Source organism: Moellerella wisconsensis ATCC 35017, from assembly GCF_001294465.1.
Taxonomy (GTDB): Bacteria; Pseudomonadota; Gammaproteobacteria; order Enterobacterales; family Enterobacteriaceae; genus Moellerella; species Moellerella wisconsensis.
Map to the genome: position 1 here is coordinate 115,343 of NZ_LGAA01000003.1, position 163,219 is coordinate 278,561.

Below are 163,219 nucleotides of genomic sequence, written 5' to 3' on the forward strand. Positions count from 1 at the left end.
ATGACATGTGTGGTGCGGCGACAGTTTATGGGGTAATGCGTTTTGTTACCGAACTAAAACTGCCAATTAATGTGGTCGGGGTGCTGGCGGGCTGTGAAAACATGCCGGGAGGACGCGCTTATCGTCCGGGTGACGTGTTAACCACCATGTCGGGGCAGACGGTAGAAGTATTGAATACTGATGCTGAAGGTCGTTTGGTGCTGTGTGATGCATTAACTTATGTTGAGCGCTTTGAGCCGGAGCTGGTGATTGATGTCGCTACTTTGACCGGTGCTTGCGTGATTGCGTTGGGCAGCCACTTTACCGGTTTAATGTCGAACCATAACCCGTTAGCGCATGAGCTGTTGAACGCGTCCGAGCAAGCGGGTGACCGAGCATGGCGTCTGCCGTTAGCCGATGAGTTTTATGATCAAATCAGTTCTAACTTTGCTGATTTAGCGAATACTGGCGGTCGTCCGGGTGGCGCGATCACCGCAGGCTGTTTCTTGGCACGTTTTGCGACCCGTTATAACTGGGCTCATTTAGATATCGCCGGTACGGCATGGCGTTCAGGTAAAGCTAAGGGCGCCACTGGCCGTCCAGTCGCTATGTTATCGCAGTTCTTATTAAACCGTGCCGGGCTAGGCACCGACGAGTAAGTGGCTTTCAACGCATAAACGGACGAGTCGATAGTCTTGCAGATAGTCGAGTGGCTTGTTATGCCGGCTGAGCATTGCGGGTTTAGCCTTGCGAATTTAGCACGTATAGCCGGGTAAGCTGAGTCAATATGACGCAGATTACTCGGCTAATCCCTAAAGAGGTCATCGAAAAGATGTCATCTTAGGCTGATTCCGCTAAAATACGGTTATCATCGCTTTCAGGGTATTGCTGACCGCAATGCCCTTTTTCCGTGACTGAGATACTATTTTCTGTAACTGAGATATTATGAAAAATGCCATCTTCTATTTATTAGAACAGCCCTCTTTGCAAGAGGGACTGGAAGCCCATGAATGGCTAGCCTGTCAGCTGGCTGCGGCTAAATGGCGTGCAGGAAAGCGAGTATTAATCGCCTGTGAGACAGCAGAGCAAGCGGAAAAACTGGATGAGGCGCTTTGGCAAAGAGAGCCGCATCAGTTTGTCCCTCATAATCTGGCGGGTGAAGGCCCGCGTTACGGCGCACCGGTGGAGCTGTGCTGGCCACAAAAGCGCGGTAATGCCTCCCGTGATGTACTGATCAACTTGCAGACTCCCTTTGCAGACTTTGCAACGGCTTTTCATGAAGTGATAGACTTTGTTCCTATCGATGAAACTTTAAAACAGTTGGCGCGTGAGCGGTATAAAATTTACCGCAGCGTCGGCTTTAATTTGACCATGGCGGCGCCGCCAACTTACTGAATAAAGATATAAAATGGAAAAAAAACCTGATAATCAGATCGTCGAGCCTTCGCTCGATAAAACTTATAATCCAGCGGAAATAGAACAGTCGCTGTATAGCCACTGGGAAAAAAGCGGTTATTTTAAGCCCAACGGTGATACTAGCCGTGACAGCTTTTGTATCGTGATCCCGCCACCGAATGTGACCGGTAGCCTGCACATGGGCCATGCGTTCCAGCAGACTATCATGGACACCATGATCCGTTATCAGCGTATGCAGGGTAAAAATACCTTATGGCAAAGCGGTACGGATCACGCGGGTATCGCCACTCAAATGGTGGTTGAGCGTAAAATCGCTGCGGAAGAAAACAAAACACGCCATGATTATGGCCGTGATGCATTTATCGATAAAATCTGGCAGTGGAAAGCTGAATCTGGTGGGACAATTTCGCAACAAATGCGTCGTCTCGGGGATTCTGTCGATTGGGATCGCGAACGCTTTACCATGGATGAAGGTTTATCCAAAGCGGTTAAAGAAGCCTTTGTGCGTCTGTATAAAGAAGATTTAATTTATCGTGGTAAACGTCTGGTTAACTGGGATCCTAAATTGCACACCGCGATTTCTGATCTTGAAGTTGAAAACCGCGATGTTAAAGGTTCTATCTGGCACTTACGTTATCCATTAGCCGATGGCGCAAAAACCGCCGAAGGGCTGGATTATTTAGTGGTGGCAACTACCCGTCCAGAAACCATGTTAGGAGATACCGGTGTTGCAGTTAACCCGGAAGATCCGCGCTATAAAGATTTAATTGGTAAAGAAATTATTCTGCCAATTATCCAGCGCCGCATTCCTATCATTGCCGATGAGCATGCCGACATGGAAAAAGGCACCGGTTGTGTGAAAATCACCCCGGCCCATGACTTTAATGACTATGAAGTCGGTAAACGCCATCGCTTGCCTATGATCAATATTTTGGATTTTGACGGTAATATCCGTACAGAAGCCGAAATTTTTGATACTAACGGTGAAGCGACGACTGTTTATAGCACTGAAATCCCTCAAGCTTATCAAGGCATGGAACGTTTTGCCGCCCGTAAAGCGGTTGTCGCAGAGTTTGATGCGTTAGGTCTGTTAGAAGAGATCAAACCGCATGATCTGACTATTCCTTATGGCGACCGTGGCGGCGTAGTGATCGAGCCGATGCTGACTGACCAATGGTATGTTCGCACTGCGCCGCTGGCGAAAGATGCGATTAAAGCCGTGGAAGATGGGCGTATTCAGTTTGCCCCTAAACAGTATGAAAACATGTATTTCTCATGGATGCGTGATATTCAAGACTGGTGTATTTCTCGTCAATTATGGTGGGGCCATCGTATTCCTGCCTGGTATGACGATAATGGCAATGTGTATGTTGGCCGAGATGAAGCTGAAGTTCGTCGTGAAAATAATCTCAGTGACGAGATAAGCTTACGCCAAGACGATGATGTGCTGGATACCTGGTTCTCTTCCGGCCTGTGGACCTTCTCAACTTTAGGTTGGCCAGACAATACTGAAGCACTAAAAACCTTCCATCCAACGGATGTGTTGGTCAGTGGCTTCGATATTATTTTCTTCTGGATAGCCCGCATGATCATGCTGACCATGCACTTCATCAAAGATGAAGATGGACAGCCGCAAGTTCCCTTTAAAACAGTGTATATGACCGGGTTGATCCGTGATGATGAAGGCCAGAAAATGTCTAAATCTAAGGGTAACGTGATTGACCCGTTAGATATGATTGATGGTATTTCGTTAGAAAAACTGTTGGAAAAACGCACCGGCAATATGATGCAGCCGCAATTGGCAGAGAAAATTGCTAAACGTACGGCCAAAGAGTATCCAGAAGGGATCGAAGCCCATGGTACCGATGCATTGCGCTTTACTTTAGCCGCGTTAGCCTCAACGGGTCGTGATATCAACTGGGATATGAAACGTCTTTCAGGTTACCGTAACTTCTGTAATAAGTTATGGAATGCTAGCCGTTTCGTGTTGATGAATACTGAAAATCAGGATTGCGGTCAACAAGGCGGCGAGATGAGTTTCTCATTAGCTGATCGCTGGATCATGGCTGAATTCAACCAAACGGTGAAAGATTATCGTGAGGCGTTAGATACCTATCGCTTTGATATCGCTGCCGGTATTTTGTATGAATTCACTTGGAACCAATTCTGTGACTGGTATTTAGAGCTGTCTAAACCGGCAGTACACAAAGGCAATGAAGCTCAAGTCCGTGCGGCTCGCTTTACATTGATCGAAGTATTGGAAGGCTTGCTGCGTTTAGCGCACCCAATCATTCCATTTATTACCGAAACTATTTGGCAGCGGGTCAAAGTTGTGAAAGGTATTGCAGCCGATACCATCATGTTGCAGCCTTTCCCTGAGTTCGATAGCCAAAAAGCGGATCAACTGGCGCTGAACGATCTGGAATGGATTAAAGAAGCGATTATTGCAGTACGTAATATTCGTGCTGAAATGAATATTTCCCCGGGTAAACCTTTAGAAGTGATGCTGCGTGGCGCCTCTGCGGATGCACAACGTCGGGTTGAAGAGAACCAGAACTTTATTAAAGCCATGGCGCGTTTATCGTCAGTCTCTATTCTGGCTGCCGGTGAAACCGCGCCTATTTCGGTGACTAAATTGATCAATGGGGCAGAAATTTTGATCCCAATGGCCGGTTTAGTTGATAAAGAAGCCGAGCTGGCGCGTTTGGATAAAGAGCTGGAAAAAGTAGAAAAAGAGATCGTTTCTATCGAAGCTAAGCTGGCGAATGAGGGCTTTGTTAGCCGTGCGCCTGCTGCAGTTGTCGAGAAAGAACGTGCTCGTTTAGATGATAACTATCAAGCAAAAGAGAAATTAGTGGCGCAGAAGCAAACTATCGCTTCGCTCTAATTTTTAAAATATTTAGCCTTAGTAAGCTAAGCTTAGTAGATAAGCAGACAAGTAGATAAGGAACGTTTAAGCGCACTCTATCTATCCAATCAGCCCGTTTAGCCGTCGATGATTGACGCTAGACGGGCTTTTTTCGCTTTGAATCTAATTAAATTATCATCGCAGCTACAAAACTGGTAAAAAATCGGCTAATTTAATCCTAAGTTAGGCTGCCAAGCTAATCCGATAAGCCAAGCAGACAAACTATTTCACCAGAATAGGTTCGATAGCCTATTTAGTATCAATAAAATATAATAATAGATAGAGCATAAAATCATGCCAACTCATAACATCACATTAAGTCATAACAGCACATCAACTAACAACAACTCCCCCTGCCCCGATTATCATCTCCGCCTAATCCAACCGGCAGATAACCCCGCGATTGCTCGAGTGATCCGCGCAGTTTCAGCTGAACATGGGCTGACTGCCGACAAAGGTTTTGCTGTCGCCGACCCGATCCTCGACAGCTTATATAGCGTGTATAGCCAACCGCGCAGCGCCTATTGGGTGGTCGAAGTCGCGGGCGAGATTGTCGGTGGCGGCGGGATTTCTCCATTAGCGGGGGGCGATAAATATACCTGTGAATTACAAAAAATATATTTATCGTCGGTATTAAGAGGCCAAGGCGTCGCCAAAAAAATTGTGCTGATGTCGCTTGAGTTCGCTCGCCAACAAGGATATAAGCGTTGCTATTTAGAGACCACAGCGCAACTACAAGCAGCGATTAAGCTGTATGAAAAACTCGGTTTTGAAACCATTGATGCGCCATTAGGCAATACCGGGCACGGGGATTGTGAAATCAGAATGCTAAAAACTTGGTAGCAGGAGCTTGGCTAAATAATTTGGCGTGAAAACCAGAATAGCCGAGGCAATGGCTATTCTGGTCATTAACCGGCGACTCAATTAATGAATGCTGGTCTGCGGTGCTTCATCAGGCTGTTGATCATCTTCTTCGTCATCATATTCGGCGTCAGGATCTTCAAAATAGGTTCCCCAACCGTCGTAGTTAACTGACATTTTTTCAGCTAATGCCATTAATTGGCTGACTTGTGCGTCAATCAGTTCGGCATTTAATGCGCATTCGCTGATCACGTCGCAACACATTAATTTGCTGCCGTCTTCAACTTCAAGCTCTTCCGCATCAGACACTTCGTAGCCCAGTTTAAAGGCTTCGACCGCTGCTTTTTCTAATAATTCAAAATTGTCCGCAGAGAAATGATGCTCTATAGCGTACAGTGCATCAGGATCGCTACCATCTTCGAGTAATTCTTCGATAATTAGACGTGTTTCTTCGTATTGAGCATCGAACTCAGCTTTATCAACCATGTTACATCCCTCAGATTTATCAATCGCGTTGCCGCATTCTCCCACAGCCATGCAGGTAGAACCATAGCTATGATTAACAATTTATTTGACTAATAGGTTGATTTTGAATTTTTATGCAGATAAATTAAATATTAAATCAAATTTTAAATAAAATAAAACCTGGGGTATCTTATGAATCCTTTCTATCAAAGGCACTTTTTACGCTTGTTAGATTTCACACCGAGTGAGCTGCAATTGCTGCTTAAACTCGCCGCTTGGCTAAAAGCAGAAAAAAAAGCCGGCACAGAAAAACCTTTGCTAACCGGCAAAAATATTGCCTTAATTTTTGAGAAAGATTCAACCCGTACTCGCTGTGCGTTTGAAGTCGGGGCATTTGATCAAGGTGCACGAGTGACCTATCTCGGTTCGGCAGGCAGTCAAATTGGGCATAAAGAATCGATTAAAGATTCCGCCCGCGTGCTGGGCAGAATGTATGACGGTATTCAGTATCGAGGTTATGCACAATCCACCGTTGAAACGCTAGCAAAAACATCGGGCGTACCGGTATGGAATGGATTAACCGATGAGTTCCATCCCACACAGTTATTGGCTGATCTACTCACTATTCAAGAGCATCAACCGCACAAAGCGTTATCCGAGATTAAATTTGCTTATCTGGGGGATGCACGCAATAACATGGGGAATACGATGCTGGAAGCTGCCGCACTGACCGGCATGGAAGTGCGTCTAGTGGCACCAAAGTGCTGTTGGCCAGAGGAACAACTGGTCGCCGAATGTCGTGAGGCAGCTAAACATACCGGCGGTAATATTATTCTCACTGAGGATGTAGCCGAGGGGGTGAAAGGCGTCGATTTTCTGTATACCGATGTTTGGGTCTCGATGGGAGAGCCTAAAGAAGTGTGGGAGCAACGTGTTCCGCTGCTAAAACCGTATCAGGTGAATATGGAAGTGATTAAATTAACCGAGAATCCGGCAGTTAAGTTTTTGCATTGTTTGCCCGCATTCCATAATCAAGAAACCTTGGTAGGTGCCCAGCTGGCTGAGCAATTTGATTTATATGGCGGCGTAGAAGTTACCGAAGAAGTATTTGAATCGGCCTATAGCATTGTATTTGATGAAGCTGAAAACCGTTTACATACCATCAAAGCGGTGATGGTCGCCAGCCTAGCGGCTGAACTGCCGATTTAATCAATCTACTGTTTATCCTGTGCAGCTTGTCGTTTGTAGCTTGGTCAGTGAGTTTACCGATAAATTTGCTCGCAAAGCTGCGTATTTGGCGATGAGCTCATTTGTCATTTGTCGATAGATATCAGCTAAGCTAAATATTAGGGGCCAGCGACTAAATACTAAGTGCTAAAAGTCAGCAATTATTTTCGCTGTTCGGCATAAGCAAACGCTTGCTCTGATATTAGACAGGCGTATAATGCCCCACAATTTGGCGGGAGAAAACATGATATTTGCACTGAGTAAACAATTTGCAAACTTGATTTCTGCGCTACCGTTTGGTAGCTCAGAGCCTCTGTTTTTTCTCGTATTTCTATTTAAAAGCCCCTCAATGAGGGGCTTTTTTTTGGCTCTTCACCGCCTACCCCATTCTTATCTATCGGAGAACAACGATGCCAAATCCTTTATATCAGCGTGATATCATCTCAATTAACGATCTCGACCGTAAAGATCTCGAACGGGTTTTAGAGGTTGCGGCCTCTTTAAAGCAGCATCCGCAGCCTGAGTTACTCAAATATAAAGTGATCGCCAGTTGTTTTTTTGAGGCCTCAACGCGAACCCGACTGTCTTTTGAGACCTCCATTCACCGTTTAGGTGCCTCGGTAGTTGGTTTTTCTGATAGCAACAATACCTCGCTAGGCAAAAAAGGTGAGACGCTGGCAGATACCATTTCGGTGATCAGTCAGTATGTGGATGCGATAGTTATGCGTCACCCTCAAGAAGGCGCCGCACGCTTAGCCAGTCAGTTCTCTGGCAATATTCCGATTATTAATGCCGGTGATGGCTCAAATCAGCACCCTTCTCAGACACTGCTGGATTTATTTACGATTAAAGAAACCCAAGGCCGACTAGACAACTTGCAAATCGCGATGGTCGGTGATTTAAAATATGGCCGTACGGTACACTCTTTAACCCAAGCATTGTCTAAATTTAGCGGTAATCATTTCTATTTTATCGCTCCTGAAGCTTTGGCGATGCCGGATCATATTCTGCGTATTCTGGACGAAACGGGCGCGACCTATAGCCTGCATAATAATATTGATCAGGTATTACCGGAGCTGGATATTCTGTATATGACTCGAGTTCAAAAAGAGCGCCTTGACCCGTCAGAATATGCCAATGTGAAAGCTCAATTTGTATTACGGGCGGCTGATCTCGACGTTGCTAAACCCAACCTAAAAGTTTTGCATCCCCTACCTCGCATCGATGAAATTGCAGTTGATGTAGATAGCACCCCATATGCCTACTATTTTCAACAAGCGGGTAATGGCATCTACGCCAGACAAGCCTTATTGGCATTAGTGTTAACTGAAGAAGTCACATTTTAAGGAGAACATCATGACACACGATCATAAATTACAAGTAGAAGCCATTAGTTGTGGAACCGTGATCGACCATATTCCAGCCATGGTGGGGTTTAAATTGCTCTCTTTATTTAAGCTGACTGAAACTGACCAACGCATCACTATTGGGCTTAATCTGCCATCGAATAATTTGGGCAAAAAAGATCTGATTAAAATTGAGAATACATTTTTAACCCCAGAACAAGCGAATCAATTGGCGATGTATGCGCCCAGTGCAACCGTGAATCGTATCGAGAATTACCAAGTGGTTGAAAAACTGGAGCTCAATTTACCAGAACAAATTGATGGCGTATTGGTGTGTCCAAACAGTAACTGTATTAGCCATAATGAGCCGGTATCAAGCCGCTTTAAGGTGAAAAAAATGGCTGATGAGGTGGTATTAACCTGCCAATTCTGTGAAAAAGAGTTTGATCGCCATGCGGTAATTAATCATCGTCCTTAAGCCATGCTCGGGGTGTTTTCAGTATATACTGTAGCGCAGTCTACTCAGAAATTGCGCTAAGATGGGTAGATAATTATTATTGGGTTTGTCCCTTCTATCGACGCAAAGGAGCCGTTATGTCATACGAAATTAGCACTGAAAATGCCCCAGCCGCGATTGGACCTTATGTTCAGGGTGTTGATCTTGGTAGCATGGTTATCACTTCAGGCCAGATCCCTGTTGATCCTAAAACCGGTGATGTACCTGAAGACATCGCTGCACAAACTCGTCAATCATTAGCGAATGTTAAAGCTATCTTGATTAAAGCGGGTTTGGATGTAGGGAATATTGTCAAAACTACAGTTTTTGTTAAAGATTTAAACGATTTTGCGGTGGTAAATGCCACTTATGAAGCGTTTTTCAAACAGCATGATGCCGCGTATCCGGCACGTTCTTGTGTGGAAGTGGCGCGTTTGCCGAAAGACGTAAAAATAGAAATCGAAGCCATCGCAATACGTTAATCATTTAGCGGCACGCAAGATTAATCGAATATAAAATAATCAAATATACAAATAAAGGCAGCGGCTAAAAAATAGCTACTGCCTTTTTTATTCTATCTGTCGTTTTTTAATCCGCGGGCCATTAATATTTCTCTTTCCCATATCTACATAGCTGATTAACGCTGGCCGTTTAATCATATCGCTCTTTTTTACAGTTAACTTATCGAGTTCACTGCTTACTAATATAGCCCGCGCATAGCACATATTAATCCGCCTCAAAATTGACTCTATTTGAGCCGGGATTCTATACGCATAATGCTAAAAAATTATTATTTTCTGTCGTTGTTTGATTCTTAGAACAATTATTTTTTTCTTTGTTTTAGATCAACTTTGCTGTAGCTAAATAAGAGAAAAATACCACATATTGTGTTTAAATACGCAAACAAAGCACAACATATAGTATTTATGCACAATTTTATCCACAGCATTGTTATCCGCCCCTTTATCTTTGTGGGGCATTATTATGCTGTGGATAACTATTCAAGGAGTCTTTACAGTGAAAACGGTTGTGATCAAAAGAGATGGTTGTCAGGTTTATTTCGATACACCTCGTATTCAAGAGGCCATCAAACGCGCGGCGATGGCTGCCAATATTGAGGATGACAGTTATTGCCTACAAGTGGCTAATTTGGTCGAGCAGCAACTGTGCAACCGTGATCAAGTTGATATCCGTGATATTCAAGATGCGGTCGAGAACCAATTAATGGCCGGCCCGTATAAAGATCTCGCCAGAACTTATATTGAGTATCGCCATGACCGCGATATTGAACGCGAAAAACGCAGTCAGTTAACCCATGAAATCCGTGGGTTAATTGAACAAAGTAATCTCTCTTTGCTCAATGAGAATGCCAATAAAGACAGCAAAGTGATCCCGACACAACGAGATTTATTAGCCGGAATTGTGGCTAAACACTATGCTAAACAGCATATTTTACCGCGTGATATTGTTCAAGCACATGAACGTGGTGAAATCCACTATCATGATCTCGATTATTCGCCATTTTTCCCCATGTTTAACTGTATGTTAATTGATTTAAAAGACATGTTGACCAATGGGTTCAAAATGGGAAATGCAGAAATAGAACAACCAAAATCTATTTCAACCGCAACGGCGGTAACTGCACAAATCATTGCTCAGGTGGCCAGCCATATTTACGGCGGTACGACCATTAATCGAATTGATGAAATCTTAGCTCCTTTTGTAACTGCTAGCTATAACAAGCACTTAGCCATTGCTCAGCAGTGGAATATTGCAGACTGTGCGGCATATGCACAATCGCGAACCGAAAAAGAGTGTTACGATGCTTTTCAGTCGTTAGAGTACGAAGTAAACACTTTGCATACCGCTAATGGACAAACTCCATTTGTCACCTTTGGCTTTGGTCTGGGTACCTCCAAAGAAGCCCGTATGATCCAGCAAGCTATTCTCAAAAATCGAATTGCCGGATTAGGCAAAAATAAAAAAACTGCGGTATTCCCGAAGTTAGTCTTTGCGATTAAACAAGGATTGAATCATCAGTATGGCGATCCGAATTATGATATCAAACAGTTAGCTTTAGAATGTGCCAGCAAGCGTATGTATCCGGACATTCTCAATTATGATCGCGTAGTCGATGTCACCGGATCGTTTAAAACTCCGATGGGCTGCCGCAGCTTCTTAGGCGTGTATGAAGAAAATGGTCAGCAAATTCATGATGGGCGTAATAATCTCGGGGTGATCAGCCTCAATCTGCCGCGCATTGCGATTGAAGCGCAAGGCAATGAAGAGGCCTTTTGGGCACTGTTAGATTCACGTTTAGCGCTGGCAAAAAAAGCCTTAATGACCCGTATTGCACGCTTAGAGCAAGTTAAAGCCCGCGTGGCACCGATTTTATATATGGAAGGCGCTTGTGGTGTACGCTTAAAAGCCGACGATAATATTGCCGAAATTTTTAAACATGGACGAGCGTCGATATCGTTGGGTTACATTGGATTACATGAAACGATTAATGCGCTATATGGCACCGAAACCCATGTTTATGATAGTGAAAAATTAAGAGCAAAAGCGCTCAAAATTGTGCAGCGTTTACGCCGTGCAACCGATGACTGGAAAGATGAAACCGGCTATGCCTTCAGCTTGTATAGCACGCCAAGTGAAAATTTATGCGACCGTTTTTGCCGCTTAGATACCGCTGAGTTTGGGATTATTCCAGGGGTTACAGACAAAGGTTACTATACCAATAGCTTCCATCTCGACGTTGAAAAACAGGTGAATCCGTATGACAAGCTTGATTTTGAATCCCCGTATCCGGCGGTCGCCAATGGGGGCTTTATCTGTTACGGCGAATACCCAAATTTACAACACAATTTAAAAGCTCTCGAAGACGTTTGGGATTATAGCTATCAGCATGTGCCTTATTATGGAACCAATACCCCAATTGATGAGTGTTATGAATGCGGCTATACCGGCGAATTCAATTGTACCAGTAAAGGATTTGCTTGCCCGCGTTGCGGTAATCACGACACCAATAAAGTTTCCGTTATTCGCCGAGTGTGTGGCTATTTAGGCAGTCCAGACGCCCGTCCTTTTAATGCGGGAAAACAAGAAGAAGTAAAACGCCGGATCAAGCATCTCAATAATGGACAGATAGGAAACAAATAGGCTAAATTTATGAATTATCATCAATATTATGCTATTGATGTGGTTAATGGCCCCGGCACACGCTGTACATTATTTGTCGCGGGCTGTATTCATCAATGCAGAGGTTGCTATAACCAAAGTACTTGGCGTCTCGATTCTGGGGTGCCGTTTACTCAAGAAATGGAAGATCGTATTATTGCCGATTTGCAAGATACCCGCATTAATAGACAAGGATTATCGCTCTCGGGTGGTGATCCACTGCATCCGGCCAATGTGCCAGCTATTCTGAAATTAGTACAGCGGGTACGCACCGAATGTCCACAAAAAGACATTTGGTTATGGACAGGATATAAACGCGAGGAATTAACCCCAGAACAGCAAAAGGTAGTACGCCTATTGGATGTGCTGGTGGACGGTAAATTTGAGCAATCGCTGTATGACCCCGGCTTAATTTGGCGCGGCAGCAGTAATCAAGTGATCCACAAACTACGTTAGTCCTCACGCTGCCAATACAATTTACTGCCGAATCCAAGGGTATTATTGACCATTTTTATCTCTTGGAGATAGATTTTCCAAATCGGCGTTTTAGCCGCTAACGCGACAGGAAAACGCCGACAATATTTATGCCGCGCTTCATCTGCATCACAAGCATACAGTGGTATTACCTGCCCGCGAAATTGAATACCTTGAATTTTACTGATCACTTTGGTTTGTGCCGATACCGTGCCGGCAATGGCCGGATTTTTTTGCATCAGTTGGCCGTGCCGAGAATCACCTTCGGTCATAAAAATCAATGACATTTCTTGTTTATCAAATACATAGAAGCAAGTGGCTGGCCAATAATCATCGGTATGAAAGGTAAAAATCGAAAAGACATGTTGGCGGGATAAATAACGCTGAATAGCGTTTAAAGCGGTTGGTGTTTTCATCATAGTGGCAAATAAACTTAAACGGTTCAGAACACGCCAGCAGAGCCTATACATTTATGCATACTTTACTGCATGGCGTGCTTCAGCGGTTCTGAACTCAGTAGAATGGGTTTACCACACTATAGGTTATTTATAAATTTGAGCAATACCGTTCATTTGGTTTTCACCGCTTGCTGCTACAACGCGGAAAGAAGTTGCGCCAGCTTCATCAGCTTTTTTGGCTAATTGTGCGGTCAGATCATCTAGAGTTGAAGCACCAGAGACAGACACTACACCGACAGGGGCTTGATTAGAATTTTGAACTTCTGTTGCTGCCATTGTACCAAATGAAAGGGTGGTTAATGCTAAAGTTGCAGCGATTAATGTTGTATTTTTCATTTTATGATCCTTGATTTTTTTTAGTGAAACATTCAGGGGTTGTAACCTTTCCCTGTGATATGGATCATATTATTCCTCTAATCTGATAATGAAAATTGGCTATTTTTGCTTTTCTATGTCAAAAAATTTGAACGTGAGTGGCAGTTCATAGCGAGAAAAATCGTCTAATAGGAATAAATTTCGTTATAATCTAATTAGTTAACCATATAAAATAACCCATAATATCTGCAATTTTAATCATAAGCATCAGGGCCTAATAAGCACAAAATGCAAAAATATCAGCGAGTTACACACTAAATGGGTAAAAAATCATGGTATGTATATTTAATTCGAGCCAATAATGATGCCTTATATTGTGGAATTAGCACCGATGTGGCTAAACGTATTGAGGTACATCAACGCGGTCAAGGGGCTAAATATTTAGTTGGTAAATTACCGCTACGCTTGGTGTATCAGGCTGAGGCTGGGGATCGTTCCAGTGCCTCAAAAATAGAGTATTGCATTAAGCAATTGAAAAAAAGCCAAAAAGAGAGGCTGGTCATTGACCAACCTCAGAATATTATCGCCTATCTTGAGCACATTTGTGCTCGTCACTGAATCACGGCAACTACACCTACCGCAGGGCTATAACTTAGTCACACGGCGTTATTGCAGGCTATCAAACAGCGTTGAATAACTAACCTGCCCTGTATGGGCGTCTAACGCATCATTTTCTAAACCGTACACCATAAAGTGCGCTTGATGCTCTGGCCATTGACAATGGAGCTGATGTTGCTCAGCCAGCTGGAAGCCGAAACGCTGATAATAGGCAGGGTCGCCGAGCACCACAACCGCACCATAGCCAAATTCATTCAGGCTATCTAATCCTTCATAAACTAACTTTTCACCTAGCCCTTGGCCACGATGTTCAACATCGACCGCTAACGGTGCTAACCCGACCCACTGCACATCTTCGCCGTTAACATCTACCGGAGTAAAGCCGACATAACCAATGACTTCACCTTCGTCACTAGTCGCGACTACGCCTAAAGTAAGTAGCCCATCTTCTCTTAATTGGCGCACTAAATCGGCTTGGTAAGGCGTAGGAAAACAGCGACGCAATAAACGGTCAATGCCCATAGCATCGACGGGAATTTCAACGCGGATTAGCATGATATCAGCCCAGTACTATTTTGCGTTGCTGCTGAACCCTCCTGCGGTTTATTTTGTTGAATAAATTCAGCTAATTGCATTAAACCAAAGCGTAGAGGTGCTGGCATTTTTTCTAACTCAAAAGCATCCATTAGGTTTTTAACATACAGACCTAATTCGGTATCCCCTTCAATTACTAAGCGGCGTTGAAAAAACAGACTGTCGGGATCTTCTTTACGCGCGGCAATTAAAATCAATTCATTGGCATTACCGCTAATACTGACATCGGCGGTGCCTTGTGGGCGGACCATTAACTGGCCATTTTGCAAACTAATAAACCAAACCAGTTGTAAATCAGTAATTTCAACTTTTAGCCATTTATTTTCCAAAAAATCCAGCTCACCGTCGATCAGTGATTCATGGAACTGCCATTTTAATAATTGTTCCAACACTTGACGCTGAAGGGCGAAAGGGGTCATTTTCAACGGCAGTCGCATCAAAGATGGGCCTTTACTCACAAGTTGTGAACGAAACTTTTCTAGCATAGCTCAGACTCCTCTAACTTCGATATACCTAAGATACCCCTGACATAATTCAAATTTTTGGGGCGTAACCGCCATTTATTGATTCAAGTTACACGGCATATATGGCGGGCCATTTGATGAGATAATAAGGGTATTGTGTCAAAATAAGCGACAATCGCTATGATCCTATATCAATAATCATCCATTCTGCCAGAGTTTATTTTCTCAATCGGACGTCATTCCCGCAATCTCAATCATAAAATGCCATTTAACTGCCTTAAATCAAAATGTTGTTTACTGGTCTTGATTACAATCCTGATAGCTGAAAATTTATACTGAGATCAAAACTGAGATTAAAAATATGGAATTACTCTGCCCGGCAGGCAATTTGCCCGCATTAAAGTCAGCAGTAGAAAACGGTGCGGATGCCGTTTATATCGGTTTAAAAAATGACACCAATGCACGGCATTTTGCCGGATTGAATTTTACCGAAAAAAAACTGCATGAAGCCGAACGTTATATTCACCGAAATAAACGCAAACTGCATATCGCTATTAATACATTTGCTCATCCAGATGGCTATGAGCGGTGGCAAAATTCGATTGATTTAGCCGCAGATTTAGGCGCTGATGCGCTGATCCTCGCCGATATCGCCATGCTTGAATATGCGGCGCATAAATACCCGCACATTGAACGCCATGTTTCTGTACAAGCCTCCGCGACCAATACCGAGGCTATTCGCTTTTATCAACGTAATTTTCAAGTTCATCGGGTGGTATTACCCCGAGTTTTATCGATGCATCAAGTCAAACAATTAGCCAAAAGTAGTCCGGTACCGCTAGAGGTTTTTGCCTTTGGTAGCTTGTGCATTATGGCGGAAGGCCGTTGTTATCTTTCCTCTTATTTAACTGGCGAATCGCCGAATACCGTGGGTGCCTGTTCTCCGGCCCGTTTTGTGCGCTGGCAAAAAACAGCAACTGGCATGGATTCACGCCTAAACGAGGTATTAATTGACCGCTATGATCACAATGAGCATGTGGGATATCCGACGCTGTGTAAGGGCCGCTATCTGGTTGATGATCATAAATATCACGTCCTCGAAGAACCCACCAGCTTGAATACCATTGAATTAATTCCTGATTTGATGGCGGCAAATATTGCATCGGTCAAAATAGAGGGGCGTCAACGTAGCCCGGCATATGTCAGTGAAGTCACGCGTATTTGGCGTCAAGCAATTGATCGCTATCAAGCCAATCCTGCGGGATTTGAGGCCGATCCGCAGTGGTCTAAAAGTTTGGGCGATTTGTCTGAAGGCCAGCAAACCACGCTGGGCGCGTATCATCGTAAATGGCAGTAAAGGCGTCAAAGGGAAAGTATATGAGATATTCATTAGGCTCAGTATTATATTACTGGCCACGCACGGTATTAGAGGATTTTTATCACCAAGCAGCGCAAAGTGAGGCCGATATTATTTATCTCGGTGAATCCGTTTGCAGTAAACGCCGCGAATTAAAACCGGCAGATTGGATTGAACTTGGGCGTCAATTAGCCTCCCAAGGTAAACAAGTGGTATTAACCTCTCTGGCATTATTGCAAGCGCCGTCAGAACTGAAAGAAATTTGCAAATTAGTCGATAATGGTGAGTTTCTCCTCGAAGCACATGATTTTGGGGTGATCAATATGCTCGCCGAGCGCGGATTGCCTTTCGTTGCTGGTCATGGGCTCAATTGCTACAATGCTTATGCGCTTAAATCGTTGTTAAAACAAGGGATGACACGTTGGTGTATGCCGGTCGAGCTGTCGCGAGATTGGCTGATTAATTTACTCAATCAATGTGAAAGCTTGGGGATCCGCGATCAATTTGAGATTGAAGTGATGAGCTATGGCCATTTACCGCTGGCTTATTCTGCTCGTTGTTTTACCGCCCGCTCTGAAAACCGCTCTAAAGACGAATGTGAAACTTGCTGCATCAATTATCCGCAAGGACGCAAAGTATTTTCTCAAGAGCAGCAGCAAGTGTTTATTCTTAATGGGATCCAAACACAAAGTGGCTATTGCTACAATTTGGGTAATGAGCTGAATTCGATGCAAGGATTGGTCGATATTGTGCGTATTTCACCTGAAAATATCGATTCCCTAAATATCTTGGCGCAATTTAAAGCGAATCAACTGGGCACGGCCCCGCTAAATCTGGCGGCAGAGCCCAGTTGTAATGGCTATTGGCGTAACATTGCTGGGTTATCAATGGCCCAATAAACATTAATCATGATGCTGGGACTTTTTGTGGATGAGATGGCGTAATTTATGACTGTAATGGCGTAATTCACCGTTTCGCAGCATGCCAACAAAAACTCCCAGTAGGGTATAAATCACTCCGAGAGTCAGCATCATCACGATATCCATCAAAACGCCAGTAAAAGGTAATCCCAGCTGGTTAATACCGGCAATAGCGTTAGTCGCCCAAGTAGAAGGCAGCGCAGAGGCTATCATTCGAACCCAATCCGGCATCGCTTGTAATGGCCAAATAGTGCCGGACATATAAAACACTGGCGTGGTAATAAATGCCAAGGTTAAATAAATCATTTCCACGCTACGCAGACATTCGGTCACCAGTTTGCCTAATCCGAGTACGGCCAATAAAAAAGGGAACGTTAGCATCCACAGTTCGTACAGTGGGGCTTCTTGGCGATAGCCTAGTACCCAAGGCCATAACGCAAAAAATACCGTGGATAAAAATAACCAGATAGGTAATAACGCCGATAACGCGCCGAGATAAACCGCTAATGGCGGCTTACCTTTAGGGGTACCTCGAATAGCAATACTTACCCTTACGCAGGCAATTAACAGTGAATGCTGTAATAACATCACTAAAAGCCCAGGGAAAACAATCGCCGCAAAACTCACGCCGGGATTATATAATGCAATAGTTTCACTTTTCACGGGAGTGATCACTAACGCAGCTTGCTCCGCACTATAACCGGCGTCGCGTAATAACGCGGTATTATAATCATTGAGTAGCTGGGTATAAGCAATGGATAATTCTTGTTGAATCTGTCCACTGGCTAATCGGTTAGTTCCATCACCGTAAACCGGCACCGTAATATTTTTACCTTCGAGCAGATATTTTTCAAAATTGGTTGGAATAATAATAATCGCAAACAGCTGCCGGCTGATCATATCCTGCCGTGCTTGGGCTAAATTATCGTAACTGTGTAATTGCACTTTCGGTGTGGCATCTAAATCGCGAATTAATACCCGACTTGCAGAGCTATGGTCTTGGTCAATCACCGCGACAGGAAGCTCCCATAACACCGGCTTGGCATAGACTAAACTCATGATGCATAAAGAAACCAGCAGCAACAGCCACATTGGTTTATCCAGCATGCCTAGTAGCACCTTTTTGAAGGTGGCAAAATAAACCGGCATTATTCACTCCCTCCTTGGGCTGCAAGTCGTTTAAACAGTCGGTGACGTACTAAAAATGCACAGACTAACGGATAAATCAATAAATACAGACAAACTTCAATAATCCGCCATCCGGTGACTTCACGCAGAAAAATATCAAACATCGCATTCAAAGCATGAGTTAATGGCTCTATATTTGAAATCACGCGCGCCGGCCAAATCATAGAAAGTTCGGGAACCGCCATACCGGAAAAAGCCAAGGCGATACTGACCAATATCCCAATTAAGCTGTACGCCATAATCGCACTGGAGGTAAAAGTGAACAGCAATAAGCCAATACTCTGTGCCGCTATCACATAGAAGAAACCGACCATAATCATATATAGCGGATTACCGGTAACCTTAGCATCAAATAGTGTCACTAATGCCGCTATTTCTATCACCAATAAAGTGATGAAAAATAAGGTATAAGGTGCCATTTTACCCAGCAAAGCCGGGACAAAAGGAGTGATCGATTGCAGAATCGATCCCCGCGACATGGTGTAAATGGTACAGGTCACCACAAATAGCTGAAGCATATGAATAGTGGCCGCAAATTGCTGATAATAAATATAACTGCCACTTGGATTAAATAAGCTATCGTAAGATAAGGTAACATTCGCCAAAGGCGGAAGTTTATGCCCCATCGAAGACGCCATCAGCACCCGATATTTAGCATTCAGTTCGGCCACCAGCCCACTGAAATCCTGTATCGCATAACTGCCCGAGGCATAAAATAAGGCGTTGTAATACATTCTAATTTCGGGTTGGCGACCACTGAGCGCCTCTTTTTCAAAATCAGGCGGGATATACAGCACCGCATAATCTTTGGCGCTGGCCATTCTTTTTATCGAGGTATCAACGTTATTATCAACCGCTTTAACATCGGCATGAGGTCCGGCGTTTAAATCGCGGATTAATTGCCGAGACAACGGGCTGTGATCGTTATCCACTACCGAGACGGGCAAATCCATTAAGGTGCCTTCAGAAAAATTGGCGCTCACCAAGGTGAATAACATTAGTGGAAATAACCAACTTAACCAATGGAATACCGGGCTACGGATCGCGGATTTTGTTTCTCGGCTAAAGGCATTTTCAAAGCCTCTCCAAGCAAATTTAGCTTTCATACTGCGCCTTATTATTTATCCCAGCGCCACAATGTACTCATGCCCGGACGAAGACCTTCCACAGGCTCCAAGGGGTATAAGCGAACTTCAAAGGTTTTTAAATCGAAGTCCCCGGTTGCACGCGTGGCTCTCTTGGTCGCGTAATCGCCTTTAGGGGCGATAAAACGCACTTCCGCATCGATTTCTTTATCACCTAATGCCGGAACTCGTAATTTAATAATGTCACCTTTTTTGACATTAACTAAAATATCTTCGCGTAGATTATAAATAAAATAGGCTTGAGGCAAACGGATCAACGACACTAATGGGCTACCGGCATTAAATAATTCGCCTACTTCTGCAGGGATTGGTCCGACTTCACCTTCAACCGGGGCTTTTACTTGTAAATCATCAACCTGTACTTGAATCTCAGCCAGTTTCTGCTCTGCTTGTGTTAATTCGGCTTGATATTGATGACGTAGCTCAACACGATCGCCATTTTTGCCTTCATCTAACTGGGCTTTAGCACTCAGTACCTGTTGATAAGCCACATCTTTTGCTTTACGGGCATTATCTAACTCATTCGCAGACACATATCCCTTCGCCGATAAATTACTTAACCGTGTATATTCATGGCTAGCGTTCTGATATTGCGATTGAGCCTGAGCAACCTGCGCCGCTAAATTACGCAGCGTTTCTTCACGCGTACCGTGCAGCGATAAGGCTAATTGAGCTTTAGCTTGGTCGCGCGCCGCAACAACAGCGGCATATTGTGCATTGAGTTCGGGGCTTTCCAGCGTTAATAATAACTGTCCTTGTTTAACATCATCACCACGCTCAATATGACGTTCAATGACCCGGCCGGTGGCTTTAGAAGTCACCACCACTTCCGGAGCATCAACTTCACCTTGTAATAACAAATATTGATTATGGGAATGAAAAAGAGCGGCTGTTGCAATTAAAATCAACATCAGCAGGATCAGTACAATCGTTCTTTTTTTCATTATGTTTATGAACCTTAAAAATAATGTATCCAAAATCATTCGAGTTGCAGGAACGCAATCGAAGAGATCAATAAGATTACATACGTCAGTATGTTTAGAAGAGTAAAGCTAACTAATATGCCCGCAATATAAGTATGACGGATATAATGGCAGAAACTATTATCGATACAGTATGACAATAATTTACAACAAAGCGTTAATAAATTCGTGCGCTAGCTCACTGACAGAAAGGGAATAGCACCCGAATAATACCGGAATAGTGCAACTGAAAATCACTTATGTCAAATTTTCGTGATATGAATATTAACAATAATATTCGCCACACAATAATCCAATTAAGTTAAAATAGACGCTTTGCCTCCCTACTGGAAAACCTATGTACGAGTTTGATCTAGTCCTCCTACTCTTGCAGCAGATGTGCGTGTATTTAGTGATAGCTTGGGCATTAAGCAAAACACCGCTGATCATTCCTTTGCTAAAAGTCACCATTCGTCTGCCCCATAAAGTCATGTGTTACTTTATTTTCTCCATTTTCTGCATCATGGGCACTTATTTTGGCTTACATATCAATGACTCGATAGCCAATACTCGCGCAATCGGTTCAGTATTAGGCGGCTTACTCGGTGGCCCCGGTGTTGGTTTTTTGGTTGGCTTTACCGGCGGATTGCACCGCTATTCCCTCGGCGGTATGACCGCATTCAGCTGTATGGTATCGACTATCGCAGAAGGACTGATAGGGGGGCTGATCCATAGCTACTATATGAAGCGCGGTAAAATTAATAAGTTATTTAATCCGTGGACCGCTGCTGGAGTAACACTATTTGCCGAAATCATCCAAATGCTAATTATCTTATTATTGGCTAAACCCTTTAATGAGGCTTTAGCGTTAGTAAAAAATATTGCCGCCCCGATGGTGATTGCCAACAGTATTGGCGCCGCAATGTTTATCCGTATTTTATTAGATAGGCGCGCCATTGTAGATAGGTATACCTCCGCATTTTCAGCCCAAGCAATGAAAATAGCCGTATGTACAGAAGGTATTTTACGCAAAGGCTTCAATGCGGATAACAGCATGAAAGTGGCTAAAATCATTTACCAGCAGCTAGAAATTGGTGCCGTTGCGATTACCGATCGCGAAAAATTATTAGCCTTTATAGGGATAGGCGCAGATCACCATATTCCCGGCACCCCGATTGCGTCGATACAATCGCGTCGAGCGATCGACTTCAATGAAGTCGTCTATGCCGACGGCAATGAGACCCCGTATAAATGTTCACTCGATCCTACCTGTAAATTGGGTTCTGCATTGGTTATACCTTTACGCGGTGAAAATCAACGCGTTATAGGAACGATAAAACTTTATGAAGGCAAAAATCGTTTATTCAGCTCAATTAATCGTACCCTAGGGGAAGGTATCGCCAGTTTATTCTCTGCACAGATCCTCGCCGGACAATATGAACGCAATAAACAATCACTGCTGCAATCTGAAGTTAAGTTGTTGCATGCCCAAGTTAATCCACATTTTCTATTTAATGTGCTCAATACACTCCAAGCAGTAATCCGGCGTGATAGCCAGCAAGCGGGACAATTAGTGCAATATATCTCAACATTTTTTCGTAAAAATCTTAAACGTCCGGAGAATAATGCCACGCTGGGTGAAGAGATAGAGCACGTTAATGCATATTTACAGATTGAAAAAGCACGTTTCCGTGATAATTTACAGGTTCATTTTGAGATCCCAGATCAGCTTAATCTGGTCGAGCTACCGGCTTTTTCTCTCCAACCGATGGTAGAAAATGCCATAAAACATGGAACATCACAGTTATTAGGCATTGGGCGTATTACAATACGTGCTTATCAATATAATCAATGTGTTTGTATCGAAATTGAAGACAATGCCGGACTCTATCAACCCTCGCCGCTCAGTGATGGCTTAGGAATGAGTTTGGTGGATAAACGACTGCGCTTAAAATACGGCGAAAAATATGGGGTTAGCGTGGAATATGAGCCCGAAGAATTTACCCGTATCAAACTAAATTTGCCGTATTATTCACACAACCTAATAAAATAATTAAAAAATAATGAATGTACTAATTGTTGATGATGAACCCTTAGCCCGAGAAAACCTGCGTTGCTTACTCGAAGATATAGCAGATATTGAAATTATCGGCGAATGCGCCAATGCCATCGAAGCTATTAGCGCTATCCATAAATTAAAGCCGGATGCGGTGTTTTTGGATATTCAAATGCCTCGCGTTACTGGCTTAGAGATGGTGCGCATGCTTGATCCCGAAGACCGACCTTATATCATTTTCCTCACCGCTTTTGATGAATATGCGATTGAGGCCTTTGAGGAGCATGCGTTTGATTATTTGCTGAAGCCGGTAGAAAAACAGCGCATGGAAAAAACGCTGCATCGATTACGACAAGGTAAGCAAAAGCAGAATATCGAAGCGTTAGTCGGTAGCGAGCCACTCAAGTTTATTCCTTGTACTGGTCACAGTCGTATTTGGCTAATGAAGCTGGATGAAGTTTTATACGTCACCTCACGCATGAGCGGTGTATTTGTGATTAGTAAGCAAGGCCAAGAAGGCTTTACGGAATTGACGTTACGTACCCTTGAAATGCGAACGCCACTAGTTCGCTGCCATCGTCAATATTTGGTCAATATGACTCAGTTAAATGAAATTTTATTCGGTGATAATGGGCAAGCTGAGTTAGTGCTGAGTAATGGAGAACGCATCCCAGTCAGCCGCCGTTATCTTAAACCACTCAAAGAAGCATTAGGGTTAATCTAAGCAATCATATATTATGAAATAATTATAATTAACCTAAACCTAAAGGAGTCAGGTGAATGGCTGATTTTTATCTTCAAATTAGAACTGATTCAATGACATTAAAAAATCTGGAAACTCACGATGAGCATTCAGCACAAGGTCATTTCTCTTCAGTCCGCTTGATCATCGGCGATTATTATTCGGCTGAATTTATTCTGCGACAACTGGTTGAGCAAATGGGTCTGCGTGTTTCATTGCCGTTTAGCACTCATCATCGTGTTGTGGTACAAGCGCTAGATAAAATCGAAGGTGGGCTAAGTGAAGTTGAAATTCGTTTACTCAAAGAAGTGGTTTCTGGTGGATTTGCCCAAAAAGTGAAAAAAATTGTTGTCTGCTGCGATAATTTACCCTTACCTCAAAGTGAGGCCAAAGCATTACTCGAAAACACCCAATAATTTTTATGAGTCGTCAGAGGGTTATCCTCTGGCGACCTAATCTTCTTTCTCTACCCTAATCATATACTCAATATTCTAAGACGCCTCATCGTACTATAGTCCTTACTTTCTATTCCCATATCTCTATTTTTTACGCTCTAGTTGATTGTTTAGTTTAGCTTTTCACGCTGATATTCCCATCGGGGAAGTCTGCAAAAGTTAACATCACAATATAAAATCTATAAAAAAACCAAAAAAAACCGGACAAATGTCCGGTTTTTAGTGTCTCATCAACTGAGCACAAGCCAATTAAACGCGATAATTATGCGTTATTGCTTGGAGTGCGGCGACGTGGCGCGGCTGATGCGGCACCATCTTCGCTACGACCACGGAAACCACCGCGATCATTTTTACGCTCACCACCACGACGTGGAGCACCTGCACCGGCACCACCCGCTGAACTACCTTCTCCACGACGAGGAGCACCACCACCACGACGCTCACGGCGTTCAAATGGTTGAGCTTCACCCATCAGTTGGATCTGCATAGGTTTATTCAGAATGCGTGTACGGCTTAAATGGCTCACTAAATCATTTGGCATGCCTTTTGGCAGTTCAATAGTCGAGTGAGTTCCGAACAGTTTGATGTTACCAATGTAACGGCTGCTGATATCGGCTTCGTTCGCAATCGCACCAACAATATGACGAACTTCAACACCATCATCGCGGCCAACTTCAATACGGTACAGTTCCATATCGCCGACATCACGACGTTCGCGACGCGCTGGTTTATCACCATTTCGGTCACCGCGATCACCACGGTCACCACGATCGAAACGGTCATTACCACGGCGACGGTCGTCAGAACGGTCATTTGATTCACGACGTGGACGACGTGGAGCTTCTGGTGGCAGGATCAGAGGACGTTCGCCCTGTGCCATTTTCAGCAATGCTGCTGCCAGAGTTTCGATATCTGAATCTTCACCAGGAACTAATTTAGCCAGTAATGCACGATATTGTTCTAAATCAGCACTTTCTAGCTGTTTTTGAACAGTTTCGGCAAATTTAGCTAAACGACGTTCAGTCAGCAGATCTGCATTTGGCAGTTCAACTTCAGGAATAGTCAGTTTCATGGTGCGTTCAATGTTGCGCAGTAAACGACGCTCACGGTTCTCAACGAACAGTAATGCGCGACCAGCACGACCAGCACGGCCTGTACGACCGATACGGTGAACGTAAGATTCAGCATCCATAGGGATGTCATAGTTAACAACTAAGCTGATACGCTCAACATCCAGACCACGAGCCGCAACATCAGTTGCGATCAAAATGTCTAAACGACCATCTTTTAAACGTTCTAATGTTTGTTCGCGCAGTGCTTGGTTCATATCACCATTCAATGCCGCGCTGTTATAACCGCTACGTTCTAAGGCTTCTGCAACTTCTAATGTGGCATTTTTAGTACGCACAAAGATAATTGCTGCATCAAAATCTTCCGCTTCAAGGAAACGAACCAGCGCTTCATTTTTACGCACACCATAAGCAGTCCAGTAGCTCTGAGTAATATCAGGGCGAGTGGTTACGCTAGACTGGATACGGATTTCTTTTGGATCTTTCATGAAACGACGGGTGATACGACGGATCGGATCTGGCATCGTTGCAGAGAAAAGCGCCGTCTGGTGATTTGCTGGGATTTGGCTCATGATGTTTTCAACATCTTCAATAAAGCCCATACGCAGCATTTCATCAGCTTCGTCCAGAACCAGACCTTTTAATTGAGAAAGATCTAAAGTTCCACGTTTCAAATGGTCAAGCAGACGTCCTGGAGTCCCCACGACAACTTGTGGTCCTTGACGCAGTGCACGCAATTGAACGTCATAACGTTGGCCACCATACAGGGCAACAACATTGACACTTTTCATATGTTTAGCAAAGTCACCCATCGCTTCTGAAACCTGAACGGCCAGTTCGCGAGTTGGGGCTAAGACTAAAATTTGCGGCGCTTTTAAGTTAGGATCGATATTGTTCAGCAACGGTACACCGAATGCTGCTGTTTTACCGCTTCCTGTTTGTGCCATACCCAGCACATCTGACCCTTGTAACAGATGAGGGATACATTGTTGTTGAATTGGTGAAGGTTTTTCGTAACCTAAATCACTCAGTGCAGTCAAAATAGATGCTGATAAACCAAGATCAGCAAAAGAGATATCAGTCTCTGTAGTCATGTAAAGGTGCCTCATACTTAATGGCGGCCAGTTTACATAACACAGCGAAAATCGTTTCCGTCATTTTCATTTAAAATGTGAACTGGCTCAAATTATATTATTAAACGAACAGATAAGCCCTCATCGTGTCTAGATGATGACTTAAAATTTTGTGTGAAAATGTTCGTCAGCTATTGCTGGCCCGATTCTGAAAGGTCGTCTTGTTCTTGGCCTAATAGCGCCAATTCCAACAATGCATAGCGGTGTTCAACAAAACTGTGAGCGTTGTTGGCTACCGTCAGTTTGAATAATGCAACCGCATTATTCTTATCCCCCAGACTTAGGTAATTTTTACCTAAATAGAAGTTAGTTTCACTGAGATGTTCAGCGAGCGAAGTGTTATCCATTGAATTTTGTTTTAAACGCTCCATCAATGTATTTTCATTGATGTTCCCTAAATAAAATTCAACAATGTTCCAGCCCCATTGCCCTTTTTCCGATTTGTCATAACGTGCCGACAAGTTAGCTTTCGCTACTTGGGGATCAATTTCTTTTTCCACCAAATAAAGCCATAAGCTACGGAAAGGGTCGTTTGGATCGTCTTGATAATACGCCAGCAGATCATCCTGCGCTAATTTATACCGGCCACCGTAATAAAGTGCGATGCCTCGGTTCATACGCGCGAAATTGTAAGTTGGATCAAGTTCTAATACAGAATCAAACGCTTCATAGGCGGCATCATAGTTGCCTGCCTGCGTAAAGTATATCCCAAGAAAATTAAAAATCTCTGGAATATCAGGACGTATGGCTAACGCAGTCGAAAAATCGTTGCGAGCCAATGCCCTTAAACCGAGACTATCATACAACACACCGCGCTCATATAAAAGCTGTGCGTACTCATCATCGGTCAATGAACGACTCGCAAGGATTTGTTCCATACGAGCCAATATAACTTCCTGTTGCAATGTAGGTTGTAAAGGAATAGCCAGAACTTGATTAGTTCGCCACTCTTTATTACTGCAGCCAATCAATAAGAAAAGAAATGCCGCAGAGATAAGGCGTACAAACGCATTCGCATCCCTTCTCTTAAGACAGATACTGTTCAGCATATTCCGTCCTTACATTGCTACTGGATCTTTTCAGCAAAATTGCTGAACGGTGCCCTTTTTACAGGACACCTGTTTCAAGGTCAACTTATTCCGCTGAGTCTTGTTGTGCAGCAGGAGCTTCTTCCGTTGTAACGGCTTCTTTCATGCTGAGACGGATACGACCTTGGCGGTCGATTTCCATGACTTTAACTGGAACTTCTTGACCCATTTGCAGATAGTCAGTCACTTTCTCTACACGCTTGTCAGCGATTTGAGAAATATGCACCAGACCTTCTTTACCGCCACCAATTGCAACGAAAGCACCGAAATCAACGATACGCGTTACTTTACCTTGGTAGACGCGATTAACTTCAACTTCTGCGGTAATTTCTTCGATACGACGGATAGCTTCTTTGGCTTTTTCACCATCAGTTGCCGCGATTTTTACAGTACCATCGTCTTCGATTTCGATAGTCGTTCCTGTTTCTTCAGTCAGCGCACGAATAACAGAACCGCCTTTACCAATCACATCTTTGATTTTATCAGAGCTGATTTTGATGGTATGAATGCGTGGTGCAAACTGAGAAATATCATCGCGTGGGCTATTGATAGCCTGTTCCATGACCGTTAGGATATGTAAACGCGCGCCTTTAGCTTGGTTCAGTGCCGCTTGCATGATTTCGCGGGTAATACCCTCGATTTTAATATCCATCTGCAATGCGCTGATACCTTCACGGCTACCGGCTACTTTGAAGTCCATGTCGCCTAAGTGATCTTCATCACCCAGAATATCAGACAGAACTACATAGTTTTCATCTTCTTTAACTAAGCCCATTGCAATACCTGCAACCGCAGCTTTAATTGGCACACCCGCATCCATCAGTGCTAAAGAAGCACCACAGACAGAGGCCATTGAGGATGAACCGTTTGATTCAGTGATTTCAGAAACCACACGGATCGTGTATGGGAATTCAGCCTGAGTTGGCATCACTGCCAATACACCGCGTTTAGCCAAACGACCATGACCAATTTCACGACGTTTAGGTGAACCGACCATTCCAGTTTCGCCCACAGAGTATGGAGGGAAGTTGTAATGGAATAAGAAGCTGTCAGTACGTTCGCCCATCAGCTCATCGATGTTCTGGGCATCGCGTGCCGTTCCCAGAGTTGCGGTAACCAGCGCCTGAGTTTCACCACGAGTAAACAATGCTGAACCGTGAGTACGTGGTAGAACGCCAGTACGTACATCTAACGCACGGATCATGTCTTTTTCACGGCCATCGATACGTGGCTCACCACGTAATACACGGCTACGAACTACTTGTTTTTCTAAACCAGACAGCAGGTCTGAGATTTCAGATGCGTCTAAAGTTTCGTCTTCTGCTAATAATGCGGCAGTAACTTCTTCTTTGATCAGATTAACTTGTGTATAACGCTCTTGTTTTTCAGTGATACGGTAAGCATCGCCTAGACGGCTTTCAGCCAGTGCTGCAACACGATCGCTCAGCGCTTGGTTAACTGGCTCTGGCTGCCAATCCCATTTCTCTTTACCAACTTCTGCAACCAGTGCATTGATATTTTCAATTACCACTTGTTGTTGATCGTGACCAAACACAACTGCACCGAGCATTTCTTCTTCGCTCATCAGTTCTGCTTCTGATTCAACCATCAATACTGCGCCTTCAGTACCGGCAACAACTAAATCTAAACGGCTTTCTTTTAATTCGTCAGCGGTTGGGTTCAGTACATATTGGCCATCAATGAAACCAACACGTGCAGCACCAATTGGGCCATTGAATGGAACACCTGACAGTGACAGCACCGCAGATGCACCAATCATTGCTACGATGTCTGGATTAACTTGTGGGTTAACAGAAACAACGGTAGCGATAATTTGAACTTCGTTTAAGAAGCTATCTGGGAACAATGGGCGTAATGGACGGTCGATTAAACGAGCGATCAGTGTTTCGCCTTCGCCAGGACGGCCTTCACGACGGAAGAAACTTCCTGGAATACGGCCTGCTGCGTAAGTACGTTCTTGATAGTTAACAGTTAAAGGGAAAAAGCTTTGCCCTTCTTTAACTTTTTTCTGCGCAACAACAGTAACGAGAACCGCAGTATCGTCCATGTTGACCATAACTGCTGCTGTCGCTTGGCGCGCCATCATACCGGTTTCGATAGTGACTGTGTGTTGACCGTATTGGAATTTACGAATAGTAGGATTTAGCAAAATAGTACCCTTTCTTAGACCACATGATTTCATTCATCTGTGGCATTAGTTTTCTCTTCTTACTACATCCTCGCGACTAATGAGAGGACTGAAACGGGTTATTGATACTCTAGCTGATTAGCTGTTAGTCAATATTCAATACTCTCATTAGCCGCGCGAATCGGTTGTAGCCGAAGAGGCTCATACAATAATAATGTTATTTAACTTCTGTGCGGCTAAATAAAGTTCACTGCTGATTATTTATCAGTCTGATATTAACTTTAGCCAAACAACTTTAGTCAAAACAGTAACGATGAGTTACATCGACCGGATTGAATTTAGCACAAGAAGCTTATTGCTTCACGCCTTATATGCCCACAATACTGTAATCTATATGGGATATATAGCCAGCCAATATTAACGCTTTACCCCGAGAAATTCAGGAATAAATTAACCGCCAATCAAAATAGATGCGAGCGGCGCATTCAGCTGATCTAGTTTAACATTTTAGTTAAGTGAATTTCGAGTCTAACTTCACTTGAAATAAAATATTCCGCTATTTAAATAGTATAAATAGTACTTTTCAATATCATTTAAGGAGTAGAAAAGACTATTTCCAAAGCGATTTTTACAACATTGGCTGATATAAAGATCAACTCTATCCAGAAGAAAAGGGGCCAATAGGCCCCTTTCCACTGAAACTTGCTTGATTAGCGACGCAGACCAAGACGCTCTAACAGAGCGGTATAACGTGCAACATCTTTGCTTTTCAGGTAGTTCAGCTGGTTACGACGCTGAGCAACCATACGCAACAGACCACGACGGCTATGGTGATCTTTTTTGTGCTCTGAAAAGTGACCTTGCAGGTGATTAATTTGCGCAGTTAACAGTGCAACTTGAACTTCACTTGAACCAGTGTCGTTTTCGCCACGGCCAAATTCTGCAACAATTTTTGCTTTCGCTTCAGTACTTAGAGACATAATAACTCCAGATGATTGATATATTAGGTAACGAGAGCCAATCTCTAATTTAGCTTCTCAAAATAAAGCTTAATATTTATAAACCGCAGCTATCATAACGCTAACTGTTTCTAACCGCACCGGTTCTCATCGAACATATACAGAGAGTCAACATAAAAGCCCAATAACAACCAAAGCCATATAAATAGTTAAGCGGCGTCATTCTACGCTGCTTATCAACACAACGCAATATGACAACCCAACGACGTTATTCGTTGATTGGATTTTCAACGACTAATCGACGTGGAGCAACTAAACCTTCTTCGTTGATCACAGCAATACCAATAAATTTGGCATCATCTCCTCGGGTGACACGTACCATTTCACCTTCTGGCAAGTTGTTTATCGCCGTTCTTACTGGCTGACCTTGCTGGAAATAACCGGCTGTGGTTTCACAAAGATTAACCGCTGGAAAATGCACGACCGCGGTATCCATAGGTAATAATAGAGGGTCTAGCACCTCTTCTAGTGGATGCCCTTGTTGTTCGGCAAGTTCCTTTAATGCGGTTAATTGTTCTAATGTCACCATTCTTTCATACGGATAGTTAGCGACTTGTATGCGGCGCAAATAAATAACATGTGCGCCACATCCGAGAAGTTCACCAAGATCATCAGTAATCGTTCGAATATAGGTGCCTTTAGAACAATGAATTTCTAATTCCAGTTCATCACCTTCCCAGCGAATAAACTGCAATTCATAAACAGTAATCGGACGCGCATCGCGCTCTACCGTTATGCCTTTGCGGGCGTATTCATATAACGGTTTACCTTGATGTTTCAAGGCTGAGTACATTGATGGAACTTGCAGTGTTTCACCGCGAAAACTGTCCAGTGCAGCATCAAGCTGTTCTTGAGTCACATTCACTGGGCGCTCACTGATAATTTGCCCCTGAGAATCAGAGGTATCAGTACGCTGCCCTAGACGCGCAATAACGCGATAGCGTTTGTCGGAATCGAGTAAGAACTGAGAGAACTTTGTCGCTTCACCTAAACACACTGGCAACATGCCTGTTGCCAGTGGATCTAGCGCACCAGTGTGACCGGCTTTGTTCGCATTAAACAGGCGGCGAACCTTCTGCAGTGCATCATTAGAGGAAATATCTTGCGGTTTATCCAGTAATAATACGCCATGTATATCACGGCCACGACGACGGCGAGCCATTATTTTTCCTCTTGTCCATCTGTATCTACGCGACGTTTTTCATCATCACGTACCACATTAGACACCAGGTTTGACATCCGCATCCCTTCGACTAATGAGCTATCATAAGAGAATGTTAATTCTGGTAATACGCGTAAACGCATTGATTTTCCTAGCAATGAACGAATAAATCCCGCAGCTTCGTTCAATGCTTTAATGCCATTTTTAACCATTTCAGAATCATGCTCTGCATCCAAAAAGTTTAAAAAAGTCACATAAACTTTTCCGTAGGCTAGATCTCGTGATAATTCGACACCTGAAACTGTCGCCATTCCGATACGAGGGTCTTTAATTTCACGCTGTAGGATAATGGCGATTTCTTTCTGCATTTCCTGAGCGACGCGCTGAGCGCGGGTAAATTCTTTTGCCATCGTTATATCTCCTGACATTTAGGGGGGCATATAGCCCCCCTAACAATATAGTAAGATGAACTTGCGGTAAAATTAACCGTCGATAGAACGTTTGATTTCAATGATCTCAAAGACTTCGATCATATCACCAGGGCGGACATCGTTGTAGTTTTTAACACCGATACCACATTCCATACCGTTACGAACATCACTCACATCATCTTTAAAGCGACGTAATGATTCTAATTCACCTTCGTAAATAACCACGTTATCACGCAGAACGCGAATTGGGTTATTACGTTTAATCGTACCTTCAACCACCATACAACCAGCAACGGCACCAAATTTCGGTGATTTAAACACATCACGAACTTCAGCCAGACCAATGATTTGTTGTTTGTATTCAGGTTCAAGCATACCACTCATCGCCTGTTTGATTTCATCAATCAGACTATAGATAACCGAGTAGTAACGCAAATCAACACTTTCGCTTTCAATGACACGACGTGCAGATGCATCAGCACGAACGTTAAAGCCCAGGATGATGGCATTTGATGCTGCAGCCAGTGAAGCGTCAGTCTCTGTGATACCACCCACACCTGAACCGATGATTTTAATTTTAACTTCATCAGTAGACAGTTTTTGCAGTGAGTCAGTAATGGCTTCACAGGTTCCTTGAACATCGGTTTTCAGTACGATATTCAATTCAGAAACTTTACCTTCTTCCATGTTCGCAAACATGTTTTCCAGTTTAGATTTCTGCTGGCGAGCCAGTTTCACATCACGGAATTTGCCTTGACGATACAGAGCAACTTCACGTGCTTTTTTCTCATCGCGAACGACTGTTGCTTCATCACCGGCAGAAGGAACGCTGGACAGACCCAGAATTTCGACTGGCATTGATGGACCGGCAGTTTGAACTTCTTTACCTAATTCGTTGCGCATTGCACGAATACGGCCATATTCAAAACCACACAGTACGATATCGCCTTTGTTCAATGTACCTTCTTGAACCAGGATAGTCGCAACTGGACCACGGCCTTTATCAAGATAAGATTCAATGACAACACCGCTTGCCATACCTGTACGAACAGCGCTCAGTTCAAGAACTTCAGCTTCTAACAGGATAGCTTCCAGCAGTTCATCAATACCGGTACCTTTCTTCGCTGAAACATTAACGAATTGGTTTGTTCCACCTAATTCTTCAGAGAAGATACCGTATTGCATTAATTCATTTTTGACGCGTGTAGGGTCAGCTTCTGGTTTATCCATTTTGTTGATAGCAACAACAACTGGAACGCCTGCGGCTTTCGCATGCTGAACGGCTTCAACCGTCTGAGGCATAACGCCATCATCTGCAGCAACAACCAGAACCACGATATCCGTTGCTTGTGCACCACGAGCACGCATTGAAGTAAACGCGGCGTGTCCCGGAGTATCAAGGAAGGTAATCATACCTTTATCAGTTGTTACATGATAAGCACCGATGTGCTGGGTAATCCCGCCCGCTTCGCCAGAGGCGACTTTTGTTGAGCGAATATAATCCAGTAATGAGGTTTTACCATGGTCAACGTGACCCATAATGGTAACCACTGGTGGACGTGGCTCTGCGATTGATTCGCCGCCTGTATCACGGTCGCTCAGGATAGCTTCTTCTAATTCGTTTTCACGACGCAGAATAACTTTATGTCCCATTTCTTCCGCAACCAGTTGAGCAGTTTCCTGATCAATAACCTGGTTAATCGTTGCCATAGCGCCCATTTTCATCATAGTTTTGATGACCTGAGAGCCTTTAACTGCCATTTTATTAGCCAGTTCAGCAACAGTAATGGTTTCACCAATGATAACGTCACGGTTTACTGCAGCAACGGGCTTGTTAAAGCTCTGTTGCAGTGAGCTACCTTTACGGTTCTTTTTAGATTTACCATTACGACCGACAGCACGCTCTTCTTCGCGATCTGCTTTCTCAGAAAGTTTATTGCCTTTCTTTTGACGCGGAGCTTTAGTCGTACGGTTACGTGTGCGACGACCTTCTTCTTTTGCATCACTCTCATCTTCTGCTTCTTGAGCATGGCGATAAGTGGTTGTATGGTAATCGGTTACTTCTTCAGTTGGTGCATCTTCAGTAACTGGATTTTCTGCGGCCATACGGCGAGCCTCTTCAGCAACACGAAGCGCATCGGCTTCGACTTTACGACGAACTTCTTCTTCGGCTTTGCGTTTTAATTCCGCAGCTTCCGCTTCAAGACGTTGTTTTTCACTGATTACTTCACCGGTTTTGCCTGATTTCTGTTGATTTTCGCTTTGTTTCACTTTCTCTATTTCCGCTGCTTCGCGCTTAGCTTTTTCAGCTGCTTCACGTCTTGCTTTATCTTCGGCGTTACGCTTTGCTTCTGCGTCACGTTGTGCTTTCTCTTGAGCATCACGTTTCGCTTTTTCTTCCGCTTCGCGTTGTGCCTTTTCTTCAGCTTCGCGCCGTGCTTGCTCTTCCGCTTCACGCTTCGCCTGCTCTTCCGTTTCTGCCTGTTCTACAGCATCGCGGTTTACATATGTACGTTTTTTGCGGACTTCGATATTTACCGATTTGCTTTTGCCACCGGTGACGGGGACACTCAACGTACTACGAGTCTTCCGTTGTAGTGTCAATTTACTTGGCTGACCTGCTGTACCGCCTTGTTCACGATTCAGATGTGCCAGCAAAGTTTCTTTTTCATTCTGACTAACAGAGTCACTCTCACCTTTTTTGATCCCTGCGTCAGCAAATTGCTGTACCAGGCGTTCAACTGAGGTTTGAATTTCTGCTGCCAATGATTTTACAGTTTCTGTCATTCCATTCCTTCCTGCTACAGTGATTATGCATCGTTACCAAACCAGCAGATATTACGTGCAGCCATGATGAGTGTTCCCGCTCTCTCATCATCCAGACCTTCGATATCAGTAAGGTCGTCGATGCCCTGTTCAGCAAGATCTTCCAGAGTACAGATACCATGAGCCGCTAATTCATAGGCCAATGCGCGTTCCATACCTTCTAGAGTTAATAAATCTTCTGCAGGCTGATTATCGCCTAAGCTCTCTTTCTGAGCTAATTCCAGCGTAGTTAGGGCTGCTTTTGCTCTTTCACGCAGAACTTCGATAGTCTCTTCATCAAGACCTTCAATTTCCAGAAGTTCGCTGATAGGCACGTAAGCTAGTTCTTCTAACGTAGAGAAGCCTTCTTCTACCAGTGTAGTGGCAAACTCTTCATCAATATCAAGATGCTTAGTAAATGTATCAATAGAAGCATGTGCTTCCGCTTGATGTTTTGCATTCAGCTCATCGTCAGTCATGACATTTAATTCCCACTTGTCATTACCACGATGTATTTTCAGTAATTGCGCCGCTAAGCGTACGTTTTGTCCATTACGGCCAATCGCTTGTGCCAAATTACTGCTTTCAACAGCAACATCCATTGTGCAATTATCTTCATCAACCACAATAGAAGCAACATCTGCTGGAGCCATTGCATTAATCACGAATTGCGCTGGGTTATCATCCCATAATACGATATCAATTCGTTCACCGCCCAGTTCACTGGAAACGGCTTGTACTCGCGCGCCACGCATTCCAACACACGCACCCACTGGGTCAATACGTTTGTCATTGGTTTTTACAGCAATTTTAGCACGAGAACCAGGATCACGAGCTGCGGCTTTGATTTCAATAATCTCTTCGCCGATTTCCGGTACTTCAATGCGGAACAGTTCAATCAACATCTCAGGACGTGAGCGAGTCACAAATAATTGTGCTCCACGCGCTTCTGGACGAACATCATACAGTACACCGCGAATTCGGTCACCTGGGCGGAAATTCTCACGTGGCAACATATCTTCACGCAGGATAACAGCTTCAGCGTTGTTACCTAAATCTAAGGTAATGTTATCACGATTTACTTTTTTAACCTGAGCGGTGATGATTTCACCTTGTTGCTCACGGAATTGTTCAACAACCATCGCACGCTCTGCTTCGCGAACTTTTTGTACGATAACTTGTTTAGCCGTTTGCGTAGTAATACGGTCAAATACAACCGATTCAATCTCATCTTCAATATAGTCGCCTAACTGTATTGAAGGATCATCGAAATTTGCGGCTTCAAACGTAATTTCGCGAGTCGGCATGGTGACTTCATCAACCACTAACCAACGACGGAAAGTCTCAAAATCGCCGGATTTACGGTCAATACTGACACGAACTTCAATTTCTTGCTCATACTTTTTCTTGGTGGCAGTTGCTAGAGCAGTTTCAAGTGCCTCGAAGATTTTTTCACGAGGAAGGGATTTTTCATTAGAAACCGCTTCCACAACAGCCAGAATTTCTTTGTTCATCCTAGTTGCCTCATTGAACTTAATTAAAAGTGGGGTACCAGGTTAGCTTTCTGGATGTTGCTCAACGCGAACACTTCATCCTTACCATCCACAGTAACCGTTATCATTTCACCATCAACGGCTTTAATTATACCTTGCCATTTACGGCGGTTCTGCATTGCAATGCGTAAAACCACTGTCGCCTCTTCACCGATATAACGAACAAATTGTTCAGCGGTAAAGATAGGACGGTCTAGACCTGGTGACGAAATTTCCAGGTTATAAAGTACAGCGATAGGATCTTCTACATCCAATACCGCACTGACCTGGTGGCTAACATCAGCACAATCATCAACAGTGATGCCATCTTCACTATCAATGTAAACACGTAGTGTTGAAACACGTGCACGGATAAACTCAAGGCCAACAAATTCAAAGCCTAAAGCCTCTACAGGTGCTGAAATCATCTCTGTTAATTTTTGATCTAATGTGGACAAGCCCACCCCCAGACATAAAAAAAGGGCTATAAAAGCCCAGTTAATTCGGTTGTCAAATAACAAAAAACCCCGAAATTCGGGGCTTAAGTAACTGGACCCTGTAGTGTCAACGGGTTCAACCAGTTTCTTAGTAATCTTTTAAAATTAGAGTTAATCGTGTAAATACCGATAAATGCATTTGAAAAGATAGTTGACTAAGAAGTGGTTGCGGGAGCCGGATTTGAACCGACGACCTTCGGGTTATGAGCCCGACGAGCTACCAGACTGCTCCATCCCGCGTTCGAAAACGTGACATATACTACGCTGATAACCTGCAAATCGCAAGCTATACAAATAATGGTGCCGAGAAGGGGACTTGAACCCCTACGCCCGTTTTGTAGGCACTACCACCTCAAGGTAGCGTGTATACCAATTTCACCACCTCGGCACAGAAATGAGATTATTCGCTTTTTTAACAATCTCATTTTTAAACTTTACTTTACTACTTTCGATAATTTGGTATCGACACAAAATTATCTATTTGGAATCTAGGACACTTAACGTGGAATATCACTCGTTGGTGTCGCTGGTGCTACCGGAACGTCTGTTGGTCGCTCGACTTTTGCCGGTTCGCTAATGTTTTCCCATTCGCTACCAGTTCCATACTTATTGGCTGTCATATTGCCTAAAGTTAAACTGAGAATGAAAAACAGCGCTGCAAAGATCCCAGTCATACGAGTCATGAAGTTACCAGAGCCCGATGAACCAAACAGTGTTGCAGAAGCACCCGCACCGAAAGAAGCACCCATGTCAGCGCCTTTACCCTGCTGGAGCATTATCAGAGCAACAAGCCCAATTGCAACTAGCAAGAAAACAATTAAAAGAGCTACGTACATTTGAGTTACCTATTTTCAATAGCGGTTCATAACTTAATCGTTATGACAAAATAACTGCACACCTACTCACTTCCTCTTAACAGGAATGAGCGGGTGTGGATATTAACGAAAGCCGGGCTGACAAGCAAGAGTATTTTCATTTAAATCGACTATTTGCGGAAAAAAACACCAGTAATTACACCGCTATTTATGTTCAACTTATGGTCATTATTTTTCTATATAGTTTTATCTATAACTTTCTATACAGTCTATCTCTTGCTACCTAACATCAATAATATCATTAAGCGCATTAGTAAAGCAAAACACGCCTAATGATCCTTGTCATTTTATCGATGATTTTATGACTATTTTATTAATAAATAGCCATTAACCAGCCATTTTAACCGCATCAGCAATACGGTGCGCCATAGCCGTCACTTCGGCCTCATTTTCGCCTTCGACCATCACTCGAATTAATGGCTCAGTGCCTGATTTTCTGAGTAATACTCGTCCTTTACCCGCCAACTCTTTGACCACTTGTTCATTCACATTTTGTACTAATTCTGACTGTAATGGGTCATGAGATCCGGAAAAACGTACATTGACCAGTATCTGAGGTAGTAACTTCATACCACTGCATAAATCATGCAAACTCATGTGGTTACGTACCATAGCGCTTAAAATTTGTAAGCCCGCAACAATCCCGTCACCAGTGGTCGTTTTATCCAGTAAAATAACATGGCCTGAATTTTCCGCGCCCATACGCCAGCCTTTTTCTTGAAGTTTTTCAAGTACATATCGGTCACCAACTTTCGCGCGTTCGAAAGGAATACCCAGTTGCTTTAACGCAATCTCCAATCCCATATTACTCATTAAGGTGCCAATAACACCACCGCGTAGTTGCCCTTGGCGTAGAGCTTCGCGAGCAATAATATACAAAATTTGATCGCCGTCGACTTTATTACCTAAATGGTCAACCATTATAATTCGGTCGCCATCACCATCAAAGGCTAAACCAACATGCGCTTTCTCTTCGAGAACATGTTTTTGTAATAAGCGCACATCGGTTGCACCACACTCTTCATTGATATTAATACCGTTTGGTTCGCAACCAATAGCAATAACTTCTGCGCCGAGCTCGCGCAATACATTCGGTGCAATGTGATAAGTTGCACCATTAGCACAATCAATGACAATTTTTAATCCACCCAAGCTTTGGTCACTTGGAAAGGTACCTTTACAGAATTCAATATAACGGCCAGCAGCATCAACGATACGATTCGCACGTCCTAACTCTGCAGATTCAACGCAAGTAATCGGTTTTTCCATCTCAGCTTCAATAGCTTCTTCTACATCGTCCGGTAATTTAGTCCCGTCAATGGAGAAAAATTTAATCCCGTTATCGTAATATGGATTATGTGAGGCAGAAATTACAATTCCTGCTTCAGCACGAAATGTACGGGTTAAATAGGCAACCGCAGGGGTTGGCATTGGTCCGGTAAACGAAGCAGATAATCCTGCTGCCGCTAAACCAGCTTCTAATGACGATTCCAGCATATAGCCTGAAATTCGAGTATCTTTACCAATAATGATTTTACGTGAACCATGACGCGCTAAAACCTTTCCAGCCGCCCAACCTAATTTTAAAACGAAATCTGGAGTGATCGGGCTATCACCTACTTTGCCTCGAATACCATCTGTCCCAAAATATTTACGGTTACTCATAAGATTATTTTTCCTTGTTTGACAGGGTAGCCTGCACGATTTGCATCGCTTGTACGGTTGCTTTGACATCATGGACACGCAGAATTTGAGCACCTTGCATCGCAGCAATAACTGCACATGCCAGGCTACCTTCGAGCCGTTCCTGTGGAGGAACATTTAATAATTGCCCGATCATAGACTTACGCGACATTCCTGCCAACACGGGAAGTCCGAAATCGTGGAATTCCATCAAATTCGCTAATAACTGATAATTATGGGTTAAATTTTTGCCGAAACCAAATCCTGGATCAAGGATGATGTTATTTTTTTTAATTCCTGCCTTCATGCAGCGCTCTATCTCATCAGCAAGATACTGTTTTACTTCCTGAACTACGTCGTCATAATGAGGCGCATCTTGCATGGTACGAGGTTGCCCTTTCATATGCATCAAGCATACAGGCAATTGTAATTTTGCGGCAGTAGCTAATGCACCCTCTTCATGTAACGAACGAATATCATTAATAATATGCATACCCGCTTTTGCGGCCTCAAGCATCACTTCAGGCTTTGAAGTATCGACTGAAATCCAGACATCAAACCGACTAGCTATCCCCTCAACCACCGGGATTACACGGTCTAATTCTTGTTGTACAGAAACTTCTGCTGCCCCTGGACGCGTTGATTCGCCACCAATATCTATAATCGATGCACCTTCAGTCATCATTCTTTCAGCATGAACTAACGCATCCTGATAACGATTATGACTCCCCCCATCAGAAAATGAATCAGGGGTAATATTGAGGATCCCCATCACTTGGGGAGTCGTTAAATCAAGTATCGAATTTCTTGCGCTAATTATCATGATGTATTTTATCCTGACGTAAAAAACCCCAGTGGCCTGGGGTTTTAAGTAGAGAGTTAATCAATACGGGGAAGAATAACGTGGCATTTCTGCCCACCAAATTTATTCGTCTTTATTATCCGTATTATCTTTATTCTCGTTAGTACTGTCCTGAGCCTGATCTTGCTGTTGACCATCAGTCTTAGGCTTTTCATCTTTGGTGCCTGTACCGAAAGAACCAGTCACATTTGCGACTAATTTATCTGCATCCCAACCCGCAGGTTCACGAACTGGGCGACGATTCATCAAGTCATCAATCTGAGGAATATCGATAGTTTCGTATTTAATCAGAGCGTCTTTCATGGCATGGAGAATATCCAAGTTTTCTGTCAGTACGTTGTAAGCTCTTTTGTAATTACGATCTAATATCGATTTAATTTCTTCATCAACAATGCGATTGGTCTCATCAGAGATATGCTGTGAGTTTCCAGCAGAACGGCCTAAAAATACTTGCCCTTCTTCTTCAGAATAGAGCATCGGCCCTAATTTATCTGAGAATCCCCACTGAGTAACCATTTTGCGTGCAATATTGGTTGCTTGCTGAATATCACCTGAAGCGCCTGTAGAGACACGTTCACGGCCATAAATCAGCTCCTCTGCAATACGTCCACCGTAACAACTTGAAATGTTACCTTCAAGTTTCTGACGGCTAGCACTCACTTGGTCACCTTCCGGCAGATAGAATGTTACACCCAATGCTTGGCCACGAGGAATAATCGTTACTTTATGCACTGGGTCATGCTCTGGCATTAAATGACCAATAATCGCATGTCCAGCCTCATGGTAAGCAGTGGCTTCTTTCTGTTCTTCCGTCATAATCATTGAACGGCGTTCAGCACCCATCCAAATCTTATCTCGCGCTTTCTCAAACTCAACCATTGATACTACGCGTTTATCCGCGCGGGCAGCAAATAGTGCCGCTTCGTTGACAAGGTTTGCCAATTCAGCCCCTGAGAAACCAGGAGTAGCACGTGCAAGAATAGAAGTATTAACATCTGGATCTAACGGCACACGACGCATGTGAACTTTCAGTATTTGTTCACGACCACGGACGTCTGGTAAGCCAACCATGACTTGACGGTCAAAACGGCCTGGACGCAATAACGCAGGGTCAAGAACATCAGCGCGGTTAGTTGCCGCAATAACGATAATACCTTCGTTACCTTCGAATCCATCCATTTCAACAAGCATTTGGTTCAGAGTCTGTTCGCGTTCATCATGACCGCCCCCTAAACCCGCACCACGCTGACGACCTACCGCATCAATCTCATCGATAAAGATGATACAAGGCGCAGATTTTTTAGCTTGTTCAAACATATCACGGACACGAGATGCACCGACACCGACAAACATTTCAACAAAGTCAGAACCTGAGATAGTAAAAAATGGCACTTTGGCTTCACCAGCAATCGCTTTTGCCAGCAAAGTTTTACCGGTACCAGGAGGCCCTACCATCAGGATGCCTTTTGGAATTTTACCGCCAAGTTTTTGGAAACGGCCTGGGTCACGTAGAAACTCAACCACTTCCCCGACTTCTTCCTTGGCTTCATCACAGCCTGCAACGTCTGCAAAGGTGGTTTTAATCTGATCTTCAGTCAGCATTCGAGCCTTGCTTTTACCAAAGGACATCGCACCTTTACCACCACCGCCTTGCATTTGACGCATGAAGAAAATCCATACACCAATCAATAGCAACATTGGGAACCAAGAAATGAAGATTGAAGTCAATAGACTTGGCTCTTCTGGTGGTTCGCCAACAACGGTGACATGTTTATTCAACAACGTGTCTAATAGCTTCTCATCCTGCATAGGGATGTAGGTTGTATAGCGGCTATTGTCAGCCTTTCTGACATTAATTTCACGACCGGTGATACGAACTTCACGCACCTGATCCTGGGCTATCTCGTTGATAAAAGTAGAATAATCTACCCTGCGACTATTCGAATCGCTTGGGCCAAAACTCTGGAACAAGGACATCAAAACTACTGCGATGACTAACCAGAGAATCAGGTTTTTCGCCATGTCACTCAAGGGATTAACCTCATATTACAACAGTGTTAACAAATAACGTTCAGGGGACTATAGTTTCCGCCCTGTCGCTACAATGTATACTTCACGTGAACGGGCGCGCGAAGATTCGGGTTTACGAACTTTAACTTTCGTAAACAGGGAGCGGATTTCCCTTAGGTATTCATCAAAGCCTTCTCCCTGAAATACTTTGACAATAAAACTTCCCTTAGGGGCCAGTACATCACGGCACATATCTAATGCAAGTTCAACTAGATACATGGATCGAGGAATATCGACCTCGGGTGTGCCACTCATATTTGGGGCCATATCCGACATGACGACTTGGACTTTTTTGTCACCAACCCTTTCTAATAACGCCTTAAGTACTGCTTCATCGCGAAAATCTCCTTGCAGGAAATCAACACCGACGATTGGGTCCATCGGTAATAGGTCACAAGCAATTACTCGGCCACTTTGGCCTATCTGACTAACTACATACTGTGACCAACCACCAGGTGCGGCGCCTAAATCAACAACGGTCAAACCTGGTTTAAATATTTTATCGCTTTGCTGAATTTCATCCAGTTTAAACCATGCACGAGAGCGAAGCCCTTTTTTTTGTGCCTGCTGAACATATTTATCACTAAAATGCTCTTGCAACCACCTAGATGAACTTGCCGAACGTTTTTTATTGGCCATTGTTCTTTCCAACTATACTAGTAGAGTTACATCTGTTTTACTGCTCGGATCACATCAAATATACATAATTGATGGTGATAGATATCAGATGGCGTTAGAATAAGCCAATTTCAATCCTAACAAAGCAAATAATCGATGACTCTTAACAAAAAACAAATTCAACACCTGAAAAGTCTTGCTCACCATTTGAACCCTGTCGTCATGATTGGTAACAATGGTCTGACGGAAGGCGTTCTAGCTGAGGCTGAGCTTGCATTAACACATCATGAGCTTATCAAAGTAAAAATCGCAGGCGAAGATCGTGATACTAAAAATTTGATCGCTAATGCGATTGTTCGTGAAACTGGTGCAATTAATGTACAAATTATAGGAAAAATACTGGTTCTTTACCGCCCTTCGGCAGCCAAGAAAATTATTTTACCTAAATAATTATTTCGCATTTATACAAAAATGCCATAACACCATACATTAAGTGAAGTAAAAAAGGCCGGCAAAGGCCTTTTTTACTTTAAAACTTCTAAAGAATATAACTAATTCATATAAATAGGAATCAGATATACTCAACTTTAAGAATTTCGTACTCCACATCACCGCCAGGCGTTTTGATCACAACCACATCATCAACTTCTTTACCGATAAGGCCACGCGCTATCGGTGAATTTACAGAAAGTAAATTCTCTTTAATGTCCGCTTCATCATCACCTACGATACGATAAGTCTGTTCTTCGTCTAACTCAACATTAAAAACAGTTACCGTAGCACCAAAGATAACTCGCCCAGTATTGGTCATTTTAGTGACATCAATAACCTGAGAATGCGAAAGTTTGGCTTCAATTTCTTGAATTCGACCTTCACAAAAACCTTGCTGTTCACGCGCTGCATGATACTCAGCATTTTCTTTAAGATCACCATGTTCACGCGCATCGGCAATGGCAGTAATTATTTCCGGGCGGCGGACAGATTTTAAATATTCCAGCTCTTCACGTAATCTATTCGCACCACGTACCGTCATTGGAATCTGTTTCATTGATAAATACCTCTGATTCTTTCCTAAGCAAAAATAAGTATCTTCCTGATTTTTGTTACAACAGCATACTAGGCACCTGTGTAAACAAAGGCGCCAGACAATAAACAGGGATGTAATCTTGCAGCTTCAGCACGTGATTACGATCTTATCTTATCATATTGACCCAGCATTTTAACGTAGACTTAATATGGGGTCATCGTTTACTTTTTCACGCATTACACTTTAGTATGTAGTTTATGTCCACCCTGAAGCGTAAAACTTATGTCTTTATTTACTAGAAGCAAAAAATTCATACTTTCAGCAGGTCTGATATTGACCACTTATCAGTCCATGGCAATTCCCATTGATAAATATAAAGAATATTTACCTGATGGTACGAATTTGGCATTAGTCGCTCAAAAAGTGGGGAGCGATACGCCAATCTTTGATTATAATTCGCAGCAAATGGCGCTTCCTGCCAGTACGCAGAAAGTCGTTACCGCACTTGCCGCTTTACTGCAACTTGGCCCCGATTTTCGCTTCGTCACCAGCTTTGAAACTAATGCATCATTAAAGAATGATACGCTCAATGGCGATTTGGTAATTCGTTTTACCGGTGATCCCACGTTAACACGCCAGCAAATCCGTAATATGGTTAACGCCTTAAAACAACTAGGCATTAGAAAAATTAACGGCGATTTAATTGTCGATATATCTGCATTTGCCAGCCACGATAAAGCCCCTGGCTGGGTATGGAACGATATGACGCAGTGTTTTAGTGCCCCGCCAAGTGCCGCAATTGTTGATAGAAACTGTTTTTCTGTTTCACTTTATAGCGCGGACAAACCCGGAGAAATGGCCTATATAAAAACAGCCTCATTTTATCCGGTAAATATGTTTAGTGAAGTAAAAACATTAGCAAAAGGTGCACCTGAAGCGCGTTATTGTGAACTGGATGTGGTTCCCGGGGAATTAAATCGCTATACATTAACTGGATGTCTTACACAGCGTAGTGAACCGCTCCCTCTCGCGTTTGCAGTGCAGAATGGGGCCAGTTATTCTGGCGCTATCGTCAAAAATGAATTAATTAATGCAGAAATTGAGCTGGTTGGGCATATCAAAAAACGGACTCTTCCCGCAGCACCAGAACAAGTTTTAGTCAAAACAGAATCAAAACCACTGCATGATTTACTAAAAGTGATGCTAAAAAAATCAGATAACATGATAGCCGATACCGTATTTCGTACCATAGGGCGCGATTATTTTGGTGTTCCAGGGACTTGGCGCTCAGGATCCGATGCGATTAGACAGATCCTCAAACAAAAAGCAGGGATCGATTTAGGCAATACTGTCATGGTCGATGGCTCAGGTTTGTCTCGGCATAATTTGATCACACCAGCTACGATGATGAAAGTATTACAATTTATCGCTAAAAATGATGACCAACTAGATTATATCTCGATGCTACCGCTGGCGGGGCATGACGGTACATTACGTTACCGTGGCGGTTTTGATCAAGCTGGCGTTAATGGCAAAGTTTCTGCAAAAACAGGGGCGCTACAAGGGGTATATAATCTAGCAGGCTTTATGACAACGGCTAACGGGCAGAAAATAGCTTTTGTTCAATATATTTCTGCTTATGCAGTCCCCCAAAGTGAACAACGCAGCCGGAGAGTTCCTCTGGTGCGTTTTGAAAGCCGACTGTACAAAGATCTCTACCAAAGTAATTAATCGTGCTTAATGGCCTACAAGCCATTTTATCGATAACAAAAAGGCGCCATCAGGCGCCTTTTTATCACTGTTACCTTGGATCTGCTTTATTAACTGAAAAACAGCGAACCAAAACGTTAAATGCATTATTTTTTATAAATAAATTCAATGCCTTCTTCGTCTTCTTCGTCCCAATCATCCCAGTCGTCATCAATATCGTCTTCGGTACTAGCCAGTTGCTCTTTATGGTAATCATCCCACATAAATTCAACTTTTTCTGGCTGACTTTCGTCATCTGTCGTAACCATATCACGCGGCTGAGTATTCATGAATTCCATGATATCCCAACAAAGTTCCTTAACTCCGTGATGGTTTACCGCAGAAATCATATAATATTTACCGTCCCAACCTAAAGCCTTAGCGATAGATTCAGCACGTTCCTTCGCTTCTTCTTCGCTGATTAAATCAACTTTATTGAAGACTAACCAACGCGGTTTTTCAGCTAATTTTTCACTGTATTTTTCCAATTCACCGACGATGATCTTAGCATTTTCTACCGGATCTGATTCATCTATCGGGCAGATATCGATCAGGTGCAATAAAATGCGGCAGCGCTCTAAGTGCTTAAGGAAACGGATCCCCAAGCCAGCACCTTCGGCAGCACCTTCAATCAACCCTGGAATATCAGCGACGACGAAACTTTGATGATTGTCCATACGAACAACACCGAGACTTGGTACCAACGTAGTAAATGGATAATCAGCTACTTTTGGTTTCGCGGCTGATACCGAGCGGATAAACGTTGATTTACCTGCATTTGGCATGCCTAACATACCGACATCGGCCAGAAGCATTAATTCCATCATCAGTTCACGAACTTCACCGGGAGTTCCCATGGTTTTTTGACGCGGGGCACGGTTGACTGAAGATTTAAAACGCACATTTCCTAACCCGTGGAATCCGCCCTTAGCAACCATCAAACGCTGCTCATGACGGGTCATATCTCCAAGTATCTCGCCAGTGCCTAAATCGCGGATACGCGTACCTACAGGCACTTTAATCGTAATATCTTGTCCACGTTTACCGGTACAGTCACGACTTTGTCCATTCTGCCCACGCTCAGCGCGGAAAGATTTTTCAAAGCGATAATCAATCAGGGTATTGAGGTTTTCATCAGCGAGCAGGTAAACATCACCACCATCACCGCCGTCCCCACCATCAGGCCCCCCTCTTGGAATATATTTTTCGCGACGGAAACTGACACAACCATTGCCACCATCCCCCGCAACAACTAGTATTTTGGCTTCATCTACAAATTTCATAAAGTATTTCTCCATATGATAGCCATTATAATGCTGGATGGTCGCGTGACCCAGAGATGGCGTATTTTTAAATATAAAAAGCCCCGCAAAAACTTTTGCAGGGCTTTAACTTGTGTAAAGGTCTGAAAACTTATTCAGCTTCGATGCTGATAAATTTACGATTTTTAGGACCTTTAACTTCAAATTTTACTTTTCCGTCTGCTAATGCAAACAGAGTGTGGTCACGACCGCAACCTACGTTGCTGCCTGCGTGGAACTTAGTACCACGTTGACGTACGATGATGCTACCTGCTAATACAGCTTCACCACCAAAACGTTTCACACCCAGACGTTTCGCTTCGGAATCGCGACCGTTACGAGTTGAACCGCCAGCCTTTTTGTGTGCCATTAATCTGCTCTCCTAATCTTAAGCGATGACAGTGATTTTAACATCAGTGAACCACTGACGGTGGCCCTGCTGCTTACGGCTATGTTTACGACGACGGAATTTGACGATTTTAATTTTATCGCCACGACCGTGTGCAACCACTTCCGCTTTCACTTTAACGCCTTCAACAACAGGAGCGCCAATTTTGATATCGTCGCCATTAGCAACCATCAGGACCTGGTCAAATTCAACAGTTTCACCTGTTGCGATGTCCAGCTTTTCCAGGCGAACAGTTTGACCTTCGCTAACTCGGTGTTGTTTACCACCACTTTGGAAAACCGCGTACATATTAACTCCGCTTTCCGCGTACTTCTACTAGATACATTACATTCTAGAGCACGCTATAAATATTCACAATAGGGCGCGAATTCTACGCAAAAAAGCATCAGAAGACAAGTATATAATGCGTTCGGATTACAAAAAATACGACTTTTTTGTAAGATCTTTACTTTTCATGCCGTTTGATAAATTAATAAGCTTTAAATGTCATTTCATTAAGCATAATTTGAAGTACAATCAGCCAATCTTCTATTTATTGATGCTATGCTAAAAAAGATAGCGGTTCTAAAAATAGAGCCAAAACTAATAACACGAATCTATAACGATGAATTTAGAATCTATTATCGAACTGACAGCTGATGATATGTCAGCAGTGAATGAAGTCATTCTTGGCCAGCTAACTTCGGATGTAGCATTGATCAACCAGCTTGGTTATTACATCGTTAGTGGTGGTGGTAAAAGGATCCGTCCAATGATCGCAGTGCTCGCAGGCCGAGCATTAGGTCATAATGGAAAAAAACACGTGCAAGTTGCCGCATTGATCGAATTTATTCATACAGCGACATTATTGCATGACGATGTGGTTGATGAATCTGATATGCGCCGCGGAAAACAAACAGCTAATGCCGTATTTGGCAATGCTGCGAGCGTACTGGTTGGCGATTTTATCTATACTCGATCCTTTCAGATGATGACGGATCTTGACTCTATGCGTGTCTTGAAACTGATGTCTGAAGCAACCAATGTGATAGCTGAAGGTGAAGTTCTGCAATTAATGAATTGCAACGATCCTAATATTACTGAAGATAACTATATGCAAGTTATCTATAGTAAAACCGCACGTTTATTCGAAGCCGCAGCTCACTCTTCTGCGATCTTAGCCGAAGCTACCCCAGAACAGGAAAAAGCTTTACAAGATTATGGTCGTTATCTAGGAACAGCCTTCCAGCTAATCGATGATCTTCTAGATTATGATGCGGATAATAATCAGCTGGGTAAAAATACCGGTGATGATTTAGATGAGGGTAAACCAACTTTACCTTTATTACACGCGATGCAGAACGGCACAGCAGAAGAATCCGCTTTAATTCGTAAAGCGATTGAAGACGGTAATGGCAGACATTTGCTAGAAACCGTTTTAGCAACAATGAAACGTTGTGGTTCTCTCGAATATACGTTAAAGCGCGCAGAACAAGAAGCCGAAAAAGCGATTAATGTCCTGAGTATACTTGAAGACTCGCCTTATAAAGAGGCTTTAATCGGTCTCGCTCATGTTGCGGTTCAACGTCACTCTTGAGTATTAATATATTGCGCGAAGGCAATCGGTCTTATTTTGTCTTCGTGCAATTATCTTCATTCCCTTCGGTAGGCTCTTCGAAGTGATCTCGGGGCGCCACATTAGTCTCAATTTGAATTAATAGTGCTGATAATCCTTCCCGTAAAATATATGTTACAATTTTACTGCTTTCATCCTCGGTTAATTGATAATAGACCGCTTTCCAGATCTGAAAAGGATCAGGCCGTTGTGGTACATAATCGATAGATTGATCCGATAAGATCAACTGAGATTGGATCTCTTCCGGTAGACTATCGAGTAAATATTCCACGGCTTTTCCTTGTACCCCTCTTTTTTTCCTGCACTCCCATCCTTCACGTCGCGCCATTAAATTTACACCTTGCGGTGACGAAGGTAATCCTGATATTTCAATTAATTCTTTTGCGGTATACCATATTTTTTTCATGATAATCTCTTTTATATTTTTATAACTATCAATTATTGATATATTAGCTAATAATATATTAAATTTGAAAATACAATATTATTTTAGTTATTATTAATAATTTTTTTATTATCTCTATTATTAATAATATCATACTCATTAATTAGCTTAACTAATTCTGATAATCCATATCTTAAAATAAAATTCATTATTTTATTTTTTTCATTCGGTGCTAATTGATAATATGCTTCTCGCCAAATTAAATACTTATCTTCTAATTTGGTTTGATAATTAACCTCCGGTTCATGTAACGATAATTGCTCGAATAAACTTTCTGGCAAGCTATTTATATGATATTCAACAGCTTTACCTTGAACACCACGTTTGCGTCTTGAAATCCATCCTTCACGTTTTGCCTTTATATTAACGCCTTGAGGAGTTTTTGGCATTTCGTAAAAATTTATCAGCTCTTTTGCTGTATACCATTCTTTTTTCACGATATTTATCCTTTTACACCGCTGGTTATATTGACGTTATCTTGTTTAAATTCACTAAATTTATATCTAATAGTTTCTTAAAAAGATTTTATTGTAATTTTAATAAATTTACTCTTCATATATTTACAATTAACATCTTACATATTGAATTCAAATGATTTTATGTAAAAACAGTCTTTTTTTATTCTTAAATATATTAATAATATTCCGTTATAAATGACTCGCTAAATATAAAAAACAAATAATTAAACCTGCTTTATCAATCTATTATTTTCTAATAACTAAAAATGGTTAATTATCACTTTCAAAGACTTATATAGAGTCACAATATATATTTAATATTTCTTGGCTGTTTCTTTCTTTTCCAACAGGCTTCAAAAAATAGGATTTTAAGTAAAGATTCGAAATTTTTTAACAAAAAACCTGTTATGTTACTTCTAATAACAGGTTCATTTGCATGGAATAACTCACAATGACCCGTTATTTATACCATTAACTTCTCGTTATTCTGAATATAAAAAGGACGAAAAAGAATGGATTTAAAAAAAACTGATTGGCATCCAGCGGATATTATTGCCTCACTAAGAAAAAGAGGAACTACACTTGCAGCAATTTCGCGACAAGCTGGATTAAGTTCATCAACTCTCGCCAATGCGCTATCGCGTCCATGGCCAAAAGGAGAATGGATTATTGCTAATTTTTTAAATATTCATCCTTCTGAAATTTGGCCAAGCCGTTACTTTGATCCAGTTAATGGAGAATTATTAGAACGAAAAATTAGAGACAAGTTACCTACAGCAAATTGAAAGTTACACCATAAAAAAACCGCTGATCACTCAATATGATCAGCGGCTAGCTAGCGAACGAAAGATAAACGTAAATTTATCAGTGGTTATTATCCATTAATAAATTTTTCACCCAGCTCAATATCTGCTTTCAATACATCAAGCATGCTGTTGAGAGCATTTTGTTCAAAGGCGCTTAATTCACCGATAGGTAAGCGTTCTTCAACACCATTTTTACCTAAACGCACAGGTTGAGCAAAGAAACGGGCATGTTGGCCGTCACCTTCAGTGTAAGTACATTCAATCACATTGCTTTCACCTTGCAAGCCACGGATCAGAGATAAACCAAAACGCGCTGCGGCTTGTCCCATAGAAAGCGTCGCTGAACCGCCACCGGCTTTAGCTTCTACAACTTCAGTTCCTGCATTTTGAATGCGTTTAGTTAATGCAATGATTTCATCATCAGTAAAGCTTACTCCCGGAACCTGAGACAACAGAGGCAGAATAGTCACCCCAGAATGGCCACCAATCACTGGTACTTCTGTGGTTTGTGGATTTTTACCTTTCAGTTCAGCAATAAATGTATTTGAACGAATAATATCGAGTGTCGTTACACCAAACAGACGATTTTTATCGTATACACCCGCTTTTTTCAATACTTCAGCAGCGATAGCAACCGTGGTATTTACTGGGTTAGTAATAATACCAATTAATGCTTTTGGGCAAGTAGTGGCTATTTGTTGTACCAAGTTGCGCACAATACCAGCATTAACATTAAATAAATCCGCACGATCCATACCCGGTTTACGTGCAACGCCCGCAGAAATGAGCACAACATCGGCACCGTGTAATGCAGGAGTTGCATCTTCACCGGAGAAACCGATCACTTTAACGTCAGTTGGGATATGGCTCAAATCGGCAGCAACGCCTGGAGTTACTGGAGCAATGTCATAGAGAGAGAGTTCTGAACCCGCTGGAAGCTGGTTTTTTAACAGAAGGGCGAGTGCTTGACCGATACCACCTGCTGCACCTAGAACGGCAACTTTCATTCTGAAACTCCTTTATTTTCGCTTAAAAGTATTTGAATTCATCTGGTTATATACTTACTGCATTACGTATAAAAAACAATTTGTTAACAGATCTAAAGCCTTACCAACCCAAACAATCTGTGAATTGAATTGTACTATTTTATACAAAATCCTTATCTGTTAATGAGATAACGGACACTTTTTTAACAAATAGTTTTTGTTATAGATATTTATCAACCCTATATAAATCATTACAACTTTCAGGATAAAAACCAGCATTTAATTAACATTTTAATTACAGCTGCTAAAATCAGTTATTCAGATAACTTATTCAGTGTATTCACTAAAAATAACATACTGAATAAAAACAATAAGTTTTTAACTCTTATCTGTGCAATTTTGTTGCATAAAAATTCACATTTACCGATAATACCACTCGATTCATTGTCCCAGGAAAGGTGAATTATGCGCACTCCTTCTAAACAAGAAGATTTAGTTAAGGCTTTCAAAGCGCTGTTAAAGGAAGAAAAATTCAGTTCACAAGGTGAAATTGTAACTGCACTCCAAGAACAGGGTTTCGAAAATATTAATCAATCAAAAATCTCCAGAATGCTGACTAAATTCGGTGCGGTACGCACACGAAATGCAAAAATGGAGATGGTTTATTGTCTGCCCGCCGAAATGGGTGTGCCTACAGCGACCAGTCCTCTGAAAAACCTTGTGTTGGATATTGATTTTAATCATTCCGTCGTGGTTATCAGAACCAGTCCAGGTGCGGCACAATTAATCGCCCGCCTTCTCGATTCCTTAGGAAAAGCTGAAGGAATTTTAGGCAGTATAGCTGGCGATGACACCATTTTTTCTACCCCAGCAAACGGCTTTACAACCGAGCAACTCTACGAAGCTATACTTAATTTGTTTGAACAAGAGCTATAGCCACTCGCTGAGTCTGACTCAGTAAGACTAGCGTCCATAAAAGTATCGCGCCATTGGCGCGATACTGCTAGGTTGGTTATCGGTTTTATAGCGCGATAAGATTAATAATTTTTATCTGCTTTTTGCTGGGCGATTCTCTGTTCTTTCTGCTGTAAGCTGACCAACAGTTTGTCATGAATACCGCTAAAACCACCATTGCTCATTACCAAAATATGATCTCCCGGCTGCGCCGTTTCAACAATCATATTCACCAATGCATCAATATCTGAGCTCCAACGGGCTGACTGAACGCATTTCTCTGCAATTTCAGTGACTAGCCATGGAATATTGGTCGGTTGGAACAAAAAGACTTCATCCGCACGCCCTAATGCTGGCGCAATTTCATTCTTACTGACGCCCATTTTCATGGTGTTAGAACGAGGCTCTAGTACTGCAATAATACGAGAAGTACCGCCAACTTTGCTCCTTAATGCTTCTAATGTCGCCAAAATAGCGGTTGGATGATGGGCAAAGTCATCATAAACGCTGACATTATATTCCACCCCACGCAATTCTAAACGACGGCGGGCATTAATAAAGGTATTTAGCGCCTGACAAGCTTCCTTCGGCGGTACGCCCACATGATGAGCGGCAGCAATAGCCATTAGCCCGTTATGCATATTATGCGTGCCGACTAATCCCCACTCAACTTCGCCTGCTTTTTCATTTTGATAGATAATTTCATATTTACTGCCAGAATGATTTAGTTTTTTGGCCTGCCATTCGCCATGCTCACCAACTAAAATTTGTTCACTCCAGCACCCCATGCCAATCGTCTGTTTTAAATTATTGTCGTTATCAGGCATGATAATTCGACCATTACCCGGCACAATACGCACTAAATGATGGAATTGTTTTTGAATGGCTTCTAAATTCTCAAAAATATCAGCATGATCAAACTCTAAATTATTGAGTATCAATGTCCGTGGGCTGTAATGTACAAACTTAGAACGCTTATCAAAAAATGCACAATCGTATTCATCGGCTTCAATAACAAAAAATGGGCTGTCGCCAATTTGTGCAGAAACGTCGAAATTGCCCGGAACGCCTCCAATTAGAAAACCCGGTTTATATCCACAATCTTCTAAGATCCAAGCCAACATACCTGCTGTCGTTGTTTTACCGTGAGTCCCTGCAACCGCCAGCACCCAACGCTCTGGTAATACATGGTCATGCAGCCATTGAGGGCCTGAAGTATAAGGCAGGCCTTTTTCAAGCACCGCTTCCACACAGGGATTACCGCGGGTCATTGCATTACCAATAACAACCATGTCTGGGGCGGGATCTAATTGGCTGGGAGAGTATCCCTGGATCAGCTCAATTCCTTGTTTTTCCAATAAGGTGCTCATTGGAGGATAAACATTTGCATCGGAGCCTGTGACTTTATGTCCCAGAGAGCGAGCCAGTATTGCAAGACTTCCCATAAAAGTACCGCAAATACCTAATATATGAATGTGCATTAATTTTCCATCCGATAGCATGAAGTTGGTCACTATTCTACCCATCCTCGTCGTGTTTATAAATGGATTACCTATTAATCTTTTTATTATTTGGATAAACTTCTCCCCCAAGGGTAGAATCGAGCCCTACAAACCTCTGTCTCATTATATTCAGGACCTTCGTCATGAAAACATTAGGCGAATTCATCGTCGAGAAACAACAAGATTTTTCTCATGCAACAGGTGAGTTAACCGCTCTACTGTCTGCTATCAAGCTGGGCGCAAAAATTATTCATCGGGATATAAATAAAGCAGGCTTAGTGGACATTTTAGGTACCAGTGGTGTATCCAATGTTCAGGGTGAAGTGCAAATGAAACTTGACCTTTATGCGAATGAGAAACTGAAAGCAGCATTAAAAGCTCGTGGGGAAGTCGCAGGTATTGCTTCCGAAGAAGAAGACGAGATTGTAATTTTCGAAGGTGATCGCGCAGAAAATGCCAAATATGTCGTATTAATGGATCCATTAGATGGTTCTTCGAATATCGATGTAAACGTTTCCGTCGGAACGATATTCTCAATTTATCATCGTATTACCCCTATTGGACAATCCGTTACTGAAGCTGACTTTTTGCAACCAGGTCATCGCCAAGTAGCCGCTGGCTATGTAGTTTATGGTTCATCAACCATGCTGGTTTATACTACTGGTTGTGGTGTTCATGCCTTCACTTATGACCCTTCTTTGGGTGTATTTTGTCTATCACATGAAAAAGTGATGTTTCCTACAAACGGCAAAATGTATTCAATCAATGAAGGAAACTACATTAAATTCCCTCTCGGCGTGAAGAAATACCTGAAATATTGCCAAGAACAAGATGAAGCAACGGGTCGCCCTTACACGACTCGCTATATCGGCTCATTAGTGGCTGATTTTCATCGTAATCTGCTCAAAGGCGGAATTTACATGTACCCAAGCACGGCAAGCCATCCAAATGGTAAACTGCGCTTACTGTATGAATGTAATCCAATTTCTTTCCTTGCCGAGCAAGCCGGGGGGAAAGCCAGTGATGGTAGCCGTCGTATTTTGGATATCCAACCAACAGAATTACACCAACGCGTACCATTCTTTGTCGGTACTGAATCTATGGTAGAAAAAGCAGAAAGTTTCATTCGTGAATACCCAGATGAAGCCTAATTAGCTTTACTGTACTTCTATTTTAGGTGGGGATTTCCCCGCCTTTTTGTTGCTAGTAGATCAAATAATGTGCAGCACTCCTACTCTCCCCTATTAAATATCCTCGCCACAGACTCTATCCTGCTTTGTATGGAGTGAATTATCTGCAACATATCAGTTTTTTTTCATCTATCCCGCCGCAACTAGTGAGTTTTGTCGCCCTTTACGGCTATAATAGCCGTTACGTCATTTTAGCTATTACTATAAAGGATACTTTTCATGGGCTTGAACAATGTACCGGCAGGGAAAGAACTGCCTGATGATATTTATGTCGTCATCGAAATCCCAGCAAATGCGGATCCGATTAAATATGAAGTTGATAAAGAGACTGGCGCATTATTTGTAGACCGTTTCATGTCTACTGCAATGTTCTATCCATGTAACTATGGTTACATCAATCACACACTATCTTTAGACGGTGATCCGGTTGACGTATTAGTTCCAACACCTTATCCACTGCAACCTGGCTCAGTTATTCGTTGCCGCCCCGTTGGCGTCTTGAAAATGACTGATGAGTCTGGCGAAGATGCTAAATTAGTGGCAGTACCACACACTAAATTAAGCAAAGAATACGATCATATTAAAGATGTGAACGATCTACCTGAACTGCTGCGTGCTCAAATTACTCATTTCTTTGAACATTATAAAGATCTGGAAAAAGGTAAATGGGTTAAAGTTGACGGTTGGGATGACATCAATGCCGCTAAAGCAGAAATTATTTCTTCTTTTGAACGTGCTGCAGCCGCAAAAAAATAATTTAGTTATTGGTCATACAAGCTAAATATTTTCGAGCTCTATCGATTGATAGGGCTTTTTTTATTCCTCAATTTACCCCTTACTCTGTGTTTAGCGCATAAAAAAACTGAGCCTAATCGACTCAGTTTTTTGTTTTCAGGAATTAATCTTTAAAAAGATTATTTTTCATGACGTTTTAGCCAATCACCACTTTCAATGCGTTGCAAATCATCAACGGGGAGCTTATACAGATAAATCCATGCGCTACCATACGGTGTCTGGATCAATTCTCGTTCATAATCCTGTGAGTTTTTTTTCAATTCATCTAACTCGGTTAGGATTGAAGGAGTTATGCGATACACTTCGCATTCCACGGAGCCTTCACCACAAACAACCGCAGGATAATAGCCTAAATCATAGATATCATAGCCTTGTAACCTATGCTTTCCTAAAAGTTGTGCATAGGTCATCCAATGATGATTACCCTGATCTTGCCTTAAACTGCCATACACAATAATTCGCATAACTAAAACTCAAATTGATAAAGAAGGTCTAATGCCTGATTAACACCAGACACGGCTTCTAAATATAATTTTGGCATTAACCTATAACGTATCGTCAATGTGGCCAATGAGTCAAATATACCGACACCATATTTGACTTGTAGGTCATCAGTAATTTTCCCACTAACCACAACTTGGGAACTATCACCGACGCCTTGGGTATCTAATGCCAAATCTGAAACACCAAATGTCTCACCAATCTTGCCTACAAGTTGACCACTTTGTGCTACCCCTAAGCCAATCAGCATCGATGTCATTTGCGACCCATTGGAATCCCCACTATCAAGGCCTTCACCGCGCAATAAGTAAGAAAGAGCTTCTTGCTGAGTTTTCGCTGGTTCAGAGAAAATTTCCACTTTCGGTTTATCCGCTAATCCAGTGACTTTCACGCCTGCAATCACTCCATCGGCGGTATTGTCTGGATTACGAATAGCTTCCAAATTCAAGAAAGGTTGATCCGCAGGGCCTGAGAACATAATTTGCCCTTTGCGAACTAACAAGTCTTGTCCATAAGCATGGAAACGTCCCGAAGGAATATCTACTTGACCATTCAGCTTAAGACCTTGTTTATCCTGTAATACCCGTAACATACCGGTTAATTTAGCCTGCAATCCAAACGCATCTAACTGCACATCGTTGCCGATATTAATGGTTAAATTAGTCTGGATAGGAATAGCAGTTGGCGACTGTTCAATCGGCTGGAGATTTTTATCGAGCATAACCTCGTCAGAAGAAACGCCTACCGCTGATTCTGGTAATTCTTGCACCGTAATCCGTGCCCATGGAATATTGACATTACCGGTTAAATTCAGCAATTCAGGTGAAGCTTCAAACACTAAATCTGGTGCCACATCTATCCGCACCATTGGCGGCAATGAGACCCTCAGATTGTCACCTTTAGCCATCACTTTAGCGTTCCATGCATCAATATTGCGCCAATCAGCCTCTCCATTAATATTCAGATAACCTTCAGGCGTGGTAATTTGTCCATCCATGGTGGAACTCGTACCGTTAAAGTTAATGCCTAATCGACCTTGAGTGATATCAAAAGGGATCCACGAACCTGATGCCAACAACTCTGAGAGTGTTAAATTACCGTTCAACAACGGCTTATTAGCATTCCCGCCTAAACGTAAATTGGCATTCAGTAATCCTTCCGCTTTTTCACCTTTGGATAATAATGGCTGAATCAGTGCTAATGAGATTGAGTCAATAGTGATCGAACCCGATAAGCGGCGGGCTTTTTCCAGATCCGCAATTTGTACATTTCCGTTAAATTGCCCATTATTAAGGATCTTAATCAACCAGCTAATATCTGCTTTACCATTCACTAGTGCCGCAGAAAGCGTTAATGTCTGAAACTCAACAGGTAAAGAGATACCTTCTACCATTTGAGTTACTTTAACCCCGTCACCTTTCAGATTAACTTTAGCTTGTGGTAAGCCGCCATCGGCTTTCCAACTCACTTTAGCATTGCCACTGAATATTCCCTGTAACTGGGTATCTCCGGTCATAAACGGCTTTAACATCGCTAAATTAAAACTTTCAAGCGCTATATCGGCGGTACCACTTTTTCCCGCTTTTATTGGTTTAGGTACACACAATCGTGCATTTGGATTAATCCAGCAATGCGTTCCAACCGTTACTTCTTGTAATGTATTCGCGTACTCTAGTGCCATGGCTTTATTTAAATGCCATTCTCCGACCGGCGTCTCAAACGCGGTATTATTCAGCGTTCCTTTCCAGATTTCCGTCTGGCGATCGAAGCCTCCATTTAAGGCTAAATGACCGGAGACTGGCTCACCCTGTACATCCAGTTTTAGCTGATGTTTCTTTTCGTTGCCTTTAGCCTCTAAGGTCAAATTTTTAATCACCAGATCGGCTTGTTTTAATTGACGCACTACGACCGAAAGATCGCCTTTAATCTGTTCACCAGAAGTCACGTTACCTTTAATTACTGCACTATCCACAGACAGCATATCCTGCCATTTCACGCCATGTGCATTAATATCGGCTAACACTTGAGGCGACTGCAAATCGCCACGCAATTTGATATCACCTTTAATAACACCGGCTAATCCTGGCAGCATACCGCCTAAACCGGGCGCATTAATTTTAGCGTCTAAATTCCATTTATCGGATAAATTGCCTTTTACATCAACATTATTTTTACCTAATACCAGATTAAATCCGGGAATATCCCACTGACCTGCAGCATTGCCGGAAGCCTTACCTCGCGCTTTCAGTAAATTATTTTTGACGTTACCATCGAGGCTAATTTCAGGAATTTGTAGCTGCCAACTCCCGCCATATAAACTGCCTCGAGTCACCACTTTGCCGTCCACTTTCGCCGGCCACTCTGGCCACTGTTTAGACGTATTGATCCCCGATAACGTAAGCACCGCATTCCAACTGATGGCTTTACTCCAATCAGCAACCCCAGTAATCTCCGCTTTGCCCTGTAATGCAGACAAACGCAAACGGGTTAAATTAAGTTGTTCTTCATTACCCTTGGCATCAAGCAACAATACTGACGATGGTAAATCTTGTCCGGTAATCGCTGATTTAAGCGATAAATCATAGGCTGATGGACGTCCATTAAGTCGTAAACGGGTGCCCTCTAATTGATATTGAGGCTCGCCAACCAATGGCCAGGTGATTTTTTGGCTATCTAACGTTAATAAGAAAGGTAAATCAGCCTGTGACAAATCCGTCTGTGCATCTAAGGTGGCATTTACTGGCCCACTGAGATTCAATGCTAATTTTAATTGATCTTGCAGTGCGCCCTTCAGCGTTAAATCTATCTTTTGCCCCTCAAAATCTTTGAGCTGAGATTCTCCTTGCACCGAAAGTGATACCGGCCATTTATCCTCTAGTGTCGCACTCCCTGAAAGTGCTAGATTGCCTTCAGGTGCATCTGCTGTTATCGAGGTAATTTGTACATTTTGCCCCTGATTAGACAGACTAATATGCAGACTATTTAATGTGGCTGGTGTCGCACCTGAGATACGGAAATTAGAGCCATCAATAGCTTCAACTGTTAAATCTACCGGCAAAATTATTTGAGGTAACTCCGCGAGTAAAGGTTGAGCAAACAGTTGTTTTAAAGTTTCACCTAATGGCTGTTGTGGCGGTTCATCCTGTTCAGGAGCCAGCGTATTTTTAGTTGCTACCGTTTTAGCTAGCGTTGATTCAGCTATAGTGGTGCCATCTATAGTAGTGCCATCCATAGTGGTGTCATTTATCATAGCCTCGTCTGATGCGGTTTCAGCCGCAGGTAGATCTATGGTTAAATTAACAATCTGAGTTGGCGTAACGGTTAATGCTTTGGCTTGCCAATGAAGCCCCGTCGAGAATTTAGCTAAATCGACCACCGTACCATCAACAGTGACATGGGTCTGTTGCAATGATAATTGAGCTAAATTAATCGTCAGGGGAGCATTAAGCTCAGTTAATGGCTCTGAAGGCGGTTGTTCTTCTGATGGCGGAAGCTTCGAGGTATCCACCACCACATTGACCCCTTGGGTTGAGAGATCATCAATGCAAAGCTCACGCTGAGTTAAACAGCCTAAACGTAACGCTAAATGCAATTTTTCAGCATTTACATCAACGCCCGGCATTTGGTACTGTACATTACTTAGCGTTAAATCATCCCATCCGCCATTGACTTGACCAATTTCTAACCCCGGAACCCAGCGATTAGCGCTGTTTATTACAAAATGCAAACCGGATTGTGTTCCTAAAATCCAACTGATCGCCGCTATCAACAGAACTAAAATAATCAAGAGGATCGCTGCAATGCGTTTTACCCATTTCATTGTTCTGTTCATAGTTCTGTTCCTAATCCGATATAGAATTGAATTTTTTTATTATCAGGATCACCAATTGGAGTCGCTATATCAAATTTAATCGGTCCTACCGGTGATGCCCAACGGATCCCTGTACCAGCCCCAGTTTTAAAGTCGCTACGCTTAATATCATTCACCGCTTCACCACTATCAATAAACCAAGCACTCCACCAATTACCGGTAAAGTTATACTGATATTCTACCGAGCCAACTAATAGCTTTGATGCCCCTGTCAGTTTACCCTGGCTATCTTCTGGTGATATTTTTTGATAGCCGTATCCTCGAATACTGCCATCCCCCCCCGCAAAGAAACGTAAATCGGGCGGAACTTTCTCAAAACTATTAGTATCAATCCAACCGGCATTACCACGCACGACAAATCGATGACCTTCCCATGGGGTACGGATCCAAACCTGTTTAGCCTGCAATACGGTAAAATCAATATCCGAGCCCCAAAGAGTATTGGATACATCAACAGAATAGCGCTGGCTATCCCCCCAACTAGGCATCATACCTCCACGTTGGCGGATCCGGCTCGCATTAGCCCCCGGATATAATAACATCGTGGTATTACTGATATCCGCCTGTGTAAAGTGACTGAGTGACCACCGCAAATTGACGCCATACTGCCAGCCACTGGAATAATCCCAGTTACGCGATACATTTAATGTCGCAGTGTCTGATTCAGTATCATTAAGATCCGTACGTTTGTATCCGCCTTGAACAGCATAATATTGTTCTAACGGATTTTTCTTCAATGGGATTTTATAGCTAGCGTCAATAATTTGTTCGGGTTGAGATAAACTAATATTCGAGGTAAAACTTTGTCCTCGGGAGTTTATCCACGGTTTATTCCACGTGGTTTTTAATCTTGGGCCCACGTCCGTAGCATAACCGCCACCCAACTCAATAAAGTTTCGTGCTCGCGGTGACATAACCGCATCCATCGGCAATAAATCAGTATGTTCTTCACGGGCTTTAGCTATATCGGGTGTAACAAGCGCCGAATTAAACCAACCAGTTGCAGCTAAACGACGATTAAACTCAGCTAACTGCTCAGAAGTGTAATATTCTCCCGGCTTAAACGGCGATAAGTTATTTAGATAATCTTCTCTAATTTGAGAACCGGTATAATGTATCGCGCCAAAACGATAGCGTTCACCGCTATCGAAATCAAAATCCCAATAAGAGGCATGCTGTTCTAGCGAGACACCCAATTGGCTTTTAAGCATTTCAGCATCAAAATAGCCTTTACGAACCGCTAAACTACTAAAACCATTTTTAAAACTTTCATAATCAGCATGATTTAAGATAGTTCCTTTTTTCGGTGTATCGGCTTTGATCATTTTGGCATAGGCCGGATCGTCTTTTGCCGCGCCTTCCAAGACAACATTTACGCCTTCCACTAAAATAGGTTGCCCCGGTGAAACAATCGCTGTTAAAACTGAGCGTTCAGGCGGTTTTTTTTCTTGATAGGTAAATTCAATAGTTGGCTGGTAATAACCTAATGGGCGAAGCCCTTGGCGAATGGCTTTATCTACACGAGCACGGAAACGACCATCAGGGGATACCTCATCCTGCGTTATATTTGATAGTTGTACTCGTGCGTTTTTTTCAAGTTGCCCACTTAAACCTTCTATTTTTAATCGTAAGTTTGCACTGTATGCCATCGGAGCTGCGATACACATACAAAGCAAACCAGTGAGGGGGTATCTTGACACGCCGACTCCTAAAATTGATGTTTAATTGACGAGATGATCCAAATCGATTTATTTTGAATAAGATAATCTATATTCACAAGTTTTATTAAAATTTATAACTAATTATATCGATTATAGTTCAAGTTGCAGATACGTTAACGTTTATTCCATTTAGCAATCTGTAGCTCGCACTTTCATTCACCTGCTACCTTACTACTAAGCGTAATGACCACGACATTATGACACTCAACAGTTACGATAAAACAGTAAGACAAATTTAATAATTATAGGAGATTGTATGCCGAATAATAAACGATTCCCACTTGATCCGGCTGAAGCGTTACCCGGAAGAAAAACGCCTTTAATTTATGCACCTTATCATGCAGTTAACCAACATTCGATTCAGATTATCCCCAAATCTGATCACATTGCCTACTTTGCGATGGGATGTTTTTGGGGAGCGGAACGTCTATTTTGGCAGCAAACAGGGGTATATTCTACATCGGTAGGATACAGTGGCGGCATAACAGAAAATCCAACCTATGAAGAAGTGTGTTCGGGTATGACTGGCCATACTGAAACCGTCCGCGTAGTTTTTGATCCCAACCAAATTAGCTATGAGAATTTATTAAAGTTATTTTGGGAGAATCACGACCCAGCCCAAGGTATGCGCCAAGGCGGAGATATTGGCAGCCAGTATCGCTCAGCTATTTATACCGTTTCCGAGCAACAATATCAGCATGCTATCGCTGCTAAAGAGGAGTATCAACAGGCAATGAACGCAGAGGGTGATCAGCGAGTTATCACCACTGAAATCGCGCCAATACATACGTTTTATTTCGCTGAAGATTATCACCAGCAATATCTGTATAAAAACCCGCAAGGCTATTGTGGACTCGGGGGGATCGGTATTTGCCTACCACCTCAGCACAGAAACTAGTCAGATTGTTCTATCTGATGCTATAATACGCGAGCTAATCTTATTGTGGCGGTTATTGACCGCCACTTTTTGTAATTGTCGTTCAAATTGTGTTATTAAAATTGTTCCCTTCAGTCGCAGCTCGCGCTATAAACAAGTGTTCATGAAGGTGCAACACGGATACTCTATGCTTAACAGTTTATTAATTGTTCTTTTATTATGTGCAATCAGCGCATTTTTTTCGCTGTCTGAAATTTCATTAGCGGCTTCACGCCGTATAAAACTCAAACTCATGGCCGATGAAGGCAACATTAATGCCGCCCGTGTACTGAAAATGCAGGAAATGCCAGGCATGTTCTTTACTGTGGTACAGATTGGTCTGAATGCTGTCGCTATCTTAGCAGGGGTCATTGGTGAATCGGCCTTTTCTCCGGCATTAAATAGCTTCTTTATTGAGTTCATGACCCCAAAATGGGCTGAACAACTGGCGACCATTATTTCATTCACTATTGTCACCAGTATGTTTATTTTATTGGCCGACCTGACGCCAAAACGCATCGGTATGATTAAACCGGAAGTGATTGCTATCCGTATCGTCAATCCAATGCGCTTCTGCTTAGCGCTTTTCCGTCCGCTCGTCTGGGTATTTAATGGCTTAGCCGATTTATTCTTTAAAATCTTTAAAATTCCAATGGCTAGGAATGAAGATATTACCTCTGATGATATCTTTGCTGTGGTAGAAGCCGGAGCTGTTGCCGGTATCTTACGTAAACAAGAACACGAATTTATCGAGAATGTTTTCGAACTAGAATCACGCACCGTACCTTCCGCGATGACCTCACGTGAAAGTATTGTCTATTTCGATAAAAATGAAAATGAAGAAAGTATTAAGCAAAAAATATCCACTCAACCACACTCTAAATTCTTAGTCTGTGGCGATGATATCGATCATGTTCTCGGTTATGTTGATTCGAAAGAGCTATTAACCCGCGTACTAAATGGTCATAGTCTTAATCTACATGATGGAGTTAATATCCGTAATGCGTTGATTATTCCTGATACGTTAACCCTGTCAGATACCTTAGAATCGTTTAAAAACTCAGGGGAAGACTTCGCAGTTATTCTTAATGAATATGCGCTAGTGATGGGGATTATCACTATTAACGATGTTATGACCACATTAATGGGTGATTTAATAGGCCAAGGACAAGAAGAACAGATAGTCGTCAGAGATGAAAACTCATGGCTTGTGGAAGGGGGAACGCCAATTGAAGATATTCAACGCATCATGGATATCGATGAATTCCCAGATTGCAGTAATTACGAAACTATCGCTGGTTTTCTGATGTTCCGCCTAAGAAAAATTCCTAAACGTACGGATTACGTCAAATATGCCGGCTTTAAATTTGAAGTCGTAGATATTGATAACTACAAAATCGACCAAGTTTTAGTAACTCGTTTAACTGATCCTCCGGCACCTGTAGTCGTTCATCCAGGTAAATTATCTATAGAAACGGCTAACGCAACCCAAACCAACAAAGAAACTAGTAATGATTAATTATCATCATTAGCGAAGCCGTTTCAACCTAGCTAAATTATGGCGCCAGATTATGTGGCGCTATTTTTTGGCCTATTCAAATATTTTTGGTTTATTTAAATATATAATTATGCCAAACAATAACTCAGCGTTAGCCCAACTCAGTTTTTAATACAATGACCTGTTTATTTACTTCACTCATGACACTGTAATGGCGCTGATCTCTTACTTTTGGTGGCAGAATTTTACCGTAGTCAAATTCAAAAGCACCAAAATCTTTAATGTATAGCCGACCACGAAATAGCGTTTTGACATAAAGGGCAATTTTTGATGGGTTATAACGGTTAAATATTTTCATCCGAACTTATCCTCTCCTAGCTCTCACGATACATAGTCAGTGGATTATCACTTACCTGTTAACGTCTTGCTTATCATAGACCAGTTTTAATCTGATTAGTTCTATTATTGCAATTTTATTCATAAATTTTACACAATATGACATAAGGATAAATCTGTAAAAATAGATAAATTTAGAGTATTCGCAGGTATTTTACTAAAATGTTAAATTTTACTTGGTAACTCATCGGACGAGATGTGCTATAAATGACTGCGTATAAATAATAAGCGAAAATTAATACAACAAAACCAGGAATAACCTCATCTACCCTCACTAAAAAGGTTAAATTATGATTATTAGAAGCCCACGGCAAGTGGTGCTATTCTCGCTGAGTTTACTGCTATCTTCATTTGGTGTATTGGCGGACAGAATTAAATTAAATCAACCACTCCCTCATATTCAAATTACCGATAAAGGCGAGTTAATGATTAATCAAAAAAATAATTTTAATTATCAAAATTGGAATAGCGACCAATTACTCGGGAAAACACATACTATTCAGCATATTGCAGGACGCTCATCCGCGAAAGAACTTAATGCACCATTAATTGATGCCATAAAAACGGCTAAATTCGCGCCTGAACATTATCAAACCACGACTATTGTTAATACTGATGAAGCTATTTTTGGCACTGCTAGGTTTGTTCGTAGCAGTCTAGAAGACAGTAAAAAAGAGTTTCCTTATTCACAATTTATCGTTGATAGCCAAGGTCAGGCAAAAACTGCATGGCAATTAGCAGACAAAACCTCAGCTATTTTAGTGATCAATAAACTTGGCCAAGTGATATGGTTTAAACAAGGGGCATTGACGCCAGATGAAGTAAATAATGTGATTGGATTAATTGAATCTCAATTAACCCAATAATCATATCAGCAATCCCACACTGATAATTAGGATAATTAATTTTGTCTGAAATAAATCAAATCGTTTGACCTGTTATGTGCGTATTTATATACGCATGTAACTTATTCTCTATTATTGGAACGACTATAACGTCATCTGAAGCAGATTAAATATTAAACGAATAATTTTATTGTTAATAATCAGTTAAAACGATCTAGCTTTTTATGCTGTCTAAATACGATCTAGAATACCCACACATACTGCATACTTATTGAATAATAAGTTATTTAATCTATTTTCAGCTTATGTACTTTAATAGTAATTACTGCTTTTCCTTGAGAGTCGAACAGAGCTAACTCACATCAAAAACAGATCAATAAGATTAACCGGTTTTATCCACTATAAAAACAATAACAGCCAAATTAAAATCCAAATAAAACTTAAAAATCAATTCTTATCACCAAATATTGTAGATAGGCATCTATTTGCGAATAAAGTTATTGATTTTTATGTTTTAATCCCTATTTCAACAATCACAATCATTAAATTAAAATAGCTAATAAAAGGATACAGATAATGAAAAAAGTCGTGCTGATCGCTTTAATTTCTACCCTAATGAGTGCACCACTAATGGCCGAAAATGGTGGATTTAATGGTCCCGGAACATCAACTGTACCAGCTGAAAGAGCACTAAAAGGTGGATTTTCTGGCCCTAATGCGAGTGAAACCAGTGTCGCAAATGCCCTTAAACTTACTGATGATTCATGGGTTATCTTGCGCGGAAATATCGTAAAACAGATAGATAATAAACATTATGAGTTTACCGATGGTACCGGTACTATCACCGTTGAGATTGATCACAAAAAATGGCGAGGCCAAACAATAACGCCGAACGATAAAGTTGAAATTCGTGGTGAGATTGATAAAGATTGGTCATCACGTGAGGTTAGTGTAAAAGAGATAAACCTGATCAAATAAAATATAACGCCAGTAACGTTTTCAATAAATGTTGCTGGCGCTAATCAAATCAGCCGAATAAAACTCATTCAACTAGAGTAAAGAGACTCTGAATCCTGGATTTAAAAATGACTCTCTTGGTGAATAATCTAACGTATTACCTTTCCAATCAGTCACTTTAGCACCAGCAGCAATCGCTACAGCATGCCCTGCGGCTGTGTCCCAGATATTCGTCGGCCCAAAACGTGGGTACAGCTGCGCTTTACCTTCGGCAACCAAACAAAATTTTAATGATGAGCCTATAGCGACCGTTTCATGTTCACCCATTTGACTCAAATAGTCCTGTAATTCTGCGTCCTGATGAGAACGACTAATCACAATTAAGGGGAGTGTCGCTTGCGAGACACGGATTAATTGGCGATGCCCTTTTTCTTCTTTCCAGGCTTTCCGCCCTTGTCCACAATACAAAATGCCTTGTGCAGGAGCATAAACTACGCCTAAAATCGGCACGCCCTGATCAATCAGCGCAATATTAACTGTAAATTCACCATTACGCTTAATAAATTCTTTAGTTCCATCCAGCGGATCAATTAACCAATAACGCTGCCAATGTTGACGCTCTTCCCATGCTGGGGGGTCTTCTTCAGATAATTGGGGAATGGAAGGATCAATTTTACTCAAACCGGCCTTTATAATTTGATGCGCTGCTATATCTGCTGCCGTTACCGGGGAATCATCGGATTTTTTTTCAATTTGTACCGGTGTATCCGCATGATAGATATCCATAATTGCGTTTCCGACCTCTTTTGCCAACTTACAGACTTGTTCTAACATCAGCCACCTCGACTATTATCGTTTGAGAGAAAATAGATTATCAGCCTACTGAGCTGACTGCATCCCCTTTTATTGAATAAAAAAATAGCCGGTGATTAACCAGCTATGATATCTGTATATTCAGAAGGTTACCGATAAATTATAGAATTTCTAATAATTCAACTTCAAAAACTAAGGTGCTAAATGGAGGGATAGATGCGCCCGCACCACGTTCACCATAGGCCAGCTCAGAAGGAATATATAATTCCCATTTAGAACCTACTGGCATCAATGTTAACGCTTCAATCCAGCCAGGGATAACACCGCTGACAGGGAATTCAGCCGGCTGCCCGCGTTGAACAGAGCTATCAAAAACTGTACCGTCAATCAGGCGACCGGTGTAATGCACACGAACGCGGTCAGTTCGTGCAGGAATTGCACCTTCACCTTGATTGATAACAGAGAATTGTAAACCTGATTCAGTGATAGTCACATCATCGCGTTTTTGATTCTCTTCAAGGAATTTTTGCCCTTCTACTGCCATTGATTTTTGCTTTTCAGTGCGCACAGCATCAGCACGTTCATGGATTTCACGCAGAGCATTATGCAGCGCTTCAACAGGCACTGAAGGCATATTACCTTCCATAGCATCTGTTAAACCAGCAAGAATGGCTTCTGGTTCAAGACCTTCTAAGCCTGACTCTAACAGTTGTTGACCGATCTGAAGCCCGATACCGTAGCTCGCTTGAGCTTCAATTGAATCAAAAGTTTGGTTTGACATTAAATTATCCATTAATTTTAAGCTAAAAAGTAAGGATAACAGCCGCCTCCGTGAGGGTAAACCCATATTTATATCCCCCATGAATATCATCATCAAATAGGCGATAAGTGATGAAAAAAAGACGTAGATATACGTCCTATAAATACCAAAAAAATATTAATTCTAGGTAGGTTCCGAAAATATAGAATATGCGATTAATCTGGTTAGAAATAATGCTATATTCCATTAATTACAAGTTTTCTTTTCCTCTTAAGGAGGCAATGATGAGGCTATCGATATTTCATCGCGTTGGTATTGCAATCATCGCGATCATTATTTTAATCATATTCTTCTGGCCAACTGAGGATAAAACATCTAACCAGATCACTTCATCAGAATCTAAACCGATTGTTATTCCGCCGCCTAATGAAAGCTTAGAAACACCGCCAAATATTCTGCCTGATACAGCGCAACCAGCTGAAGAGGCTCAAGCACCTATTATTGACGATACCAATAATGTACCGCCGATAAATGAGCCAAATATCATTCCTATTCAGCCACAATCAGATACGGTAAAGAATAAAGATAAAGATAAAGATAAAGATAATAAGAACAAACAAACCGAGAGAGCACCGGTTAATCAAGGAGATACGACTGCAGCGGTCTCAGGAAAATGGCAAAATTATCAGATTCAAAAAGGTAAAACTTTAGCACAGTTATTTAGAGACAATAATTTACAAGCAAATGATGCTTTTGCCATGGCTCGAGTAGAAGGCGGAGATAAACCATTGAGTAACTTGCAACAAGGGCAAAAAATTCGTTTGCAAGCCAATAACCAAGGGGAAGTGGAACTGCTAGAAATCACTACACCGGAAGGTAAGCATATTAGCTTTGCGCGGCTCAGTGACGGTGGATATTATCGCACTCCCTAAAATGAGTTATGTGGTCATCATTACAGCTAAAATTGCTCAAAAAATCCATAAAAAAACACCGGCATAAACCGGTGTTTTTTTTGTGCCACTAAAATTAATCAGTAGCACATATAATCATTACAATGATTATGCAGCAACGATCTTAACGTTTAACTGTGCAAAAACATCGCTGTGTACTTGGAAGTGAACTTCGTGGTCACCTGTAGTACGCAGAACACCATTTGGTAGACGAACTTCGCTTTTCGCAACAGTAACGCCAGCAGCAGTTACTGCATCAGCGATGTCACGAGTACCGATTGAACCAAACAGTTTACCTTCGTCACCTGCTTTAGAAGACAGAGTGATTGTGCCCAGTGCATTGATTTGCTCTGCACGAGCGTGAGCAGCAGCTAGAACTTCAGCTAATTTAGCTTCCAGTTCAGCACGGCGTGCTTCGAAGAATTCGATGTTTTTCTTAGTCGCAGGAACAGCTTTGCCCTGTGGTACTAAGAAGTTACGAGCATAGCCCGATTTAACGTTAACCTGATCACCCAGGCTACCTAGGTTCGCTACTTTATCAAGCAGAATAACTTGCATTACCTTATCCTCTTAAAGTCGTTAATGGACTGTACCTATTACTGATGACGATCAGTATAAGGCAACAGAGACAGGTAGCGCGCGCGCTTGATAGCACGAGCGAGCTGACGTTGGTATTTTGCACGGGTACCGGTAATACGGCTTGGTACAATTTTACCGCTTTCAGTGATGTAGTTTTTCAGCGTTGCGATATCTTTATAATCTATCTCTTGAACGCCTTCCGCTGTGAAACGGCAGAACTTGCGACGACGGAAATAACGTGCCATTTGGCTAGTCTCCAGAATCTATCAATTCAATCTGCTCGGCGTGGAGCACTATTTTATTCAAGCCATTACGCCCTTGATGGCAGCTAATGAAACCTGAAACAGTCACTCTACAACCGACCGTTATACTGTGAGTTAGGGCTTGTATGTCTTGTCCGCTGGCGACAATGGGCATTCTGCACCATGCCTGCCGGTATAATCCAGCTTCTTGCTGCTGTGAGCGATGTTCAATCACAAACTGGCAGTGAGGAATACCAGACGGACTCACTTTTCGGAGTAATGCTTTACAGACTGTGCCTGTTAGCACCAATCGATTAGTGGACACTTGGGCAATTACTCTTCAGAATCCCCAGCTTCTTCAGCTTCTTCCTGATAATCATCAGATTGGTCACGGCCGCGACGTTCGTCTCTAGCTTTAACCATAGTAGAAGCTTCTGTCACCGCGTGCTTAACGCGCATAACCATGCTACGGATAACGGCATCGTTGAAGCGGAAGTTAGTTTCCAGCTCATCAATCGCTTCCTGTGGTGCTTCAACGTTCAGCAGAACATAGTGAGCTTTATGCAGTTTATTGATTGGATAAGCCAGTTGGCGACGGCCCCAGTCTTCCAGACGATGGATTTGACCTTGCGCATTAGTGATAACTGCACTGTAACGCTCGATCATACCCGGAACCTGTTCGCTTTGGTCAGGATGGACCATAAAAACGATTTCGTAATGACGCATTAGTAATTGCTCCTTACGGATTAATCAGCCTCCTGTCAGGGCAGCCGCTTCCCATGGAGGCAAGGAACTTATATAAGTGCGGCTGAAAAATTGACGCGTAACTATACCCATCTCTTGAAAAAAATTCAATAGATGAACGTGAATTAATCGCAATTTTTAGGAATTATTTAGTTGCCTAAGCGCTGACGTACCGCTTCAAACAAACATACACCGGTCGCAACAGAAACATTTAACGAAGAAACATCACCCGCCATCGGAATACTGATCAGCTCGTCGCAATGCTCACGCGTTAAACGGCGCATACCTTCGCCCTCAGCTCCCATCACCAAGGCCATAGGGCCAGTTAGTTTACTTTGGTATAAATTATGAGTCGCTTCACCGGCCGTTCCCACAACCCAAATTTGCTGCTCTTGCAGTAAACGTAGCGTTCTGGCCAGGTTAGTCACACGGATTAATGGAACACTTTCCGCCGCGCCACAGGCAACTTTTTTAACAATCGCATTCATGGGTGCAGATTTATCTTTAGGAACAATTACAGCATGAACACCCGCAGCATCCGCATTACGCAGACAAGCACCTAAATTGTGCGGGTCTGTAACGCCATCAAGTACCAATAATAAAGGCGTTTTAGCCTGAGCGATAATATCCAGTAAATCATTTTCTTGGTACTGACGTCCTGGCAGAACATGAGCAATAATGCCTTGATGTGATGCGGCATCAGTCTGCGCATCCATCCACTGACGGTTAGCCACTTGAACCGCTATTCCCATAGCTTCAATTTCATGGATCACTGCCATCAAACGGCGATCTTCACGGCCTTTTAAAATATACACTTCTTTTAGCCGCAGCGGATCGCGCTCCAGCAAGGCTTTCACTGCATGAATGCCATAAATAATTTCGCTCATAGTATCTTTTTTATCCACAGGAAATAAAGGGTGGCCAATTAGCCACCCTATTTTATTGAAGCTAGTTTACTCAATCTATGTGATTAAACCTATAGTCATGACTGTTAAAATTTTAAGCGTCTTTATTGACTTTTTTAGTCGCACGTTTAGCCTGCAATTTAGCGGTTATTTTCTTGGTTTTATCCGAAGCTTTTTTAGCTTTTTTTACGCCAGTTTTTTCTGCTTTGGGCTTAGCAGCATCGGCTTTAGCCTGATTTTTAGGGGCTTTTTTAGCTTTTTTCTTAAATGCTGTATCTGGCTGGAAATTAGCATCTTTAGAAAAATCACGATCTTTACGTGATTTACCTTGCCCGCTGTTTCTGGCATCTTTTTTAGCTTTATCTCGAGCTGTTTTACCCACATTTTTAGCTTTACGCGTCGTTGATATTAAGGCGAAATCAATCTTACGCTCGTCCATATGAACAGCTTCAACTCTAATTTCGACTTCATCGCCTAGACGATAAACGGTATTTGAAGATTCACCAATCAGACGCTGACCAACAGCATCATAACGGTAATAATCGTTATCTAAAGTGGATACATGAACTAAACCATCAATGAACAGTTCATTCAAGCGCACAAAGAAACCAAAGCCAGTAACGCTAGTAATCAAACCGGTAAAGACTTGGCCCACTTGATCTTGCATAAAGTCACATTTTAGCCAATCAGCCACATCGCGAGTCGCTTCATCGGCACGGCGCTCTGTCATCGAACAATGCTCACCTAATTGCAGCATATGATCCATATCAGAATGCCAGCCGCCCGTCGGGGTCCAATGTTTTTCGGCGTGTCCTTGCTCTTTAGCTAATAAATATTTAATGCCTCTGTGTAAGGTCAAATCAGGGTAACGACGAATTGGAGAAGTAAAGTGCGCGTATGATTTTAGTGCTAAACCAAAGTGACCTCGATTCTCAGGATCGTAAATAGCCTGCTTCATCGAACGCAATAACATGGTTTGCAGCAGCTCATGATCAGGGCGTTCAGCAACATCATGCATCACCTGAGCATAATCTTTTGGAGCTGGCGTCATTCCCCCCGGTAAGGTTAAACCAAGCTCACTAAAGACAGAACGCAAATTCATGACGCTCTCTTCTTTTGGACGGTCATGAACACGATATAATGCCGGTTCTTCATTTTTCTCAACAAATCGAGCTGCCGCAATGTTAGCGAGGATCATACATTCCTCAATCAGTTTATGCGCATCGTTGCGCTGCACTGGCTCAATACGTTCAATTCGACGTTCAGCATTAAAGATAAATTTAGCTTCTTCTGATTCAAAAGAAATCGCCCCGCGTTCTTCACGCGCACTTTCTAGTACTTTATATAAATCATGCAGATGCTGTAAATGAGGAACGAGCGGCTGATAATGTTCGCACAGTTCTTCATCGCCCTGCAAGATTTTCGAAACTTTGGTGTACGTTAAACGCGCATGAGAGTTCATCACCGCTTCATAGAATTTGTATGAAGATAACTTACCACTAACTGAAATCGTCATCTCACAGACCATACACAAACGATCTACGCCAGGATTCAATGAACACAGACCATTTGATAGTACCTCGGGGAGCATCGGCACCACTTGGGATGGGAAATAAACGGAGTTACCTCGGCTTCGAGCCTCTTCATCCAACGCAGTATTAGGACGTACATAGTAGCTAACATCAGCAATCGCCACCCATAAACGCCAGCCACCGCCCTTCTTCGGCGCACAGTATACGGCATCATCGAAGTCGCGTGCGTCTTCGCCATCTATGGTGACTAAAGGTAAATCACTTAAGTTAACTCGCCCTTGCTTAGCTGCTTCGGGAACATGTTCGCTTAAATCAGCCACTTGTTTTTCAACTTGAGCCGGCCAGCCATGAGGAATTTCATGAGTACGCAAGGCAATTTCTACCGCCATGCCAGTTCCCATAGTTTCACCCAGCACTTCAGTAATATTACCGACAGCCTGTAAGCGACGCTGTGGACGGCTTACTAACTCTACCACCACCACATTCCCCATACGTGCACCATTAGTGTGCTCTTTAGGGATTAAAATATCGAAGCTCAAGCGACTGTCATCTGGCACCACAAAGCCCATGCCTGACTCAAGAAAATAGCGCCCAACAATTTGATTATTACGAGGAACTAAAACCCGTACAATACGCACTTCAGTACGTCCTTTACGGTCTTGTCCATGAGGTTGAGCCAACACGACATCGCCGTGTAAAGCACGTTTCATCTCATCAGCAGAAATATAATAATCTTCTTTTTTGCCATCGATACGTAAAAAACCATACCCATCGCGATGCCCAATGACCGTTCCTTTTAATAAGTCTAATTTTTCAGGTAATGCATAGCATTGGCGACGAGTAAAAATTAATTGTCCATCACGTTCCATCGCGCGTAACCGGCGACGTAACGCCTCTAAATCTTCTTCTGAACTTAGGTTCAGTATTTTCGCAATTTCTTCACGTTTAATCGGTGCTGGGCGTTGCGATAGGATCTCTAAGATATATTCTCTACTTGGGATCGGTGAATCGTATTTTTCTGCTTCTCTTTTCACATAAGGATCTTGTGACATCGTAGCCTCCGTTGTCATCAGAATTCGCGGATACTATTTCTTATGAATACTATTTTATTAATAGTTTAGACTAATAGTAGTCGATATAGCGGGCTGTTATCTTTCACCATGTCAGCCAGCGTATGTTTATCTAATTCTTGTAAAAATTGCTCTATCGCTTGGTGTAAAATTCCTTTTAATCGGCATGCGGGCGTTATATGGCAAAAGTCCCCACTGCAATTCACCAAAGATAAAGGTTCGAGCGCTCGAACTACGGCGCCAATAGCAATGTTGTCAGCAGGCTGTCCCAGCATAATACCGCCATTTTTTCCACGGATTGCCTTCACATAACCCAAATGACTCAGTTGATTGATAATCTTTACCATATGGTTACGAGATACGCCGTAAACTCCGGTTACTTCAGTAATACTGGTCATTTTGCCCTCAGGAAGAGAGGCTAAATAAATCAGCGCCCGTAGGCCATAATCTGTAAAACTGGTTAACTGCACATCCACCTCAAAAAATTATCATCTAACTTATATGTACCGTAGTACATAGTTCGCATCATCTGCCATATAGAGCGGCTAAATCGCACCGCTGTAAGTACTGCTGTATGGTGAAATATTTACGATATAGCTACAATAACAAGAAGATAGTATACCCAAATACTGTCGCTAAAATCATCAGAATGGCATTAAGATCATGCACGGCATATTTATAGCCTATCATCGAATGGATATAGCTTAGTCTATCACAAAGATAATTTGAGAACTTTGAGTCAAATAGAAAGCTCGAACAGTAAATTATTATGTGGTTATTTTCAGGATTAAGCAAAATTGTTCGTTATTTAGCGGAGAAATGGCGGGAGAATAGCAATAACTAACCGAAAAAACTAATAGCGCCTCGGGAGAGGCGCTAATTTCACAAAACAATTAAGCTGCGTCAAACGGGTCACGTAAGATCATTGTTTCTTCACGATCTGGACCAGTTGAAATGATATCAACAGGCACACCTGTCAATTCTTCAATACGTTTGATGTAATCTAATGCGGCTTGAGGTAATTGATCACGAACTTGAACACCAAAGGTCGTTTCGCTCCAACCTGGCATTGATTCGTAGATTGGTTCTAAACCTTCCCACTCATCAGCTGCTAATGGTGTAGTATCAAGTACAGTACCGTCTGGACGACGATAACCTACACATAATTTAACTTCTTTCAGGCCATCCAATACATCTAGTTTAGTCAGACAGAAACCAGACAAGGAGTTGATTTGAACCGCGCGATTAATAGCGACGATATCTAACCAACCAGTACGACGACGACGACCTGTCGTTGCACCGAATTCTTGACCTTTCTCACGCAGGTAATCACCGATTTCATCAAACAGTTCAGTAGGGAATGGACCCGCACCAACACGCGTTGAATACGCTTTGATGATCCCTAAAACATAACCAACAAAACGTGGACCCAGTCCAGAACCTGTAGCAACACCACCGGCAGTCGTATTTGAAGAGGTCACATACGGATAAGTACCGTGGTCGATATCCAGCAGCGTACCTTGAGCACCTTCAAACATGACTAATTCATTCTTCTGATTTGCTTTATAGAGCAGATCAGAAACATCAACTACCATTCCTGTCAGAATATCTGCAACAGCCATAATTTCATCCAGAGTTTTCTGGAAATCAACTGCAGGTTCTTGATAGTAATTCACTAACTGGAAGTTATGATAATCGATGATATCTTTCAGTTTTTCAGCAAATGTTGCTTTATCAAACAAATCACCTACACGTAAACCACGACGTGCGACTTTGTCTTCATAAGCCGGTCCAATACCACGACCGGTAGTACCGATTGCTTTTGCGCCACGAGCTTTCTCACGCGCGTTGTCTAAGGCAACGTGATAAGGCAGGATTAACGGACAAGCTTCTGAAATATATAAGCGTTCACGAACTGGAACACCACGATCTTCCAATTCTTTCATTTCTTTCATCAGTGCATCTGGCGCAAGAACCACACCATTAGCAATAATACTGATGACATTTTCACGAAGAATACCTGATGGAATTAAATGGAGAACGGTTTTTTCACCGTTAACAACAAGAGTATGGCCAGCATTATGGCCGCCCTGATAGCGAACTACGTATTTAGCGCGTTCGGTTAGCAAGTCAACGATCTTGCCCTTCCCTTCGTCACCCCATTGGGTGCCCAGTACGACAACGTTCTTACCCATGTCAAAATACACTCGGTTGCTTAAAAATGAATTCTACCATCTCAAATAAACTGTTCCAGTTATTTTTAGCATATCAATAATTTTTCATCAAATAGTAGACATGATAAAGCCCGCTAATGCGGGCTTTAAGTTAAATCCTGAAATCAAAGTAAGAATTTTTGGTCCAAAATACTCAGTTTAAAACGCCATTATTTATCCTGATTTATTTCTATAACCACTCTATTTCAACGATTTATTTTAGTACAAATTTAATGCAAAACTGCCGTTATGATTATTCTATCGCACGTAATTTAGTCGGTGCTTTCATATAGCGGAAGAAATCGGTATCTGGGCTCAGCACCATAACATCTTCACCGCTTTTGAAGCTCTGCTCATACGCGCGCATACTACGAATAAAGGCATAGAAGTTAGGTTCCTGATTGAATGCATCCGCAAACAGTCGGGTTGCCATCGCATCGCCTTCACCACGTAATGTTAGTGAAATACGTTCAGATTCAGCCAAGGTTTCTGTGACTGTTTTATCAGCGATTGCACGAATTTTAACCGCTTCTTCTTGACCCTGAGAACGATGCTGACGCGCAACGGCCTCACGTTCTGCACGCATACGTGCATAAATTGCTTCAGAAACTTCATTTGGCAATTCAATACGTTTAATACGCACGTCAACGACTTCAATACCTAATGCCTGCATACTGTTTGGATTAACCACCAGCGGCTTCAGATTCGTCTCTTGTTCTACGCGTGCAGCAGCAGAGGCTATCGCTTGATCGGCTTCTTCTATATCTGTCGCACTACCTTTATTCAAGGTATCACGGACATCAACAGTTAACCGGCCACGAGAATCAGTAATAATGTCTTTCACGCTTAAACGACCAAATTCAGAACGTAAACGGTCACTAAATTTACGTTTTAGTAAGGTCTCAGCTTGGAAAGTATTACCCCCTCCTGTCGCAACATAGTAACGACTGAAATCAGTAATGCGCCATTTCAAGTAAGAATCAACCATCAAATCTTTATTTTCGCTGGTTAAGAAGCGATCAGCTTGAATTTCCAAAGTCTGAATACGCGCATCCAACATTTTAACTGTTTCAATAAATGGAACTTTAAAATGTAAACCTGGCTCATAAATGATCGGCTTGTTTTCTGCATCACGCATAACTTTGCCAAAGCGTAAAACAATACCACGATCAGTTTGAGGCACAATAAAGACCGACGTATAGAAAACAGCCAGAATGGCAATAATGATAACAATTAGCGATTTACGCATGATTATTGTCTCCCTACTCTGACTGCGTCACCACGGACAGCCGCTGAAGATGAAGGATCCGTATTAAGTGATGACTGATTACTATTTGGATACGTCACTTTAGGTGCCTGGGTTACTTTAGGTGTAGAGGCTGAATTATTACCACGCATTAATTGATCTAATGGCAGAACAAGCATGCTGTTGCTCTTTTCATTAGCAATAATTTTGCGTGTATTACTCAACACACGTTCCATGGTTTCAATATACAGACGCTCACGGGTAATTTCAGGAGCCGCTTGATACTCAGGTAACATTTTAGAGAAGCTGGCGACCTCACCCTCTGCTTTTAGTACCACACTGACTTTATAAGCTTCCGCTTCTTCAATCATTTTTTGCGCGTTACCTTTCGCCAATGGCAGAACTTCATTCCGGTAAGCATGCGCTTCACGGATAGTTTTTTGTTCTTCTTCCCTTGCTGAAATAACATCATCAAACGCTGCTTTAACGGCTTCAGGCGGACGAGCAGCCTGGAAGTTGACATCAAGCAATGTAATCCCCATTTTATATGGGCTGATGGTGCTTTCTAATTCTTTTTGAGTAACATCACGGATATATGCACGATTAGCCGTCAGCACTTGTTCCATCGCTGATTGACCAATAACACCACGCACCGCACTATCCAGAGCTTGACGTAAGCTATTATCTGGATTTGTTACGCTAAATAAATATTCAGCAGGATCTGTTACACGATATTGAACGTTCATTTCGACGCGGATCACGTTTTCATCTGAAGTCAACATCATGCCATTTGTGGCTTGTTCACGTACAGTTTCAACGTTAACAGGCACCACTTTATCAATGAACGTTGGTTTCCAGTTCAGACCAGGGCCAACAATTCCACTGTACTCACCAAAGCGCATGACCACACCGCGGTCACTCTCTTTTATTGTGTAGAAACCACTTGCACCCCAGATGATTACCGCTGCTGCAACAGCCAGCATACCCAAGCGCCCGCCAAAATTAGAAGCCTGCTGGTTATTATCACCACCAGAACCGCCTTTATTGCCACCAAGCTTACTGCTCAGTTTGCGGAAGAGATCATCGAGATCAATAGCCCCGCGTTTTCGACCACCTTTATTGCCACCGGAGTTGCCGCCTTTATTGCTGCTTCCCCACGGGTCGCGGTCTTGTCCGTTATTACCGGGCTGATTCCACGCCATGTTTTAGCTCCATTCTTTATGATTGGTTTTTCAGGGCTAAGAGCAAATAACCGCTCTTAATATCAATTCAATTTTCTGAGAATATCAGAGGATGTAATCAGGTAATTGTGGTTCCTGTTTACACAGACGGCGCCAGTCGACAATTGGCAAGCGCACTTCCAAAAGTAGATAACCGTCCTCATCGACATGTTCATGCTCAATAGCATTGAGCTGATAGAACCGACTCCGTAGACGCCCTTCCTCTGGAGGTAAACGTAATTCAAAGTGTGCAATCTCACCCGAAAGACGTTCCGTTAATGCCTGTAACAGCAATGGGATACCTTCACCCGTTTGGGCTGATACCCAAACACGTATCGGCTTATTATCCTCATCGCGATCGATACGCGGAACAAAATCGTCCAGCCTATCAATTTTATTCATCACTAATAGCGTAGGAATCTCATGCGCTTCAATTTCTTCCAATACACTTTCTACAGCTTGGATATTTTCATCCACACGATTATCAACGGCATCAATCACATGTAGCAATAATGTCGCTTCACGTGTTTCTTGAAGTGTTGCTTTAAATGCTGCAACTAAATCGTGGGGCAAATGACGAATAAAACCAACGGTATCCGCCAAAACAACCGTACCAACATCATCGACATCAATGCGGCGTAATGTTGGGTCTAGCGTAGCAAACAGCTGATCTGCCGCATAAACATCAGATGTTGTCATACGGTTAAATAAACTGGATTTTCCTGCGTTGGTGTAGCCCACCAGTGAGACCGTTGGGATATCAGCCTTACTTCTTGCCTGACGCCCTTGCTCTCGCTGTTTCTCTACTTTTCCTAATCGAGATAGAATTTGTTTAATTTTATCACGGAGTAAACGACGGTCAGTCTCTAACTGTGTTTCACCCGGACCACGTAAACCAATCCCACCTTTTTGTCGTTCCAAATGCGTCCATCCTCGAATTAATCGAGTCGATAGATGACGCAATTGTGCCAGTTCAACTTGCAATTTACCTTCGTGAGTACGGGCTCTCTGGGCGAAAATATCCAGAATAACTCCCGTCCGGTCAACAACTTTGCACTGACATAATCTTTCTAAATTACGTTCCTGAGCTGGACTTAAAGCGTGGTTAAACAACACCACATCAGCGCCACTGGCTTGCACCGCTTCTGCAATTTCTTCCGCTTTCCCTTCGCCAACATAATATTTACGGTGTGGCGCTCGACGACTTCCAGTGATGATTTGTACCGGCTTCACGTTAGCCGATGTCACTAGGGATTCAAATTCCTCTAAATTGTCAATATCTTTTTCTTGAGAGAAAAAAACATGCACCAATACGGCGTGTTCACCGCCTTCATATCTGTCAAACAAAGGTTCGACCTCTCAGGTTTAACGATAAATTAAAAGGAAAAAACATAGGTAAAGTCTCCCTACCTATGTTTTCCTTTATTTTCAAATGATTAGCTGAATTATTCAGCAGCATCATTATCCTGCGCAGCCGGTGTACTACCTGAATGGTAGTTACCTGGAGCCGCAGTACCTGTCGCATTGTTACTATGATGAGAAACAGGACGAGCAGGAACAACGGTAGAAATGGCATGTTTATATACCATTTGGCTGACCGTGTTTTTTAGCAAAATAACAAACTGGTCAAATGATTCGATCTGACCTTGTAATTTGATGCCATTAACTAAATAAATTGAGACCGGAACCCTTTCACGACGCAATGCGTTCAGGAACGGATCTTGCAAAGATTGCCCCTTAGCCATGTTATATTTTCCTTATTTGTTGTTTTTAATAAGAACCTAATGGTTCTAAAAATTACTACTCAAAAATTGCGCTTAAACATTCTAATTGTACACAAACAATAGCCCTATGCACTAATAACCTGCATAACTGTTTCAAACGCTTGCTGAGGATGTTCACTATCAAGCCAATGAACATTTTCCCAACTTCTTAGCCAAGTTATCTGGCGTTTTGCTAATTGGCGTGTCGCACAAACTCCCCGAAAGACCATTTCATCATAATCGATTTCACCTGCCAAATATGACCACATCTGGCGATAACCAACACAACGAATAGCAGGTAAGTCTACATGCAGATCACCCCGGTCATACAGAGACCGAACTTCATCTTCAAAAGCCGAGTTCAGCATCTGATGAAAACGTTTTTCAATACGTGAATGTAAAATTTTACGATCTTGTGGCGCAATAGCAAACTGAAACACATTATAAGGTAATTCTTCGCCCGCTGTTTGTGTCAATTCAGTTAAACTTTGCCCAGAAATGAGATATACCTCTAAAGCTCGGGATAATCTTTGTGGATCATTAGGATGGATCCTTGCGGCAGCAACAGGATCAACCTGCTTAAGACGCTGATGAATCGCTTCCCAACCGTCATTTTGAGCTATTTCTTCAATCTTGGCACGCACTTCAGCATCAGCAGAAGGCAGTGGTGATAACCCCTCAAGTAACGCCTTAAAATAAAGCATTGTGCCCCCCACCAGCAAAGGAATTCTACCCGCAGCGGTAATTTCTGCCATCGCTGCAAGTGCATCACGACGAAAATCTGCCGCTGAATAAGGCTGGGAGGGATCAAGGATATCAATCAAACGGTGAGGCGCCAAACGCAATTCTTCTGCGCTAGGTTTTGCAGTCCCAATATCCATACCACGATAAATTAACGCCGAATCGACACTAATAATATCAACAGGTAATCGCTGGCGGAGTTCAATCGCCAATGCGGTTTTTCCTGATGCCGTGGGTCCCATTAAAAAGATGGCATTGGGTTTTTGCTGAGTCATCAAATCACTCATGGGTTAACGTTACTACCACCGATGTTAAATCAATTAATTGTAATAATGTTGATGGCGGTTGATGAACCCAATGTGGGCAAAGCCGTTCAACATCTGCTAATACTTGCACTGCTTGTGCTAATGTCCAGTTATTTTCGGAGTTATCTTGGACAATCGTTCTCGCTAACCATTCGGTAATTTGTAAATTAGTCACTGCCGCTTGCTGAGTAAGAAAATTAAGTAATCCGATTAATAACTGCGATAAATTTTGTGTTCGCAGTGGTAACGATACCGCATGAATCGTTACTTTTCCATGAGATATCGTCGCTTCAATACCAAATCTTGCTAATTCATCCTTGAAACGCTGAAAAACCTCAATTTCATCGGGATTAAGCGATAGTTTAAGAGGAATTAATAAAGGCTGAGGTTTTAATTTATCACCTTCTGCAGATAGTTGAGCCATTTTTAATAAATATTCTGCTTGGCTTAAGGATAACAAACCAATCCCCAACGGAGACTCTATTAATGCAAAGTTTTTTGCATAAATTGTCAATATTTTACCGAAAGTGTAATTTTTATCATTTTTCGCTACTTCAGTAGAAGTAACTGCATGTAAATTCAATGGCTTTTTAGCCGGGAACAGATCTTTTTTGTCACTTTCAGCGACCGGAATAGACATCAGTTGCTGATACAGTTGACCATTCTTCTTATCATATGGTTCTTTATCTACAAAAGATCTAGGTTTAGCAGAGTCCACTTGGGATTCTTCCAAGCGGGTTGGCCGCGGCTCGGCAGCGGGATAATGTTTAGATTTCACCTCTACGGCGTGATGATCCCCTGAAAACGATGAAAGCTTGTTTTCACTCGGGGAGTTGCTCACAAGTGTCGGCTGATTTGATGGCGTATTTTGGGCGGATCTCGATGTCGAAGATGTCGCCGAAGGTACTGATGTCGCAGAAAAACAATTCTGCCCCGCTGACGTTCGATTTTTCACTTCTGGTGCTACGCTAGAAAATGAATCAAATTCACCGCTGGTTGCCGCCTGCATCAGGGCCGTTTTTACCCCTTGATAAATAAAATCATGCACTAATCGCGCTTGATGAAAGCGGACTTCATGTTTAGCAGGATGAACATTCACATCTACTTGATGAGGATCGACTGTAAGATACAGCACATAGGCCGGTTGCTGATCGCCGTGTAATTGCCCTTCATAAGCTTGACGAATCGCATGATTAATCAACCTATCGCGCATCATACGCCCATTCACATAGCAATATTGAATATCAGGAACCGGAGCCCCCACCGGCAAGGTAACCCATCCATTAATCGCCAAATCACCATGTTCCCACGCAATCTCTAACGCCTGCTGCATAAAGTTCGCCCCACAAATTGAAGCTAAGCGACGCTCTTGCTGTGGTTTATCTTTCGCCGGCCGATATTGGCGAATAAGCTTACCGTTATGATTAAGATAAATAGCTATGTCTGGTCGCGCTAACGCAATACGACGAACAATCTCATCAATATGACCAAATTCTGTTTTTTCAGTCCGTAAAAACTTACGTCGCGCGGGAGTGTTATAAAATAGATCCAGAACTTCAACTGTTGTCCCGGTTGGGTGCGCTGCCGGCTTAATCGTGACTGACATATCTCGGCCTTCAGCATAGGATTGCCAAGCCTCAGGCTGAGTTTCTGTTTTCGAGGTTAAGGTCAGGCGAGAAACCGAACTAATACTGGCCAAGGCCTCACCGCGAAACCCCATGCTAATAATCGCTTCAAGGTCATCTAAAGTGGCTATTTTACTGGTCGCATGGCGTGCTAAGGCTAATGTGAGTTCATCTTTAGTTATTCCACAGCCATTATCACGAATGCGGATCAGTTTTTCACCGCCGCGCTCTATATCAATGTCGATACGCGTAGCACCTGCATCAAGACTGTTCTCGATCAGCTCTTTGACCACTGAAGCCGGTCGCTCTACGACTTCCCCTGCCGCAATCTGATTAGCCAATTGTGGCGAGAGTATTTTTATCGACATTGATGCTCTCCGTAATTACTGTGGTGCAGCCTGCAATGGATTCGCTAAAAAGTATTGGCGTAATCCTTGATGAATAGCTTCGGCAACTTTTTCCTGATAAGCCTCCGATTTAAGTAGCTGTTCTTCTGCGCTATTACTAATAAAGCCCGTTTCAACTAGAATCGATGGAATATCTGGCGAACGTAAAACGCCTAAGCTAGCATGCTCGGGCTGACGTTTATGAATGTTCCCAACTTTTTGTAGCTGCTGAATAACTTTTATCGCTACATCATAGCCAACACGCTGTGAATGACCGAATTGTAGATCAAGTACCGCTTGGCTTAAATAAGGGTCGGCACCATTGGACAATGCATCGCCAGCACCGCCTAGCAGTTCTGATTGTTTCTCACGTTGTTCAATCCAACTCCCCAATTCGCTATTCGCTCGGCGATTAGATAATACCCATACAGAAGCACCACGCGCACTGCTGTTTGGCGCTGAATCGGCATGAATAGATACCAACATGTTCGCTCCTTGTTTACGCGCGACTTCAGAGCGACCAGAGACAGAAATAAAATAATCACCGTCACGGGTCATCACCGGCTTAAACATAGGGTCTGCATTTAACTTTGCTTGCAGTTTCTTCGCTACACTTAGCGTCACGTCTTTCTCACGGTAACCTTTTTGCCCTAGCGCCCCGGGGTCTTTACCACCATGGCCTGCATCAATCGCCACCACAACCTGCTTACTGCCTTTGGCGGCTGATTTATTTTTTACCGCAACAGGAACTGCTACCGCTGAATTCATTTTTAGCGGTTTTTCTGTCGCTACTACTGCATTTTGTTGGGTGGCTTGAGCACGTTGTTTAAACTGAGTATGAGAGGTACTATTACCCGCTTTTATGCTCAGAATGACTTGATATCCATTCCCCATTTGTTGCAGCGAAGCTTGCGTTTTAGCTGCTTTAGAGAGTTCCAAAACTAAACGTTTATGCTGACGATCGCCCGGTTTACTCGTACGTATTAATTTGACCAAATCACCCGTTGGCAGTTTCATCGGCAGACCGCTGATTTCTGCCGATTGTTTTACATCCACCACCAACCGTTCCGGTGAATGTAAGGCAAAGAAACGATAATCAGGTTTACCCTCAGAAAATGATAACGTCACTTTAGCCTCTGAAGGACTATTGCTAACCTGAATATTCGATAACTGAGCCGCGTTAACCGAAAAGCTCGCCGTAGCAAAAAGTGCAATAAATGTTATCAGTACTAATAATGCACGATGCCATCCCTTGGCCATTTTTATCATTAAAGCATTAATCATGAGCGGTATATCCTCAGATAACAGACAAATTATCTAACAAAAACTCTCCATTTTTAGACTGAGCAACAAAATGTGCCTGACGGCCTTCATCTTGATAAGTCAACGTCAACGTTAGATCTGCTGGAGGTAAAAAGCCTTCACCTTGTTGTGGCCATTCGACCAAACAAATTGACTCTGGCGTAAAATAATCGCGGATCCCCATAAATTCTAGCTCTTCAGGATCAGCTAAACGATAGAGATCAAAATGATAAACTTGTCTGTCGGGTAAAGAATAAGGCTCGACCAACGTATAAGTTGGGCTCTTAACATGGCCTTGATGGCCTAAAGCCTGTAAAAAACCACGGCTAAACGTCGTTTTTCCTGCGCCTAAGTCACCATACAGATAAAGCACTAAACCTTGCTGACAAGCATTGGCTACTGCGCGCCCTAGTGCTACGGTTGCGGAGTCATTCGCCAGTGATAATTCACGTTCTTTCATGAGATCTTCTGCTAAATTACGGGGAAAATAAAATTATTGATCAGCTTATCATAACTCAATAAGCAGTAATGAGAACTGATTGCAGTTTAGCATTAATTTTCATCATGCTGCGCGCATGATACACTTCGCGATCGGACAACTCTCATCATTTACCTAATCTGATATGGCTATACAACTCGACCTTAATCTGCTGGCACAGCAAATCAAACAATGGGGAACCGATGTCGGTTTCCAGCAAATAGGCATCTGTGATACCGACCTAACTGCCGAAGAACCCAAATTACAGCAATGGTTGGATAAGCAATATCAGGGCGAAATGGACTGGATGGCACGCCATGGAATGATGCGCGCTCGTCCACATGAACTCCTGCCTGGAACATTGCGGGTGATCAGCGTACGTATGAATTATTTACCCGCAAAGGCATCGTTCGCCAGTACGTTAAGCAACCCTAATTTGGCCTATATCAGTCGCTATGCACTAGGACGAGATTATCATAAGTTATTACGCCAACGCTTAAAAAAACTCGGTGATCGAATAAAAGAATATTGTCAGGATTTTAACTATCAAGACGAAATTAACTTTCGTCCTTTTGTTGATTCCGCGCCGATATTAGAACGCCCATTAGCGGCCAAAGCGGGATTAGGCTGGGTAGGCAAACATTCGTTGATCCTCAATCGTGAAGCTGGATCTTGGTTTTTTTTGGGTGAACTATTGATCAACCTTCCGCTACCGGTGGATCAACCTGTTGAAGAACAATGTGGCCGTTGTGTCGCATGTATGACAACCTGCCCGACTGGCGCAATTGTTGCACCTTATACTGTAGATGCGCGCCGCTGTATTTCGTATTTAACCATTGAACTTGAAGGTGCTATCCCCGAAGAATTCCGCCCTTTAATGGGAAATCGTATTTATGGCTGTGATGACTGCCAATTAATTTGTCCATGGAATCGTTTTTCCCAACTTACTGATGAAGAAGATTTTAGCCCGAGACGCGCTTTACACACTCCAGAACTGCTCGATCTTTTTAGTTGGAATGAAGAAAAATTCTTACGTATCACAGAAGGCTCGGCGATTAGGCGTATTGGTTATCTGCGTTGGCTGAGAAATATCAGTGTAGCTTTAGGAAATGCGCCTTATCAAGACTCGATTATCTTAGCTTTACAAGAAAAACGGGGAATTGACGCTATGCTAGATGAACATTTAGAGTGGGCGATTAGCCAGCAGCGCCAGCGAAGAGAAGAAAACGCAGTAAATATACAGACTTCACAACAAAAACGTCTTGTACGTGCGATATCTAAAGGTTTACCTCGAGATGCTTAAATTTTGTTATATTATTTATGCTTAGAATAACCTGAATTCATTATTGTGAATAAAATAAAAATCCTTTATCTGACAATGAATAAAAAATTTTCAAGTCTATCTACACACAATTTAGAAAAATAAATTATTGGTTATTTTTCAAATAGTTGAAAATAATATTAATTTAACAACAAATTAAAGCTAAGATATTCATAGGAAACCCATGCTGTGGATAAGTCTGTGCAGGAACCGGAAAAAGTCACGTTATAAACCCAGCTTGTCCCAATTGATCTGTGGATAACTTTGTTTGATGATTTTTCAATTACTCGTTTGCTTTGCTGCCAAAATTTAGCTTAAAACGAATGAAAAAAACGTATTTTTTAAAATAACTCACCGTAAAGTTAACTAATTAGCTATTTATTAACTTCTGACGATTATTAATTAACGTCTAACGATAGTTATTTACCACATGATTTTAATGATGGGCTTAAAAATAATATCCCTCTTTCCGAGGGGAGCGTATTCTATGGCTAGCCTACTCCGAATGCAAGTGAAAACCGTAAATTAATCAAAAAAGATCGGCTGATCGTCGGTGGATCATTTTCAGACTTAGGGCAATAAAAATTAGCATCGATAGATAATCTCAGTCACTTAGCCCACAAATAGCCTAATTAAACCTTGTGCCATCACCTGAAATACACTGGAAGAGCCTGTTAGTCTGCGATATCTTAGCTTCATAATTAACGATATTTGAATAATCTTATACGCGATAGTACATGATGCACGATAGTACATGGAGCTAACACGATAGCGTACACCCACCGCATACCAACAAGAGAGAGCTTACTCTATATGTCTATATCTATGTGTAACAACACAATATATCCTGTTGATATTCATGCCCATACCGTGGCAAGTACCCACGCTTACAGCACAATAATGGACTATTTCACCGTTGCGAAGCAAAAAGGGATCAAACTCTTTGCGATTACCGATCACGGTCCAGAGATGGCCGATGCTCCTCATCCTTGGCATTTTATGAACATGCCGGTGATCCCAAGGATTATTGATGGCGTCGGGTTACTGTACGGTATCGAAGCAAATATTAAAAATCTACAAGGTGAAACCGACTGTAATGAGCAGATGACTAAACGCCTCGATATCGTGCTGGCCGGATTTCACGAGCCAGTACTACCGCCACAAAGCCAAGCAGACAATACCACCGCAATGATAGCTACTATTGCTAGCGGTAATGTTCAAATTATCACCCACCCGGGAAATCCAAAATATCCAATATATATCAATGAAGTAGCTAAATATGCAGCACAGCACAATGTGGCATTAGAAATGAATAACTCTTCTTTTTTACATTCAAGAGTAGGTAGTGCAGAAAATTGTATTAAGGTTGCGACCGCAGTACGTGATGCTGGGGGTTGGGTTGCATTAGGCTCGGATTCCCATGTCGCTTATGCGCTTGGCGGATTTGATAAAGTACTAAAGGTACTGGCCGAGATAAACTTCCCACCAGAACGGATTTTAAATGCTACACCACGCAGATTACTGGATTTTCTCGAATCACATGGCAAACCACCCATTACTGAGTTTGCTGATTTTTAATCTTGAATTTAATGTTTGCGAGCATCACCGTATATTGATTGAAAGCCGGGCTTATTCATACAAGAAGCCCAATATACTGCTCGCTTAATTTTAAGTAGCATTGAAGATGATAAAGAAATTATCATGATAGCTAACGGGGATGTAAATTGACTTTATTTATTTTTAAACTGAATTGAATTATTTTGAAGGGATAAATAAGAATACGACATTAAGATTGGAGCGGGAAACGAGATTCGAACTCGCGACCCCGACCTTGGCAAGGTCGTGCTCTACCAACTGAGCTATTCCCGCATCACAGAAGGATTCAGAACTAAAACGCTATAAAATTGGAGCGGGAAACGAGATTCGAACTCGCGACCCCGACCTTGGCAAGGTCGTGCTCTACCAACTGAGCTATTCCCGCATCACGGAAACGTCTTAGACTAAATTTACTAATTTATCTGTTCATTTAGAACAAATACGTTGGAACTTAAAATTGGAGCGGGAAACGAGATTCGAACTCGCGACCCCGACCTTGGCAAGGTCGTGCTCTACCAACTGAGCTATTCCCGCATCATATTTTAATATCCTGCTGAAAAAAGCTTACTTTTCAGCTACCGAACAAACAAAAAACTTCACCGGTATGGGGAGCGCATTATACGAAAAATATGCCGGCAGGCAAGCCCATTTTGGCAATTTTTTTATTTTTTTGTCTAAATGATGATTAAATCGTCAACTTGGAGGTTTAATCATCATTTATCAAACTCTTTTTATATCAACACATTAACATTTATTACAATTTAATAAATGTTTCTCGATAGTAGACTAATTCAGCAATTGATTCACGAATATCATCAAGTGCTTGATGGGTATTTTTTTTACTAAACCCGGTCAATATCTCAGGCTTCCACCGGCGAGCAAGTTCTTTTAAACTACTTACATCAAGGTAGCGATAATGAAAATATTTTTCCAATTCAGGCATATAGCGAAATAAGAAACGACGATCTTGCCCAACACTGTTACCACAAATTGGAGATACGCCGGCGGGAACCCACTGCTGTAAAAATTTAATAGTGGCTAACTCGGCTTCACGATCCCCTATTGCACTGTTCTTAACGCGCTCAACCAGCCCGCTACCAGTATGGGTCTTTACATTCCATTCATCCATCAACGCTAGTTGCTCAGCAGATTGATGAACTGCAATTACTGGACCTTCAGCCAGAATATTTAGCTGACTATCGGTCACTATTGTGGCAATTTCAATAATACGATCACGTTCTGGGTCTAATCCGGTCATTTCCAGATCGATCCAAATTAAATTGTTCTCATTTTTGTGCATGATATATCCTAACTTCACTCAGGCTAGTTTAGTGTATGATAACGCTTTTAATATCGCTCTGCGATAAGCCAAGAAGCGAATCAACTCAACCAATAATTTATTCAACAATATTTATTCAACAATAGAAGAGAGATCAGGTGGCTAAACAGAAACTGTCAAAAGGCCAGCAGCGCCGAGTGCAGGCCAACCATCAACGTCGATTAAAGAAACCGAAGAATATCGAGATTGATGATAACCAACTCGGTGAAGCACAGGAAGGACTGGTTATTAGTCGTTTCGGGCAACACGCTGATATTGAGGCAGAAGATGGTAGCATACAGCGTTGTAACCTGCGCCGAACAATTTCATCGTTAGTGACTGGTGACCGCGTTGTCTGGCGCCCAGCATTGCAAGTACAAGAAGATCGTCGCGCCTATGGCGTCGTCGAAGCTGTCCATGAACGTCATTCCGTTTTAACTCGCCCAGATTATTATGATGGGTTAAAACCTATTGCCGCCAATATCGACCAAATTGTTATTGTGTCAGCAATTTTACCCGAATTATCGTTAAATATCATCGATCGCTATCTCGTTGCCTGTGAAACGTTAAATGTCGAGCCGATTATTGTGCTCAACAAAATTGACTTATTAGACGCAGAAAATCGTCAATGGGTTGGCGACTTAATGGATATTTATCGAGAAATTGGCTATCAAGTTATCGAGGTTTCTGGCCATACTGGCGAAGGAATGGAAGCACTCACTAACACATTAGTAGATAAAATATCGGTTTTTGTCGGTCAATCTGGTGTCGGTAAATCAAGTTTACTCAATACACTGCTGCCCCAAAATGAGAAACCAATTGTGGTCAATGATGTCTCTGATAATTCAGGATTAGGCCAACATACGACGACCACTGCGCGTTTATATCACTTTACGCAAGGTGGCCAGGTTATAGATTCACCGGGAGTGCGTGAATTTGGGTTATGGCACTTAACGACGGAACAAGTTACCAAAGGATTTGTCGAATTTAGAGATTATCTGGGCAGTTGTAAATTCCGTGACTGTAAACATCTTGACGATCCAGGCTGTGCTATTCAGTTAGCGGTGGAACAAGAGAAAATTTCTGAATCACGCTTTGAAAACTATCATCGAATACTCGAAAGTATGGAAGCTGTTAAGCCACGCCGTAACTTCACCAGTACCGAGAAGTAATTCATTTAAAAATAGCCAGTTAAATTAGAGGGTTATCTTAATTATTTACGACTGGAATAGTTATAAGCAAAGTAGGTAAGTAATCACTACATTTTAAGCCAATGACTTAGAATAAAGATAAGTGTTACTCTGAAATTAGCCATAAACAGTAAACTTGTTATTGAAACTAGCCCCGACAACTGGTGTTATTGTCATAGCGATAACATCAGTTTTTATATGATAATTTAGATTATTTAAACACCATAGCCTAATACCGAAAGCGCAGGTACAATGTGTGCCTTTTTCCTAATTTCCATCCTAATTATCTGAGGTTAACGTGCTGGACAAATTGAAGATACGCTTACAGTATTTATTACCAAAACAAGGACTTACTAGCTTAGCTGGCTGGTTCGCGAGTAAACATGCAGGAAGCATCACTCAATTAGCGATCAAACTGTTTGCCAAAGTTTATAAAGTTGACATGAAGGAAGCGCAAAACAGTGAATTTAGCGCCTATCGCAGCTTTAATGAGTTCTTTGTTCGTCCGTTAAAATCCGACGTAAGACCCATTATCGCCGGTGAAAATACATTAGCCCAGCCTGCCGATGGCGCAGTTAGCCAATTTGGTCGCATTAATGACGATCAAATTTTTCAGGCCAAAGGTCATTATTACAGTACTGAAGCTTTGTTAGCGGGTAATTACTCACTAGCTGAGCATTTCCGTGGCGGTGAGTTTATTACCACCTATCTTTCACCTCGCGACTATCACCGAGTCCATATGCCTTGTGATGGTGTATTGACTGAAATGATTTATGTTCCGGGAGATCTCTTTTCAGTTAATCCGCTCACTGCCGCTAATGTTCCCAATTTATTTGCCCGTAATGAACGACTAATTTGTGTCTTTAATACTGAATTTGGTCGAATGGTACAAATCTTAGTCGGCGCAACTATTGTAGGCAGTATTGAAACCGTATGGAGTGGCTGTGTGAATAATACCCGCGAAGGAATTATTCAACGCTGGGTTTATCCAGAAAAAGGTGCTGAAGATGCTGTTTGCCTGAAAAAAGGACAAGAGATGGGACGCTTTAAATTAGGCTCGACCGTCATTAACCTATTTGAAGCAGATAAGATTGTCTTTAATTCCGCATTAATGCCCGGTTATGCCACTCGTATGGGGGAATTATTAGCTGAAGCTAAGCATCCCAAAGCTCAAACTGAGTTTGAAGCCGCTGAACCGGCCCACGAATAATCTGGTTAATTTGTCAAGGAGCTCCTTATTGTGCGTTTGATTATCAGTGTTTTTATCAGCCTGTTGATCGTCTTATCGTCTAATGCGGCGACTAATTCTGCTCTAGACGAAAACCTGCTCAAGCAGGAGCTCAAAGCGCTTGAATCGAGTAAAAATCCAAAAGATATTGAAACAGTTCAGGCGATACAAGGTGCCTTAAATTGGCTATCTGATGCGAAAGAATATGATGCCAAAGCCAAAACATATCAGGAAGCAATTGATAACTTTCCTACTATTGTCAAAACCCTCAGAAAAAATATTCTGAATCAACCTGATCAGCCGCCACGTATTGCTGAAAATATCAGCTTAAGCGAACTTGATCAGCGAATTATACGCATTAGTAGCCAACTTCTCGATCAAAGCCGACAAATACAGCAAGAACAAGATAGAGGCCGAGAAATCAGCGAATCTCTCGGCTTACTTCCACAGCAATTATCAGAAGCTCGTAAGCTGTTATCTGACGCTACAAATCGTGCGCAGGGGCTGAGTTCTTCAGGTACTCCATTATCAGAAGCACAGTCTGCAATAGCTCAAGCTGAAGTAAGCGCTCGCAAATCAAAAGTTAATGAATTAGAAATGGCGCAACTTTCTGCCAATAATAGGCAGGAAATTTCACGTATGTCGCTTGAGCTGTATAAAAAGCGTTATCAGTTACTTGAATTAGAATTACAGCAATTACGCGATTATCAGAATAATCAGCGCCAGCAAAAAGCCTTTTTAGCCCTCGAACATACCGATATGCTCGCAGAACAAGGTGAATTAACGCCTTTTCTGAAAAATCAGCTTGAAATCAATCGTACGCTGTCTCAGGATTTGACAGAGCAAGCCAAACGAATGAGCAGCATTACTAAGCAGCAAACTGTTGCCTCTGCCAATATTCAACAAGTCAAACAAGCGCTCAGTACTATCAAAGAACAGGCGCAATGGCTAAATGGCTCAACCACATTAGGCGAAGCATTAAGAACGCAATTATCTCGTTTGCCAGAAATGCCAAAGGCTCAGCAATTAGATAAAAATATCATCGATTTACGGATTGAGCGATTAAAGTTCGAAGATATGCTAGAAGGCATAGATAAGTATGATATTGCCCAAAAAGAACAAGAAAGTGCCTTAAATCCAGAGCAAATTCAGGTATATAAAGATTTACTAAACACTCGCAAAGAGTTACTCGGATCATTAATTTCAGGTTACGATGCTGAAATATTAGAACTCACTAAACTCAAGGTTGCGACCAGTCAATTAACTGATGCACTAACTGAAGTCAAAGATGCAACTCATCGTTATATGTTCTGGGTGCCCGATGTTTCGCCGGTTTCACTCAATTATCCCCTATTATTTGCCAAAAATATCACTCAGCTGTTGTCGTTAGACACACTTTCGCAATTAACCAGTGCGATTAAGGTCATGCTGACCACTCAAAATACGTTTCTCTATTTACTGGGCTCACTGATCCTCGTTATTTTCAGCATCAGTACTCGCAAACATTATCAGTCATTCTTAGACCGCTCGAGCATGCGGATTGGGAAAGTGACACAAGATTATTTTTATTTAACTATCAGAACCGTCTTTTGGTCGATCATTGTCGCCTTGCCTTTACCCATGCTGTGGTCGGCTGTTGGCTATGGTTTGCAAAGTGCATGGCAAGACCCGATGGCTACCGCTATTGGTTATGGTGTCAGTGCGACAACACCCGTTTTATGGTTATTTATGATCAGCGCCACTTTTTCGCGCCCGAACGGGCTATTCATCGCCCATTTTGGCTGGTCAAAAGAGAGCGTAAAACGCGCTATGCGCTATTACCGCTTAGCTATCTTCATGATTGTGCCATTAATGATGGCGCTAATTACCTTTGAATATTATAGCGATCGTGAATTTGCGCCGACGATTGGGCGTTTCTGCTTTATTCTCCTTTGCGTTGCATTAAGCTTAATTACCAATAACTTGAAACGGGCTGGTGTGCCTCTTTATCTTGATAGGCATGGTTCCGGCGAAAACTTTATTAATAGCGCCTTATGGGGCATGTTGTTGGTTGCGCCTATATTGGCAGCCTTTTTTTCTATGCTGGGCTACTATTCAACGTCTCAGGCACTATTAGGCCGCTTAGAAACCTCGGTAGCTATCTGGTTTGTGCTGTTAATTATTTACCATATTATCCGTCGATGGATGTCGATTCAGCGACGAAAACTAGCTTTTGATCGCGCCAAACAACGACGTGCCGATATGTTGGCCAACCGCGCCAAAGGTGATGAAGACAATATTCATAGCGCCAGTGGAGAGGGCTCTATCGATATTGAAGAAACTGTAATTGATTTAGATACCATCAGCGCGCAGTCGCTGGGATTAGTGCGTTCTATTTTAACGATGATAGCGCTGGTTTCACTAATTTGGTTATGGTCTGAATTACACTCCGCATTTTCCTTCCTTGAAAATATCCGCTTATGGGATGTGACATCCAATACCAACGGTGTGGATACTATTCAATCAATTACCATGGGTTCTATTTTTATCGCTATATTGGTGATAATTATTACCGCTCAATTAGTCAGAAATTTACCGGCACTGCTCGAGTTAGTCTTACTGCAACATTTAGATCTCACTCCGGGGACAGGCTATGCCATTACTACGTTAACCAAATACAGTATTACGCTGATAGGCAGCATTGTCGGTTTCTCATTACTCGGAATAGATTGGTCTAAATTACAATGGCTTATTGCTGCAATGGGGGTCGGGTTAGGCTTTGGTTTGCAAGAAATATTTGCCAATATTATTTCTGGATTAATGATCTTATTCGAGAAACCGATTCGTATCGGCGATACTGTGACTATCCGTAACTTAACCGGCAGCATCACTAAAATTAATACCCGAGCGACAACCCTAACCGACTGGGATAGAAAAGAAATCATTGTTCCTAATAAGGCTTTTATTACCGAACAATTTATTAACTGGTCGTTGTCCGACAATATTACCCGTATAGTCATGACTATTCCTGCGCCGGTAGAGGCGAATAGTGCACAAGTCACAGAAGTACTGCTTACTGCCGCTAAACGTTCAACGATGATTTTAGATAACCCGACGCCTGAAGTGTATTTGGTCGATTTGCAACAAGGGATCCAAATCTTTGAATTACGTGTATTTGCATCAGAGATGGGCCACCGTTTACCCGCCCGCCATGAGATCCATCAAAACATCTTAGCTGCCTTTGCCGAACAAGGTATTCCATTACCGTTCCCGCCATTCCAAGCCCGGGTGGATGTGACTGAAAATAATAGTTATACGAGCATGAATATCTCAGCGAGATCAGCGCCTCGTAAGAGCGGAGATCTATAATTTTAGTTATAACTATAAAAATAAAATACAAGACTAAATAAAAAATAGATAGAAAAATAAAGATATCAGTGGTTCAGATTAAAAATGAGTAAATATTCTGAGCCACTCGATATATAACGTAATATAGCTAAAAATAATTGGACGTAACCCAGTGAATGAATTAGATCAGATAATAAAATTATGGATTATTCAATTAGAACGAATCGCTTCTATTTTATTCTTTTTACTTCCACTAATTATTTTATTGGTTATAGGAAAAACATTTGCAAACTATATTTTATATTTATGGCAGGGATATTGTCTTCTTTATATTTTACTTTATAGATATACAATCAGAAAACTTTCAAACCATCATGAAAAAATAATGATTCTAAGATATCAGGAATATAATCGATTTTATCGTCTTAGTTGGGCATATATTGTTTTATCAGTGCTTTTTATGATCGGATATTACTTTTACTCTAACTAGTTTCCAGGTTTAAATTGGGCTAGAAAATTTATAAGTTAACTCAGGCAGAGGTCTATTTTAGATTGCCTGAGTTATAAGTTTATTTATCTATTTTTCCATAAGAATTAATATAGCGTGTAGCAAGAGCTTGAGCTTTATTTAATTCACTGGCGGTCAGTTGTTTTTCTATTTTTTTCTGTAATCGACCACTTTCTTTATTTCCATTATCTATTGCTACGGCTAACCACGCATAAGCCTGAACTAAATTTTTCGTTACACCTTTACCTTCAGCATACATACCGCCGAGACGATCTTGTGCTTTACCATCATGCTGTTTTGCCGCTTTACGGTACCAAAAAACAGCTTTTGTATAATCTTGATCAACACCACTACCGGTTGAATACAGTTGCCCCATTTGAAACTGAGCAAGCTCATAGCCACCTTGAGCCGCTAATTTAAACCAATAAGCCGCTTTTTTTAAATCTTGAGTGACACCTAATCCTTGAGCGTACATCATCGCCATATTGCTTTGTGCACGAGTATTGCCCTGTGCCGCGGCTTTCTCGTACCAACTGATAGCCTGCTCATAATCCCTACGGACACCAAATCCATTCACATACATAGTGCCTAATTTAAATTGAGCTTCAGCATTTCCTTGCTCACCGGCCTTTAAATACCATTCGGCAGCTTGTTTAGTATCTTGAGAAACCCCTGTACCCGAGAAATAGTTTTCACCGAGCTGAAATTGCGCCTGAATATTACCTTTTTCCGCCGCTTGTTTTAATTGTTCTATCGTCTGTTCGGGTTTAGGTGGAACTGCAATAGCATTGAATGAAAATGAACTAAAACAAATCGAGCCAACAAATAACGCTAAACATAACTTTTTCATTCAGTAAAAACTCCATCAATAAATCAAAACGACCACCTAAATGATAATCTGTAGCTAACTCCTGAAATAGACTAAGCCTAAATTTAATTCTTTAGTAGTCAAATTTCATTTCAATACATTTCGAATAAGAAAATTTACTTTATTTAGTTTCCTATAATTTTTAATAACGTCTATTTTTACCGCTATAATCTATAAAAATGAATTTTATCATTCCGTAAAGAATTAAATATCTGCAGCTATCATCCATTAAACACGATTATCTGAATCAATAATAATCGAAAAATCCTAAATATCACTTACTTTTATTATTCTAGCAGCTAATACACAGGAAATTATTCAATAAACCTGTGTATTAGCCTATTATCGGCTCGGTTAAGCTACACCTTAACGTGATAAAGTTTTTGCAGATAATCAGCGACCGCGTCATCCCGATTTGAGCCTATCACTTCCATATGTGGCAGAATATCTTTCAGCATTTGATGAGCATTTTCCATGATACAGCCTTTACCTGCCATTTCTAGCATTTCACGGTCGTTCATGCCGTCACCAAACGCAATACAATCAGATAATTGATAACCTTCTAATTCAGCCACTTGCTTTAATGCACGCCCTTTAGAGACTCCGCCTGCCATAATTTCTAGACAGTTTCGTAAGGAGAACGTCACATTGACTCTCTCTTGCCAACGCTCTTCGATCCGTTGCTGCAATGCCACTAAGAGATCATGATCTTCACTGGTAAAATAAACTTTGCATACTTCAGAGGTATCAAAATCGCGAGGATCGAATAACTTATAATTAAAAATCGATTCTTTAAAAAACTCTTTTTGCTCAGGACTTTCGCGATTAATCAACCACTCATCACCTCGATAGTAATTCGTCAAAATCTCAGGATGTTCAAATTCAATTAAGCACAGATCTTGGACAATTTCAGGATCGACATTATGGCTAAAGATCAATTCACCTTGTGCATTATGCACTCTCGCACCATTCGATGTGATCATGTAAGCGTCAATTTCTAACCCATCCCTAATTTGCCCGACATCTATATGATGACGCCCTGTAGCAAAAACAAAGTGAATACCTTGTTTTGTCAATAATTTCAGGGTTTGTTTAGTCAAAGGGGTCAGGTCATGGTTCGGTGATAACAATGTACCATCTAAATCTGAAGCAACTACTGGATATTTCATGCATTTTTCCTAGCTAACTTAAAACTGATCAAAAAAATCACAGATTGAATTGAGAGCCATCGCACGCAATGCATCACTTTCAAACAAGATTTCATGATGAGCCCCTTCAATAACTAAAGGTAATTTTTCGTCTCTTCCTGTTTGAGCCGCCCGTCTCGCATCACAAAAAGCCATTAGCTCACGATTACTAACGACTTTATCTTCACTCGCTAGCAAGACCATGAGCGGCAGATCAATCTCTCCGGCTTTAGCTATCAACTGCTTACCAATCGAAAAACTTTCGCGGATCCAATGATATGTTGGACCGCCTAAACGTAACTCAGGATAATCTGCGTAATAGCGTAAATAGCGCCGATAACGCTCATAACTGTGGGTTAACACATTAATCAAGTAGGGTAATGGCTGCCATTTCCCGGTAGAAACCGCATAATCATTACGAATAGCCCACCGCGGTTCTGCTCTTTCAACAATAAAATTAGCCAGCCAGCTGGGCAGTGGTAAATTAATCCCAATCATTGGTGCACACAATGCAGCCGCATCAAATGTCATGCTATCACGCAGCAAATAGCCGCTGAGAATTGCTCCTCCCATTGAATGCGCGACAGCAAAGCATTTAAGGTAATGGCGACATTTAACTTCTAACTCAATAAAAGTCTGAAAATCATCGATATAGTCACTAAATTTTTCAACGTGCCCTTTTTGCGGATCTGCGAGCATACGACCAGATCGCCCTTGCCCACGATGATCAATAATAAAAATATCGTAACCAAGATGGAAAAAATCGTAAGCTACTTCTGGATATTTAATATAGCTTTCACTTCTACCGGGGGAAATTACAATGGCTTTATTATGCGATGAATTAATAAAACGAACGTAACGGATGGGAATATTATCGATGCCAAGAAATTGATCTTCTTCGCGTTGATTCCAAAAATCTAAAAGAGAACCATTAGTAAAAGCGGAAAATTGTGTTTCGCGGGTTAACCAACTCTCTTTTAAATTTTCTGCATTCATTCTATCTTCCTTTATTCATCATGCCCTGCTAAATGATCACGAATTAACACCATAAATGCATCACCAAAGCGCTCTAATTTACGCTCTCCAACACCATTAATTAATAATAATTCAGCTGAAGTTGTTGGACAATGCTCCGCCATTTCAATCAGTGTCGCGTCATTAAATACAACAAACGGCGGAATATTGTCTTCATCGGCAATCGACTTCCTGAGTTTACGCAGTTTCGCAAATAATTTCTTATCATAATTGCCTTGATAGGTTTTATTATTTTGATTACGCGTTTTGACCGATAATACTCGAGGTACTGCCAGTTGCAATGGAACGTCACCTCGTAAAACGGGCCGGGCTGATTCAGTCAGTTGTAACGCAGAAAAGCGCGATATATTTTGAATAATCATGCCACGATGAATTAATTGGCGTAAAATACTTACCCAATATTCATTGGTTTGCTCTCGACCAATGCCATATACCGGTAATTTATCATGACCTAATTCTCGAATACGTTGGTTATTTGAACCCCGTAATACTTCAACGATATAACCGATACCAAAACGCTGCCCAACACGATAAATGCAGGAAAGGGCTTTTTGTGCATCCACTAAACCATCATATTGTTTCGGCGGATCAAGGCAGATATCGCAGTTATTACAGGCTGTTTGTCGATTTTCACCGAAGTAATTTAATAAAACTAAGCGGCGACAAGTTTGAGCCTCAGCAAAAGCAGTAATCGCATTTAATTTATGCCGCTCAATATCTTGCTGCATTCCCGGTGTTTTTTCTTCTAAACAACGACGTAACCAAGCTAAATCAGCAGGATCATAAAATAAGATAGCCTCTGCTGGTAGGCCATCTCGTCCCGCTCTGCCCGTTTCTTGATAATAGGATTCTATATTGCGAGGAATATCAAAATGAGCCACAAAACGCACGTTAGATTTATTAATACCCATACCAAAAGCCACAGTAGCAACTACCACCTGCAAATCATCTTTTTGAAATGCATCTTGTACCCATTCACGCTGCTGAGTTTCTAATCCCGCATGATAGGCGGCAGCACTCAAGCCGCGTTTCTGTAAACGCCCGGCAATTTCTTCTACTTTGTTGCGGCTATTGCAATAAACAATACCTGATTTACCTTTTTGCCCTTTAATAAAAAACCAAAGTTGATCTAAAGGCTTATATTTTTCTACTAGGGTGTAACGAATATTAGGGCGATCAAAACTGCTGATATGGACCAAGGGCGAGCGCATTTCTAACAAGCGAATAATATCACTGCGTGTTGTATCATCAGCGGTAGCCGTTAATGCTATCACGGGCAAATTGGCGAAACGGCGTCTTAATTGACCTAAAGCACGGTATTCAGGCCTAAAATCATGCCCCCACTGAGAAATACAGTGTGCTTCGTCTACTGCCAATAAGCCTAAATTCCAGCTTTCGAGCTGATCTAAAAAATTATCTGTCAATAATCGCTCGGGAGCGACATACAATAAACGTATCTTTCCACTACGGCAATTATCTAAAATTTCACGTTGCTGTAGCGATGTTTGTGTTGAGTTTAGATAGGCTGCATCAACGCCTTGAAGCGTTAACTGATCCACTTGATCTTTCATCAAAGAAATTAACGGAGAAACCACCAGCGTCAACCCTTCTCGTACCAACGCCGGAATTTGATAACATAGAGATTTACCGCCCCCCGTTGGCATAATGACGAGACAATCCTGATTATCCAAAATAGTTCGAATAACGTCTGCTTGTCCGGGTCTAAAATGTTGATAACCAAAAGTACTATTTAATATACTTTCCGCTAACAACAGAGAGTCAATAACTTCTGCGGTCGACACGCGATTCCTCGAATTACACCAGTGTTTATGCCCTATCGGCAAAAGAAAAAAACTAGCAGATATCTTGCTCAGCCAATAAGATTTTTCAGGCTGTCATGGCTAAATACCACGTAAAAATTTATATTAATGAGTTATATTGCTTAGATATATTTACTGCATATATTTCTTACTTTTATCTTATATTTCTTACGTATATTTCTTAAACATATTGTACAGCGCCATTATTCAGCACTTAAAGTGAATCAATTAAGATGAATTCAGCCAGATAATAACATCCCCAAAATAATCCCTTTATTGTTTGCTAATATGATAGCGGCTGAGCACTTATCAGTCTGATGCAAAAATGCTAAGCGCCTTTATAAACATCAACGCCCATGATAGTCATGATTACCTCGCTAATGAGGTTGAATCTAACACAAAAATCTCGCCTATTCACATCTTAATCCCCGCTAATCCCCAACCCATAGAGTTGGAGATTAAGCGGATTTTTACTTACATTATATCATTCAACATGATGCCGAGGCCGATTCGAGTTTGACGAAAATTATAATCAATCATCGATTCACCATAACCACTGAATAACTGGCTATATAAACGCACATGTTTAGTCAGTGGATAGCTCCATCCTAACTCAGCAGCCCCATAACCGGTATTCCAGTTATACCGGCTGGTAACGGTAATAACGTTTTTATCATCCAACGCATAGCCGACTTTTAAACGATAATAACCCATATATTTATTAATATCGGGATTATCATCACTACCACTGCTCTCGTTCAATCGATACCATGGTTTTAAATCGACCTGCCAATCACCTTTTTGGGCCATAAAACGCGCATAAATACGATTCCAGCTACGAGAGGTAGGATCTGATCGACCATTTGATTCATGGTTAAAACCTGTTTCAATTTCACGGAAAGTCCAACCAGCAAATTGATAGTCCGTTAACCAGCCAATAAATAATTGTGGTTCATAATTGGTTTCACGGAACGGCGATGACTCTTTTTTATTACTGAGTTGCCACCAAGAACGCTGTGTATAAGATGCTGCTAATACAGAATTATCCCCCGCAATACCACGCCACAGAGGAAATGCTAGGCTCAGTTGAAATTTAACTTCATCATCAAGGGCATCTTTGCCCCAATCATAACTCTTAATCGCCTGTTTATTTAAATCTGAAGTATAGGTATAAATAATATAATTCGATTCATAAGGATATAAAACAAATGGATTATCATAGTTTTGCATTAATCCTGAAAGAATACTCCCTCTGATTATTGTCGAATTATTAGACGGCTGGGGTTGATCAGTTTCCTGATCAGGGTTTTGTGCAGCAAAGAGGACAATCGGCCAAAACAGTGCAACACTGATTAAATTCCGTAACGCATGCATCCTTCACATTCCTATTCATCACAAAAATAACACTTGTATATGCATTCATTTTACACATAAACATTGAGATATATCGAATATTTATCACCCAAAGAGAATTAAGTTTAATCATGCAAAGACAAAAAGATTATCAAATGTTAGATTTATGTTAATACTTATCACTAAAGATTAACCAATATGCACAAAAAAATTTATACACTAGAACAAGCCACCCAACTGATGAGCGATGCTTTTATCTATAAAATGCCATTTAATCAGCTAATTGGCATAAAACTTATGCGACTAGAAATGGATTTTGTTCAATTAGCGCTGGATAATAAAGCTGAATTAATTGGTAATTTTAGTCAGCAAATATTACATGGAGGCGTTATTGCTGCCATTTTAGATGTTGCTGGAGGAATGGTATGTATTAATCAACTGCTGACACGCATTGAACCATTATCTCACGAAATGATTATTGACCGAATGTCACGTATGGGAACGATTGATTTGCGTGTTGATTATTTGCGTCCTGGTCGTGGGACTAAATTTATCGCAAGTGCTAATATTTTACGCAATGGCAATAAAATATCTGTTACCCGCGCTGAACTACATAATGATAAAAATCAACATATTGCTAGTGCAACAGCCACTTATTTAGTTGGATAACAGTAAGTTTATGCTTACTAACTTGAATAATAGTATGAGACTAAATAAGCACTAATAAATATAAAATAAAGATAGTCACTGGCGTAATTAAAAAACTTGTAAATTTAACTGCCCAATGTCACATTATCAGCTCATTGACAGAGGGTTTATCGTAGCCCATCTTACAGCGATCAATATTTGGTCTTTCAGACTTTTTCTAATTATTAGAGTTAATAATGAGCCAGCAAAACACAACCAAAGGCGTATTATGTGCTTTAGGTGCCTATTTTATCTGGGGTATTGCCCCGATTTATTTTAAAAGTATCCAACAAGTTCCCGCAGAAGAAATCCTGACTCATCGTATTATTTGGTCATTCTTTTTTATGCTGGCATTACTCACCGTGACAAAACATTGGTGTTATGTTCGTCAGGTTATTAAACAACCTAAGAAATTACTTGTTTTAGTCATTACCGCAGTAACCATTGCTACTAACTGGCTGATTTATATCTGGGCAGTGAATAATGGGTATATGTTACAAGCCAGCTTAGGTTATTTTATTAATCCATTGGTCAATGTATTATTTGGTATGTTATTTTTGCATGAACGTTTTCGTCGTATGCAATGGGTTGCCGTCTGTTTAGCGGTGACTGGTGTACTAATCCAATTGTGGCAATTCGGCTCAGTGCCTATTATTGGCTTAAGTTTAGCATTCAGTTTTGCTCTTTATGGATTATTACGTAAAAAGTTGGCGATTGACGCACAAACCGGCATGATGTTTGAAACTCTCTGGTTGCTACCGATTGGTGTAATTTATCTGCTCTGTTTTGCCGATAGCCCAACCAGTAATATGTCACTCAATAGCTGGAGTTTGAATCTACTACTCATAGCCGCGGGCATTATCACCACAGTTCCTTTGCTATTATTTACGGAAGCGGCTAACCATCTACGCCTATCAACACTGGGATTCTTTCAGTATTTAGGCCCAACAATTATGTTTTTGTTAGCCGTATTAGTATATGGCGAACATGTCACTACCGAATTATTAGTGACCTTTGGATTTATCTGGTTTGCATTAATTCTATTTACCTTAGATGCACTGTATACCCAAAGAAAATTACGTAAAAAATAATCTTTATTATGTATCTCTCTCATTCTGTCGATTATTGATCCATTATTAGAGAGATCATATTAAAATCATCAACACTATTAATATTTTAATATTTAATGTGTTTAATAAATTTAATTAAATAAAAAATAGCATTAAATCTACTTATCTAATATCAAAGACTGATTCAAATTTAATCTTAAAATTTATAATGTGCAATGAAAACAATAAGATAATTAATTTATTACTCTAAAAATATAATTAACTGAATAAATTAATTTTTTATTTCTTAAGCTCACTCATAATTACAATATAAATAATTTACTTTCTTTTCATTTAGTTATAAAAAACAATGGTTAATTATTGACTAACTTCAATCTTATCCTATGATTTATAACATAAAGTTTTTACTTGTTATTATAAATAATTAATTGCTTAAATAGTATTAGGTCTTTATATTGTACGCCGATTGCATCCACCCCAGCGGATGGTGATGGTCCGTTTCATCACTGACGTTTCATTAAAGTGCGCACGAGGATTTATAAAAAATTCTGGTGCGAGGTTTTCTGAAATTGGTTGCAGTATCGGTTTTAGCCTAATGAATTTGAATCAAAATCAATAGGCAACCGTATCTATCTTTTAAACCATTGTGTGGTATTTATTGCTTAACGTTATATCGCTATAACGTTGGTTATATTGCTGCATTTTAACTTCACTCCGCCTGTTTTATTCAGAAAGAGTTGATACGTTTTAAGGCTTTTGGGAAGGGCTTATAAATGCAACAGAATAACGTTCACATGAAGCGTGTACTAACCACGCCTGCATTAGTATTTTTCGGATTAGCCTATATGGTGCCACTCGGCATTTTTACAACCTATGGGCAAGTCACGGTACTAAGCGAAGGTCATCTACCTATCGCTTATATCATTACTCTCTCCGCGGTTCTATTTACCGCTCTCAGCTATTGCCGTATGACCCATGCATTGCCACTTTCTGGCTCCGCATATTCTTACGTACAAAAAACATTTGGCGGTAATCTCGGTTTTGTGGTTGGTTGGGCACAATTACTAGATTACTTATTTTTACCCATTATTAATTATATTGCTATTGGTATTTTTGTTCATGAAGCCTTTCCAGCAATACCAATGAGCGTCATTATTTGCTCAACGATACTGATTGTAAGTGGTTTAAATATTCTGGGGATTCGCCTCGTTAACTCAATGAATATGTTGATTATTTTCATGCAATTAGTATTCATCGGTATCTTTTTATATTTAAGTTTTAAAACCTCATTTACCTTAGATACCGAGGCCTTACTGGCACCTATCACCCTGGCGTCAAATCAAATGTCTGGTGTCTTTGGCGGTGCCGCGATCCTCTGTTTAGCTTTCTTAGGGTTTGATGCTATCTCAACCATGGCAGAAGAGACTAAAGATGCACGCCGAGCATTACCAAAAGCGATTCTATATACGGTATTTATCGCGGGTGCCTTATTTATTATTATTTCTTATAGTGCGCATTTAATTTATCCGCTATGGCAAGATTTTATTCCTAATCCAGATATTGCTAGCTTAGCAGTAATGAAAAAAGTTGGCGGCGCAATGATGGCTTCCAGTTTTATTACGGCCTATGTGATTGGTGTATTCGCTTCAGCAATGACATCTCAGGCTAGTATTGTGCGTATCCTGTATGCCATGGGTCGTGAAGGCGTATTACCTCGTCCTTTGTTTGCCTATTTACATCCACGCCTTAATACACCAGTATTCTCGATTATTTTTGTCGCGATAGCCTCATTATTATCATTGATTCTTTCATTAGGCATGGTTGCATCAATGATTAGCTTTGGTGCATTAATTGCCTTTACTTTTGTAAATCTGACGGTAATCAAACATTTTATTATCGATAGTAAAGAAAAACTTACTGCTAAACAGTATGTTACTTGCTTCATTCTGCCTTCGATTGGTGTACTGCTGACTCTTTGGCTATGGACTAGCCTTGACCGCGAAGCCTTTACGGTTGGATTAATCTGGCTCGGAATTGGCGTGCTTTATCTTACATTACTCACACGAGGTTTTACTCGAACACCGCCGGCAATTTCTGATGATGAAGTTAATATGATTATTAATTAAACATATTATCAAGTTATTACTGCGGGAGAGCGCACCACTCTTCCGTTGTTTTTTCTCTCGGCATAACTATATAGCCTTTAGCATAACTATATAGATAATGTTGCCGCTTATTATGGATTGGTTGCAAAATGAACAATAAAGTTGCAGATGTTATTTATTTCAATGGTTATATTTATACTGCTGACCAACAAAATACCGTTGTTGACTCTATCGCTGTTGCAGATGGTTATATCCTCGCTTGTGGCAGCGCAGAGCAATTACAGCGTTATGTCGGACCAGAAACCGAGAGTATTGATCTCGAAGGTAAAATGATGATGCCCGGTATCATTGATGGCCACATGCATCCCTTCTGGGGAGGTGTACAGTTATTTGGCTGTCATCTAAATTATGAATCGCTGACTATCGATGAAATATTGCAACGGGTTCAATCTCACTTAGATAAAGATCCACGGACTGGTGAAAATGACTGGCTCAAAGTTACGGCATGGTTGCGTCAAGGAATGCTACCAGCAGGTATTGACATGTATCGTGAAGATATGGATCGATTGAACACCAAACGCCCTGTCGTCCTATTTTCCAATGACTGCCATACTTTGCTAGCAAATAGTCGTGCTCTAGAATTACTCGGTATAACCAAAGAAACACCCGCTCCACCGGATGGTAAAATTGGCAAGCATTCTAATGGAGAGTTAAACGGAATTTTAGAAGATGCTCCAGCTATGCGTGCAGCAGACAGCATTCCGTCTATTCGAGATGATCAAGCCGTAGAAGTCGCTGAGTTGGTTCAGAAAGTATTAAATCAGCAAGGTGTCACTACGGTCATGGATGCCCGTGTTTCAGAGCAGCAATTAGCCGCTTTTGCTGAATTACAACAACGCAACGATTTAACGGTTCGTTTTCAAGCCGCTCGGGAAATTACTCCTGATGAAACGCCGGATATAGCATCCGTAGCAGCAGCGGTCGATAAAGCCGTTGCATTCGCTAAACAATGGCACCAAGCAGAATGGACGCCAGCACCGGGTATTGGTCTGCGAAATATCAAGATGTTTGTCGATGGTGTTTTACAATACCCAACCATGACAGCCTCTTTATTGGCACCTTATCGTGTCAATAAAGGCTCAGAAACACAACCCGATTGGCAAGAAACTGACAACTATGGTGACCTCTATTTCACCGCTGAAATCTTAGATGAACTGTTAGAAAAAATTGCGGCCGCAGGCTACGATCCGCATTTGCATACTGTTGGCGAAGGAGCAATTTCGATTGTATTAGATGCGATTGAAAAAATGCGCAGTGCACATCCAGAAAAAGATATTCGCCCTGGTCTCGCACATAATGAATTAGTTAATCCTAAAGATTATCAACGATTTGCTCGGTTAGGTGCGATTGCTTGTCTATCATTTCAATGGGCCGCACCGACACCTGAACTATCTGAATTTGAGCGTAATATGGTTGGTGAAACCCGATTTCAAGACCTTGAACCTATCGCCAAATTCATTGATGCCGGCGCAACAGTCGCTTTTGGTAGCGACTGGCCAATCGATGATTTCGATGAATGGTATGATTTGAAGGTAGCAGCAACACGTCGAGGTCATGATATCGATGGAAAAAAAGCACCTCGGCTCAATACTGATCGCAATTTAACTGTGACGGAAGTTTTGCGTGCGGCAACCATTGATTCAGCTTATGCCCAACATCGAGAAGAGGTAATTGGTTCGTTAGAGCCAGGAAAATTTGCCGATATGATTATTTTAGACCGCAATGTGTTCCAAATTCTACCTGATGATATCGCTAACGTTAAAGTACTTTGTACAATTGTCGGTGGTAAAACAGTACATATTGTCCATTAATTTGTTACTGATATAAATTAATTAAATCGGATGATGCTATTACGTAGATCATCCGATTTTTATATATAAATCTAAAAAAACTTATTACTTAAATAATAGAGCTGAGAATAATAGCCCCTGTACTTCTCGCTGGCTCAAAACAAGAAATTACTGGTTTGGAAAGATCCATTGAATGTTCTCCCTTCGATATATAACTCATTTGATCAACAGAAAAACCTGATATTTGGTTTTTTAATATCTCATTATGATCAGCGAAATTGTTTTGATTAATAATAGTAATATTAGATAAATTATAAACTGTCTCTTGTATTAGATGTATAAGATTTTGTTTTGCTACTTTTTCAGCATCAAGCACAGCTGAATAATTATCTTCAGAGATTTCCTCAATAAATTTAACTCGCTTTTCTAACTCAGGTAATTGGCTAATATAATCTTCAGTATCATTGTAATGTGCTAAATCGTTAGAAACACTTTGACTAAATTGCCGATATTTTTCATTATCGCCACTTCTTTCACTATAAATTGACATCAGTGCATCACTTTTAATCAATAAACGTTGAGAACGCAACTCTGTTGTACTTACCTGCCACTCATAAAGTTTTAATTCAAAACTATTTTGCTTATTATAAATATCTTCAAATAACGTAATTATATTTTTAGGGATTTGATCAATATTCATATCAGCGAATGATATGGTTTCATTCGCTTCGATCATCATTATTTTATTAAAATAACGTTGATCAATAAAGTTTTTATGAGCAACAACATCATTTAGCTCATTATTTGTCACATTTATATTTTTCTCTAAATTAATTAGTTCCATTACTGTATATGGAGAGTTGCTCTCAGGAATTTTTGCTAATTCAGCTAATGGTATTCCTCTTTCAATATCTGCCTCCATATATTCTCTACTATTATTCACTCCATTAATTATAGCAATATCAATTGATTTCATTAACATATCTACTAGATTAGTATTTTCATCCTCACTAGTATTCTCAAAATTATTGTTTTTTATATTATTTAATTCGTTAATTGAATCTACTAATGTTTTTTTATATTCAAAATATAAATTAGATAATATAGGAAAATTATGCTTAGCCGTAGAAATTCTAATTTGCATATCAATTTCTTGATTTATTTCATGATTAGATCTATTATTAATATCCATATTTATTATATATCCTTCTATAGTTAAATTTAATGAATAAGAAAAATTGGCAGGAATAAAAAGGGTAATATATAATTAAACTGAAATTATAGTAAAATGGAAACTAAATAGATATAAATTAAATTCATAATCTATATTAAATAATAACTTACATTATAATTATAAAAAAGTAACATTATTAGTATTGCTTTAAAATAAAATTGCAAATCAATAAATAGTAGATATTTAAAATAAACAATATATTAAGTGTTATATTGACATATATATAATAAAAATCACACTATCAACACTCTTATTACCACAATAACTTATATTATTAATTAAATGATCAACACCATAAGTATTTATTGCATCACTACTAAGAGTAAACTCATCATCCAAAATATTTGATTACATTTTATAAAGACTTATCCTTATTATCTCGTTTATAGATTTTTGACATAATACCATGATATAAAATTTCTATTATTAGATAGTCCATTACCTAAAATATCTCCGGTTTGTATACACCATTACTATAAGTTAGTTTAATAAGTTAATTATTATTTAATCACTTTTATTATTTATATTAATTTATTAGTAATTTTCTAATAATAACTTACTCCTCATATAATACCCATTTACTTCTTCGATAATCCCCATTTACTCCTTTCAATAAGGAGTTTGAACATTACTAGAGAATTAAAAATAAAACAATAAGCTTTAGCTGTAAATAGGCTGAATAAAAAGCCCACCTCTAAATAAGAGGTGGTAATAGGCTGATTAATCTATCTTGTTATAAATGAAAAATTAAAATACTTTTTGACTGAGGAACCAGCCCGCAATACTACAACGTTCTGTCTTTGTTGGCAGAACTTCATGAGGGAAATCTTCTGACATAAATATCACTAATCGACCACCAATAGGATCGACGGTAGCTAATTGCTGATCATCATTATTGAACATGGCTAACTCACCACCATCACCCGACTGCCAAAATTCATTTAGATACAGTACAGTAGTTACTTTGCGTAGCCCTTTACCTTGAAAATTATCACAGTGTTTTTTATAAAATGTCCCCTGTGGATAACGGCAATAATGCGTTTCGAAATCACGTAAACCGAGATATAACTGCCGATTGATGAGTTGCCTTAATTCTTCCATTTTATCCATATAAAGAGCTATTGGTTCACCCATCTCAGGCTCCAGCCAAAGAGTTTGATCACCACGGATATTTTTATTCTCTTGTAACTTCTCACCATTACCAATACGCGCATCAGTAAGCTGCTGCGGAATAGCCAGCTTGATTTCCTGCACTTGTTTCAGACTCAAAAAATCGTCCCAGATATACCAGCCCTGAGTCGCTAAAGCATCAATTAGATGTTCAGATTTCATGACAATTTAATCATCAGTTAAACGGAGTGATTTTATACTTCACAAACTGGAAAATATAAAATTAAAAACTTAAATCGCAAAGATTAAAATAGCATATCAAGAATAAAGTTAAATCATAGGTCGGATTATAGGCATAGCTTAAGCTAAGAAATTATCAGCTAAAAATAGGTCAGTGAAATAAGAACAATATTAAATAGATAGCCTCAAAAAAAGCGTGAATAGAGCAGAGTGATAGATAAGATTCAACGAGGATTAATAAATATATTGAAAAAATTAATCTTGTTGTAAAGAAAAAATACAGGGATGCCACGGCGATAATACTCCTACCACCGCGGCATAATGCAGCGTATACAAAAAAGAATAAATATATCTAACCGATAAGAGAACGGTTTAAACGATTTCTAATCTCGCATAAGCCGCCACCAGCCATTTGATCCCTTGTCCTTGAAAAGCAACTTGCAATCGGCAATGCTCACCGCTGCCTTCCAAATTAATAATTGTCCCCTCACCAAATTTAGCGTGCATAACGCGTTGCCCTAGCGCATATCCACTATCATTGCTGCTAATTGGTGTCCCTAAACGCTGATGATTTACAGGGCGTGAAACCGTAGCGCGTAGACGGACTTCCTCTATACAGGCTTCAGGCAATTCGCCAATAAAACGAGAAGGACGGTGATACACTTCTTTGCCATATAAGCGTCGACTTTCAGCATAGGTGATCGTCAATTTTTCCATTGCGCGAGTAATTCCAACATAAGCCAAACGACGTTCTTCTTCTAAGCGGCCACTTTCATCCAATGACATTTGGCTGGGGAACATTCCTTCTTCAACACCGACCATAAAGACCACCGGAAATTCAAGACCTTTAGCAGAGTGTAATGTCATTAACTGAACAGCATCTTGATTAGCATCTGCTTGGCTCTCGCCTGATTCTAATGCTGCATGGGATAAAAAGGCCTGTAATGGCATTAAATCTTGATCTTCATCTTGATAGCTGAAATCACGTGTTGCATTAACTAATTCTTCTAAGTTTTCAATACGAGCTTGAGCTTTCTCGCCTTTTTCTTGCTCATACATCGCGCGTAGCCCAGAATCGTTAATAACTCGATCTGCTTGTCCGTGCAGAGGCAGTTCTTGCGTTTCTGTAGCTAAGGCATCAATTAACTCAAGGAAACGTTCAATGGCTGCAGCGGCTCGGCCACCAAGTACTTGTTCCCTAATTAAATATTCGCAACTTTCCCATAATGTTAATTTTTGCGCTCTAGCTGTTTGTCGAACCGTATCTAATGTACGCTCACCAATTCCACGCGTTGGTGTATTAACAACACGCTCAAACGAAGCATCATCATTACGATTAGCGATTAAGCGTAAATAAGAGAGTGCATCTTTAATTTCTTGACGCTCAAAGAAACGTTGGCCGCCATAAATTCGGTACGCCATGGCCCCTTGGATTAAGGCTTCTTCCAATACCCGTGACTGAGCATTACTGCGGTATAAAATCGCGCAATCACGCAATGCTCCACCATTTTCATGCCACTGGCGGATTCGGCTCACGACATAACGCGATTCGTCTAATTCATTAAAAGCGCAGTAGAGAGAAATCGGCTCGCCATCGCCGCCTTCGGTCCATAAATTTTTACCTAATCGATCGCTATTATTCGCAATCAAAGTATTAGCGGCTTTCAAAATATTATTGGTTGAACGATAGTTCTGTTCAAGGCGGATAGTCTCCGCTCCCGGAAAGTCTTTCAAAAAACGCTGAATATTTTCAACTTGCGCTCCACGCCAACCATAAATAGATTGATCGTCATCCCCCACTATCATTACTTTACCTGTATCACCCGCCAATACTCTAATCCAAGCATATTGAATACTGTTAGTATCTTGAAACTCATCAACCAAAATATTGGTAAAGCGTTCACGGTAATGATTAAGAATATGTGGTTTATTCAGCCATAATTCGTGGGCACGTAATAATAATTCAGCGAAATCAACTAACCCAGCACGATCACAAGCTTCTTGATAGGCTTGATAAACTTTAAGCCATGTTGATTCGACTGGGTTTCCATAGCTTTCGATATGCTGCGGGCGCAGACCTTCATCTTTTTTTCCATTGATGTACCACATACCCTGACGTGGCGGCCATTGTTTCTCGTCGAGATTCATCGCTTTAAGCAATCGACGGATCAATCGATATTGATCATCGCTATCGAGAATTTGAAAATCTTGGGGTAATCCGGCATCCATATAATGCTGGCGCAATAAACGGTGGGCAAGACCATGAAACGTCCCAATCCACATACCACCTTCGCTACTGCCTATCAATTGATTAATACGGTGACGCATTTCTGCGGCTGCTTTATTGGTGAACGTCACCGCCATGATTGAGAACGGCGAAGCATGCTCTACTGACATCAGCCAAGCAATACGGTGTACCAAAACACGGGTTTTACCACTGCCCGCCCCCGCCAATACTAGGAGGTTAGTTCGTGCTGCAGCCACTGCATCACGCTGTTTATCATTGAGGCCTTCGAGCAGATTAGAGACGTCCATAATTACCATCAAAGCAGTACAGCAGTATAAAACCACTGTGGATTTATCCAGAGAAAAGAATTATAACAGCGTCAGCAGAGAAGCCAAATTTGAAATTTCAATATGCGGAACTAACCGGCTCTCTTTTTCTGCCATTAACGTTTTATTGTCCATATTTATCCAGCACGCTTGCATACCGCTGCGGATAGCACCTTCGATATCGGTCTGTAAATTATCCCCTATATGCAAAATATTGTTGGCAGGAATATTTAATTTATCTGCGGCAGAGCAATACATATCACAATATGGCTTAGAGCGACCATCTGGGCCGGCTTTCAGAACAAACTGAAAATAATCATTTAAACCGCAAGCGGCAGGTTCTGCATTACCGTTAGTTATCGCCACTAAAGGAAGTTTTTCTGCTAATGCCGCTAATGTGGTATGCGTCGATTCCGGCACATTAATCTGATTACGCCAATAAGCAAAGTGAGCCATGATGTCATCCGCGCCTTGAATTGCCTGTTCTCGAGAATAACCGTAATGACACAGCATCATTTTTGCGGCTTGCCAACGCCATTCCGTCACATCATGATAAATATTGGCGTCTTGTTCGAGTAAGATCTGTCGATACGCATCGAGATCGTCATGATTAAATTGAGCAAAACGTAGATCAAATTCACGAATAAATTGCAGAACTTGCCGCTCAGTTTTTTCAATCACGGGATGGTTATCATACAAGGTATCATCCAGATCAAACGTCATCGCTTTGATGGGGGCCAATGGTCGATAAAAATGCATTAAGATTTCTCCCTCTTTGCTCTGGGGTGGGCGACATCATAGACATTGGCTAAATGTTGGAAATCAAGATGGGTATAAATCTGAGTTGTTGACAGATTTGCATGTCCCAATAATTCCTGCACACCCCGTAAGTTGCCACTCGATTCCAAAATGTGGGTCGCAAATGAGTGACGAAGTTTATGGGGATTAATATGGCTATTTATACCCTGCTTAATACCCCATAATGCAAAACGTTTTTGTACATTTCGCGCTGACATTCGTCGCCCACTCTGCGTAGAGACAAATATCGCATCATCTTCTGGCTCATATAATTCTCGCATTTCAAGCCACTGCGTTAACCAGTTAACCGCCGTCCGCCCCAAAGGAACTTTGCGCTCTTTGCTGCCTTTCCCCATCACTCGGACGTCCCCCGTTGAAAGTGAAACATGCGAGATGTCTAAACCAACCAGTTCAGAGAGACGGAGTCCCGCACCATACATAACTTCCAGCATCGTGCGATCTCTAACCGATAAGGGATCGCCTTGATCAATATTGAGTAACTGAGCGATTTCATCAACATCCATATTTTTCGGTAACGATTTTTTTGCTTTTGGAGCCCGTACCGCTTTTACTGGATTCGCGGTTAATTCGCCTTGCTGTACCATCCAATCACAAAAACTGCGCAATGCAGACAAACGCAATGCCATGCTGGCAGATTGTAATCCTGCTCGTCGACTTTTCGCCGCAATATTACGTACGATCGGGGTATCCATTTTTGCCCAATCGTCAATTTTCATCTCCACCAGCATTTGGATTACCGTTGCCAATTGACGGCGATAATTAGTAATCGTGACCGCACTTAAACGTCGTTCAACTCGCAAATATTGTAAGTATATCTCTGTTTTTTCTGCTAATTGTTCATGTAGTTGGCTACTCATAATCGAGAGATCCATTTCGACAATAAACGCGGCAGTAATTGTGCCAGCTTTTCCAACATCACCGTACCCATTCCTGCCTGATAGTGTTGTCTATCTCGGCTCGTAAAAATAAGTACGCCTAACTCACCACAAGGGCCCAGTAATGAAATAGACACTGAACCTACATGCATGGTCTTTGGCAGTAGTAACAGTAATTCCGAGCCGTTTAAACTGCCTAAATACGTTTTCTGCTCACCAAACCGTTGCAGGCGAATAGCGTCAAATTGAGGTCGATGAAGAACCAAATCTTGGGCATCAAGCGGCGCAGATAAATTCCACCGATCACTAAATAGTCGTATCGATGCACTAGATAAACCTAAATATTTCGCCCAACGGTTTAATCGATTTAACATTTCACTCAAACTACCGGCTGTTGCTAACTCGATGATTAGCGCTAATAGTTGATCAAATAACTGCTGGTTTTCTCTCGCTTGCTCGACGATAAACAGAATATCTTGCTCTAGCTGCTGCAGTTGAATACGCTGTCGATTCATAATCCATTCAGGTAATGAAACTGCGCCAATCACCGGATGCGGTACCTTCATTTGTTCAACTTGCAGGGCATTTCGGAGAAAAAACTCCGGATGGTTTTGTAAATACTCCGCTACCGTCTGATCATTAAGATCAGCGGACACGCTGAGCTTTACATCTATTTTATCCATCATCGACCTCTTATTAACGCGCAAACGCCAAATAAGCTAGCAACATCAACGTTAGAACGCGATTATTGGGCTTAAATTTGTATAACACCATCATATACATGAGTCGCGGGCCCTGTCATAAACAATGGTGTCCCCGGCCCTTCCCAACGAATTTCTAGTGATCCACCGGGTAAATCGACCTGTACATTATCGCTGAGCAGCCCCTGCTGAATACCAATCGCGACAGCCGCACATGCACCACTGCCGCATGCTTGGGTTTCTCCGGCACCTCGCTCATAAACTCGTAGACGAATATGGCTCGGATTAATCACTTCCATAAAACCAATATTTGCTCTTTCAGGGAAGCGCTCATGGCTTTCAAGCGCTGGACCGATTATTTCAACTTCGGCGGTAGTAATACTTTCAACTTGCACTACACAATGTGGATTACCCATCGATACAACACCACATAATACGGTTCTTTCTTCTGCTCGAATAATATAGGTTTTTTCTACCTTTACCGCGCGAAATGGTACTTTTTGGGGTTCAAATTCGGGTTCCCCCATATTGACACAAACATTATCGTTATCAGTAATATTGAGGATCATACGCCCTGACTGGGTACTAACTTTAATTTGACGCTTATTAGTCAAACCTTTTAAGCGAACAAAGCGAGCAAAACAGCGTGCACCATTTCCACACTGTGCGACCTCACTGCCATCCGCATTAAAAATACGGTAATGAAAATCAAGTTCAGGATCGTAAGGCGCTTCGACCAATAGTAATTGATCAAAACCAATACCTGTATGTCTGTCGGCTAAACGACAAATTAACTCTGGTGAAAAATAAACGTTTTGAGTGACGCCATCGACCACCATAAAATCATTACCTAAACCATGCATTTTGGAAAAGTGCATATTATATCGCTCCGTAGAAACAACGCATTGTTTGGACTAATTTTTTATATTGCTATCGTCTGATAGGCTTTGAGACGACGTTGTCTGTGAGCTATCGGTAGCATGGGTCGTTTCTAACGATTCAGGCGGAGAATAAAGCGGCCCTTTTAAACCACAACCAGAGAGAGAAAGTACTGCCATAAGAGCTAAAAATCCGCACAATTGTTTTTTCATTGTCTTTTTGCCTGTAATACTTGCATCATTATCCCCTATAATCGCTACCATGCGGACGAAAAGCAAATAGGAATTTAACTGATGAACGATACTGAATTCCATCAATTGGCCGACCAGTTGATGCAACAACTCGAAGAGCAGCTCGATAATTACCTGGGTGATGCGGATATTGACTGTGAAACTAATGGCGGTGTAATGACACTCAGCTTTGAAGATGGCAGCAAAATTATTATTAATCGCCAAGAACCATTCCATCAAATTTGGCTAGCAACTCGTCAAGGCGGCTATCATTTTAATTATCAACGGCAACAGTGGATATGTGATCGTTCAGCAGGAAATTTTTTAGATATGCTTTCTGAGGCGGTAAGTGCTCAATGTGGCGAGAAATTCACATTTAATCACTAATTCTAGTTTTACACATTCAGGAAGACATAATCATCCTCCTGAATGTGTTTATTTAATCGCGGTTATTCTTTAAATTAAATAATGACTTTGATACTAATTATGCATTGAGCATACATCGGAATAATGTTTGTTTAATCGCCCATCGTCGCTGTTTACCTGCTCAGTAACTAATGCCCAAGCACCGCCAGCAAACGGAATGACTTGATTATGCCCATTATTTTTAATGATTTGATAAAATTGCGGTAAATTAAAATTAATGAAATTAGCACCATAGGTAAAGCGATCGTGTGATGAGGAATAAAAACGACTGACATCACGGACTAGCTCTTCTTTACTGCCTTCACAATGCGAGTAAATTTCCACGCGATTAGCCTCATCAAGCACATAAATATTAAAACCTTTGCCATCGTCGGTATTCTCAAAAAAGAATTGAACAATCCCTTCACTGGCATAACCATCAACTACCGCCGGCAAATGATGCGTCTCTTTGGCATTTAATTTTATCGGTAAGCCATGCAATTTATTATGCGAAATTGCCCCATAAAACTCGACCGCATTTTCCAATTTTTGTACCGAAACATTAAGCCGCTCGAAAAATAATCCCCACATTTGCCCGGCGATACGTAACGGTTTAAAACGCCCTGGATCATGCCGATTACTGGATAAACGTAACTCAACACACTCTGAAATTAGCTGCTGTACACGAGTTCGGATCAATCCACGTAAATGCTGGCTATAACAAAAAACTTCAACCGAATCAGGCGGAGAAGCATCTTGATGCATTTTCCCTAAAATTGTTTTTAACGCCTCAAGCATCGATTGCTCTCCGCTAAAATGCAACGTCCTAACTTCATTCCATGAATTACGATATAACAAATCGATACTGCCAATAAGGCACTGTTGAGGGTCACCAAAACTAAAGATATCTAACTTACGGAAATCAAAATGTACCACTTGGTTAGAAAATTCTTGCGTCGGATCTTGTTCTAAATTGACGATAATCGCTAAATGTCGAATTTCACACGGGCTATACAATGCCTTCGGAGTCGGGGCGGGTAAACGAATTGGAAAATGGCTCGAAACATCATCGATGAGTTCCAATAATTTTTGTTTATCGCACTGAGATTGCCCATGATGCATATATACCGTTGATGACTCGGTTAATAAGCCATTAAAATAAGCCCATGCCACCAGTTTATTTAAATAACGATTATATTCTAGCGGTTGATGCCCAATAATTGTCTCAATCCCCGGCGCCTGATTGTATAAATACCATCCACTGCGATTAGCCCTACCCGGAGGCACATAAATAAAAGTAAGATGATTTTCAGACAGATCCGGGGATATTTGTGGATTGACTAATGTCACTTTGCCCGGTAATGCTTCGAAGGCAGCATACAGTTTACGGGTCAGCACGCCGATATCTTGCGGGCTAGCGCTCACACTTAAATTATTGCGACGAGCAAAACGGATCAAGTTGCGGTAACTCTGCATCATGGTATCAAGCAATTCATTATGCGCTTCACGCACCCGCTCTATTTTCCATTGATGACGTTCATCAAGAATATTTAGCCGCTCTTTATCCCAACCCCATGATTCGACAAGCTGGCTTAAAATATGGCGACGCCAACCTGAGCAAGCATTTTGTGTTTCTTTGGACAGTTTTTCACAAACTTTAAGATAAAAACAACGGCGAATCAGATCAAGGCGGGTAAAATCATGAATTTCAGTAAGATAGCGTGTAACTCTATCAAGCATCAAACAATAAGAATCTAAGCCATAACAAACGATTTCTCCCGCATGTAAATGCTGCTTAAATTCTAATGCCAGTAATTTACCGGTCGGATAATCCCAAGAATAAGATTCTAATAAAATACTTTTTAAAACGGCCTTATAAGGTGAATCAACACTCTTATAAAGTTGCCACAAGCTTGCACCGAAGTATTCCTCCGCAGAAAGTTCACCTAGTCCGCCTAAATCTAACCATTCATTGGGAGCCAATACGCCTTGTGCGTACAGCGACATAACATATTCATCATAATTATTTTCTTCTTCGACCGGCACCATTGTCCATAATAAACGTTTACCTGCCATACGTACTGCGGTGCGATAAAATTCATCAAGTAATAATATATGCTGGGTTGAACCACAATCTTCACCACCAAGATGGCCGCTCGCGTGATGACGAAAACGATTTTCATCAATCAAAAATAGTGTCACTTCAATGCCTAAAGAGGCAGCCCATTGCTCAATTAAGCTACATTTTTGTTGTAGTCGCTGTTTTTCTTCATTATCGAGCCAGGAAGGATGACAAACCCAAATATCTAAATCAGAACAAATACTTTGGCCTATAGATGAAGTGCTGCCCATCGAATAGATACCCGTAAGTGGTAACTCACCACTCTCTGTTTGATGAATAACTTCACACGGCAAATATTTTTCAAACTGATTAAGCCAACCAAGTTGATGTGCATCTGGAGAGAAATAACAAACACCATGAGGTACATGCCCTTCAATATAGCCAGGAAGCATAGGATGGTGATAATGAAACAAGACAGGCAACAGGCTATAGACTTGTTGAAAAGCCTCACTCATTGAGGATGTCGCCCGCTCTAACCGAAGTTGGTTGATTGCATCCAGTCTCTGCTTTAATGTTTCAATATAGAGGTACAAGAGTCTCGCCTGATTTGAACCAATCGTTAATAAAAATACTGGGGATATCGATCTCTTAGGGACTATCCCCAACATCTATTAGGGATACTACTCCCCCAGCTCCCAACAAATATATCCGCTATACTTTTCAAACTCACATTATAGATGTACTTGCTGACGCCTATTATACGAAGCTCATGATTAATCCTATGGATTAACCGGTCTTCAAATTTTGCCTTGCAGCAACTCGAATGAATTTGGATATAATAGTTTTTAGAAGTTTTTCAAATGAATTGTCGGAAACGTGATCAATCTAACACCTTGCATCAAAAGGGTAAAGTAGATCACACTAATATTTGACGTTCATTTTTTCATCAGTGCAGTTTTCAACATATTGTATAAAAAGACTTTTTATTTTTTAAACAGACTAATATCCTTTGTTTTATAAGGGAAAATTTAGCCGGTGTTGCGTTAATTTACCATAATCTTACTTATATCAAATTGATTGCAAAACCACGGGACACCATAGCTTGAACGATTCACTTATTTTTTAATTCGACGCCAACTAACATTATAAAAAAATCGCACATTTTGCTAAAAAAATGGCTCATAATCTAAAATAATCGCTACTCACGGTAAAATTAAACGATTTAATAAAAGGCTGATAATTCCCTTTCGATAAATCATCATATTGGCATAATAAAAAAAATCTAAACTACACTGAAACCACGCATTATCACGCACCAAACAGTGACTAAACACAAACTCCCGCGCCTGTAACTAGAAAAATAGGCAGCAAAATGTTAAAAGTAATACTAATTTTACGGTTAATTCCTGGCTTAACTTGAGCCTGAGTATAAAAAAATGACATCAAACAATATAATTCGCATCGCTACTCGCCAAAGCCCACTTGCTATGTGGCAAGCGATATATGTAAAAACACAGTTAGAACAAGCTTATCCTGACTTAGTCGTGGAACTGGTTCCTATGGTGACAAAAGGCGATATCATTTTGGATACTCCGCTAGCCAAAGTCGGTGGCAAAGGATTATTTGTTAAAGAACTCGAATTAGCCTTACTTGAAGGGCGGGCTGATATTGCCGTCCACTCGATGAAAGATGTTCCGGTAGAATTTCCTGAAGGATTAGGGTTAGTCACTATCTGTGAACGTGAAGACCCACGAGATGCGTTTGTTTCTAATCAATATTCATCACTTGAACAACTCCCCATTGGTAGTATCGTCGGCACATCCAGTTTACGCCGCCAATGCCAATTAAAAGAACGGCGTCCTGACCTTCAAATTCGTGATTTACGCGGTAATGTCGGTACTCGCTTGAGTAAACTAGATAATGGTGAATATGACGCTATTATCTTAGCAGTTGCCGGCCTTAAACGCTTAGGGCTAGAGGATCGTATTCGCCAAGCAATGGCGCCAGAAATCTCATTACCCGCGGTCGGCCAAGGTGCTGTTGGCATTGAATGTCGTCTGTCAGATAGCCGTACTCAAGCACTGCTTGCAGCCTTAAACCATTCAGCCACCGCTGTCTGTGTCGAGGCAGAGCGAGCCATGAATATGCGCTTAGAAGGCGGTTGCCAAGTTCCTATCGGCAGTTATGCTATCTGGCAAGGCCAGCAACTTTGGCTGCGTGCGTTAGTTGGCGCGCCTGATGGTCGCACTATGATCCGTGGCGAACGTACATTTAGCCCAGATCAAGCACAGCAAGCGGGTATTTCGCTAGCGGAAGAATTGCTCAATAAAGGCGCACGTGAGATCCTTACCGAGGTCTACCAAGGGAATGCACCAAAATGAGTATCTTAGTGACCCGGCCGTCTCCCAATGGAGAACAGCTGGTGGAACTATTAAAAACTCAGGGGCTAACAGCCTACCATGCCCCATTAATTAATATTATACCGGGAAGTGAACTGCCCAACTTACCCACAAAGCTTGACCAGTTAGAATCTACGGATTTAGTGTTTCTTTTGTCCAAAAATGCTGTCTGGTACGCCAATTCAAGGCTGCAGCAAGCGGGACTGAATTGGCCAAATAAGCTATCCTACTATGGAATAGGCGGTTCGACAGGCAAGATGTTTCAGCAAATCACTGGGCGAACGATAGTTTGGCCTGAGGACGGTGAAACGAGTGAAATTCTGCTCGCTCTGCCAGAATTACAATTTCTGGAAGGTAAAAAAGTACTGTTATTACGGGGCAATGGTGGTAGAGAATTATTAGCTTCCACCTTACGTTCGCGTGGAGCCTACATTGATTATTGTGAATGCTATTCACGCCAAGCGATCAACTATGAAATATCGCTATTCAATGCCCAATGGCGAACAAAAAATATTTCAACCATTGTAGTAACCAGTGGGCAGCAGTTAAATCTACTGACACATTTAATTGCTGATGATTATCAAGATTGGTGGTATTCGCGCCACTTGTTAGTTGTCAGTCACAGAATCGCCAACATCGCCCATGAGATGGGATGGAAAAATATAGATGTGGCTAACAGTGCAGATAATAATGCTTTATTAAACGCATTAATTTCAACCGACATGGGATGCTAATTTATGACGGAACACAATAAATCTACCGAGACGGATAATCACAAAGAGACAACGGATATCACCACCGAGCCGTCTCGTACCAAAAAACGTTCTGGCCTAGTGGGTAGCGCTATAGCTATCGCAATTATTATCATTATTGGTGGCGGACTTTATTATACTCACCAACAAAATATTCAGTTAGCTAATGAAAATAATGACCTCAAACAACAAATGAGTGATTTAATCGAGCAACAAAAAACTGAAAAAATGCGCTTAGATGATCTTCTCAGCGCTCATTCTGCATTGAATGATAAAACGAGCGAATACCAGAAACAGTTAGACCGACGTATGCAGGAATTACAAGCGCATGTCACCGCACTTTCTAGTTCTGACGTTAAAAACTGGCTGATTGCTCAAGCTGATTTCATGGTAAAAATGGCCGGTCGTAAACTGTGGAATGACCATGATCCCGTTACCGCGGCGGTATTATTAAAAAGTGCCGATTCAAGTTTAGCGGAGATGAATGACCCAAGTTTATTAGATATTAGAAAATCAATTAATAATGATATCAGCAAATTAGCCACTATTAATCAAGTTGACTACGATGGGATAATTCTGCGCCTAAATCAGCTAAGTAATGAAGTTGATAATTTACGTGTCGCAGATATTCACCGTGATGATGCCATGATGGATGAGGATAATGGCGAAGTTTCTGGCGATATTTCAGACTGGCAGCAGAACTTATCGCGTAGTTGGAAAAGCTTCACCAATAATTTTATTACGGTTCGTGCACGCGATGGCTCAGAAACCCCTCTGCTCGCACCAAATCAAGATATTTATCTGCGTGAAAATATCCGCTCACAATTATTAATTGCAGCTCAAGCTGTACCGCGTTATCAAGAACAAACCTATAAACAATCATTAGATCAAGTTTCTACTTGGATAAGAGCTTATTTTGATGTTGATGACCCAGCAACTAAAGCCTTTCTTTCTGAAGTAGATACTCTTTTAAATCAGCATATTGCGGTAGAAATGCCAGATTCACTAGAGAGCCAACCAAAATTAGAGAAGGTGATGCAAACTCGCGTCCGTAATCTACTAACCCAAGCGTCAGAAAGCGTACTTCCTGAAATCAAACAGCCAGAAGCGCAACCGACAGAGCCTCAGCCAAGCGAGAAAACACCGAGAGAGCCGTCTACAGAGAAAAGTACTGACCGACTAGCAAAACCTACTCACTCGGCCACACAGGAGAGTTAATTAATGATTAAAGTTCTGCTCCTTTTTATCATCCTGATTGCTGGCATTATTTTGGGACCTGTTTTATCAGGTCACCAAGGCTATGTACTTATTCGAACTGATAATTACGATATCGTCACCAGTGTTACCAGCTTAGTTTTATGCTTTGTCCTACTGCAATTTATTTTGCTATTCATTGGCTGGTGCTATCGACGTTTTGTCAGCACAACATCTCGTACTCGTGGTTGGATATCCGGGCGCAAATATCATAAAGCCCATGATCAAACACAAAAAGCACTACTAAAACTAGCAGAAGGTGATTTCAAACAAGTTGAAAAATTAATGAGTAAACATGCTGATTATTCACAACAGCCGGTCATTAACTATCTGCTTGCTGCCGAAGCCGCACAACAACGCGGGGATGAATATCGTACCCATCAATATCTTGATCGCGCTGCTGAAGTCGCCGGTAATGAACAATTACCCGTTGATATAACTCGGGTAAGGATTCAATTAGCTGAAGGCGAAATTTTTGCTGCCAGAACAGGGGTCGATAAACTGTTAGATAAAGCCCCTCGTCATCCTGAAGTTCTGCGCCTTGCTGAGCAAGCGTATCTGAAATCAGGAGCTTATCAGGCTTTAATTGAATTATTACCAATTATCGGTAAAGAAAAAATTCATACCGATGATGAGTTAGAAACGCTGCGCCTTAAAGCTTATAAAGGTTTAATGAATCAGTGTATGGCCGAAGATGGCAGTGAAGGATTAACTCGATGGTGGAAAGCTCAAAGCCGTAAAGTCCGTCATGAAATAGCCCTGCAATCGTTTATCGCCGAGCATTTAATTGAATGTGGCGATCACGAGGGTGCACAAAAAATCATCCTCGATGGGCTAAAACAGCAATACGATGAACGTTTATTATTACTTGTTCCACGGATAAAAACCAACCATCCTGAAGCGCTAGAAAAAGTCTTATTACACTTAATTAAGCATTCAGGGGCGACACCATTATTAAACAGTACGCTGGGACAGATGGCATTACAACATGCTGAATGGGAGAAGGCAGAAAGCTACTTTAAAGCCGCATTAGCACAGCGGACAGATCCACATGATGCTGCTTGGCTAGCGGATGCTCTCGATAAGCTGAAAAAACCAGAAGAAGCGGCAAAAGTACGTCAAGAAGCATTAATACATACCTTAAAGAAAGAACGTGAATAACCTCAACAATATATGTTGAGGGTATTTTTAGCTCTAACCCGTGACTTTCTACAAACGCTACATTGATATGTAGCATTTTTTTATTACGGCGCCCACAAAATAACGGCACAGAAAAATTGTTCTAAAAATCAATTATCAAAAAAATATGAATCTATTTAGTGATAATGTTCTCTAAAATAACAGTAGATAATCAAATATCCATCAAAAATAGATGGATGTTGGCGAGTAAAATATACTTATTGCTTCATTAAAAAATCAATAAATAAATTTAACCAAGAAAGATAGCAATACGATATTATTAATACTATTTGGAATAATGCCGATATCAAACAAACTGTATTTCTTTATGTTATAAACGATTTATTTAGTGTAAAACTAACAGTATGATTTACAATCAACTATACCCAATATATTTAACTATCAGGATACCGGCATGAATGTAATTCGTACACTATGGCGATGGATAATCTCCTCCAAAGGCAGATTGCAGGCTTTCTTTGATCTGCTATTACTTATCCTCTCCCCAATTATTTTTGTCCCTTTGATTGCATCTAATTTAGATGCATTAGATAAAGGCTCATTTATTATTACTTTAGTTATCCTGTGTTACATTCAAATTACCCGTTGGTTTACCCACTGGTTTTGTAATCGTAAGCACAAAGTATAATATTCAAGATTATTATATAGCCAGCGAATAAAGAATTATCCGCTGGCATTCTCTCTTAGTATTATCTGCTATTTTTCCTACCAAAAATTATTACTCTAAAATTGTGCCGTATGTATTATTTTGTATAAAAAACTATTTTCTTCATTTATTCAAAAAAAATTAGGCAAAAAAAAACACCTACCAACAGGCAGGTGTATAAAAATACAATCAGGTCTACAGACGGGTGGTGCCTCACTCAACGTTACGTCCACTGGCTGATGAAAAGATGGCTAATCTTACTCATCTATATTGGACAATAGGCACCGATAATCGACTCTGCATCATCCCCGGCTTTATGAAGCATTGGCTGTCATAATAAATAGGATGAGCATCTACATCAATAATAATGCAGTAATCATGCCAACTTTTAAAAAGAGAGAATATAAACCTTATTGATTAATTCTCATGCCTAATCCTGGCGCTGGCATTCTAGTTATGCGTTTATTCAGTACGCACATATTAACCCGCAAATAAAAATATTCTTTCCACAAAAGTATCATGTAGATAAGTGTCTCAATATAGAGACGCTTAAATGACAATTAAAAAATATCATTAAAAATCAATAGGTAAAATGTCTCTGATTTGAGACAATTAATAATAAATATATAATAAAATAGCGACAATAATAATTATTCTTTTAATAACAGTATGTTACTGAGAGCGCGATCATCAATTTTTCGCCCTCCTTTACTAAGCATAAATAGGCAACTTTTAGCCGTAAATAGTATTACAAATAAAAATAATTGCATCACAAAATAAGATAAATACTCATTAGGAGAAAAGATTGGATCTAAGAAAGGGATAATGCGATTTAATATGATTACACCCTTTGGATGGGATACCATCGAAATGAAGAAAAAATAATTCAATAACGTAAGCAGCTATAATGAATAGAATATAACGAATGGAATAATCACTGGTACAATTGCTGAGTAATAACTAAATAGCAAAAACCCCGCTATAAGCAGGGTTCTTAAATTTGGTCGGCGAGAGAGGATTCGAACCTCCGACCCACTGGTCCCAAACCAGTTGCGCTACCAAGCTGCGCTACTCGCCGATTTATAGTGTTTATTGTTAATAACACTTTACAACTTTATATTACACATCCGCTCAATTTTTTATGGTGCGAAGGGGGGGACTTGAACCCCCACGTCCGTAAGGACACTAACACCTGAAGCTAGCGCGTCTACCAATTCCGCCACCATCGCAAGGCATCATAAAAAATGGGGTGGCTAATGGGGCTCGAACCCACGACAACTGGAATCACAATCCAGGGCTCTACCAACTGAGCTATAGCCACCATAACTTTACTTTTAAAGCTTAGTTATCATTTTACTATATTTTACTGCATGCAACAACGATTTATCAGACCGTAGCTAGACACACTTCAAAAGTGGTGCGCCCGACAGGATTCGAACCTGAGACCTCTGCCTCCGGAGGGCAGCGCTCTATCCAGCTGAGCTACGGGCGCTTCACGCCGTTGCGGATGAGGATAGTACGGATTTATGCCCCTGCTGTCTAGTGCTTTTTAAAATAAAATTACTGTTTGCTCTAGTTTTGTTCATTTCGTCGATAAAGAGAGCAATTATGCCCTCTTTTCTCGCTTTAAACAGATTTGAGCTGACAAAATAATCGTAAAAAATTTTAATTTTTTCGATTTATGCCGCGAGTAATAAAATACATGATTGAAACAATAGACAGAAAAATACCTCCCACTATCAACGATAGTCGAGTATCAGGATTTAATGCCATCCCAACTAATACGCACACTAAGAAAAGTAATGTAAGGTAGTTAACCCAAGGGAAGGCTATTGATTTAAAAGGATGCCCGACTAATTGAGCTTTATTTTGCTGACGAAAACGTAATTGGCTGGTTAAAATAACAAACCACGGCACCATCCCCGGAAGAACACTGGCACTATAGACGTAAATAAATACCGACTGCGGATCAGGGATAATATAATTTAAGCTAGATCCTGCAATTAAACACAGAATCGTTATCCCTACACAACGCGCAGGCACTCCATTCGCTGTAACTTTTAATAATGAGGCGGGTAACTGTTTATTCTGCGCCAATGCGTAAAGCATCCGCCCCCCGCTATACATCCCACTATTACATCCCGAGAGCGCGGCCGTTAAGACTACAAAGTTAATCACAGCAGCCGCAGAGACAATCCCCACTTTAGCAAATGTCATAACGAATGGACTGCCTTGATGGCCGACTTCCGTCCAAGGGAACAGCGTGACAACAATAAAAATAGCACCGACATAAAAAATTAGGATCCGCCACAAAATATTGCCAATAGCTTTACGTAAAGTAACTTGTGGATTTTTAGCCTCACCCGCAGTGATCCCAACTAGCTCAACGCCTTGATAAGAAGCCACAACAATACAAAGAGCAAATAAAAAACCTTTCCAGCCGCCGGCAAAAAATCCTCCGTGTTCGGTTAAATTTGCCAGCCCTATAGGCTCAAAATTATTCCCGATACCAAAGAATATTAATCCTAATCCAATCAATATCATCACAATGATGGTCGTGACTTTAATCATCGCAAACCAAAACTCTAATTCGCCATACAATCTTACTGCCGCTAAATTAGCCGCAGCAACTAAAGCCACAGCGATAATAGCAAATATCCATTGTGGAACATCTGGGAACCACAATTCTGCATATACACCAATTGCTGTAATTTCGGAGATACCGACAGCTACCCACATAAACCAGTAACCCCAAGCCGTTAAACATCCCCAAAATGGGCTGAGATATTTATGACCAAACGATGCGAAGGATCCCGTCACTGGCTCTAGAAAAAGCATTTCGCCCATGGAGCGCATAATGAAAAAGACAAATAAGCCAGCAATAATATAGGCCAGTAATACTGATGGACCAGCCCATTTTAAGGTACTTGCTGACCCCATAAATAGACCTACACCAATAGTCCCTCCTAAGGCAATAAGCTCGATATGTCGGGCTTCCAGCCCTCGTTGTAATCCCTGTTTTGGCGTCGTCATGATTTCCCCTGTCATTGATAACGATGGATCAAAAAATCGATTAATTAAAATAGTGTTATTTATCTAAAATTATTCAATATGCATACAGTAATCTGCAAAATAAATCTAACGGCATAATTAATATGCTCAGTGATTATTAGAGAGACACCTAAATATCAACATATTGATGTATAAAAGGTAAATAAAGAATAAAACATCTCTAACGCTGGCATTTCATGCTATCGGTATCTATTCAGTTGCTGGCATAATTTCGCGTCTATTTAAGCACAGATCAGTGTTAAATCTAAAAAATAGACATTTATACGATTATTATTGATATTAAAATGCCTTGAATAGACAAACATTAGTCAAAAATAGCAATCGCTAGAGACAGTTTTCAGGGATTATAAAAATATTTGCCGCAGGTGACCAGACATAATGCCAGTCACCTGGGTTAGAAAAGCCGATTACAGCTTACCGCTGTAATAATAACCGAGGAATTTTAATAGCTTCAATTGGCGGCGCAAACGACTTGGCTGTGAGAGTAGACGATATAACCATTCTAATCCCATATTTTGCCAAATTTTCGGCGCACGCTTAACATGTCCAGTAAACACATCGTAGGTTCCACCAACGCCCATATAAAGCGCATCAGGCTGCACAATACGGCAATCCCGCATTAACAGCTCCTGTTTAGGTGACCCCATCGCAACTGTAACAATTTTCGCCCCACTGTCCTTTATACGCACAAATAAGTCATCCCGCTGTTCTGGCGTAAAATATCCGTCTTGTGAGCCAACGATATTCACTTTCCACTGCGCCCGTAATTTGCGCTCAGTTTCAGCCAATATTTCAGGTTTTCCGCCGACTAAAAATACGGGGGTTCCTTCTTGCCCTGCGCGCTCCATCATCGCTTCCCATAAATCTGCACCCGCGACACGAGAAACCTCAGCGGTCGGATATTTACGACGAATAGCGCGAACAATACTAATACCATCGGCATACAAATATTCAGCTTGACTCAATAAGGTGTTGAGCGCCGGATCATTTTCTGCGGTTAATACTTTTTCAGCATTGATAGCAACCAACGTTCCTGTTTTCACGCTGCCATCAGCAAATAAATAATCTAAAAAATGAGCCATGTCTCTGAATCCCCAGATATCATGACCACGGATCGTATATTTAGGGATATTTGACTGTTGCATAAAATTCCTTATCTATTCAAATAGCGCTGATTTTTCAAATAATTAACGGTATGCATCCGGATAAGCCCTGCACTTTCAAATAACCAATACAGCAGCTTTGCAATCACCAGACAAGCGCCAAAAACTAAGCAGAAAAATACCACTCGTGAAACAAAAGAGTCGACGCCTTCACGCGCCAGTACAATAATATTAAAGATAGCTCCAAAACAAAATGCCTGTAAAATCGCTGACTTATAGCGATTAGATTCATTCCGTCCCATTTCATAGAGCCAATCAAACCATTTAATAATTAATCCTACTGCTATCGCCCCCAACGGAATAAAAAATACACCGCCCATCACGACTAAAGAGCCTATTAAGGTCGGTGAAATCGCTAAACCAGAGTGGTTATTTAACACTTCCCAAGTAAAATAATTAGCCGAATTGAGGACAATATCCGGACGTTCAGGCCATAACCAACTAGGAATAAAGACATAAAAGTCGCGGATAATCGGAGCTAATCCTTGAAAATCAATTTTGTCATAATTATCCAATAGTAAGCCCAAGTTCTCCCACGGTGAAAATGTATCCCGTGTCAGATAAAGGAAGGTATAAAAGGCTTCTGCACCGCTAACATCTAGTCCATAGCGTTTTAATGCTAACCAAAACATCCCGACAATCCCGGCGACTCCTGCCGCAGCCAGCATCCATAGCGTGATCCAACCTCTGACAATCCCAATAAACAAAAATAATGCAAAGGCGATAATAATATTTGCGCGCGTTCCCCCAACAATCACATAAGTCAGAAAGCCAAAAGCGACCGTACTACACAGAAAAAATAACCAGCGCTGTTGGGTTGGGCGTAAGAAATAGATCACTAACATCGCGGGAATGAAAAAATAAAAAAAACGTTTTAAGGCAACGCCGGAGACCTGACTGGAAAATATCTGGCTATAAGATTTTAATTTAAAGAGTAAAAAGCCGTTCTGCATAAAGAATATGCCGACCGTAATAATAGCCACCAGCGCCAATAATAAACACGTTAAATTGGTCTCCACTCGGTTCATTGTAAACAATGGCCGCCGGGTATGAACCGAGGCTTTGCATAGCCTAGTTTTATAAGTAACGTAATAAATGGCATAGAAACACGTCGATGCGAGCAAGGCGTATAATAATGATTCAGAGGGAACTACTGCGACATCGAATTGGAATACCAAGGCACAAGTTAATGGAAATCCAAAATAGAATGTCAATAAATACAGCATAGAAAACAATACGTTGAAATTAAAACGAACACGACGAAACTCCTGATAGGTCAGCACTCCAATGAAGATAATCGCGATTAAATAGACCAATGACAGACCACCAAGTTCAGCCAGCGTCATGCTGTCTCCTCCATCAACTGAAGCAGGTCTTTCCAGCCATCAATAAAGTTAGGCGCAAAAAAATCAATATGCTGTTTATCCAGCAGGTTCATCTGTCGCTGCGCTTCATTAATTAACGACTCAGACAGCTCATCGCCATAAAATAGTACGGGAACATTTTGAGCGGTAAGATCTTGCCAGAACGAATTTTTGCGGCTAATGACAAAAGGTACGCAAAATTGAATTAGCAGACACAATGTCCCCACGCCTTGCTGGCGATCAAAAATAAAATAGCCTAGTTGGCAGCGCTTTAATAATTCCAAATACTCAGAAAACGGCATTTTTTGTTGCAATATTTCAACATTTTCTGACGGAAATAATTCATGGGCAGCTTGTGTTACTTGCTCAATATAGGGCTGATTATTCTCCGGATATCCCATTGGGACAATCACATGAGCTTTATTCCCAAACTGAGTTTTTATCGCTTTTAAGGCTTCAATATGGCGATTTGAATGATCGCCTGAGTTACCTAATAATATAGTAATTTTGTCTTTATTCTCGCACACAGGAGCGGAATCTAAGGTTAATGCAGGGTCCATACGCGTCGGAAAATATAATACGCTCGACGGAATATTAGGATTACGCTGCATAAAATAACTGAGATCTCCGCGAGTCGCGCAGACATGTCCCACACGTTTTTGCGCTAAACGTCGGATAAAATAGAATAATCGAAACTTCAAAGATTTCGACTCTTCATATAAATCAGCCCCCCAAATATGCCACCAAAACTGATGAGATCTGATTTTTCCGCATAGCAGCGCTATCCATATCAATGCGTTAAATTGACCATGAAAGAGAAAACGGCACGATTGATTCGATTGAGCTTGGGCAATGACAGCCTCCGCAATCGACTTTTTATCCTCAAATAATTCAATCTGCAAGGCAGGAAATGATTGTGCTAGCGTTTTATCGCGGCTCACAACCTTAAATATAGGCTTTTCTAACCCGGCTAATTGATGGCAAAGCACATCATTAAAATAGGTCAGTACCGTCTGATTATGATGCGGGATATTAGATCCCAAAACGTGAATTAAGGTTGTCATGCTCGCCTACGATAAATCAAAAATACGCTACAACAGAGAAGGAAATAAATGATATAAGTCGCCATATAGGCCTGCGCTGCACCGAGTGCCCCATGCGCGGGAATTAACCAATGCGAAAACGCCGTCAATAAAATAAATTGGCTAACTTCAGCCATGACATAAAAACGTAATGCCGCCTTGGCTATCACCAAATAACCAAAAACATAGGAACCGACTTTAAGAACATCACCGACCAGCTGCCAAGCAAATAAATCTCTCATACCGTTAAACTGGGATGAGAACAACAGCCAAATAGCAAAATCTCGCAGTAACCACACCATGAAACTGGCTAGCGCTACCGCCGGAAGTACAAATTTTAAGGATTTAATAATCTCAGCAGAAATCTCTGTTTTTAACTGCAAACGCGACAAAGTAGGTAATAAATAGACTGAAAATGAGGCGGTAATAAATTGTAAATAAGCATCAGAAATACTGCTTACGCCTTGCCATAAACCCACTTCATCCCAGCTATAACTTTTCGCTAATAGATTCCGCATCATGACATAAGCTACCGGCAACGTAGCCGAAGTCAGCAGCGCCATAAGAGTAAATTTGCCTAAGTTAGTGGCAATTGCTCTCTCCCATGCAGGTTTTAACATCGACAGCGCAAATTGCTTACGCTTGATAATTAATAATCCCGCAGGTAAAACCACTAACGCGGGTACTAAAGCCAGCCCCGCTAATGCGCCTTCATATCCTCCGAGGATAAAACACAAATAATAGGCAATCACACCCACCAAGCTACCAAAAATAATCGCTAAGGCGTTACCTTGCGCATCACGGAATCCTTTCAAGATCGCCAAAAAATAGTTGGCATAGGCAATGCCCATCTGAACAAAGGCGACCACTTGAATCACCTTTTGATAATCATTATGGCCAAATAATGCCACGCTAATCGAATCAGTAGAAATCAGGAAAATGAGCGCTAATAGAGTAGAAAACCCTAAAATAATAGTTGAAGATGTGCCTAAAATTGCCTGTAATTTATGCGGGTCTTGATGATGTTCGGCGACATATTTGGTCACGCCATTGAAAATACCCGCGCCAGACAATACGCCAAGTACTGTAATTAATTGCCGAAAATTACCCGCTTGCCCTACGCCACTCGGGCCAAAAGACACGGCCAATAATTTAACCACTAATAGCCCTACCCCAATTTTGATCAGGGTAGAGCCCGCAGTCCAAATCGATGCTTTTGCCAATGACATATTAGGCAAAGAATTGTTTAATATGAGAAATTACAGTTTGCTGTTCATCATCAGTCATATTGTAGAACATCGGCAAACGGACTAAACGATCACTTTCACTAGTGGTGTAACGGTCTTCGCCATGAAAACGACCAAATTCTTCACCCGCAGGGCTAGTATGCAGTGCAACATAATGAAAGACGGTCAGCACATCATGCGCTTTCATATAATCGTTAAAAGCCGTGCGCTGTTCAATATCGCGTAGCTTGATATAGAACATATGGGCATTATGCTGTAAGCCTTCAGGAATGATTGGTAAAGCTAATTTTTTAGCCTCCGCCAGCGGCGATAAGGCATCATAATAAGTTTGCCATAATGCTAAGCGACGCTGATTAATTTTATCAGCCTGCTCTAATTGGCCCCACAGGTAAGCCGCCTGTAAATCTGATAATAAATAGCTTGAGCCAATATCGCGCCAAGTATATTTATCTACTTGACCACGGAAAAATGCGCTACGGTTGGTGCCTTTTTCACGGATAACTTCTGCGCGAGCAATCAACGACGTATCATTAATTAATGTCGCCCCACCTTCACCACCGGAAGAATAGTTTTTAGTTTCATGGAAACTGTAGCATCCGATATGACCTATCGTACCTAATGCCTTACCTTTGTAAGTCGACATCACTCCCTGAGCAGCATCTTCCACCACAAATAAACGGTGTTTTTCAGCGATAGCCATGATGGTATCCATTTCACAAGCTACACCCGCGTAGTGAACTGGCACAATAGCGCGAGTATGCTCAGTAATCGCAGCTTCAATTTTCGTTTCATCGATATTCATTGTATCTGGACGAATATCAACAAAAACAATAGTCGCGCCACGTAAAACAAAAGCATTTGAGGTTGAAACAAAGGTAAAACTTGGCATGATAACTTCATCGCCAGGTTTAATATCCAGTAGGATCGCCGCCATTTCTAATGAGGCTGTGCACGAAGGGGTTAATAATACTTTCGCACTATTAAAATGTTGTTCCATCCACGCTTCACAGCGCTTGGTGAATCCACCGTCACCACACAGTTTGCCACTTGCCATGGCATCTTTCATATAGTCCAGTTCAGTACCAACAACCGGCGGTTTATTAAATGGGATCATGTTGCCCTCTATATAACCAATAAGCGGTAGCCGCTATCTGTGCGCCGCTTCGTGTGTAAAGACGCAATGCCGCAAGATTACTAATTTGGGTCGCAACGTTTAGCTGTTTCTTTTGGTGTTGCTGACACCACTGTAATGCTGCTGACATCAATTTTTTGCCAATACCTTGATTTTGAATACCCGGCATTGCTGCTAATAAACCTATACGGGCGGTATCGTCATCGATATGCCGGAGGGTGACAAATCCGGATAAATGCCCCGTGGGATCTTTAATCAATAAACAGATATTATCAAAGGTTCCGAGCACTGCTTTTTCGAGCCATAGCGCATAAAAACGCCCGCTATCACTGGCCTGATACCACGGTTGACGGAAACGACTATTTACAAACACCCGTTCCGCGGCTTGACGCAATACCGGAATATGCTCTGCTTTCGCTACCGCAATGGTGTATTTATCGCCAAGCTGCTGATTATCAAACGCTGTATTTAAATAAGCATTTTCTGTGCCAATCATTAACGAAAAATCAACTTCACCTTCAACTAAGACAAAATTTAGCGCCGCAACGCTATCTAAAATATCTGTACGATCGGCAGCAATTTTGGCTTGTACGATGGCATAACTCGCCATTTGCTGTGATAACACAGCAAAGTTTGTCGGCTGGGAATGACCATCTGAGAAATTTAATCGTGCGGTTGGCAATGAAAAAAAATCAGATTCCCAAGCTAATGGCTCAATACTGACGTGGACGGACATGCAGAAGATCCAATAAATACTGACCATAGCCAGTTTTTTTCAACGATTCAGCTGACGTCCGCAGTTGCTCATCAGTCAACCAACCATTACGCCAAGCGATTTCTTCTAAACAAGCCACTTTAAAACCTTGGCGTTTCTCGACCGTTTGTACAAAGGTACTCGCCTCAATCAAACTATCATGAGTGCCGGTATCAAGCCATGCAAAACCACGACCGAGCAATTCAACATCTAATAGCCCTTTATCGAGATACATTTGATTTATCGAGGTAATTTCTAATTCACCACGATCAGAAGGTTTGACTTGCTTAGCAAACTCAACGACCTGATTATCATAGAAATATAATCCGGTAACAGCCCAATTTGAACGTGGTTTCTGAGGTTTTTCTTCAATCGATAAGGCGTGAAAATCATCATCAAATTCAACCACACCAAAACGTTCTGGATCCATCACCTGATAACCAAACACCGTTGCTCCGGTTTGACGCGCCGCTACTGATTTCAATTTTGGACTAAAAGAGTGACCAAAAAAGATATTATCGCCTAAAACTAAACAGCAGCTATCACCATTAATAAATTCTTCGCCAATAATAAATGCTTGTGCTAAACCGTCCGGTGAAGGCTGCTCCGCATAGCTCAATTCAATACCAAATTCTTCGCCATTACCCAGCAAACGCTTAAACATCGGTAAATCTTCTGGCGTAGAAATAATCAATATTTCACGGATCCCTGCCAGCATTAATACTGACAATGGATAGTAAATCATAGGTTTATCATAAATTGGTAATAGCTGTTTGGAGATCCCACGGGTTATCGGATGTAACCGCGTACCAGAACCGCCTGCTAATATAATGCCTTTCATGTCAGCCTCTGCCTTATGGTCGTAACCCAGTTTTATTCTAAGCTCGCTAATCTTTAACTTAGTGGCCTAATCCCAAACGTTCTCCGGCATAAGAACCGTCAAGAACGCGTTGCCACCAGGTCTGATTATTGAGATACCACTCCACCGTTTTACGGATCCCCGACTCAAAGGTTTCTTGCGGACGCCAACCTAGTTCATTAGCAATTTTTTCTGCATCAATGGCATAGCGCATATCATGTCCTGGACGATCAGTCACATAAACAATTAAATCACGATAATTTGCTATTCCTTGCGGTTTTTCAGGACACAGTTGTTCTAATAAATCACAAACTGTATTAACCACATCAATATTACGACGCTCATTATGACCGCCGATATTATAGGTTGAGCCCGGTTCTGCTTGAGTGACCACTAAATGCAATGCACGCGCATGGTCTTCAACGTACAACCAATCACGAATTTGCTCGCCTTTACCGTAAACTGGCAAAGGTTTTCCTGCCAATGCGTTCAAAATAATCAGAGGTATTAATTTTTCAGGAAAATGATACGGTCCATAATTATTTGAGCAGTTGGTGATCATGGTCGGTAAACCATATGTCCGATGCCAAGCACGAACCAAATGATCGCTCGAAGCTTTTGAGGCTGAATATGGGCTACTCGGCGCATACGGAGTAGTTTCAGTAAACAGCCCGTCGGGCCCATCTAAATCACCATAAACTTCATCGGTAGAAATATGGTGAAAACGAAACGCAGCTTGTTGTTGCTCGGTCAATTGAGACCAATAACGGCGTGCGGCTTCTAATAAAGTGTAGGTTCCTACAATATTAGTTTCAATAAATGCTGCCGGCCCATCAATTGAGCGATCAACGTGACTTTCTGCGGCTAAATGCATCACGGCATCTGGCTGATATTGATTAAAAAGGGTATCTAAAGCTGCCGCATCGCAAATATTGACAGATTCAAACGCATAGCGTTCGCTTTGAGCAACAGAAGCTAATGACTCCAGGTTTCCCGCATACGTCAGACAATCAACCACAATGGCCATATCTTCAGTATTTTCAATAATATGACGAACAACCGCAGAGCCGATAAAGCCGGCTCCTCCGGTAATTAAAATGCGTTTCAATGCCAAACTCCTTTGGTATCAACAATCCACTCTTGCTTCAGCTGTGACCGTGGGATCGCTTTAAACTGCGAATGATCCACCAGCATTAGCAGAACATCAGCATCATTAATGGCGTCTTCGATTGAAACCAGTTCGGCAATCCCTTTCAAAGAGGTAGGTAATTGCTTAATATTTGGTTCTACAGTATACGTTTTACCTGCATGCCACTCTGCAACCATTTTAGTAATGTGCATTGCTGGGCTTTCACGCAGATCGTCAATATTGGGTTTAAATGCGAGACCAAAACAAGCGATTTTAACTTCGCTGGCTTTTTTATCTGTTTTCGCTAAACAATCAGCTACCGCCGCTTTAACCTGATCGACGACCCAAACCGGTTTACCATCGTTAACTAGACGTGCTGTGTGGATTAAACGTGACTGTTTCGGGCTTTGAGCCACGATAAACCAAGGATCAACTGCGATACAATGCCCACCAACACCCGGGCCTGGCTGTAAGATATTGACGCGAGGATGGCGATTAGCCAAACTTATCAGCTCCCATACGTTAATATCTTGTTCCGCACAAATGAGAGATAATTCATTAGCGAATGCAATATTGACGTCGCGAAAACTGTTTTCAGTTAATTTACACATTTCCGCCGTTCTGGAATTAGTAATAACACATTCGCCTTCGAGGAAGATTTTATATAATTCGCTAGCACGTAAAGATGATTTTGGCGTCATCCCACCCACGACGCGGTCATTTTTAACTAATTCAATCATCACCTGACCAGGTAATACGCGCTCAGGGCAATAAGCGATATCGATATCTGCTTGTTCGCCCGCTTGCTGAGGAAAAGTTAAATCAGGACGAGCGGCCGCTAACCATTCAGCCATTTGCTCTGTCGCGCCAACCGGAGAGGTTGATTCCAGAATGATTAAATCGCCTTTTTTCAGCACCGGGGCTATCGATTCTGCTGCTGCTCTAACATAAGCTAAATCTGGTTGGTGTTCACCTTTAAATGGCGTTGGCACCGCAATTAAGAAAGCATCAGCCGGCTGAGGTTTGTTATAGGCTTTTAAGTTACCGGCTTCTACCGCCGTTTTCACTATCTTATCTAACTCAGGCTCAACAATATGGATTTTTCCTTGATTAATGGTATCAACCGCATGCTGATTGACATCTACACCAACCACTTGCTTGTTGCGGGAAGCAAATGCTGCCGCCGTAGGTAAACCGATATAACCAAGGCCGATAACAGAAATAGTTTCAAAACTCATAATTTCACCTGATTGTTTTTTAGTGCATCAAGAATACGCTGACAAGCATGACCATCCCCATAAGGATTATGAGCGCGGCTCATCTCATGATATTCCGCTTCATCTATCAGTAACCGATTAACTTCGTCAACAATTTTACGGGTATCTGTACCCACTAGGCGGACTGTACCTGCCTCAACAGCTTCTGGACGTTCCGTAGTATCGCGCATCACCAGAACGGGTTTACCCAGCGATGGCGCTTCTTCCTGAATACCACCTGAATCCGTCAAGATCATATAAGCATGATTCATCAAATAGACGAACGGCAGATATTCCTGTGGATTAATCAAAATAATATTATCAATACCATGCAAGATACGCTGAACGGGTTCACTCACATTGGGATTTAAATGCACCGGATATACAACTTGGACATCGGGATGCTCCTGAGCAATCTCCGCTAATGCGTGACAAATACGCTCAAATCCTCCCCCGAAACTTTCACGTCGATGGCCTGTGACTAAAATCATTTTTTTGTCGGGATTAATGAAGGGATACTGTGATTCAAGTTTATTAACAATTGTTTTATCTAACAATACTTTATCTCGAACCCACAACAATGCATCGATAACCGTATTGCCGGTTACAAAAATATTTTCGTCTGCGATAGATTCTTTTAATAAATTATGACGAGAATTTTCGGTCGGAGCAAAATGATACATCGCCAAATGGCCGGCTATCTTACGATTTGCTTCTTCTGGCCAAGGGGAATAAAGATTGCCTGTGCGTAATCCTGCTTCTACATGACCGACAGGAATGCGATGATAAAATGCCGCTAAACTTGTCGCCATGGTTGTTGCAGTATCACCATGTACTAAGACAACATCGGGTTTAAAATCAGCAAAAACCGCTTTTAAACCGGAGAGAATACGGCAAGTAATATCAGTTAAGTCTTGCCCTGGTTTCATAATATTAAGATCATAATCTGGCGTGATCTCAAAAAGTTGCAAAACTTGATCCAACATTTCACGATGCTGAGCCGTAACACATACTTTTGCTTCAAAGGCCTCGTCGTTTGCTAACGCATGCACTAGCGGGGCCATTTTTATTGCCTCCGGCCGTGTACCAAATACAGTCAACACTTTCACACTGGCTCTCTTATTTTTATCTATAGCAGTTATCTATCTGCTTATGTTATGTAATAAATACTATTACTACGAAGCTGACAGAAAAAATCTGTCAGCTTTAATTGTACTCTATAAGGATGAAGATGATAGAACTCAAGATTGACGGCGGCGTGTTAGCGCAATCCCGCAACCGACCAGTCCACCAATCGCTCCCCACATCACCATTAAAAAGACACGACGCGGACTATCGCGTTTGACCGGATCTTCAGGTGTACGTAAATAACGATAGGCTTGGAAGTCATCATTTAGTGTTGGGCCAACACTCAACGTGGATAACATGGCAATATTCTGATCATAATCTGCATTATATTCTGCACCTGTAGCTTTCAGCGTTTCAATCTGAGCTTGCAATAACGGCATACCCATCATGAACAATTTTGAATCCGGTAACTCATCGAGTGGTGCGGAACTTTGATTCCGTGAAATACCCTGTTTCTCTGCAACTTTCAATGCTTGTTCCAACATATTTAAACGTCTTTCATAAGCGGCTTTAGCCACCATATCTTCACGTTTAACTAATGCTTTCATCGATTGAGTTTTTGCTGCCCAAGCCCCTTTAATTTCATCATTTAGATTAGTCACCGCACGCTGATTAGCATACTGAATATAATCACGCAGTAGCTTATTAGCTTCAGGTGCACTTTCTGCAATTAATCTGATGCTGTCGTTTAAAATTTTAGTCCCGTCAGCTTGGATATATTGAATATTTTCAATTAACTCATCCAATAATACGGCATCTGCTTTAACATCATTTTCCTGACGTTGCTTATAATAATCTGAATTCAACCAAAATTGGCGACGGGTATCATAAGAACCGGCTTGTTTAGCAAACTCTTGATAAGCTTCATTCGAGATTGAGGGTAACTGAGCTTCCGGTAACGCATTGATCCGCGAATCTAAATTGCGTAAAAATTGCTGTTGAGAATAGTAGCTTCCCAAGTTATTTACCGTAGGAAGATCAGTAATAGCGGTGGCACTCCATTTTTGCTGCATGAAGTAAGATGCAGTCAGCGCAACTGCAGCGAAAAGAACTGCAAACGCAACGATCCATATCTTTCCTTGCCATAAAGTACGCACTAAACCCCGAATATCCAATTCAGGCTCCAGTGATGGCTGGTGCTGATTAGGTTGTGTTTCTGAATATTTCACTGCACAAAACCCCTGCTTTTAGTTTGTCGTCTATCGAACTGTATTACGACGCATGCGACGTCTAGCACGTTTTATAAAACGCGCGACTTTCCAAGCTCGTTTGATACAATAACCATACATAATAAATACAAGCAAAAATAATGCCAACATCACCCATTCAGGGATAAAAGTTAGTCTTTCACCCACAATACCGATAATCGCTAACAATGCAGCAGATAGCGTAATCAATACAAATGCGCCACGTGAAGAAAAACCTGAACGCATAATTAAATGATGGATATGTTGTCTATCAGGAGAGAACGGGCTCATTCCTTTACGGATACGTCGATACATAATAGCAACCATATCCATCAGAGGAATAGCAATCACCCATAATGCGGTTACCGGATTAATCGGATGCACTGGCTCTTGAGTTGATGCAACAAGTATCCAAATAACAGTAAAACCAATCAGGGTACTCCCCGCATCTCCCATAAATACTTTGAAACGACGACCGAGTAAGCCAAGATTAAGGAAGATATAAGGAAGGATAGCGGCAATAAAAGAAAAACACCAAAATGCTAATGCGTGATTACCGCTTTGGTACAGTAAAAATCCGAGTGCGCCGAAAGAAACACAAGACAATCCACCTAACAAGCCGTCGATTCCATCGACCATGTTAAATGCATTAATAGCCGCCCAAACAGCAAATAAGGTGACAATATAACCAAATGGGCCCAGTACAATCTCCCAAGGGCCAAAAGCATGACCCAGTGTTTCAAGTTTTAAGCCCGCCGCAGACATCATAACAACCGCAACTAAAGCTTGTACTGATGCCCTGAACTTAACACTGATATCAAACCTATCATCCAGCGCACCAATAAATACTAACGCACCAGCACAACCAATATATAACCATTTATGAGGAATATATTCATTAGTTATAATAAATGCGAAGCAAACACCAAAAAATACCGAAATTCCACCCACTAAAGGAATTAATCCTTGATGTTTCTTTCTAAAATTAGGTTTATCTACTAATCCTATTTTTTTTGCCACGATACGCGCAATAAAGATAAATACTAAAGTAAATAAAAAAACGTAAAAAAGGTTAGTCATAAAGTGTACGGTATTCACAATTGAACTCTCTTATCTTTTTATATTTCATCCAGATATTGTTTTGGATTTTTTATCGAAAATCTATCTTATATTATATTGTAAGACGATTATCTGCGGTCATATCATACATCCAAGCAGGTCAACTATAAGATGAATCTTTAATAAAAAACCCACACCCTAATAAAATCAATATATGAATAGATGACGGCTGTACTGGCTTAAACAACATAGAGATTTTATACCGAGTTAAATAATTATTTTACCTAAAAAATAATAATAGCGATATTATACTGAATTAGATAATTATTCATGCCATAAAAAAAATAAGCACCATTAATTAATGGTGCTTATTTATAATAAATTAACTTTCCTGTTACCAACGATTATGCGCGTTTCATGAAATCAAAAAACTCTTCATTGGTTTTGGTCATCGCTAACTTATTAATTAGGAATTCCATGGCATCGATCTCACCCATTGGATGAATGATTTTACGCAAGATCCACATTTTCTGTAGCTCATCCGTGGTAGTTAGTAATTCTTCTTTACGAGTACCAGAACGATTATAGTCGATAGCTGGGAAGACACGCTTTTCAGCAATTTTACGAGATAAATGCAGCTCCATATTACCGGTGCCTTTAAATTCTTCGTAAATAACTTCATCCATTTTAGAGCCTGTATCTACCAATGCAGTTGCAATAATAGTCAAGCTACCGCCTTCTTCGACATTACGAGCCGCACCGAAGAAACGTTTTGGACGATGTAATGCGTTAGCATCCACACCACCAGTCAATACCTTACCTGATGAAGGGACAACGGTGTTATAAGCACGAGCTAAGCGAGTGATTGAATCTAAAAGAATAATGACATCTTTTTTATGTTCAACTAAACGTTTAGCTTTTTCGATGACCATTTCAGCAACTTGTACGTGACGTGCAGCAGGCTCATCAAATGTAGAAGCGATAACTTCACCTTTGACCAATCTCTGCATTTCCGTAACTTCTTCCGGACGCTCATCAATCAGTAACACCATTAATACGCAATCAGGATAATTGTTGGCAATATTAGCTGCAATATTTTGCAGTAACATTGTTTTACCGGCTTTTGGTGGAGCAACAATCAAACCACGTTGACCACGACCGATCGGCGCCGCTAAATCAAGAACTCGAGCTGTTAAATCTTCTGTTGAACCATTACCACGTTCCATACGCAGACGGTTATTAGCATGAAGAGGTGTTAAGTTTTCGAACAGGATTTTATTGCGGGCATTTTCAGGTTTGTCGTAGTTAACTTCGTTAACTTTTAGTAGGGCAAAATAACGCTCACCTTCTTTGGGTGGACGAATTTTTCCTGCTATGGTATCACCGGTACGGAGATTAAAACGACGAATTTGGCTGGGAGAAACATAGATATCATCAGGGCCTGCAAGGTAAGAACTGTCTCCTGAACGGAGGAATCCAAATCCATCTTGCAATATTTCCAGGACGCCATCGCCAAAAATATCTTCCCCGCTTTTCGCATGCTGCTTGAGGATTGAGAAGATAATATCCTGCTTTCTCATACGGGCTAGGTTTTCTAGTCCCATAGTTTCGCCGAGTGTAATCAATTCAGATACTGGCGTATTTTTTAATTCGGTAAGATTCATAATGGTGGGTTCTTTAACTCGGGGTGATTCTCGAACTATGAACGTAAATAAGAGGTAACGTTATCGCTACCCATCTCACTTTACATCTATAAACACTTGGTCGTACAGCGAGGTAATCTATCAGCTGAACAACAAAGCACAAATTCATTTCATCGTTCACAATGCGAAACAGTAACAATGCAAACTAATAGTGTGTTTAGCCAAAATAATTTCAAGGTATTATTAGAAACACTGACGATATTAGCAATACTTTTTTACAGATTAGGACTAAATTCTAGCTCAAGGTCGCATATTTCAGTCGGTTGTTAACAGCACAGATCAACCTCTTCTTATGCTGATTATACCAATCGAACAACATACAACGCTTAACAGACAATGTATTGATCAGATACTAGGCGATACAGATAAAATTGTATTGTACCTAGGCAGATACACTATTTAATTAAACTATGAATTGTTTGATTGAAATCACTGGAGCTGTGTAGGGCGTCTGGCGTTTATTTGTATCGGGACAACAACAAGAAACCTCATAATTTTTAGCAGTAAATGCAACAAAAATCAATGAGTGATGCGCCAGATAACAAGAAAATCAGACTGACAAGAATGATGCAACCAGGATCATTCACACAGGCGCCATACGAACATGAGATAGTGAGGCTAACTTATCACGCTTCTTTGCGAACGTCTAGCGGCTATAATGCAAAAATTATAAACCGCCAAACGTGATGCAATATCGATTAATTACATTGCATTTCTCATTGTATCTTAGGTTGCTGAAGATCAATCTATTGATAGCCTATTTAAACAAACTATTTATCCAGTTTATCTAAACAAATAAATATATTGACTTAATTAGGATTGATTATCATCAGAAACGAAAGAAAAACACTGAGAGCAGTTATACACAACAAACAATCTTTCATATCATTTATTTGATAACTACTTATTATATAACCACTATTATTAATAGCGGTTATATTTATAACAACAACTATCGGGCTTACAGATTTTTATCTAAAAACTCTTTTAACTGAGATTTTGATAATGCGCCGACTTTAGTTGCCACAACATTACCGTCTTTAAATAACAATAAAGTTGGGATGCCACGGATACCAAATTTTGGTGCGGTCGCCGGGTTTTCATCAATATTCAGTTTTGCAATGGTAAGTTTGCCTGTATATTCTACAGCGATCTCATCAAGAATTGGTGCGATCATTTTACAAGGGCCACACCATTCTGCCCAAAAATCTACTAATACAGGTGAAGTTGCTTTTTGAACTTCGTTCTCAAAACTTGCATCGGTGATATAAATTATTTTATCGCTCATGTTGTACTCCAGAGAATCATCTTGTGCCGACTTAGTGTAACATTAATTTACAGCAGTATGCTTTATTTCAAAGGATACACTTTCGTAAATCAACAGTTAACTGATATTCTAACATACTATGAGTAAAGCACACTTGACAGAAAAGAAGTTTTCCGACTTCGCCTTACACCCCAAGGTCATTGAAGCACTTGATAAAAAAGGCTTCAATTATTGTACACCGATTCAGGCGTACACCTTGCCTTTCACTGTCGAAGGCAAAGATGTTGCGGGGCAAGCGCAAACAGGTACTGGGAAAACGCTGGCATTTTTAGCGTCGACATTTCATTATTTGCTAACACACCCAGCTAAACAGGGACACAAAACTAATCAGCCACGTGCGCTGATTATGGCGCCAACCCGTGAATTAGCCGTGCAAATTTATTCTGATGCGAATGAATTAGCGGCCTACACTGGGCTAAAAATGGGCCTCGCTTATGGCGGTGATGGCTACGATGAGCAATTGAAAGTGCTAGAAAAAGGCGTTGATATTCTCATTGGTACCACGGGCCGATTGATCGATTACGCAAAGCAAAATTATATTGATCTTGGCGCAATTCAAGTCATTGTACTTGACGAAGCTGACCGTATGTATGACCTCGGATTTATTAAAGATATTCGTTGGTTATTCCGCCGGATGCCAGCAGTGACAGAGCGAATGAACTTATTGTTCTCCGCCACATTATCTTATCGTGTTCGTGAGCTTGCATTTGAGCAAATGAATACTCCTGAATACATTGAAGTCGAGCCGTTGCAAAAAACCGGTCATCGTATTAAAGAAGAGCTATTTTATCCTTCAAATGAAGAAAAAATGCGTCTTCTGCAAACCTTAATCGAAGAAGAATGGCCTGACAGATGTATTATTTTTGCAAATACTAAGCACCGCTGCGAAGAAATCTGGGGACATTTAGCCGCCGATGGTCATCGCGTAGGCTTATTAACAGGAGATGTAGCACAGAAAAAACGTCTACATATTCTGGAGCAATTTACAGCAGGAAGCCTCGATATTCTCGTTGCGACCGATGTTGCGGCTCGTGGATTACATATTCCTTCCGTAACGCATGTGTTTAACTATGATTTACCTGACGATTGCGAAGACTATGTTCACCGTATTGGCCGTACTGGCCGCGCAGGTGAAAGTGGTCATTCCATTAGTTTGGCTTGCGAAGAATATTCACTAAATTTACCGGCGATTGAAACCTATATTCAACATTCAATTCCAGTCAGTAAATATAATAGTGATGCATTATTAACCGACCTACCCGCGCCGAAACGTCATCATCGCGCACGTCCTAACGGACAGCGTAGAGGTAATAATGTGCAGCGTCGCCATAATGGACCACGCAATCCCCGTAAACGGACGAGCTGAGTAACCGGTATGCTAAAATCTTCTTCTCTTTATGCTGCGATTGATTTGGGTTCTAATAGCTTTCATATGCTTGTCGTTCGCGAAGTTGCTGGTAGTATTCAGGTGATTTCTCGGGTAAAACGCAAAGTGAGGCTAGCCGCAGGCTTAGATAAAGATAACGTTCTTTCTGAGCAAGCAATGGAGCGCGGTTGGCAGTGCCTAAGACTATTTTCAGAACATTTACAAGATATCCCTGCATCTCAAGTGCGCGTGGTTGCTACTGCAACATTGAGAATAGCCAAAAATGCAGATATCTTCGTTGAAAAAGCGAGCAAAATACTCGGAAATACGATCAAAGTTATCCAAGGAGAAGAAGAAGCTCGCTTAATTTATCAAGGCGTAGCACATACGACAGGTGGCCCAACTCAGCGCCTAGTCGTTGATATCGGTGGCGGCAGTACAGAATTAGTCACCGGTACCGGAGCCAAAGCATCTCAACTGTTTAGTTTAGAGATGGGCTGTGTCACTTGGCTTGAACGTTACTTTAGCGACCGAACACTAACGGCGGATAACTTTGCTAAAGCTGAATCTGCTGCGCAGCAAATTATCATGCCTGTGGCGGAGCAGTTAATACACCATGGCTGGCAAATCTGTGTCGGCGCATCGGGCACCGTCCAAGCAATTCAAGAAATTATGATAGCTCAAGGAATGGATGAATTAATTACCCTTCCCAAGCTGCAAGAATTAAAACGCAAAGCGATTGTCTGCGGTAAACTTGAAGAACTCGAAATTGAAGGACTGACCTTTGAACGCGCATTAGTGTTTCCAAGTGGATTATCCATTTTAATCGCAATTTTCAAAACTCTAAATATTGAAAATATGACACTTGCCGGCGGTGCCTTACGTGAAGGTTTAGTCTACGGCATGCTAGATTTGCCGATTGAACAAGATATCCGAGCTCGCACATTACGCAATATTCAGCACCGTTTTCAAGTTGATATTGAGCAAGCCAATCGTGTTAAACAATTGGCTGAACACTTTTATCTACAGGTCGCCAAACCTTGGGGACTCGATCAGCGCTCACGCGATTTATTATCCAGCGCTTGTGCGTTACACGAAATTGGTCTTAGTGTTGATTTCCGTAAAAGTGCAGAGCATGCAAGTTATCTGCTAACCCATCTCGATCTACCAGGTTATACGCCAGCACAAAAAAGATTATTAGCTTCATTGTTGAAAAATCAGAGTGGCGCTATCGATTTAGCCTCACTAAGCCAGCAAAATGCGTTACCGATGCAACAAGCAATACACTTATCACGCCTTCTGCGGCTTGCGATTATTTTTGCCAGTCGTCGGCGTGACGATACCTTGCCAGCACTACGTTTACAGGTAAATTCAGCACAGTCGTTAACCATTACATTGCCGTATAACTGGCTTGCCTCCCACCCTTTACGGGCGGAAAATCTGCAACAAGAAGTACAATGGCAAAGCTATGTTAACTGGCCTCTGATTCTGGAAGAGCGCAATAACTCCAGCCTCTAATCCGCGAATCTAAGCTAAAAAATAAAATGTTGCATCGGCAGATCACGTCAGATGCAACATTTTTACTTTTAATATGAATAAGCTATATTTTTTTAGTATTTAATCCTAAACGAGCTTTAATATCAGCAAGCGCAGATTTACCTTTATTCATCCGTTCTTCCGGCGTCACGACTTTTCGTTCACTTTCCCAATCAACGTCATCTTGCGGTAACTCTAATAAAAAACGGCTCACTTCTGGGCGGATTAATTCACCGTATTGCCGACGTTCGCGACAATGAGTAAAAAATAATTCTCTTTGCGCACGGGTAATCCCGACATACGCCAATCGGCGTTCTTCATCAATATTATTTTCATCGATACTGCTTTGATGAGGGAGCAGCCCTTCTTCCATACCGACTAAAAATACATAAGGGAATTCAAGCCCTTTAGAAGCATGTAGAGTCATTAATTGAACTTGATCAGCATCTTCGCTTTCTTCCCCACGCTCCATCATATCCCGCAATGTAAAGCGCGTAACTACCTGAGATAATGTCATTGGCTCGGTTAATTCATCACCTTCAATCATTTCACTCATCCAAGTAAATAATTGATTCACATTTTTCATGCGCATTTCAGCCGCTTTAGTACTCGTTGACGTTTCATACAACCAGCTTTCGTAATCTATTTCGCGCAATAAATCACGTACCGCCATTAAAGGATCTCGCTCAGCCAAGCGGGAAATTTCCGCCATCCAGCGAGAAAAATGCTGTAATGATGCTAATCCCTTGCCCGTCAACGACTGTTCTAATCCCAGATCAAAACTAGCGTGATACAAACTTTTATTTCTTTGATTCGCCCAATCACCTAATTTTTGAATCGTTTTAGGCCCAATTTCTCGGCGTGGAGTGTTCACTATACGTAAAAATGCACTGTCATCCTCAGGATTGGTGATAACGCGCAAATAGGCTAATAAGTCTTTAATTTCAGGGCGTGAGAAAAATGATGTCCCCCCAGAAATACGGTAAGGTATCCTATTCTGCATTAACATTTTTTCAAAAATACGCGATTGATGATTCCCGCGATACAACACGGCATAATCTTTATACGCTGTTTTATTGATAAAATGGTGGGCAATTAATTCGCCAATCACTCTCTCAGCTTCATGATCTTCATTATTTGCGGTGATCACTTTTAAAGGCTGTCCATAGCCTAATTCAGAGAACAGTTTTTTCTCAAAAACATGCGGATTATTCGCAATTAAAATATTAGCGGCTTTCAGAATACGACCAGAAGAACGATAATTCTGCTCAAGTTTAATAACATTTAATTGCGGAAAATCCTGCGACAGTAACACCAAGTTTTGCGGTCGAGCACCGCGCCATGAGTAAATTGATTGATCGTCATCACCCACAACAGTAAAGCGAGCACGACGTCCAACCAATAACTTAACTAATTGATATTGGCTGGTATTAGTATCTTGATATTCATCCACCAGCAGATAACGCAATTTATTCTGCCAACGCTCTCTAACTGCTTCGTTATGGGATAATAATAGCGTGGGTTTAGCAATTAAATCATCAAAATCCAATACATTGCAGCTCTTCAAATGCAGTTCATAGCGGCGATAACATTCTGCAAAATGCTGCTCACGCTCATTGAGAGCTCGCGCCATCGCTTCCTGTGGAGAAAGAAGATCGTTTTTCCAATTTGAAATCGTCGAGATCAATTGCTTTAATAAGTCTTTATCTTCTTCGAGTAAATCAAGCGTAAGCTGCTTAAGTAACGCCATCTGATCTTGATCGTCAAACAATGAGAAGTTAGCCTTGATCCCTAGCGCCTTATATTCGCGCTTGATAATTTCTAACCCCAAGGTATGAAATGTTGAGATGATCAATCCACGAGCTTCTTTTTTCCCCAAAGTCTGTGCCACACGCTCTTTCATTTCACGCGCGGCTTTATTGGTAAAGGTCACCGCGGCAATCTGACGAGGTTGATATCCACATTGCCGAATAAGATAAGCAATTTTATTGGTAATAACTCGCGTTTTACCGGAGCCTGCGCCAGCAAGCACTAAACAAGGACCTTCAACATATTCAACAGCATGCTGCTGACTGGGATTTAATCGCATAACCTTATCGCATCGCCTTATTAATAAACTCTTGATTTGAACAGAGAGAAATAACTTAGGATTGTAGCAGAAAGCGGGCACGGTAATGAGCCGAGAATATTGAGGATATTGATTTTATTTTAATCTGTTTGAACTGTCATTCGCGCTTAATCTATCGCGCTTATCTATAATAAAAACACCATAAAAATAGAATAAAAACGGGCCCATAATCTATGAGCCCGCTGATGACTTTATTAACGATACCGCTTCATCGTTAAATAATTATCACAGAACTATTTATTAGCCGTAAACTATTAACCGTAAAATTAACCTCCTACGGCAATACGTTGCATATCTTTCATATAACCGCGCAGAGTTTTACCGATTTTTTCAATTGGATGATTACGAATAGCTTCATTAATATCGCGTAATTGGGCATTATCCGTTCCATTATCTGCAACGGCCTGCGCCAAATCACCCGGCTGCAATGTGGTCATAAATTCTTTCAGTAACGGCACGGCCGCAAATGAGAACAAATAGTTACCGTACTCCGCAGTATCAGAAATAACCACGTTCATCTCATACAGACGTTTACGCGCAATAGTATTGGCGATTAATGGCAATTCATGCAGAGATTCGTAATAGGCTGATTCAGCAATGATCCCTGCATCCAGCATAGTTTCAAATGCTAATTCAACTCCGGCTTTAACCATCGCTATCATCAGCACACCATAATCAAAGTATTCTTGCTCTTTGATTTTCGCGTCATATTCTGGATAATTTTCAAAAGCGGATTTGCCGGTCTCTTCTCGCCAAGTCAGTAGATTTTTATCATCATTCGCCCAGTCAGCCATCATCGTTGATGAGAATTCACCAGAAATAATATCATCCATATGTTTCTGGAACAGAGGCGCCATAATGGTTTTTAATTGCTCTGACAGTGCAAATGCACGTTGCTTCGCCGGATTAGATAAGCGATCCATCATCAGAGTGATACCACCTTGTTTTAAGGCTTCAGTGGTAGTTTCCCACCCAAACTGAATTAATTTACCGGCATAGCCTGGTTCCACACCGTCTGCCACCATTTTGTCGTAACACAGCAATGAACCGGCTTGCAACATACCGCACAAAATAGTTTGCTCACCCATCAAGTCAGATTTAACTTCAGCCACAAATGATGATTCAAGTACACCAGCACGATGCCCGCCTGTTGCGGCTGCCCATGCTTTAGCAATCGCCATACCTTCGCCTTTCGCATCATTTTCAGGATGAACAGCAATCAATGTTGGTACGCCAAATCCACGCTTATACTCTTCACGAACTTCGGTGCCCGGGCATTTTGGTGCGACCATCACAACGGTGATATCTTTGCGAATTTGTTCGCCGACCTCAACAATATTAAAACCATGCGAATAGCCCAGCGCAGCGCCTTTTTTCATTAACGGTTGAACCGCTTGTACCACCGCTGAATGCTGTTTGTCTGGGGTTAAGTTAACCACCAAATCTGCTTCTGGGATTAATTCTTCATAAGTGCCAACTTTAAAGCCGTTCTCGGTCGCTTTACGCCATGAGGCACGTTTTTCAGCAATTGCTTCTTTGCGCAAGGCATAAGCGATATCTAGACCTGAATCACGCATATTCAGGCCTTGGTTTAAACCTTGTGCACCACAACCCACAATGACGATTTTCTTCCCTTTTAAATACCCTGCTTCATCAGCAAACTCTTCACGCGCCATAAAACGGCATTTGCCTAATTGAGATAACTGCTGACGTAAATTCAATGTATTAAAATAATTCGCCATGGGTCAGACTCCATTGTTCTGTTGTGTTTAGCATCAGACGGTTTTTTCCGTCTATTTGCCTCATCTAATGTAAGGTGATTAATTTATATATTTACTATATGCGATGATATGCATTGCTTAAATTGATATATTAACAATACAGCATTGCATTTTTTGCAATGCGTTATTATCTGTTTATTCGGAGGCAATTATCGACATTCGTGACCTGAAATTATTTCTTCATTTAGCTGAAAGCTGCCATTTTGGACGTACGGCTAAAGCAATGCATGTCAGTCCGTCGACGCTTTCACGCCAAATACAACGGCTCGAAGAACAACTCGGTCACGGGCTATTTGTGCGTGATAATCGCACCGTAAAACTGACTGATGCCGGTGAACAGCTAAAGCAATTTGCGCAACAAACATTATTGCAATATCAACAATTGCAGCATGGGCTAAATCAAAATAGCCCATCGCTTACTGGAGAATTGTGCTTATTCTGTTCAGTTACCGCCGCCTATAGCCATCTGCCACAAATTATTGATCAGTTCCGAGCACAAAACCCACTAGTTGAGATCAAGCTCACAACCGGAGATGCTGCAGATGCCGTCGATAAAGTAGCAACTAACGACGCTGATTTAGGGATTGCCGGAAAACCAGAAAAATTACCGAATAACGTACGGTTCAAAAAAATAGGAGAGATCCCTTTAGTATTGATAGCTCCAGCACTGGCTTGCGCCGTACGCTCCATGGTCACTGATAATCCGCAACCGGATTGGTCACAAGTTCCATTTATTTTACCCGAGCACGGACCTTCTCGTCAGCGTATTGAGCGCTGGTTTCGTCGCCATCAGATCCATAATCCGTTGATTTATGCTACGGTTTCGGGTCATGAGGCGATTGTTTCGATGGTGGCATTAGGCTGCGGAATTGCACTCATCCCGAGTGTAGTGGTTGAAAATAGCCCCGAACCAGTCCGTAGCCGGATTTCTCAACTAGAGAATATTTCGCTTGTGGAACCGTTTGAATTAGGCGTTTGTGTATTAAGCAAACGCCTAAGTGAGCCGCTAATCCGTGCATTTTGGCAGTTACTGCCCGAACGCTCAATCTAGGGCTTGAGAGTTATCTTGCGGAGCTAAGAAAAACTGGAAAGATGGATTTCCAGTTTCATCATGATATTCATACCCCAAATCTTTTAAATGACGATCAAAGCGTACTTCTTGGCTAGATAATTCAAAAGCCGCCAACACACGGCCATAATCGGTGCCATGGCTACGGTAATGAAATAAAGTAATATTCCAATATGTGCCCAAGGTTTGTAAGAACTTCAGCAATGCACCCGGCGATTCAGGAAACTCAAAACTAAATAAACGTTCTTGCAGTGGCTTAGATGGGCGTCCGCCGACCATATAGCGTACATGCAATTTAGCCATTTCATCGTCAGAAAGATCAGCAACAGCATAACCATTTGCTTGTAATTCAGCGATCATTTCACTGCGTTCAGCGTCTCCACCATTTAAGCGTACGCCGACAAAAATACAGGCATTTTCTGGATTAATACCGGTATAACGGTAATTAAATTCAGTAACCGCACGATGCCCCAGTAACTGACAAAAACGTAAAAAACTGCCTTTTTGCTCAGGAATGGTTACTGCCAATAATGCTTCTCGCTGCTCGCCAATCTCACAGCGTTCAGAAACATAACGTAAGCCATGAAAGTTCATATTAGCGCCAGATAAAATATGTGCGAGGCGTTCACCTTTAATATTATGCTGCTGCACATATTTTTTTAGCCCTGCCAATGCTAATGCTCCCGAAGGCTCAGCAATAGCACGAACATCTTCAAAAATATCTTTTAGTGCGGCGCAAATCGCATCGCTATCAACCGTAATAACATCATCGACATATTGCTGGCATAAACGAAAAGGCTCATCACCAATACGTTTAACCGCGACGCCTTCAGCAAATAATCCGACCCGCTCTAAATTTACTGGCTCACCTGCCGCTAAAGCCGCTTTCAAACAGGCGGCATCTTCGGCTTCGACACCAATAATTTGAGTTTCTGGCATTAATTGTTTGATTAATACCGCGACGCCAGCAATCAGTCCACCTCCGCCAACTGGAATAAAAATCCGATCGAGTTTTTCATCTTGCTGTAATAGCTCCAGCGCAATAGTGGCTTGACCGGCTATCACTGCGGGATGATCAAACGGAGGTACAAAGGTATAGCCATGCTGCTCAGATAATTCAATGGCCTTCGCTTTAGCTTCATCAAAATTTGCCCCATACAACAAGGCTTCTCCGCCAAAACTACGCACTGCATCCACTTTGATATCCGCCGTCGCTACCGGCATCACAATCAGCGCTTTTACACCAACGCGGCTCGCCGATAATGCGACGCCTTGCGCATGGTTACCCGCTGATGCAGTAACCACTCCACGTGCTTTCTGCTCTTCGTTTAATCCGCTGATCATTGCATAAGCACCACGTAGCTTGAAGCTATGCACTGGCTGACGATCTTCACGTTTGACTAAAATTGTATTATCAAAACGGGCAGATACTTTGCCCATTTCTTCCAATGGTGTCACCTGTGCAACATCATAAACCGGTGCACTGAGCGCGGCTTTCAGATAATCAGCGCTCGAAGGCGCCGCCGTTAACAATTTAGTAGAGGCCATTATCAACCCCCTAATTTGGATTTATCACGCACAGCACCTTTATCCGCACTGGTGGCGAGAGAAGCATAAGCCCGTAATGCAAACGAAACCTGACGCTGGCGATTTTTCGGTGTATATGCCTGTTCACCGCGAGCAAGCTCAGCTTGCGTTCTCTCTGCTAATACTGCGTCATCGACAACTAACGAAATACTACGGCGTGGGATATCAATATCAATAATATCGCCATCTTCCACCAGCGCAATCACTCCACCGCTCGCAGCTTCTGGCGAAATATGACCAATTGATAAACCGGAGCTTCCGCCCGAGAATCGACCATCGGTAATTAAAGCGCAAACTTTACCCAGACCCATAGATTTTAAATAAGACGTTGGGTAGAGCATTTCCTGCATTCCCGGACCACCTTTTGGCCCCTCATAGCGGATCACGACGACATCCCCTGCCACAACGTTACCGCCGAGAATTGCTTCAACTGCATCATCTTGGCTTTCATAAACTTTAGCCGGTCCACGGAACACTAAACTGCCTTCATCAACACCGGCGGTTTTTACAATGCAACCATCTTCCGCTACGTTACCCGCTAATATGGCTAAACCACCTTCTAAACTGTAGGCGTGCTCCAGACTTCTGATACATCCATTTTCACGGTCAGTATCGAGAGATGGCCAACGACAGCTCTGTGAAAATGCTTTGGTCGTACGGATCCCTGCTGGGCCGGCTGAAAACATCTGTTTAACCGACTCATCTTGAGTCAACATGACATCGTATTGCGCTAATGTGTCAGCTAAATTTAACCCCAGAATATTTTTAACCTCTGGCGCTAATAAATTGGCTCGATATAATTCACCTAAAATTCCCATAACTCCACCAGCACGGTGAACATCTTCCATATGATATTTCGGTGTACTTGGTGCGACTTTACATAAATGAGGAACTTTTCGTGACAAGCGATCGATATCTTCCATGGTAAAATCGACATCGCCTTCTTGCGCGGCGGCCAATAAATGCAGCACAGTATTTGTTGAGCCACCCATCGCGATATCTAGCGTCATCGCATTTTCAAATGCCGCTTTACAGGCAATATTACGAGGCAACGCACTCTCATCATCTTGCTCATAATAACGTTTAGTTAATTCGACGATGCGCTTACCCGCATTTAAAAACAATTGTTCGCGATCACTATGAGTTGCTAATAACGAACCATTACCCGGCTGAGATAAACCTAACGCTTCGGTTAAACAATTCATCGAATTAGCCGTAAACATCCCCGAGCACGAACCGCAAGTTGGACACGCAGAACGTTCAATTTGATCGCTCTCTGCATCACTTACATTTGGATTAGCCCCTTGGATCATCGCATCGACTAAATCAAGTTTAATAATTTGATCGGATAACTTAGTTTTTCCGGCTTCCATCGGACCGCCAGAAACAAAGATGACCGGAATATTTAGACGCAACGAAGCCATCAACATGCCTGGGGTTATCTTATCGCAATTAGAAATACACACCATGGCATCGGCGCAATGCGCATTCACCATATATTCAACCGAATCAGCAATTAATTCACGGGAAGGCAGCGAGTACAACATACCGCCATGCCCCATCGCGATACCATCATCAACAGCAATCGTATTGAATTCTTTTGCGACTCCGCCAGAGGCTTCAATTTGCTCAGCCACTAATTTGCCTAAATCACGCAGATGAACATGTCCGGGTACAAACTGAGTAAATGAATTAACAACGGCAATAATCGGTTTGCCAAAATCGTCATCAGTCATGCCTGTCGCGCGCCATAATGCTCGGGCACCCGCCATATTACGGCCATGAGTTGTGGTGGCGGAACGGTATTTAGGCATTGTTTTCACTCCTGTGTTTAGCAACAGGCGGGGAACGACCGCCTGTAAGATATAAAATTTTTTATTGTGGGTTGACTGGATCTAACCAGCCCCATTTGTCTTCTGTCTGACCATTGAATAAGCCAAAGAATGCTTGCTGAACTTTTTTAGTTATTGGGCCACAGCGACCAATGCCCACTTGAATTCCATCGACACTGCGTACCGGTGTAATTTCAGCCGCGGTACCGGTCATAAAGACTTCATCAGCCAGATACAATGATTCGCGAGACAATGTTTGCTCACGGACTTCAATACCCATATCTTTGGCTAATGTAATAATCGCATCACGGGTAATACCGGGCAGTGCAGCTGAGGTAAACGGAGGGGTAAATAAAATACCATTTTTAACTTCAAAAATATTTTCGCCTGCGCCTTCAGAAAGATAACCGCTGACATCCAGAGCAATACCTTCTTGATAGCCATGACGACGCGCTTCACTGCCCACCAATAAAGAAGATAGATAATTTCCCCCAGCCTTGGCTGCTGTAGGGATAGTATTCGCTGCCGCACGATTCCATGAAGAAACCATCGCATCGATACCTTGATCCAGCGCTTCTTCGCCTAAATAAGCCCCCCAAGGGAATGCAGCGATAATGACATCTGTGTTGTAGCCATCTGGCGGATTCACCCCCATACCCACATCACCGATAAAGACTAAAGGACGAATGTAGGCGCTAACTAAATTATTTTTACGCAGAGTTTCGCGACACGCTTCCATCAGTTCGTCAACGCTATAGCTGACCGGCATACGATAGATTTTTGCAGAATCCTGCAAACGCTGCATATGCTCACGATGACGAAAAACGACCGGGCCTTTATGCGAGTCATAGCAACGGACACCTTCGAACACCGAGGTTCCATAATGTAATGCATGAGACATTACGTGCACTTTCGCCTCAGCCCAAGGGGTCATTTCGCCATTAAACCAAATATAGTCAGCTTTCTTTGTCATTTTTGTCTTCCTTTCCTTACATAGCACTTTGTGTGCGTAATAGTCGTGATTCTTGTTCACGGATTTCAACACCGGAAACATCAGATAACTTGGTTAATTGAGCATAAAGTAACGCCAATGGACGCTGGCTATTTACTGTCAGCTCGATATTAACATTATTGCCGTCTAGCGTTTGGTCCATATTCATGGAGCAGATATGAAATCCACGATGACGAGTAACGCGTAATATACGCTCTAAAACCTCGGGACGGAAACGCGCTTGAATGGCGAGTTGATGTTGCATCATTAGGGTTTCTCCATCATTTTTTCATTGCTTGCCCCTGGTGGAACCAATGGCCAAACGTTTTCTAATTCATTTATTGATACCTGCAATAAATACGGGCCTTCACTATTCAGTAGTTCATCTAACGCGGCAGCAACTTCAGATTTTGTTGTAATACGACGGCCGGGGATCTCGAACGCAGAAGCTAAAGTAATAAAATCTGGATTATCGGTAAGAATTGTTTCGCTATAACGTTGTTCAAAAAACAGTTCTTGCCACTGACGTACCATCCCTAAGCGCTGGTTATCTAATAATAAAATTTTAACAGGTAATTTTTTACGTTTGATAGTACCTAATTCCTGCACATTCATCATAAAAGAGCCATCGCCAGAAACACAGATTACGGTATCTTGTGGCCGAGCAATTTGCGCGCCGATAGCTGCAGGAATACCAAATCCCATGGTGCCTAAACCGCTAGACGTAATAAAATTTTCTGGCGCTTCAAAACTCAGATGCTGAGCCGACCACATTTGATGCTGACCAACATCTGTCGTGATCACGGTATTATGTGGTTTTTTCTCTGATAATTGCTTTAATAACAAGGGGGCATAAATAGCTTCCCCTTGATGATCATAACGCCAAAAAAATTCAGTTTTCAGTTGTGTGACCTCTTGCTGCCACGCAGAAATATCCAGCGGCATCATCAGTTCTGGTAATAACGCTTTAGCGTCTCCACATAAAGAAACATGTGTCTGGCGTAATTTATCTAACTCGGCATGATCGATATCGATATGAATAACTTTAGCATTGGGAGCAAAAGTATTTAATTTCCCTGTTACACGATCATCAAAACGTGCACCTACCGCAATGAGTAAATCACTGCGCTGAACCGCAAAATTAGCGGCTTTTGTGCCGTGCATGCCCAACATACCTAAATAATAAGGCGATGAACGTTCAGCTGCGCCTAAACCTTTAAGCGTCGAAACAATCGGAATCCCGGTAAATTCAGCTAACGCCCTAAATTGCTCAACGGCATGCGACATGCCCACACCACCACCAACATAGAAAATAGGTTTACTGGCTTGTTGCAATAATAACTTAGCCTGTTCTAACGCGACTACAGGAGTGACAAACTCTTCATCTACAGGCATTAAATAAGCTGATAACTCAGCTTGTTGCAACTGAATATCTTTAGGAATATCAATCAATACAGGGCCAGGACGACCACTATTAGCAATGATAAAAGCTTCTGCAACGATACGAGGAAGGTCATCAATAGATTCGACTAAAAAACTGTGTTTAGTACAAGCGAGGGATAAACCTAAGACATCAATTTCTTGAAAAGCATCCGTTCCTATAAGATCTGAGGCAACTTGCCCGGTGATGGCTACAACAGGGACGGAATCGAGTAATGCATCAGCTAGGCCAGTAATCAAATTCGTTGCTCCCGGTCCCGATGTTGCAATACAGACTCCAGTACGGCCACTGGCACGTGCATAACCAATTGCTGCCATGACCGCACCCTGCTCATGTCGACATAACAGATGTTCAAGTCCACTATCATACAGAGCATCATATACTGGCATAATTGCACCGCCGGGATAACCGAATACGGTATCAACTCCTTGTGTTCGCAACGCTTGAACCAACCACTGTGCCCCGTTCATGCCCTTCTCCTGTCGTTTTTTATCGTTTTATTTGCATTAATTATTTTTACGACCACACATTTTAATTTTTCGATATTTACGCAAAAAAAAACCCGCGCCTTTCGGTGCGGGGTTCTTGTGAGATCTGGCTAATCTTTAAGCCGTTCTTCGTCCAAGTGCAGCCCCGCACGGTGGGATAATAATCACCACCACGCTTAGTATAATTAGGCTAATAACTTGGACAAATGCGTTCATAATCTTCTATTCAATGTGATTCTGTATAACTTAAGAGTTATCATTTTAAAAATATTTTGACAACTTTTATTTTATTTTTTTCATTTCATAATGTTTTGTTTATTTAAAATCAACAGGATAGAAGAAAAATAAAATAATGACCTACCAAACAAGCTATTTACTAGAGATATAAACCAATAAAACACGTCATAACAATGTAATAACGCTATTATTATTAATCCGTTATTATTTTAATCTAAATCTCCAGTCATTAAATATTAGTTAATTACAGTGATTAATTTTAATTCAAGAAAAATATAACTTGGTTATTATTAATTGTGAGCCGCGTCGAAGACATAATTATTCGATCCGGCATAAATATTAAATATTTTCGAGTATAGCTACGCTTTCCAGCAATATTAGCCATCAATTCTATTTTCTCCACTAATCTATGCTTACACCCAAAGGGAGATATTATGTCGCTAGCTGTTATTTATACTCGAGCCTCAATCGGCATGAATGCCCCGGCAGTCACTGTCGAAGCGCATATCAGTAATGGCTTACCCGGATTAACTATGGTAGGACTGCCTGAAACCGCAGTTAAAGAATCCAGAGACAGAGTACGTAGCGCACTCATCAATAGTGGATTTCAATATCCAGTAAAAAAAATAACTATAAATCTAGCCCCAGCTGATTTACCCAAAGAGAGCGGACGCTATGACTTGGCTATAGCTATTGCTATCCTGGCTGCCTCAGAACAGATCCCAACCACTAGACTGAATGAATTTGAATTCTTAGGCGAGTTAGCTCTTTCTGGATGTTTACGCCATATTTCAGGTGCGATTATTGCGACTCAAGCGGCCATCATCAAGAATAGAATTTTGATTTTATCTGTCGATAACAAAGCTGAATTAAATTTATTACCGGATAACTCCGCGTATTTCGCCGAACACTTACTTGATATTTGCTATTTTTTAGCTGATAACCATGCACTAAGCGGCAATATATTATTAAAAAATCCCGCCAGTACCCAGAATCAATATGATGATGTCAGCGAAATTATCGGCCAAGAGCAAGGCAAACGAGTATTAGAAATTAGCGCCGCTGGAGGGCATAACTTACTGCTACTTGGTCCGCCGGGTACAGGAAAAACTATGCTAGCGAGCCGATTAATTTCATTACTGCCACCATTAACTCCACAGGAAGCATTAGAAGTTACAGCGATACATAACTTGAATGGACGAGTATCGCTTGCTAGCAATGAATGGCCAGATAGACCCTTTCGTTCACCTCACCATAGTGCCTCAATAGCCGCCATTATCGGTGGCGGCAGCTTACCGAAACCAGGCGAGATTTCTCTGGCGCATCATGGAATTCTGTTTTTAGATGAGCTTCCTGAATTCCAAAGAAAAATATTAGATTCATTAAGAGAACCCTTAGAGTCACATGAAATAATTATTTCCAGAGCAAAAGCTAAAGTTACTTTCCCGGCAAAATTTCAGCTCATCGCTGCGCTTAATCCCAGCCCGACTGGATATTATGAAGGAAATTATCAACGCAGTACCCCAACACAAATGTTACGCTATCTATCACGTATTTCAGGCCCTTTCATCGACCGATTTGATCTCTCGATTGAAATCCCATTGCTACCTCTAGGCACACTTAGCCAGACGAATATTACTACTGAAAGTAGCAGTACGATAAAACAGCGGGTAGCCGCGGCTCGAATCAAGCAAATTGCACGGGGAGGAAAAATTAACGGGCTCCTGAGTGGCAAAGAAACCAGTAATTTATGTCGATTAAAACCGGAGGATGCTTTTTTTCTTGAATCTGCACTAAATAAACTGGGGTTATCCATTAGGGCTTGGCATAAAATTCTTCGGGTCTCGCGCACTATCGCCGATCTTAATGAAGAGAAAAATATTGAAAAATCGCATTTACTCGAAGCATTAAGTTACCGAGCGATGGATAGACTTCTGCTACATTTACAACAACAAGTAAGTTAGAAAATATAAGGGAAACAACAGAAAAGTTAAAAGTAATGGTCTTACTTGAGGGAATTTTAATACAAACCATCATTTGGCTACTTTACGATTCAAATAAGGCTAACAAATGAAAAGAAAAGGAGCCGAAGCCCCTTTTCTCGCAGATCTAGATGATATTAATCATCTGTATCTGTATAGTCTTCCGATGGATCAATCTGAGGTTTTCCACCAGATAAAGTATGAAAGCGTTTAGGGCGACGAATACGTGAAACGTATTTTGCCCACACTTTCTCTTCAAGGGTAGTGGGCTCACGTTCACCACGACAAGCAGAGACGAAGAGCTTCTCTTCTTCTGTTTGTGGTTCACGTTTACCTGCATCAAGCTCGTTAAAAGCCTGACCATAACGCTCTAATAATTGAGCCTCTTTGATGGTGAAATCACCATGACGAGAAAAGCCACGAGGATAATGTTTAGTATCAAAAAAACGATTAGTCGTGATAAAGCTTTCTGCCATCTGGCACACTCCTAATTTCTACTGTCAAACGCTTTATGGCGCGGAGTATTAGATAGCATTAGCATTCTGTAAAACAAAACATTTAAATCCTCACGACAAAAAAAATTGGAGATGCATGTGGATACCGAGTTACTTAGAACATTTTTGGAGGTCAGTAAAACGCGCCACTTCGGAAGAGCCGCGGAATCACTCTATCTGACACAGTCTGCAGTAAGTTTTAGAATACGTCAGCTAGAGACTCAACTTGGCACAAATTTGTTTACTCGACATCGTAATAATATTCGTCTTACTGCTGCGGGTGAGCGATTAGTACCCTATGCTGAATCATTGATGAATACTTGGCTGCAAGCTAAAAAAGAAATTACCCATGCTTCGCAGCATACTGAATTGTCAATTGGAGCGACCGCATCATTGTGGGAAGGATATTTAACGGATTGGATTCAAGACTTATATCAACAACATGATGAACTACGATTAGAATCACGAGTATCGACTCGTCAATCGTTAGTCAAACAAATCCATTCTCGAGAATTAGATTTGTTGATAGCAACAGAGCCTCCAAAAATGGACGAATTTCAGAGTACAATAATTGGTTCTATCTCGTTGCAGCTAATGACTTCGCAAAAACATTTAGCTCTCACTCAATATAACTATATCAAGCTAGAATGGGGCGCAGATTTCAATCCCCAAAATCAACCTTTGCTCTCTGCTGATTCATCTCCGGTGATGATCACTACATCAGCTCATATAGCACGCCAATTACTTTCTGTAACGCTTTCTGCGGCATTTTTACCGTCACATTGGGCTTCTGACTACCCTAACATTAAAACAGCCTCAGAATCTGTAATTACAAAGCCTCTGTATGCAATTTGGCTGCAAAAAAATGATCAGCAAGCATTAATTAATCAATTACTTAAAACACCGATTAAACATGCTTTATTACATCATGAGGATGAAGGTACTTGATAATAATTTTAACTACTCTTCGATGACCGGTACGTATCCTATCTAAGTACTAGAAATTCAATACTACAAATAGATAATATCGACCCTAATCGATAAAGATCTCCGAATAAAACTAGGTATTTTTATATCTAGTTTGGATCGGTTTATTACTGAAATTTTAATTTCAAATCAATCAGTAACTCTCAATTTATTTTTAACAAATCATAGGGATAATCTATTAAAATATAGTTTTATCTTATTTTTTATTTTAATTTCAAATAGTTATTTCATAATCACTAAAAATTATTTAAAAAAATATCTTATTATCTTTAAGCATGAAAATAATCTATACATATATTTATGTGTTGGAATAAATATTGGGATCATAGAAGAAATGAGGAGGAATTTATTTTCTGTATGGTAAACAAAAAGATTAGTAATATTTATAAGAGGAAAAAACGGGGAAAAATCATGAGAACAAACGAAATTTAGATAAAGAAAAACCCGACTAAAGTAGCCGGGCTATCAATATGATACTTCTTTTATTATTACTTAATTGGTAATTGGCAGGGGCGGAGAGACTCGAACTCCCAACACCCGGTTTTGGAGACCGGTGCTCTACCAATTGAACTACGCCCCT

Annotated in this window: 139 protein-coding genes and 10 tRNA genes (1 of these 149 only partly in view); 48 read left to right on the forward strand and 101 right to left on the reverse strand. The window is 41.4% G+C overall.

Annotation, left to right across the window (positions count from 1 at the left end; translation table 11 throughout):
- The 4 genes from pepA to M992_RS01530 all read left to right on the forward strand — a co-directional run.
- Window positions 1–638, forward strand: the 3' portion of a protein-coding gene (gene pepA / locus M992_RS01515) for a leucyl aminopeptidase (protein ID WP_047257480.1). 877 nt of this gene lie to the left of the window's left edge; the window shows 638 of its 1,515 coding nt (coding positions 878–1,515); the start codon falls outside the window, past its left edge; its stop codon occupies window positions 636–638.
- Window positions 639–924: 286 nt separating this feature from the next.
- The gene (locus M992_RS01520) at window positions 925–1,374 is read left to right on the forward strand and encodes a DNA polymerase III subunit chi (RefSeq protein WP_047257481.1); all 450 of its coding nucleotides are present in this window, start codon (window positions 925–927) and stop codon (window positions 1,372–1,374) included.
- A 13-nt stretch (window positions 1,375–1,387) separates the two neighbouring features.
- A complete protein-coding gene (locus tag M992_RS01525) occupies window positions 1,388–4,282 on the forward strand; it encodes a valine--tRNA ligase (RefSeq protein WP_053907074.1) in 2,895 nt (964 codons plus the stop codon).
- A 315-nt stretch (window positions 4,283–4,597) separates the two neighbouring features.
- Window positions 4,598–5,146: a GNAT family N-acetyltransferase gene (locus tag M992_RS01530; protein ID WP_053907075.1), complete on the forward strand. Its 549-nt coding sequence runs from the start codon at window positions 4,598–4,600 to the stop codon at window positions 5,144–5,146.
- An 81-nt stretch (window positions 5,147–5,227) separates the two neighbouring features.
- On the opposite strand, the gene rraB is transcribed toward M992_RS01530, so the two are convergent.
- The gene (gene rraB, locus M992_RS01535) at window positions 5,228–5,650 is read right to left on the reverse strand and encodes a ribonuclease E inhibitor RraB (RefSeq protein WP_053907167.1); all 423 of its coding nucleotides are present in this window, start codon (window positions 5,648–5,650) and stop codon (window positions 5,228–5,230) included.
- A gap of 171 nt (window positions 5,651–5,821) precedes the next feature.
- On the opposite strand from rraB, the gene argF reads away from it, so the two are divergent.
- The 6 genes from argF to nrdG all read left to right on the forward strand — a co-directional run bounded on the left by argF (window position 5,822) and on the right by nrdG (window position 12,334).
- Window positions 5,822–6,838, forward strand: a complete 1,017-nt coding sequence (gene argF, locus M992_RS01540) for an ornithine carbamoyltransferase (RefSeq protein ID WP_047257483.1) — start codon at window positions 5,822–5,824, stop codon at window positions 6,836–6,838.
- Between the two features lie 428 nt (window positions 6,839–7,266).
- The gene (gene pyrB, locus M992_RS01545) at window positions 7,267–8,202 is read left to right on the forward strand and encodes an aspartate carbamoyltransferase (RefSeq protein WP_047257484.1); all 936 of its coding nucleotides are present in this window, start codon (window positions 7,267–7,269) and stop codon (window positions 8,200–8,202) included.
- Between the two features lie 10 nt (window positions 8,203–8,212).
- On the forward strand, window positions 8,213–8,680 hold the full coding sequence (gene pyrI / locus M992_RS01550) for an aspartate carbamoyltransferase regulatory subunit (protein ID WP_047257485.1): 468 nt from the start codon (window positions 8,213–8,215) through the stop codon (window positions 8,678–8,680).
- 116 nt (window positions 8,681–8,796) lie between these two features.
- Window positions 8,797–9,180 (forward strand): 2-iminobutanoate/2-iminopropanoate deaminase, encoded by a 384-nt coding sequence (gene ridA / locus M992_RS01555; RefSeq protein ID WP_053907076.1) that lies wholly within the window; start codon window positions 8,797–8,799, stop codon window positions 9,178–9,180.
- A 535-nt stretch (window positions 9,181–9,715) separates the two neighbouring features.
- Window positions 9,716–11,860: an anaerobic ribonucleoside-triphosphate reductase gene (nrdD, locus tag M992_RS01560; protein WP_053907077.1), complete on the forward strand. Its 2,145-nt coding sequence runs from the start codon at window positions 9,716–9,718 to the stop codon at window positions 11,858–11,860.
- A 9-nt stretch (window positions 11,861–11,869) separates the two neighbouring features.
- Window positions 11,870–12,334 carry an anaerobic ribonucleoside-triphosphate reductase-activating protein gene (gene nrdG, locus M992_RS01565; protein WP_053907078.1) on the forward strand — a complete coding sequence of 155 codons (465 nt, stop codon included), beginning with the start codon at window positions 11,870–11,872 and terminating at the stop codon, window positions 12,332–12,334.
- Here the strand turns inward: nrdG and M992_RS01570 are convergent.
- Both M992_RS01570 and bhsA read right to left on the reverse strand, forming a co-directional pair.
- Entirely contained in the window at window positions 12,331–12,768 is a 438-nt protein-coding gene (locus M992_RS01570) for a YhbP family protein (RefSeq protein WP_053907168.1), read from the reverse strand. The two genes, nrdG and M992_RS01570, sit on opposite strands and share 4 nt — an antisense overlap.
- Before the next feature lie 126 nt (window positions 12,769–12,894).
- Window positions 12,895–13,146, reverse strand: coding sequence for a multiple stress resistance protein BhsA (gene bhsA, locus M992_RS01575; RefSeq protein WP_047257489.1), 252 nt, complete (start codon window positions 13,144–13,146; stop codon window positions 12,895–12,897).
- A 297-nt stretch (window positions 13,147–13,443) separates the two neighbouring features.
- Between bhsA and M992_RS01580 the strand changes: the two genes are divergently transcribed.
- Entirely contained in the window at window positions 13,444–13,743 is a 300-nt protein-coding gene (locus M992_RS01580) for a GIY-YIG nuclease family protein (protein WP_053907079.1), read from the forward strand.
- A gap of 48 nt (window positions 13,744–13,791) precedes the next feature.
- Here the strand turns inward: M992_RS01580 and M992_RS01585 are convergent, their stop codons facing one another.
- Both M992_RS01585 and ubiT read right to left on the reverse strand, forming a co-directional pair.
- Entirely contained in the window at window positions 13,792–14,298 is a 507-nt protein-coding gene (locus tag M992_RS01585; protein ID WP_047257491.1) for a GNAT family N-acetyltransferase, read from the reverse strand.
- Window positions 14,292–14,822 carry a ubiquinone anaerobic biosynthesis accessory factor UbiT gene (gene ubiT, locus M992_RS01590; RefSeq protein WP_053907080.1) on the reverse strand — a complete coding sequence of 177 codons (531 nt, stop codon included), beginning with the start codon at window positions 14,820–14,822 and terminating at the stop codon, window positions 14,292–14,294. Before ubiT ends, M992_RS01585 begins: the two co-directional genes overlap by 7 nt.
- Window positions 14,823–15,162: 340 nt before the next feature.
- On the opposite strand from ubiT, the gene ubiU reads away from it, so the two are divergent.
- Both ubiU and M992_RS01600 read left to right on the forward strand, forming a co-directional pair.
- The gene (gene ubiU, locus M992_RS01595) at window positions 15,163–16,158 is read left to right on the forward strand and encodes a ubiquinone anaerobic biosynthesis protein UbiU (protein WP_053907081.1); all 996 of its coding nucleotides are present in this window, start codon (window positions 15,163–15,165) and stop codon (window positions 16,156–16,158) included.
- 20 nt (window positions 16,159–16,178) lie between these two features.
- Window positions 16,179–17,057, forward strand: coding sequence for a U32 family peptidase (locus M992_RS01600; protein ID WP_053907082.1), 879 nt, complete (start codon window positions 16,179–16,181; stop codon window positions 17,055–17,057).
- Between the two features lie 3 nt (window positions 17,058–17,060).
- Here M992_RS01600 and M992_RS01605 read toward each other — a convergent pair whose 3' ends face one another.
- Genes M992_RS01605 through M992_RS01615 form a run of 3 tightly spaced genes read right to left on the reverse strand, consistent with a single transcriptional unit; the run spans window position 17,061 to window position 20,355 of the window.
- Entirely contained in the window at window positions 17,061–18,227 is a 1,167-nt protein-coding gene (locus M992_RS01605; protein WP_053907083.1) for an ABC transporter permease, read from the reverse strand.
- Window positions 18,227–19,372, reverse strand: coding sequence for an ABC transporter permease (locus M992_RS01610; RefSeq protein ID WP_053907084.1), 1,146 nt, complete (start codon window positions 19,370–19,372; stop codon window positions 18,227–18,229). Before M992_RS01610 ends, M992_RS01605 begins: the two co-directional genes overlap by 1 nt.
- A gap of 11 nt (window positions 19,373–19,383) precedes the next feature.
- On the reverse strand, window positions 19,384–20,355 hold the full coding sequence (locus M992_RS01615; protein ID WP_053907085.1) for an HlyD family secretion protein: 972 nt from the start codon (window positions 20,353–20,355) through the stop codon (window positions 19,384–19,386).
- Between the two features lie 376 nt (window positions 20,356–20,731).
- On the opposite strand from M992_RS01615, the gene M992_RS01620 reads away from it, so the two are divergent.
- The 3 genes from M992_RS01620 to M992_RS01630 are packed head-to-tail and all read left to right on the forward strand — an operon-like array spanning window position 20,732 to window position 23,587.
- A complete protein-coding gene (locus M992_RS01620) occupies window positions 20,732–22,426 on the forward strand; it encodes a sensor histidine kinase (protein WP_053907086.1) in 1,695 nt (564 codons plus the stop codon).
- Window positions 22,427–22,436: 10 nt separating this feature from the next.
- Window positions 22,437–23,153 (forward strand): two-component system response regulator BtsR, encoded by a 717-nt coding sequence (gene btsR, locus M992_RS01625; RefSeq protein ID WP_047257499.1) that lies wholly within the window; start codon window positions 22,437–22,439, stop codon window positions 23,151–23,153.
- Window positions 23,154–23,209: 56 nt separating this feature from the next.
- Window positions 23,210–23,587: a YjaA family stress response protein gene (locus M992_RS01630; RefSeq protein WP_053907087.1), complete on the forward strand. Its 378-nt coding sequence runs from the start codon at window positions 23,210–23,212 to the stop codon at window positions 23,585–23,587.
- 301 nt (window positions 23,588–23,888) lie between these two features.
- Here the strand turns inward: M992_RS01630 and M992_RS01635 are convergent, their stop codons facing one another.
- The 16 genes from M992_RS01635 to rlmE form a co-directional block, all read right to left on the reverse strand.
- Window positions 23,889–25,790 carry a DEAD/DEAH family ATP-dependent RNA helicase gene (locus M992_RS01635; protein ID WP_053907088.1) on the reverse strand — a complete coding sequence of 634 codons (1,902 nt, stop codon included), beginning with the start codon at window positions 25,788–25,790 and terminating at the stop codon, window positions 23,889–23,891.
- A 170-nt stretch (window positions 25,791–25,960) separates the two neighbouring features.
- A complete protein-coding gene (nlpI, locus tag M992_RS01640) occupies window positions 25,961–26,878 on the reverse strand; it encodes a lipoprotein NlpI (RefSeq protein ID WP_082120852.1) in 918 nt (305 codons plus the stop codon).
- Between the two features lie 85 nt (window positions 26,879–26,963).
- Window positions 26,964–29,087, reverse strand: a complete 2,124-nt coding sequence (gene pnp, locus M992_RS01645) for a polyribonucleotide nucleotidyltransferase (protein ID WP_053907169.1) — start codon at window positions 29,085–29,087, stop codon at window positions 26,964–26,966.
- Between the two features lie 689 nt (window positions 29,088–29,776).
- A complete protein-coding gene (gene rpsO, locus M992_RS01650; protein ID WP_047257502.1) occupies window positions 29,777–30,046 on the reverse strand; it encodes a 30S ribosomal protein S15 in 270 nt (89 codons plus the stop codon).
- A 247-nt stretch (window positions 30,047–30,293) separates the two neighbouring features.
- Complete coding sequence (gene truB, locus M992_RS01655; protein WP_053907089.1) at window positions 30,294–31,247, reverse strand: tRNA pseudouridine(55) synthase TruB; 954 nt, start codon at window positions 31,245–31,247, stop codon at window positions 30,294–30,296.
- Window positions 31,247–31,657, reverse strand: coding sequence for a 30S ribosome-binding factor RbfA (gene rbfA, locus M992_RS01660; protein ID WP_053907090.1), 411 nt, complete (start codon window positions 31,655–31,657; stop codon window positions 31,247–31,249). Before rbfA ends, truB begins: the two co-directional genes overlap by 1 nt.
- A 72-nt stretch (window positions 31,658–31,729) precedes the next feature.
- Window positions 31,730–34,465 (reverse strand): translation initiation factor IF-2, encoded by a 2,736-nt coding sequence (infB, locus tag M992_RS01665; RefSeq protein ID WP_053907091.1) that lies wholly within the window; start codon window positions 34,463–34,465, stop codon window positions 31,730–31,732.
- Between the two features lie 23 nt (window positions 34,466–34,488).
- Window positions 34,489–35,997 carry a transcription termination factor NusA gene (gene nusA / locus M992_RS01670; protein WP_053907092.1) on the reverse strand — a complete coding sequence of 503 codons (1,509 nt, stop codon included), beginning with the start codon at window positions 35,995–35,997 and terminating at the stop codon, window positions 34,489–34,491.
- A gap of 23 nt (window positions 35,998–36,020) precedes the next feature.
- Entirely contained in the window at window positions 36,021–36,473 is a 453-nt protein-coding gene (gene rimP, locus M992_RS01675; protein WP_047257507.1) for a ribosome maturation factor RimP, read from the reverse strand.
- 202 nt (window positions 36,474–36,675) lie between these two features.
- Window positions 36,676–36,752, reverse strand: a tRNA-Met gene (locus M992_RS01680).
- Between the two features lie 58 nt (window positions 36,753–36,810).
- Window positions 36,811–36,900, reverse strand: a tRNA-Leu gene (locus M992_RS01685).
- 109 nt (window positions 36,901–37,009) lie between these two features.
- Window positions 37,010–37,348, reverse strand: coding sequence for a preprotein translocase subunit SecG (secG, locus tag M992_RS01690; protein ID WP_053907093.1), 339 nt, complete (start codon window positions 37,346–37,348; stop codon window positions 37,010–37,012).
- Between the two features lie 366 nt (window positions 37,349–37,714).
- Complete coding sequence (gene glmM, locus M992_RS01695; RefSeq protein WP_047257510.1) at window positions 37,715–39,052, reverse strand: phosphoglucosamine mutase; 1,338 nt, start codon at window positions 39,050–39,052, stop codon at window positions 37,715–37,717.
- A 4-nt stretch (window positions 39,053–39,056) separates the two neighbouring features.
- A complete protein-coding gene (gene folP, locus M992_RS01700; protein ID WP_053907094.1) occupies window positions 39,057–39,893 on the reverse strand; it encodes a dihydropteroate synthase in 837 nt (278 codons plus the stop codon).
- Between the two features lie 102 nt (window positions 39,894–39,995).
- Window positions 39,996–41,954, reverse strand: coding sequence for an ATP-dependent zinc metalloprotease FtsH (gene ftsH, locus M992_RS01705; protein WP_047257512.1), 1,959 nt, complete (start codon window positions 41,952–41,954; stop codon window positions 39,996–39,998).
- Between the two features lie 57 nt (window positions 41,955–42,011).
- Window positions 42,012–42,641: a 23S rRNA (uridine(2552)-2'-O)-methyltransferase RlmE gene (gene rlmE / locus M992_RS01710; protein ID WP_047257513.1), complete on the reverse strand. Its 630-nt coding sequence runs from the start codon at window positions 42,639–42,641 to the stop codon at window positions 42,012–42,014.
- Window positions 42,642–42,776: 135 nt separating this feature from the next.
- Here rlmE and yhbY point away from each other — a divergent pair, with 135 nt between their 5' ends.
- Complete coding sequence (yhbY, locus tag M992_RS01715; RefSeq protein WP_047257514.1) at window positions 42,777–43,070, forward strand: ribosome assembly RNA-binding protein YhbY; 294 nt, start codon at window positions 42,777–42,779, stop codon at window positions 43,068–43,070.
- Between the two features lie 121 nt (window positions 43,071–43,191).
- Here the strand turns inward: yhbY and greA are convergent, their stop codons facing one another.
- On the reverse strand, window positions 43,192–43,668 hold the full coding sequence (gene greA, locus M992_RS01720; protein ID WP_047257515.1) for a transcription elongation factor GreA: 477 nt from the start codon (window positions 43,666–43,668) through the stop codon (window positions 43,192–43,194).
- Window positions 43,669–43,998: 330 nt separating this feature from the next.
- On the opposite strand from greA, the gene dacB reads away from it, so the two are divergent.
- Complete coding sequence (gene dacB, locus M992_RS01725; RefSeq protein WP_390892472.1) at window positions 43,999–45,378, forward strand: serine-type D-Ala-D-Ala carboxypeptidase; 1,380 nt, start codon at window positions 43,999–44,001, stop codon at window positions 45,376–45,378.
- A gap of 125 nt (window positions 45,379–45,503) precedes the next feature.
- Here the strand turns inward: dacB and cgtA are convergent, their stop codons facing one another.
- The 3 genes from cgtA to rplU all read right to left on the reverse strand — a co-directional run bounded on the left by cgtA (window position 45,504) and on the right by rplU (window position 47,394).
- Complete coding sequence (gene cgtA, locus M992_RS01730; protein WP_053907096.1) at window positions 45,504–46,679, reverse strand: Obg family GTPase CgtA; 1,176 nt, start codon at window positions 46,677–46,679, stop codon at window positions 45,504–45,506.
- A 130-nt stretch (window positions 46,680–46,809) separates the two neighbouring features.
- Entirely contained in the window at window positions 46,810–47,067 is a 258-nt protein-coding gene (gene rpmA / locus M992_RS01735) for a 50S ribosomal protein L27 (RefSeq protein ID WP_004241388.1), read from the reverse strand.
- An 18-nt stretch (window positions 47,068–47,085) separates the two neighbouring features.
- Complete coding sequence (gene rplU / locus M992_RS01740; RefSeq protein ID WP_047257518.1) at window positions 47,086–47,394, reverse strand: 50S ribosomal protein L21; 309 nt, start codon at window positions 47,392–47,394, stop codon at window positions 47,086–47,088.
- Window positions 47,395–47,710: 316 nt separating this feature from the next.
- On the opposite strand from rplU, the gene ispB reads away from it, so the two are divergent.
- A complete protein-coding gene (gene ispB, locus M992_RS01745; RefSeq protein ID WP_053907097.1) occupies window positions 47,711–48,682 on the forward strand; it encodes an octaprenyl diphosphate synthase in 972 nt (323 codons plus the stop codon).
- 31 nt (window positions 48,683–48,713) lie between these two features.
- On the opposite strand, the gene M992_RS01750 is transcribed toward ispB, so the two are convergent.
- Together M992_RS01750 and M992_RS01755 are read right to left on the reverse strand one after the other, a co-directional pair.
- Entirely contained in the window at window positions 48,714–49,127 is a 414-nt protein-coding gene (locus M992_RS01750) for a DNA-binding protein (RefSeq protein WP_072165908.1), read from the reverse strand.
- 83 nt (window positions 49,128–49,210) lie between these two features.
- Window positions 49,211–49,603, reverse strand: coding sequence for a DNA-binding protein (locus M992_RS01755; RefSeq protein WP_053907098.1), 393 nt, complete (start codon window positions 49,601–49,603; stop codon window positions 49,211–49,213).
- Between the two features lie 533 nt (window positions 49,604–50,136).
- Here M992_RS01755 and M992_RS01760 point away from each other — a divergent pair.
- Window positions 50,137–50,409 (forward strand): helix-turn-helix domain-containing protein, encoded by a 273-nt coding sequence (locus M992_RS01760; protein ID WP_053907099.1) that lies wholly within the window; start codon window positions 50,137–50,139, stop codon window positions 50,407–50,409.
- 89 nt (window positions 50,410–50,498) lie between these two features.
- Here the strand turns inward: M992_RS01760 and mdh are convergent, their stop codons facing one another.
- On the reverse strand, window positions 50,499–51,437 hold the full coding sequence (gene mdh, locus M992_RS01765) for a malate dehydrogenase (protein ID WP_053907100.1): 939 nt from the start codon (window positions 51,435–51,437) through the stop codon (window positions 50,499–50,501).
- A 444-nt stretch (window positions 51,438–51,881) separates the two neighbouring features.
- Here mdh and argR point away from each other — a divergent pair, with 444 nt between their 5' ends.
- Window positions 51,882–52,352, forward strand: a complete 471-nt coding sequence (gene argR, locus M992_RS01770) for a transcriptional regulator ArgR (protein WP_047254809.1) — start codon at window positions 51,882–51,884, stop codon at window positions 52,350–52,352.
- 101 nt (window positions 52,353–52,453) lie between these two features.
- Here the strand turns inward: argR and mpl are convergent, their stop codons facing one another.
- Window positions 52,454–53,851 carry a UDP-N-acetylmuramate:L-alanyl-gamma-D-glutamyl-meso-diaminopimelate ligase gene (gene mpl / locus M992_RS01775; RefSeq protein ID WP_047254810.1) on the reverse strand — a complete coding sequence of 466 codons (1,398 nt, stop codon included), beginning with the start codon at window positions 53,849–53,851 and terminating at the stop codon, window positions 52,454–52,456.
- 164 nt (window positions 53,852–54,015) lie between these two features.
- On the opposite strand from mpl, the gene fbp reads away from it, so the two are divergent.
- On the forward strand, window positions 54,016–55,023 hold the full coding sequence (gene fbp / locus M992_RS01780) for a class 1 fructose-bisphosphatase (protein WP_053907101.1): 1,008 nt from the start codon (window positions 54,016–54,018) through the stop codon (window positions 55,021–55,023).
- 258 nt (window positions 55,024–55,281) lie between these two features.
- Window positions 55,282–55,818, forward strand: coding sequence for an inorganic diphosphatase (ppa, locus tag M992_RS01785; protein ID WP_047254812.1), 537 nt, complete (start codon window positions 55,282–55,284; stop codon window positions 55,816–55,818).
- A 158-nt stretch (window positions 55,819–55,976) separates the two neighbouring features.
- Here the strand turns inward: ppa and M992_RS01790 are convergent, their stop codons facing one another.
- The 3 genes from M992_RS01790 to tamA are packed head-to-tail and all read right to left on the reverse strand — an operon-like array spanning window position 55,977 to window position 61,929.
- Window positions 55,977–56,321, reverse strand: coding sequence for a gamma-glutamylcyclotransferase family protein (locus tag M992_RS01790; protein ID WP_053907102.1), 345 nt, complete (start codon window positions 56,319–56,321; stop codon window positions 55,977–55,979).
- Between the two features lie 2 nt (window positions 56,322–56,323).
- A complete protein-coding gene (gene tamB, locus M992_RS01795) occupies window positions 56,324–60,190 on the reverse strand; it encodes an autotransporter assembly complex protein TamB (RefSeq protein WP_282955647.1) in 3,867 nt (1,288 codons plus the stop codon).
- Entirely contained in the window at window positions 60,187–61,929 is a 1,743-nt protein-coding gene (gene tamA / locus M992_RS01800) for an autotransporter assembly complex protein TamA (RefSeq protein ID WP_053907103.1), read from the reverse strand. The genes tamB and tamA overlap by 4 nt, the downstream gene beginning before the upstream one ends.
- A 277-nt stretch (window positions 61,930–62,206) precedes the next feature.
- Between tamA and msrA the strand changes: the two genes are divergently transcribed.
- Both msrA and paeA read left to right on the forward strand, forming a co-directional pair.
- Window positions 62,207–62,848, forward strand: a complete 642-nt coding sequence (msrA, locus tag M992_RS01805) for a peptide-methionine (S)-S-oxide reductase MsrA (RefSeq protein ID WP_047254815.1) — start codon at window positions 62,207–62,209, stop codon at window positions 62,846–62,848.
- 166 nt (window positions 62,849–63,014) lie between these two features.
- Window positions 63,015–64,385: a polyamine export protein PaeA gene (gene paeA / locus M992_RS01810; RefSeq protein ID WP_047254816.1), complete on the forward strand. Its 1,371-nt coding sequence runs from the start codon at window positions 63,015–63,017 to the stop codon at window positions 64,383–64,385.
- A 130-nt stretch (window positions 64,386–64,515) separates the two neighbouring features.
- Here the strand turns inward: paeA and M992_RS01815 are convergent, their stop codons facing one another.
- Window positions 64,516–64,722, reverse strand: a complete 207-nt coding sequence (locus M992_RS01815; protein ID WP_047254817.1) for a DUF1107 domain-containing protein — start codon at window positions 64,720–64,722, stop codon at window positions 64,516–64,518.
- A 328-nt stretch (window positions 64,723–65,050) separates the two neighbouring features.
- Here M992_RS01815 and M992_RS01820 point away from each other — a divergent pair, with 328 nt between their 5' ends.
- Window positions 65,051–65,626, forward strand: a complete 576-nt coding sequence (locus tag M992_RS01820; protein WP_053907104.1) for a YtfJ family protein — start codon at window positions 65,051–65,053, stop codon at window positions 65,624–65,626.
- A gap of 555 nt (window positions 65,627–66,181) precedes the next feature.
- A complete protein-coding gene (locus M992_RS01825) occupies window positions 66,182–66,583 on the forward strand; it encodes a YgiW/YdeI family stress tolerance OB fold protein (protein ID WP_053907105.1) in 402 nt (133 codons plus the stop codon).
- Between the two features lie 72 nt (window positions 66,584–66,655).
- Here the strand turns inward: M992_RS01825 and cysQ are convergent, their stop codons facing one another.
- Both cysQ and bamJ read right to left on the reverse strand, forming a co-directional pair.
- Complete coding sequence (cysQ, locus tag M992_RS01830) at window positions 66,656–67,396, reverse strand: 3'(2'),5'-bisphosphate nucleotidase CysQ (protein ID WP_053907106.1); 741 nt, start codon at window positions 67,394–67,396, stop codon at window positions 66,656–66,658.
- Window positions 67,397–67,535: 139 nt separating this feature from the next.
- Window positions 67,536–68,156 (reverse strand): BamJ family beta-barrel-assembly machinery protein, encoded by a 621-nt coding sequence (gene bamJ, locus M992_RS01835; RefSeq protein WP_047254982.1) that lies wholly within the window; start codon window positions 68,154–68,156, stop codon window positions 67,536–67,538.
- Window positions 68,157–68,416: 260 nt separating this feature from the next.
- Between bamJ and M992_RS01840 the strand changes: the two genes are divergently transcribed.
- Complete coding sequence (locus M992_RS01840) at window positions 68,417–69,067, forward strand: LysM-like peptidoglycan-binding domain-containing protein (RefSeq protein ID WP_053907107.1); 651 nt, start codon at window positions 68,417–68,419, stop codon at window positions 69,065–69,067.
- A gap of 126 nt (window positions 69,068–69,193) precedes the next feature.
- Here the strand turns inward: M992_RS01840 and rplI are convergent, their stop codons facing one another.
- From rplI to tsaE, 16 genes are all read right to left on the reverse strand, one after another.
- Complete coding sequence (rplI, locus tag M992_RS01845) at window positions 69,194–69,643, reverse strand: 50S ribosomal protein L9 (RefSeq protein WP_053907108.1); 450 nt, start codon at window positions 69,641–69,643, stop codon at window positions 69,194–69,196.
- Window positions 69,644–69,681: 38 nt separating this feature from the next.
- Window positions 69,682–69,909, reverse strand: coding sequence for a 30S ribosomal protein S18 (gene rpsR / locus M992_RS01850; RefSeq protein WP_000135199.1), 228 nt, complete (start codon window positions 69,907–69,909; stop codon window positions 69,682–69,684).
- A 4-nt stretch (window positions 69,910–69,913) separates the two neighbouring features.
- Complete coding sequence (gene priB, locus M992_RS01855) at window positions 69,914–70,231, reverse strand: primosomal replication protein N (RefSeq protein ID WP_053907109.1); 318 nt, start codon at window positions 70,229–70,231, stop codon at window positions 69,914–69,916.
- Between the two features lie 8 nt (window positions 70,232–70,239).
- The gene (gene rpsF, locus M992_RS01860) at window positions 70,240–70,632 is read right to left on the reverse strand and encodes a 30S ribosomal protein S6 (protein ID WP_047254974.1); all 393 of its coding nucleotides are present in this window, start codon (window positions 70,630–70,632) and stop codon (window positions 70,240–70,242) included.
- 167 nt (window positions 70,633–70,799) lie between these two features.
- The gene (rlmB, locus tag M992_RS01865; protein ID WP_047254981.1) at window positions 70,800–71,537 is read right to left on the reverse strand and encodes a 23S rRNA (guanosine(2251)-2'-O)-methyltransferase RlmB; all 738 of its coding nucleotides are present in this window, start codon (window positions 71,535–71,537) and stop codon (window positions 70,800–70,802) included.
- 112 nt (window positions 71,538–71,649) lie between these two features.
- A complete protein-coding gene (rnr, locus tag M992_RS01870) occupies window positions 71,650–74,139 on the reverse strand; it encodes a ribonuclease R (RefSeq protein WP_053907110.1) in 2,490 nt (829 codons plus the stop codon).
- A 65-nt stretch (window positions 74,140–74,204) separates the two neighbouring features.
- Window positions 74,205–74,627, reverse strand: a complete 423-nt coding sequence (gene nsrR / locus M992_RS01875) for a nitric oxide-sensing transcriptional repressor NsrR (protein WP_047254972.1) — start codon at window positions 74,625–74,627, stop codon at window positions 74,205–74,207.
- A gap of 423 nt (window positions 74,628–75,050) precedes the next feature.
- Window positions 75,051–76,352 (reverse strand): adenylosuccinate synthase, encoded by a 1,302-nt coding sequence (locus tag M992_RS01880; protein WP_053907111.1) that lies wholly within the window; start codon window positions 76,350–76,352, stop codon window positions 75,051–75,053.
- Window positions 76,353–76,623: 271 nt separating this feature from the next.
- Window positions 76,624–77,619 (reverse strand): protease modulator HflC, encoded by a 996-nt coding sequence (hflC, locus tag M992_RS01885; protein WP_047254970.1) that lies wholly within the window; start codon window positions 77,617–77,619, stop codon window positions 76,624–76,626.
- A 2-nt stretch (window positions 77,620–77,621) separates the two neighbouring features.
- Window positions 77,622–78,818 carry an FtsH protease activity modulator HflK gene (gene hflK, locus M992_RS01890; protein WP_053907112.1) on the reverse strand — a complete coding sequence of 399 codons (1,197 nt, stop codon included), beginning with the start codon at window positions 78,816–78,818 and terminating at the stop codon, window positions 77,622–77,624.
- A gap of 84 nt (window positions 78,819–78,902) precedes the next feature.
- Window positions 78,903–80,183 (reverse strand): ribosome rescue GTPase HflX, encoded by a 1,281-nt coding sequence (hflX, locus tag M992_RS01895; RefSeq protein WP_047254968.1) that lies wholly within the window; start codon window positions 80,181–80,183, stop codon window positions 78,903–78,905.
- A gap of 98 nt (window positions 80,184–80,281) precedes the next feature.
- Window positions 80,282–80,581 carry an RNA chaperone Hfq gene (gene hfq / locus M992_RS01900; protein ID WP_047254967.1) on the reverse strand — a complete coding sequence of 100 codons (300 nt, stop codon included), beginning with the start codon at window positions 80,579–80,581 and terminating at the stop codon, window positions 80,282–80,284.
- A gap of 104 nt (window positions 80,582–80,685) precedes the next feature.
- Window positions 80,686–81,627 carry a tRNA (adenosine(37)-N6)-dimethylallyltransferase MiaA gene (gene miaA / locus M992_RS01905; RefSeq protein ID WP_053907113.1) on the reverse strand — a complete coding sequence of 314 codons (942 nt, stop codon included), beginning with the start codon at window positions 81,625–81,627 and terminating at the stop codon, window positions 80,686–80,688.
- Window positions 81,620–83,638 (reverse strand): DNA mismatch repair endonuclease MutL, encoded by a 2,019-nt coding sequence (gene mutL, locus M992_RS01910; RefSeq protein ID WP_053907114.1) that lies wholly within the window; start codon window positions 83,636–83,638, stop codon window positions 81,620–81,622. The genes miaA and mutL overlap by 8 nt, the downstream gene beginning before the upstream one ends.
- 15 nt (window positions 83,639–83,653) lie before the next feature.
- Entirely contained in the window at window positions 83,654–84,940 is a 1,287-nt protein-coding gene (gene amiB / locus M992_RS01915) for an N-acetylmuramoyl-L-alanine amidase AmiB (RefSeq protein ID WP_053907115.1), read from the reverse strand.
- A 13-nt stretch (window positions 84,941–84,953) separates the two neighbouring features.
- Window positions 84,954–85,418 carry a tRNA (adenosine(37)-N6)-threonylcarbamoyltransferase complex ATPase subunit type 1 TsaE gene (tsaE, locus tag M992_RS01920; protein WP_047254963.1) on the reverse strand — a complete coding sequence of 155 codons (465 nt, stop codon included), beginning with the start codon at window positions 85,416–85,418 and terminating at the stop codon, window positions 84,954–84,956.
- A gap of 163 nt (window positions 85,419–85,581) precedes the next feature.
- Here tsaE and queG point away from each other — a divergent pair, with 163 nt between their 5' ends.
- Together queG and M992_RS01930 are read left to right on the forward strand one after the other, a co-directional pair.
- The gene (queG, locus tag M992_RS01925) at window positions 85,582–86,739 is read left to right on the forward strand and encodes a tRNA epoxyqueuosine(34) reductase QueG (RefSeq protein ID WP_053907116.1); all 1,158 of its coding nucleotides are present in this window, start codon (window positions 85,582–85,584) and stop codon (window positions 86,737–86,739) included.
- An 858-nt stretch (window positions 86,740–87,597) separates the two neighbouring features.
- Window positions 87,598–88,335: a phosphatase gene (locus tag M992_RS01930; protein ID WP_053907171.1), complete on the forward strand. Its 738-nt coding sequence runs from the start codon at window positions 87,598–87,600 to the stop codon at window positions 88,333–88,335.
- Between the two features lie 215 nt (window positions 88,336–88,550).
- On the opposite strand, the gene M992_RS01935 is transcribed toward M992_RS01930, so the two are convergent.
- The 4 genes from M992_RS01935 to orn form a co-directional block, all read right to left on the reverse strand.
- Window positions 88,551–88,626 (reverse strand) — tRNA-Gly (locus M992_RS01935).
- 36 nt (window positions 88,627–88,662) lie between these two features.
- Window positions 88,663–88,738 (reverse strand) — tRNA-Gly (locus M992_RS01940).
- A gap of 73 nt (window positions 88,739–88,811) precedes the next feature.
- Window positions 88,812–88,887 (reverse strand) — tRNA-Gly (locus tag M992_RS01945).
- 220 nt (window positions 88,888–89,107) lie between these two features.
- A complete protein-coding gene (orn, locus tag M992_RS01950) occupies window positions 89,108–89,653 on the reverse strand; it encodes an oligoribonuclease (protein WP_053907117.1) in 546 nt (181 codons plus the stop codon).
- 137 nt (window positions 89,654–89,790) lie between these two features.
- Here orn and rsgA point away from each other — a divergent pair, with 137 nt between their 5' ends.
- From rsgA to mscM, 3 genes are all read left to right on the forward strand, one after another.
- Window positions 89,791–90,843, forward strand: a complete 1,053-nt coding sequence (rsgA, locus tag M992_RS01955; protein ID WP_053907118.1) for a small ribosomal subunit biogenesis GTPase RsgA — start codon at window positions 89,791–89,793, stop codon at window positions 90,841–90,843.
- A 316-nt stretch (window positions 90,844–91,159) separates the two neighbouring features.
- Window positions 91,160–92,071: an archaetidylserine decarboxylase gene (gene asd, locus M992_RS01960; RefSeq protein WP_053907119.1), complete on the forward strand. Its 912-nt coding sequence runs from the start codon at window positions 91,160–91,162 to the stop codon at window positions 92,069–92,071.
- Between the two features lie 30 nt (window positions 92,072–92,101).
- On the forward strand, window positions 92,102–95,437 hold the full coding sequence (gene mscM / locus M992_RS01965) for a miniconductance mechanosensitive channel MscM (RefSeq protein ID WP_053907120.1): 3,336 nt from the start codon (window positions 92,102–92,104) through the stop codon (window positions 95,435–95,437).
- 548 nt (window positions 95,438–95,985) lie between these two features.
- Here mscM and M992_RS01970 read toward each other — a convergent pair.
- The 5 genes from M992_RS01970 to pldA all read right to left on the reverse strand — a co-directional run bounded on the left by M992_RS01970 (window position 95,986) and on the right by pldA (window position 102,208).
- Window positions 95,986–96,774 (reverse strand): tetratricopeptide repeat protein, encoded by a 789-nt coding sequence (locus tag M992_RS01970; protein WP_053907121.1) that lies wholly within the window; start codon window positions 96,772–96,774, stop codon window positions 95,986–95,988.
- A gap of 377 nt (window positions 96,775–97,151) precedes the next feature.
- Complete coding sequence (gene yigL, locus M992_RS01975) at window positions 97,152–97,961, reverse strand: sugar/pyridoxal phosphate phosphatase YigL (protein WP_053907122.1); 810 nt, start codon at window positions 97,959–97,961, stop codon at window positions 97,152–97,154.
- Window positions 97,962–97,979: 18 nt separating this feature from the next.
- Window positions 97,980–98,975 (reverse strand): lysophospholipase L2, encoded by a 996-nt coding sequence (gene pldB / locus M992_RS01980; RefSeq protein ID WP_053907123.1) that lies wholly within the window; start codon window positions 98,973–98,975, stop codon window positions 97,980–97,982.
- Between the two features lie 11 nt (window positions 98,976–98,986).
- Window positions 98,987–100,816 carry an ATP-dependent DNA helicase RecQ gene (recQ, locus tag M992_RS01985; protein ID WP_053907124.1) on the reverse strand — a complete coding sequence of 610 codons (1,830 nt, stop codon included), beginning with the start codon at window positions 100,814–100,816 and terminating at the stop codon, window positions 98,987–98,989.
- Between the two features lie 492 nt (window positions 100,817–101,308).
- On the reverse strand, window positions 101,309–102,208 hold the full coding sequence (gene pldA / locus M992_RS01990) for a phospholipase A (protein ID WP_053907125.1): 900 nt from the start codon (window positions 102,206–102,208) through the stop codon (window positions 101,309–101,311).
- A 177-nt stretch (window positions 102,209–102,385) separates the two neighbouring features.
- On the opposite strand from pldA, the gene M992_RS01995 reads away from it, so the two are divergent.
- The 4 genes from M992_RS01995 to M992_RS02010 all read left to right on the forward strand — a co-directional run bounded on the left by M992_RS01995 (window position 102,386) and on the right by M992_RS02010 (window position 107,920).
- A complete protein-coding gene (locus M992_RS01995; RefSeq protein WP_053907126.1) occupies window positions 102,386–102,856 on the forward strand; it encodes a thioesterase family protein in 471 nt (156 codons plus the stop codon).
- A gap of 215 nt (window positions 102,857–103,071) precedes the next feature.
- Window positions 103,072–103,965: an EamA family transporter RarD gene (rarD, locus tag M992_RS02000; RefSeq protein ID WP_053907127.1), complete on the forward strand. Its 894-nt coding sequence runs from the start codon at window positions 103,072–103,074 to the stop codon at window positions 103,963–103,965.
- Between the two features lie 752 nt (window positions 103,966–104,717).
- Complete coding sequence (locus M992_RS02005; RefSeq protein ID WP_053907128.1) at window positions 104,718–106,070, forward strand: APC family permease; 1,353 nt, start codon at window positions 104,718–104,720, stop codon at window positions 106,068–106,070.
- 128 nt (window positions 106,071–106,198) lie between these two features.
- Complete coding sequence (locus M992_RS02010) at window positions 106,199–107,920, forward strand: amidohydrolase (protein ID WP_053907129.1); 1,722 nt, start codon at window positions 106,199–106,201, stop codon at window positions 107,918–107,920.
- Window positions 107,921–108,008: 88 nt separating this feature from the next.
- Here the strand turns inward: M992_RS02010 and M992_RS02015 are convergent, their stop codons facing one another.
- The 8 genes from M992_RS02015 to lptM all read right to left on the reverse strand — a co-directional run bounded on the left by M992_RS02015 (window position 108,009) and on the right by lptM (window position 116,522).
- The gene (locus M992_RS02015) at window positions 108,009–109,091 is read right to left on the reverse strand and encodes a hypothetical protein (RefSeq protein ID WP_053907130.1); all 1,083 of its coding nucleotides are present in this window, start codon (window positions 109,089–109,091) and stop codon (window positions 108,009–108,011) included.
- 789 nt (window positions 109,092–109,880) lie between these two features.
- Window positions 109,881–110,465 carry a 2OG-Fe(II) oxygenase gene (locus tag M992_RS02020; RefSeq protein ID WP_053907131.1) on the reverse strand — a complete coding sequence of 195 codons (585 nt, stop codon included), beginning with the start codon at window positions 110,463–110,465 and terminating at the stop codon, window positions 109,881–109,883.
- Window positions 110,466–110,855: 390 nt separating this feature from the next.
- On the reverse strand, window positions 110,856–113,018 hold the full coding sequence (uvrD, locus tag M992_RS02025; protein WP_053907132.1) for a DNA helicase II: 2,163 nt from the start codon (window positions 113,016–113,018) through the stop codon (window positions 110,856–110,858).
- A gap of 60 nt (window positions 113,019–113,078) precedes the next feature.
- Window positions 113,079–113,795: a 5-amino-6-(5-phospho-D-ribitylamino)uracil phosphatase YigB gene (yigB, locus tag M992_RS02030; RefSeq protein WP_047254914.1), complete on the reverse strand. Its 717-nt coding sequence runs from the start codon at window positions 113,793–113,795 to the stop codon at window positions 113,079–113,081.
- Entirely contained in the window at window positions 113,795–114,712 is a 918-nt protein-coding gene (gene xerC / locus M992_RS02035) for a tyrosine recombinase XerC (RefSeq protein ID WP_174721767.1), read from the reverse strand. The genes yigB and xerC overlap by 1 nt, the downstream gene beginning before the upstream one ends.
- Entirely contained in the window at window positions 114,709–115,413 is a 705-nt protein-coding gene (locus M992_RS02040; RefSeq protein ID WP_053907134.1) for a DUF484 domain-containing protein, read from the reverse strand. The genes xerC and M992_RS02040 overlap by 4 nt, the downstream gene beginning before the upstream one ends.
- 71 nt (window positions 115,414–115,484) lie before the next feature.
- Window positions 115,485–116,309 (reverse strand): diaminopimelate epimerase, encoded by an 825-nt coding sequence (dapF, locus tag M992_RS02045; protein ID WP_053907135.1) that lies wholly within the window; start codon window positions 116,307–116,309, stop codon window positions 115,485–115,487.
- 36 nt (window positions 116,310–116,345) lie between these two features.
- The gene (lptM, locus tag M992_RS14615) at window positions 116,346–116,522 is read right to left on the reverse strand and encodes an LPS translocon maturation chaperone LptM (RefSeq protein ID WP_072057315.1); all 177 of its coding nucleotides are present in this window, start codon (window positions 116,520–116,522) and stop codon (window positions 116,346–116,348) included.
- Between the two features lie 81 nt (window positions 116,523–116,603).
- Here lptM and cyaY point away from each other — a divergent pair, with 81 nt between their 5' ends.
- Entirely contained in the window at window positions 116,604–116,927 is a 324-nt protein-coding gene (gene cyaY, locus M992_RS02055) for an iron donor protein CyaY (RefSeq protein WP_053907136.1), read from the forward strand.
- A 93-nt stretch (window positions 116,928–117,020) separates the two neighbouring features.
- On the opposite strand, the gene M992_RS02060 is transcribed toward cyaY, so the two are convergent.
- On the reverse strand, window positions 117,021–119,600 hold the full coding sequence (locus M992_RS02060) for a class I adenylate cyclase (RefSeq protein WP_053907137.1): 2,580 nt from the start codon (window positions 119,598–119,600) through the stop codon (window positions 117,021–117,023).
- A gap of 843 nt (window positions 119,601–120,443) precedes the next feature.
- On the opposite strand from M992_RS02060, the gene hemC reads away from it, so the two are divergent.
- The 5 genes from hemC to M992_RS02085 all read left to right on the forward strand — a co-directional run bounded on the left by hemC (window position 120,444) and on the right by M992_RS02085 (window position 125,240).
- A complete protein-coding gene (hemC, locus tag M992_RS02065) occupies window positions 120,444–121,388 on the forward strand; it encodes a hydroxymethylbilane synthase (RefSeq protein ID WP_053907138.1) in 945 nt (314 codons plus the stop codon).
- A complete protein-coding gene (gene hemD, locus M992_RS02070) occupies window positions 121,385–122,140 on the forward strand; it encodes a uroporphyrinogen-III synthase (protein WP_053907139.1) in 756 nt (251 codons plus the stop codon). The genes hemC and hemD overlap by 4 nt, the downstream gene beginning before the upstream one ends.
- Window positions 122,141–122,143: 3 nt before the next feature.
- On the forward strand, window positions 122,144–123,376 hold the full coding sequence (hemX, locus tag M992_RS02075; protein ID WP_053907140.1) for a uroporphyrinogen-III C-methyltransferase: 1,233 nt from the start codon (window positions 122,144–122,146) through the stop codon (window positions 123,374–123,376).
- A 3-nt stretch (window positions 123,377–123,379) separates the two neighbouring features.
- On the forward strand, window positions 123,380–124,573 hold the full coding sequence (hemY, locus tag M992_RS02080) for a protoheme IX biogenesis protein HemY (protein WP_053907141.1): 1,194 nt from the start codon (window positions 123,380–123,382) through the stop codon (window positions 124,571–124,573).
- 433 nt (window positions 124,574–125,006) lie between these two features.
- Window positions 125,007–125,240: a hypothetical protein gene (locus M992_RS02085; protein ID WP_047254903.1), complete on the forward strand. Its 234-nt coding sequence runs from the start codon at window positions 125,007–125,009 to the stop codon at window positions 125,238–125,240.
- Between the two features lie 1,019 nt (window positions 125,241–126,259).
- Here M992_RS02085 and M992_RS02090 read toward each other — a convergent pair.
- From M992_RS02090 to trxA, 19 genes are all read right to left on the reverse strand, one after another.
- Window positions 126,260–126,336: transfer RNA gene (locus tag M992_RS02090), tRNA-Pro, on the reverse strand.
- 64 nt (window positions 126,337–126,400) lie between these two features.
- A tRNA-Leu gene (locus tag M992_RS02095) sits at window positions 126,401–126,487 on the reverse strand.
- Between the two features lie 16 nt (window positions 126,488–126,503).
- Window positions 126,504–126,579: transfer RNA gene (locus M992_RS02100), tRNA-His, on the reverse strand.
- A gap of 94 nt (window positions 126,580–126,673) precedes the next feature.
- Window positions 126,674–126,750: transfer RNA gene (locus M992_RS02105), tRNA-Arg, on the reverse strand.
- A gap of 173 nt (window positions 126,751–126,923) precedes the next feature.
- A complete protein-coding gene (thrP, locus tag M992_RS02110) occupies window positions 126,924–128,291 on the reverse strand; it encodes a bifunctional threonine/serine APC transporter ThrP (protein ID WP_053907142.1) in 1,368 nt (455 codons plus the stop codon).
- Window positions 128,292–128,737: 446 nt separating this feature from the next.
- Window positions 128,738–129,475 (reverse strand): lipopolysaccharide N-acetylmannosaminouronosyltransferase, encoded by a 738-nt coding sequence (gene wecG, locus M992_RS02115; RefSeq protein ID WP_053907143.1) that lies wholly within the window; start codon window positions 129,473–129,475, stop codon window positions 128,738–128,740.
- A gap of 8 nt (window positions 129,476–129,483) precedes the next feature.
- On the reverse strand, window positions 129,484–130,839 hold the full coding sequence (gene wzyE, locus M992_RS02120; protein ID WP_047254900.1) for an ECA oligosaccharide polymerase: 1,356 nt from the start codon (window positions 130,837–130,839) through the stop codon (window positions 129,484–129,486).
- Window positions 130,836–131,921: a TDP-N-acetylfucosamine:lipid II N-acetylfucosaminyltransferase gene (locus M992_RS02125; protein ID WP_053907144.1), complete on the reverse strand. Its 1,086-nt coding sequence runs from the start codon at window positions 131,919–131,921 to the stop codon at window positions 130,836–130,838. The genes wzyE and M992_RS02125 overlap by 4 nt, the downstream gene beginning before the upstream one ends.
- Window positions 131,918–133,168, reverse strand: coding sequence for a lipid III flippase WzxE (gene wzxE, locus M992_RS02130; RefSeq protein ID WP_053907145.1), 1,251 nt, complete (start codon window positions 133,166–133,168; stop codon window positions 131,918–131,920). The genes M992_RS02125 and wzxE overlap by 4 nt, the downstream gene beginning before the upstream one ends.
- 1 nt (window position 133,169) lies before the next feature.
- The gene (rffA, locus tag M992_RS02135) at window positions 133,170–134,300 is read right to left on the reverse strand and encodes a dTDP-4-amino-4,6-dideoxygalactose transaminase (protein ID WP_053907146.1); all 1,131 of its coding nucleotides are present in this window, start codon (window positions 134,298–134,300) and stop codon (window positions 133,170–133,172) included.
- The gene (gene rffC, locus M992_RS02140; protein ID WP_053907147.1) at window positions 134,287–135,054 is read right to left on the reverse strand and encodes a dTDP-4-amino-4,6-dideoxy-D-galactose acyltransferase; all 768 of its coding nucleotides are present in this window, start codon (window positions 135,052–135,054) and stop codon (window positions 134,287–134,289) included. Before rffC ends, rffA begins: the two co-directional genes overlap by 14 nt.
- The gene (gene rfbA, locus M992_RS02145; RefSeq protein WP_047254895.1) at window positions 135,032–135,913 is read right to left on the reverse strand and encodes a glucose-1-phosphate thymidylyltransferase RfbA; all 882 of its coding nucleotides are present in this window, start codon (window positions 135,911–135,913) and stop codon (window positions 135,032–135,034) included. Before rfbA ends, rffC begins: the two co-directional genes overlap by 23 nt.
- 58 nt (window positions 135,914–135,971) lie before the next feature.
- Complete coding sequence (rffG, locus tag M992_RS02150; RefSeq protein WP_053907148.1) at window positions 135,972–137,039, reverse strand: dTDP-glucose 4,6-dehydratase; 1,068 nt, start codon at window positions 137,037–137,039, stop codon at window positions 135,972–135,974.
- On the reverse strand, window positions 137,036–138,298 hold the full coding sequence (gene wecC / locus M992_RS02155; protein ID WP_053907149.1) for a UDP-N-acetyl-D-mannosamine dehydrogenase: 1,263 nt from the start codon (window positions 138,296–138,298) through the stop codon (window positions 137,036–137,038). Before wecC ends, rffG begins: the two co-directional genes overlap by 4 nt.
- Window positions 138,295–139,425 carry a non-hydrolyzing UDP-N-acetylglucosamine 2-epimerase gene (wecB, locus tag M992_RS02160; RefSeq protein WP_053907150.1) on the reverse strand — a complete coding sequence of 377 codons (1,131 nt, stop codon included), beginning with the start codon at window positions 139,423–139,425 and terminating at the stop codon, window positions 138,295–138,297. The genes wecC and wecB overlap by 4 nt, the downstream gene beginning before the upstream one ends.
- Before the next feature lie 132 nt (window positions 139,426–139,557).
- Window positions 139,558–140,613, reverse strand: coding sequence for an ECA polysaccharide chain length modulation protein (gene wzzE / locus M992_RS02165; RefSeq protein WP_053907151.1), 1,056 nt, complete (start codon window positions 140,611–140,613; stop codon window positions 139,558–139,560).
- Between the two features lie 30 nt (window positions 140,614–140,643).
- A complete protein-coding gene (gene wecA, locus M992_RS02170) occupies window positions 140,644–141,711 on the reverse strand; it encodes a UDP-N-acetylglucosamine--undecaprenyl-phosphate N-acetylglucosaminephosphotransferase (protein ID WP_134473660.1) in 1,068 nt (355 codons plus the stop codon).
- 383 nt (window positions 141,712–142,094) lie between these two features.
- Window positions 142,095–143,354 carry a transcription termination factor Rho gene (gene rho, locus M992_RS02175; protein ID WP_047254889.1) on the reverse strand — a complete coding sequence of 420 codons (1,260 nt, stop codon included), beginning with the start codon at window positions 143,352–143,354 and terminating at the stop codon, window positions 142,095–142,097.
- A gap of 1,000 nt (window positions 143,355–144,354) precedes the next feature.
- The gene (gene trxA / locus M992_RS02180) at window positions 144,355–144,681 is read right to left on the reverse strand and encodes a thioredoxin TrxA (RefSeq protein WP_047254888.1); all 327 of its coding nucleotides are present in this window, start codon (window positions 144,679–144,681) and stop codon (window positions 144,355–144,357) included.
- Between the two features lie 118 nt (window positions 144,682–144,799).
- Between trxA and rhlB the strand changes: the two genes are divergently transcribed.
- A complete protein-coding gene (gene rhlB / locus M992_RS02185; RefSeq protein WP_047254887.1) occupies window positions 144,800–146,086 on the forward strand; it encodes an ATP-dependent RNA helicase RhlB in 1,287 nt (428 codons plus the stop codon).
- Window positions 146,087–146,095: 9 nt separating this feature from the next.
- Complete coding sequence (gene gppA, locus M992_RS02190; protein WP_053907153.1) at window positions 146,096–147,604, forward strand: guanosine-5'-triphosphate,3'-diphosphate diphosphatase; 1,509 nt, start codon at window positions 146,096–146,098, stop codon at window positions 147,602–147,604.
- An 82-nt stretch (window positions 147,605–147,686) separates the two neighbouring features.
- Here gppA and rep read toward each other — a convergent pair whose 3' ends face one another.
- Window positions 147,687–149,711, reverse strand: coding sequence for a DNA helicase Rep (gene rep, locus M992_RS02195; protein WP_053907154.1), 2,025 nt, complete (start codon window positions 149,709–149,711; stop codon window positions 147,687–147,689).
- A gap of 305 nt (window positions 149,712–150,016) precedes the next feature.
- On the reverse strand, window positions 150,017–151,492 hold the full coding sequence (ilvC, locus tag M992_RS02200) for a ketol-acid reductoisomerase (RefSeq protein ID WP_047254884.1): 1,476 nt from the start codon (window positions 151,490–151,492) through the stop codon (window positions 150,017–150,019).
- Window positions 151,493–151,682: 190 nt separating this feature from the next.
- Here ilvC and ilvY point away from each other — a divergent pair, with 190 nt between their 5' ends.
- A complete protein-coding gene (gene ilvY, locus M992_RS02205) occupies window positions 151,683–152,582 on the forward strand; it encodes an HTH-type transcriptional activator IlvY (protein WP_053907155.1) in 900 nt (299 codons plus the stop codon).
- Here ilvY and ilvA read toward each other — a convergent pair.
- The 6 genes from ilvA to ilvL all read right to left on the reverse strand — a co-directional run bounded on the left by ilvA (window position 152,574) and on the right by ilvL (window position 159,155).
- Window positions 152,574–154,148 (reverse strand): threonine ammonia-lyase, biosynthetic, encoded by a 1,575-nt coding sequence (gene ilvA / locus M992_RS02210; RefSeq protein WP_053907156.1) that lies wholly within the window; start codon window positions 154,146–154,148, stop codon window positions 152,574–152,576. The two genes, ilvY and ilvA, sit on opposite strands and share 9 nt — an antisense overlap.
- 2 nt (window positions 154,149–154,150) lie before the next feature.
- Window positions 154,151–156,001 (reverse strand): dihydroxy-acid dehydratase, encoded by a 1,851-nt coding sequence (gene ilvD / locus M992_RS02215; protein WP_047254881.1) that lies wholly within the window; start codon window positions 155,999–156,001, stop codon window positions 154,151–154,153.
- Window positions 156,002–156,062: 61 nt separating this feature from the next.
- A complete protein-coding gene (locus M992_RS02220; protein ID WP_047254880.1) occupies window positions 156,063–156,992 on the reverse strand; it encodes a branched-chain amino acid transaminase in 930 nt (309 codons plus the stop codon).
- Between the two features lie 16 nt (window positions 156,993–157,008).
- The gene (gene ilvM, locus M992_RS02225) at window positions 157,009–157,278 is read right to left on the reverse strand and encodes an acetolactate synthase 2 small subunit (RefSeq protein ID WP_053907157.1); all 270 of its coding nucleotides are present in this window, start codon (window positions 157,276–157,278) and stop codon (window positions 157,009–157,011) included.
- Window positions 157,278–158,921, reverse strand: a complete 1,644-nt coding sequence (ilvG, locus tag M992_RS02230; protein ID WP_053907158.1) for an acetolactate synthase 2 catalytic subunit — start codon at window positions 158,919–158,921, stop codon at window positions 157,278–157,280. Before ilvG ends, ilvM begins: the two co-directional genes overlap by 1 nt.
- Before the next feature lie 135 nt (window positions 158,922–159,056).
- Window positions 159,057–159,155 carry an ilv operon leader peptide gene (ilvL, locus tag M992_RS14620; RefSeq protein ID WP_072057313.1) on the reverse strand — a complete coding sequence of 33 codons (99 nt, stop codon included), beginning with the start codon at window positions 159,153–159,155 and terminating at the stop codon, window positions 159,057–159,059.
- A 455-nt stretch (window positions 159,156–159,610) separates the two neighbouring features.
- Between ilvL and M992_RS02235 the strand changes: the two genes are divergently transcribed.
- Complete coding sequence (locus M992_RS02235) at window positions 159,611–161,140, forward strand: YifB family Mg chelatase-like AAA ATPase (RefSeq protein ID WP_053907159.1); 1,530 nt, start codon at window positions 159,611–159,613, stop codon at window positions 161,138–161,140.
- 155 nt (window positions 161,141–161,295) lie between these two features.
- On the opposite strand, the gene M992_RS02240 is transcribed toward M992_RS02235, so the two are convergent.
- Window positions 161,296–161,634 carry a MaoP family protein gene (locus tag M992_RS02240; protein WP_047254876.1) on the reverse strand — a complete coding sequence of 113 codons (339 nt, stop codon included), beginning with the start codon at window positions 161,632–161,634 and terminating at the stop codon, window positions 161,296–161,298.
- 111 nt (window positions 161,635–161,745) lie between these two features.
- Between M992_RS02240 and hdfR the strand changes: the two genes are divergently transcribed.
- Window positions 161,746–162,600 carry an HTH-type transcriptional regulator HdfR gene (gene hdfR / locus M992_RS02245; protein WP_053907160.1) on the forward strand — a complete coding sequence of 285 codons (855 nt, stop codon included), beginning with the start codon at window positions 161,746–161,748 and terminating at the stop codon, window positions 162,598–162,600.
- Window positions 162,601–163,143: 543 nt separating this feature from the next.
- On the opposite strand, the gene M992_RS02250 is transcribed toward hdfR, so the two are convergent.
- Window positions 163,144–163,219, reverse strand: a tRNA-Trp gene (locus tag M992_RS02250).

Bases quoted from the DNA above. Each gene is read 5' to 3' on its own strand.
- M992_RS01585 (WP_047257491.1), bottom strand. From the start codon at position 14,298: ATGCTAATCCGCGTTGAAATTCCCGTCGATGCTATGGGCATTGACCGT.
- wecC (WP_053907149.1), bottom strand. From the start codon at position 138,298: ATGAGTTTTGAAACTATTTCTGTTATCGGCCTTGGTTATATCGGTTTA.
- infB (WP_053907091.1), bottom strand. From the start codon at position 34,465: ATGACAGAAACTGTAAAATCATTGGCAGCAGAAATTCAAACCTCAGTT.
- wzyE (WP_047254900.1), bottom strand. From the start codon at position 130,839: ATGACGCTGGCTGAACTTGGTGGTCTGTCATTGGTCTATTTAATCGCG.
- rho (WP_047254889.1), bottom strand. From the start codon at position 143,354: ATGAATCTTACCGAATTAAAAAATACGCCAGTATCTGAATTGATTACA.
- rnr (WP_053907110.1), bottom strand. From the start codon at position 74,139: ATGTCACAAGATCCTTATGTGAAAAGAGAAGCAGAAAAATACGATTCA.
- M992_RS02125 (WP_053907144.1), bottom strand. From the start codon at position 131,921: ATGACAACCTTAATTCACGTTTTGGGATCTAATATCCCGCATCATAAT.
- tsaE (WP_047254963.1), bottom strand. From the start codon at position 85,418: ATGAAAGAACGTGAATTATCACTGGCGAATGACTCCGCAACCGTAGCA.
- fbp (WP_053907101.1), top strand. From the start codon at position 54,016: ATGAAAACATTAGGCGAATTCATCGTCGAGAAACAACAAGATTTTTCT.
- dacB (WP_390892472.1), top strand. From the start codon at position 43,999: ATGGCAATTCCCATTGATAAATATAAAGAATATTTACCTGATGGTACG.
- greA (WP_047257515.1), bottom strand. From the start codon at position 43,668: ATGAAACAGATTCCAATGACGGTACGTGGTGCGAATAGATTACGTGAA.
- M992_RS01600 (WP_053907082.1), top strand. From the start codon at position 16,179: ATGAGATATTCATTAGGCTCAGTATTATATTACTGGCCACGCACGGTA.
- rplU (WP_047257518.1), bottom strand. From the start codon at position 47,394: ATGTACGCGGTTTTCCAAAGTGGTGGTAAACAACACCGAGTTAGCGAA.
- uvrD (WP_053907132.1), bottom strand. From the start codon at position 113,018: ATGGACGTCTCTAATCTGCTCGAAGGCCTCAATGATAAACAGCGTGAT.
- hfq (WP_047254967.1), bottom strand. From the start codon at position 80,581: ATGGCTAAGGGGCAATCTTTGCAAGATCCGTTCCTGAACGCATTGCGT.
- mdh (WP_053907100.1), bottom strand. From the start codon at position 51,437: ATGAAAGTTGCCGTTCTAGGTGCAGCAGGTGGTATCGGTCAAGCACTC.
- ilvM (WP_053907157.1), bottom strand. From the start codon at position 157,278: ATGATGCAACATCAACTCGCCATTCAAGCGCGTTTCCGTCCCGAGGTT.
- hemX (WP_053907140.1), top strand. From the start codon at position 122,144: ATGACGGAACACAATAAATCTACCGAGACGGATAATCACAAAGAGACA.
- mpl (WP_047254810.1), bottom strand. From the start codon at position 53,851: ATGCACATTCATATATTAGGTATTTGCGGTACTTTTATGGGAAGTCTT.
- rep (WP_053907154.1), bottom strand. From the start codon at position 149,711: ATGCGATTAAATCCCAGTCAGCAGCATGCTGTTGAATATGTTGAAGGT.
- thrP (WP_053907142.1), bottom strand. From the start codon at position 128,291: ATGACGACGCCAAAACAGGGATTACAACGAGGGCTGGAAGCCCGACAT.
- bamJ (WP_047254982.1), bottom strand. From the start codon at position 68,156: ATGTCAAACCAAACTTTTGATTCAATTGAAGCTCAAGCGAGCTACGGT.
- queG (WP_053907116.1), top strand. From the start codon at position 85,582: ATGGCTATACAACTCGACCTTAATCTGCTGGCACAGCAAATCAAACAA.
- hflK (WP_053907112.1), bottom strand. From the start codon at position 78,818: ATGGCGTGGAATCAGCCCGGTAATAACGGACAAGACCGCGACCCGTGG.
- yigL (WP_053907122.1), bottom strand. From the start codon at position 97,961: ATGAAATATCCAGTAGTTGCTTCAGATTTAGATGGTACATTGTTATCA.
- mutL (WP_053907114.1), bottom strand. From the start codon at position 83,638: ATGTCGATAAAAATACTCTCGCCACAATTGGCTAATCAGATTGCGGCA.
- M992_RS02220 (WP_047254880.1), bottom strand. From the start codon at position 156,992: ATGACAAAGAAAGCTGACTATATTTGGTTTAATGGCGAAATGACCCCT.
- M992_RS01750 (WP_072165908.1), bottom strand. From the start codon at position 49,127: ATGAAAAAAATATGGTATACCGCAAAAGAATTAATTGAAATATCAGGA.
- nusA (WP_053907092.1), bottom strand. From the start codon at position 35,997: ATGAACAAAGAAATTCTGGCTGTTGTGGAAGCGGTTTCTAATGAAAAA.
- gppA (WP_053907153.1), top strand. From the start codon at position 146,096: ATGCTAAAATCTTCTTCTCTTTATGCTGCGATTGATTTGGGTTCTAAT.
- paeA (WP_047254816.1), top strand. From the start codon at position 63,015: ATGCTTAACAGTTTATTAATTGTTCTTTTATTATGTGCAATCAGCGCA.
- hflC (WP_047254970.1), bottom strand. From the start codon at position 77,619: ATGCGTAAATCGCTAATTGTTATCATTATTGCCATTCTGGCTGTTTTC.
- ilvG (WP_053907158.1), bottom strand. From the start codon at position 158,921: ATGAACGGGGCACAGTGGTTGGTTCAAGCGTTGCGAACACAAGGAGTT.
- hemD (WP_053907139.1), top strand. From the start codon at position 121,385: ATGAGTATCTTAGTGACCCGGCCGTCTCCCAATGGAGAACAGCTGGTG.
- ubiT (WP_053907080.1), bottom strand. From the start codon at position 14,822: ATGCTAGAAAAGTTTCGTTCACAACTTGTGAGTAAAGGCCCATCTTTG.
- hdfR (WP_053907160.1), top strand. From the start codon at position 161,746: ATGCATGTGGATACCGAGTTACTTAGAACATTTTTGGAGGTCAGTAAA.
- amiB (WP_053907115.1), bottom strand. From the start codon at position 84,940: ATGATTAATGCTTTAATGATAAAAATGGCCAAGGGATGGCATCGTGCA.
- M992_RS01630 (WP_053907087.1), top strand. From the start codon at position 23,210: ATGGCTGATTTTTATCTTCAAATTAGAACTGATTCAATGACATTAAAA.
- rpsF (WP_047254974.1), bottom strand. From the start codon at position 70,632: ATGCGTCATTACGAAATCGTTTTTATGGTCCATCCTGACCAAAGCGAA.
- argF (WP_047257483.1), top strand. From the start codon at position 5,822: ATGAATCCTTTCTATCAAAGGCACTTTTTACGCTTGTTAGATTTCACA.
- ridA (WP_053907076.1), top strand. From the start codon at position 8,797: ATGTCATACGAAATTAGCACTGAAAATGCCCCAGCCGCGATTGGACCT.
- ilvD (WP_047254881.1), bottom strand. From the start codon at position 156,001: ATGCCTAAATACCGTTCCGCCACCACAACTCATGGCCGTAATATGGCG.
- rarD (WP_053907127.1), top strand. From the start codon at position 103,072: ATGAGCCAGCAAAACACAACCAAAGGCGTATTATGTGCTTTAGGTGCC.
- M992_RS01570 (WP_053907168.1), bottom strand. From the start codon at position 12,768: ATGAAAACACCAACCGCTTTAAACGCTATTCAGCGTTATTTATCCCGC.
- ubiU (WP_053907081.1), top strand. From the start codon at position 15,163: ATGGAATTACTCTGCCCGGCAGGCAATTTGCCCGCATTAAAGTCAGCA.
- orn (WP_053907117.1), bottom strand. From the start codon at position 89,653: ATGCACAAAAATGAGAACAATTTAATTTGGATCGATCTGGAAATGACC.
- secG (WP_053907093.1), bottom strand. From the start codon at position 37,348: ATGTACGTAGCTCTTTTAATTGTTTTCTTGCTAGTTGCAATTGGGCTT.
- M992_RS01790 (WP_053907102.1), bottom strand. From the start codon at position 56,321: ATGCGAATTATTGTGTATGGCAGTTTAAGGCAAGATCAGGGTAATCAT.
- rpsR (WP_000135199.1), bottom strand. From the start codon at position 69,909: ATGGCACGTTATTTCCGTCGTCGCAAGTTCTGCCGTTTCACAGCGGAA.
- yhbY (WP_047257514.1), top strand. From the start codon at position 42,777: ATGACTCTTAACAAAAAACAAATTCAACACCTGAAAAGTCTTGCTCAC.
- rffC (WP_053907147.1), bottom strand. From the start codon at position 135,054: ATGTCCGTCCACGTCAGTATTGAGCCATTAGCTTGGGAATCTGATTTT.
- rhlB (WP_047254887.1), top strand. From the start codon at position 144,800: ATGAGTAAAGCACACTTGACAGAAAAGAAGTTTTCCGACTTCGCCTTA.
- pyrB (WP_047257484.1), top strand. From the start codon at position 7,267: ATGCCAAATCCTTTATATCAGCGTGATATCATCTCAATTAACGATCTC.
- tamB (WP_282955647.1), bottom strand. From the start codon at position 60,190: ATGAACAGAACAATGAAATGGGTAAAACGCATTGCAGCGATCCTCTTG.
- nrdG (WP_053907078.1), top strand. From the start codon at position 11,870: ATGAATTATCATCAATATTATGCTATTGATGTGGTTAATGGCCCCGGC.
- wzxE (WP_053907145.1), bottom strand. From the start codon at position 133,168: ATGTCATTGGCAAAAGCATCGATTTGGACTGCGGGCTCTACCCTGATC.
- M992_RS02015 (WP_053907130.1), bottom strand. From the start codon at position 109,091: ATGGATATTAATAATAGATCTAATCATGAAATAAATCAAGAAATTGAT.
- M992_RS02005 (WP_053907128.1), top strand. From the start codon at position 104,718: ATGCAACAGAATAACGTTCACATGAAGCGTGTACTAACCACGCCTGCA.
- pyrI (WP_047257485.1), top strand. From the start codon at position 8,213: ATGACACACGATCATAAATTACAAGTAGAAGCCATTAGTTGTGGAACC.
- M992_RS01825 (WP_053907105.1), top strand. From the start codon at position 66,182: ATGAAAAAAGTCGTGCTGATCGCTTTAATTTCTACCCTAATGAGTGCA.
- M992_RS02085 (WP_047254903.1), top strand. From the start codon at position 125,007: ATGAATGTAATTCGTACACTATGGCGATGGATAATCTCCTCCAAAGGC.
- M992_RS01820 (WP_053907104.1), top strand. From the start codon at position 65,051: ATGATTATTAGAAGCCCACGGCAAGTGGTGCTATTCTCGCTGAGTTTA.
- M992_RS01620 (WP_053907086.1), top strand. From the start codon at position 20,732: ATGTACGAGTTTGATCTAGTCCTCCTACTCTTGCAGCAGATGTGCGTG.
- xerC (WP_174721767.1), bottom strand. From the start codon at position 114,712: ATGAGTAGCCAACTACATGAACAATTAGCAGAAAAAACAGAGATATAC.
- M992_RS01880 (WP_053907111.1), bottom strand. From the start codon at position 76,352: ATGGGTAAGAACGTTGTCGTACTGGGCACCCAATGGGGTGACGAAGGG.
- M992_RS02040 (WP_053907134.1), bottom strand. From the start codon at position 115,413: ATGGATAAAATAGATGTAAAGCTCAGCGTGTCCGCTGATCTTAATGAT.
- miaA (WP_053907113.1), bottom strand. From the start codon at position 81,627: ATGAGTGATTTGATGACTCAGCAAAAACCCAATGCCATCTTTTTAATG.
- rfbA (WP_047254895.1), bottom strand. From the start codon at position 135,913: ATGAAAGGCATTATATTAGCAGGCGGTTCTGGTACGCGGTTACATCCG.
- M992_RS01520 (WP_047257481.1), top strand. From the start codon at position 925: ATGAAAAATGCCATCTTCTATTTATTAGAACAGCCCTCTTTGCAAGAG.
- ilvA (WP_053907156.1), bottom strand. From the start codon at position 154,148: ATGGCCTCTACTAAATTGTTAACGGCGGCGCCTTCGAGCGCTGATTAT.
- bhsA (WP_047257489.1), bottom strand. From the start codon at position 13,146: ATGAAAAATACAACATTAATCGCTGCAACTTTAGCATTAACCACCCTT.
- ppa (WP_047254812.1), top strand. From the start codon at position 55,282: ATGGGCTTGAACAATGTACCGGCAGGGAAAGAACTGCCTGATGATATT.
- ilvL (WP_072057313.1), bottom strand. From the start codon at position 159,155: ATGAACGCATTTGTCCAAGTTATTAGCCTAATTATACTAAGCGTGGTG.
- M992_RS02235 (WP_053907159.1), top strand. From the start codon at position 159,611: ATGTCGCTAGCTGTTATTTATACTCGAGCCTCAATCGGCATGAATGCC.
- trxA (WP_047254888.1), bottom strand. From the start codon at position 144,681: ATGAGCGATAAAATAATTTATATCACCGATGCAAGTTTTGAGAACGAA.
- rplI (WP_053907108.1), bottom strand. From the start codon at position 69,643: ATGCAAGTTATTCTGCTTGATAAAGTAGCGAACCTAGGTAGCCTGGGT.
- M992_RS01605 (WP_053907083.1), bottom strand. From the start codon at position 18,227: ATGCCGGTTTATTTTGCCACCTTCAAAAAGGTGCTACTAGGCATGCTG.
- M992_RS01580 (WP_053907079.1), top strand. From the start codon at position 13,444: ATGGGTAAAAAATCATGGTATGTATATTTAATTCGAGCCAATAATGAT.
- ftsH (WP_047257512.1), bottom strand. From the start codon at position 41,954: ATGGCGAAAAACCTGATTCTCTGGTTAGTCATCGCAGTAGTTTTGATG.
- lptM (WP_072057315.1), bottom strand. From the start codon at position 116,522: ATGAAAAAACAATTGTGCGGATTTTTAGCTCTTATGGCAGTACTTTCT.
- cysQ (WP_053907106.1), bottom strand. From the start codon at position 67,396: ATGTTAGAACAAGTCTGTAAGTTGGCAAAAGAGGTCGGAAACGCAATT.
- folP (WP_053907094.1), bottom strand. From the start codon at position 39,893: ATGATAATTAGCGCAAGAAATTCGATACTTGATTTAACGACTCCCCAA.
- pldB (WP_053907123.1), bottom strand. From the start codon at position 98,975: ATGAATGCAGAAAATTTAAAAGAGAGTTGGTTAACCCGCGAAACACAA.
- cgtA (WP_053907096.1), bottom strand. From the start codon at position 46,679: ATGAAATTTGTAGATGAAGCCAAAATACTAGTTGTTGCGGGGGATGGT.
- dapF (WP_053907135.1), bottom strand. From the start codon at position 116,309: ATGCACTTTTCCAAAATGCATGGTTTAGGTAATGATTTTATGGTGGTC.
- argR (WP_047254809.1), top strand. From the start codon at position 51,882: ATGCGCACTCCTTCTAAACAAGAAGATTTAGTTAAGGCTTTCAAAGCG.
- M992_RS01995 (WP_053907126.1), top strand. From the start codon at position 102,386: ATGCACAAAAAAATTTATACACTAGAACAAGCCACCCAACTGATGAGC.
- hemY (WP_053907141.1), top strand. From the start codon at position 123,380: ATGATTAAAGTTCTGCTCCTTTTTATCATCCTGATTGCTGGCATTATT.
- M992_RS01610 (WP_053907084.1), bottom strand. From the start codon at position 19,372: ATGAAAGCTAAATTTGCTTGGAGAGGCTTTGAAAATGCCTTTAGCCGA.
- yigB (WP_047254914.1), bottom strand. From the start codon at position 113,795: ATGCATTTTTATCGACCATTGGCCCCCATCAAAGCGATGACGTTTGAT.
- rpmA (WP_004241388.1), bottom strand. From the start codon at position 47,067: ATGGCACACAAAAAGGCTGGCGGTTCAACTCGTAACGGTCGCGATTCC.
- rlmE (WP_047257513.1), bottom strand. From the start codon at position 42,641: ATGGCCAATAAAAAACGTTCGGCAAGTTCATCTAGGTGGTTGCAAGAG.
- M992_RS02020 (WP_053907131.1), bottom strand. From the start codon at position 110,465: ATGAAATCTGAACATCTAATTGATGCTTTAGCGACTCAGGGCTGGTAT.
- truB (WP_053907089.1), bottom strand. From the start codon at position 31,247: ATGGCTCGCCGTCGTCGTGGCCGTGATATACATGGCGTATTATTACTG.
- msrA (WP_047254815.1), top strand. From the start codon at position 62,207: ATGCCGAATAATAAACGATTCCCACTTGATCCGGCTGAAGCGTTACCC.
- rlmB (WP_047254981.1), bottom strand. From the start codon at position 71,537: ATGAGCGAAATTATTTATGGCATTCATGCAGTGAAAGCCTTGCTGGAG.
- M992_RS01635 (WP_053907088.1), bottom strand. From the start codon at position 25,790: ATGACTACAGAGACTGATATCTCTTTTGCTGATCTTGGTTTATCAGCA.
- M992_RS01525 (WP_053907074.1), top strand. From the start codon at position 1,388: ATGGAAAAAAAACCTGATAATCAGATCGTCGAGCCTTCGCTCGATAAA.
- wecG (WP_053907143.1), bottom strand. From the start codon at position 129,475: ATGCAACAGTCAAATATCCCTAAATATACGATCCGTGGTCATGATATC.
- cyaY (WP_053907136.1), top strand. From the start codon at position 116,604: ATGAACGATACTGAATTCCATCAATTGGCCGACCAGTTGATGCAACAA.
- M992_RS01615 (WP_053907085.1), bottom strand. From the start codon at position 20,355: ATGAAAAAAAGAACGATTGTACTGATCCTGCTGATGTTGATTTTAATT.
- ispB (WP_053907097.1), top strand. From the start codon at position 47,711: ATGAATTTAGAATCTATTATCGAACTGACAGCTGATGATATGTCAGCA.
- M992_RS01970 (WP_053907121.1), bottom strand. From the start codon at position 96,774: ATGAAAAAGTTATGTTTAGCGTTATTTGTTGGCTCGATTTGTTTTAGT.
- nlpI (WP_082120852.1), bottom strand. From the start codon at position 26,878: ATGCTGAACAGTATCTGTCTTAAGAGAAGGGATGCGAATGCGTTTGTA.
- glmM (WP_047257510.1), bottom strand. From the start codon at position 39,052: ATGAGTAACCGTAAATATTTTGGGACAGATGGTATTCGAGGCAAAGTA.
- rpsO (WP_047257502.1), bottom strand. From the start codon at position 30,046: ATGTCTCTAAGTACTGAAGCGAAAGCAAAAATTGTTGCAGAATTTGGC.
- rraB (WP_053907167.1), bottom strand. From the start codon at position 5,650: ATGGTTGATAAAGCTGAGTTCGATGCTCAATACGAAGAAACACGTCTA.
- M992_RS01840 (WP_053907107.1), top strand. From the start codon at position 68,417: ATGATGAGGCTATCGATATTTCATCGCGTTGGTATTGCAATCATCGCG.
- wecA (WP_134473660.1), bottom strand. From the start codon at position 141,711: ATGACTAACCTTTTTTACGTTTTTTTATTTACTTTAGTATTTATCTTT.
- hemC (WP_053907138.1), top strand. From the start codon at position 120,444: ATGACATCAAACAATATAATTCGCATCGCTACTCGCCAAAGCCCACTT.
- ilvC (WP_047254884.1), bottom strand. From the start codon at position 151,492: ATGGCGAATTATTTTAATACATTGAATTTACGTCAGCAGTTATCTCAA.
- M992_RS01760 (WP_053907099.1), top strand. From the start codon at position 50,137: ATGGATTTAAAAAAAACTGATTGGCATCCAGCGGATATTATTGCCTCA.
- M992_RS02240 (WP_047254876.1), bottom strand. From the start codon at position 161,634: ATGGCAGAAAGCTTTATCACGACTAATCGTTTTTTTGATACTAAACAT.
- btsR (WP_047257499.1), top strand. From the start codon at position 22,437: ATGAATGTACTAATTGTTGATGATGAACCCTTAGCCCGAGAAAACCTG.
- rbfA (WP_053907090.1), bottom strand. From the start codon at position 31,657: ATGGCAAAAGAATTTACCCGCGCTCAGCGCGTCGCTCAGGAAATGCAG.
- M992_RS01530 (WP_053907075.1), top strand. From the start codon at position 4,598: ATGCCAACTCATAACATCACATTAAGTCATAACAGCACATCAACTAAC.
- M992_RS02010 (WP_053907129.1), top strand. From the start codon at position 106,199: ATGAACAATAAAGTTGCAGATGTTATTTATTTCAATGGTTATATTTAT.
- rffA (WP_053907146.1), bottom strand. From the start codon at position 134,300: ATGATCCCATTTAATAAACCGCCGGTTGTTGGTACTGAACTGGACTAT.
- M992_RS01815 (WP_047254817.1), bottom strand. From the start codon at position 64,722: ATGAAAATATTTAACCGTTATAACCCATCAAAAATTGCCCTTTATGTC.
- pldA (WP_053907125.1), bottom strand. From the start codon at position 102,208: ATGCATGCGTTACGGAATTTAATCAGTGTTGCACTGTTTTGGCCGATT.